The organism is Micromonospora sp. NBRC 110009 (assembly GCF_030518795.1).
Classification (GTDB): domain Bacteria; phylum Actinomycetota; class Actinomycetes; order Mycobacteriales; family Micromonosporaceae; genus Micromonospora.
Genome location: NZ_CP130427.1, coordinates 625,986 through 852,480 on the forward strand (window position 1 = coordinate 625,986; position 226,495 = coordinate 852,480).

Consider the following 226,495-nt stretch of genomic DNA (forward strand, 5'->3'; position numbering starts at 1 on the left):
GCGGCGCAGGACGCGTTCTTCAGCCGGCGCAGTGAGGTCTTCTCCGCGCGGGACAACGAGCAGCGCGCCAACCTGGAGCGCAAGCAGGCCCTGCTCGCCGAGGCCGAGGCGCTCGACGTGGACGGCGACCCGAAGGGCGCCCAGGCGAAGCTGCGGGACATCCAGGCGCAGTGGCACGAGGCCGGCCGGGTGCCCCGCGAGGCGGCCGCCGGGCTGGAGCGCCGGCTGCGCGTCGTGGACGACAAGGTCCGCGAGGTCATGGACTCGGCGTGGCGGCGGACCACCAAGGAGGACAGCCCCCTGCTCGCCCAGATGCGGGCGCAGGTCGCCGAGGCCGAGGAGCGGCTGGCCCGGGCCCAGGCCGCCGGTGACGCCCGGCGGGTCAGGGAGGCCGAGCAGGCCCTCGCCTCGAAGCGTCAGTTCCTCCAGCTGGCCGAGCAGACCAGCTGACCGGTTAGGAAGGGGCCCTTGTTAACGCCTGGCGTTAACAAGGGCCCCTTTCTTGCTTCAGTGGGCGGCGCAGCCGCCGGCCGGCGCGGGCGCCACGGCCGGCGCGCCGATGGTGGGCAGCCCGAGCAGCACCCCGGGGGTACGCGGGGCGCGCCCCGCCTCGGCGGCGTCACCGGCCCGGGTGCGCCGGTGCGACAACGGCGCGCCGTCGGCGTTGAGGTGGTGCGGGGCGGCGTACGTGACGGTGGTGTGCACGATGTCGCCGGGGCGGATCTGCCCGGCGAGCGAGCCGGCGTCGAAGTGCACCAGGCGCCCGTCCCGGGCCCGGCCGGACATCCGGCCGGTGCGCTCGTCCTTGCGCCCCTCGCCGACCGCGACCAGCACCTCGACGGTCTCCCCGACCAGCTTCCGGTTCTCCGCCCAGGTGATCTCCTCGACCGTGGCGATCAGCCGCTCGTAGCGCTCCTGCACCACCTGCTTGGGGAGCTGGCCGTCCATGATGGCGGCCGGGGTGCCGGGGCGCTTGGAGTACTGGAAGGTGAACGCCGAGGAGAATCGGGCCTCCCGGACCACGTCGAGGGTCTTCTCGAAGTCGGCGTCGGTCTCGCCGGGGAAGCCGACGATGATGTCGGTGGTGAGCGCCGCGTCCGGCATCGCCGCCCGGACCTTCTCGATGATGCCCAGGTACTTCTCCGACCGGTACGAGCGGCGCATCGCCCGCAGCACGTCGTCGGAGCCGGACTGCAGCGGCATGTGCAGCGAGTGGCAGACGTTCGGCGTCTCGGCCATCGCGGCGATCACGTCGTCGGTGAAGTCCTTCGGGTGCGGGCTGGTGAAGCGCACCCGCTCGAGGCCGTCGATGTCGCCGCAGGCGCGCAGCAGCTTGCCGAAGGCGTAGCGGTCGCCGAACTCCACGCCGTAGGAGTTGACGTTCTGCCCGAGCAGGGTCACCTCCAGCACGCCCTCGTCGACCAGGGCGCGCACCTCGGAGAGGATGTCGCCGGGGCGGCGGTCCTTCTCCTTGCCGCGCAGGGAGGGCACGATGCAGAACGTGCAGGTGTTGTTGCAGCCCACGGAGATCGACACCCAGCCGGCGTACGTCGACTCGCGCCGGGTCGGCAGCGTGGAGGGGAAGACGTCGAGGGACTCGAGGATCTCCACCTCGGCGGCGGCGTTGTGCCGGGCCCGCTCCAGCAGCACCGGCAGCGAGCCGATGTTGTGCGTGCCGAAGACCACGTCCACCCAGGGAGCCTTGCGGACGATCTCGCCGCGGTCCTTCTGGGCCAGGCAGCCGCCGACGGCGATCTGCATTCCGGGGTGCTTGTCCTTCACGGGGCGCAGATGACCCAGGTTGCCGTAGAGCCGGTTGTCGGCGTTCTCCCGGACGGCGCAGGTGTTGAACACCACCACGTCGGGGTTATCGTCGGCCTCGGCGGCGCGCACGTAGCCGGCCTGTTCGAGCAGGCCGGAGATGCGCTCGGAGTCGTGCACGTTCATCTGGCAGCCGTACGTGCGCACCTGGTAGGTGCGCGGGCTGCCCGCGGCTGCGGTAGTCATGACGGGAACAGCGTATCCGGGCCGAGCTGGTCGGACCGAACGAGGAGGAGCCGTGTGCCGGAGCATCAAGACCCTGCGTGAGCCGTACGTGCCGGTGGTCACCGAGGAGGACGTCCGGGCGGCCGCGCTGCAGTATGTCCGGAAGATCTCCGGGTTCCGTACCCCGGCCGCGCACAACGCCGCCGCATTCAACGCCGCGGTGGACGCGGTGGCCGCCGCCACCGCGACGCTGCTGGACCAGCTCCTGGTCCGCGGTCAGCAGCCGGCGGTCCGGGCCTGACCCGGCAGGCCCGCGCCGCTGCCGCTCAGGCGGCGGCGAGGGCCGGGGCGACCGAGTCGGGCGCCCAGCGCGAGCGGTGGCACTGCGACCAGCCGCGGCAGCCCGGGTGGGCGAGGGTGCAGAGCCGCTGCTCGCTGAGCACCTCGCCCTCGTCGGTCTCGACGATGTCGAAGTGCACGGGGCGGATCGTGCCGTCCGGCGCGACCAGCAGGTGCCGCCCGGCGTCGAGGGTGTCGTCGCGCATCAGGCAGTTGCGGTCCAGCAGCCGGGCCAGCGCCGCGATGCTGGGCAGCTCGGGCAGGTCGTCGGGCACCCCGTAGCAGTCGACCAGGGTGCCGTACCTGCCGGGCGCCTCCCAGACGTCGCAGATCACCGCGTACGTGGGGAGTCGGGCCGGGTCGGCGACGGCGAGGGGCATCACCACCCGGCCGAGCGCCTCGGCCAGCGCCGGGTAGACCTCCACCGGTGCCGCACCGTCGATTCTCCAGTTCCACAGCTCGGTCATTCCGCCTCCTCGCTGTGCTCGTCCCACCGGCCTCCGGATCGGGCCTTACTGACGATGGTGGAGTGCATTTGGCCTCAGCCGGGGGCAAGTTACCGGTCTGTGACCATTACGGGCAAAATTTCCGGGGGCAACATTGCCCAGAGTAGCGGGAAGATGACAGTTTATCGGGTACGGTGCCGCAGCCGCGACGGGGATCTCCCGGGGAGCGAGCGCCACTCGACCCTCACCGGACCTGCACCAGGTGCTCGCTCGCCGGCAGCAGCTCGCCGATCACGGTGCCGCCCGGCACCTCGCCGGCGACCAGCAGTCCGCCGGAGGTCTGCGCGTCGGCCAGCAGCAGCCGCTCCCCCTCGTCGGCCCGGCCGAAATCGGTCCGCGGGGTCACCCAGTCCAGGTTGCGTCGGGTGCCGCCGCTGACGTACCCGTCGCGCAGCGCCTCGCGGGCCCCTGGCAGGTACGGCACGGCCGCCGCGTCGACGGCCACGGTGAGCCGGCTGGCCCGGGCCAGCTTCGAGGCGTGCCCGAGCAGCCCGAAGCCGGTCACGTCGGTGCCGCAGCGGATGCCGGCGGCGACCGCGGCGCGGGCCGCGTCCCGGTTGAGCCGGGTCATCGCGGCGACGGCCTCCGGGAATCGCTCCCCGGTCTGCTTGTGTCGGGTGTTCAGCACGCCCACGCCGAGCGGCTTGGTCAGCGAGAGCGGCAGGCCGGCCCGGCCGGCGTCGAGGGTGATCAGTTCCTCCGGACGGACCACGCCGGTGACGGCGAGACCGTACTTCGGACCGTCGTCGTCCACGCTGTGCCCGCCGGCCAGGTGGCAACCGGCCTCCCGGGCCACGTCCTGGCCGCCGCGCAGCACCTCCCGGGCCAGCTCCAGCGGCAGCACGCCCCGGGGCCAGCAGAGCAGGTTGAGCGCGACGAGCGGGGTGCCGCCCATGGCGTACACATCGGAGAGCGCGTTGGCCGCGGCGATCCGGCCCCAGTCGTATGCGTCGTCCACCACCGGGGTGAAGAAGTCGGCGGTGCTGACCAGCCCGGTCCGCTCGTCCAGCCGGACGACTGCGGCGTCGTCGCCGTTCTCCAGCCCGACCAGCAGGTCGGCCGCGCCGGTGGCCGGGCCGAGGCCGGCGACCATCGCCTCCAGCTCACCCGGCGGTATCTTGCACGCGCAGCCACCGCCACGGGCGTAATCGGTCAGCCGGAGCCGCTCGGTCATCTCCACATGATCTCCGTGAAGGGCCGGGCCCGCCACTCGGACAGGCCGGTTGGTGACGGAATTCGGACTCCTCGGCACGCCGGTGACCGATGTTACCGCTCCGTGACCATTCGAGTTGCGTTCCGCCACATCACCCCGCCTACAGTTGCCCAACCGGGGGTCGATCGGCCCCGCCAATCCGCACGGACGACAGGGACGGTGGACGACGTGACGACGGGCGAACCGCTCATCGTGCTCGACGGGGTCAACAAGTGGTTCGGCCCGCTGCACGTGCTCGACGACGTCTCACTCTCCGTCGGCAGGGGCGAGGTGGTCGTGGTGATCGGACCCTCCGGCTCCGGCAAGTCGACGCTCTGCCGCGCGATCAACCGACTGGAGCCGATCAACTCCGGCACGATCACCTTCGACGGCAGTCCGCTGCCCGCCGAGGGCAAGGCCCTGGCCAAGCTGCGCAGCGAGGTCGGCATGGTCTTCCAGTCGTTCAACCTCTTCGCGCACAAGACCATCCTGGAGAACGTCACCCTCGGCCCGGTGAAGGTCCGCAAGGACAAGCCGGCCGCCGCGCGCGAGCGTGGCCTGGCCCTGCTGGAACGGGTCGGCATCGCCAACCAGGCGGACAAGTACCCGGCGCAGCTCTCCGGCGGCCAGCAGCAGCGGGCGGCGATCGCCCGCGCGCTGGCCATGCAGCCCAAGGCGATGCTCTTCGACGAGCCGACCAGCGCGCTCGACCCGGAGATGGTCGGCGAGGTCCTGGACGTGATGACCTCCCTGGCCCGCGACGGCATGACGATGGTCGTGGTCACCCACGAGATGGGCTTTGCCCGGCACGCGGCCAACCGGGTGATCTTCATGGCCGACGGCAAGCTCGTCGAGGACGCTCCGCCGGCCGAGTTCTTCGCGAACCCGCGCAGCGAGCGGGCCAAGGACTTCCTCTCCAAGATCCTCACCCACTGAGCGTCCGTAGTTGGAGCGCGCCGTCCCCCGGCGGGCTTCGTCGAAGAAGGAGATGAGAATGCGTTACAAGCGCGTGGCGGCGGTCGCCATGATGGCCTCGCTCGCCCTGTCGGCCGCCGCGTGCGGCAAGGAGGGCAACCCGACCCCCAGCGGCGGCAACGCCAGTGGTGGCGCCCAGTCCGACGACTGCAAGACCTCGGGCGTGACCTTCACCCCGAAGACGGACGCGAACGTCGCCGGCAGCGCGACCTTCCAGAAGATCAAGAGCGCCGGCAAGGTCACCATCGGCGTCAAGTTCGACCAGCCGAACCTGGGCTACAAGGACGCCAAGGGCAAGCGCTGCGGCTTCGACATCGAGATCGCCCAGTACGTCGCCAGCACGCTCGGCGTCGACCCGGCGAAGATCGAGTACAAGGAGATCGCCTCCGCCAACCGGGAGACCGCGATCAAGGGCGGCGAGATCGACTACTACGTCGGCACGTACTCGATCACCGACAAGCGCAAGAACGACGTCTCCTTCGCCGGCCCGTACTTCGTCGCCGGTCAGGACCTGCTGGTCCGCAAGGACGAGTCGTCCATCACCGGCAAGGACTCGCTCAAGGGCAAGAAGGTCTGCTCGGCCACCGGCTCCACCCCGATCCAGCGGGTGCGGGACGAGGGCCTCACCGAGCCGAACAACATCGTCGAGTTCAAGACCTACTCGGAGTGCGTCTCGCAGCTGCTCGACAAGAAGGTCGACGCGGTGACCACCGACGACGCCATCCTCAAGGGCTACGCCGCGCAGAACCCGGACGCGCTGAAGGTCGTCGGCCAGCCGTTCAGCACCGAGAAGTACGGCATCGGCCTGCCCAAGGACGACAAGGCCTTCCGCGACTACGTCAACGACCAGATCGAGGCGGCGTTCTCGGACGGCACCTGGCAGAAGATCTACGACGGCACGCTCGGCTTGTCCGGCTCCTCGGCGACCAAGCCGCAGCTCGAGCGGTACTGACGGTCCGACGCCGCACCGGGCGGGGAGCCTGCTCCCCGCCCGGTCCCCGTCCCGAGAGTGAGAGCGAGGCATGGGCGAGTTCTTCCGCGTCCTGACGGACAACCACCAGGTGTTCCTCGACGGGTTCACGAACACCGTCAAGCTCTTCCTGATCGCAGCGGTCGGCAGCCTCGTCCTCGGTACGCTGCTCGGCGCCATGCGGGTCTCGCCGGTGCCCGCGCTGCGGGCGTTCGGCGCCGCCTACGTCAATGTGGTCCGCAACACCCCGCTGACCCTGGTCTTCGCGTTCCTCGTCTTCGCGGTGCCGAAGCTGGACGTGAACGTCGACTACTTCCCCAGCGCCTGCATCGCGCTGACCGTCTACACCTCCGCCTTCGTCTGCGAGGTGGTCCGCTCCGGCGTGAACACGGTGGGGACCGGTCAGGCCGAGGCCGCCCGCGCGCTGGGCATGACCTTCGGCCAGGTGCTGACGCTGATCGTGCTGCCGCAGGCGCTGCGGGCGATGGTGCCGCCGATGATGAGCGTCTTCATCGCCATGCTGAAGAACACCACGATCGCCGCCGGCTTCTCCGTGCTGGAGGCCGGTGCCATCCCGGCGTACATGGCCGAGCGGGGTGAGCCGCAGTTCGCCGTGCTCACCTGGATCACGATCGGCTTCCTGGTCCTGATCATCCCGCTGGTGGTGCTCCAGCGGTTCCTCGAGCGCAAGTGGGCGGTGGCCCGATGAGCAGTCTCCTGTACGACCTGCCCGGGCCGCGGGCCCGGCTGCGCAACCGGATCCTCGGCGTGGTCTCCATCGCCGCGATCGTCGCGCTGGTCGCGTTCATCGTCTACAAGTTCAACGAGACCGGCCAGTTCGAGCCCCGCAAGTGGGAGCAGTTCCAGTACGCCTCGGTGCAGCGTGAGCTGCTCACCGGCCTCTGGGCGACGCTCAAGGCCGCCGGCATCGCCACCGTGCTGGCCCTGCTCTTCGGCGCGGTCTTCGCCGGCGCCCGGCTCTCGGACCGGTGGCTCCTGCGCGCCCCGGCCACCTTCGTGGTGGAGCTGTTCCGGGCCATCCCGCTGCTGATCCTGATCTTCTTCGGCTACTACGTGCCGCTGCAGTACGGCTGGTCGATCGACAAGCTGTGGGCCCTGGTCATCGGCCTCACCCTCTACAACGGCTCGGTGCTCGCGGAGATCTTCCGTGCCGGCATCAACGCCGTGCCCTACGGGCAGTCCGAGGGCGCCTACGCGATCGGGCTGCGCAAGAACCAGGTGCTCCGGCTGATCCTGCTGCCGCAGGCGTTCCGGTCGATGCTGCCGGCCATCGTCAGCCAGCTCGTGGTGCTGCTCAAGGACACCGCGCTGGGCTTCATCATCACGTACCCGGAGCTGCTCTTCGTCGGCAAGCAGATCGGTGGCCGGTTGCCGTTCGGGCTGCCGTACGTCCCGACGTACCTGATCGTCGCGGCGATCTACATCTCCATCTGCGGCCTGCTGTCGGTCCTGGCCTGGTGGTTGCAGAGGCGACTGACCCGGCTGCCGCGTACCGCCGCCAAGCCCGTGCCGTCGGTGCAGACCGACGGCGGCACCGGGGCCACCCAGCTGGTCTGATCCACGGATGCGCGACGGGCGGGTGGGTCTCCCCACCCGCCCGTCGGCGTTCCGGCCGTCCTCAGCGGGCGATCTCGGTGACCCGGGACTCGCGGACCACGGTGACCCGGATCTGACCGGGGTAGGTCAGCTCCTCCTCGATCTGCTTGGCCACGTCGCGGGCCAGCACCGCCGCGCCGATGTCGTCCACGTCCTCCGGCTTGACCATCACCCGGATTTCGCGCCCCGCCTGCATGGCGAAGACCTTCTCCACGCCGAGCTTGCCGGCCGCGATCTCCTCGATCCGCTCCAGCCGCTTGACGTACGCCTCCAGGCTCTCCCGCCGCGCCCCCGGCCGGCCGCCGGAGCAGGCGTCGGAGGCCTGGGTGAGGACCGCCTCGATGGTCTGCGGCGGCACCTCGTTGTGGTGCGCCTCGATGGCGTGGACGACGTCCTCGCTCTCGCCGTACTTGCGGGCCAGGTCGGCGCCGATGATGGCGTGGCTCCCCTCCACCTCGTGGGTGAGCGCCTTACCGATGTCGTGCAGGAACGCGCAGCGCTTGATGGTCGGCACGTCCAGCCGCAGCTCGGCGGCCATGATGCCGGCGATGTGCGCGGTCTCCACCAGGTGCTTGAGCACGTTCTGCCCGTACGACGTCCGGTAGCGCAGCCGGCCGAGCAGGGTGACCATTTCCGGGTGGATCTCGGTGATGCCGACCTCCACCAGGGCGTCCTCGGCGGCCCGGTGGCAGAGCTCCTCCACCTCCTGCCGCGCCAGGTCGTAGACCTCCTCGATCCGGTGCGGGTGGATCCGCCCGTCGAGCACCAGCTTCTCCAGGGTGAGCCGGCCGACCTCGCGGCGTACCGGGTCGAAGCAGGAGAGCAGCACCGCCTCGGGGGTGTCGTCGATGATCAGGTTGACCCCGGTGACCGACTCGAAGGCGCGGATGTTGCGCCCCTCCCGGCCGATGATCCGCCCCTTCATCTCGTCGCCGGGCAGGTGCAGGACGCTGACCACGCTCTCCGCGGTCTGCTCGCTGGCGACCCGCTGGATGGCGTCCACCACGAGGTGCCGGGCCCGCTGCTCGGCGGTGCTCCGGGCGTCCGCCTCGATGTCCCGGACCAGCAGCGCGGCCTCCCGCTTGGCCTGGCCCTCGATCGCGTCGACCAGCTCGGCGCGGGCCGCGTCGGCGGTCAGCCCGGCCACCCGCTCCAGCTCGCGACGGCGCTGCTCCTCCGCCTCGGCGAGGGCCTGCTCCCGCTCGACCAGCCCGGCCTCCCGGGCGGCGAGGGCGGCGCTGGCCGCGGTGAGCTGCCGCTCCCGCTCGGCGAGCCGCTCCACCTCCTCGGTGTGCAGCCGCTCCCGCTCGTCCATCCGGGCCGCCCGCCGCTCCACCTCGGCGGCCTGCTCGCGGGTGGTCGCGGCGAGCACCGCCACCTCCCGCTCGCCGCTGCGCCGGGCGGCGGCACGGAGCTGCTCGGCGTCCGCCTCGGCCTGCTTGTGCGCCCGCTCCAGCACGGTGTCGGCCTCGGCCCGGGCGTCGTCGAGGACCCGTCGGGCCTCGGCCCGGGCCGCCTTCGCCTCGGCCTTGGCGGCGGCCGCCTCGGCGCGGGCCGCGGCGGCGGCCGACTTCGCCACGTCGATGGTGCTGTTCGCCTCGTCGGCGGCGGTGCGCAGCGCCGCGAGGGACTGCTCCTGCCGGTCCTTCTCGGCGATGAAGGCCGGGTCCTCGGGGGCGGGCGCGAGGTTGATCCGGCGCAGCACGCGGACGCCGAACAGGACCGCGCCGACCACCACGACGGCGAGGAGCAGCACCACGACCAGGAGGACCACGTCGAAAGCGTTCATGCCGCCACTCCCAGCAGCCGGCCGGGCCGACGCGCCGAGGTGACGGGGGAAGACTCGACCAGGCTGCGGCCGCCCGGCGAGGAGCGACCGGCATCGCACGGAAGACCGCCGGTGAACCTGTGCCGCCCCGCCATGGCCGCCTCCCCTGAACGTCGGCGCCGCAGGCAGCGCGCCGCTGGGCACGCGCCTACGGCTCTGGACGCCCGACCGGAGCGGCTGGCCGTGGGTAGCTTTCCGTCGGCGGTGCCCCCACCGGGGGCATCGCCGACGACCGGTTGCAGTTGTCGGTCGGCTCCGGACCGGCCGTCCGGAGCTGCCGTCAAAGGCCGGTGACGCTGGCCAAAAGTGATGCCGTTCTGTTACGCGATCTATGTTGTGCGCTTAGCCTGCGCTGGTCGGGCAAAGTGAGCCTGTATGGCGAGGCTAGGTCGCGAGAGGCCTTTCGGTCAAGGACTCATGATCAAACCACCCGGACGGAGAGAAGTTGCGGCATCACGCAGCGCTCATCAGATGCCGGACACGGATGGACAAACTTCACGGCCGCCGGCCTCGTCAGTCACCTTCCCGCCCTGCTCAGACCCTCGCCGCTGCCCAGCGGAGACACGTTGCCGGGCGACGCGGCGACACCCTGGCGGAAAGTGCTGCCTCGACCGACCGGGAGCGCAACGTCACGGACGTTGCGGCGCCCGGGAGGAGCGGTGGGCCTCGGGCGGGTCCGGTGGCGCGGGTCAGTCGAGGGGGCGGGAGTCGCGGTCGAGGTCGTTCTCGGCGTCGGCGAGGGCGTCGGCGTCGATGTGCTCGGCGAACTCGGCCGCCTCGGCGCTCTGCGCGGCGAGGGCGTCCTTCACCGCCCGGATCGCCACCCCGGGCGGGTAGCCCTTGCGGGCCAGCATGGCGACGAGGCGCCGGAACACCGCGTCGGGCTCGCCGCGGGCCGACCGCAGCTTCCGGTCGACCAGGGCCCGGGCCGTCTCCGCCTCGGTCTCCTCGTCCAGCTCGCCGAGGGCCTCGCTGGCCACCTCGCCGTCCACGCCGCGCTGGCGCAGCTCGTTGGCGAGCGCCCGCCGGGCCAGCCCCCGGCCGGCGTGCCGGCTGGTGATCCAGGCCCGGGCGAAGGCGGCGTCGTCGATGATGCCGACCTCGTCGTACCGGTCGAGGACTTCGGCGGCGACCTCCTCGGAGATGCCCCGCTTGGCGAGGGCACCGGCCAGCTCGGCCCGGGTCCGCGGCCGGACCGCGAGCTGCCGCAGACAGATCTCCCGGGCCACCTCGGCCTCGTCGCGGGGCGGAGCCGGAGTCGCCTCGGGATCGGGCTCCTCGGCACGGCCCCGCCGGCCCCGGCGGGGCCGGGGCGTGGTGGCGTCACCCGTGCGGGGCGGGCTGGCGTCCCAGCCGCGCCCCGTCCGGGCACGTCGTCCTGCCACGAGTCAGCGGATCAGAAGTCGACCGGCGGCAGCTCCGGGCCACCGGCGGCGTCGCCCACGCCGACCCCGACGCCGAGCTTCTCCAGGATCTTCTTCTCGATCTCGGCGGCCACGTCCGGGTTCTCCCGGAGGAACTCGCGGGCCTTCTCCTTGCCCTGGCCGAGCTGGTCGCCGTCGTAGGTGTACCAGGCGCCGGACTTGCGGATGATCGCCTGCTCCACGCCCACGTCGATCAGCGAGCCCTCGCGGGAGATGCCCTTGCCGTACATGATGTCGAACTCGGCCTGCTTGAACGGCGCGGCGACCTTGTTCTTCACGACCTTGACCCGGGTGCGGTTACCGACCACGTCGGTGCCGTCCTTGAGGCTCTCGATGCGGCGCACGTCGAGCCGGACCGAGGCGTAGAACTTCAGCGCCCGACCACCGGTGGTGGTCTCCGGGCTGCCGAACATCACGCCGATCTTCTCGCGGAGCTGGTTGATGAAGATCGCCGTGGTGCCGGTGTTGTTGAGCACACCGGTGATCTTCCGGAGTGCCTGGCTCATCAGCCGCGCCTGCAGACCCACGTGGCTGTCGCCCATCTCGCCCTCGATCTCGGCGCGCGGCACCAGGGCGGCCACCGAGTCGATCACGATGATGTCGATCGCACCGGAGCGGACCAGCATGTCGGCGATCTCCAGCGCCTGCTCGCCGGTGTCCGGCTGGGAGACCAGCAGGGCGTCGGTGTCGACGCCGAGGGCCTTCGCGTACTCCGGGTCGAGCGCGTGCTCGGCGTCGATGAAGGCGGCGATGCCGCCGGCCCGCTGCGCGTTGGCCACCGCGTGCAGCGCCACCGTGGTCTTACCGCTCGACTCCGGGCCGTAGATCTCGACGACCCGGCCGCGGGGCAGGCCACCCACGCCGAGCGCCACGTCGAGCGCGATGGAGCTGGTCGGGATGACGGCGGTCTGCACGACCGGCCGCTCCCCCAGCCGCATCACCGAACCCTTGCCGAACTGCTTGTCGATCTGAGCGAGAGCAAGGTCGAGCGCCTTCTCCCGGTCCGGCCCTGCCGCCATCGTTGCCACCCCTGCCTTCGCCGGCGTCTTACCTGAGCTTCGCGTCACGCGGGACACGCTAGGCGCTGGGTCCGACAGAAAACCAGCCGACGGGCCGCGAGCTGTGGACGAGCACCCCGCTGTGGACAATAGCCGAACAGGTGTACGACTCGGCAAGCGACACGCGGAACCCGAGGAAAAGGCTGCTCAGCGTAGTCGCGCGGGCACCCGGTCGGGATACGCGGCGACCACCGCCCGCCACACGACGTGGGTCTCCTCACCCGCCGCGAGCGCCTGCTCGATGGTCCGCCCACCGAGCTGGGACAGCACCTGGTCACTGGCGAGGCTGGCCGCGTAGCCCGGCCCGAACGCCTCTTCCAGCCGCGCCCAGAAGTCGGTCAGCCGCACGTGATCAGTCCTCCTTGTCGGGCGCCCCGGTGGGCACCGGACGCAACGCTAGCGCCACCAGGGGCACCGTCGCGATCGCCGCGAGCAGGGTCAGGGTCGGATAGCCCGGTCCCCGCATGACAAACCCGCTCGCCGCCGCCGCGCCCGCTCCGGCCAGGCCCATGGTCAGGTCGGCGAGCCCCTGCACGCCGGGCCGGGCGGCCGTCGGCACCGACTCCGACAGCAGGGTGGAACCGGCCACCATGGTCCCCGACCAGCCCAGCCCGAGCAGGGTCAGGCCCACCGACAGCAGCGGGGTGTGGTGCCCGGCGGTGCCGGCGACCGCGCACGCGGCCAGCAGCAGCGCCACCCCGCCGAGAATGACCGGGCGCCGGCCCACCCGGTCGGCCAGCCAGCCGACCAGCGGGGAGAGCGCGTACATGCCGGCGATGTGCAGGCTCAGCACGATGCCGACCACCCGGAGCACGTCCGCGTCGGAGTGCGACTCGCCGAGGCGTACCGGGGTCATCGACATCACCGCGACCATCACCAGGTGGCCGACCGCCACCGCGGCGATGCCGAGGCGGGCGGCGGGCAGCCCGCGTACCGTGCGCCACGCGGCGGCCATGCCCGCGCCGCGCCCGCCGGACGACAACTCCGGCTCGGCCGGGGTGGCGGCCGCTTCCAGCCGACGCGCGGTCAGCAGCGGGTCCGGCCGGAGCAGGACCAGGAGTACGACGGCGGCCAGGGTGAACGCGGCGGCGCTGAAGGCGAACGGGCCGGCCAGTGGCGGCAGGCCCCAGCCGGAGGTGGTCTGGTCGGCGAGCGCGGCGAAGTTCGGCGCGGCCACCGCACCGATGGTGGTGGCCCAGACGACCAGGGCGAGCTGGCGCCCCCGGCGGGCCGGCTCGGCCAGGTCGACGGCGGTGTACCGGGCCTGGAGGTTGGCCGCGGTGCCGCCGCCGAAGAGCAGCATGCCGAGGAAGAGCAGCGGCACCAGGTGGACCACGGTGGCCACCACCACCAGCACGCCCCCGACCGCGCCGACCAGGTACGCCGTCACCAGGCCGGGCCGCCGCCCCCGGGCGGCCATGAGCCGGGTGACCGGCACGGCGAGCAGCGCCGCGCCGACCACCCCGGCGCTCTGCGCCAACCCGGCCAGGGCGGTGCCGGCGACCCGGGCGGCGAGCAGGGCCCCCACGGAGATGCCGATCGTGACGCCGATGCCGCCGATGATCTGGGTTAGGAAGAGCAGCCGGACCGTCCGCCGCTGGATCGGGGCGACGTCAAGCCGGGTCGGCGCCGGCGCGGTCAGGTCGGTGGCCATGGGCAGCACTCCTCGGTAAGGGGTGACCCATCCTCCCGCACCCGACCCGGACACCGGCACCCGGTTTCGCTACAGGCCGAGACCGCGACCGATGATCTCCTTCATGATCTCGGTGGTGCCGCCGTAGATGGTCTGCACCCGGCCGTCCAGCCAGGCCTTCGCCACCGGGTACTCGAGCATGAAGCCGTAGCCGCCGTGCAGCTGGAGGCAGCGGTCGGCGACCTTGTTCTGCAGCTCGGTGGTCCACCACTTGGCCTTCGCCGCGTCGGTCACCGACAGCCGGCCGGCGTTGTACTCGGCGACGCAGTGGTTGACGAAGGTCCGCGCGATGGTGACCTCGGTGTCCAGCTCGGCCAGGAGGAACCGGTTGTGCTGGAACTTCCCGATCGGCCGGCCGAACGCCTCCCGGGAGCGGGCGTAGTCGAGGGTGAGCGCGAGCAGCTTCTCCGCCGCGGCCACCGCGGCGACGGCGATGCTCAGCCGCTCCCGGGGCAGGTTGGCCATCAGGTGGTAGAAGCCGTGGTTCTCGGTGCCGATCAGGTTCTCCGCCGGCACCCGGCAGTCGTCGAAGAACAGCTCGGCGGTGTCGTTGGCCTTCAGACCGACCTTCTCCAGCCGCCGGCCCCGGGTGAAGCCTGGGGTGCCGGTCTCCACCGCGACCAGGCTCACCCCGTGCGCACCCTGGTCTGGCGCGGTCCGCACGACCACCACCACGAGGTCGGCCAGCTCGCCGTTGGTGATGAACGTCTTCTGGCCGTTGAGCACATAGGAGTCGCCGTCCCGGACCGCGCTGGTGCGGATGCCGGCCAGGTCGCTGCCGGCGCCCGGCTCGCTCATCGCGATGGCGGTGACCAGGTCGCCGGAGCAGAAGCCCGGCAGCCAGCGCTTGCGCTGGTCGTCGGTGGTCAGCTCGGTCAGGTACGGGGCCACCACGTCGTTGTGCAGCCCGAAGCCGAGGCCGGAGCTGCCGGCGGCGACGATCTCCTCGTCGAGCACCGCGTTGAACCGGAAGTCGCGCTGCCCGCCGCCGCCGTGCTCCTCGTCGATGTCCATGCCGAGCAGCCCGGCGGCGCCGGCCTTGCGCCACACCTCCCGGTCGACGATCCCGTCGGCCTCCCAGCGGGCGTGGTGCGGCACGGCCTCCCGGGCGAGGAACTCGCGGCACAGGGCCCGGAACTCGTGGTGGACGGGCTCGTAGAGATGCTGCTCCATGGCGACGAGTCTGCCTGTCCGATCGGTGGTCGGGAAGAGCCGGACCGTCGCCGGGTCTTGACGACGCTATCCGTTGCACCTCTATTCTCACGGCACGATTTCCGTGGACACCAGTCCGCTGCCGCAACGTTAACCGTAGGACTGAGGAGCGCCACATGTCAGCCGGGCCCGCCACCCCCGCGGTCGCCCTGCGCGGCCTGCGCAAGTCGTTCGGCGCGGTGGAGGCGGTGGCCGGCGTCGATCTGGAGATCGCCGACGGCGAGTTCTTCGCCATGCTCGGGCCGTCCGGCTCGGGCAAGACCACGGTGCTCCGCATGATCGCCGGATTCGAGCCGCCGACCGCCGGGACGGTCCTGCTCGGCGGGCGCGACGTCACCCGGCTGGCCCCGTTCGAGCGGGACGTCAACACCGTGTTCCAGGACTACGCGCTGTTCCCGCACCTGACGGTGCGGCAGAACGTCGAGTACGGGCTGCGGGTACGCAAGGTGGGCCGGGCCGAGCGGCGCGCGCGGGCGGACGAGGCGCTGCGCGGCGTACGGCTCGACGGGCTGGCCGACCGGCGCCCGGCCGCGCTCTCCGGCGGGCAGCGCCAGCGGGTCGCCCTGGCCCGCGCCCTAGTCATCCGGCCGAAGGTGCTCCTGCTCGACGAGCCGCTCGGCGCGCTGGACCTGAAGCTGCGCGAGCAGATGCAGGTCGAACTGAAGGCGCTCCAGCGGGAGGTGGGCATCACCTTCGTCTTCGTCACCCACGACCAGGAGGAGGCGCTCACCATGAGCGACCGGGTGGCGGTCTTCTCCAACGGCCGGATCGCCCAGGTGGGGACGCCCGCCGAGGTCTACGAGCGGCCCGCCTCCCCGTTCGTCGCCGGCTTCGTCGGCACGTCCAACCTGCTCAGCGGCGACGCGGCTCGGGCCCTGCTCGGCCGCGACGGCACCTTCTCGGTCCGGCCGGAGAAGATCCGGCTCGACGGTCCGCCCGCCGGCGACGAGGAGACGTCGGCCACCGGCCGGGTGGCCGAGGTCGTCTACGCGGGGGCGACCACCCGGTTCGTGGTCGACCTCGACGCCGGCGCCCGGCTGGTCGTGACGCAGCAGAACCTGACCACCTCCTCGGCCGACGTGGCGGCGCTGCGCGGTACCCCGGTCCGCCTGGCCTGGCGCACCGAGCACGCCGTCGCCGTACCCGTCCCTGTCGTGCCGACCCCCCTTCCGAAGGAGAGCGCACATGCGTACCGGTAGAAGCCTCACCGCGCTCGCCGCGGTCGGCCTGCTCGCCCTGGCCGGCTGCGGCGACGGCGGCACGGACGCCGGCGGCTCCGGCCCCGGCGGCATCAAGCCACCCAAGATCGACAAGCTCGCGTCGCTGGGCGCGGGCGAGGGGCAGGTCAACATCGTGGCCTGGGCCGGCTACGTCGAGGACGGCTCCACCGACCCGAAGGTGGACTGGGTCACCGACTTCGAGAAGGAGACCGGCTGCCAGGTCAACGTCAAGGTCGCCGGCACCTCCGACGAGATGGTGACCCTGATGAAGACCGGCGAGTACGACGTCGTCTCCGCCTCCGGCGACGCCTCGCTCCGGCTGATCTACGGCGGCGACGTGGCACCGGTCAACACCGACCTGGTCAGCAACTACAAGGACGTCTTCGACGGGCTCAAGCTGAAGCAGTGGAACTCGGTGGACGGGGTGGCCTACGGCATCCCGCACGGGCGCGGCGCCAACCTGCTGATGTACCGCACGGACGTGGTCAAGCCGGCCCCGACCTCCTGGGACGCGGTCTTCGACGCGAACTCACCGTACAAGGGCAAGATCACCGCGTACGACTCGCCGATCTACCTCGCCGACGCGGCGCTGTACCTGATGAAGCACCAGCCCGAACTCGGCATCAAGAACCCGTACGCGCTGGACGACAAGCAGTTCAGCGCGGCCGTGGACCTGCTGAAGAAGCAGAACGAGACGATCGGCGAGTACTGGTCGGACTACACCAAGGAGGTGCAGGCCTTCAAGACCGGCAACTCGGTGCTCGGCACCACCTGGCAGGTGATCGCCAACCTGGCGCAGGCCGACAAGGCACCGGTCGAAGCGATCCTGCCCGAGGAGGGGGCGACCGGCTGGTCCGACACCTGGATGATCTCGGCGAAGTCGAAGCACCCGAACTGTGCGTACCGCTGGATGGACCACATCATCTCGCCGAAGGCGAACGCCGCGGTGGCGGAGTGGTTCGGTGAGGCACCGGCCAACAAGCTCTCCTGCCAACAGACCGCCGACAAGAACCACTGCGCGACGTTCCACGCCGAGGACGAGGCGTACTTCGAGAAGGTCTGGTTCTGGAGCACGCCGGTCGCCCAGTGCCTCGACGGGCGGACCGACGTGAAGTGCAAGGACTACGCGGCCTGGACCCAGGCCTGGACCACGATCAAGGGCTGAGATGGCCACCTCCACGCTCGACCGGTCCGTGGGTGGCGCCGTCGCCGCCCGCGGGCCGGTCCGCCGGCTCTCGGCCTGGCTGCACCGGCACGCCGGGGTCCGCCTCGCCGCCCTGCTCGCCGCGCCGCTGTTCTGGCTGGTCGTGGCGTACCTGGGCGCGCTGGCCGTACTGTTCGTCTCGGCGTTGTGGACGGTCAACGGCTTCACCGGGGAGGTCGTCCGGCAGCCGACCCTGGACAACTTCCGCACCATCGTCACCGACGAGGTGTACCGGACGGTGGCGCTGCGCAGCGTCGGCGTCGCCGCGGCGGTGACCGTGATCGACACGCTCATCGCCCTGCCCATGGCGTTCTACATGGCGAAGGTCGCCCGCCCCCGCCACCGGCGCTGGCTGGTGGTCGCGATCCTCACCCCGCTGTGGGCCAGCTACCTCGTCAAGGCGTACGCCTGGCGGGTGCTGCTGGCCAACGGCGGGCCGGTGGACTGGCTGTTCGGCGGGCCGGGCAGCGGACCCGGGTACGGGCTGACCGCCACCGTGCTGGTGCTGTCCTACCTGTGGCTGCCGTACATGATCCTGCCCGTCTACGCGGGCCTGGAGCGGCTGCCCGACTCGCTGCTGGAGGCGTCCGCGGACCTGGGCGCCCGGGCCGGCCGGACCTTCCGCAGGGTGGTGCTGCCGGTGGTGGTCCCGTCGGTGATCGCCGGGTCCATCTTCACCTTCTCCCTCTCGCTGGGCGACTACATCACGGTCCAGATCGTCGGCGGCAAGGCCCAACTCATCGGCAACCTCGTCTACGCGAACATCGGGGCGGCCAACAACCTGCCGTTCGCCGCCGCGCTGGCCACCATCCCGGTCCTCATCATGGTCGTCTACCTGGTCGCCGTCCGGCGGTCCGGGGCACTGGAGGAGTTGTGACTAGTTCTCGATTTTCTCTGCATGCCTATCTATGGTTGTTTGTTGTGCAGAGCGACTACCGGATCGGTGCGCGGATGGCGTTCTCCCCGCAGTTGGAACTGGCAGAAATTCCGATGGCGATCGTGCGCGCCGAGGACCTCGAAGGAGCCGACCTGGCCGGGGCTGGTCACCGGTGAAGGTCACCCGGATCGCGTACTCGATGGGCCTGAATCCGGGCAAGTACGCGGCCCTTGTGGAGCAGGCGCGCCGGTTGGGTCAGGTGCGTAGTGAGGTGTGGCAGCGCTGCGGCTCGATCGGCGGTGTCGGTTCGGGGTTGAGGGATCGGCAGGTGCGGGACCGGTGGTTGGCCGACGGCAAGCATGTGCGGTTCTGTGTGCTGGCGAATGCGTGGAAGGAAACCGTCCGCGACGCGATGGCCGACATCGCGGCGAATCTGGAGGCGGCCAAGGTCGAGGTACGTTGGGCGGTTCTGCGACGCACGAGTGATCCGGTCGAGCGTAAGCGGATGTTCACCGCGCTGAAGACTGACCGGTGGGCCAGTGACCCATTCCTGGCACGGCAGCTCCGCAAGCACTGGAAGCGCGGCCATAACCGCACCCATGATCAGATCGTCGTGCGCGCCGACAACTACAACGCGGTCGTTGACGGGCGCGGGCGGTTGTGGCTGACCGTACCCGGTCTAGAACGCCGCAAGATGGTGAGAATTCCGCTGTCCACGACCGTGACCCCGACGGGGACGCTGCGGCTGATCCTACGGGGCGGCCGGGTGGAGGTGCACTACCAGATCGACGCATCGCGGATGCGGTCGTCGCAGCGCCCCTGCGGCGAGGCAACGATCGGTGTCGACAAGGGTTACACCGAAGCCCTGACCGACTCCGACGGTCAACCCCACGGTGTACACCTCGGTGAGTTGCTGACCGCCGAGTCGGACCGGTTGAAGGAACGCAACCGGCGGCGGGCGAAGCTGCGCTCCATAGCCAACAACGCCGCCCAGCGCGGCAACCACGCCAAAGCACAGCGGATCAAGGCCAACAACCTCGGCACCGTCAAGCGGGACCGGCAGGCCGCCCGCCACCGGGCGCGGGTGCGTACTGAGGTCTTCACCGCCGTACACGAGGTCGTCGACAAGGCCGCCACCGTGATCGCCGAAGACCTCACCAGAACCTTCGCCGGACGAAAGAAGCTCGGCAAGAACATCAACCGGCGTCTCGCCGCGTGGACCAAAGGAGCCACCGCCGAGGCCCTGAAAAGCGTGTCGGAGCGTAGAGGTTCTGCGCTCGTTCCCGTCAACGCCGCCTACACCTCACAAACCTGTCACCGCTGCGGACGCTTCGGCGGACGTAGTGGGGACCGGTTTTACTGCACTTCGTGCGGGGTGGTGTGGCAGGCCGACGTGAACGCCGCGATCAACATCCTGCAGCGAGCCGGCGACCCCGACATCGCCCTGCACACCCCCCACCAACGGGTGAAGCAGATCCTGCAGGACCGGACCGATCGCCACCGGACCAGACTGCCGGTCCAGGACTCCAGCGCGGCAACCGCCGAGCGGAGAGCGAATCATCCGAACCACTCAGCTTTGAGCAAGAAGTAGGAAGCAGTTGTGACGCTCTCCCGGTCGGCCCGCTGGCTGCTGCGCGGCGCGATGGCGCTCGGCCTGGCCTTCATCTACCTGCCGCTGGCCGTCGTGCTGCTCAACTCCTTCAACGCCGACCGCACGTTCGCCTGGCCGCCGCCGGACTGGACCACGGAGTGGTGGGCGCGCGCGTGGGACAACGCGGGCGCGCGGGAGGCGCTGTGGACGTCGGTCAAGGCCGGCCTGGGCGCCACGGCCGTCGCGCTGCTGCTCGGCTCGCTGGTGGCCTTCGCCGTGCAGCGCTACCGGTTCTTCGGCCGGGAGGCGGTGTCGCTGCTGGTCGTGCTCCCGATCGCGTTGCCCGGCATCGTCACCGGCATCGCCCTGGACACCGCGTTCCGCTCGGTGATGGCGCCGCTCGGCCTCGGCAAGGGCCTCTTCTCGGTGATCGTCGGGCACGCCACGTTCTGCGTCGTGGTGGTCTACAACAACGTGCTGGCCCGGCTGCGCCGGTCGGGCGGCAACCTCCAGGAGGCGTCGGCCGATCTGGGCGCCGACGGGTGGCAGACCTTCCGGTATGTCACCTTCCCGGTGCTGCGCTCGGCCCTGCTGGCCGGCGCGCTGCTGGCGTTCGGGCTCTCCTTCGACGAGATCATCGTCACCACGTTCACGGCCGGCCCGGGCATCCAGACCCTGCCGATCTGGATCTTCAGCAACCTCTTCCGGCCCAACCAGGCGCCGGTCATCAACGTGGTGGCCGCCGTGCTCATCGTCGCTTCGGTGGTGCCGATCTACCTCGCCCAGCGGCTGTCGGACACGGCCAGCGGCGGCCGCCTCTGACCGGGGCGCCACCGGCAGCCCCGGTGGCGCGTCCTCAACCCCACCAGGTTGCCTCGGTGACGGGGACGAAGCCGAGCGAGTCGTAGAGCGGACGGCCGGCGCGGGCCGCAGTGAGCGTCATGGGCACGTCGCCCAGTTGGCCGAGCACGCCGTGCAGCAGGGCCCGACCGACACCCCGGGACCGGTGCTCGGGCAGGCTGGTCATCCAGTAGAGCCCCACGCCCTCGTCGCGGACGGTCAGGCAGGCGCCGGCCGGCGTTCCGTCCCGGTGAAGCAGGAAGAACCGCACCTCGGGGCGGTCCAGCAGGGCGGCCGGGAACGCCCGGCCGGGGCGGTGCGGCTGGAACGCCTCGAGCGGGAAGCCGTGCACCACCACGTCCTCTGCGACGGCGAGCTGGTCGGGGCGCTCGACCGGGGTGACCGGCAGGGCCGGGCCGGGCACCGGCCCGGGGCGACGGATCATCACCGGCAGGGTCCGCGGGGTCAGCCCGAGGCCGGTGAGGTCCAGGCCGGCGTACTGGTCCTCGACGACGACCGGGCCGGTCCGGCGGCGGACCAGCGCGGCCAGCTCGGCCCGGTCGTCCGGGGCCGGATCCGGGTCGAGCAGGAGGATCCGCAGGCCGGCACGCGCGTCGCCGACGACGGTGAGGAATCCCGGCCGGCGCAGCAGCGGGTTTCCCCGGGACTCGGCGAGGGCGGTCCACAGGGCGGCGGCGTTCCGGACGGAGAGCTCCAGGTCGGCGGCGGTGGCGGCGGTCATGCCGCCGACGCTACGGCCCGCGCCCAGCGCGGCGCAGGTCCATTTCGCCACCGCCGCGCTGGTCCACCCCGCCGGGAGTACGCCAGGATGGCGGGATGAGCACCCTCACCGGACAGCAGATCGCCGACGAGCGCCTGGACGGGTGGACCTACCTGCTGGGTGCCCTGCAGACCCGGATCCGGACGCCGGACTTCGCCACCGGACTGTCGATCGTGGACGCCATCGGTGCCGAGGCCGAGCGGATGGACCACCATCCCGACCTCGACCTGCGCTACACGCACGTGGACGTCCGGCTCTGGTCGCACGACGCCCGCGGGGTGACCCGGCGGGACCTCCGGCTGGCCCGGGCCATCTCCGCGATCGCCGCCGACGCCGGAGCGGCGCTGACGCACACCGGCGTCTCCCGCCTCGAACTCGCCCTGGACAGCCCGGAGTTCGCCGCCGTGCTGCCGTTCTGGCGGGCGGTGCTGGCCACCGAGCACCTCACCGGGCCGGGGTTCGGCGACGAGCTGCGGGACCCGGCCGGCGCGCTGCCCACGGTGTGGTTCCAGCGGTCCGGCCGGGAGGAGCCCCGGCAGCGCTGGCACCCGGACGTGTGGGTGGACCCGACGGAGGTGCGGCCGCGCATCGAGGCCGCGCTGGCCGCCGGCGGCACGCTGGTCAGCGAGGAGGCGGCGCCCCACTTCTGGGTGCTCGCGGACCCGGACGGCAACCGGGTCTGCCTCTGCACCTGGCAGGGCCGCGACTGAGCGCCGCCCAGGGGCGCGGCTCCGCTCACTTCAGGGCGCGCGCGGCGACCTTGAGGTCGGCGACCAGGCCCTCGTACGCGACGTCCTGGTTGTCGGCGCGCAGCACCGCCGACGGGTGGATGGTGGCGAGCAGCCGGGCCTCCGGGGTGTCGGCCACCTTGCCGGTGTTGTCCACCGGCACCCGCTTGAAGTCCTCCGGGTGCTGGGCGGCCTCCGGCCAGGGCAGCAGCTCACCGCGCTGCTTCGTCACCCGGAAGGCCGGGCCGAGCAGCGCCTTGGCGGCGGTGGCGCCGAGCACCACCACGATGTCCGGGTGCAGCCGGGCGAACTCGGCGACCAGCCACGGCCGGCAGGCGGTGATGTGCACCCGGTCCGGCGACTGGTGGATCCGCCGCTTGCCGCGCAGCTCGAAGCGGAAGTGCTTCACGGCGTTGGTCAGGTAGATGTGGCCGGGGTCGAGGCCGGCGTCGTCGACCGCCTTGCGCAGCAGCCGCCCGGCGGGACCGACGAAGGGAAGGCCCTTCTGGTCCTCCAGGTCGCCGGGCTGCTCGCCGACCAGGACCACCCGGGCGCTCTCGTCGCCCCGGCCGAAGACGGTCTGCGTGGCGTCGCGGTAGAGCTCGCAGCCCCGACAGCCGGCCGCGGCGTCGCGTAGCTGGTCGATGGTGTCCGCCTGCGGCGGGATGAACTCCTGGGCTCCGGGCGCGCTCTCGGTCTCGGCCATGCCGACTTTATATACCGGTTTCGGCCTCGACGCCCGGCCCGGCGTCAGTAACCGCCGCCCCCGCCACCACCGCCGCGCGAGGCGAGCGCGATCGCGATGATCACCAGGATGATCACCACCACGGCCACCCCGATCCAAAGACCGGTACGGGATCCGTTCCTAGCCACGGTCATCCACCTCCCGGCCGGACATACCCGCCCGCGACCGCCCTATGCCGCCGCCGGGGATCAGGCGGTGAAGGCGGCGGGTGCCGGGCGGACGACGCGGGCCACGGCGTCGGCCAGCGGGGCGAGGTCGGCCTCGTCGAGGGAGCTGACCGTGATCCGCACCCCGGGTGCGGCGGCGATCCGGTTCAGCGCGCCCGGGGCGACGGACCAGCCGGCGTCGCGCAGGGCGGTGACGGCCAGGGTCTCGTCCGGCACCGGGACCCAGACGTTGATCCCGGTGCGCCCGCGAGCGGCCAGCCCGCGCGCCGCGAGGGCGTCGACCAGCCCGTCCCGCCGGCGCTCGTAGCTCTCCCCCGCCCGGTGCACCAGGTCGGCGGTGGCCGGGTCACGCCAGAGCGCCAGGACCAGGCGTTGCAGCACGGTGGAGACCCAGCCGGCGCCGACCCGGGCCCGGCCGGCCACCCGGGCCACCGTGGCCTCGTCGCCGGCGAGCACCGCGAGCCGCAGGTCCGGGCCGTAGGGCTTGCTCACCGACCGGACGAAGGCCCACGCCGGGGTCGCCCCGGCGAGCGGGTGCAGGGGTACGCGGGCCAGCTCGGCGGCGTGGTCGTCCTCGATCAGCAGCAGGTCGGGGCGGCCGGCGAGGAGGGTACGCAGGGCGGCGGCGCGGGGGGCGGAGACGGCGGCGCCGGTCGGGTTCTGGGCGCGGCTGGTGACGACCAGGGCGCGCGCCCCGGCGGCCAGGGCGGCCCGGACGCCCGGCTCGCTGGGGCCCTCGTCGTCCACCGGCACCCCGATGACGCGCAGCCCGAGCGCGGCGACCAGGTCGAGCAGGTTGGCCCAGCCGGGGTCCTCGACGGCGACCGCGTCGCCGGGGCGCAGGTGGGCGGCGAGCAGGCGCTCGATGCCGTCCAGCGCGCCGCCGGTCACGGTGATCTCCTCGGCCGGCACGCCGTCGGCGGTGAGCCGGTCGCGGGCCGCGGCGGCCAGCTCGGGCAGGACCGAGGCCGCCGCGTACCCGCCGGGTGGGCCGATCTCGGCGGCGAGCGCGGCCAGCTGCGGGCCGAGCGGCGGCAGCAGCCGGCTGTCGGGCTGGCCGGCGGAGAGGTCGTGGGCGCCGGGCAGCGGCGGCGGCATCAGCGCGGCGCGGCGGGTGGCCACCGGCGGGCGGGGCCGGACCCGGGTGCCGTGCCGGCCGGCGGTGACGACCAGGCCGCGCTGCCGCAGCTCCTGATACGCCCTGGCCACGGTGGCCGGGCTGACGGCCAGCTCGGTGGCGAGGGCGCGGACGGCCGGCAGGGCGTCGCCCGGGGCGAGCGCACCGGTGCGGACGCCGGTTTCCACGCTCGCCGAAATGGCCGCCGACGACGACCCGACGATCTGATAATGTGCTGCCACAGTTCGGAGATTGTACTAGAACAAAGGTGGGATGTCCCATGTACCCCCCGACCGAACGGACGACCGCCAGCCGCATGCGGGACCGGATGAGCTACGACGAGGCCGCCGCGCACGCCGTCCTGGACGAGGCGTACCACTGCGCCCTGGCGTTCACCGTGGCCGGTGAGCCGCGGGTGCTGCCCACCCTGCACGTCCGCCTCGGCGACACGCTCTACCTGCACGGCTCCACCGGCAGCCGGCCGTTGCTCGCCGCCCGCGGCACGGACGGGCTGCCGGTCTGCGTCGCGGTGACCCTGCTCGACGGGCTGGTCTACGCCCGCTCCCAGTTCAACCACAGCGCCAACTACCGGTCGGTGGTCGTGCACGGCACCGCCCGCCCGGTGACGGACGAGCGGGAGAAGCTCGACGTGCTCACCGCGCTGGTGGAGAAGGTGGCCGCCGGCCGCAGCGCGGACAGCCGGCCGCCGAGTCGGCGGGAGCTGGCCGAGACGTCCGTGCTGGCGCTGCCGCTGCGCGAGGTGTCGGTCCGCGCCCGGGCCGCCGGGGCCAACGACGAGCCGGCCGACCACGACCTGCTGTACTGGGCCGGGGTGCTGCCGCTGCGGCTCACCCCGGGGGTGCCGGAACCGGCCGCCGGGGTGACCGTGCCGGTGCCGGCATACCTGCGGCCGGCCCGCTCGCCCTGGCTGGAGCAGGTGGTGCTGCGCGGCGAGCACGTGGTGCTGGAGCCGCTCGACCTCTCCCACGCCGAGGAGCTGTACGCCGCCCTCGACGACGAGGAGGTGTGGCGGTACGTGGGCAGCCGACGCCCGGGTAGCGCCGCGGAGATGGCCGACAACGTGCGCGCCGCGCTGGACGCCCACCACCGGGGCGTCCGGACGCCCTGGGTGCAGCGCTGCGCGGCCACCGGGGCGGTGGTCGGCACCACCTCCTACTACCAGCCCGACGCGGAGCTGCGCGCGGTGGAGATCGGCTTCACCCAGCTCGGCCGGCCCTGGTGGCGCAGCGGGATCAACACCGAGGCGAAGCTGCTGCTGCTCACCCGGGCCTTCGAGGAGCTGGACGCGATCCGGGTCACCTGGCAGACCAGCACGCTCAACGAGCGGTCGCAGCGGGCCATCGAGCGGCTCGGCGCCACCCGGGAGGGGACGCTGCGGGCCAACCGGCGGCGAGCCGACGGCACCTGGCGGGAGTCGGCGCTCTACTCGATGCTCGCCTCGGAGTGGCCGAACGCACAGGCCAAGCTTCGGGAACGGCTTCGCCCCGCGGTACCCGCGGCGTCATGATGTCCGGCGTGCTGGGCATCACCGACATCTGGACGTACGTACTCGGGACCGTGGCGATCGTGCTGCTCCCCGGGCCGAACTCGCTCTTCGTGCTCTCCACCGCGGCCAAGCGCGGCGTGCGGACGGGCTACCGGGCCGCCGGCGGGGTGTTCGTCGGCGACTCGGTGCTGATGTTCCTCTCCGCCGCCGGGGTGGCGTCGCTGCTGCGGGCGTACCCGCCGCTCTTCCTGGTGATCAAGTACGCCGGCGCCGCGTACCTCGGTTACGTGGGGCTGACCATGCTGCGCGGCGCGTGGCGGCGCTGGCGCGACCGCAACGACCCGGCCGCGCCCCGGCTGATCGACGCGGCGGAGCCGGCGGAGCTGCGCAGCCCGTTCCGCCGGGCGCTGGTGATCAGCCTGCTCAACCCGAAGGCGATCCTCTTCTTCATCTCCTTCTTCATCCAGTTCGTCGACCCCGGGTACGCCTGGCCGGCGCTGTCCTTCCTGCTGCTCGGGCTGATCGCCCAGGTGACCAGCGCGCTCTACCTGACCGCGCTGATCTTCGCGGGCACCTTCCTGGCGACCCAGTTCCACCGGCGGCGGCGCCTCGCCGCGAGCGGGATCACCGCCGTCGCGGTGCTCTTCCTCGGCTTCAGCCTCAAGCTCGCCACCGCCTCGGTCTAGGCCGGCGGGGGGGCGCCGGTCACGTGCCGTCGCTGCCGCCCCCGCCGACCCCCGCGCCACCCGCGGTGCCGCCGAGGCCGTAGCCGGGCGCGACCGGCTCGTCCGGCGGTCGGCTCACGTGCGCGGATTCGCCGATCTTCGCCGACCAGTCGCTGTGCGCGGCCGCGGCGGCGTGCCGGTTGACGGCGTGCCGCAGCCAGCCGTCCACGGTGGCGACCCAGTCCCGCCGCTCGGCCCCGGCGTGCCAGACCCGGAACCGGCTGATGCTCTGATGGGTGACCCCGGCCAGGGCGAGCCGACGATCCGCCCAGAGCAGCACCTCCAGCCCGGCCGCGTTGGTCACGAAGATCACCTCCAGCTCGGTGATCGGCCCGGCGTAGAGCGGCGCCACCCAGTAGCCCAGCCGCTCGTGGAACGGCAGGGTCTGCTCCACCCCGGGCAGCCGGCCGTGCTGCAGGCCGGCCTGCCGCATCACGAAGCCGAGGGTGTCCAGCGCGGCGAGGATGTGCTGCTGGGTGGGGAGCGGGTGGACGAAGACCGGCACCATCGCGCCCTGGTCCAGTTCCGGGTCGACCGACACCTCGGTACGCAGCCCGGTGCGCAGGCTCATCAGCGGCGCCCCGCCGAAGATGGTCACCGGGGTCTCCCAGGGCAGCGGGAAGGCGAACTCGACCGCCCGCCGCCGTCCCGCCGGCACCACGAGCCGGCCCGCGATCGGCACCTGGTGGTACTGCACCAGCCGCCGGGGCGCGTCCGGGTCCTCCGGCTCCAGCTGGGCGACCAGCCCGAGCCGGATGTGCCGGACCGCGACGTCGGATCCGCCGGCGGTGAGCGTCACCCGGCCGGGCAGGCGCAACCCGGGGCGGGTGCTGGGGTTGGGCAGGGTGGTGCTCACCGAGAGCCCGGTCCAGACCGACTCCGACGACACCCCGGTCAGCCGCACCCGCGTACCCCCGCTCTCCCGTTGCCCGGCGCTTTCCCGGCCAGCGCGCCGGCACTCCTTCCTGCCCCGCCGGCGCACCCGCAGCCGGCGCGAAAACGGGCCGGCCGCCGGGTCGCGGGGACCCGGCGGCCGGACGGAGGGACGGGGGCGTCAGCGCAACCGGCGGCCCCGGGGCACCGGGTCGGTCTCGTCGTCGAACTCGCCGATGACCTCCTCCAGCAGGTCCTCCAGCGCGACGAAGCCGATCGGCCGGGTCGGGCCGCCGCCGTTGCGGACCAGCGCCAGCTGGGCCTGGCGGCCACGCATCGCCGCCACCGCCTCGGTGACCGAGGCCTCGCCGGGCAGGGTGAACGCCGGGGTCATCAGCTCCCCCGCGGTCGCCGGCCGGCCGGTGGTGACCGCCCGGACCGCCTCGCGGACGTGCACCAGGCCGCAGACCTCGCCGCCGGCGTCCAGCACGGCCAGCCGGGAGCGGCCGCTGTCCCGCGAGACGTGCTCGATCCGCTCGGCGGTGTCGTCTCGCCGGACCGTGACGATCCGGTCGAACGGCTCCATCACCTGCGCCACCCTGGTGCCCTGCAACTCCAGCATGCTGGTCAGCAGCTGATGCTGCTCGGCGCCGAGCAGCCCGTGCTCACGGGACTGCTCCAGCAGGATGCGAAGCTCGTCCGGGCCGTGCACCTGGGCGAGCTGGTCCTGCTGGCGGACGCCGACCAGCCGCAGGACCGCGTTGGCCAGCGCGTTCAGCGCCGAGAGGACCGGGCGGGAGACCCGGGCGAAGGCCCGGAACGGCAGCGCCAGCAGCGTCGCCGAACGCTCCGCGTCGGTGATCGCCCAGGACTTCGGGGCCATCTCGCCGACCACCAGGTGCAGGAAGGTCACCAGGGCCAGGGCGAAGAGCAGCCCCACCAGGTGGCTGACCGCCGCCGGCAGCCCGACGGCGTGCAGCAGCGGGCTGAGCAGGTGCTCGATCGCCGGCTCGGCCAGGGCACCGAGGCCCAGGGTGCACAGGGTGATGCCGAGCTGCGCGCCGGCCAGCATCAGGCTCAGCTCGCGGACGCCGTCCAGCGCCGCGCGGGCCGCCCGGCCGCCGCCGGCCGCCATCTGCTCCAGGCGGTACCGCTTCGCCGCGACCAGGGCGAACTCGGCGGCCACGAAGAACCCGTTGAGCGCCAGCAGCACCACGGAGGAGAACAGCGCGAACCCGGGGCTCATGCCGCCTCCTCCCGGCCCTCGACAGCGGTCGTCCGCAGCCGGACGGAGTCGGCGACGTGCCGGTCCACGGCCAGCACCTCGACCAGCGCGCGGTGCTCGGCGTCGGGCACCTCGCCGTCGGCCACGAGGCCGATCTCCAGCCGGTCGCCCACCTCGGGCACCCGGCCCAGCTCCCGCATGACCAGCCCGGAGAGGGTGTCGTACTCGGGAGCCTCGGGCAGCGCGATCCCGGTGCTGTCGGCGACCTCGTCGATCCGCCAGCGAGCCGGCACCACCCAGGAGCCGTCCTCCTGCCGGGCCGGGGCCCGCTCCGGCGGGTCGTCCTCGTCGCGGATCGGCCCCACCAGCTCCTCGGCGATGTCCTCCAGCGTGATCACGCCGGCGAAGCCGCCGTACTCGTCGACCACGCAGGCGAGCTGGCGGTGCCCGACCCGCAGCCGGTCCAGCACCGTCGGCAGCGGCAGCGTCTCGGGCACCAGCAGCGGGGGTACGGCCACCGCGTCCACCCGGGTGCTGCCCCGGCGAGCCGGCGGCACCCCGAGCACGTCGGCGATGCCGACCACGCCGACCAGGTCGTCGACGCCCTCCGCGCCGCGTACGGGGAACCGGGAGTGGCCGGTGTCGAGCAGCTCGACCACCCGGCTGACCGGCTCGTCGGCCCGTACGGTGTGCACGTCCACCCGGGGCACCATGGCCTCCCCGGCGGTCAGCTCCCGGAAGTCCAGGCCCCGGTCGAGCAGGTCCGACGTGGTGGCGTCGAGGTGCCCCTCCTCGCGGGACTCGGCGATGATCTGTTCCAGGTCCTCGGGGGTGGCGCCGCTGGGCAGCTCCTCGATCGGCTCGATGCCGACCCGGCGGAGCAGCCGCACGGCGGCCCGGTCGAAGAGGGTGATCACCGGTCCGGCGATCCGCAGGTAGATCAGGGTGGACCGGGAGAGCGCCCGGGCCAGCGGCTCGGCGCGGGCGATGGCGAGGTTCTTCGGCGCCAGCTCACCGAGGACCATCTGCACCACGGTGGCGATGAGCAGGGCGAGCACCACCGACAGCGGCAGCGCGATCCCGGTGGAGACCCCGGCGACGCCGAGCAGGTCGGCCAGGCCGGCGCCCAGGTAGGGCTCGGCGGCGTAACCGACCAGCAGGGCGGTCACGGTGATGCCGAGCTGGGCGCCGGAGAGCATGAACGACAGGCGCCCGGTGACCTCCAGGGCCCGGGCGGCGGCCTGGTCGCCGCCGTCGGCGAGCTGCTTGAGCTTGCCCCGGTCGACGGCGACGTAGCCGAACTCCTGCGCCACGAAGTAACCCGTGGCGGCGGTGAGCACGATGATGAGGAAGAGTCCGACGAGGATCAACACGGGAGGGTCAGGGCTCCCGGGGCCGTCGGTGCGAGGGGATGCCGGGCACGACCCGGCTGGCTACTGCTGCCCTCCTGGGCAGAGGAGTCGATCATGCCGACCATTTTATCGGCGTCGGCTGGGCGTTCGCTGAGGGTGCCGGGAAGCGTCTCCGACGTCCGTTTACCGCCCGGCCAGGTCGTCCGCGTCCAGCAGCTCCCGGTCGATCCGCCCGGTCCGGTAGGCGGCCCGCCCGACCATCTGCGCGGCGACCGGCGCGGTGGCCAGCTGGAAGACCGCGACCAGCGCGATCATGCCCAGGTCCGCCGGCGTACGCAGCCGCAGCGCCAGGCCGGCGAGGAGCAGCAGCACGCCGAGCACCTGCGGCTTGGTGGCGGCGTGCATCCGGCCGAGCACGTCCGGGAAGCGCAGCACCCCGATCCCGGCGGCCAGGCTGAGCAGCGCCCCGGCCACCAGGCAGGCCGCGCCGAGCCAGTCGGCGACGGCCGCCATCACGCCTCCTCCCGGACGGCGAAGCGGACCAGCGACACCGAGCCGACGAAGCCGAGCAGGGAGAGCACCACCAGCACCGGCAGCGTGGTGGCGTGCCGGGTGACCGCCGCCTCCGCGCCGACCGCGCCGAGCATGGTGGCGAGCAGCAGGTCGGCGCCGACGATCCGGTCCAGCAGGGACGGCCCCCGGTAGATGCGGGCCAGGGCGAGCAGCGCGGTGACCGAGAGCAGCCCGGTCACCGCGACGGCGAGGAACGTGGTCACGGATGGGTCCTCCTGTCGACGGGTTCGGTGTGCAGCCGGCGTACCTCCTCGGCGGAGCCGATGGCGCGGACGATGCGCCGCTCGACGGCGAGGATCCGCTCCCGGCTGCCGGTCAGGTCCTCCGGGCCGCGGACGTCGAGCACGTGCACGTAGAGGAGGCCCTGGTCACGGTCCACCTCCACGATCAGAGTGCCCGGGACCAGGGAGATGATCTCGGCGGTGAGCGCGAGGTTGAGGTCGGTGCGGACCCGCAGCGGGACCGCGATGATCGCGCCGCGCGGCCGGTAGCCGGGGCGGACCGCGACAGCGGCGACGTGCACGCTGGCGCTGACCAGGTCACCGACGAAGGTCACCGCCAGGACCAGCAGCGCGCCGGGGCGGATCCGGCCGCCGAAGGTGACCGGCGGGAGCGGGAAGAACAGCAGCACGGCGATGCCGATGACGATCCCGGCGAACAGGTTGCCCCAGGAGAGGTCCCCCCAGAGCAGCAGCCAGATCGCCACCAGCCAACCGAGCGCGACGGCCTGGTCCCGGCGCCGCCCGCCCCGCCCCACCACGGGTCGCGGCGGGGGCGGCTCCGGCCGGCCGGCCGCCCGGTCGTCGGTCACCGCACGCCCGCCGGGAGCACGGCCCGCACGTACGGGGTGCGTTGGCGCAGGTCGGTGGCGGCGTCGGCGGTGACCCGGAACAGCGGCCCGGCAGCCAGGGTGAGCGCCACGCCGAGCGCCACCAGGGCGGCGGTGGCCCCGACCATCAGCCCGGGCAGCCGGACCGTCGGCCCGTCGGTGGCCAGCCGGGGCGCCCGCCAGAACGCGATGTTCCACACCCGGGACGCGGCGTAGAGGGTGAGCAGGCTGGTCAGCGTGCCCGCGGCGACCAGCACGCCGGGCAGCACCCCGCCGGCCGCCACGCCGGCCTGGAGCAGGCCCAGCTTGCCGAGGAACCCGGAGAACGGCGGGATGCCGGCCAGGTTCATCGCCGGGACGAAGAAGAGCACCGCGAGCAGCGGGGCGACCTTGGCCAGCCCGCCGAGCCGGCGCAGGTCCGTGCTGCCGGCCCGCTCCTCGACCAGGCCGGCGACCAGGAAGAGGGTGGTCTGGATGGTGATGTGATGCACCACGTAGAAGATCGCCCCGGTCAGGCCGGCCACGCTGCTCAGCGCCACCCCGAAGATCATGTAGCCGATGTGGCTGAGCAGGGTGAAGGAGAAGAGCCGCTTCATGTCGGACTGGGCGACCGCGCCGAGGATGCCGACCACCATGGTCAACCCGGCCACGACCATGAGCAGGTCGGCGACCTGGCCGCCGGGGAAGAGCAGGGTCTCGGTGCGGATGATCGCGTACACGCCGACCTTGGTGAGCAGGCCGGCGAAGACCGCGGTGACCGGGGCCGGCGCGGTCGGGTAGCTGTCCGGCAGCCAGGCGGAGACCGGAAAGACCGCCGCCTTGATGCCGAAGGCCAGCAGCAGCATCAGCTGCAACATCAGGCGTACGCCGTCCGGCAGGTCATCCAGCCGCCCGGCGAGCTGGGCCATGTTGACGGTGCCGGTGGCCGCGTACACCAGACCCATCGAGGCCAGGAAGATCATCGAGGAGAGAACGCTGACCACCACGTACGTCGAGCCGGTCCGGATCCGCACCTCGGTGCCGCCGAGGGTGATCAGCACGAAGCTCGCGGCCAGCAGGATCTCGAAGCCGACGAAGAGGTTGAACAGGTCCCCCGCGAGGAAGGCGTTGGTCACGCCGGCGGTGAGCACCAGGTAGGTGGGGTGGTAGATGCTCACCGGCGCGCTCTCGCTGGTCTCCCCCTGCCCCTGCCCGATCGAGTAGAGCAGCACGCAGAGCGTCACCGCGGAGGAGACCACCAGCATCAGCGCGGCCAACTGGTCGGCGACCAGCACGATGCCGACCGGCGGCGGCCAGCCGCCCACCCGCACCACCACCGGCCCGTGCCGGTACGCCTCGACCAGCAGCACCACCGCGACCACCAGCGTCGCGGAGAGGCCGACCACGCTGACCGTCCGCTGGACCCTGGGCCGGCCGGTCAGCATCAGGGTGAGCGCGGCGCCGAGCAGCGGCACCACCACCGGCAGCGGCACCAGGGCGTGCCTCACCGGGCCACCGCTGTCCGCGACCGCGAGGCCCGGCGGACCGGGGCACCCCTCGCGGTCACCGTTGCTCCCCGCGCCGCCGCAGCCGGCGCAGGGCCGGCCCGGGATCCACCTGCTCCGGGTCGTTGTCCGGCCCCTCGCCGCCGAGGTCCGCGGCGGAGACCTCGTTCCGCTCGGCGAGCCGGACGATCTGCCGGTCCTCCAGGTCGTCCGGCACCTCGTCGTCGCCGGTGAGATACCAGCTCCGGTACGCGACCGCGAGCAGGAACGCGGTCAGCCCGAACGTGATGACCACGGCGGTGAGCACCATGGCCTGCGGCAGGGCGTCGCTCATCGCCCCGGTCGACGCCACGCCGACCACCGGTGCGGCGCCCGACCGGCCGCCGAGCAGGATCAGCAGGTTCACCCCGTTGCCGAGCAGGATGACGCCGAGCAGGATCCGGGTCAGGCTGCGTTCCAGCAGCAGCGTGACGCCGGCGGCGACGAGCACCCCCACCGCGATCACCAGGACCAGCGTCGGCCCCGGGGCGCCCCGCGTCACCGCGCCACCCCCGTGCGGCCGGCCTCACTCCGCGCGCTCACGTCCGGTCCGCCTCCCGCTCGACGACGAGGCCGCGGCCCGGTTCGCCGGCCACCTCGACGTGTCGGTCCACCTCGGCGCCGAGGCTGCGCAGGATGTCCAGGACCAGCCCGACCACGACCAGGTAGACGCCGATGTCGAAGAAGAGCGAGGTGACCAGGTAGCCGTGGCCGATCAGCGGCAGCGACAGGTCCACCTTGACGCTCTGCAGCACGTCGCCGGTGAACAGCAGCCCGAGCACCCCGCTGCCGACCGAGACGGCCAGTCCCGCGCCGAGCACCGTCCCGGCCCCGATCGGGGCCGCCTCGGCCAGCTCGTAGCGGCCGCCGGCCAGGTAGCGGACGGTCAGCGCGAGGCTGGCCACCAGCCCGCCGGAGAAGCCACCGCCCGGTGCGTTGTGCCCGGAGAAGAGCAGGAACAGGGAGAAGAGCAGCACGGTGTGGAAGATCAGCCGGGTGACCACCTCGAAGACGATCGAGCGGCGGCGGGCGGCCAGGGTCGCCCCGCCGCGCAGCCACACCGTCCGCCGGTCCCGCAGGGGCGCGGACGGCCGAAGCCGGCGGGGCCGGGGGCCGGTCCGGGACCGCTCGAAGATCAGGCTGGCCACCCCGGTCGCGGTCACCACCAGCACCGAGATCTCCCCCATGGTGTCCCAGGCCCGGATGTCCACCAGGGTCACATTGACCACGTTGCGGCCGTAGCCGGCGGCGACCGCGAGGTCGGGGAAGGCCAGCGAGATCGACGGGGCCCGCCGGGCGCCCGCCGCGGCCAGGGCCAGGCCGGCCATCACCAGGCCGGCCGCCACCCCGATCCCCCGGCGTACCCAGCGGCTGCGGCGCAGCGGGCGGGCCGAGAAGCGTTCCGGCAGCCGGCGCAGCACCAGCGCGAACACCCCGATGGTGGCGGTCTCCACCAGGAACTGGGTGAGCGCCAGGTCGGGCGCGCCGTAGAGGATGAACATCATCGCGGTGCCGTAGCCGGTGACGCCGACCAGCAGCATCGCGGTGAGCCGCCGCCGGGCGCGGACCGCGAGCAGCGCGGCCACCGCGATCACCACGCAGACCACGAGCTGGACGGGGCTGTCCCAGACCGCGATCTCGGTGCGCCACGGCCGGGTCGCCAGCATGGCCGTGCCGGGCACCAGCACCAGGGCGAGCAGGACCGTGCCGAGGTACTGCGGCAGGGAACCGCGCTGGGTGGCGCCGGTGACCTCGATGGCGACCCGGTCGAACCGGTGGGTGATCCACTCGTACCCCTGGTTGCCGGCGACCGGAGAGCGCAGCCGGGCCAACGCGGGCGCGAGCGGGCCGCGGACCAGGTGCAGCAGCACGCCGCCGCCGATGGCGACGGCGGAGAGGCCCAGCGCCGCGGTGGGCCCGTGCCAGAGCGCCAGGCGCTCCTCGACCGGGCCGAACAGCTCGGCGTACGGGCGGAGCAGGCCGCCGAGCCAGCCGGCGGCGGGACCGGCGGCGAACCCGGCCAGGGCGAGCAGGCCGGCCGGGACGAGCATCGTGGCCGGTGGCCGTTCGATCGCGGTGGCCGGGACGCCCGGGCGGGCGGCGAAGGCACCCCAGCAGAAGCGGATGCTGTAGGCGACGGTGAGCGCGGTCCCGGCCACCAGCACCCCGAGCACCAGCGGCCGGTCGGCGAACGCGGCGAGGACCGCCTCCTTGGCCACGAAGCCGAGCAGTGGCGGCAGCCCGGCCATCGAGGCGGCGGCCAGCGCGGCGAGCCCGGCGAGGACCGGCGCGGCCCGGGCCACCCCGGACAGTTCGCGCAGGTCCCGGGTGCCGGCGCTGTGGTCGAGGATGCCGACGACGAGGAAGAGCGCCGCCTTGAACAGCGCGTGCGCCAGCAGCATCGCGACGCCCGCGAGGGCCGCCTGCGGGGTGCCCAGGCCGAGCACGACGGTGAGCAGGCCGAGCTGGCTGACCGTCCCGTACGCGAGCAGCAGCTTCAGGTCGGTCTGCCGCAGCGCCGCCCAGCCCCCGACGACCAGCGTGACCAGCCCGGCGACCGTGGTGACGGCCCGCCACGGGCCGGCCGGGGCGAGGACCGGGCCGAGCAGCCCGATCAGGAAGACGCCGGCCTTCACCATGGCCGCCGCGTGCAGGTACGCGCTGACCGGGGTGGGTGCCGCCATCGCCACCGGCAGCCAGGAGCTGAACGGGAACACCGCCGACTTGGCGAGCGCCCCGGTGAGGATGAGCAGCACCGCCACGACGAGGTACCCGCCGCCGGGCGGCGGCCCGGCCTCGATCAGGGACCAGCGGTAGCCGCCCGCGTGGTGACCGAGCAGCAGGAAGCCGACCAGCATGGCCAGCCCGCCCAGGGTGGTGACGGTCAGCGCCTGGGCGGCTGCCCACCGGCTGGACCGCCGTTCGCTGCTGTGCCCGATCAGCAGGTAGGAGAAGACCGTGGTCAGCTCCCAGAAGACGTAGAGCAGCAGCAGGTCGTCGGAGACGACCAGGCCGAGCATCGCCCCGGCGAAGGCGACCATGACGGCCGCGAACCGGGCCAGCCCCGCCGAGCCGGCGTGGAAGTAGCGGGCGGAGTAGATCAGGACCAGCGCGCCGACGCCGCCGACGAGCAGCATCATCAGCCAGGACAGGGTGGTGACCCGCAGCGCCACGTCGAGCTGGAGCTGCGCGATCCACGGGTACGTCTCGACCACCGCGCCGCCGGCGCGGACCGCTCCGGTGTGCGCGACGGCCCAGCCGACGGTGGCGGCCGGGGCGAGGGCGAGGAGGTAGCAGGCGCGCGGGCCCCACCGGCGGACCAGCAGTGGCGCGAGCAGGGCCGCCACCAGGTGCAGGATCAGCAGGACGAGCACGCGCACTCCAGGTCGAGGTGGCAGCGCACGCCGGCACGCTGCGGCCACGACCGATCAGACGTCAGATCGCCGCCGCCCGGGCGCTTTTCCGGAAACCCGCCCCCGACCCGCTCCGCTCAGCGGCGCCACGGGACCGTGGTGGTCAGTGGACCCGGGTCGGGCGGGCCGGGCGGTCCCGTCGGCTCTCCACCAGCAGATCCGGGCGGCCGAGCTGGAGCACGGCCTTGTTGACCACCCGCTGCGCGGCGGCCAGGGAGCGCACCGGGAGCAGCTTGCCGCGGCTCTCCCGGCGCAGGACGAAGTAGTGCACCGCGGCGCGGACCAACCCGCGGTCGGCGGCGCTGGCGTGCGCGGTGGCGACGACCAGCTCGCGCAGGCAGTGGGCGAGCTCCTCGGCGAGCTGGAGCTCGGGGCCGTGCAGGCCGGAGCGGAGTGTGGCGAGGTGACTGTCGACCTTGCGGATGAGCACGTCGGTCCCGGGCCCGGAGCCTCGCCCCTCGACGGTCATCCATGCCCCCCACCCGACGCTGCGTTCCGGGTGAAGTTACTTTATGTTGTGCGTCACAAGCAAGCAGTTAAGTAAGACTTAACGCTAGTAACACCGCATCTGTTTCGTAAGACCTCGACCCGGACAGAACAGCGTTCGGCGCGGGCCGAATGTCACACCGCCGAGGCACGATGGATGGCGTGGCGGACGAGATGACCCAGGGCGGGGCGGTGCTGGCGGGATTCGGTGCGGCGACCCGCGAGTGGTTCAGCGCCGCCTTCGCCGCCCCCACCGCCGCCCAGGCCGGCGCGTGGCGGTCGGTCGCCGCCGGCCGCAACGCCCTCGTGGTCGCCCCGACCGGTTCCGGCAAGACCCTCGCCGCGTTCCTCTGGTCGCTCGACCGGCTGGCCAAGGAGCCGCCGCCGGCCGAGGCCCGGCAGCGCTGCCGGGTGCTCTACGTCAGCCCGCTCAAGGCGCTCGCCGTCGACGTCGAGCGCAACCTGCGCGCCCCGCTCGCCGGCATCCGGCAGGCCGCCACCCGGCTCGGGCTCACCCCGCCCGACATCACCGTCGGCATGCGCACCGGCGACACCCCGGCCGACGAGCGGCGGGCCTTCGCGCGCACCCCGCCGGACATCCTCATCACCACGCCCGAGTCGCTGTTCCTGCTGCTCACCTCCGCCGCCCGGGACTCGCTGCGCGGCGTGCGGACGGTGATCGTCGACGAGGTGCACGCGGTGGCCGGGACGAAGCGCGGCGCCCACCTGGCCCTCTCCCTGGAGCGCCTCGACGCGCTGCTGGAGACGCCGGCCCAGCGGATCGGCCTCTCCGCCACCGTCCGGCCGATCGACGGGTGCGCCCGCTTCCTCGGCGGCGCCCGCCCGGTCGACGTGGTGCAGCCGCCCAGCAGCAAGACCATCGAGGTCAGCGTCCAGGTCCCGGTGGAGGACATGACCCGCCTCGACGAGCAGGAGCCGCCCGAGGACGAGCTGGGTGGCCCTGGCCCGCGCCGGGCCTCCATCTGGCCGGCCGTCGAGGAGCGGGTCTTCTCGCTGATCCGGTCGCACCGGTCGACCATCGTCTTCACCAACTCCCGGCGCAGCGCCGAGCGGCTCTGCGCCCGCCTCAACGAGCTGGCCGCCGAGGAACTGGCGGCCGCGAGCGCCCCGGACGGCGGTCGCGTGGCCCGGGGCGGCGAGCCGGTGGCCGTATCCGACCTGTTGGCGGGGGACGACGGCCCGCCGGCCGGCGACGGCGCTCCGCCGGTCGGCCCCGGCCCGGCGCGGCGGCGCGGGGTCGACGCGTTCGGCGGGCCGGTGGGGCCGCTGCGTGCGCCCCGGCAGCCGGCCGAGGTGATGGCGCAGTCCGGGGCGGCCTCCGGCGCACCTCCGGTGATCGCCCGCGCCCACCACGGCAGCGTCTCCCGCGAGGAGCGCAAGCACATCGAGGAGGCGCTCAAGTCGGGGCAGCTCCCCGCCGTGGTCGCCACCTCCAGCCTGGAGCTGGGCATCGACATGGGCGCGGTCGACCTGGTGGTGCAGATCGAGGCCCCACCGAGCGTCGCCGCCGGGCTGCAACGGGTCGGCCGGGCCGGGCACCAGGTCGGCGCGGTCTCCCGGGGCGTGGTCTTCCCCAAGCACCGCGGCGACCTGCTCTCCTGCACCGTGGTCGCCGAGCGGATGCGCGAAGGCGCCATCGAGGAGCTGCACTACCCGCGCAACCCGCTCGACGTGCTGGCCCAGCAGGTCGTCGCCATGGTCGCCCTGGAGCCGTGGGGGCTCGGCGACCTCGCCGTGCTGGTCCGCCGGGCTGCCCCCTTCGCCGAGCTGCCCGACTCCGCGCTGCACGCCGTGCTCGACATGCTCTCCGGGCGCTACCCGTCCACCGCCTTCGCCGAGCTGCGACCCCGGCTGGTCTGGGACCGGGCCACCGACGTGCTCACCGGCCGGCCCGGCGCGCAGCGGCTCGCGGTCACCAGCGGCGGCACCATCCCCGACCGGGGCCTGTTCGGCGTCTTCCTCGCCGGCGCCGAGCGGGCCGCCCGGGTCGGCGAGCTGGACGAGGAGATGGTCTACGAGTCCCGGGTCGGCGACGTCTTCCTGCTCGGCTCGTCGTCCTGGCGCATCGAGGAGATCACCCCCGACCGGGTGCTGGTCTCCCCCGCCCCCGGCCAGGCCGCCCGGATGCCGTTCTGGAAGGGCGACCAGCTGGGCCGCCCGGTCGAGCTGGGCCGGGCGATCGGCGCCCGGGTCCGCGCGCTGCTGCGGCAGAGCGACGACGCCGCCGTAGCCGCGCTGCGCGCCGGCGGGCTGGACGACTGGGCCGCCGGCAACCTGATGGCCTACCTGCGGGAGCAGAAGGAGGCCACCCGCTCCCTGCCGGACGACCGGACGGTGGTGGTCGAGCGGTTCCGCGACGAGCTGGGCGACTGGCGGCTCGCCGTGCACTCGGTGCTCGGCGCGCGGGTCAACGGGCCGTGGGCGCTGGCGATCGGCCGCCGGCTGGCCGAGCGCTACGGGGTGGACGCGCAGGTCATGCCCTCCGACGACGGCATCGTGGTGCGGCTGCCGGACACCGCCGACGAGCCGCCCGGCGCCGACGTGGTGGTCTTCGAGCCCGACGAGATCGCCCAGCTCGTCGAGGAGTCCGTCGGCACGTCCGCGCTGTTCGCCTCCCGGTTCCGCGAATGCGCGGCCCGGTCCCTGCTGCTGCCCCGCCGCGACCCGCGCCGCCGGCAGCCGCTCTGGCAGCAGCGGCAGCGCGCCGCTCAGCTCCTCGACGTGGCCCGCGAGTACGCGGACTTCCCGGTCACCCTGGAGGCGGCCCGGGAGTGCCTCCAGGACGTCTTCGACCAGCCGGCCCTGGCCGAGCTGATGCGCGACCTCGGCGCCCGCAAGGTACGCCTGGTCGAGGTCGAGTCCGAACGCCCGTCGCCGTTCGCCCGCTCGCTGCTCTTCGGCTACGTGGGCGCGTTCCTCTACGAGGGCGACGCGCCCCTGGCCGAACGCCGGGCCGCCGCGCTCGCCCTCGACTCGGGGCTCCTCGGTGAGCTGCTCGGCCGGGTCGACCTGCGGGAGCTGCTCGACCCGGCGGTGCTCGCCGAGACCGAGCGGCAGCTGCGCTGGCTGACCGAGCAGCGCCGTCCCCGCGACGCGGAGGACGTGGTCGAGCTGCTCCGGGTGGTCGGCGACCTGAGCGAGGTCGAGCTGGCCGAGCGGGGCGTACCGGCCGGGTGGCTGGCCGAGCTGGCGGCGGCCCGGCGGGTGCTGCGGGTCCGGATCGCCGGCGAGGACCGCTGGGTGGTCGTGGAGGACGCGGCCCGGCTGCGGGACGCGCTCGGCGTGGCCCTGCCCGTCGGGGTGGCCGAGGCCTACCTGGCGCCGGTGGCCGACCCGCTCGGCGACCTGGTCGCCCGTTACGCGAAGACGCACGGCCCGTTCGCGGCGGCCAGCTGCGCCGCCCGGTTCGGGCTCGGGGTCTTCGTGGTCGAGCAGGCGCTGCGCCGGCTCGCCGCCACCGGCCGGGTGGTCTCCGGGGAGTTCGCCCCGGACAGCGTCGGCACCCAGTGGTGCGACGCCGAGGTGCTGCGGCTGCTGCGCCGCCGCTCCCTGGCCGCGCTGCGCCGGGAGATCGAGCCGGTGCCGCCGCGGGCGCTCGCGGCGTTCCTGCCCCGCTGGCAGCAGGTCGGCTCGTCGGCCCGGGGCGTGGAGGCCCTCGCCGCCGCCGTCGAGCAGTTGCAGGGCGCCGCCGTGCCCGCGTCCGCGCTGGAACGGCTGGTGCTGCCGGCCCGGGTCGCCGACTACTCCCCCGCCCAGCTCGACGAGCTCTGCGCCAGCGGCGAGGTGGTCTGGGCCGGGTCCGGGGCGATCTCCGGCGGGGACGGCTGGGTCGCCCTGGCGTACGCGGACGTCGCCCCGCTGCTGTTGCCGCCACCGGACGAGGCGCTGGCCCTGACCCCGCTGCACGAGGCCGTGCTCGAGGCGCTCGGCGACGGGCAGGCGCTCTTCTTCCGTTCGCTCTCCGACCGGATCGGGTCCACCGACGACACCGCCCTGACCGGCGCGATCTGGGATCTGGTCTGGGCCGGTCACCTCACCAACGACACGCTCGCCCCGCTGCGGGCGGTGCTCGGCGGGGGCGGGGCGCACCGGTCCCGGCCGTCCGCACCACGCACCCGCTACCGGCGGCCGGGCCGGGTGGCGCTGCCCAGCCGCGGCGGCCCGCCCACCGTGGCCGGGCGCTGGTCCCGGCTGCCCGACCGCGACCTGGACCCGACCCGGCGCGCCGCCGCCCTCGCCGACCTGCTGCTCGAACGGCACGGCGTGGTCACCCGGGGCGCGGTCATGGCCGAGCAGGTGACCGGTGGTTTCGCCGCCGTCTACCCGGTGCTCTCCGCGCTGGAGGAACGCGGGGCGGCCCGGCGGGGCTACTTCGTCGAAGGGCTCGGCGCGGCGCAGTTCGCGGTGCCCGGGGCGGTGGACCGGATCCGCGCCCTGGCCGACCCGGCCGACGACGTCCGGAGCCGGGGCGGGCCGACCGTGGTGCTGGCCGCCACCGACCCGGCCAACCCGTACGGCGCGGCGCTGCCCTGGCCGGAGCGGGTGGTCGACTCGGGTGACGGGGCCGTCCCCGCGACCGGGCACCGGGCCGGGCGCAAGGCCGGCGCGTTGGTCGTGCTGGTCGGCGGCGACCTGGTGCTCTACGTCGAGCGGGGCGGGCGGACCATCCTCTCCTTCACCGACGACCGCGACGTGCTCGCCGCCGCCGGCAAGGCGCTCGCCGACGCGGTGCATTCGGGTGCGCTCGGCGCGATCTCGGTGGAACGCGCCGACGGCGAGGCCGTGCACTCCTCGCCGCTGCGCGACGCGCTGACCGCCGCCGGATTCCGGGCCACCCCGCGCGGCCTGCGCCTGCGCGGCTGACCCCCGCGCCTGAAGATCCGGGTAGGGCGGGGGCCGGCGGCGAGAACGGCGCGGACCGCACGACGAACTGCTGCTGGAGCGTCGGCTGACGCCGGTTCAGGCGAGCTTGGCGAGCACGTCGTCGTAGCGCTTCCGCTCGGTCGCCGTGGTCCTGGTGCCGAGGTAGTTGAGCACCACCGCGCCCTTGCGGTACGCGTCGGTGCCCCAGACCGCGGTCTGGTTGGTGGCGGTCGCCTCGTCCGGGAAGACGTACACGGAGACGGCGTCGGTGGCGAGCAGCTGGGCGCAGCCGATGCCGCCCCCGTCCGGGCCGCACTCCGTGGACCGGTCGCGGACGTTCGGCACCTTCAGGCCGGCGGCCTTGAACGCGTCCACCACCTTGCGGGCGGATGGCGCCCCGGCTGCCTTGGTCGGCATGGTGAACGGCGGGGTGGAGGGGCTCTCGGTCGGCCGACCCTTGGGGCGGCCGTCGTCGGCGTTCGGGGCCGCGGTGGGGGCGGCCGCGCTCGTGGCGGGCGCCTTGGATCGGCCGTCCGCCCAGGTGCCGCCGTCCCGGTCGGCGGAGTCCTTGCCGCAGCCGGTCAGCCCGAGGGCGATGAGGACGGTGGCGGCGGTCGACAGCATGCGAAGGCGTTTCGTCACCCGGGCAGTCTGCCGGACGGGTGGCGGGCCGTGGCACCCGCCGGTCGGCCGACGGCCGCGTGCCGGTCCCGTGGTGTCCGGCTCACCGGCCGGCGCGGTGGTGACCAACGCCCGCCGGGTCGGCCGCTGCGGTAGGACGCCGCGCCCCCGGGCGGTCCCGGGGGCGCGGCAGGGCATCAGCCGACCCTCAGTCCGCCCGGATCAGCTGACCGACCAGGCCGTGCTGTTCGTCGTCCGGCCCGGAGCTGAACCAGAGGGTGCCCTCCCCGCCGGTCTTCTCGGTCCCGGGGAGCAGCGCCCAGAGACCGTCGATGGTGATGACGTCACCGTCGTCGTCCCGCAGCAGCCCCTCGAACTCGTCCCCGTCGAACACGTTGATCCGGCCGTCGCCGAAGTTGCCCACCAGCAGGTCGCCCGCGAACTCGCCGAAGCTCTTCGGCGCGATGGCGAGGCCCCACGGCGCGTTGAGCGTTCCCCGGCTGGCGACCCGGTGCACGTGTCGCCCGAAGTCGGTGAAGAGGTCCACGAAGCCGAGCCCCTCACCGGCCACGTCGTCCTCGGCCGCCGCGTCCTGCTTCGCGTAGGTGACGTAGACCCGGTCCCCGACGGCCAGCAGGTTGAACGGGGCGAAGCCCGCCGGCAGGTCCGGGTCCTGGAAGACGTCGTCCGGCAGGTCGACCCTGTCGAAGTCCTCGTCGAACACGTCGATCCGCGCGTTGTGGAAGTCGGCGGCGAGCAGGAAGGTGCCGGAGCGGGTGTGCAGCAGCGTCGCTCCCTTGTAGATCGCATCGTCCTCGTGGGCGACCACGACTCCCTCGGTCCCCGCGTTCTGGTTCCAGGCGATGACATCGCCGCCCTCGGTGACGAAGATGAACCTGGCGGGCGCGAAGGCGCCCTCGTCCGGGACCGCGAAGTCGTCGGTGTCGTTGAACACCGCACCGGTCGGCCCACCGGGAACGCTGACCGTGAGATCGACCTTCTCCACGGGCTCGCCGTCCACCCCGCCGCGGTAGACGGTGGCGGTGTCGGTGCCGTTGTTGGCCACCCACAACGGGGTCTGCGGCCCCAGGGCCAGGCCCCAGCTGTTGACCGCGTCCGGGTCGACGAGCACCGATCTTCGCGAATCCTTGTTCAGCTCCTGGTCCGAGACCTGGTTGACCACGTCGAACCGCGGCGTCCCGTGCTTTCCGTGGCCGCCGTCGTCGGCCCATGCCGGACTGCCCACGGCGGTGGCCGCGGCCACCGCCCCAACTGTCACCAGCCGCGCGATCCTCGTCGCCATGGCTGCTCCTCTCACTCGACTGACAGGGGTCGACGCCCGCGGCAGGCCGGGTGGCGACCGCGGACGAACGGACGGGCGCCGGCGGCTCGGAGCGTGGGAAGTCGTGGAGCCCCGGCCCTCCCGAGTCGGTCGGGCGCCCGAAGTGACCCTTCCATAGCGATTAGCGAACGAACGACGGTTTAGTGAAACATCGTCGCTTTCTACCCGGTAGGGCGGGCAGCCGGTCCGCCGATAGCCTTTCCGGCATGGCCCGGACCGACTGGATCTCGCTGACCACCGACTACGGTCTCGCCGACGGGTTCGTGGCGGCATGCCACGGCATCCTCGCCCGGCTCGCCCCGGCCGCCCGGGTGATCGACGTGACCCACCTGGTCCCGCCGGCCGACGTCCGCCGGGGCGCGGCAGTGCTCGCGCAGACGGTGCCGTACCTGCCCGAGGGGGTGCACGTGGCGGTGGTCGACCCGGGCGTCGGCACCCGTCGCCGGGGGATCGGCCTGGCCACCCCGGGCGGGCTGCTCGTCGGGCCGGACAATGGCCTGCTGCTCGACGCCGCCAGTGCGCTCGGCGGGGTCACCGCCGCGGTCGAGCTGACCAACCTGGGGTGGCTGGCACCCACGGTCTCCCGCACCTTCCACGGTCGGGACGTCTTCGCGCCGGTCGCCGCCCGGCTCGCGCTCGGCGCACCCCTCACCGAGGCCGGGCCGGCACTGGACCCGGCGACGCTGGTCCGCCTGCCGGCGCCGGTGGTCCACCGCACCGACGAGGGGTTCGTCGCCGAGGTGCTCACCGTGGACCACTTCGGCAACGTCCAGCTCGCCGCCCCGGCCAGCCTCCTCGACGGGCTTCCGGAACTGGTGCGGGTGGCCGGCCGGACGGCGGTGCGCGGGCGCACCTTCGGCGACGCGGCCGGCGGCGAACTGGTGGTGTACCCGGACTCCGCCGGCCTGGTCGCCGTCGCCGTCAACACCGGTCGGGCGGTCGACCGGCTCGGCGTACGCCCGGGGGATCTCGTGCCGGTCGGTGGGGCCTGAGCGCACCTCCTGCTGGTGCGGGAGGATGGCGGGGTGCCCGAAGGTGACACCGTCTGGAACACCGCGCGCGTCCTCCAGCGCGCCCTGGCCGGTGCCCGGCTCACCGGTTCCGACTTCCGGGTGCCGCAGCTCGCCGCGACGGACCTGACCGGCTGGACCGTGCGGGAGTCGACCAGCCGTGGCAAGCACCTGCTGCTCCGGCTCACCGCCCCGCCCGACGCCGCCGGGCCGCCGCCCGGGGCGACCGCCGGGGGTCCGGGCACCGGGGCCGGGCGGGACTGGACGCTGCACTCGCACCTGCGGATGGACGGCGCCTGGCGGGCGTACGCGCCGGGCGAGCGGTGGGCGGCCCGACCGGCGCACCTGATCCGGGTGGTGCTCCGCTCCCCCGGCGCGGTCGCGGTCGGCTATCACCTGCACGAGCTGGCGCTGATCCCGACCGCCGAGGAGGAGTCGCTGGTCGGCCACCTCGGCCCCGACCTGCTCGGGCCGGACTGGGACCCGGACGAGGCGGTCCGCCGGCTGGCCGCCCACCCGGACGAGACCATCGGCGAGGCGCTGCTGGACCAGCGCAACCTGGCCGGGGTGGGCAACCTCTACAAGTGCGAGGTGCTCTTCCTGCGCGGCGTCTCGCCGTGGACGCCGGTCCGCGCGGTGCCCGACCTGGCCGGCACGGTCACCCTCGCGCAGCGGCTGCTCGCCGCCAACCGGGGTCGCTGGACGCAGAGCACCACCGGCTCGCTGCACCGGGGGCAGACCAGCTACGTGTACGGCCGCCGGGCCCAGCCGTGCCGGCGCTGCGGCACCGCGATCCGCAAGGAGGAGCTGGGCGAGCGGGTCACCTACTGGTGCCCGGCCTGCCAGCCGGAACGCCGGTGACGCCGTCCACTTCGTAGCGGGGAGCCGCTTCCACCGCCGGCGATTCGTGGAACTTCCACGAACCGGCAAGATCCCCCCGAGATACGGACGATTGGGCACTTCCCTCCCCACCGGCCGGCGTCGCATGCTGCGGTGGAGTGCTCACCGATCGTCAGCAGCGCGTCCGCCCGGCACGCCGGGGTGGTGGGCGTACGCGCCCCGATCCCGGGGAGAGCCATGGCCCTGTTCCGCAGACTCCGGCCGGGCTGGGCGGACCGTGCCGTCCGGACCGCCGAGGACCCCACGCCGACCGTGCCCGCCGCCCGGCCCGCCGAGGAGGAGGCCGCCGCCCCGGCCCCGGCCAGCCTCGACCCGGCCGCCGTGCCGCGCTGCTTCGGGCCGATGCCGAACTTCGCCGGCTCCCCGCTGCCGGCGCTCGACCGGGACGGCCTGCCGGTGCCCGGGACCGGCATCCGCAAGTTCGTCGACGCGCTGCCGCTGCCCGGCTCGCCGGCCACCGCCGGGCTGGGCGCCCTGCTGCCCGTCGCGGTGCCCGACACCATCACCTGGCCGGGTTGCGACTACTACGAGATCGGGTTGCAGGAGTACGCCCAGCGGCTGCACCGGGACCTCCCGGCCACCCGGCTGCGCGGCTACCGCCAGCTCAACCTGGGCACCGACCCGGCCGGGCACAACACGGTCAGCCCGCCGGACCGGCCCTGGCACCTGGGGCCGGTCGTCATGGCCCGGCGGGGCCGGCCGGTCCGGGTCAAGTTCATCAACCAGCTCCCCACCGGCCGGGCCGGCGAGCTGTTCCTGCCGGTCGACGAGACGGTCGACGGGGCCGGCACCGGGCCGCTGGACGGGCCGGCGCCGTACCCGCAGAACCGGGCGGTGCCGCACCTGGCCGGCGCGCAGACCGGCTGGATCAGCGCCGGCAACCCGTGGCAGTGGGTCACCCCGGCCGGCGAGATCACCCCGTACCCGACCGGGGTGGGGGTGATCCCGGTGCCGGACATGCCCGCGCCGGGAGCCGGGGCCGCCACGCTCTACTACCCGAACGACCAGAGCGGCCGGCTGATGTGGCTGCACGACAACACCCTCGGCCTGTCCCGGCTCACCGTCTACTCGGGACAGCTCGCCCTCTACCTGCTCACCGACCCGGCCGAGGAGCGGCTGGTCGCCGAGGACGTCCTCCCCGCCGACCAGCTCCCGCTGGTGATCCAGGACAAAACCTTCGTGCCGGACGACGCCCAGCTCGCCGCGGAGGACCCGACCTGGGACCGGGACCGCTGGGGCGCCAAGGGCAGCCTCTGGCACCCGCACGTCTACCAGCCGCGGCAGAACCCGTACCGGAGCACCGGCGCCAACCCGACGGGCCGCTGGGACTACGGGCCGTGGACGCACGACCCGGACGGCGGGGGCAGCCCGTGGGTGGCCCCGGTGCCGAATCCGCACCACGACCCGGTCGCCGACCCGGCGGAGCCGCCCCTGGCGCCGGGGGTGCCGCACCCGTCGGCCGTGCCCGAGGCGTACGGGGATACCCCGCTGGTCAACGGGGTCGCCTACCCGTACCTGGAGGTGGCGCCGCGGGCGTACCGGTTCCGGATCCTCAACGCCTGCGCGGACCGCAGCCTGCACCTGCAGCTCTACCGGGCCTGCTCGGACGAGCCGATGTGGACCGACGACGGCGAGCTGGCCGAGCCGGAGGCCGGGGAGGTGCCGATGGTCGAGGCGGTCCGCGCGGCCGGGCGCCCGGCGTACTGGCCCACCGACGGGCGCGACGGCGGGGTGCCGGACCCCCGGGCCGCCGGCCCGGACCTGGTCCAGGTCGGCAACGAGTGCGGCCTGCTGCCCGCCCCCGTGGTGCTGGTGAACCGGCCGATCGGCTTCCGCTACGACCGGCAGGACCCGACCGTCCTCAACGTGGACGGACACACCCTGCTGCTCGCCCCCGGTGAGCGGGCCGACGTGGTGGTCGACTTCTCCACCGTGCCCCCGGGCAGCACGCTGATCCTCTACAACGACTGCCCGGCCCCGCTGCCCCGGTTCGACCCCCGGTACGACCACCACACCGACGCCCCCGACCGGACCGGCACCGGCGGGCTGCCCGCCACCCGCCCCGGGTACGGCCCGAACACCCGCACCCTGCTTCAGATCCGGGTGGCCGGCACCCCGGCGCGGCCGTACGACCTGGCCCGGCTCGCCGCCCACCTGCCCGGCGCGTACGTGGCGAGCCAGCGGCCGCCGATCGTGCCGCAGCCGGCGTACGACGAAGCCTTCGGCACCCGTACGCCCCGGGAGACGCTGGTCCCGGCGCGCGCCACCACGGTCAGCTTCACCCCGCCCGGCGCGGTCGCCCCGGTGGCCCTGCCGCTGGCGGTGAAGGCGGTCGGGCAGGTCTTCGAGTCCCGGCACGGCCGGGCCGTGGGCCGGCTCGGGGTCGGCCACCCGCTCGCCGGCCCGGTCGCTCCGGCCACCCTGCCGCTCGGGCCGGCCGACCCGGCCACCGAGGTGCTGTACGTGACCGATCCCACCACCCCGGTGGGCGGGCCGGCCGACGGCACCCAGCTCTGGCGGATCGTGGGCGACGCGCCGCGTACCCATCCGGTGCACGTGGAGGGGTGCGACGTGCAGCTGGTCAACCGGGTCGGCTGGGACGGCACGCTCCGTCCGCCCGATGCCAACGAGTTGGGCTGGAAGGAGACGGTCCGGGTGAACCCCCGGGAGGACGTGATCGTGGCGCTGCGCCCGGTCCCGCCCGGCCTACCGTTCAAGATCGGCGACAGCGTACGCCTGCTCGACCCGACCCGGCCGGCCGGCGCGCGGCTGGACGCCAGCCCGGTCAGCCCGGTCGACGGGCGGCCCGCCGCCGTGGTCAACCAGCTGGTCAACCTGGGCTGGGAGTACCGCTGGGGGACCCGCTCGGCGGCGCTGCGCGACCAGGGCATGAGCCGGCCGCTGGTGCTCCGGGTGGCGCCCAAGGCCCCGACCGGGCTGACCGCCACCCCGGCGCCCGGCTCGGCCACCGCGCTGCCGGCCATCGCGCTGGCCTGGACGGGCAACGGCAGCCGCCCGCCGGCCACCAGTCACCTGCTGCAACGGGCCGCCGACGCGGCCTTCACCACCGGCCTGACCGAGATCACCGTGGCGGCCACCGCCAGCCGGTACATCGACGCGACGGTGACCCCCGGGGCCACCTACCACTACCGGATCCGGGCGGAGAACGGGGTGAGCTGCTCGGCCTGGTCGAACAGCGTCCCGGCGTCGGTGCAGCTCGCCTCGCCGGCGAAGCTGACCGCGACGGTGCCGCCGGCCGCGCCGCTGCGGGTGGCGCTGCGCTGGGCAAACCGGTCCTTCGCGACGGGGGTCGACGTGCAGCGGGCCACCAACCCGACGTTCACCAGCGGGCCGGGGACCACCGCGATCATGGTCGGCGACGCCCACCTGGATCCAGCGGTCGCCCCGGACACCACGTACTACTACCGGGTGCGGACGACGTACCTGGGCGCGGCCTCACCGTGGTCGACGGTGGCCACCGTGACCACCCCACCCCGACCGTCGGTGCCGACCGCGGTGACCGCCGTCGCCATCGCGCCCGCCCCGGACACCGCCACGGTGATCCTGAGCTGGTCGGCCGGCACGCCCCCCGGGCCCGGCTCCGGCTTCGTGGTGCAGCGGGCCACCGACCCGGGCTTCAGTCGCGACGTGGCGAACTTCTCGGTGACCGGCCGGGGCTTCACCAACACCGGCCTCACCCGGGGCGCGATCTACCACTACCGGATCAGGTCGGTCAACGTCGTCGGCACCTCACCGTGGACCAGCGCCACCCGGGTCACCACCCCTCCGCCCTGACCCCGGACCCCCTCGGGTCAGGGGGTCCGCAGGGGGGTGTTGGCGGTGCGGAGCTCGGCGAGCGCCGAGGCGATGCCGTGGAGGAGGTCGGTGGCCTCGGTGAGCCGGGCGGCCGCCGGGTGCTCGGTGCTCGGGCGGGCGTCCTCGGCCACGTAGCCGGCGGCGGCCACCACCAGCCGCTCGTACGCGGCCACCCCGTCCTCCAACTGGGCGGTCAGGGTCGCGTGCACCTCGGCCAACGGCCCCCGGGGGGCGATGTCGAGGGCGCGTTCGACGCTGGCGGCCCGGACAGCCAGTTCGCGCAGGGACCGGTCGGCCTCGGCGGCCTCGCGGACCGCCGGCTCGGCCAGGCCGGTGAGCCGCCCGGCCATCCCGGCCAGGGTGAGCGACGCCCGGTCCAGCCGCGCCCACGCCTCGGCGGCGATGGTGCCGCGCAGTGCCAGACGGGAGCGGACCCGGCGTACCTCGGCCAGCACGCCCGGGCCGATGGGCAGCCGCTCGACGGCGGCGACCAGCCGCGCGCGGGAGCGGGCGGCGGCCACCGCCGGGTCGAGGGCCGGCGGCGCCGGCACGGCGGCGAGGGCCCGCAGGTCGATCCAGCGCCACGCGGCGACCGCGATGGCGCTGCCCGCCGCGCCGGCCCAGGCCGCGTCCGGCAGGCCGAGCCCGGCGTACGGGGTCAGCACCGCCGCAGCGCCGCCGAGCCCGCCGGCCAGCACGCTCCACCGCCTCGCGGAGCGCCGCAGCCGGCGCAGTCGACGGAAGTGTCGCGCCCGCTCGTCCGCCATCGCCCTCTCCCCGTGTCTCAGCCGGTGGTGCTCTCCCCGGTGTCGCGCTCCTTGCTCATGGTGGCCCGGATCTGGTCGAGCCGGGCGGCGGCCGCCGGGTCGGCGGCGGGGGCGGGCTGCCCCTGCGCCACCGCGGGCCGCTCCTGCCGGCCGGCGAGCTGCTCGCCGGCCATGCTCGACCGGATCTGCTCCAGTCTCGCCGACCCGGCCGAGTCGAGGGTCGCCTTCTGGATCTCCAGCATCCGGCCCTCGACGGAGTTGCCGGCCAGCTCGGCCCGGCCCATCGCGGTGGCGTAGCGGCGCTCGATCCGGTCGCGGACCTCGTTCAGCGACGGGGTGCTGCCCGGGGCGGTGAGCGCGGACATCGACTCCAGCGAGCGGGCCACGGTCTCCTGCATCTTGGCCTGCTCCAGCTGGCTGAGCAGCTTGGTCCGCTCGGCCAGCTTCTGCTGGAGGATCATCGAGTTGTTCTCGACCGCCTTGCGGGCCTGGGCGGCCGCACCGAGCGCCTGGTCGTGCAGCGTCTTCAGGTCCTCCATGGCCTGCTCGCCGGAGACCAGCTGGGTGGCGAGGAGCTGGGCGGACTGCTCGTAACGCCCGGCCTCGGCCTCCTCGCCCTTGGCCCGGGCCTGGTCGGCCAGGACCAGGGCCTGCCGGGCGTTGGCCTGGAGCTGCTCGACCTCGGACATCTGCCGGGACAGCTTCATCTCCAGCTGGCGCTGGTTGCCGATCACCGCGGCCGCCTGCTGGACCAGGGCCTGGTGCTGCCGCTGGGCCTCCTCGATGGCCTGCTGGATCTGCACCTTCGGATCGGCGTGCTCGTCGATCTTCGCGCCGAAGAGCGCCATCAGGTATTTCCAACCCTTGACGAACGGGTTCGCCATCTCCGCCTTGTCCCCTCAGTAGCGTCGCGCCGCCTCGACCCTGGTCGACGGGCGAGCCGCGCGGTATGCCTCCATCGTTCCAGCCGGAAGCCAACCAGGCACCCGTACGACCCTGATCAAAACACTACGCGGCGGCCGCCACCGGAGGCCATGGCGCGCAACGGATCAGGCGGCGCAGACCACGTCGCGGTCGGCGGGGCGAACCCGGGTGCTGCGGAGGGTGGCCTTGAGCGGCGAGTCCTGGCGGACCTGAACGGCCACCGACCCGTCGGAGGTGACCTGGCGGACCCCCCGGTTGGTCGCCTTGCGCACGGCGGACGCGGCGACCGGGGTCGGCTCGACCGGCTCGTCGGCCAGCGGAACCAGCACGCCCGGCATCTGCTCGGCCAGGGCGACCGTGTCGCTGACCTCGCGGAGCAGCTCGGAGAGGCGGGCGCCGAGCGCGTCGCAGATCGCCGCGAGCAGCTCGCTGGAGGGCTCCTTCTGGCCGCGCTCGATCTCGGAGAGGTAGCCCAGGCTCACGTTGGCGGCGGAGGAGACCTCGCGAAGGGTGCGGTGCTGCCCCTGACGGCGTGCCCGCAGCGCGTCACCGATCACCCGGCGTAGCAGGACCATTGCACCTCCCCCTGACGGGACCACCATCTCCGGCCGGCCGTGCCGCGCCGGGCGCGGCGGACCGCCCCCCACGCCGACGTCGCCCGTCGGAGCCTTCCCGCAACCGTACCCGTTGCGGGGCCCGCCGACATCCCGCCCCACCCCTCCAGTTGCCCGGTTCCGGCCCGGCGGGCCGGTGGGGGCCACCCGGCCGGCCCGGCCGCGGTCGGGCGTGTCGGCCGCCCGGCTCACCGGTGCCCCGCCCCGGCCGGGTCGCCGGCGTCCAGCGACGCACCGGCGTCGGCCCCGCCGGCGGCCTGGATCCGCTCGGCCAGCAGGCGCAGCGCCTCGATCACCGCGGCGGCGCGGATGTGCGCCCGGCCACCGTCGAGGTCCAGTCGGCGGACCTGGGTGCCGCCGGGGCCGGCGGCGGCGACGTAGACCAGGCCGACCGGCTTGCCGTCCTGCGGTTCCGGCCCGGCGACGCCGGTGGTGGCCAGCCCCCAGTCCGCGCCGCAGCGGCGTCGCCCGCCCTCGGCGAGCGCGGCCGCCACGTCCGGGTCGACCGGTCCGCGCTCCGCCAGCAGGTCCGCCGGTACGCCGGCCAGCTCCGACTTCAGCTCGGTGGCGTAGACCACCAGCCCGCCCCGGAAGACGCCGCTCACCCCGGCGATCTCCACGATCGAGGCGGAGAGCAGGCCGCCGGTGAGCGACTCGACGGTGGCCAGGGTCTCCTGCCGCTCGTGCAGGCTGTGCACCACCGATGCCGCCGGGCTGCCGGTGGGGCGCTCGTGCTTCGCATCCGTTTCCATGCCCAACCCCTCTTCCCCCGGCGGCCCGCCCTAGTCATCCTCGGCGCGGATCCGTCGATCATGGCGCCGTCGCCGTCGCCGTCACCCGCCGCGCCGGCCCGCCGGACGGTCAGCGGGTGGGGCGGCGCAGGCGGAGAGCCTGTGCGATGTAGTCGAAGCCGGTGACCACGGTGACCACCACCGCGGCACCCATGATCCACGGGCCGACACCGGCCGGCGCGTCGGGCATCGGCCAGAGGTACCAGGTGATGGCGAGGATCTGGAGCGCCGTCTTGATCTTGCCGCCCCGACTGGCGGCGATCACGCCGTGCCGGATCACCCAGAAGCGCAGCGCGGTGATGCCCAGCTCGCGGACGAGGATCACCACGGTCACCCACCAGGGCAGCCGGTCGTACCAGGAGAGCAGCACCAACGCGGCCCCGGTGAGCGCCTTGTCGGCGATCGGGTCGGCGACCTTGCCCAGCGAGGTGACCAGCTCGAACCGGCGGGCGATCCAGCCGTCGACCAGGTCGGTCGCCGAGGCGACCACGAAGATCAGGCAGGCGGCCATCCGCCAGCCGGCGTGGGTCATCCCCGAGGCGACGACGGTGACCGCGAAGACCGGCACCAGCACCAGCCGCGCCGCGGTCAACAGGTTCGCCGCGTTGAGCAGGGGCACCGGGGCCACCGTCGACTCCGCCCCGGTCATACCTGGCACCGCGTCACGTGGCTCCCCCGCTCTCTCCGGGCCCGCCGTCACCGTGCCGCGCCGGGCGCCGCCGAGATCATCTCATCCGGTACGGCAATCAGGTCGACACCCTCGGTCGCGGTGACCGTGGCCCGGACCAGATCGCCGGGGCGCAGCGCGGCCAGGTCCACCCCGCCGCCCGCCGGGGCGACCAGGGTGGTCGAGCCGTCGACCTCGGGCGCCTGGTGAGCCGCCCGACCCTCCACCACGCCGTCGGCGACCGAGTCGACCAGCACCTCGACGGTCGCGCCGAGCCGCTCCTCGGCCCGCTGCGAGCAGAGCTCGTCGGCGAGCGCGCTGAGCTTGTCGTAGCGCCGCTTGACGGTGGCGGCGGAGACCTTGCCGGGCAGGCCGGCGGCCTCGGTGCCGTCCTCGTCGCTGTAGTCGAACACGCCGATCGCGTCGAGGCGCGCCTCGGTCAGGAAGCGGACCAGCTCGGCCACGTCCTGCCGGGTCTCGCCGGGGAAGCCGACGATGAAGTTGCTGCGCGCGCCCGCCGCCGGGGCCAGGGCGCGGGCGGAGGCCAGCAGCTCCAGGAAGCGGTCGGTGGAGCCGAAGCGGCGCATCCGGCGCAGCACCGGCTCGCTGGAGTGCTGGAACGACAGGTCGAAGTAGGGAGCCACACCGGGCGTGGTGGCGATCACCTCGACCAGGCCGGGTCGGGTCTCCGCCGGCTGGAGGTAGCTGGCCCGCACCCGCACGATCCCGTCGATCGCGGCGAGCTGCGGCAGCAGCTTCTCCAGCGCCCGCGGATCGCCCAGGTCCTTGCCGTAGGAGGTGGAGTTCTCGCTGACCAGCACCAGCTCACGGACGCCGGTCTTGGCCAGCCACTCCGCCTCGGCGAGCAGCTCGTCCGGGGTGCGCGAGACGAAGGCGCCGCGGAACGCCGGGATGGCGCAGAACGCGCAGCGCCGGTCGCAGCCGCTGGCCAGCTTGAGCGACGCCACCGGGCCGGTGTCGAGCCGGTGCCGAAGCACCTGCCGCAGGTGCGCCGGGGTGTGCTCGTCGGTCTCCGCGACCGCGCGGGCCGGCGTGCCGTGGCCGGGCAGCGACACCGCCGCCTCGCGCCGCTTCACCGGGGTGAGCGGCAGCAGCTCGCGACGGTCCCGCGGGGTGTGCGCGTCGATCGCCTCGCCGGCGACCACCGCGTTCAGCCGGGCGGAGATGTCCGGGTAGTCGTCGAAGCTCAGCACCGCCTGCGCCTCGGGGAGGCTGTCGGCCAGCTCGCGGCCGTACCGCTCGGCCATGCAGCCGGCGGCGACCACCTTGGCGCCGGTGTCCGCGGCGGCGAGCAGCGTCTGGATCGAGTCCTGCTTGGCCTTCTCCACGAAGCCGCAGGTGTTCACGACCACCACGTCGGCGCCCTCGCCGTCGGTCGTCACCTGCCAGCCGTCGGCGTGCAGCCGGGCGGCCAGCTCCTCCGAGTCGACCTCGTTACGGGCGCAGCCCAGGGTCAGCAGGGCGACGCGGCGGCCGTCGGGCGACGGCTCCAGGTCGCGGCGCGGCACCGGACGCGCCGAGCTGGAGTCGTCGAAGGAAGGGGAGGTGGCAGACACCATCCGAGGGTACCGGGCCACGCCGGGAAGCCCACGACGGCGGGCCGCGGGCATCGGCCGGCTCACAGCGCCGGTCAGCGCGCGGCCGCGCCCACCCGGGCCAGCCGGTCGAGCAGGAAGACCTCCGTGCCGGCCAGGCCGGTGGAGCAGAAGACCGAGATCTGTTCCGCGCCGGTCCGGCCCGGGACCGCCCCGGCCAGCACCGCGCCCAGGTCGCGCAGCCGTCCGGCGTACGGCTCGACGGCGGTGAGCATCGGCGGCACGTACGCGGCGGCCTGCGCGGGCGAGTCGGTGACCAGCAGGTCGGCGGCGTCCAGCAGGTCCGTGCCGAACTCGTGCCGGTTGACCTGCTTGAAGCCGACGGTGTTGACGTGCGTGCCGGGGGCGAGGTCGGCGGCGTCCAGCACCGGGGTGGTGCTGGTGGTGGCGAGGACCACCAGGTCCCGCTCCCGGACCGCCTCGGCGGCCGAGCCGACCGCGCGGGCCGGCACGCCCAGCTCGGCCCGGACCCGGGCGGCGAACGCCTCCCGCCGGGCCGCCGACCGGCTGTGCACCGTCACCTCGCGCAACGGGCGGACCGCGGCGGCGGCCCAGACCTGGGTCCACGCCTGGCGGCCGGAGCCGACCACACCGAGGGTGGCCGCGTCCGGGCGGGCCAGGGCGTCCACCGCCACCCCGCCCAGTCCCCCGGTGCGCCGGGAACCCAGCTCCTCCCCGACCGCGATGGCCCGCACCGCCCCGGTCCGGGCGTCGTGCAGCACGACCAGCTGCCCGCTCTCCAGGTGCCCGAACGTGTCGTACGACCGGAAGCCGTACCACTCGCCGGTGAGGTGGCCGGCGGTGAGCACCATCCGGCCGCCGCCGAGCGGCGCGGACGCCCGGGGCGGGGCGATGAGCCGCCCCTCGTACGCGGCCAGCACGGCGTCCCGCATGGCGGCGACGGTGAGCGGGGCGTCCACGGCGGCGGCGACATCCTCGTCGGAGAAGAGCACGGTCATGCCGACCATGGTGCAACCTGAAGTTCGCGTGAACTCCAGCGATGGTGGGGTTGGTCACCACGGCGGCCCGCCGGCCCCGGCGGTGCTAGCGTCGGCTTCGGCGGCCCCGCGCCGCCCCGGACGAGTGGTGGGCGTACCCGGTCAGGCCAAGACGCCCCGTGTGACCGCCCGTCCCGGCCCCGGTGGCCGGGGCCGTCCCGTCAGAGGTGACCCATGGCCTGGCTCGTGCTGGTGCTCTCCGGACTGCTGGAGACCGCGTGGGCGATCGCCCTCGACCGCAGCGCCGGCTTCACCCGCCCGCTCCCCTCCGCCGTCTTCGCCGTCTCGCTGGTGGCCAGCATGGCCGGCCTGGCGTACGCGCTGCGCGACATCCCGGTCGGCACCGGCTACGCGGTCTGGGTCGGCATCGGCGCGGTCGGCACCGCGCTGGTCGGCATGCTGGCGCTCGGCGAGTCGGCCAGCCTGCCCCGGATCGCCTGCCTGCTGCTCGTGGTCGCCGGCGTGGTCGGCCTCAAGCTCTTCCACTGATCCTCCGACCTGCCCGGACGTCCGGTTTGGACAGCGGGCCGATCCGGGTAGTTCTTCCTCGCCCCACCCGAGAGGAACCCACTGACGGAGGACACCATGGCCGACATGCCCGCCACCACCCGCCCCCGCGGCAACGCCGCGCGGATCTGCACCATCCTCGGTTTCGTCTTCGCCGCCATCGCCATCTTCGTGCCGTTCCTCGGCCTGGTCGGGCTGATCCTCGGCATCGTCGGCGCGGTGCTCGGCGACAAGCCGCTCGGCTGGTACGCCGCCGTCGCGAGCGTCGTCGGCGCCGTCCTCGGCTACATCATCGCCGCCGCGATCCTGAACTCCTGACCGGACCGCCAGCACCACGAGGGCCCGCCGGATCCCGGCGGGCCCTCGTCGCATGACAGGTTCGAGCTACTCCTCGGCGCCGCGCAGGCCGACCAGGACCTCCTCCAGCTCGTCCGGCTTGACCAGCACGTCGCGGGCCTTGGACCCCTCGGACGGGCCGACCACGCCCCGGGTCTCCATCAGGTCCATCAGCCGGCCCGCCTTGGCGAACCCGACCCGCAGCTTGCGCTGGAGCATCGAGGTGGAGCCGAACTGCGAGGTGACCACCAGCTCCACCGCCTGCACCAGCAGGTCCAGGTCGTCGCCGATGTCCTCGTCGATCTTCTTCTTGCTGTCCTGCGCGACGGTCAGCACGTCCGAGCGGAACTCCGGCTCGCGCTGGTCCTTGCAGAACTTCACCACGTCGTGGATCTCGCGCTCGGTCACCCAGGCGCCCTGGATCCGGATCGGCTTCGACGCCCCCATCGGCAGGAACAGGCCGTCGCCGCGGCCGAGCAGCTTCTCCGCACCCGGCTGGTCGAGGATGACCCGGGAGTCCGCCAGCGAGGAGGTGGCGAACGCCAGCCGGGACGGCACGTTCGCCTTGATCAGGCCGGTGACCACGTCGACCGAGGGGCGCTGGGTGGCGAGCACCAGGTGGATGCCGGCGGCCCGGGCGAGCTGGGTGATCCGGACGACGGAGTCCTCCACGTCGCGCGGCGCGACCATCATCAGGTCGGCCAGCTCGTCCACGATCACCAGCAGGTACGGGTACGGCCGCAGCTCCCGCTCGCTGCCGGGCGGGGCCTTGATCTCGCCGTTGCGCACCTTGCGGTTGAAGTCGTCGATGTGCCGGACCCCGTTGGCGGCGAGGTCGTCGTAGCGCATGTCCATCTCGCGGACGACCCACTCCAGCGAGTCGGCCGCCTTCTTCGCGTTGGTCACGATCGGGGTGACCAGGTGCGGGATGCCCTCGTAGCCGGTCATCTCGACCCGCTTCGGGTCGATCAGCAGCAGCCGCACCTCGTCCGGGGTGGCCCGGGTGAGGATCGACACGAGCAACGAGTTCAGGCAGGACGACTTGCCCGCGCCGGTGGCGCCCGCGATCAGGATGTGCGGCATCTTGGCCAGGTTGGCCACCACGTAGCCACCCTCGATGTCCTTGCCGAGCGCGACCACCATCGGGTGGTGGTCGCTGGTCGCCGCCCGCGACCGCAGCACGTCGCCGAGCGCCACGTTCTCCGGGTCGGTGTTCGGGATCTCCACGCCGACCGCGCTCTTGCCCGGGATCGGGCTGAGGATCCGCACGTCCGGCGACTTCACCGCGTACGCGATGTTGCGGGAGAGCTGGGTGATCCGCTCGACCTTGACGCCCGGGCCCAGCTCGACCTCGTACCGGGTGACCGTCGGGCCGCGGGTGAAGCCGGTGACCGCCGCGTCCACGTCGAACTGCTCGAAGACGCCGGTCAGCGCGGCGATCACCTCGTCGTTGGCCTTGCTGCGGGTCTTCGGCGCGGCGCCGCTGCCCAGCATGTTGGCCGGCGGCAGCGTGTAGTCGCCGGCCAGCCCGGTGAGCGCGAGCTGCTCCGCCCGGGTGGGCAGCGGCGAGTGCTCCGGCGGCTTGCGGCTCGCCGGCACCTTCCCGCGCGACTTGCGCGGCAGCACCAGGGTGTCCTGCAGGTCGACGCCGTCGAGGTCGTCGTCCAGCTCCTCCGGGTCCAGCGGCGGCGGCAGCCGCTTGGCCGGCCGCTTACGGGCCGGCTTCGCCGCCGCCTCGGTCTCCGCGTCGTCCGTGCTCGGCGGCGCGACCAGGGTGCCGGCGAGCAGGCCGAGCCGCTCCGGGATCTTGTTGATCGGGGTGGCGGTCACCACCAGCAGGCCGAACACCAGCAGCAGCACGAGCAGCGGCACCGCCACCCAGGCGGTGACGGCGGCCTCCAGCAGGTCGCCGAGGCCGGCGCCGATCAGGCCGCCGGCGTAGTCCCGCTGCACCGAGTCGACCGGGTCCTGTCCGATGTGCAGCATCGCGGCGGTGGCGAGCAGCATCGAGCCCCAGCCGACCAGGCCGCGCCCGCGGTGCGCAGGATCGGCCGGGGTGCGCAGCAGCCGCCAGGCGCCGATCATCAGCAGCACCGGCACCACGATCGCGATCGCGCCGAGGAAGAGTCGGACGGTGTCGGCGAGGCGGGTGCCGACCGGGCCGGCGCCGCCGAACCAGATGGCCACCGCGCTGAGGAGGGCGAGGCCGAAGAGCAGCAGCCCTCCGCCGTCGCGGCGGTGCTCGGGGTCGAGGTCCCGCGCCGAGGCGGCCTGCCGGCCGGCGGCGCGGACCGCCCAGCCCAGCCCGTGCGCCACCCCCATCCACAGTGCACCGACGGCCCGGCCGAGGTAGACAGCCGGGCCCGGCCGGGCCGCGGTTCGCCGCCGGGGAGCGGCCCGGGTGGACTTCTTGGCCGGTTGGCGGGCACGGCTGTTCGTGGTGCCGCGCGGCGACGCGCCGCGCCGCCGGCTCGCCTGAGAGGTACGGCCCGCCATAGAGTCACCGTAACGGCGGGGCCCGGCAGATCGCCGCTTTTCCGGGTCGTGTCCGCGTGTCACGGCACGGAGCGGACCGTCGTGTGTGTTATTCGCCTCAGAAGGGATGCCCCATGGCGTCGCCGGAGATCGAGGACGGTCCGGAAGGCCCCCTGGCCGGACACCCGCAGGCGTTGCGACCGCTGACCGGCGGGCTGATCGCCGCCGTGCTGGCCAACCGGGGATACATGGTCACCGAGGACGCCGACGGCGACTTGGTCGGCCGCTGGGCGGAGAGCCTGATCTGGTTCCACCGCCGGGGCGCCGACGGGGAGCTGCTCCAGGTCCGCACCGTCGTCGGGCACCGCTTCGGCATCGCGCACGTCCCCGCCCTCTACGCCTTCTGCAACGCCTGGAACCACGACCGGCTCTGGCCCAAGGCGTTCGTGCACGTCACCGACGACGGGCTCGCCCAGGTCTGCGGCGAGGTGACCACCGACCTGGAACGCGGGGTCACCCCGCACCAGCTCGACCAGCTCATCGACTGCGGCATCGCCACCGGCTGCCAGCTCGCCGCCGAGGTGGGCCTCCTGCCGGGCGGGTCGGTCCGGTGACCACCTCCCGCGACCGGGGCCTGGCCGACGCCCTCGCCGACGCCCGGGACCTGCCCGACGGGGAGGCCCGCTGCGCCGAGCTGGACCGGATCGCCGCGCGGGCCGACGCGACCGGCGACCCGGGCACCGGGCTGGCGGCGCGGCTCGCGCTGATCGAGACATACCTGCACCTCGGGGAGCGCTGGCGGCTGGTCGAGCCGGTCCGTCGCTGCCTGACGTCGCTGGACCGCAGCCCCGGCCGGCCCGGCGACCTGGAACGGCTGCTGCGGCACGAGCGGCAGGCGGTAGAGGCGCTCTTCGGCACCCCCCGGGTCGGGCTGGACCAGGCCCGCTCCCTGTTGGACGATCTCGCCGACCGGCTGGGCGAGGACGCCGAGCCGGTGGCCGAGCTGCGCTGCCGGCTCGCCGACCACCTCGGCGACGAGCCGACCGCCCGCAGGGAGTACGACAACTGGTGCCGGGAGCGTTCCGAGGCGGCCCGGCCCGGCCCGCCACACCCGCGACGCCCGACCACCGGCGCCGGGCCCGCCACCAGCACCGGGCCCGCCAGCAACGCAGGGCCCGCCGCCGACGCCGGGTCGGCCACCGGCGCGGCGGCCGGCGACGCGGTTGCCAGCTGTCCCGGGTGCGCCCCGGCACGGCGGGCGGAGCTGCTGGCCGGCTGGGGCGAACCGGCGGCGGCCCTGGGCGCGCTGCGGCCGGTACTCGACGGGGAGGTGGGCTGCACCGACCAGCCGGAGCGGGCGCTGGTGGCCGGGCTGCTGCCGTGGCTGCGCACCGGCGACGCGGCGCGGGCGGCCCGGGCGCACGTCCGGGCGTACCGCCGGCACCGCCGGGAGCGGGCCGCGTTCCCGCTGCTCGCGGCACACCTCCGGTTCTGCGCGCTGGGCGGGCACCTCGATCGGGGGCTGGAGGTGCTGGCCGAGCAGTTGCCCCGGCTGGACCACCCGGAGGACGACCTGGCCGCGATGGAGTTCGCCGCCGCCGGGTCGCGGGTGTGCGCCCTGGCCGTCGAGGCCGGGCTGGGCGGGCGGCGGATCCACCGTCCCGGACACGGGCCCCGCCCGGCGGCCGAGGTGGACGCCGCCACCCTCGGCGCGCAACTCCAGGCGCTGGCCACCGCGCTGGCCGGCAGCTTCGACGCCCGCAACGGCACCGGCCACCAGTCCGGCCGGATCGCCTCCTGGCTGGCCGAGCGTCCGGTCGCCGAGCCGGTGCCACTGCCCGCCGAGGACGAGGTCGACGAGGAGCCCGACGACCCGGGCCCGCCGGGCGAGGAGGAGCCAGCCCCGCTGAGCCTGGCGCTGCTCACCGCCGCGCTCGACGCCCGCGGGGACGGCTACGCGGTGGAGCCGGACGGCACGGTGGTGGGGCGCTGGGGAGCGGCCGTGATCCAGTTCCGCCGGCTCGGCCGGGAGGGGGAGATCCTGCACGCCCGCGTGGTGGCCGCCCGCCGGCTGCCGGCCGACCGCCGCGCCGAGGCGTACGCGTTCTGCAACGCCTGGAACCACGACCGGCTGCTGCCGGCGGCGTACGTGCACGACGCGGGCGACGGGACGCTGGTGCTGGCCGCCGACGTCACCACGGACCTGGCGCAGGGAGTGGCCCCGGCGCAGCTCGTCGTGCTGCTCACCGCCGCGGTCAGCACCGGGGTCGCGTACGCCGAGGCGGTCGCCGCGCTGCCCGGACCGGCCGAGGGCTAGCTCGGGCCGTCAGTCGGTCCCGGCCAGCGCCGCGAGGCGGCGGGCGAGCCGGGCGACGGCCTCCCGCAGTTCGGGAGGCTCCAGCACCTCCGCCTCGAAGCCCAGGCGGGCGACGTGCAGGGCCAGCCAGTCCAGGTCCTCCCCGCCGACGACGAGCACGCACCACCCGTCGCGATCGTCCTCGACGCGACCCACCTGGGGCGGCACCAGCTGCCGCACCCGGTCGGGTCGGGCATGCACCCGCACCCGGGCGAGATGCCGGTACGGCGCCTCGGTCACGGACCGCTGCACGTAGGCGACCGGGTCAGGATGCTCCCTCGGCCGGAAGCGCCAGGTCGTCGCCACCACCGCGTGCATCCGGTCCAGCCGGAAGGTGCGCCAGTCGTCGCGCTCGACGTCCCGGGCCATCAGGTACCAGCGGCGGCCGGTGGTGACCATCCGCACCGGCTCGACCGTGCGTTCCCGCTCCCCGCCGTCGCGGCCGGCATACCGGAACCGCACCCGCACGGCGTCGCGACAGGCCCGCGCGAGCGTCACCAGCAGCTCCGCGTCGATCTCGACCCCGGGGCCGACCAGGGTCTCGGTGGCGTCGTGCACCGCCCGCACCTCGGCGCGCAGCCGGGGCGGCATCACCTGGTCGAGCTTCGCGAGCGCCCGCAGGGCCGCCTCGCCCGCCCCGGCGACCGTGCCGCCCGACGCCAGCCGCAGCGAAACCGCCGTCGCGATCGCCTCCTCGTCGTCGAGGAGCAGCGGCGGCAGCCGGGTGCCCGCGCCGAGCTGGTAGCCGCCCCCGACGCCCGCCGTCGCGTGCACGGGGTAGCCGAGCGCGCGCAGCCGCTCCACGTCGCGGCGCACCGAGCGGTCGGTGACCCCCAGCTCGGCGGCGAGCTCGGCAGCGGTCCAGGACGGCCGCCGTTGCAGCAGCGCCAGCATCCGCAGCACCCGCTCGGTCGTCGCCGCGACGATCACCCACCCATCGTGCCACGAATCGCGGAACGATCCTGTCCGCTATTCGCGGGAGACTGGCACCATGACCGACGAGACTTGGAACGGCCACCCCCACCTGCCCACCCACCCGCCGACCCGGCGGGAGGCGAGCTGAGATGGCCCGCGACGTTCAGATCACCTTTGACTGCGCCGACCCGGCCGGGTTGGCCGCGTTCTGGGCGGAGGCCCTCGGCTACCGGCTGCAGGACCCGCCCGCGGGCTTCGAGTCGTGGGAGCAGGCCCTGGAGGCGATGGGCGTCCCGCCCGAGAGCCGCAACAACGCCTCGGCGGTGGTCGACCCCGAGGGCTCCGGGCCACGGCTGTTCTTCCAGCGGGTGCCGGAGGGCAAGCAGGCCAAGAACCGCGTGCACCTCGATGTGCGGGCCGCCCCCGGGCTGACCGGCGATGCCCGGATGGCGGCCCTGGAAGCAGAGGCCGAGCGGCTCGTCTCCCACGGCGCCACCCGGCTCCGGCGCCACGAGCCCGCTCCCCCGCTCGGCGCCGGTCACCTGATCCTGGCCGACCCCGAGGGCAACGAGTTCTGCCTCGACTGACCCGCCGGGCGGCGGGGCCGGCGACCTCGGCGCGGCCGGCCCCCGACTGAGGACCGATCCGGGCCGGCCTGGACGCGGCACGGCCCCCGGCCACGGGACGGTGGTGGGCGGGGGCCGCGGGGCGGGCGCGGGGCGTACCCGGAACGCGACGACGCCGGCCCACCGCGGACGGTGGACCGGCGTGCGGAGCCGGCGGGGTCAGACCTCGACGACCGTCGGCACGATCATCGGCCGGCGCCGGTACGCGTCGTTCACCCAGCGCCCGACGGTGCGCCGGACGATCTGCTGGAGCTGATGCGGGTCGGTGATGCCGTCCGCGGCGGCCCGGTTCAGCGCCTCGGTGACCAGCGGGACCACCGGGCTGAACGCCTCCGGGTCCTCGGAGAAGCCCTTCGCCGAGACGGTCGGGCCGCCGACCACCTTGCCGGTGACCGAGTCGACCACCACGGTGGCGGCGATGAAGCCGCCGTCGCCGAGGATCCGGCGCTCGGTGAGCAGCGACTCGCTGACGTCGCCGACGGCGAGGCCGTCGACGTAGACGTACCGGCTCTTCACGTGGCCGACCAGGCTGGCGCGGCCGTCGACCAGGTCGACCACGTCCCCGTCCTCGCAGAGCACCACCCGGTCCGACGCGACGCCGGACTCGATGCCGAGCCGGGCGTGCGCCCGCAGGTGCCGCCACTCGCCGTGCACCGGCATCAGGTTGCTCGGGCGGGTCACGTTGAGCAGGTAGAGCAGCTCACCGGCGGGGGCGTGGCCGGACACGTGCACCTTGGCCACGTCCTTGTGGATCACCGTCGCGCCGGCCCGGGCCAGCCGGTTGATCACCCGGTAGACCGAGGTCTCGTTGCCGGGCACCAGCGAACTCGCCAGCACCACGGTGTCGCCCGGGGCGATGGTGATGTGCCGGTGGTCGCCGCTGGCCATCCGGCCCAGCGCGCTCATCGGCTCGCCCTGCGAGCCGGTGGACATCAGCACGATCTGCTCGGGCGGCAGCGCGGTGGCCTCCTCCAACCCGACCACCAGGCCCGGCGGGATGTTGAGCAGGCCGAGGTCGCGGGCGATGCCCATGTTGCGGACCATCGACCGGCCGATCAGCGCCACCTTGCGGCCGTGCTCGATCGCCGAGTCGAAGACCTGCTGCACCCGGTGGACGTGCGAGGCGAACGAGGCGACGATGATCCGGCCGCGCGCCTTCTGGAAGATCGAGTCCAGGACCGGGCCGATCTCCCGCTCCGGGGTGACGAAGCCGGGGATCTCCGCGTTGGTGGAGTCCGACAGCAGCAGGTCCACGCCCTCGGCGCCGAGCCGGGCGAAGCCGGCCAGGTCGGTGATCCGGCCGTCCAGCGGGAGCTGGTCCATCTTGAAGTCGCCGGTGTGCAGCACCAGGCCGGCCGCGGTGCGGATGGCCACCGCGAGCGCGTCGGGGATCGAGTGGTTCACCGCGAAGAACTCGCACTCGAACGGGCCGAGCCGCTCGCGCCGCCCCTCGGCGACGGTCAACGTGTACGGCTGGATCCGCCGCTCGGCCAGCTTCGCCTCGACCAGGGCCAGGGTGAACTGCGAGCCGACCAGCGGGATGTCCGGCTTGTGGGCGAGCAGGTACGGCACCGCGCCGATGTGGTCCTCGTGGCCGTGGGTGAGCACGATCGCCTGCACGTCGCCGAGCCGGTCCAGGATCGGACCGAAGTCGGGCAGGATCAGATCCACGCCCGGCTGCTCGACGTCGGGGAAGAGCACCCCGCAGTCGACGATCAGCAGCTTGCCGTCGTACTCGAAGACCGTCATGTTCCGGCCGATGGCGCCGAGTCCGCCGAGCGGGATGATCCGCAGGCCGCCCTCCGGCAGCGGCGGGGGCAGCTCACCCTCGATGTGCGCCTCGGTCACGCGTCACCTCATTCTGCGACGCCGTCGCGCGGCGTCCGTCGTGTCGTTCGATCATTCGGGAAGGGGCAGGCCCGCCGCCGCGCAGTCGGCGCGGAGCTGGGCCAGTTCGTCCGCGGTGGCGTCCACCAGCGGGGGACGCACCGGCCCGGCCGGCAGCCCCTTGGCCGCCAGGCCCGCCTTCACCAGGATCACGCCCTGGGTACGGAAGATCCCGGTGAACAGCGGCAGCAGCCGCCGGTGCAGGCTCAGCGCGGTGGCGGTGTCACCCGCCTCGTACGCCTCGATCAGCTGCTTGGTCTGCACGCCGGTGAAGTGCGTGGAGGTGCCGACCACGCCGACCGAGCCGACCGCCAGGGCGGGCAGGGTCAGCGCGTCCTCACCGCTGTAGAAGGCCAGGTCGCTGCGGGCCAGCACCCAGGAGGTGGCGGTGAGGTCGCCCTTGGCGTCCTTCACCGCCACGATCCGGCCGTGCTCGGCGAGCTTGACCAGGGTGTCGGTGGCGATCGCGGTGCCGGTCCGGTGCGGGATGTCGTAGAGCATGATCGGCAGCCCGCTGGCGTCGGCCACCGCGGTGAAGTGGCGCAGCAGCCCGGCCTGCGGCGGCTTGTTGTAGTACGGCGTCACCACCAGCAGGCCGTGCGCGCCGGCCTTCTCCGCCTGCGCGGCCAGCTCGATGGTGTGCCGGGTGTCGTTGGTGCCCACCCCGGCGAGGATCCGGGCGCGGTCGCCGACCGCCTCCGCGACGGCGCGGATCAGGGCCTCCTGCTCCGCGTCGGTGGTGGTCGGCGACTCGCCGGTGGTGCCGTTGAGCACCAGCGCGTCGTTGCCCTGCTCGTCGACCAGGTGGCTGGCGAGCCGTACGGCGCCGTCGAGGTCGAGCGACCCGTCCGTGGCGAACGGGGTCACCATGGCCGTGATCAGTCGCCCGAACGGGCGCGACGCGCCCCGGTCCGGGGCGCCAGGGAGGTCGTGCGTCATGTTCACAACCTAGCGGACGACCACCGGGGCCCCGGCGGCGAAGGGCGACGACTCACTCGGCGTGCGGAGAGGCCGCCACCTCGGTGCCGTCGGGCAGCGTGGAGATCACGAAGTCGGCGAAGACGTTCGGCGCGACCCCCTGGAGCTGCCGCAGGCACTCCACGGCCAACTCCCGGATCTCCACGTCGGCGTGCTCGGTGGCGCGCATCTTGACGAAGTGCCGCCAGGCCCGGTAGTTGCCGGTCACCACGATCCGGGTCTCGGTGGCGTTGGGCAGCACCGCGCGGGCCGCCTGCCGGGCCTGCTTGCGGCGCAGCGTCGGGTTGGGCTCGTCGGTGAAGCGAGCCTCCAGCCCCTCCAGCAGCTCGGTGTACGCCCGGACGGTCGCCTCGGTCGCCTCGACGAACTTCTTGTGCAGCTCCGGGTCGTCGGCGATCACCGACGGCTCGACCATGGCCGCGTCCCGCTCGGGGACATAGCGCTGGGAGAGCTGGGAGTAGGAGAAGTGCCGGTGCCGGATCAGCTCGTGGGTGAAGGACCGGGAGACCCCGCTGAAGTAGAAGCTCACCGAGCCGTGCTCCAGCACCGAGAGGTGGCCCACCTCCAGGATGTGCGCCAGGTAGCCGGCATTGGTCGCGGTGGCCGGGTTCGGCTTCTTCCAGCTCTGGTAGCAGGCCCGGCCGGCGAACTCGGCGAGCGCCTGGCCACCCTCGGCGTCGGTCGACCACGGCACGTCGTCCGGGGCCTGGAACTGGGTCCACGCGATCAGCTTGACCTGGGGCTGCACCATCTCCGGCATTCCTGCGACTGTAGTGGCCGCTGGGCCTCCGGGGAAACCTGGACGCGCGGACGTGAAACGGCGCACCCGCAGGCCGGCGCGTGGGGCTCGGGCCTGTCACGGCGGGTTGCACAAGTCTCAAGGCATGCCGCACGGAGCAGGCGTCACGCCCGTTTGAGGCCCGCATCCCGGAGCGAAGCCCTGGCGGCCGGCACGGTGGCCGACGCCGGCCGTGGGGAACGGTTCAGACGTAGAGCGAGGTGAACGGGGCCCAGGGCAGGTTGCGGGCCACCGAGAAGGCGAACCAGAGCGCCAGGAAGCCGCCGATCACCTTGGGGCTGATGCGCAGCTCCGGCAGCCGCCAGCCGAACGCCCGGTTCCCGGCCCAGGTGACGAAGAGGTAGGCCAGGAAGGGCAGCGAGAAGACGAAGAGGAAGTGGTGCCGGGCGGCGGCCGGCAGGTCGCCGTGCAGCACGTACCAGAGGGCGCGGGTGCCGCCGCAGCCCGGGCAGTCCAGCCCGGTGGTGAGCTTCAGCAGGCACGTCGGCCGGGCGTCCGGGTCGCTGTGGGTGGGGTCGCTGAGCAGCGCGTAGGCCATGCCGAGGCCGACGCAGCCGAGCGCCGCGAGGGGCACCGCCCAGCGCGGGGCGCGGGCGTGCATCCGCAGCACGAGGCGGGTGAACCGGTCCGGCTCGACCGGCTGGTACGCCACCCCGGCCGGCCAGATCGCCGACCCGCCGGGCTCGGCGTGCGGCCCCGCCACGGCGTGCGCGAAGTGCGGGCCAGCGTGGGCGGCGGGCGGGCCGGCGGGCGCGGCGTGCGGGCCGGCGGGCGCGGCGTGCGGGCCGGCCGGGGCCGGGCCGGTGGGGCCGGTCGGCGGGCCGGGGACCGCCTGCGGATCGGGCGGGGCGGCCGGCCGGTCAACGCTCGTCACGCGCTCACCGTACACCCGCCACGCCGACCAGGGCGGCGGCCAGCGGAGCCGCCAGGTCGCCGGCCTCCGGCGGGGCGACCGCGTCGAGGCCGAGCCAGCCGGCCAGCCGGTAGAGCTCGGCGGCGAGGGCCACCGCGGTCTCCCCCGGGTCGGCTCCCGGCTCGACCCAGGCGGCCGGCACCAGCAGCGCCCCCGCCTTCCGGTCGGCCTTGAGGTCGACCCGGGCGGTGAACCGCTCGCCCTGCAGGAACGGCAGCACGTAGTAGCCGTGCACGCGCTGCGGCGCGGGCACGTAGATCTCGATCCGGTAGCTGAAGTCGAAGAGCCGCTCGGCGCGGGCCCGCTCCCAGACCAGCGGGTCGAACGGGCTGACCAGGGTGTTGCCGCGCACCCACCGAGGCAGCCGGGCCTGCGCGTGCAGGTAGGCCGGTTGCCGCCAGCCCGGCACCGTGACCGGGGTCAGCTCGCCCGCCTCGACCAGTTCGGCGACCGCCCGCCGGGCGCCGGCCACGGGCAGCCGGAAGTAGTCGCGCAGCTCCGGCTCGGCGGCCACGCCCAGCGACCGGGCAGCGACGGCCACCAGGGTGCGGTAGGCGTCCGCCTCGCTCGGGGTGGGGGCCTCGAGCACGGCGGCCGGCAGCACCCGCTCGGGCAGGTCGTAGCGGCGGGCGAAGGAGGGGGTGCGCTCGGCGGCGGTCACCTCACCGGCCCAGAACAGGTATTCCAGCGCGCGTTTGACCGTCGACCAGTTCCAGCCCCAGTTGCCGGTCTCCCGGGGCGCGTCGTGCTCGATCTCGGCGGCGGTGAGCGGCCCCCGGGCGGCCACCTCGTCGCGGACCCAGGCCACCAGCTCGGGCTGCTCCTGGGCGACCCGGCGCATCCCGCCCCAGGACTCGTCGCGGGCCCTGGCCATCCGCCAGCGCAGCGCCGGGTGCAGGTCGACCGGGATCAGCGACGCCTCGTGCCCCCAGTATTCGAAGAGCTCCCGGGGACGCCGGTAGGCGGCGGCGTCGAGCAGCGTGGTCGGGTAGGGCCCGAGCCGGCTGTAGAGAGGCAGGTAGTGCGCGCGTTGCAGGACGTTGACCGAGTCCATCTGGATCAGCCCGACCCGGTCCAGCACCCGCCGCAGGTGCCGGCGGGTGGGCAGGCCGGTGGGCGTCGGGTCGGCAAAGCCCTGGGCGGCCAGGGCGACCCGGCGGGCCTGGGCGAGCGAGAGCGATTCCGGTGCGGTCATCGTCGGCGACCCTAATCCACCGGTCCGACGGGCTTCATTCGGACGCAGCGCCGCCTAGCGGCGCGGCGGCCGAATTGTGGCCGCCCCGGAGCGGACGCTGGACCCGCCGGCCATCGCGGCATAGAACGGACAGGTGGTCACCATTCGCCGGGAGGAACCGGACGACGCGGCGGCGGTCGCCCGGGTGCACGTGCACGGCTGGCAGGCCGGATACGCCGGGATCATGCCGGACGAGGTGCTGCGCCGGCTGAACCCGGACGCCTGGGCGCAGCGCCGCCGGGACGTCGGCACCGCCGACCCGGAGCACCCGTTCACCACCCTGCTCGCCGAGGTCGACGGGGCGGTCACCGGCTTCACCACCTTCGGGCCGTACCGGAACAACCAGGACCGCGGCGACCTCGACCCGCGGTACGGCGAGATCCTGGCGATCTACCTGGAGCCGACGCACTGGGGCACCGGCGCCGGGCGGGTGCTGTTCGCCGCGGCCCGGGCCGGCCTGGCCGAGCGGGGCTGGGCCGAGTACCGGCTCTGGGTGCTCGCCGACAACGCCCGCGCCCGCCGCTTCTACGAGCGGGCCGGCCTGTCACCGGACGGTGAGGAGTCCACCTACCCGGTGCCGCTGTCCGGCGGGCGCGAGCCGGTCCGGCTCCGCGAGCTGCGCTACACCGCCCGCCTGGACGGTTGACCCGGACGGCCCGCCCCGATCGGCGGGACCGCCACCGGTCGGCGCGGCCCCGCCCCGGATCGGCAGGACGAGCAGCAGCGCCAGGCTGATCCAGACGTACGTGTTGCTGCCGAGGAAGCCGTCGACGCCGGTGAAGTCCTTCTCCCACGCCCAGACGATCCGGCTGCTCAGGAAGGCGTACCCGACGAGGGCGGCGGCCAGCAGCAGGCGGCGCCGGCGGCTGCGGGCGGGCGCCGCCAGGCCGTTGTCGACCAGCAGGATCAGCGCGGGCAGCAGCCAGACCAGGTGGTGCACCCAGGTCACCGGGCTGACCAGGCACATGGCGGCGCCGGTCAGCGCCAGCCCGGTGGCCTCGTCGCCGGCGGCCACCGCGGCCCGGGAGCGCCACGCCCAGAAGGCCAGCGTGGCGAGCACCAGCGCCAGCCAGGCCACGGTGCTCGGGTGCACCGGGTCCAGCCGGGCCACCATCCCGCGCAGCGACTGGTTGGAGACGAAGGCCAGCTCGCCCACCCGGTCGGTGTTCCAGATCGCCTCGGTCCAGAACTCCCGGGAGGCGTCCGGGAGGAGCCCGCCGGCCAGCAGGGTCGCCGCGGTCGCCGCGCCCATCGCGGTGAACGCGGCCCGCCAGCGACCGGTGACCAGCAGGTAGACGATGAAGATGCCCGGGGTCAGCTTGATCGCGGTGGCCAGTCCGACGCCCACCCCGGCCCACCGGCTGCCCGCCGGCAGCAGCCGCAGCAGGTCCAGCGCCACCAGGAAGAGCAGCAGCATGTTGACCTGGCCGAAGTTGACCGTCTCCCGCATCGGCTCGAACGCGGCGATCAGGCAGAGCGCGACGGCCAGGGCGAACCAGCGGGTCCAGCGGCAGCGGCGGGCGATCGGGTCGACCAGCCACCAGATCACCACCGTGCTGGCCAGCACGGTGATGACCACGCTCACGGTGATCGCGGCCGGCCACGGCAGGTAGGCCATCGGCAGCATGACCAGGGCGGCGAACGGCGGGTAGGTGAAGCCGTACTGGGTGCCGGCCTTGAGGAAGTCGTAGATCTCCCCGCCGTCGTGCGCCCAGAAGTCCAGCGCGCCGTAGTAGACCTTCAGGTCGAAGAAGCCGTGCCGCACGGCGGCCACCGAGAGGAAGGCGGTCACCGCGCCGGCGAGCACCACCACGGCGACGACCTGTCCGAGCGTCCGCCTGGCACCCTGCGCCACCGTCGCCTCCCTCGCCCTGCGTAGGCTCACGTGCCATGGCTCTCGGGTACGTCCGCCCAGCGCGTCCGGAGGACGCCGGCGAGATCGCACGCATCCAGCTCGCGACCTGGCGGGTCGCGTACCGCCGGATCCTGCCCCGGCACGTGCTCGACAACCTGGACGAGGCGTACCTCGCCCGGCGGTGGAGCGCGGCGGTGCAGGAGCCGCCCTCGGGCGCGCATCGCGTGCTGGTCGCCGTCGAACAGGCCGAGCAATCCTATCTGGTGGGGTTCGCGGCTTCCGGTCCGGCCGACGCCGAGGCGCTGGCCCCGGGCGAGCCGGCCGACGCCCTCGCCGACGGCGTGGCGGCGGTGACCGACCTGCTGGTCGAGCCGCGCTGGGGCCGGCGCGGGCACGGCAGCCGGCTGCTCGCCGCGGCGGTCGACCTGTGGCGGTCCGACGGCTTCGGCCGGGCGGTGGCCTGGGCGTTCGACGCGGACGCGGCGACCCGGAAGTTCCTCACCTCGACCGGCTGGGAGCCGGACGGCGCGGCCCGCGCGCTGGACGTGGACGACATGCTGGTCCCCCAGCTCCGCCTGCACGTCGCCGTCCCCGCCGAGCCGGCCGCTTCCTGAGTACGGTCGCCGCCGTCGCGCGATGTCGGCGGGTCGGCCTACGGTGGAGGCCATGACCACGACGGCGGCGTCGACCCCCACCGACCTGGAGGCGTTCCGGGTCGAACTGACCGGCTACGCCTACCGGATGCTCGGGTCGGTCTTCGACGCCGAGGACGCGGTGCAGGAGACCCTGCTGCGGGCCTGGCGGGGGCGGGACGGCTTCGACGGCCGGTCCAGCCTGCGCACCTGGCTCTACCGGATCGCCACCAACGTCTGCCTCGACCTGCTGCGGGGGCGCGGGCGGCGGGCCCTGCCGGTGGACCTGGGCGCCCCGTCGGCGCCGGTGGCGGCGTCGCTCGGCACCCCCGCCGGCGACTGGGTGGAGCCGGTGCCGGACGCGGCGGTGCTGCCCGCCGACCCGGCGGAGCTGGCGGTGGCCCGGGAGTCGGTGCGGCTGGCGTTCGTCGCCGCGCTCCAGCACCTGCCGCCCCGGCAGCGCGCGGTGCTGATCCTGCGCGACGTGCTGCGCTGGCGGGCCGACGAGGTCGCCGATCTGCTCGACGCCAGCGTGCCGGCGGTCAACAGCGCGCTGCAGCGGGCCCGGGCCACCCTGGCCGGGGTGCGGGACGGGCGGCCGGACCTCGGGCCGGCCCTCGACCCGGCCGACCGCGACCTGCTCGACCGCTACGTGGACGCCTTCGCCCGCTACGACATCGACGCCCTTGTCGCGCTGCTGCGGGACGACGCGGTGCAGAGCATGCCGCCCTACCCGATGTGGCTGCGCGGGGCGGCGGAGATCGGCCGCTGGCTGCGCGGGCCGGGCGCCGGCTGCCGGGGATCCCGGCTGGTCCGGATCACCGCGAACGGCGGCTCGGCGCTGGCCCAGTACCGGCCCGATCCGGCCGGCGGCCACCGGGCCTTCTCGATCCAGCTGCTGGACGTCTCCGGCGGCCGGATCAGCCGGCTCACCCACTTCCTCGACCTCCGGCTCTTCGCCCGGTTCGGCCTGCCGCCGCACCTCGACTCCTGATCCCCGGCCGGCGCCGATGAGTTCCGGCCGGCCGCGTCGTCCACCCCTGGTACGCCCGGACGACCGCCCGCTGGCTCGTTGAACCGGGAGAACACCGGGCACGACCGTGGAGGAGAAGATCATGTTCGAGGAGACGAAGGCGTTCAGCAGCTTCTCGGTGGACGACACCGGCCGGGCCGAACGGTTCTATGCCGACGCCCTGGGGTTGCGGGTGTCCCGTGACGAGGCGATGGGCGAACTGCTGCGGCTGCACGTGGGCGGCGGCTCGGTGCTGGTCTACCCGAAGCCCGACCACGCCCCGGCCAGCTTCACCGTGCTCAACTTCCCGGTCGACGACATCGACCGGGCGGTGGACGAGCTGACCGGGCGGGGCGTGCGGTTCGCCCGCTACGACGGCATGCCGCAGGACGACAAGGGGATCATGCGGGGCAACGGCCCGTCGATCGCCTGGTTCACCGACCCGGCCGGCAACGTCATGTCGGTCATCGAGCAGGGCTGAGCCGGTGACCGGCGGTCCCGGCACGGGGCGGGACCGCCGGCCCCCGGTCAGCCCTTGTCGGCCCCGGAGTTGGCGTCCCGGACGAAGTACCGCTGGAAGATCATGAAGAGCACCGCCACCGGGATGGTGGCGAGCAGCGCCGCACCGAGCTTGAGCGGATACTGGGTGCCCTTGCCGAGGGACCCGCTGACCAGGTCCGCCAGGCCCCGGGGCAGGGTGAACAGGCTCGGGTCCTGCACCGCGACCAGGCTGTGCGGGAACTCGTTCCAGGAGCCCTGGAACGACAGGATGGTCAGCGTGATCAGGGCGGGCCGCGCCATCGGCAGCACCACCGACCAGTAGGTGCGGAACACCCCCGCCCCGTCGATGCGGGCCGCCTCCTCGACGCTGACCGGGACCGACTCGAAGAACTGCTTCATGATGAACACGCCGGCCGCGTCGGCCAGCAGCGGCACCACCAGGCCCGCGTAGCTGTCGTAGAGGCCGAGCTGCTTGAGGACCAGGAACTTCGGGATCAGCAGCACCACGCCGGGCACCGCCATCACCGCGATGACCGCGGCGAAGAGCCCGGCCCGGCCCCGGAACCGCAGCCGGGCGAGCGCGTAGCCGGCGAGCGAGTCGAAGAACACCCGGCCGAGGGTGACCAGCACGGTGACCAGCAGCGAGTTGCCGAGCCAGAGCGGGAAGTTGGTGCCGGCGAAGATCCGCTCGAACCCGGCCAGCGACACCGGGTCGGGCACCGGCGAGAGCGGGTTCGCCGCCGCGTCCGGCTCGGTCTTGAACGAGCTGCCGAGCTGGATGACGAACGGGTACAGGAAGACCAGGCCGAAGAAGATCAGGACCGCGTACCCCAGGAAGCGGTTGACCTGGGCGCGCGGCCCGCGGTCGGCGCGGCGGGCGACGGGCGCCGCCGGCCGGTCGGTCAGCACGGCCATGTCAGGACCCCTCCGGTACGCGGCGCCGCCACCACCGGCCGCGCCGGGGCTCGTCCCGGTCGGCCATCACCCGGCGCTGGAACAGGGTGAGCAGGATGATGATCAGGAACAGCACGAACGAGATGGCCGCGCCGGAACCGTAGTCGAAGTCCCGGAACGCGGTCCGGTACGACAGGTAGGCCGGGGTGAGCGTGGTCTTGGCCGGGTCGCCCTGGCTCATCACGTACACCTGGTCGAAGACCTGCCAGGAGCCGATCAGGCCGAGGGTGAGCACCAGGAAGGTGGTCGGCTTGATCAGCGGCAGGGTGACGTGCCGGAAGCGCTGCCACGGGCTCGCCCCGTCCAGGGTGCTGGCCTCGTCGAGCGCCACCGGGACGCCCTGCAGCGCGGCGAGGAACATCAGCATGAACGTGCCCGACGTGGTCCAGATGACCAGACAGATGATCGACATCATCGCCACGCTCGGCCCGGAGAGCCAGTCCCACCAGGTCAGCCCGAGCGGGCCGCCGGAGGTGAGCGCGGCGGGCGGGGCGTCCACCCCGACGGCGCCGAGGAGCAGGTGCAGCACGCCCCGGGAGTCGGCGAACCACTCCGGCCCGTTGATGCCGAAGAAGCCGAGCAGGTTGTTGACCGCGCCGGAGTTGGCGAACAGGAACAGGAACACCACGCTGATCGCCACCGAGCTGGTGACCGAGGGGAAGTAGAAGGCGCTGCGGAAGAAGCCCTTCCCCTTGAGCATCCGGTTGTTCACCACCAGCGCGAGGCCGAGGGCCAGTGCGGTCTGCACCGGCACCACGATGCCCACGTAGTAGATGTTGTTGCGGATGCTGGTCATGAAGTCGCGGCGGTCCAGCCCGTCCTCGGTGAACAGCCGGGTGTAGTTCCTGGTGCCAACGACCGGCACGTCCCCGGTGAACGGGCTGCCCTGGCCGTTCCAGTCGGTGAGGCTCACCCAGAGCGCCATGAGGATCGGCAGCAGCAGGAAGAGCCCGAGGATCACGATCACCGGCGCGACGAAGAGCCAGCCGGCGATGTTCTCGTTGCTGCGAATGCCGCCGCCACGGCGGCGGCGCGCCGGACCGGCCGACGCGGTGCCCGGGGCGGCGAGTGCCTCCGTTGCCATCTCCCCTCCCTTCTGTGGGGATGGAAGGGCCCCCTCTTGACGCCCGGCGTCAACAAGGGGCCCCTCCGTCTACCTCAGCCGCCGAGCGCCGCCTTGGCGTTCTTGTCGAAGTTCGCCAGGATCGTCTTCGGGTCGCCGGTGGCCAGCCCCTGGAGACCGGCCTCCAGGTCGCGCAGCACGCTGTCCATCTTCGGGGCGTTCACCGGGCCCTGGGCGTACGCGGCGCCGTCGATGAACGGCTTGTCCGCCGGGAAGGCGCCGGTGTACTGGTCGCGGACCGACTGCCGGGACGGCATCACGCCGAACGCCTTGGCGAAGGCGATCTGCTGGTCGCCCGCGGTCATCGCCTCGACGAACTTGATCGCCTGGTCCTTGAACTTGGACTTCGCCGCGATGCCCCAGCACTGGGTGAAGGAGAGGGTGCCCTGCCCCTTCGGGCCGGCCGGCAGCGGGACGACCTTGTACTTGACCTTCGGGAAGTCGTTCTGCAGGGCGCCCTTGATCCAGTTGCCCTCGATGGTCATCACGGCCTTGCCCTTGCCGAACGCCTCACCGGACCAACCGGCGTCGAGCTGCTTCGGGAACTTCGCGTAGCCGCTGGTGATCAGGGACTTCACGTACTGGAGGGCCTGCAGGTTCTCCGGGGTGTCGGCGGTGGGCTGCTTGCCGTCCTTGCTCATCAGCCAGCCGCCGTTCTGCACCAGGAACGCGCCGATCCGGTCCCGGGTGTCGCCCAGGGCCAGCGCCACCATGCCCTTCGCCTTGATCTTCTGGCTGGCGGCGGTGAGCTGGTCCCAGGTGGTGGGGATGTCCGCGTCGGTCAGGCCGGCCTTGGTCCAGAGGTCGGTGTTGATCTCGAGAGCCAGGGTGGAGAAGTCCTTCGGCGCGCAGTAGAGCTTGCCGTCGTAGGTGAAGGTGTTGCGGAGGCTCTCGTAGAAGTCGTCCTTGTTGCTGACCTTGTCGCCGTACGGCTCCAGCGCGCCGACGCTGGCGTAGTCGGCGAACCGGGACGCGTCGACGTAGAAGACGTCCGGCGGGGTTCCGCCGGCCAGAGCCTGGCCGAGCTGCTGGGTGAGGTCCTGGGCCGGGGTGACGGTGGCGGTGTTGCCGCTCGAGGAGGCCCACTTGGCCGCGGCGTCCTGCACGGCCTTGGTCTCCGCCTCGCCGGAGGAGCCGATCATGATCTGGAGGCTGGCCGGGCCGCTGGACTGCTTGGTGTCCTTGGCGGAGTCGTCGAAGCCGCTGCCGCAGGCGGCGGAGCCGAACAGGGCGACGGCGGCGATGCCGGCCATCGCCGCCCGGGTGAGGGTGCGAGGTGTCATCTGATTCTCCTGATGGGGATGGGGGATCACGCGGTGTGCCGGAGCACGAGCGTGGGGCTGAGCAGCACTTGCGGGTCGGTGGGCTGGCCGTCGAGCGAGCCGGTGAGCAGCTCGACGCAGCGTGCGGCGGCGGCCGCGAGCGGCTGGCTGACGCTGGTCAGCCCGATCGCGGTGGCCACCGGGGTGTCGTCGAAGCCGACCACGGCGACCGGCGCGGTCGCGTCCCGGACGGCCCGGAGGGCACCCAGCGCGAGGGAGTCGCTGACGCAGACCACCGCGGTCGGCGGCTCGTCGGCGGCGAGCAGCTCGCGCATCTCGCGCTCGCCCTGCGCGATGCCGTCCTCGGTCTCGCGATGCGGTGCGGCGCCGTCGAGGCCGGCCGCCGCCATGGCGGTACGCCAGCCGGCGCGCCGGTCGTCGCCGACGCCCGAGCCCGCCGGCCAGCCGATGAAGCCGATCCGGCGGTGGCCGGTGTCGAGGAGCCGCCGGGTGGCCTGCGCGGTGCCGGCGGCACCGTCCACGTCGACCCAGGGGTGGGCGTCCGGCGTGTCCCAGGGCCGGCCGAAGGTCACGAACGGCACCTTCCGCTCGGCCAGCCAGGCGGTACGCGGATCGCCGTGGTCGGTGCCGGTGAGCACGAACCCGTCCAGCTCGTACGCGCCGAGCAGGTCGTCGTAGGTGGCGATCTCGTGGTCGTCGTCGACGGCGGTGTAGAGCAGGACCCGGTAGCCGGCCGCGTCGGCGGTCTCGGTGAGCCCGTGCAGGAACCGGTCGAGCACGGAGCCGTTGATGCCGTCGCGGGTGGGCTCGATGCGGACCGCGATGAGCCGGGACCGGCCGGTACGCATCTGCCGGGCGGCCTGGTTGGCCCGGTAGCCCAGGGTGCTGATCGCCTCCTGCACCCGGCGCCGGGTCTCCTCGCGGACGATGTGCGGCGCGTTGAGCACGTTGGAGACCGTCTGCCGGCTCACCTGGGCATGCCGGGCCACGGTAGCGATGGTCACCTTTTCAGCCACGAAATCCCTCTCGCCGCCTTGAACGATCCAACTCCGATGCGGCAGGATTAGATCGTTCAAAGTTTCTGGAATGTTTCGCACTTTGCACCGGCCGGCCGCTTCTGTCAATACGTCCGGCCACCCGATCAGCACCAGGAGTCCCCCGTGCCCGAACGCCACCTGCAACCCCTGCTGCACGAACTGGTCGGCGTCGTTTCCGCCCCCACCAGCGCGCTGGGCGACCCGGCAGGGCAGATCCGGCCGAGCGGCGTCCAGGGCGTCTTCCACGCCGACGCGCGAGTGCTCTCCCGCGCCGAGCTGCGCGTGGACGACCGGGAGACGGAGGCGCTGACCCAGGGTCCGGCCGGGCCGCACGGCATCCGCTTCGTCACCCTCGCCCGCTGGCTCGGCGACCCCGCCCCCGACCCGACCGTCCGGATCGACCGGACCCGGCAGGCCGGCCCGCACGGCCTCACCGAGGAACTGGTCGTCTCCTCCACCGCCTCGATCCCGGTCCGCGCCACGGTCAGCGTGGACCTCGCCTGCGACCTCGCCCCGATCGAGCTGGTCAAGTCCGGCGGCAGCGGAGCACCGCTGGAGGCCAAGGCGGGCGAGCCCGGCCGCGTCGAGTGGGCCGCCGAGGGCGTCACCGTGACGGTGACCGGCGAGGCGGCCACCGTGGACACCACCGGCGACCGGACCACCGCGCCCCGGTTGAGCTGGCCGGTCGCGCTCGCCCCCGGCGAGGCCGTGACGCTGCGCTGGCGGCTCGCCGTGACCGACCCGAAGGCGGTCGTGGCCGCCCCGTCCGCCGGTCCCGAGTGGTCCGTCCCGGAGGTACGCGCCGACGACCGCCGCCTGGTCCGGCTGCTCGACCGCTCCCTGGCCGACCTGCGCGGGCTGCGGCTGGCCGACCCGGCGCAGCCGGGAGACGTCTTCCTCGGCGCCGGGGTGCCCTGGTTCCTCACCCTGTTCGGCCGGGACAGCCTCTGGGCGGCCCGGATGATGCTGCCGCTCGGCACCGAGCTGGCCGCCGGGACGCTCCGGGTCCTCGCCCGCCGGCAGGGCACCCGGGTCGACCCGACCACCGGGGAGGCGCCCGGCAAGATCCTGCACGAGCTGCGCCGGCACGAGTTCACCCTGGCCGACAACGGGCTGCGGCTGCCGCCCGCCTACTACGGCACGGTCGATGCCACCATGCTCTGGGTGGGGTTGCTGCACGACGCCTGGCGCTGGGGCCTTCCCGCCGAGCAGGTCGAACCGCTGCTGCCGCACCTGGAGGCCGCGCTCGGCTGGCTCGGCGTGCACGCCGACGCCGACGGCGACGGCTTCGTCGAGTACGTCGACACCACCGGCCACGGCCTGGCCAACCAGGGCTGGAAGGACTCCGGCGACGCCGTCCGGTACCGCGACGGCCGGTTGGCCGAGCCGCCGATCGTGCTGGCCGAGGTGCAGGGGTACGCGTTCCAGGCGGCGGTGAACGGCGCCGACCTGCTCGACGCCTTCGGCCGCCCGGGCGCCGACCGCTGGCGCGGCTACGCGGAGCGGCTCGCCGAGCGGTTCCGGGCCGCGTTCTGGGTCGACGGCCGGCACGGCCCGCAGCCCGCCCTCGCCCTGGACCGGGACAAGCGCCCGGTGGACTCACTGACCAGCAACATCGGCCACCTGCTCGGCACCGGGCTGCTGTCGGACGCCGAGTCGGCGCAGGTCGCGGCGCTGCTCTCCACCGAGGCCCTGGCCGGCGGTTTCGGGCTGCGCACCATGTCCACCGACGACGCCGGGTTCAGCCCGCTCTCCTACCACTGCGGGTCGATCTGGGCGCACGACACCGCGATCGTGCTCGGCGGCCTGGCCCGGGCCGGCTATCGCGAGGCCGCGCTCCGGCTCGCCGACGGTCTGCTCGGCGCCGCCGAGGCGTTCGACTACCGCCTCCCCGAGCTGTACGGCGGGGACGGCCGGGGGGCGTTGGGCCGTCCGGTGCCGTACCCGGCGGCGTGCCGCCCGCAGGCCTGGTCGGCGGCGGCCGCGGTGCTGCTGCTGCAGGCCGGCGTGGGGCTCTACCCCGACGTGCCCGGCGGCCGGGTGGAGCTGCGCCCCCTGGCCGGTCCCGAACTGGGCGCCCTCGCCGCCGACAACCTCCGCGTCGCCGGCACCCCGGTCACGGTCGAGGTCGACCGCGCCGCCCAGCCCACCATCACCGGCCTCCCGCCGACCCTGACCGTCACCCCGCCCCGCATCCCCACCCAGCGCCCGGCCACCGACCCCACCCGGTCCCCCGCCTGACCGCCCCCGCTCCGTCGATCAGGAAGTTGGCGGCGAGGTCGATCTCCTTCACTGCCGCCAACTTCATGATCAACCCGGCGGGGCCGGGGTGAATTCGGCGATGACCTCGTCGTCCTCCATGGCGCCCGTGGGGCGGAAGCCGAGGGAGCGGTAGAGGGCGGCGGCCGGGAGGTTGTCCGGGTGGTAGCTGAGGCGGACCGGGTGGCCCTGGCCGGCCAGCCAGCCGGCGAGGGTACGGACGGTGGCCCGGCCGATGCCCCGGTCCTGCTCGGCGGCGTCGATCACCATGCCGCCGATCCAGCGGGAGCCGTCGTCGTCCACGCCCCACATGACGTGCCCGACCACCGTCTCGCCGGCGTAGACGGCGAGCGAGGTCCAGACGTCCGAGCGCATGGTCAGCAGCAGGTAGCGGGCGGCCAGGGCCGGCACCCAGGCGCGCTGGTCGTCGCGGGGCGCGATGTCGGCCACGGCCCGCCAGTTGTCGTCGTCCACCGGCCGCAGGGTCACCTGGCGACCGGCGCGGTCGCGCAGCACGGAATCGATCACGGCGGTCAGCCTAGGCGCGGGCCGCCGGCCGGACGACCGGTTTCCGGCAGGCCCCTCAGCCGGCCGCCGCGGCGTCCAGGAAGGGACGCGGGTCGCCCGCGCCGAGGTCGGTGATCCCCGCGCTGTGCAGGGCGCCGATGGCGAGGGTACGCCGCACCGCGGCGAAGGTGATCACGTGACCGATCGTCCCGCCCAGGGTGTGCGTGGTGGGCGGCGCGCAGGTGGTGTCCACGAAGGTGTCCGCCAGGGTGCCGTCGGCCAGCGTCCGAGCCACGAAGGCGCGCCAGTCCCGGCCGGCGACCGCGTGCCGGGCGGCCAGACCGGGCACCGACCGGTCGCTCTCGTCGGGCCACTCGCCGCCGCGCAGCGCGGAGAGCCAGTGCTCCTCCTGGGTGACCATCGCGTTGATCAGTGAGCGGAGGGTGGGCCCTTCGTCGATGGTCTCCACCGACAGCGCGATGGGCCGGTCGAGCACCTCCTCGCCGAGCGTGCCGGCGCGATCGATGATCGCGGTGAGCGTGTCGACGTGGTGGTCGACCAGGTGCTGGAGAACGTTCATCGGAGTCTCCGTTCGGGTGGCCGGCAGCCGCAGGCCGCCGGGGGGCTGGAAGTGGACGCCGCTGGGGCAGGGCAGCTCCAGCTCGCGAAAGGTGAGCGGCGGCCGGCGCCGGACCACGGTCGGCGCCGACCCGTACGACCGCTGGAAGGCGCGGGTGAACGCCTCGTGCGAGCCGTACCCGGCCTCGACGGCGATGTCGAGGACGGTCCGGTCGCTGGTGATGAGCCGGTGCGCCGCGCGCTCCAGCAGCAGCCGGCGGCGCAGGGCACCCGGGGGCTCCCCGGTGGCGGCGGCGACCAGCCGGTCGAAGTGGAAGCGGGACAGATGGGCCTGGGTCGCCACCTCGCTCGGGCTGGCGGTCGGGTCGTCGAGCGCGACCTGGAGCCAGTCGAGGATGCCGGTGAGCCCGTCCGTCGAGGTCATGCGTTCAGCCTGCACCCGAGGGCCGGCACCGCGCTTGATCGCGGTTGCGGACGTGCCGGCGAGCCGGGGGTGCACCCGGCCGGGGGGCGGCTCAGTCCAGCAGGGCGTCCAGGCCGACGGTGAGGCCGGGCCGGCGGCGCACCTCGCGCACGGCCAGCAGCACGCCGGGCATGAACGAGGCCCGGTCGTACGAGTCGTGCCGGATGGTCAGCGTCTCGCCGGTGGTGCCGAAGAGCACCTCCTGGTGGGCGACCAGTCCGGTGGCGCGGACGGCGTGCACCCGCACCCCGTCGATCTCGGCGCCGCGCGCGCCCGGCACCTCGTCCTTGGTGGCGTCCGGCGTGGGGCCGAGACCGGCCTCGGCGCGGGCCTGCGCGATCAGCCGGGCGGTGTGCGTCGCGGTGCCGCTGGGCGCGTCCAGCTTGCGCGGGTGGTGCTGCTCGATGATCTCGACCGACTCGAAGTGCCGGGCCGCGCGGGCGGCGAACTGCATCATCAGCACCGCGCCGATGCCGAAGTTGGGGGCGATCACCACGCCCACCCCGGGCTTGCGCTCCAGCCAGCCGCGCACCCGGTCCAGCCGCTGCTCGGTGAAGCCGGTGGTGCCGACCACCGCGCTGATGCCCTGGTCGATGCACCAGTGCAGGTTGTCCATGACGACGTCCGGAGTGGTGAAGTCGACGACCACCTCGGCGCCGGCGTCGGAGGCGGCGAACAGGCCGTCACCCTGGTCGATCATCGCCACCAGGTCCATGTCGGCGGCGGCGTCGACCGCCTTGCAGACCTCCATGCCCATCCGGCCGCGGGCACCCAGCACGCCGACCCGGATCGGCTCGGCCAGGCCCTTCTCCTGCTCGTCAGTCACGGGGCACAACCTATCCCAATCGGGACGCGGGCACCCCGCGGGACCGCTCAGCGGGACGCGGCGAAATCGGACTCGTCGAACGGGCCGACCACGGCGAGGGACATCGGCCGGGCGAGCAGGTCGGCGGCGAGGCCGTTCACGTCGTCCAGGGTCACCGCGTCGACCCGGGCGAGCAGCTCGTCCACCGGCATCAGGTCGCCGTAGAGCAGCTCACCCTTGGCCAGCCGGCTCATCCGGGAGCCGGTGTCCTCCAGGCCGAGGACGAAGGAGCCCTTGCTCATCCCCTTGCCCCGGGCCAGCTCGTCCTCGCTGATCCCGTGCGCGGCCACCTTGGCCAGCTCGGCCCGGGTCAGGTCCAGCACCTCGTCCACCTTGCCCGGCGCGCAGCCGGCGTAGACGGCGAACAGCCCGCTGTCGGCGTACTGGCTGGCGTACGAGTAGACCGAGTAGGCCAGGCCGCGCTGCTCGCGGATCTCCTGGAACAGCCGGCTGGACATGCCGCCGCCGAGGACGTTGTTGAGCACGCCGAGGGCGAAGCGCCGCTCGTCGATGCGGTCGATGCCGGGGCAGCCGAGGATCACGTGCGCCTGCTCGGTCTCCTTCGACTCGACCAGGGTGGTGGCCGGCTTCGTGCGTACCGCCGGGGAGGCCGACCGGTGCGGGGCCGGCACCGCCGGGTCGGTGTCCAGCGGGGTCCCGCGCAGCGCCTGGCGGACCAGCTTGACCACGGCGGCGTGGTCGAGGTTGCCGGCGGCGGCGATGACGATCTGCGGCGCGGTGTAGCGGCGCCGGTAGAAGCTCTGGATCTGCCGCCGGGTCATCGGGGTGACCGTCGCCTCGGTGCCGGAGATCAGCCGGCCGAGAGGGTGGTCGCCGTAGACGGCCCGGGCGAAGAGGTCGTGCACCTCGTCGCCGGGCTCGTCGTCGTGCATCGCGATCTCTTCGAGGATGACGCCGCGCTCGGTCTCCACGTCGGCGGCGTCCAGCACCGAGTCGGCGACCAGGTCGCACATGACGTCGATGGCCAGCGACAGGTCCTCGTCCAGCACGCGGGCGTAGTAGCAGGTGTATTCCTTCGTGGTGAAGGCGTTGGTCTCGCCGCCGACCGCCTCGATCTCGGCGGAGATGTCCAGCGCGGTGCGCTTCCGGGTGCCCTTGAAGAGCAGGTGCTCCAGGAAGTGCGCGGCGCCGGCCTGCGGCCCGGTCTCGTCGCGGGAGCCGACGGCGACCCAGATGCCGAATGAGACGCTGCGCATCGCCGGGATCGCCTCGGTGAGCACCCGCAGCCCGCTGGGCAGCACGGTGCGGCGCACGGTGCCGCCGAGCGGGTCGTCGCTGAGCGTGCGGGTGACCGCCCGGGTCGCCCCGGGGCCGGACGACACCACCCCCCGTCGATCCGCAGGAGAAGACGAACGCCGGGTTCGGCTCACGAAAACCTGCTCTCAGTTCGACGAGGGGTGGATGGTGCGGTGGTCGACGAGCGGCGGCGCGCCGTCGACCTGGAGCCGTCGACCGGCCGGGGGGGGGGCGCCGGCGCGGGGGGGGGGGGCGCCGCCGGCCCCCCCCGGCCGGTGATGGATCAGCTGTGCCGGGTCCGGCGACGCGGGCGGGACTCGCCGCCGCCCTCGCCGCCCTCGCCGCCCTCGCCCCGCTCCGGGCCCCGGCCGCCGCGCTCGCGGTCGCCCCGGTCCCGCGGGCCACGGTCGCCGCGGTCGCGGCCGGCCGGCCGCTCGCCACCGGCGGCCTCACCGGCCGGCGCCTCGGCGCCCTCCGGGCGGACCTTGTCCAGGTAGATCTTGCCGCGCTGGTCGATGTCGGCGATCTCCACCTCGACCTTGTCGCCGACGTTGAGGAAGTCCTCGACCTTCTCGACCCGCTTGCCGTCGCCCACCTTGGAGATGTGCAGCAGGCCGTCGCGGCCCGGGAGCAGCGAGATGAAGGCGCCGAACGCGGCGGTCTTCACCACGGTGCCGAGGAACCGGTCGCCGACCTTCGGCAGCGTCGGGTTGGCGATCGCGTTGATCCGCTCGACCGCGGCCTGGGCCGACGGGCCGTTGGTCGCGCCGACGTAGATGGTGCCGTCGTCCTCGATGGAGATCTCGGCGCCGGTCTCGTCCTGGATGGCGTTGATGGTCTGGCCCTTCGGGCCGATCACCATGCCGATCTTGTCGACCGGGATCTTCACGGTGGTGACCCGCGGGGCGTAGTCCGACATCTCGGCCGGAGCCTCGATGGCCCGCTGCATCACGTCGAGGATGGTCTGCCGGGCCTCGTTCGCCTGCTGGAGCGCGGCGGCCAGCACGTCCGACGGGATGCCGTCGAGCTTGGTGTCGAGCTGGAGCGCGGTGACGAAGTCCCGGGTGCCGGCGACCTTGAAGTCCATGTCGCCGAACGCGTCCTCGGCGCCGAGGATGTCGGTCAGCGTCACGTACTGGGTCTTGCCCTCGACCTCGTCGGAGATGAGGCCCATGGCGATGCCGGCGACCGGTGCCTTCAGCGGCACACCGGCCGAGAGCAGGCCCAGCGACGAGGCGCAGACCGAGCCCATCGAGGTGGAGCCGTTGGAGCCGAGCGCCTCGGAGACCTGCCGGATGGCGTACGGGAACTCCTCGCGCGACGGCAGCACCGGGATCAGCGCCCGCTCGGCCAGCGCGCCGTGGCCGATCTCGCGCCGCTTCGGCGAGCCGACCCGGCCGGTCTCACCGGTGGAGTACGGCGGGAAGTTGTAGTTGTGCATGTAGCGCTTGCGGTTCTCGGGGGACAGGGTGTCCACCATCTGCTCCATGCGCAGCATGTTCAGCGTGGTGACGCCCAGGATCTGGGTCTCGCCCCGCTCGAACAGCGCCGAGCCGTGCACCCGCGGCAGCACGCCGACCTCGGCGGTCAGCGGACGGATGTCGCGCGGGCCGCGGCCGTCGATGCGGACCTGCTCGCGCAGCACCCGGTTGCGAACCTCGGACTTGGTCAGCGACCGGAACGCGGCGGAGAGCTCCTTCTCCCGGCCCTCGAAGCGCGGGCCGAGCTCCTCGGCGACCCGGGCCTTGACCCGGTCCAGGGCCTCCTCGCGGTCATGCTTGCCGGCGATCTTCAGGGCCTCGGCGACCTCGGCGCGGGCCACCTCGGCCACCGCCTCGTAGGCGTCGTCCTGGTAGTCCAGGAAGACCGGGAACTCGGCGACCGGCTTGGCGGCCACCTCGGCCAGCTCGCTCTGCGCGCGGCACAGCTCGCGGATCGCCGGCTTGGCGGCCTCCAGGCCGCTGGCCACGACCTCCTCGGTCGGGGCGGTGGCGCCGTCCGAGATCAGGGCCACGGCGTTCGGCGTCGCCTCGGCCTCGACCATCATGATCGCGACGTCGCCGTCGGGCAGCGCCCGGCCGGCCACGACCATGTCGAAGGTGGCCCGGGCCAGCTCCTCCAGGGTCGGGAAGGCGACCCACTGGCCGTCGACGTGCGCGACCCGGGTGGCCCCGATCGGGCCGGAGAACGGCAGACCGGAGAGCTTGGTGGACATCGAGGCGGCGTTGATCGCCACCACGTCGTACGGGTGCTGCGGGTCGAGCGCCAGCACGGTCTCGACGACCTGGACCTCGTTGCGCAGGCCCTTGACGAAGGACGGGCGCAGCGGCCGGTCGATCAGCCGGCAGGTGAGGATGGCGTCCTCGCTGGGCCGGCCCTCGCGGCGGAAGAACGAGCCGGGGATCCGGCCCGCGGCGTACATCCGCTCCTCGACGTCGACGGTCAGCGGGAAGAAGTCGAACTGCTCCCGGGGCTGCTTGCCGGCGGTGGTGGCGGAGAGGACGACCGTCTCGCCGAGCTGGGCGATGACGGAGCCGGCGGCCTGACGGGCCAGCCGACCGGTGGAGAAGGTGATCTCGCGGGTGCCGAACGACCCGTTGTCGATCACGGCGGTGCGGGATTCGGTGCCGAGGTTCGTCTCGGTCATGTGCTGTGGTGCTCCTTCGCGTCGTCGGCCCACGACACGGGGAACTGCTCAGACGGCCGGTCTTCGATCGAAGCGCCCGGGTGGCCGGCATGATGCCGGGATTCCGGGGGCCACTACCGGAGACCGGTGCTGACCGGCTCCCTCTCGGGTTGTCGCGCGGCCGGGTTCTTCGGTGGTACCGGAACGGGGGAGCGGCCGAGTGGCCACTCCCCCGTCACGTCATCGGCGCAGGCCGAGCCGCTCGATGAGCGACCGGTAGCGGTTGATGTCCTTCTTCTGGACGTAGTTGAGCAGCCGACGGCGACGGCCGACCAGCAGCAGCAGCCCACGGCGGCTGTGGTGGTCGTGCTTGTGCACCTTCAGGTGCTCGGTGAGCTCCGCGATCCGCTTGGTGAGGACCGCGACCTGCACCTCCGGCGAACCGGTGTCGCCCTCGGCGGTCGCGTACTCCGCGCGGATCTTGGCCTTGGCTTCCTGGTCGAGCGCCATGTTCTCCCTGTTTCGTGGGTCGTTCGATGAGGTCCACCCGGTACCGGTCGGAGCGACCGGTGGACGGACCGGTTCCTCGCGCCCGCGGCGTCGTGCAGGCACGCGAGGCCCCACGTCGGTCAGCCGACGTCCCCGCCAGACTACCAGCCCGGTGGGGAACCACCCGGTGAAGGGCGTACGGCGCCACGCGGACGGGCCGGCGGTGGGCTCAGCCCAGCGCCCGGCGGGTTCGCTCGACGTCCTCGGCGATCTGGGCCACCAACGGCTCGATCGAGTCGTACGTCCGTTGTTCGCGCAGGTGTGCCACGAAGTCCAGCGCGAGCCGCTCGCCGTACAGGTCACCGGTGAAGTCCAGCGCGTAGGCCTCGACCCGGCGCTCCCGGCCGGAGAAGGTCGGGTTGGTGCCGACCGACACGGCGGCGGCGAGCGGCGCGCCGCCCCGGCGCACCAGCCGGGCCGCGTAGACCCCGTCGGCGGGGACCGCCGCGTACCGGTGGGTCAGCAGGTTCGCGGTCGGGTAGCCCAGCTCCCGGCCGCGCTGGTCGCCGCGGACCACCACGCCCTCCACCCGGTGCGGACGCCCGAGGGCGGCGGCCGCCGCGGCCACGTCGCCCGCGTCGACGCAGGAACGGATGTACGTCGAGGAGAAGACCGTCCCGGCCTCGGCGACCAGCGGGCCGCCCTCCACCCCGAAGCCGAAGGTGCGGCCCAGCCGCTCCAGCAGCGCCACGTCCCCGGCCGCCCGGTGCCCGAAGCGGAAGTTGGCGCCGACCACGACCAGCGCGGCGTGCAGGTGCTCGACCAGGATGTCGTGCACGAACGCCTCGGCCGGCAGCCGGGAGAACTCCGGGGTGAACGGCACCACGCAGAGCACGTCGACGCCGAGCGCCTCGATCAGCTCCGCCTTGCGGGCCGGCTCGGTGAGCACCGCGGGGTGCGACCCGGGCCGGACCACCTCGGCCGGGTGCGGGTCGAAGGTGACCACGACCGACTTGACGCCCAACTCCCGGGCGCGCGCCACGGCGTGACCGATGGTGGCCTGGTGGCCCTTGTGCACCCCGTCGAAGACGCCGATGGTGACCACCGACCGCCCCCAACCCCCGGGTGCCGCCTCGTACCCCCGCCACCGCTGCATTCCGGCTCCTCCCCTGCTCCGCGCCGCCGCCGTCAGGCCGGGGCCAGCACGATCTCCGCGCGGGCCCGGCCGTCCCGCTCGCTGACGATAGCGATCAACCCGCCGTCCGGGCCGAAGACCGCGTACGGCCCGGCGATGCCGGCCGGGTCCAGCGGCCCGCCGTGGGAGAGGACCTTCGCCTCCTCCGGCGTGGCGTTCCGGCGCGCGAAGAACCGGTCGGCGGCGGCGTCCAGCGGCAGGTTGACCACCTCCGGGGCGCGCTGCTCCAGCTCGTCGAGGGTGGCCGACTCGGCCAGGGTGAAGCCGCCGACCGCGGTCCGGCGCAGCGCGGTGAGGTGCCCGCCCACTCCGAGGGCGAGGCCCGCGTCCCGGGCGATGGCCCGGATGTACGTCCCGGACGAGCAGGTGACGTCCACGTCGACGTCCACCACGTCCGGGGCGTCCCGGCGGATCGCCAGGACGTCCAGCCGGGAGACGGTTACCCGGCGGGCGGGCAGCTCGACGCTCTCCCCCTCGCGGACCCGCTTGTACGCCCGCTGGCCGTTGATCTTGATGGCGCTGACCGCGCTCGGCACCTGGTCGATCTCGCCGGTCAGCGCGGCGAGCGCGGCGCGGACCGCGTCGTCGGTGACCCCGAGGGTCGGGGTGGTGGCGATCACGTCGCCCTCGGCGTCGTCGGTGACGGTGGCCTGGCCGAGCCGGATGGTGGCGGTGTAGCTCTTGCCGGCGCCGATCACGTAGGTGAGCAGCCGGGTGGCCCGGCCCACCCCGATCACCAGCACCCCGGTGGCCATCGGGTCGAGCGTGCCGCCGTGCCCCACCCGCCGGGTACGCGCCAGCCGCCGGATTCGGGCCACCACGTCGTGCGACGTCATGCCCCCGGGCTTGTCGACCACGATCAGACCGTCTGCGCTCACGACCGCCAAGCCTGCCAGATACCGGTCCCGGTCCGGCCGGGGGATACCGCAGCGGGCGACAAGGTGGGACACTCACTGACATCTCGCCCACTCCTGACCGGGGGCCGCGATGACCGACGATCGGCCGAACTCCGCACCGCGCAATCCCGCCCCTGCGCCCGGCCACCGGCCCGGGCCGCCGGCCCCGGAGTGGCTGCGCCAGCCGCCGCCCGTCGCCGCCGATCCGAGCCGCGACGACCGGCTGCGGGGTTGGCTGAGCCGGCACTCCGGCTCGCTGCTGACCGGCGCGACCGCGCTGCTGCTGCTCGCCTTCGTCGGGGTGGTCGGCGGGGCCGTCCTGGTGTCGATGCCGTCCGCGGACGGGCGGCCGGTGGTGTATCCGACGTTCGGCCCACCGCCCGGCGCACCGGCCGCCACGTCCGCCCCGCCGCCCCCGGCAGCCGGCCCGTTCGACGGCACCCCGGCCGCCGGGTTCCCGCAGGGACAGGCGGGAATCGCCCTGCCCGCCGCCAAGCGGACCGGCCCGTTCACCGAGCAGCAGGTGGCGGCCGCGCTGGCGAAGGTCCGGACGGTCCTGGTGACCGCACGGCTGGACCGCCGGTTCATGACCGCGGACGACCCGGAACCGCTGATCCGGCAGTTCGCCCGGGACGCCCGCGCCGACCTGCGCAAGGACTTCACCTCCGACACCTTCGCCGCGTACGCCACCCGGCTGGCGCCCGGCGCCCGGCTCACCGCCGACCAGCCCCGCGTGAAGGGGCGGATCAGCTACCGGTCCACCAAGGACGCCGACGGCATCCGGATCCTGGCGGTGACCACCAACTTCGTCTGGGCGTACGCCTTCCAGACCAGCAGCACCGTGCCGGGCGACGGGCTGGTCGTGGTGCACGACACGGTGGTCTGGAGCGTGCCGCATCCCGACGACGTCGACCGCGGCTCGAACGGGCTGTGGATCGAGGATGCGAACTCGTACGCGTCCAACATCGACTGCGCGGCCTTCGACAAGGGACTGCTCGACCTCGGCACCCGCAGCGCCGGCGGTCCGGACGGCCCGGAGCCGGACGCGGTCTTCGACCCGGACACGACGCTGGACCTTCCGGACAACTGCTGAGGCGTACCGCAAATGGGGCGGCGGGACGGCGCCCGGCGGGGCAGCGCGATGACTGCGCCGGTGCGATCATGCAGTGCCCCCGCCGCACCGTCCCTGGGAACCACGATGACCGACCACGGGTCGACCCCCGAATCGCCGCGCCACCCCGACCCGCGGACGGCAACCGCCGACGGGCTGGGGACGGTCCCGGACTGGCTGCGCCAGCCGCAGGTCGACGCCGAGCCGAGCGGCGCCGACCGCTGGCGGATCTGGCTGAACCAGCACTCCGTCAAGCTGCTCGGCGGGGCGGCGGCGCTGCTGCTGCTCGCCTTCTTCGGGCTCGTCGGCACCGCCGGCTACCGGGCCGTCCAGCGCTGGGGCGAGCCCTCCGCGGCGTACCCGACGATCAGCCAGCCGCCCGGTGAGCAGGCCGTCACCTCGGCGTCGCCGCCCCCGGCGGCCGGCCCGTTCGACGGTACGCCGGCCGCGGCGTTCCCGGAGGCACCGACGGGGATCGTCCTGCCCACGGCGAAGCGGACCGGGCCGTTCACCGAGAAGCAGGTGGCGGCCGGACTGGCGAAGGTCCGCACGGCACTGCTGATGGGCCGGCTCGACCGCAGGTTCATGACGGCGGAGACCCCGGACCGGTTCCTCCGGCTGTTCGCCCCGGACGCCCGCGCGAACATGCGGGACGACTTCGCCTCCGGCGCCGCGGTCAGCTACGCCACGCGTCTGGCACCGGGCGCCAGGATCACGGATCACCAGCCGCGGGTGAAGGGACGGGTCAGCTACCGGTCCACCCGGGACCGCGACGGCATCCGGGTGATCGAGGTGACCACCAACTTCGTCTGGGTGTACGCCTTCCGCTCCCCCACCCCCGACCCCTCGGACGGGGTGGTGCTGGTGCACGACACGGTGGTCTGGCACGTGCCGCACCCCGCCGACGTCCGTACGTCCTCGAACGGGCTCTGGATCGACACGGCGGACTCGTACGGCTCGAACATCGAGTGTGCGACTTTCGACAAGGGGCTGGTGGACATCGCCGCCCCGCAGTACGGCGGCCCGCTCGCCACCGAGGACCCGGACGCCATGTTCGATCCCGAGCGCTCGCTGGACATCGCGGAGTCCTGCTGAAGACCGGCGGCGGTGGTCAGCGGACCGCGCCGACCACCGCCCAGCGGCCGGAGCGCAGCCGCAGCAGCAGCGCGACCAGCCGGAGCACGACGAACAGCGTCAGCCCGGCCCAGATCCCGCCGAGGCCGAGGTCGAGCCCGTAGGCCAACCAGATCGCCGGGAGGAAGCCGCCGAACGCCGCCGCGATGGTGAGGTTGCGCAGGTAGCGAACGTCTCCCGCGCCGATCAGCACCCCGTCGAGGGCGAAGACCACCCCGCCGATCGGCTGGAGCGCGACGAACCACGGCCAGGCCACCATGGCCTGCTCGCGTACCTGTGGATCGGAGCTGAACCAGGACGGCACCAGGCCGGCGCCGGCGGCGATCAGCACCGCGAAGACCGCGCCGCAGGCGCCGCCGAGCAGGGCGATCCGCCGCGCCAGGGCGCGGGCGCCGGGCGCGTCGCCGGCGCCGAGCGCCGCGCCGATCAGCGCCTGCGCGGCGATCGCGAGGGCGTCCAGCACCAGCGCGGTGAAGAACCACAGCTGGACGGCGATCTGGTGGGCGCCGACCGCGGCGGCGCCGAACCGGGCCGCGACCGCGGTGGCGGAGAGGAAGCTCGCCTGGAAGGCGACGCCCCGGATCAGCAGGTCCCGGCTGAGCACGAGCTGCTGGCGGATCAGCCGGGGCCGCGGGCGCAGGGAGACCCGCTCGCGCACCAGCGCCGCGGCGAAGAGGCCGCCGGAGAGGGTCTGCGCGACGGCGTTCGCCACCGCCGAGCCGGTCAGGCCCAGCCCGACCGGGTAGACCAGCAGCGGGCAGAGCAGCGCGGAGAGCAGGTTGGGCGCGAGCACGAAGAGCAGCGGTCGCCGGGTGTCCTGGATGCCACGCAGCCAGCCGTTGCCGGCGGCGGCCAGCAGCAGGCCCGGCGCGCCGAGCGCCGCGAGGCGCAGCCAGGCGGCGGCCGCGTCGGCCACCGCGCCCGACTCGCCGACGAGGGTACGCGCCAGCGCGCCACCGCCGACCTGCATGGCGAGCGCCACCAGCACGCCGACGGTCAGCGCGAGCCAGGACGCCTGGACGCCCTCGGCCACCGCGGCGCCCCGGTCGCCCGACCCGAACCGCCGGGCGGACCGCCCGGTGGTCCCATAGGCGACGACCGTGCCGAGCCACGCGGCCAGCGTCATGACCGTGCCGCCGACGGCGAGCGCGGCGAGCGGGACACGGCCCAGGTGCCCGACCACCGCGGTGTCGACCAGGACGTAGAGCGGCTCGGCGGCGAGCACCACGAGGGCCGGCAGGGCGAGCCCGGCGATCCGGCGGGGCGAGGCGGCGGGCGCGGTGGTGGTGGCGGCGGTCTGACTCATCGCCGCCGATCCTGGCACGCCTCCGGTAAGGGACGCAAGCCGTCCCATCACTTACCGAGGCGGATGCGCGTCGATCATGGAGTTGCCGGCGGATCCGGAGATCGAGATCGCCGCCAACCTCATGCTCGACCGGGCGGTGGCGGGAGCGTCGAGAGCCAGCGGCGGACCTGGGCGGGGGTGCGCAGACGGACCACCGGCAGGCCGGGGGCGAGCTCGCGGGCGGTGGCGAGGACCCGCGGGCGGGAGCGGCGGGGATAGTCCCAGACGTAGCGGAGGAACGGCAGGTCGAGCTGCTCGGGGCAACCCTCCGGCAGGTCGGGCCGGGGCGTGGCGCGGCGCGTCCAGCGGCGGCGCAGCACCCGGGCCAGGCAGCGCAGCCGGGACGGGTCACAGAGCACCAGCAGGTCGGCGCGGGGCAGGCGGAGGTCCAGGGTGCTGCCGTAGTTGCCGTCCATCACCCAGACCGGACGGGCGGCGAGCGCGCGGACCGCGGCGCGGAACTCGGCGTCGGCGGGGGCGACCCAGCCCGGCCGCCAGTAGTGCCGGTCGAGGTGGACGAGCGGGAGGTCGAGCCGGCGGGCGACCTCGCGGGCCAGGGTGCTCTTGCCGGCGCCCGAACTGCCGACGATCAAAATGCGGCGCACCGGGCGACGGTAGCGCCGGCGGGTTCGTACGGGAGCAGGGGTGACCGGTGCGGCGGTGACGTCGGCTCGCCGGGCGTCACCGCCGGCGGCCGGACGTCACTGACGGGTGTCCATCGAGGTCTGCAGCGCGCGGCGCATCTGCTCGCGCGCCTCGTCGGTGGTGGTCTCGGTCTGCGGCTTGTGCTTGGTCGCCATGGGAGTTCCCTTCCAGGGTGCGGACCACCGCGCGGTGGCCCTACGGGCGTCCGACGGCTCCAGCCGTCGGCCTGCTGACCGCCGGGCATGCGGTCCGGGATCACCGGAGCGGCTCGCCTGGCAGCGTGAGCCCGGGTCGGTCTGACCCTGGAGGGAGGCGGCACCGGGTGTGGCGCCACCGCCCCTGACCAGCGCCGAAAAGCGCCGGTCCCAAAACCAAGTTAACGTTCATTTTCCACATGCTGCCCATGGTTCCCGGGATACGGACACCACGGGCGACCCGTCAGCGGGCCAGGAAGTGCCAGCCGAGCCACCACCAGAAGCCGAACAGACCGATCCGGCCCACCGGCACCGGGCCCACCTCGTAGCGCATCACGAAGGCGCAGACGTCACCGAGCGACGGGATGCGCGACCCCTCCCGCCGGGCCGCCCACTCGACGGCCGCGAAGAGAACCAGCGCGCTGAGGAAACCGCCGATCGCCAGGGCCCGCATCATCGCCGGACCAGCCCCCAGAACGCGGCCAGCCAGGCGAACCAGGCCGCGGAGCGGACCAGGTGGTCCTCCAGCAGCGGGTCGGCCAGCCGGGAGAAGGTGGGGAAGTCGTCCCCCACCGACAGCACGAAGGTCGCCCCCTCGAACACCCCGAACACGGTCGCCGGCAGCAGCCACCAGCCCGCGCCGGCGCCGAGCCGGCGCGGGGCCGGCCGCCGGGGCACCCGATTGCTGACGCCGATCCAGATCAGCGCGCCGCCCGTGCCGAGGGTGTAGAGATTGGCCTGGGCGGAGAAGGACGGCAACTGCCCGCCGAACAGGGAGAGGCAGATCAGCACCGGCACGGAGACGACCGGGCGGTCCCAGGTGCGGGGCGCTTCGACGGTGAGCTCTCGGGGGTGATCCATCTCCCGATTGTCCTCAGCGTCACCGAGCGCGGGAAGACCGGCACGCCCCGGAGTCGTCCCTGATCTCAGGCGGGGAGCAACGCCCCGTCCAGCTCCGTTCGGATCCGGTCGACCACCTCGTCGACGCTGCCGCGGCCGGTGAACCCGGCCGCGAACCGGTGCCCGCCGCCGCCCAGCGCCACCGCCACCGCACTGACGTCCACTGCGCCCTTGCTGCGCAGCGAGACCGCCCACTCGGCGTCCGACACCTGCTTGACCACGCAGCTCACGTCCGCCTCGGCCGTGCACCGGACCGAGTCGATCAACGCCTCCAGCACGTACGCCGGCTGGTCGTAGCGGACCAGGTCGTCCCGGGTGGCGTACGTCCAGACAAACCCGCGCCCCGCGGCGGCCGCCGGCTCCAGCCGGGCCCGGCCGATCACCTCACCGAAGAGCCGGACCGCGCCGAACGGGCGGGTGTCGAAGATCCGCCGGGAGATCTCCCCGGGCCGGATGCCGGTGGCCAGCAGCCGGGCCGCCATCTGGTGCACCGCCGGGGTGGTGGCCTCGAAGCGGAAGGAGCCGGTGTCGGTGCTCAGCGCGACGTAGAGGCCGGTGGCGATCTCCGCGTCCAGCGGCACCCCGAGCCGGTTCAGCAGCCCCTCGGCAACCACCGAGGTGGCGGCGGCGTGCGGGTCCACCAGGTGGATGCCGCCGAACCGGGTGTTCGAGGCGTGGTGGTCCAGCACCAGCGCCGTCCCGGCCTTGTCCAGCCGGTCGACCAGGTCACCCAGCCGGGACTCGCTCGCCACGTCGAAGCAGATCACCAGATCCGGATCGGGGTACGCGGCGTCCTGCGACACCAGCAGGTCCAGCCCGGGCAGCCAGCGGAACGGCTCGGGCACCACCGGCGGGCCGGGGAAGGTCGCCTGGAGATGCCGCACGCCCCGCCGGCGCAGGCCCAGCCCGAAGGCGAGCATGCTACCCAGCGCGTCGCCGTCCGGGTTGACGTGGCAGATCAGCAGCACCCGCGCGTCGGCGGGGAGTTCGCGTACCGCCGCGACGGCGGCCGCCCAGTCGGTGTCGGTCGGGCCGGCACCGGCCGGCGAGCCGCCCTCGGCGGACGGGATCACCGGCGGTCGCCGCCGCGGGACTCGTCCGCCTCGCCGGCCTCGGCGTCCTCGGTGTCCTCCTCGTCGAGCCGGTACGGCTGCGCCTCGCCCGCGTACTGGGCGCTGGCGGCCAGCCGCTGCACCTCGGCGTCGGCGGTACGGGCCGCCGCGAGCAGGTCGTCGATGTGCTTGACCTGGTCCTGCACGTCGTCCAGGACGAAGGTCAGGGTCGGCGAGTGGCGCAGCCCGAGGGCCTTGCCGACGGTGCTGCGCAGCATGCCCTTGGCGCTCTCCAGCGCGGCGGCGGTGCTGGACTGGGCCGCCGCGTCGCCGAGCACCGTGTAGAAGACGGTGGCGTCGCGCAGATCGGCGGTGATCCGGGCGTCGGTGATGGTGATCATCCCGAGCCGGGGGTCCTTGATCTGGCTCCGCACCACCGACGCGACCAGTTCACGGATGCGCTCCGCGTGCCGGCGTACCTTGGCCGGATCCGTCATGTCCCCCACCTCCAGGGCTCTTGGCTCCCGGCCGGAGTCGACGGCGCGGGCGCCGGCGGTTCCGACCGCCCAACATCTCGAACACTACCCGCGTCGCCTCGCTGCTCGCGCAGCGCAGCCGGTCAGTCCTCCGCGCCATGGAGACGGCGGCGGACCGAGAGGAGTTCGACCTCCGGGCGGGCCGCCACCAGGCGCTCGCAGGAGTCGAGGACCTCACGGACGTGCGCCGGCTCGGCGGCCACCACGGCCACCCCGATCTCCGCCCGGCCGTGCAGGTCGAGCGCCCCGACCTCGGCGGCCGACACCTCGAACCGGCGCAGCGCGGCGACGATCGGCCGGACGTACGCCCGCTTGGCCTTCAGGGACCGGGAATCCCCCGGCAGCAACAGGTCGAAGTGCGCGGTTCCGGTATACACGGCGAGCAACGGTACGGCAGATCCGCCGGCCCGGTCACCCGTTTTCGGCCGCCGTAGGCGCGACCGCCACCAGGACGTCCCGGTCGATCGCCTGGTCGACCCGGTGCCCGAGATCGCGGTAACCCGGCCCGCCGACCACCCGCAGGCCCGCCTCGGCGAGCAGCGCCTCGGCCGCCGCCCGCGGCGCCACGTGGGTGTTCCAGGACAGCCCGAGGGCGCCGCCAGGGCGGAGCAGCTCCCGCCAGACCGGCAGCGCCGCGCCGAGCAGGTCCAGAGGGCTGCGGGACAGCTCCTGCCCGGTCCGGCTGCCGTGCGCCACCCCGTACGGCGCGTCGGTCACGATCACGTCGGCGCAGCGGGGGCGGAGCACCTCCCGGGCCCGGGTGGTGTCGGTGTGCAGCACGGTGACCCGCTGGGTGGCGCCGGACCGGTGCTCGTCGCGGGAGGGTGCGAGGACCGCCTCGAAGCGCCGGGCGACGAGCCTCCGGTCCCGCCGGACCGACACCAGCTCGGCGCTGTGCTTGAGCCGCTTGCGGCGCAGCCAGGTACGCAGGAACGCCGCGTACGCGTCGACGTCCTTGCCGTCGTGCTCGACGCCGATGCCGTCGTAGCCGTACATCAGCCCCTGGTTGAGGGTGGTGCCCCGGCCGCAGAGCGGGTCGAGGACCACGAGCTGCCGGTCCAGCATCGCGCCGGCCGAGGCGGAGGCGAGCAGGGTGGCGTTGAGCAGCAGCCGGGTGAACTGCTCGTTGGTCTTGCCGGCGTACTTGGGGATGGTGATCAGGTCGGCGTCGTAGCGCGCGAGCGGGTGCAGCGGCACCGGCCGGAGCAGGTCCGGACCGACCCGCTCGAACAGCGCGTACGCCGCCGACAGGTTGGCCAGGTAGGCCAGGTCCCGCCCGCCCAGCCCCGGCTCCGGCGCGGCGAAGGTCAGGTACTCCACCCCGCCGATCCGCTCCACGGCGGCGTCCACGGGAGCCGCGTCGAGCACCCCCGCGCCGGCGAAGATCTCCAGCTCGGCCCGGGCCAGCCGGCCGGCCGCGTCGGCGTAGACGCGGTTGGCGGAGGGGGCGAGGAGCAGTGCGTACCCGATCACGCCGGGAATTGTCGCAGCCTGCGGAAACGGCGGCGGCCGGGGTCCGTGGACCCCGGCCGCCGCCGTCGTTCACACCGCTCAGACGCGCGGCTTCTCCCGCATCTCGAAGGTCTCGATGATGTCGCCGACCTGGACGTTGTTGAAACCGCCCAGCGTCAGACCACACTCGAAGCCCTCGCGGACCTCCGTCGCGTCGTCCTTGAACCGCTTGAGGGAGCTGATCGTGAGGTTGTCCGCCACGACCGCCCCGTCCCGCAGCAGCCGCGCCTTGGCGTTGCGGCGGATGAGGCCGGACCGGACGATGCAGCCGGAGATGTTGCCGATCTTGGACGAGCGGAAGACGTCGCGGATCTCCGCGGTGCCCAGCTCGACCTCCTCGTACTCCGGCTTGAGCAGCCCCTTGAGCGCGGCGTCGATCTCCTCGATGGCCTGGTAGATGACGGTGTAGTACCGGATCTCCACGCCCTCGCGGTCGGCGATCTCGCGGACCTTGTTGGCGGCCCGCACGTTGAAGCCGATGATCGTGACCGCCTCGGACGAGGCGCTCGCGAGCATGACGTCGCTCTCGGTGATCGCACCCACGCCCCGGTGGATGATCCGAAGCTGGACCTCCTCCGGGATGTCGAGGTTGAACAGCGCGTCCTCGAGGGCCTCCACGGAACCGGAGACATCGCCCTTGAGCACCAGGTTGAGCGAGGTCTTCTCGCCCTCCTTGAGCTGCTCCATGAGCGTCTCGAGGGTGGCCCGGCCACGGGAGTTGGCGAATGCCGCCGCCCGCCGTCGCGCCTGCCGCTGCTCGGCGATCTGCCGCACGGTCCGGTCGTCCTCGGCGGCCAGGAAGGTGTCACCCGCTCCCGGCACCGTGGTCAGACCCAGCACCATGACCGGACGCGCCGGCCCGGCCTCGTCGACCGGCTTGCCGTTCTCGTCCAGCATGGCCCGGACCCGGCCGTGCGCCCCGCCGGCGACGATCGAGTCGCCGGCCCGGAGGGTGCCCTTCTGCACCAGCACGGTCGCCACCGCACCGCGGCCCTTGTCCAGGTGCGCCTCGATGGCGACACCCTGCGCCGGCCCGTCGATCGGAGCGGTCAGCTCCAGCGACGCGTCGGCGGTCAGCAGCACGGCCTCGAGAAGCTCCTCGATGCCGATGCCGGGCTTGGCCGCCACGTTGACGAACATGGTGTCGCCGCCGTACTCCTCGGCGACCAGGCCGTACTCGGTCAGCTGCTGGCGGACCTTGTCCGGGTTCGCCTCCGGCTTGTCGACCTTGTTGACCGCGACCACGATCGGCACGTCCGCCGCCTTGGCGTGGTTGAGCGCCTCGATGGTCTGCGGCATCACGCCGTCGTCGGCCGCGACCACCAGGATCACGATGTCCGTGACCTGGGCACCACGGGCACGCATGGCGGTGAACGCCTCGTGACCCGGGGTGTCGATGAAGGTCACCGCGCGGTCCTCGCCCTCGTGCGGGACGTGGACCTGGTAGGCACCGATGTGCTGGGTGATGCCACCCGCCTCGCCGGCCACGACGTTCGCCTTGCGGATCGCGTCGAGCAGCTTGGTCTTACCGTGGTCGACGTGACCCATGACGGTCACCACCGGCGCACGGCTGACCAGGCGGTCCTCCGCGACCACCGCGTCGAGGTCGATGTTGAACTGCGCGAGCAGCTCGCGGTCCTCGTCCTCCGGGCTGACGATCTGCACGTCGAAGCCGAGGTGCTCACCCAGCAGCAGCAGGGTGTCGTCGGAGCACGACTGGGTCGCGGTCACCATCTCGCCCAGGTTGAACATCTCCTGGACCAGCGAACCCGGGTTGGCGTTGATCTTGTCGGCGAAGTCCGACAGCGAGGCGCCACGGGACAGCCGGACGACCTGACCCTGACCCCGGGGAGCACCCGAGGACATGGTCGGGGCCGACAGGTTGTCGAACTCCTGTCTGCGCTGCTTCTTGGACTTGCGACCGCGGGTCGGCCTGCCACCCGGACGCCCGAAGGCACCCGCGGCGCCGCCGCCACGGCCACGACCGCCACCACCGGGACGACCGGCGCCACCGGCCGGACCACCCGGGCGGAAACCGCCACCGGCACCGGCGCCACCGCCGCCACCGGGGCCGCCGCGGTAGCCACCGCCACCGCCACCGCCGCCACCGGGGCCGCCGCGGTAGCCACCGCCACCGCCACCGCCACCGGGACCGCCGCGGAAGCCGCCGCCGCCACCGGGACGACCAGCGCCGCCACCGGGACCGCCACGACCGCCACCGGGACCGCCGGGGCGACCCGTGGTGGGCCGCTGGCTCGGCATCGAGGCCGGGCTGGGCCGCGGCGGCATGGAGGCCGGGCTGGGCCGCGGCGGCATGCCGGCCGGGCTCGGACGGGGGCCGCCGGCACCGGCGGCCGGCGGCCGCTGCTGGCCGCCCTGGATGCCGAACGGGTTGTTGCCGGCGCCGCGCGCCGGCGGACGCCCGCCCGGACGACCGCCCGGACCCGGGGTCGGCGCGCCGGGACGACCGGCGGCCGGGGCACCCGGACGGGGCGGCACGGCACCCGGACCCGGACGCGGGCCGGGACGGGGGCCACCCTCGGTCGGAGGCTCCCGACGGACGTTCTCACGCTGCTGCTGACGGGCGGCCTGGGCGGCCTTGACCGCGGCCTCCTGCTCAGCCTTCAGCGCGGTGGCACGCGCCTCGGCGGCCGCCACCTCGATGTCGTGCGCGCTCGCCGGCTTGGCGACCGGGGTCGCCGGCTGCGGCGGGCCGGGGACCGGGCCCTTGGGCTTCGGTCCAGGGGTCGGCGCGGCCGGCCGCCGGGGCGGCATCGGCTTGGCCGAGACCCGGGGGGCACCCGGGGTCGGGGTCGGCGTCGGGGTCGGTGCCGGGGCGGCCGACGGCGGGGCAGCCGGCGCCGAGGGGCCACCGGCGGACGCGACGAAGGCGCCACGCAGCCGTCGGGCGACGGGCGCCTCGACGGTGCTGGACGCGGACTTGACGAACTCGCCCATTTCCTTCAGCTTGGCGAGCACGGTCTTACTTTCGACCCCGAGCTCCTTGGCAAGCTCGTGTACGCGGGCCTTTCCTGCCACTGCACTCCTCACTCCGAGGTCGTGCGGGCAGCACCCGCAGCGACCTCACTCGTGCACTTGAAGCCTGGTCATTTCAGGGACTTCATCGTGTGCTCATGTCGGTCGTCCTACCTTGCTAGCGACCCGCGACCGGTCGGGTTGACCGGTCGTCGGGGATGGCGCGTCAACGTGCTCCGCCAGCGCACCGTGATCGATGACCCCGGTGACGCGCAGCGCCCGCCCGAAGGCGCGGCGCCGCACCGCTTGCGCGAAGCAGGCCGGATCCGGGTGCATGTTCGCTCCCCGACCCGGCAGTCTGCGGGCCGGATCGGCCCGGAGCCTGTAGTGACCAGCCCCGTCACCGACCGCGACGATCCGCAGCAACTCGCTGGCCGGCGCCCGCCTCCGGCAGCCCACACAGGTGCGCTCCGGTAGCGAACGTCGTGCCACTGGAGGAAGTCTACCCCTAGCCGTTCGAGATCGCGCCGCCCGGCTCGGGTACGTGATCAGCTCCGCTCCGGCCGCCCGCGCCGCTCTGCTCGGCGTCGGACCGGATGTCGATCCGCCAACCGGTCAACCGGGCCGCGAGGCGGGCATTCTGCCCTTCCCGCCCGATCGCCAGCGAAAGCTGGAAATCCGGGACGGTCACCCGGGCGGTGCGGCTGGCCAGGTCGACCACCTCGACCCGGAGCGCCTTGGCCGGCGAGAGCGCGTTGCCGACGAAGGTGGCCGGATCGTCCGACCAGTCGATGATGTCGATCTTCTCGCCGTGCAGCTCGCTCATCACCGCGCGGACCCGCTGGCCCATCGGGCCGATGCAGGCGCCCTTGGCGTTGACGCCCGGTGCGGTCGAGCGCACCGCGATCTTCGTGCGGTGACCCGCCTCACGTGCGATCGCGCCGATCTCCACCGTGCCGTCGGCGATCTCCGGCACCTCCAGCGCGAAGAGCTTCTTCACCAGCGCCGGGTGCGATCGCGACAACGTGATCTGCGGACCGCGCATTCCCTTGGCCACGTGCACCACCACGCAGCGGATCCGCTCGCCGTGCGCGTACCGCTCGCCGGGGACCTGCTCGGACTGGGGCAGGACGCCCTCCAGCTTGCCCAGGTCGACGCTGACGATGCCCTTCTCGGCCCGCGCCTCGTGCGCCTGCACCACGCCGGTGACCAGGTCGCCGTCGCGGCCCACGTACTCGCCGAAGTGCACCTCGTCGGTGGCCTCCCGCAGCCGCTGGAGGATCACCTGCTTCGCCGTCATGGCCGCGATGCGGCCGAAGTCGTGCGGCGTGTCGTCCCATTCCCGCACCACCGCGCCCTCGGCGTCCACCTCCTGCGCGTACACCAGGGCGGCGCCGGTCTTACGGTCGATCTCCACCCGAGCGTGCGGCTCGGCGCCGTCGGTGTGCCGGTAGGCGGTCAGCAACGCGGTCTCGATCGCCGCGAGGATGGTGTCGAACGGGATCTCCCGCTCGCGCTCCAGTGCGCGCAGCGCCGCGAGGTCGATGTTCACCTCTCCTCGTCCTCCACATCATCTTCGTCGTCGAAGTCTTCGGTCTCGTCGCCGTCGAACTCGTCGTCCGCCACCTCGTCGAGGCGGCTGAACTCCACCTGGACCCGGCCCGGTCCGAGTTCGGCGTACGGGTGTTCGGTGCGGCCGGCGTCCGTCTCCAGCACCACGCGCTCGTCGTCGGCCTCGACCACCCGGCCGGTGAGCTGACGGTCCCCGGCGGTCCGCTGCTCGGGCACGCCCGCGGCGCCCCGCACGGTCACCTTGACCAGCCGGCCGACGTTGCGCCGCCAGTGCCGGGGCAGGGTGAGCGGCCGGTCCACGCCCGGCGAGCTGACCTCCAGCTGGTACTCGCCGGCGACGATGTCGCCGGCGGCCTCCTCCGCGGCGTCCAGCGCGGCGGAGACCGCCCGGGAGACGTCCGCGACGCCGTCCAGGTTGATCCCGCCCTCGGCGTCCACGATCACCCGGACCACGTGCCGGCGGCCGGCCCGGGAGACCGAGAGGTCCTCGAGGTCGTAGCCGGCGGCGATGACCACCGGCTCGATCACCTCGCGCAGCCGGGCCCGACGGGCGGCCAGGTCGCCGCGGGGTGCGCCGCCCCGGTCCCCACCACGGGGGCCGTCGGACCGCCGGGGTCGCCCGGAGGGCCCCGTCGGTCTGGTGGCACGGCCACGCTGCGTCATCTGGCGCACCTCTCTGCTGTTCCACGGGCCGATCGGCCCGCCATGCCGGCACGCCACCGGGGCGAATGCGCCCGGTGGCTGCGCAGAGCGTAACGCGCGGGCCGGCCGCCCGACCCGGCGGCGCACCGACGCCTCTGGCCCACAAGGCCCCGCCGATGGTGTTGACTTGTCCGGTGGCGACGGGCAGAACGACGGAACGAAACGGAACACCGGGATATTCCCGGCGGAACCTGCTGCGCGCCGGAGCGCTGGTCGCGCTCGGCGGCGCGGCCGTACCGCTGACCGGCTGTGATCCTTTCGGCCGCGACGACGAGCCGCCGGCACCGGATCCGCTCGAGCCGCTCGCGGCGGAGTCCGCCGCGCTCGAGGCCCGGCACCGGGCCGCCGTCGCCGCCGCCCCGGCCCTGACCGAACGGCTCACCGCGATCGCCGACGCCCACCGGGCGCACGTCGAGGAGCTGCGCAGGGTGATCGGCCGGGCGGCCCCGTCCGGCACGCCCGCCGGCACCCCGAGCGCGGCGGCCACCGACCCCGACGGCCTCCTCGCCGAGCTGCGCGAGGCGGAGCAGCAGGGCCGGGACAACGCGGCGAAGGCGTGCGCCGCCGCGCCCGCCGAACGGGCCGCACTGCTCGGCTCGATCGCCGCCGCCCGGGCGACCCACGTGGAGGCGCTGAAATGATCCCGCGTACCGCACCCACGGGCGGGCCGGCCCAGCCCCTCGCCGACGCGCTCACCGCGGAATACGCGGCGATCTGGGCGTACGGGGTGATCGGCGTGCACCTGGCCGACGCTGCGCGGACGGCCGCCCGGACCGCCGAGGCGGCGCACCGGGCCCGCCGGGACGCCCTCATCCTCCAGCTCAGCGCGGGCGGCGGTCAGGTCCCCGCCGACCGGGCCGGCTACGCGCTGCCGTACGCGGTGACCGACCGGGCGAGCGCGCTCAAGCTGGCGGTCGAGATCGAGGAACGGACCGCGGGGCACTGGCGGGCCGCCCTGCCGCACACCACCGGCGCGGACCGGAACCGGGCCCTCGCGGCGCTGACCGACTGCGCCCTCCGGGCCACCCGCTGGCGGCGCACCGCCGGCGTGACCCCGATCACCGTCCCGTTCCCCGGCCGGCCGGTCTGACGCTGGAGCCTGGTCACGCGGCGGATCGCTCCGGTTGCGGCGCGCATACCAGGTATGCATACTCCTCGCCATGTCCATCCGCCACGGTCTGCTCGCCCTGCTCGAACGCGGCCAGATGTACGGCTACCAGCTGCGGGCCGCCTTCGAGGAGTCGACCGGCTCCACCTGGCCGCTGAACATCGGACAGGTCTACACCACGCTCGCCCGGCTGGAACGCGACGGTCTGGTCCGCCCCCTGCCGGAGGGCGAGAGCGGGCAGCGGCCGTACGAGATCACCGACGCCGGCCGCGCGGACCTGGCCCTCTGGTTCGCCACCCCGATCAGCCGGGCCGACCGGCCCCGGGACGAGCTGTCGATCAAGCTGGCTCTGGCGCTGACCACCCCCGGCGTGGACGTCCGGGCGGTGGTGCAGGCCCAGCGCAGCGCGACCGTGCGGGCGCTGCAGGAGTTGACCCGGTTGAAGTACGCCAGCGACAAGCCGGAGGATCTGCCCTGGCGGCTGGTGCTGGACGCGATGATCTTCCAGGCCGAGGCGGAGGTCCGCTGGCTCGACCACTGCGAGAGCAGCCTGGTCCGGTACCGTCCCGCGCCGAGCCGGCCGGCCGGCCACCCCGAGGCGGTGGACCGGGCCGACGAGGCGGCCCACCGGTGAGCCGCCGGCCGGCCCGGCGGGAGGGACGTCGATGAGCACGGTGCTGGAACTGCGGGACGTGCACCGGACCCACGGTGCCGGGGAGGCCGCCGTGCACGCGCTGCGCGGGGTGAGCCTCACCGTCGCGGCCGGCGAACTCGTGGCGGTCATGGGCCCGTCCGGCTCCGGCAAGTCGACGCTGCTGGCGCTGGCCGGCGGCCTGGACCGCCCGACCGGCGGCGACGTGCTGGTCGAGGGGGAGGCGCTCGGCGGGCTGGCCGCCCGGGCGCTCGCCCGGCTGCGCCGCCGCCGGATCGGCTATGTCTTCCAGGACCTCAACCTGCTCGGCAGCCTCACCGCCGCGGAGAACGTGGCGCTCCCGCTGGAACTCGACGGGGCCGGCGTCCGGGCGGCCCGGAGGGCGGCGCTGGCCGCGCTGACCGAGGTGGGCGTGGCCGGGCTGGGCGACCGGTTCCCGGACCAGATGTCCGGCGGCCAGCAGCAGCGGGTGGCGATCGCCCGCGCCCTGGTCGGCGAGCGTCGCCTCGTCCTCGCCGACGAGCCCACCGGGGCGCTCGACTCGGAGGCCGGGGAGGCGGTGCTGCACCTGCTGCGCCGCCGGGTGGACGCCGGCGCAGCCGGGGTGCTGGTCACCCACGAGGCGCGGCACGCCGGCTGGGCCGACCGGGTGGTGTTCCTCCGCGACGGGGTGCTGGTGGACTCGACCGCGCCGCTGGGCGGCGTCGAGCAACTGCTCAGCGGCAGCGGGCGGTGAAACCCGGCCGGCTCGCCGCCACGCTCGGCTCGTGGCGGACCGCGCTGCGCATCGCCCGGCGCGAGGCCCGCCGGGCCCGCGGGCGTACCGCGCTGGTGCTGGCGATGATCGCGCTGCCCGTGCTGGCGCTGAGCTTCGCCGCCGCGAGCTACGACATGGCCGAGCTGACCCGGGCGGAGCGGCTGGACCGGCAGCTCGGGGTGGCCGACGCCGAGCTTCGCTGGACGGCGGTGAACCCGGTGACCCAGGACGCCTGGGGCGAGGGCTACGGGACGGTCGGGGGCGAGACGGTGCCGCGGATCCGTCCGGTCACGGCCGACGAGATCCGGTCGGTGCTGCCCGCCGGCAGCCGGGTCGCCCTGCTGCGCCGCTGGGTCCCGTTCGAGGTACGGGTCGACGGTCGCGCCGTGTCGCTGGACGGCCGCGCCCTCGACCTCACCGACCCGCTCACCGGCTCCCTCGCGACGCTGCGCGCCGGCCGGCGGCCGACCGCCCCCGACGAGATCGCGGTCAGCCCGCGCGCGCTGCGCCGGCTCGGCGTACGCCTCGGTGACCCGGTGCAGACCACCGGCGGCATCAGGTACCTCGTGGTCGGGGTGGTGGAGTTCCCGGACAACCTGCGGGAGGTGGTCGCGCTGCGGCCGGAGAGCCCGATCGGGTCGCTCCCGAAGCCGGAGGAGAGCTGGCTGGTGGACCTGCCCGGGCCGGTGGACCGGGCGCTGGCGGACCGGCTGAACGCGCGCGGGGTCGTGGTGTCCGCCCGGGCCCCGGTGCCGGGGCGGGACGCGGTGTACACCGGCTCGACGCTGCCCGACCCGGAACAGGCCGGCAACGCGGTGCTGGTCGGCGGGCTCGGCCTGCTGGAGGTGGTGCTGCTGGTCGGCCCGGCCTTCGCGGTCGGCGTACGCCGGCGCCGGCGAGACCTCGCCCTGGTGGCGGTGGCCGGCGGGGACGCGGCGCACCTGCGCCGCATCGTGCTCGCCGACGGGGTGGTACTCGGCGCGGGCGGGGCGGCGCTCGGCCTGCTGCTCGGCGTCGGCGCCGCGCTCGCCGGCCGGCCGCTCGTCGAGCAGTACCTGGTGTCCGCCCGCTTCGGCGGGTACCGGATCTTCCCGTCCGCGCTGGCCGCGATCGCCGCAGTGGCGGTGCTGGCCGGGGTGCTGGCCGCGCTGGCCCCGGCCTGGGCGGCGGCCCGGCAGGACGTGGTGGCCGGCCTCGCCGGTCGACGCAACCCGCCCCGGCACCGCCGGCACTGGCTGCTCCTCGGGATGCTGCTCACCGTCGCCGGCTCCGTCGTCGCGGCGCTGGGCGCCGCCGGCACCACCCCGACGGTGGTGCTGGCCGGGCTGATCCTCGGCGAACTGGGGCTGGTCTTCTGCACCCCGACCCTGATCGGGCTGCTCGCCCGGGCGGGCCGGCTGCTGCCGCTGACGCCCCGGCTCGCGCTGCGCGACGCCAGCCGCAACCGTTCCTCGGCCGCCCCGGCCATCTCCGCGGTGATGGCGGCGGTGGCCGGCAGCGTCGCCCTCGGCATCTACGTGGCCAGCGACGACGCCCGCGACCGCGCGGCCTGGCAGCCGGGCCTGCCGCCCGGCAACGTGGCGCTGCTGCGGACCGACCCGCCGGAGGCCGCCGGGTCGCTGCCGCCGGCCGACGAGGTCGCCCGGCCGGTCCGGGCCGTACTGCCGAACGCCACGATCGTCGCGGTCGCCACCCCGGAGTGCGCCCGGCCGGCCGCTCCGGAGGACTTCTGCGTCGCCGCCGCGGTGCTGCCGCCGGAACGGCGCTGCCCGTACGAGCCGGCCTGGAACACCGCCACCGGCGGACGCACGCCGGCGGGCGACGACCCGCGGTGCGTGCGGACCCTCCGTGAGCCGAGCGACATCGGCCTCCCCGCGGTGGTGGACGACGGTGCGGTGCTGCCCGCGCTCACCGGCGCCCCGGCGGAGGAGGTGGCCGCCGCCACCCGGGTGCTGCGGGCCGGCGGGGTGGTGGTCACCGACCCCCGGCGGCTGGTCGACGGCCGGGTGACGGTCGAGGTCACCCACGGCTCCGGCGCCCCGACCGCCACCGCCACCCTGCCGGGGTATCCGCTGCGCGGCGGCCTCCCCGTCGACCGGCTCTTCCTGTCCCCGCGCGCGGCGGCCGCCGTCGGCGTCGTCGCGGCGCCGCTCGGCTACCTGATCGACACGGACGCCCCACCGAACGCCCGGGAGCAGAGCCGTCTCGCCGCCGAGCTGTCCCGGGTCGCCCCGCTGTCGGTCCAGGTGTCGACCGAGGGGCCGGGGTCCGACCAGCGCCCGCTGCTGCTCCTGCTGGCCGTCGCCTCCGGCGTGATCACCCTGGGCGCGGCCGGGGTGGCCACCGGCCTCGCCGCCGCCGAGGGCCGCCGGGACCTCTCCACCCTGGCCGCGGTCGGCGCCGACCCCCGGGTACGTCGGGTGCTGTCGCTCTGCCAGGCCGGGGTGATCGCGGTGCTCGGCTCGGCGCTCGGTATCGGGGCCGGCCTCGGCTCGGCGACCATCATCCTGGTGTCCCTGAACCGGCGCTACGCCCAGACCTGGCCGGTCACCGAGCCGTACCCGCTGGTGGTGCCCGGGCTGACCCTGAGCGTGCTGGTGGTGGTGCCGCTGGTGGCGATGCTCGGGGCCGGGCTGCTCACCCGGTCCCGGCTGCCCGTGGAGCGCCGGCTGGACTGAGCCGGTCCCAGGTGGACCGGCTGGTCCGTGGGGATGACGGTGGTGGGCCGCGACCGGCACACTGGGCGGGTGTCCGCCCTGGGAACGCTCGCCCGCCGCCTCGGTCACCAGAAGTGGTTCGCCGCCGCCCTGCGTCCGCTCGTTCCCGCCGACCGGCTGGTCGGGCGGCTGACCAAGGGCCGCGTGGTCGCGTTCGGGCTGGTGCCCTCCCTGGTCCTCACCACCACGGGCCGCCGCTCCGGCAAGCCGCGCAGCAATCCCCTGCTCTACGTGCCGGACGGCGACGCGTACGTGGTGATTGCGTCGAACTGGGGACAGCAGCACCAGCCGGCCTGGTCGTTGAACCTGCTCGCCCAGCCCGCCGCCGAGGTCGACGTGCGGAGCCGCCGGCTCCCGGTCCGGGCCGACCTGGTCGGCGGCGACGAGCGAGAGCGGCTCTTCGCCCGGCTGGTCGACGAGTGGCCGGCCTACCGGACGTACGTGGAACGGGCCGGCGGCCGGGAGGTCCGGGTCTTCCGCCTGGTCCCGACGGGCGCGCCCGACCCCACCCCCTGACCGGCGACCGGTCCGCCCCGGGCGCGGCGGACGGGCGGGCCGGCGTCGCCTGGCTAGGGTGAGTACGGGCGACGCGCGCCGGGCCACCGACTCGCGGCCCGTTCGCGGATCGGAGGTGGACCGTGGACGCCAGCGGCGCCGAGGTGGAGACCGACCGGTACCTGGACGACCCCCGATGGCGGGTCGCCGAGCGGGTGAGCGACGGGGCGCTGCGCCGGTTCGCGGCCGACATCCTCGCGATCGCGGTGCACGGCCCGCTCGCGCACGGCGACGACGACGGCGGCGGGGACGGCGAGGTGGGGCTGCTCATGGTCACCTACCGGCCGGGCGGCGGGCCGCCCCCGGCCACCCGCCGGGTGGACGGCGTGCTCGTCGACCTCACCGTCGCCGGGGCCGACGACTACCTGCGGCAGGCCCGCACCATCACCCCGCTCTGGCCGCTCACCGCCGACCGGTACGTCACCACCCGCGCCCTGCACGACCCGACCGGCTGGCTGCGCACCCTGCGCGACGAGCACCTGGCCCGGCTGGCCCGGGCCCGACCGGCCGAGTTCACCGCCGCCGCCCGCCGGGCGTGGTACCGGGGCAGCGCCGCGCACGCCCGGGCGCTCCGGCTCGCCGAGTGGTACGAGACCGACCAGGCGCTGCTCATGCTCGGCGAGGCCCGGCTGGCCGCGGCCACGGTGCACGGCCTGTTCAGCCGCACCTACTTCCGCGACCCGGGCGACGCGGTACGGCGTACCGGGCTGGCCGGCGCGGACATGACCGAGGTGGGGACGGTGCTGGCCGGCCAGGCCGAGGAACTGGCCGCCCGGGGCCGCCCGATCGACGGCACCGTCGACGACCTCCTCTCCGGCTGACCCGCCCCACGGTCGGGAGCGGGTACCGGTCAGCCGATGCCGCCCTGGATGCCGATCAGGGTGCCGACCAGGTAGGTCGCGGCGGCCGCGAGGGCGCCGAGCAGGAGTTGCCGCAGGCCGCTGGTCCACCAGGCCCGGTTGGTGAACCGGGCGACGATCACGCCGGCCAGGAAGAGGCCCACCCCGCCGACACCGAGCGCCAGCCAGAGGCTGGTGAAGCCGAGCAGGTAGGTCAGCAGCGGCACCAGCGCGCCCACCGAGAAGCAGAGGAACGACGAGATGGCCGCCGCCCAGGGGCTCGGCTGTTCGTCCGGGTCGACACCCAACTCCTCCCGGACGTGCACCCGCAGCGCCTCCTCCGGGTTGCGCCGGACCGCGTCGGCGACCTGCATGGCCAGGTCCCGGGGCAGCCCCCGGGCCACCCACGCCTCGGCCAGCTCGCGGGCCTCCGCCTCGGGGTGGCGTTCCAGCTCGCGCCGCTCCTTGGCCACCTCGGCGGCCACCTGCTCGTTGGCCGACCGGACGCTGGTGTACTCCCCCAGCCCCATCGAGATGGCGCCGGCCACCAGCCCGGCGGTGCCGGTGAGGATGATGCTGCGCGGCGAGACGCCGCCGCCGCCGACACCGGCGATCAGCGCGATGTTGGTGACCAGCCCGTCCATCGCGCCGAACACGGCGGGCCGCAGCCAGCCGCCGGACACGTCCGCGTGGTGCGCCTCCCGCAACGCCGCCGGGGTCTCGGTCACGGCAGCGTCAGGATCTCGTAGCCGTCGTCGGTCACGACGATGGTGTGCTCGAACTGGGCGGTCCACTTGCGGTCCTTGGTGACCACCGTCCAGCCGTCGTCCCACATGTCGTACTGGTAGGTGCCGATGGTGATCATCGGCTCGATGGTGAACGTCATGCCCGGCTCCATCACGTCCGTGGGGCGCGGGCTGTCGTAGTGCGGCACGTAGAGACCGCTGTGGAAGGACTCGCCGATGCCGTGGCCGGTGAAGTCGCGGACCACGCCGTAGCCGAACCGCTTCGCGTACGACTCGATGACCCGGCCGATCACGTTGATCTGCCGGCCCGGGGCGACCGCCTTGATGCCGCGCATCATGGCCTCGTGGGTCCGCTCGACGAGCAGCCGGGCCTCCTCGCTCACCTCGCCCACACAGAAGGTGGCGTCGGTGTCGCCGTGCACCCCGTCCAGGTACGCGGTGACGTCGACGTTGATGATGTCGCCGTCCTCGAGCACCGTCGAGTCCGGGATGCCGTGGCAGATCACCTCGTTGAGGCTGGTGCAGCAGGACTTCGGGAAGCCCTTGTAGCCCAGCGTCGACGGGTAGGCGCCGTGGTCGCAGAGGAACTCGTGGACCACCTTGTCGATCTCGTCGGTGGTCACCCCCGGCTTGCAGTGCTCGCCCGCGAGCTGGGTGGCCTGGGCGGCGAGCCGGCCGGCGACCCGCATCTTCTCGATGGTCTCCGGCGCCTGCACGTGCGAGCCGCGGTATTCCTGGGGACGCTTCTTACCCACGTACTCGGGGCGCGGGATGTGGGCGGGCACCGCTCGCCACGGGGAGAGCGTGCCTGGGGTCAGCGGCGCACGGACGGTCATGACCACAGCCTATCGCCGCACGCCCGGGTGACTCCCGCCACGGCCCGCTCGCCCGGGTTGTTGCCGCGCCGCAAGCGCTGTGCCATTGTGGCTGCGTGGATCAAGGGGCCCCTCCTCCCGCCTTCTCCGCGACGGCGGAGGTCGACGGTGACCGGCTCCGTGTGGTGGTGATCGGCGAGGTCGACATGGCCACCGCCGACACCATGTTCCAGACCGCCCTCCGCGAGCCGGCCGCCCAGGTCACCCTCGACCTGCGCGGCGTCACCTTCTTCGACTCGGCGGCGATCCACGCGCTGGTCCGGCTGGCTCAGCGCTTCCCGGGCATGCTGAGCGTGCTGCCGTCCCGGCAGGTGCGCCGGGTGCTGGAAGTCGCCGGCCTGGGCGAACAGGACTGGCTGCACGGCGCCTGACCGACCCGGCCCGCGGGGCCGCTCAGTCCGCCAGCCGCCGGCGCAGCGTCACCTCGGTGCCCTCGTCGGTCCGCGCCACGGTCAGGTCGCCGAGCGCCTGGATCAACGCCAGGCCCCGCCCCCGGAAGCTCGAACCCGTCGACTCCCGCCAGTGTCCGCTGTCCCGGACCGTGGCGGTCACTGTCCGGTCCTCGATCGTCACGTCGATGGAGATCACCGGCTCGGCCGGGGTGACCGGGTGCTCGATGGCGTTGGCGGCGGCCTCGGAGATCGCCACGGTCAGGTCGAACAGGTCGGTCTCGCCGACGCGGTGGGCGACCAGGAAGTCCTCCAGCCGCTTGCGCAGCACGCTGAGCCGGGTCGGATCGGCCGGCAGCCGCAGGGTGAAGCGGTTCAGCTCGGCCGCCTCCAGGGCCAGCACCGCCACGTCGTCGTGCCGGTCCCGCCTCGCCACCCGCTCGACCACCGCGTCGACCAGGTCGGCAACGTGCTCGCCCCGGGTGGTCGCGTCCAGGCGGAGCTGCCGGAGCCCGGCGTCGATGCCGAACTGCCGATCCTCGATCAGGCCGTCGGTGTACAGCAGCAGACGACCGCCGGGGGCCAGCTCACCCTCGACGGTCTGGTACTCGGTCCGGGGGATCGCGCCGATGGGCGGACCGAGGGCCCGGTCGTGCAGGAACGCCACGTGGTCGCCGCGGATCAGCAGCGGCGACGGGTGACCCGCACTGGCGTACCGCAGCCGCCCGGTGCGCGGGGAGAACCAGAGGCAGAACACGGTGGCGAAGGAACCGCCCTCGGTGGAGCCGACCAGGTGGTTGAGCCGGGTCAGCGCCGTCCCCGGAGCGAAGCCCTCCAGCACGTACGCCCGCAGCGCGTTGCGGAGCTGGCCCATGGCGGCGGCGGCCGGCACGCCCTTGCCCACCACGTCGCCGATCACCAGCACCAGCTCGTCGTCCGGGGCGCGGATCACGTCGTACCAGTCGCCGCCGACCTCCACGTCGGCGCTGCCCGGCAGGTAACGGCTGGCCACCACCGCGCCGGGCAGCCTCGGCAGCGTACGCGGCAGCAGGCTGTGCTGCAGGGTGGTGGCGATCCGGTGCTCGGCCTCGTAGAGCTGGGCGTTCTCCAGCCGCACGCCGACCAGCCGGGCCAGCTCGGTGAGCGCGGCCTGCTCGGTGCCGCCGCCCTCCCGGCGCCACACCCGCAGCTCGCCGAGCTGCTCGCCGGTGGTCCCGGTCAGCGGCAGCACCGCCGACGGTTCGAGCGGAGCGTCGCCGCCGCCGTCCGCCTCGTGGCGGGCCCCGGTGGCGGTGACCACCACCCGGGCCGCCTCGGCGAGGGCGAGCGCGTGCCGGGCGGCGACCTGCACCACCTCGGCCGTGGAGCGGGCGGTGTTGATCGCGACGGCCGCGTCGGCGAGGCCGCGCAGCCGGCGGATGATCTGCCCGCGCAGCTGGCCCAGCTCGACGTTGGATCGGACCCGGGCGATCAGCTCCGGGCTGGAGAAGGGCTTGGTCAGGTAGTCGTCGGCGCCGACCGCCAGCCCGGCGACCTCCTCGGCCGACCCGGCCCGGGCGGAGAGCAGCACGATCGGCACGTGCCGGGTGGCCGGGTTGGTCCGCAGCGCGGTGACCAGCCCGAAGCCGTCCAGCCGGGGCATCATCACGTCGGTCAGCACCAGGTCGAACGGGGAGTCGACGGCCAGCCGCAGGGCCTCCACCCCGTCCGGCACGGCGACCACCTCGTACGCCGGGGAGAGCAGCCGGCTGACGTGCTCACGCAGGTCGGCGTTGTCGTCGGCGAACAGGATCCGGCCCGCGCCGGCCGGCGCCCCGGTCGGCGCGGGCAGGCCGGCGGGCCGGTTCACCTCGTCGGTCCAGAGCGTGGTCTCGGCGACGTGGAGGCGGGCGTGCTCCGGCTCGCCCAGCGGCAGCGGCGCGAGCACGGCCACCCGGTCGGCGGGCAGGTGCTCGTAGCCGAACGGGACGGTGACGGTGAACGTGCTGCCCTGGTCGACGACGCTGCGCGCCGCGACGGTGCCGCCGTGCATCTCGACCAGCTCGCGGACCAGGGCGAGGCCGATGCCGGTGCCCTCGTGGCTGCGGGAGCGGACCCCCGGCACCCGGTGGAACCGTTCGAACACGTGCGGCAGCTCTTCCGGCGCGATGCCGACGCCGGTGTCGGCCACCTCCAGCACGGCGGCGCCGTCACGGGCGCGGACCCGGACCCGGATGTCGCCGTGGAAGGTGAACTTGAGGGCGTTGGACATCAGGTTGAGGACGATCTTCTCCCACATGTCCCGGTCGAGGTGGACCGGCGCGGGCAGCGGCGGGCAGTCGACCACCAGGCGCAGCCCGGCCCGCTCGGTGGCCGAGCGGAAGGTGCTCACCAGGCGCGCGGTGTAGTCGGCCAGGTCGGTGGGCTGGTAGCTGGCGGCCAGCCGGCCGGACTCCAGCCGGGAGAAGTCGAGCACCGTGTTGACCAGCTTGAGCAGGCGCAGCGCGTTGCGGCGCGTCATGGTCAGCCGGTCGGTGTACGCGGCCGGCAGCCCCGGGTCGGCGAGCAGGTCCTCCAGCGGGCCGAGGACCAGGGTGAGCGGGGTACGGAACTCGTGGCTGACGTTGGCGAAGAAGTTCGTCTTGGCCCGATCCAGGGCGGCCAGCTCGGCGGCCCGGGCGCGCTCGTGCTCGTACGCCCGCTGCTTGCCGACCGCCCGGGAGATCTGGGCGCCGACCAGATCGACGAAGTCGCGGTAGTCGTCGGAGAACGGTAGCCGGCGGGCGAGCCCGACCAGCAGCACGCCGGCTGGCGCGCTGGTGGCGACCAGCGGCAGCAGCAGGGCCTGGTCGGCGGCGTCCGGCGGGACCTGGCCGAGCAGGTCGGCGACGGACACCCGGCGGGCCGCGTCGACGCTCGCTCCGTCGCCCGGTCGGGGCGGGTCGGCGAGCCCGCCCGGCTCGACGCCGGCGCAGCCGGCCAGCACGGGCGCGCCCTGCTCGTCGTGCAGCCAGATGGCGCTGAACGGCACGTCCGACCGGTGTGCGTCGAGCACCCGGGCGACGGCCCGGCCCAGTTCGAGGGTGCTCTGCACGTCGGCCAGCTCGGTGCCGAGCTCGGCCAGAGTGCGCAGCCGCCGCTCGCCGAGCACCCGGCCCGTGGTCTCGTTGACGACGCAGAACACGCCCTCGATGCTGCCGTCGGCGTCGCGGAGCGGGTCGTACGAGACGTCGAAGTAGACGTCTTCCAGGAAGCCGTGCCGGTTGATCACGAAGGGACGGTTCTCGCCCCGGTACGGCACGCCGGTGCGGCGCACCTCGTCCAGCAGCGGCCCGAGGACGTCCCAGGTCTCCGCCCAGTGCTCGCGGGCCGATTGACCGATCACCGCCGGGTGCTTGTCGCCGATTGTGGGGCGGTAGGCGTCGTTGTAGAAGGCGAGGTGGTCCTCGCCCCAGAACATGGCGATCTGGGCGCGGGACGAGAGCATCAGGCTGATCGCGTGGCCGAGCGCGGCGGGCCAGGTCCGCGGGGGGCCGAGCGGGGTGGTGGACCAGTCGAGGGCCCGCAGCCGCTCGCCCATCTCGCCGCCTGCGGCGAACGCCGCGGCCAGCAGTGCGGGGAGTTCCGCCTCGCCGGTCCCCGAGGACGCGCGATCCCCGTCCTCGCCCCCCAGGGCCGAGCCCATGCAGCCTCCTGCTCCGGCCAGATGTCCACGACGACCGGCGCATCCGCGCCGGTCGAACCCGCCTACTACCCCGGCGGAGGAGCAACGTAACGCATACCTGTCGTTGGTCGCTGGTTACCTGCACCTCATCCTGGCGTAACCATCGGGCGGCTGCGACTCGGGCGGGCACCGGCTCGGCCCGGACAGGTGATCCCCGTTACACCACTGCCGGCCGGCCGGCGGCGGCCCGGACCAGGGCGGCCACCGGGCGGGGGTCCGCGTCGTTCTCCGGATGCCACTGCACGCCCAGCAGGAAGCGCCGCGCCCGATCCTCCACCGCCTCCACCACCCCGTCGTCGGCCCAGCCGGTCACCGTCAGGGCGCCCGCGTCGGCCACCCCCTGGTGGTGGTACGAGTTGACCCGGTCCACCCCGGCCATCACCGCCCCGGCCAGGCTGCCCTCGGCGAACCGCACCGGGTGCGCCCCGTACACCCCGGGGGCCGGCCGGTGGCCGTCGTGGCCCACCAGGTCCGGCAGGTGCTGGTGCAGGGCGCCGCCGTGGGCGACCGCGAGCAGCTGCATGCCCCGGCAGACACCGAGCACCGGCAGGTCGGCGGCGAGCGCGGCGGTCAGCAGCGCCAGCTCGCCGGCGTCCCGGTCCGGCCGGCTCTCGGTGCGCGGGTCGGGCGGCCTTCCGTACCGCTCCGGGCCGACGTCCGCGCCGCCGGACAGCAGCAGCCCGTCCAGCACCCGCAGCACATCGGCGTCGGCGTCGTCCGGGGGCAGCACCACGGCCCGGCCGCCGGCCGCGGTCACCGCCCGGACGTACGCCTGCGGCACCAGCGCCGCCGGGACGTCCCGCCACACCGCCCAGCCGGCCGGCTCGACGTACGCGGTGACCCCGATCACCGGCCGTCGACTCATAGGGGGGTCACGTAGGCGCCGGTGATCCCGCCATCCACCACGAACTGCGCGGCGGTCATGAACGAGGCGTCGTCGCTGGCCAGGAAGGCCACCGCGGCGGCGATCTCCTCCGGGTTGCCGAACCGGCCCATCGGCACGTGGACGAGGCGACGGGCGGCCCGCTCCGGGTCCTTGGCGAAGAGTTCCAGCAGGAGCGGGGTGGCGACCGGGCCCGGGCAGAGCGCGTTGACGCGGATGCCCTCCCGGGCGAACTGCACGCCCAGCTCCCGGGTCATCGCCAGCACCCCGCCCTTGCTCGCCGTGTAGGCGATCTGCGACGTCGCCGCCCCCATCAGCGCCACGAACGAGGCGGTGTTGATGATCGAGCCCTTGCCCTGCCGCCGCATGTGCGGGATGGCGTACTTGCAGCAGAGGTAGACGCTGGTGGTGTTGACCCGCAGTACCCGCTCCCAGGCGTCCAGCCCGGTCTCCAGGATCGAGTCGTCGTCGGGCGGCGAGATGCCGGCGTTGTTGAACGCCACGTCCACCCGGCCGTGCCGCTCGGCCACCCCGTCGAAGAGGTCCCGCACCGCCGCCTCGTCGGCCACGTCGGTGGCGACGAACTCGCCGGCCACCTCGTCGGCGGCCCGCTTGCCCGCCTCGGCGTCGATGTCCACGCAGACCACCCGGGCCCCCTCGGCGGCGAACCGCCGCACCGTGGCCAGGCCGATGCCGCTGCCCGCACCGGTCACCACGGCGACCCGGTCCTGAAGCCGTCCCTGCATCTCACTCCTCCGTGCTGATGAACACGTTCTTGACGTCGGTGAAGGCGTGCAGTGCGTCCGGACCCAACTCCCGGCCGAGGCCGGAACGCTTCATCCCGCCGAACGGGGTCCAGTAGCGCACCGACGAGTGCGAGTTGACGCTGAGGTTGCCGGATTCGACGGCCCGGGCCACCCGGACCGCCCGGCCGACGTCCCGGGTCCAGATCGAGCCGGACAGGCCATACTCGGTGTCGTTGGCCAGCCGGATCGCGTCCGCCTCGTCGTCGAAGGGCAGCACCGAGACCACCGGGCCGAAGATCTCCTCCCGCCAGTGCCGGTCTGCCGGGGAGTCGGCGAGCAGCACGGTCGGGGCGTACCAGAAGCCGGGGCCGTCGGGGCGGGCGCCGGTGAAGGCCACCTTCGCCCCGTCGACGTACCCGGCGACCCGGTCCCGGTGCCCGGCGGAGATCAGCGGGCCCATCTCGGCGTCCTCGGCGGCCGGGTCCGTCACCCGGAACGCGCGCACGGCCGGTTCGAGCAGCTCCAGGAAGCGGTCGTACGCCGACCGCTGGACCAGGATCCGGGAGCGGGCGCAGCAGTCCTGGCCCGCGTTGTCGAAGACCGCGTACGGCGCGCTGGCCGCCGCCTTCGCCAGGTCGGCGTCGGCGAAGACCAGGTTGGCGGACTTGCCGCCCAGCTCCAGCGTCACCCGCTTCACCTGCGCCGCGCAGCCGGCCATGATCCGGGTGCCGACCTCGGTCGAGCCGGTGAAGCAGACCTTGCGGACGGCCGGGTGGGTGACGAACCGCTCGCCCACCACACCGCCCTGGCCGGGCAGCACGGTGAACACGCCCTCCGGCAGGCCGGCGTCGAGGGCCAGCTCGGCCAGGCGCAGCGCGGTCAGCGGGGTCAGCTCGGCCGGCTTGAGCACCACCGTGTTGCCGGCGGCGAGCGCGGGGGCGAAGCCCCAGCCCGCGATGGGCATCGGGAAGTTCCACGGCACGATCACGCCGACCACACCGAGCGGTTCGTGAAAGGTGATGTCGAGCCCGCCGGGCACCGGGATCTGGTGTCCGGTCAGCCGCTCCGGCGCGCCCGCGTAGTAGTCGAGCACGTCCCGGACGTTGCCGGCCTCCCAGCGCGCGTTGCCGATGGTGTGCCCGGCGTTGCGCACCTCCAGTAGCGCCAGCTCCTCCCGGTGCGCGTCGACCACGGCGGCGAACCGCCGCAGCAGCCGCGCCCGGTCCCCCGGCGCCACCGCGCGCCACGTCTCGAAGGCCGCCGCCGCCCGCTCGATGGCCGCGTCCGTCTCGACGAGCGAGGTGGCGGGCACCTCCCGCAGCACCTCCCCCGTCGCCGGGTTCCGCACCTCACTCACTCCCGTCCCCCCTCGCCTCGCCTCGCCTGGCCTCGCCGGGCCTCGCCTGGCCTCGCCGATCTTGCAGTTGCTGCCCGGACAAAAGCCGCTCATCGCCACAGACCACGGGCCGAAAGTGCAAGATCGCGGGGAGGTCACAGGCGTTCGAAGCCACGCACCAGCTCCCAGTCCGTCACGGCGGCGTCGAAGGCGGCCAGCTCCACCTTCGCGTTGTTGGCGTAGTGCGCGACCACCTCGTCTCCGAAGGCGTCCTTCGCCACCGTCGAGCCCTCCCAGAGGGTCAGGGCGTCCCGGAGCGTTCCGGGCACCCGCTCGGCGTCCCCGTCGTCGTACGCGTTGCCCGAGCACTCCTCGCCCAGCTCCAGCTCCCGCTCGATGCCGTGCACCGCGCCGGCCACCAGCGCGGCGATCGCCAGGTACGGGTTGACGTCCGCCCCCGGCACCCGGTTCTCCACCCGCATCCCCTGGCCGTGCCCGACCAGCCGCAGCGCGCAGGTGCGGTTGTCGGTGCCCCAGCGCAGCGCGGTCGGGGCGAACGAGCCGGGCTGGTAGCGCTTGTAGGAGTTGACGTTGGGGGCGAACAGCAGGCTGAACTCACGCATGGTGGCCAGCAGCCCGGCCAGCACCCGCTGCCCGGTGGTCGACAGGTGCGCCGGCCCGTCGCCGAGCATCGCCGAGCGGCCGTCGGCGTCGCGCAGCGAGAAGTGGATGTGGCAGGAGTTGCCCTCCCGCACGTTCGGCTTGGCCATGAAGGTGATCGACATGCCCTCCTGGGCGGCGATCTCCTTCGCGCCGTTCTTGTAGATGACGTGATGGTCGGCGCAGGCCACCGCCTCGTCGTAGCGGAAGGCGATCTCGTGCTGGCCGAGGTTGCACTCGCCCTTCGCGCTCTCCGGGGTCAGCCCGGCACCGGCCATCTCGGTGCGGATCCGGCGCAGCAGCGGCTCCACTCGGGCGGTGCCGAGCAGCGAGTAGTCCACGTTGTACTGGTTGGCCGGGGTCAGCTCGCGGTAGCCGCGCCGCCACGCCTGCTCGTACGAGTCGCGGAACAGCACGAACTCCAGCTCGGTGCCGGCGTACGCGGTCAGCCCGTGCGCGGCCAGCCGGTCGAGCTGGCGGCGCAGGATCTGCCGGGGCGAGGCGACCACGGGCCCGGAGCCGTCCAGCCACTCCAGGTCGGCCAGGAGCATCGCGGTGCCGGGCTGCCAGGGCACCCGGCGCAGGGTGTCCAGGTCGGGCCGCATGGCGAAGTCGCCGTAGCCGCGTTCCCAGCTCGACATGGCGTAGCCGTCGACGGTGTTCATGTCGACGTCCACGGCCAGCAGGTAGTTGCAGCCCTCACTGCCGTGGGCGACCACCTGGTCCAGGAAGTAGGGCGCGTGGAACCGCTTGCCCTGGAGGCGGCCCTGCATGTCGGTCAGCGCGAGCACCACGGTGTCGATGTCGCCCTCGGCGACCGCGACGCGCAGTTGTTCCAGCGTGAGCGGAGCTTTCCTCATCGGCGCGCCTCCATCACCAAGGTCTACTGGCAGAACCGGATCACCGTCAATGCCCCCAGCGGACACCGTGGCAAACGCGAACGGTTGAGGGGAGCCGAGTCAGTCGCGGGCCAGAGCTGGCGCATCGGGCGTGCGGGATCACCGCTCCCTCTGGTGGGGGGATGAATCCCCTCAGGGTGGGAGGCGTCCTGGCGGCCGAGCCCACGATCTTGGTGTTATGAGAGTTCACGCCAGCCCTCGTTGGGCGTACGGCACGTTCGCGTGGCTGATCTTCTTCGTCGTGTCCCACGTGGTAGCGGTGCTTTTCCCCGGTGACGATCCGACCGGCGACGGACCGTGGAGCCTGAGGGCGTACGCGATCTTCAACATCACTCTCATCCTCATGTCGGCCGTCGGGGCAGTTGTCGTGGTGGCCACCGTCCGGCCCTGGGGACGACGCGTCCCTCGGTGGATGCTCCTCACGCCGCTGTGGTTCGGCAGCACGCTACTCGTCGTCCGGGGAGTTCCCGGGATGGTCGAAAACCTGCTCATGGCTACCGGCATCCGCCGAGGCGGCTTTGTGGGGGCGGAAGACATCTCCACGGCCGAACTCTGGGCCGGCATTGGGATCAACACCTATTTCTTTATGGGCGCGGTGCTGCTCGCCGTGACGACGGTCTCCTACTTCCGCCGATCACGACGAGGCAGCCACGGCTGATTGCCACACCTCGCAGCCAGGTCATCCTCAACAGCCGCGGTGAGCGCGGCGCTTGCGGGGGTCTGCGATCATGGCCGGATGTTCGAACCGGGGTCGCGTTCCAAGCAGGTCAGCACCTTCATGCTGCCCGAGGACGAGGCGGCGTTCGACGAGGCGCTGGCACCCGCAATCGCCGACCTCGGGCAGTGGGAGACCCACGATCAGCGGGCCCGGACCATCACGCTGCACGGCTCACTGCCGGCCGCGATGCGCCACGACCGCACGCAGGCATTCCTGCGGCTGTTCGGCCGGGACGGCGGAACCATGGGGCCCCTCATCCAGTATCTGCGCACCTCCGCGGCGACCACGGACGAGGCCATGCTCGCCGCTACCGGCGGTCGGTGCCGGGCGACGGCCGAACGGCCCGAGGCGATGTCGCCGGGCCGACTGGCGTTCAAGTGGTTCCCTGACGACGAAGCCGACTGCGTGCGGCGCGACTCAACGGCCACGCGTTGCGCCTGAGGATCCGCCCGGGCGCTTGACGAACCGGCGAGAAGCTCGCCAGTTCCACCGCACGGCAAATGGCAAAGGCAAGGAGATCCCTCTCCCTGCCACTTCCAACGTATAGCGCACCGGGGGGCTTGCGGCAAGACCCGTGTCGTGGCGCAGAATCGTCGGCCGAGGCCACAACCTGCGGAAATGGGGGCCAGGACGTGCGTGTGTTGTTGTCGACGCATGGGGGACGCGTCGCGGAGGTGTCGCAGTGATCGAGCAGTACGTGTTGGATCTTCACGACGTTGACGAGATGCAGGTCGCGGTCGTTGGCGGCAAGGGCGCGCACCTGGGCGGGCTGTCGCGGATCGAAGGCATCCGCCTGCCGGCCGGCTTCTGCGTGACGACGAACGCCTTCCGGCGGATCATGGCGGAAGCGCCGTCGGTCGACAATCGGCTCGATCAGCTGTCGCGCCTGAACCCGGACGACCGGGAGGCGATCCGCACGCTCAGCGCGGAGATCCGCCGGACCATCGAAGGGATCGCCATCCCCGACGATCTGGCGGCGGCGATCACCCACGCGCTCGCCCAGCTCGGCGAGCACGCCGCCTACGCCGTCCGATCCAGCGCGACGGCAGAGGACCTGCCGACGGCCTCCTTCGCCGGCCAGCAGGACACGTACCTCAACGTCGTGGGGCCGGCGGCGATCCTCGAGCACGTCAGCCGGTGCTGGGCGTCGCTGTTCACCGAGCGGGCCGTCACCTACCGCCAGCGGAACGGCATCGACCACCGCACGGTCCACATGGCCGTGGTCGTGCAGCAGATGGTCTTCCCGCAGGCGGCCGGCATCCTGTTCACGGCCGACCCCGTCACGGGCAACCGGAAGGTCGCCACCGTGGACGCCAGCTTCGGCCTCGGCGAGGCCCTGGTCTCCGGCCTGGTGAACCCGGACACCTTCCAGGTGCGCGACGGCGAGATCGTCGCCAAGGCGATCGCCGCCAAGCAGCGTGCCGTGCACGCCCTGCCGGCCGGCGGTACGCAGGAAGTGGCGATCGACCCGCAGCGGCAGGAGCAGCCGGCACTGACGGACGCGCAGGTCGTGCGGCTCGTGCAGCTCGGACGGCGGATCGAAGCGCACTTCGGCCGCCCGCAGGACATCGAATGGTGCCTGGTCGGCGAAGACTTCCAGATCGTCCAGAGCCGGCCGATCACCACGCTGTTCCCCATTCCCGCGGCCGGCGACGCAGGGAACCACGTCTACCTCTCGGTCGGCCACCAACAGATGATGACCGACCCCATGAAGCCACTGGGCGTCTCGATGTGGCAGCTGACGGCCATGGCGCCGATGCACGAGGCCGGCGGGAGGCTGTTCGTCGACGCCAACCGGGCCCTGGCCTCACCCGCGGGCCGCGCCGGCTTCCTGAAGATGGTGGGGAGAGAAGATCCGCTGATTAGGGACGCGCTGGAGACCGTTCTCAACCGCGACGACTTCGTCCCGTCGCTTCCGGACACGGGTCCCGGTCGGCCGCCGGCCCGCGGCGCGTCCACCCCGATCGAGACCGACCCGGCCATCGTCACCGAGCTGATCCAGCGCAGCCAGGCGTCCATCGCCGCCCTGCGGCGCGACATCCGGACGAAGACCGGACCGGCGCTGTTCGACTTCCTGCTGGAGGCCTTCCAGGAGCACAAGCGAGTCCTCGGCGATCCGCTGAGCATGCAGGCGATCATGGCGGGCATCGAGTCCACCTGGTGGCTCAACGACCAGCTGCACGAGTGGCTGGGCGAGAAGAACGGGGCCGACACGCTCACCCTGTCCGCCCCCAACAACGTCACCTCGGAGATGGGACTGGCGCTGCTCGACGTCGCCGACGTGATCCGCCCACATCCCGAGGTGGTGGCGTTCCTGCAGGGCGTCGAGGACGAGGGCTTCCTGGATGAGCTGCCGAAGCTCGCGGGCGGGACCGAAGCGCGCGACGCCATCGAGGCCTACCTCGACCGATACGGCATGCGCTGCGTCGGCGAGATCGACATCACGAGGCCGCGGTGGAGCGAGCGCCCCACCACGCTCGTGCCCCTGATCCTCGACAACATCAAGCTCTTCGAGCCGGGCGCCGCCGAGCGGCGGTTCGAGCAAGGGCGGCAGGAGGCGCAGAAGAAGGAACAGGAGGTGCTCGCACGCTTGCGGGCCCTGCCGGACGGGGAGCGGAAAGCCGACGAGGCCAAGCGGATGATCGACCGGGTCCGGACCTTCATCGGCTACCGGGAGTACCCGAAGTACGGCATCATCAGCCGCTATTTCGTCTACAAGCAGGCCCTGCTGGAGGAGGCCGAGCGCCTCGTGCAGGCCAACGTACTTCCTGAACAGGAAGACATCTTCTACCTCACGTTCTCCGAGCTCCACGACGTCGTGCGCGCGAACAGAGTGGACGACCAGCTGATCCGGCAGCGCAAGGAGGCGTTCCGGTCGTACCACGCGCTCACGCCGCCCCGGGTGCTCACGTCTGACGGCGAGGCCGTCGTCGGTGCGTACCGGCGCGACGACGTGCCGGCGGGTGCCCTGATCGGCCAACCGGTTTCCGCCGGGACCATCGAGGGGAGGGCCCGCGTCATCCTCGACATGGCGGAGGCCGATCTCGAGGCGGGCGACATCCTGGTCACGGCGTACACCGATCCCAGCTGGTCGCCCCTGTTCGTCGCGATCACGGGCCTGGTCACGGAGGTGGGCGGCCTGATGACCCATGGCGCGGTGATCGCCCGGGAGTATGGCTTGCCTGCCGTCGTCGGTGTGGTCGACGCCACCCGCCTCATCCGGGACGGGCAGCGGATCCGCGTGCACGGAGCCGACGGGTACGTCGAGATCCTGGCTTGACCGACCACACCGAGAAAGGCCCATCCGGCTTTGACGGGGCCGGGCGGCTATCCGAACCGGTCAGCCAGCTTCGTCAGCTTGGTGACGTACGCCGGCCAGTCATAGTCGTCAGGGATGTTGGTGCTCTCCCGCCGCAGGCCGATCGCGGTGTCGTGCTGCTCGCGCATGATGTCGGCGTGACCGGCGTGACGAGCGAGGTCGCCGGTCACGTGGATGATGATCCGGTGCAGCGTCACGTCCTGTCCACCTGGTCGCCACCACGGCACCCGCCCCGGCGCGTCGAGGGGTAGCTGTTCGATCGTCTGGTCCGCGAACACCCCGACACGGCGATACAGGTCGATCAGCCCATCCTTCGTCTCGTCCTCCCGCGCGTACCAGTCCGCCTGCGGGTCCTCCTCAAACGCCTGCATGGGGACCAGTTCCTCAGGCGTCGGGAATTCGCGCCCGAAGGTGGGCCCGAAGTAGCCGGCCTCGACATTGAGGCAGTGCTTGAGGACTCCCAGCAGGTTGTTGCCGGTCGCGGTGCGGGGCAGTCTGGCCTCGCGTTCGCTCAGCCCGTCGAGCTTCCAGATCAGGTCTTCGCGAGTCGCCTGGAGGTAGTGGTGCAGCGCAGCCTTCGGGTCGCCCAAGTCAGCCATGCCCGCCAGTCTTCCTCATGCGCCGGAGCCATTCGTGCGGGGTGTCGCCTACAAGATCAGCTCACCCTTCGGCTGCGACTGCCGCGAGGGCGGCGTGTGGCCGATGGGTGCCGTCGCTGAGCCGCGGCAGACGCTCGACTTCCGTGAAGCCGGCTCGCCTCAGCCGTTCGGAGAACTCGTCGACGGGCCAGCGATAGGCGGTCACGACCTTGTGGTCGAAGGCGGCGACCTCGTCACCGACGAAGAGACCGAGCACCAACGTTCCGCCTGGGACCATTGCTCGCCGGAACTCCGCGAGCACGCCGTCAACATCTTGCGGCGGTAGATGGATCAACGAGTACCAGGCCAGGATGCCGGCGATGGAGTGGTCGGCGACGGCGAGATTTTCCAGCGACCCGAGCTGGTACCTGCCATTCGGGTGGGTTGCCTGCGCGTGGGCGATGAACTCGGGGACCAGGTCGATTCCCGTTGCGTCGACGCCCAGCGAGCGAAGGTAACCGGTGATATGGCCAGGCCCGCAGCCCAGATCGAGCACCGTGCCAGGTCGGCCCGCCAGATGTCGCCCGATAAGGGCGAGGTCGTCGGCATGTACCTGCTGGCTTGTCCCGAACAGCTCGATGTAGAGCTCCGCGACGGACGCATACGCCCGCCGGACCTGCTCCGTCTTCACCCCGTGACTATATGAGCCCTCGGATCGTGTGGCGTCGTAGGTCCATGCCATGGATCACTGAGCCATGCCCGCGAGCAGCCACCGTCGGACGGGAATCTCCAGCAATACCCGGTCACCCTCCTGAGCGACCCGCTCCCTGACGTCCCATCCTCCGTACTTGCTGGCGAACGCCTCGACGACTTCGGTGGGGAAGTCGCCGCGGTGCAGGTGGGCGACGCCCTCGGCTACGACGGGCGCGGCCCCGTCCTCCAAGGCCAGGGACACCCTCGGGTCGGCCACCAGGTTCCGCACCTTGACGCTGCGACCGTCGCAGCCGATCCACCACACGCCGTCCGCGTAGACGAACCAGACCGGCGTCACGTGGGGGGAGCCATCGCGGCGCACCGTGCACAGCCATACGTTCGGATCGAGGGCCAGTCGGGCCTCGACGTCCGACGGAAGTGGTGCCGAGGGAGGGTGAGTCACCCGGGAAGTGGACCACATCCGGTACGGACTCACCTGCCGCGAGTCGAGCGGTGCGAGAGCCGCCCCGTATGCGCTACCGGACGAGGCAGAACGGGTGGCCGGCCGGGTCGGTGAAGACTCTGAAGCGTTCACCGCCGGCGCCCAGCCGGCGAGCGCCCAGCTCCACCGCCCGCGCCTCCCCGGTGTCGAGGTCGTCGACCAAGAGGTCGAGGTGGGCCTGCTGCGGGTGCGCGGGATCCGGCCAGCGGGGCGGGTCGTAGTCGTCGACCTGCTGGAACATCAGGCTCTTCCCGTCACCGGTGATGAGCGCGCCCTCGAGGCCGTCGTAGCTGAGCGCCATACCGGTGAGGTCGGCGTAGAAGTGGGCCAGGGCCGATGCGTCGGGGGCGTCGATCGTCACGGCGAACAGCCGCATCACCGGGCCGACGCCGTCGGCCTGGCAGAGGTCGAACGGGTGGCCGGCCGGGTCGGCCAGGGTGATCCAGGTCGGTCCGTCGGCCAGCCGGGTGGCGCCGAGGCCGACCGCCCGCCCGGCCTCCGCTCGGGGATCTGCGGTCTGCAGATCGAGATGGAGTTGCTGCGGGTGCTCCTGCCCGGGCCACTGCGGCGCGACGTGGTCGGGTGCGCGCTGAAATTCGATCTCCTGCCCGTCGGGAGTCCGGAGGCCGAACCGGTCGGGGTCCTGGCGGACAACGTCCCAGCCGGTAATCCCGGCGTAGAACGAACCGACCCGGTTGATGTCCGCCGCGTCGAAGATGGCCAGGTCCAGACGAGCTGTCACGGTGGTCATGGTCGCTTCCACTCCCTTGCCAGCAGGCCGTAGACGACGAGATCGCGCCGCTCCTCGTCGGCGCCGGGTGACCCGGCACCGACGAGGGAGTGGATCAGGCCGGCTCGTCGGCCGGTGCGGCGTCCATGGTGGAGCGCTGCACCGGCACGTCGACGGTACGGCGGGGGCCGGTGAACCACTTCCGGGCCGAGGCGTACCACCAGATCGCCACGCCGAGCAGCACCCCGCCGATGGCGAGCGGGGCGTAGTTCACGGCCGTCCAACTGAACTCCGCGTTGCCGGGCACGCCGGCCGGCACGATCGGCAGCACGAAGTAGACGGAGATGACCGCGATCTCGATCACCGCTATCCAGCCGAGCAGCTTGTACCTCGCGCCCAGCGTCCACGGGCCCGGGACGAACCGGTCCCCCATTCGCAGCCGCAGGAAGATCGGGATGAGGAAGGACAGGTACAGCCCGATCACCGCGACCGAGACCACCGCGTAGAAGGCGACCGGCACGCCGGCCTTCTGGTAGAGCGCGGGCAGGGTGAGCACCAGCCCGGCCAGGGTGGCCGCGATGATCGCGTTGACCGGGGTGCCGTTGCGGTTCACCCGGGACCAGAGCCGCCAGCCCGGCACCGCGCGGTCCCGGCTGAACGCGTACGCCATCCGGGACATCGAGGTCACGCAGCTCATCCCGCAGAAGAACTGGCCGATGGTGGAGATGATGATGACGGCCTTGAAGAAGAACGGGGTCAGCGCGGACTCGAAGATCGCCCCGGAGAAGCCGCCGGCCTTGTTGATCGCGTCCACGTCGGTGGCCGCGAAGAGGAAGGCGAGCAGCAGGATCCAGCCGCCCACCGCGGAATAGAAGATCGACCGCCAGAGGCCCTGGGCGGCGGCCTTCGAGGCGCCCCGGGTCTCCTCGGAGACGTGCGCGCAGGCGTCGAAGCCGGTGATCGTGTACTGGGTGAGCAGGAAGCCCAGCGGCAGCACGTAGAACCAGAAGGTGAGCCCGCCGGTGTCGCCGTCGCCGAAGCCGGAGTTGTTGAACCGCTCGGTGAAGACGAACTTGAAGCTCTGGTGGTCGTCGGGGACCAGGAGCAGGATGAGCACCACCGCGGCCGCGCCGGCCACGTGCCACCAGACCGAGACGTTCTGGAGTACGTCGATGATGCGGTGCCCGTAGATGTTGATCAGCCCGTGCAGGGCCAGGATCACCACGAACAGCCCGAAGGTCTGGTGCGCCGTGCCGGCCCAGCCGTCGAAGAGCGCGGAGAGGGTGAGGTTGAGGAAGGTGGCGCAGCCGTAGTCGACGGAGGCGGTCACCGCCACCAGGCCGATCAGGTTGAGCCAGCCGGTGAACCAGCCGTGCACGGGCCGCCCCATGGTGGCGGCCCACCAGTAGATCCCGCCGGCGGTCGGGTAGGCCGAGACCAGCTCGGCCATGCAGAAGCCGATGATCAGGATGAACAGCGAGATCAGCGGCCAGCCCCAGGAGATGGCGACCGGACCGCCGTTGTTCCACGCCTGGCCGAAGGTGGTGAAGCAGCCGGCCAGGATCGAGATGATCGAGAACGAGATGGCGAAGTTGGAGAAGCCGCTCCACTTGCGGTGCAGCTCCTGTTTGTAGCCGAGTTCGGCGAGCCGTCGGGCGTCGTCGTCCATGGGTTGCTCGGCGGTCGGCGCGGGCGTCGTGGCCAATGCACACCTCCTCGAGGTGGATTCCCCGGTGCGAGTGGGCAAAGTGTGATCCCGTCGATCAAGGCGGTCAATACGACAGCCGTGGGAATCTCACGGCCGGCACGGCTAATTGCGTTGCCGCGCGAACCCGTTCCGGGGCATCCTTGAGCCCGTGACCAGGCCCGATCGCGACGGGCCACCGCCGGGCGCTCGGCAACGCCCGGTCCGCGACGGCGCGTGGCGTCCACCTCTCTCTCACTGAAGTACGGCGGTTCGCCGTACCCCCGGACGCCCGCGCCGTCGCTCCTTCCCCAGGCCGCCTCAGGCGAACAGCAGCCCGGCCACCCAGAGCACGGCGATGACCAGCCCGGCCAGGAACTCGACCAGCATGGACAGTCCGGCCGCCTTGACCGCCTGCACGGTGGCCGGCCAGGCCAGCTGGTTGCTGCCCAGCCGCAGCCGTTCCGCGCCCCAGATCCCGCCGACGAAGCCGATCGGCAGGCCGACGACCGGGACGACGAAGAAGCCGACCAGGCCGAGCAGCCCGCCGGCCAGCAGGGACGAGGTGGGCACCCCGGTCCGTTTCAGGTTCCGCCCCGGCCAGGCGTACTTGACCACCGTGCCGCCGCCGGCGACCACGGTCGCCGCCGCGAGCACCGCCCAACGGCCCGGGCCGGCCCCGCCGAAGAGCGCCCACACCAGCACCCCGCCCCAGCACAGCGGCAGCGCCGGCAGCCCGGGCACCACCACCCCGGCCAGCCCGGCCAGGATCGCCAGCGCAGCCACCACCGAGACCACGGCCTGGGTGTCCGTCAAGCTCATGCCGCGGCCTCCCCGCCGGCCAGCCGGGCCCGGATCTGCTCGGCCGGCATCGGGGCGCCGAACCAGCGGCCCTGGCCGGTGTCGCAGCGCAGCGCGCGCAGCCGCTCGGCCTGCGCCTCCGTCTCCACCGCCTCGGCGGTCACCCACAGCTCCAGCGCGTGCGCCAGCCGGACCAGCGCGTCGACGATCCGCTCGTCCCGGTGGTCGGCGGCCACGTCGGTCCCGTCGGCCCGGATCCCCTCGACGAACGGGCCGGCCAGCTTCAGGCAGTGGATCGGCAGCCGGCGCAGGTACGCCAGGTTCGAGTAGCCGGTGCCGAAGTCGTCGATGGCCAGCCGTACGCCGAGGTCGGCGAGGCGCCGCAGGGAGCGTAGCGGCTCCCCCGCGGTGCCCATGACGGCGCTCTCGGTCAGCTCCAGTTGCAGCAGTGCGGCCGGGAGCCCGGTGTGCTGCAGCGCCTCGGCGACGGTCTCCACGATCGCCGGGTCGTCGGCCTGCCGGGCGGCCAGGTTGACGCTGACGACCAGCCGCGTGCCCGGGTACGCCCGCCGCCAGCCCTCCGCGTCCCGGCACGCCTGCTTGAGCACCCAGGCGCCGAGCCGGACGATCAGGCCGGTCTCCTCGGCCAGGCCGATGAACCGGTCCGGGCCGATCAGCCCCAACTCCGGGTGCTGCCAGCGGACCAGCGCCTCCACCGCCACCAGGGACCGGTCCAGCAGGGACACGATGGGCTGGTAGTGCAGCACGAACTCGCCCCGGTCCAGCGCGGCCGGCAGCCCCGCCGCCAGGGCGGACCGGGCGATGTCGGCGGCGCTGCGCTCCGGATCGTAGACGGCCCAGCGCCCCCGCCCCTCGGCCTTGGCCCAGTAGAGGGTGGTGTCGGCGGCCTTCATCAGCTCGGAGGCGCTGGTCTCCGCCGCCGGGCACTCCACGATGCCGATGCTGGCCGAGACGGCGAGCTGCTGGTCCCCGACGTTGACCGGGGCGGAGACCGCGGCGAGGGCCAGCTCGGCCAGCTCCACCGCGTCGTCGAGGCCGCCGTCGGAGTCGACCAGGATGACGAACTCGTCGCCGCCCATCCGGGCCACCAGGTGACCGCGGCCGGCCACGCAGTCGGCCAGCCGCCGGCCGATCACCTTGAGCAGCCGGTCGCCGAGGTCGTGGCCGAGGCTGTCGTTGATCGCCTTGAAGCCGTCCAGGTCGATGAAGCAGAGCCCGATCCGCTGCTCCGGGCCGGCCGTTTCGAAGATCTCCCCCAGCGTCTCGAAGAAGAGCGTCCGGTTGGGCAGGCCGGTGAGCGGGTCGTGCAGCGCCTGGAAGCGCAGCCGCTGCTGGAGTTCGTACCGCTCGGTGATGTCCTCGATCATCGCGACCGTGAACCGGGGACGGCCGTCGTCGTAGCGGATCAGCGAGACGGCCAGGTCGGTCCAGACCACACTGCCGTCCTTGCGGTGGTAGCGCTTCTCCACCCGGGCACTGTCGTGCTTGCCCCCGACCAGCTCCTGGTAGAGCTCCCACATCCCGGCCGCGTCGTCGGCGTGGAACAGCGCCCCGACATTCATCTCGCGCAGCTCCTCGATGCGGTAGCCGAGCATGTTCGCGAAGGACTGGTTGACGTCGATCATCCGGCCGTCGACGCCGGCGATGCCGATCCCGATCGCCGCACCCGTGAAGACGGCGCGGAACCGGGCCTCGCTGTCCCGCAGGGCCTGCTCGACCGCGTCCCGCGCCTGCCAGGCCGAGCGGGCGATCCGCTCCTGCTGGCTGAACGTGCGGTCGCGCAGCGCCCGGGCGAAGCCGGCGGCCAGCGCGCCCTGCATGGCGGCGATCCGCTCCCGCGCCTCGGGCAGCTCCGTGCGGACGGGCAGCACCCAGGGCAGGAACCGGTCACCGAGCGCCTGGATCGACCAGTCCAGCGCCCCCGGCTCGGTGAGGTGCGCCTCCACCAGGGCCTGCCCGACGTCCTCCGCCGCTTGCGCGGAGAACGTCGGGGCGACCAGGGCCTGACCCAGCCGTACGGTGTGCACGAGCAGGAGCCGCTCGGTCTCGGTCGCGCTGAGCGGCACGAATCCGATGCGGCGCACCGCCCGGGCCCACTCGGCGGCGTACGCCTGGGCGCCCGGCCGGCTGAAGCCGCCCCCGTCGGGGCCCGGGCCGTGCATGTCGGCTCAGCCGGCGGTCCGGTCGTACCGGGCGACGCCGCCGAACGCCCCGAACCGCTCGGGGTGGTCGTCCACGTCGGACGGCGAGTCGGGTCGCCACAGCGGCATGTGCACCACGCCCGGTTCGAGGAGGGTCCAGTCGCCGAAGTAGCCGGTGATCTCGGCCCGCGAGCGGAGGGTGATCTCGGTGGCGGTACGCGCCGACAGCCGCTGCGCGTCGAGCATCTCCTGCGGCTGGTCCTCGAAGGTCGAGTGCGAGATGACCAGGAAGCTGCCGGGCGCGGCGGCGGCCCGCAGGGTGGCCAGGATGTCGGCGGGCCGGTCCGCGTCGGGGATGAAGTGCACCACCCCGGCGAGCAGGATGCCCAGCGGCCGGTCGAAGTCGATCAGACGGCCGGCCCGGGCCTGGTCCAGGATCAGCTTCGGCTCGCGCAGGTCACCGTGGATGGCGGTGGCCCGGTCGTTGCCGGCGAGCAGTTCCCGGCTGTGCGCCACGGCGACCGGGTCGATGTCGACGTAGACGATCCGGGCCGCCGGGTTGGCCGCCTGGGCGACCTCGTGGACGTTGCCCACCGTCGGGATGCCCGAGCCGATGTCGAGAAACTGGTCGATGCCGGCGTCGAGCAGCACCCGCACGGCCCGGCGCAGGAACTCCCGGCCGGAGCGCATGGTGGCGGCCAGGTTCGGCGTCATGGCGGCGATCTGCTCGGCCAACTGCCGGTCGATCTCGAAGTTGTGCGCCCCGCCGAGGAAGTAGTCGTAGACCCGGGCCGCGCTCGGGCGGGTCAGGTCGATCTCGGCGGGAAGTCCGTCCGGCGTCTGCATCGCTCGATCCCCCAGGTCGTCGCCGCGGGACCCGGGCACCCCAGGCACCGGCCGAACCCGCGGCATGGTGTGGTCCACACCACTCTAAGCGGGGACATCCAGGTGTGGGACATCCACTTTCGACGGTTACCGCCGGCCGACGGACCGGCCGGACCCTCGACGGCCCGGCCGGACGGCGGTCGACGTGGCCTCAGGCGGCCGACTCCAGCAGCAGCGAGATGCCCTGCCCGACGCCGATGCACATGGTGGCGAGGGCCCGCCGGCCGCCCCGGCGGCGCAGCTCCAGCGCGGCGGTCAGCGCCAGCCGGGCACCGCTGGCGCCGAGCGGGTGGCCCAGCGCGATGGCCCCGCCGTTCGGGTTGACGTGCTCGGCGCCCTCGGGCAGCCCCAACTCGCGCAGCACCGCCACGGACTGGGCGGCGAACGCCTCGTTCAGCTCGATCACGTCGAGGTCGGCCAGGCCCAGGCCCTGCCGGTCGAGCAGCTTGCGGGTCGCCGGGACCGGCCCGATGCCCATGATCCGGGGCGGCACACCGGCCGCCGCCGCCCCGGTCACCCGGGCCAGCGGGGTGAGGCCGTACCGCTCGACGGCCGCCGCCGAGGCGACCAGCAGGGCCACCGCGCCGTCGTTGACGCCCGAGGAGTTGCCGGCGGTCACCGTGCCGCCTTCCCGGAACGGGGTGGGCAGCGCGGCGAGCTTCGCCAGGGCGGTCTCCCGGGGGTGCTCGTCGGTGTCGACCAGCTTCGTCTCCCGCTTGCCGGCCGGCACGGTCACCGGCACGATCTCCTCGGCCAGCCGGCCGTCGGCCTGCGCCTTGGCGGCCCGCTGCTGGGAGCGGAGGGCGAACTCGTCCTGCGCGGCGCGGTCGACGCCGTACTCGGCGGCCACGTTCTCCGCCGTCTCCGGCATCGAGTCGATGCCCCAGCCCCGCTTCATCAGCGGGTTCACCAGCCGCCAGCCGATGGTGGTGTCGTAGACCTCGGCGGTGCGGGCGAACGCGGTGGTGGCCTTCGGCATGACGAAGGGCGCCCGGCTCATGCTCTCCACCCCGCCGGCGACCACCAGGTCGGCCTCCCCGGCGGCGATGGACCGGGCGGCGGTGGCGAGGGCGTCCAGGCCGGAGCCGCAGAGCCGGTTGACCGTGCTGCCGGGGACCTCCTCGGGCAGCCCGCCGAGCAGCGCCGCCATCCGGGCCACGTTGCGGTTGTCCTCGCCGGCCTGGTTGGCGCAGCCCAGGATCACGTCGTCGGTGCGGGCCCAGTCCACCGAGGGGTGGCGGGCGACCAGCTCACGGATCACGTGGGCGGCCAGGTCGTCGGGGCGTACCCCGGCGAGGGCGCCGGCGTACCGGCCGATCGGGGTGCGGACTCCGGCAACGAGGTAGGCCACGGTCATGGTGCGGCGTCCTTCGGGGGTGGAAGGGGCTGGCGGCGGGTCGCCCGCCGGGTCACGGGGGCGCCCGGCGCCAGGATATCCGCGCCCGGAACGGGTTAGGTTGGCGGCATGGCCCGGGCCCAGTTCAGCGCAGAGAGCACCCGCAGCGGTCAGTTCGTCCGCCAGCCCAACCGGTTCACCGGTCGGGTCACCCCGCACTCGACCTCCCCGGAGGGCGGCGGCCCCGACGACCAGGACCGCTGGCCGCTGGAGGCCGGCCGGTACCGGTTGATCTGGTGCCGGGCCTGCCCGTGGGCGCACCGGGCCCGGATCGTCCGCGGCCTGCTCGGCCTGGACGACGTCATCTCGCTGGGCACCGTCGACCCGATCCGGGACGAGCGGGGCTGGCGGTTCTCCCTCGACGCGGACGGCTTCGACCCGGTGCTCGGGATCGGTTTCCTCTCCGACGCGTACCTGGCCACCGACCCGGACTACACCGGCCGGGTGACCGTGCCGGCCCTGGTCGACACGCTCACCGGCCGGGTGGTCACCAACGACTACCCGCAGCTCACCCTGGACTTCTCCACCGAGTGGCGGCGGTTCCACAAGCCGGACGCGCCGGACCTGTACCCGGTCGAGTTGCGCCCGGAACTGGACGCGCTGATGGCCGAGATCCACCGGGACGTCAACAACGGCGTCTACCGGTGCGGCTTCGCCACCTCCCAGGAGGCGTACGACGAGGCGTACACGGCGGTCTTCGCCCGGCTGGACGCGCTGTCGGAGCGGCTGGCCGGGCGGCGCTACCTGATGGGCGACTCGATCACCGAGGCCGACGTGCGGCTCTTCACCACCCTGGTCCGCTTCGACGTGGCCTACCACGGGCACTTCAAGTGCAACCGGCAGAAGCTCACCGAGATGCCGGTGCTCTGGGCGTACGCCCGGGACCTGTTCCAGACCCCGGGCTTCGGCGAGACGGTGGACTTCGACCACATCAAGCGGCACTACTACGCCACCCACGAGATGATCAACCCGACCCGGATCGTGCCGCTCGGTCCGGACCTGCACGGCTGGACCACGCCGCACGGGCGTGGCTGATCCGGGCGTCGCCCGGGCCGCCGCCGCGGCCGCGGCGGCCGGCTGCGTGGTGGCCGGGGTGGTCGCGGTGACGATCGCCGTGGTCGCCGGTCCCGGTCCGGGCCTGACCGGGTACGTCAGCGAGGCCGGCGTCACCGACAGCGGGTACGCCAGGGCGTACCGGATCGGGGTGTTCGCCCTGGCGGCGGCGCTGCTGCTGCTCGCCGCGGCGCTGCCCCCGGCGCTGCGGACCGCGGCCGCGCTGCTCGTGGCCGGCGCCGCCGGCACGGCGCTCTCCGGCACGGTGACCTGCTCCACCGGCTGCCCGCTGCCGCCGTTCGAGGCCGCCACGCTGGCCGACCTGGTGCACGGCGGCGCGAGCATCGCGGCCACCGCCGCGGTGGTCTTCGCCATGCTGGCGCTGGTCCTCAGCCCGCCGGCGGGCCGGGCGCTGCGCCGGGTCGCCGGGGTGGGCGCGGCCCTGGCGCTGCCGCTGTCCGGGGCGGTCGGGCTGGCCATGCTGCTGGCCGGGCGTGGCGGCCTTGTCGGGGTGCTGGAGCGGCTGCTGCTCGCGGTGGCCGCCGCCTGGGGGCTGGCCACCGCCGCGGTGCTGGGCCTGGCGCACCGGCGCGCCATCGTGACAAACGGATCACCGGACCGCGAACCGCCCCTGTAAGGATCGTCACGCCTACCGCTCCTTCCAGCTGGGAGCCGGCTGGGAGTAGCGTCGGCAGGCGATGACCAACGTCTGGCACCTCACCGAGCGCCTGTACGTCGACCTCCGACGGCAGGCCAGCGGCGTCTGTCCGGCGCAGCCCCTCTCCTGACGCTGCCCCGTTCACCCCACCAGACCTTGGACGCATTCTCATGGCTTCCGCCTTGCGCAAGATCCCCTTTTCCGTGCAGATCCTGCTCGGCCTCGTGCTCGGCGTGGCGCTCGGCTTCCTCGCCCGCGCCAACGACCTCGCCTGGCTGACCAGCACCCTCGACACCGTCGGCCACCTCTTCGTCCAGCTGCTCAAGCTGGCCGTGCCGCCGCTGGTCTTCACCGCCATCGTGGTCAGCGTGGTCAGCCTGCGCGGCGTGACCAACGCCGCCCGGCTGGCCCTCAAGACGCTGCTCTGGTTCGGCATCACCGCGCTGATCGCGGTGAGCCTCGGCATCGGCCTCGGCCTGCTCACCGACCCCGGCAAGGGCGTCACGCTCGACCTGGCCGGCGCCGCCGCGCCCAAGAAGACCGGCTCCTGGACCGACTTCCTGACCGGCATCGTGCCGACCAACCCGGTCGGCGCGTTCGTCGAGGGGAACGTCCTCCAGATCGTCTTCCTCGCCCTCGTGGTGGGCGCCGCCGCGCTGCTCATCGGTGAGGCCGCCGAGCCGTTCGTGACGCTCAACCGCTCGGTGCTGGCCATCGTGCAGAAGGCGCTCTGGTGGGTCATCCGGCTCGCCCCGATCGGCACCCTCGGCCTGATCGGCAACGCCGTCGCCTCGTACGGCTGGGACCTGCTGGCCCCGCTCGCCAAGTTCACCACCGCCGTGTATGTCGGCTGCGCGATCGTGCTCTTCGTCGTGTACCCGGTGCTGCTGGTGGCCGCCGGCCGGCTCAACCCGCTGCGCTTCTTCGCCGGCGCCTGGCCCGCCATCGAGCTGGCCTTCGTCTCCCGCTCCTCGGTGGGCACCATGCCGGTGACCCAGCGCTCGGTCGAGCGCCTCGGCGTCCCCCGCGAGTACGCCTCCTTCGCGGTGCCGTTCGGCGCCACCACGAAGATGGACGGCTGCGCCGCGATCTACCCGGCCCTGGCGGCGATCTTCGTGGCGCAGGTCTTCGGGGTGCACCTGGGCGTCGCCGACTACCTGCTGATCGCCTTCGTCTCGGTGGTCGGCTCGGCCGCCACCGCCGGCCTGACCGGCGCGATCGTCATGCTCACCCTGACCCTCAGCACGCTGGGCCTGCCGCTGGCCGGCGCCGGCCTGCTGCTGGCGATCGACCCGATCCTCGACATGATCCGGACCGCCACCAACGTGGCCGGCCAGGTGCTCGTGCCGACCATCGTGGCCGCCCGCGAGGGCACCCTCGACCGGACCGCGTACGACTCGGCCGGCAAGCGGGACCTCATCGAGGCCGACAAGGCCGACCGCCCGGCGGAGCGGCTGGCTCCGGTACCCGCCTGATCATCAGTTCACCTCCGGGGGGAGGGCTTCGGCCCTCCCCCCGCCGCATGTTGAAGGATGACGACATGAGTGCTTTGTTCACCCCGCTCGCCCTGCGCGGCGTCACCCTGCCCAACCGGGTCGCCATGGCAGCGATGTGCCAGTACAGCGCCGGCCCGGACGGCCTGCCCACCGACTGGCACCGGGTCCACCTCGGCTCCCGCGCGGTCGGCGGAGCCGGGCTGATCATCACCGAGGCCACCGCGGTGGTCCCCGAGGGCCGGATCACCCCGCAGGACGTCGGCATCTGGTCGGACGCGCACGTCGAGGCGTGGCGGCCGATCACCGCGTTCGTCGCCGCCCAGGGCGCGGTGCCGGCGGTGCAGCTCGCGCACGCCGGGTTCAAGGCGTCGACCTACCGGCCGTGGGCCGAGCACCGGGGCGGCGTGCCGGACGCCGAGGGCGGCTGGACGCCGGTCGCCCCCGGCAGCGAGTCGTTCCTGCCCGACTACCGGCAGCCGGCCGCGCTCGACGAGGCGGGGATCGCTGCCGTGGTCGAGGCGTTCGCCGTCGCCGCGCGGCGGGCGCTGGACGCCGGCTTCGCCGCGGTGGAGATCCACGCCGCGCACGGCTACCTGCTGCACGAGTTCCTCTCCCCGCTGACCAACCACCGCACCGACGGTTACGGCGGCGACCGGGCCGGACGGATGCGGCTCACCCTGGAGGTGGCCCGGGCGGTCCGCGCCGCGGTCGGCGAGTCGGTGCCGGTGCTGACCCGCATCTCCGCCACCGACTGGGTCGACGGCGGCTGGACCGTCGACGACAGCGTGGTGCTCGCCGGCGAGCTGGCCGCCGCCGGGGTGGACCTGGTCGACACCTCCTCCGGCGGCGCCTCCGCCGCGGCGAGCGTCCCGGTCGGCCCGGGCTACCAGGTGCCGCTGGCCGCCCGGATCCGCCGGGACGCGGGCGTGCCGACCGGCGCGGTGGGCCTGATCGTCGAGCCGGAGCAGGCCGAGCAGATCGTCGCCGGCGGCGAGGCGGACCTGGTCCTGCTCGGCCGCGAGCTGCTCCGCGACCCCTACTGGGCCCGCCGCGCCGCCGCCAAACTCGGCGCCACCCCCGCCTGGCCCCACCAGTACACCCGCGCCTTCTGACCCGACCCAGCTCGGCGATGTGGCGGTATCCCCGCTTCGGGATACCGCCACGTCGCACATCTGGAGCCGGTCACCCCGCCAGGTGACCCCAGCGGGCTTCCAGGTCGCGCCACCGCCCCTGGGCCGCCACCGTCCCGTCGACCAGCACCACCACGTGGTCCGCCCGGACCAGCGCGGCCCGCTTGGCGGTCGAGCCGACCACGGTCACCCCGTGCTCGCGCAACGCCGCCCAGAGCGCCAGCTCCGTGGTGACGTCCAGGGCGGACGACACGTCGTCGGCGACCAGCAGCTCGGTACGCGGCGCCAGGGCCCGGGCCAGCGCCAGGCGCTGGAGCTGACCGCCGGAGAGGCGGGTGCCCTTGTGCCCGATGAGCAGTCCGAGCCCACCGCCGGCGGCGGCCAGGTCGTGGTCGAGCTGGGCGGTGGTCACCGCGTCGGCGGCGTCCACCTGGTGCCCGAGCGCGATGTTGTCGGCCACCGTGCCGGAGAGCACCCGGGGCAGCTGCCCCACGTACCCCACCTGGTTGGGGCGGAGGAACAGCTCCGGCTCGGTGACCGGCTCGCCGTTCCAGCGCAGCGTCCCGGTGTGGTGCACGATCCCGGCCAGGGCCCGCAGCAGCGACGACTTGCCGGACCCGACCGGGCCGACCACCAGCACCAGCTGCCCGCGCTCGACGGTCAGGTCGACGTCCCGGGCGGCCAGGATGCCGTCCGAGTGCAGCGCGCCGAACCCGGCCAGCTCCAGCCGGCGCAGCGGGTGCCGCGGCGGCGGCTCCGGCGCGGGCGCCGTCCCGGCGGCCAGGTCCACCTGCGGCACCGCCGCGGAGTACGCCGCGACCCCGGTCATCGCCACCGTCCGCCGGGTCCACACCCGGGCCGACGGGTAGTTCGACACCAGGGACGCGGTGGTCCAGGCGAACCAGCGGGCCGCGCCGAGCGTGGAGACCGCCACCAGCGTGGCCCCGGCGGAGAGCCCGCCGGCCAGGTACAGCCCCCACGCCGCGATCGGCAGCAGGCCGCTGGCCAGTGACGGGGTGGACCGGGCCCACACCTGCATGGCGATCTCCCGGCGCTGCCGGTCGCTGCGCACGGTGTCCAGCGCCGCGAGATGGTGCAGCACCGGGCCGGTGGCACCGGCGAGCTTGACCGTACGGGCGGCGGAGAGCGAGGAGACCAGCGCGGTGGCGAACGCCGCCCGGGCCTTGACCGTGCCGCGGGCGCTACGTTCCAGCCGGGGCGCGAACAGGGTCGCCGCCAGCCCGGAGACCACCATCGTGCCGAGGAAGAACAGCGCCGGTACGAAGCTGCCGGTCACCGCGGTCATGGTGATCAGGATGGCCAACGAGATGAACTGGTCCATCAGGTTGTCGGCGAGCTGCACCACCCGCTCGGTGTCGCCACCCTGCGCCACCACCTCGGCCGGGGTGTGCCCGCTGACCCGGCGTGCCCCGGTCTGGCCGTGCACCAGGCGGGCGCTGATCCGCAGCATCTGCCGGATCCACCACTGCGGGAACCACAGGTTGGTCAGGTACGGCAGCGGCAGCACGACGAGCAGCGCGGCCACGATGCCCAGCGCCGGCAGCCACGGGTCTCCCCCAGCGACCACCTCGGCCCAGAGCCAGGGCAGCACCGCGCCGTCCAGCCCGAGCAGGGTCAGCACGATGAACAGCCCGACGGAGATCAGACCGTACCGCGGGTCGTTGGTGCCCAGCCGCAGGATCTCCCGCAGCGTCCGCGCGGCCGGCGCGGCGGGCAGCGGCGGCGGGTCGGTGCGCGGCACGGCGACCTGCCGCGGGTCGGTGGCCGGCGCCGCCGGCTCCGCCGGCTCGTCGTCCCACCCGTCGTCCGGGCCGTCCAGCAGCTCCACCCCGCCCCGCCGGCCGCCCGCACCGGCGTACGCGCTGGCGCGGCTGGTCGCGAGCAGCTCGGCGAAGCGGGCCGACTCCCGCAGCGGCCCGGCCTCCAGCACCGCGCCGTCGCCCATCACCACCACGTCGTCGCAGCGGCGCACCGAGGAGAGCCGGTGCGCGATGACGATGCCGATCCGGTCGGTGAGCAGGCGCTCGGTGGCCTGGCGGACCCGGGCCTCGGTGACCGGGTCGAGCCGGGCGGTGGCCTCGTCGAGGATCACCACGCGCGGGTCCCGAACGAGGATCCGGGCGAACGCCACGAGCTGTTCCTGCCCGGCGGAGAGGACGTGCCCGCCCTCGCCCAGCTTGGTGTGCACCCCGTCCGGGAGTTCCGCGATCCAGCCGGCGAGGCCCAGCTCCTCCAGCGCCCGGGTGGCGTCGTCGAGCAGGGCCGGGTCGAAGAGCGCGACGTTCTCGGCGAGGGTGCCGGCCAGGATCTCGGTGCGCTGCGGCACCACCGCGATCCACCGGCGCAGCGCCTCGACATCCAGGTCGACCAGGTCGGTGTCGCCGAGGAAGACCGTGCCGCGCGGCACGTCCACGGCCCGGGTGAGCACCTTGGCCAGGGTCGACTTGCCCGAGCCGGTCCGCCCGACCAGGGCGTACGACCGGCCCCGGGCGAAGGTGAGCCGGACGTCGCGCAGCGCCGGTCCACGCTCGTCCCCGGCGGCCGGGTAGCGGAAGGTGAGCCCGCGCACGATCAGGTCGCCGTCGACCGGGGTGGCACCGCCGGCCGGTTCCTGCCGCGCGGCGGAGAGCAGCTGCACCCGGGCCCAGGCGCCGAGCGCGTACTGCAGGTGCGGCACCCAGCGGGCGATGTGCTCGACGGTCGCGCCGAAGGCGAGCGCGAGCAACCAGATCGCGGTGAGCCGGGCGCCGTCCACCCGGTCGGTGGCGAGCGCCCAGGCCCCGGCGAGGACCACGGCGGCGATGCCGGCCCGGATGGCGCCCGCCGCGATGGCGGTGACCCGGGCGGACATCCGGAAGACCCGGCCGCCCCGGGCGATCACCTCGGCGGCCCGCCGGGCGTAGAGCCGCAGCACGTACGGCCGGGCCAGGCTGGTCCGCACGTCGTCCTGGCCGTGCACCGCCTCCTCCATCACGGCGGCGAGGTCGGACCAGGCCTCCTCCTCCATCATCCGGGCCGGGGCGATCCGGGCGGTGGGGCGGCGCAGCAGCACCGCGAGCAGCGCGGTCAGCAGGATCATCCCGACGCCGGCGGGCCACCAGACGATCAGTGCGCTGACCGTGGCGAGCAGGCAGACGGCGAGCCCCTGGACGAGGCGTACGCCGGTGTTCCGCATCTCGGAGGCGACCTGGTAGACGTCGTTGTCGATCCGGTCGAGCAGCTCGCCGACCGGGGTGGTCTCCAGGGTGGGCAGGTCCTGCCCGAGCGCCACCCGGCAGAGCCGGCGGCGTACGTCGGCGGACCAGTCGGCGGTGAGGCGGGCCATCACCAGCCCGATCACCAGGTCGGTGACGACCGCGGCGACCAGCGCCGCGGCCAGGACGGCGAACCAGCCGACCGAGCGGTGCACCAGCACCGGCCCGGCCAGCGCCGACGCGGCCGCCTGGCCGCCGGCACCGAGCACGATGAGCAGTCCGACGACCGCCATCCGACGGGGTGCGGTGGCCCAGAGATCGCGGAGCAGGCGCATGGAAAGTCCTCCGGACTCGGGTCGGTGGGGGCGGTGTCCCCAGCCTCACCCGGCCGGCCCTGGCCGCTCAAACGAATTACCGCGACGGCATCACGTCTGGGCGACCCGGCGGACGATGCCGAGCAGCGCCTCCTGCACGTCCTCGATGGGCCGGTCGGGCTGGAAGACCAGCCAGTCCACCGCCACCACCAGGCCCACGCCGAACAGCGCCGAGCTGGCCGTCCGCACGTCCAGGTCGGCGGGGAGGTCGCCGCTGGCCACGCCGGCCCGTACGGTCTCGGCGATCACCTCGATCGCCTCCCCGCGCAGCAGCCGCAGGGTCTGCTGCCACTCCCGGTTGGTCCGCCACATCTCGGAGAGCAGCAGCTGGGCGAAGGCCCGGTAGCGGCGGATGTACTCCAGCTCGGCGCGGACCAGCGCGGCGAGCGCCTCGCGGGGCGGCAGCCCGTCGACCGCGGCCCGGAAGTCGGCGGTGAGCAGGCCGATGCCGTGGCGCAGCAGCTCCTCGAAGAGGACCGTCTTGGACTCGAAGTTGTAGTAGACGGTCCCCTTCGCCACCCCGGCCCGGGCCGCGATGTCGTCCACGGTGGTGGCGGAGAAGCCCTGCTCGGCGATGAGTTCCACCGCCGCCACGAAGAGGCGCTGGCGGGTGTCCTCCCGCCGCCGCGACCGTCCGTCCGCCACTCGCCCTCCCCGTCGACCCGTCCGGTACGGGCCGCCGCTGCGACCCGTGCCCGGGGCCGGCGGCACCACCGTACGGCCCATCAGCATCCTCACATGGTCAGTTCGGGGTGCAGCTTGGCCGGGGTGAGCCGGCGGGACCGGCGCGCCGCGCCGACGGTCAGCACCATCGCGCCCACTCCGAACGCGACCAGCAGCAGGGCGCCGGTGACCACCGGCGCGGCGGGTCCGCCGTTGATCGTGTGCCGCAGGCCGGCCACCACGTACGTCATCGGCAGCCAGGGGTGGATCGCCTGGAAGAAGCCGGGTGACGTCTGCACCGGGTAGGTGCCGCCGGAGGAGGTGAGCTGGAGCATCAGCAGGGCCAGCGCGGCCAGCCGGCCGGCCGGGCCGAGCGCCACGCCGAGCAGCTGCATGATCGCGGTGAACGCGAGCGAGGTCAGCGCGAGCAGCCCGAACGTCGCCACCGGGTGCGTCGGGTCGAGGCCGAGCGCCAGGGTGACCACGGTGAAGAGCACGGTGACCTGGGCCAGCCCGATAGCGGCGGCGGGCAGCCAGCCGGCGAGGGCGACCCGCCAGCCGGGCGCGTCGGACATCACGTGTCGCCGGTTGACCGGCCGCAGCAGCATGTACGTGATCATCGCGCCGACCCAGAGAGCGAGGGCCAGGAAGTAGGGGGCGAAGCCCACCCCGTACGAGCCGGCGGGGTGGTGCGCGGTGCGGATCAGGCCGACCGGGTCGCCGAGGACGTCGGCGCGGCTCTTCGCGTCGTGGTAGCCGGGCAGCTTCCGCTCGCCGGCCGCGAGCCCGTCGGCGAGGTCGCCGGCACCGCCCTCCAGCTTGGTGAGCCCGTCGGCGAGACGGTCACTGCCGTTGCTGAGCTGGGCGAGGCCGCCGTCGAGCTGCCGGGCGCCGGTGGCGAGCCGGTAGAGGCCGCCGCTGAGCTGGTCGGCGCCGTCGGCCGCACTGCCGAGTCCGTCGCGGAGCTTGGCGCTGCCCTGGGCAAGGGTGTCGAGGCCGTCGGCGAGCTGGTCGACCTTGGCCCGGGCGGCGGCGATGTCGTCGGCCAGGTGCGGCGCGGCGGCGGCGACCTCCCGGGCGGTCTGCGCCACCTCGGTCAGCTGCTTCTTCAGCGCGGCCAGGTCGCTCTGGTCGAGCGCGGACGCCATCGCCCGAGCCGTGGTGACCGCCTGGTCGGCGGCCTTGCGGGCGGCGGCGAAGTTCGGGTCGTCGGCCAGCTCGGGGTGGTCCTTCGCCACCGCGTCGAGGCGGTCGCGGACCTCCACGGCCAGCCCCACCACCTCGTCGGCCTTGGCCGGCAGCGCGTCGAGGCCGTCCGCGAGGCTCTGCGCGCCCTCGGCGACCAGGTTGGCGGCCCGCTCGAGGTCGTCGGCGTGCTTGCGCAGCAGCGGCTCGTACGTGTCGGCGGCGGCGTCCACCTTGGCCGCGGCGGCCCTGGTCTCGGTGGCGGCCCGGTTGGTGCCGTCGGCGAGCTGCGCCGCGCCGGTGTAGAGCTGGTCGAGGCCGCTGGCGAGCTGGTCCGCGCCCCGCGCGGACTTGTCGAGGCCGCCGGCGAGCTGCCCGGCGCCGTCCTCGGCGGTGCCCAGCCCGTCGGCGATCTTCCCGGCGCCCGCCTGGGACGTGCCGAGCCCGTCGTGGAGCTTGCCGGCCCCGTCGGCGGCCCTACCGGTTTCGGCCTTGGCGTCGGTGAAGCCGATCAGCATCCTGTCGAAGTACGACGCGGCCGTGCTCTCCGCGGCGGCGGCCCGGATCTCGCTGAACGCGGAGCGGGCGAGCAGGCCGGAGAGGTAGTTGGTGGCGTCGTCGTTGACCACCTTCAGCTCGCCCTGGCGGGCCGGCCGGTCCGGCTCCGGGCTCGCCACCAGGGTGGCGGAGAAGTCCGCCGGGATGGCGAAGACCAGGTGGTAGCGGCCGTCGCGCAACCCCGCGGTGGCGTCGGTCTGGTCGGTGACGGTCCAGCCGAAGACCTTCCGGTCGAGCAGCTCCTCGGTCAGGTCCTGGCCGGCGTGCACCTCGCTGCCGTCGCCGGCCCGGGCCGGCCGGTCGGCGTTCACCAACGCCACCGGGATCCGGTCGAGGTTCCCGTACGGGTCCCAGAAGGCGTAGAGGTAGAGGGCGCCGTAGAGCAGCGGGATGACGGTGAGGACGGCCAGCGCGGCGCGCGGCAGCCGGCCCCGGGTCATCCGGCGCAGCTCGAAGAGCGCGAGCCGAACGACACTCATGCGATCACCTCGGGGGTGGGGTCCGGGTCCGCCGCGGCGCGCGGCGCGACCAGGGCGGGGGTGGGGAGGGACGGGTCGCCGATCCGGTGCACGAGCGCGGTGCCGCCCGGCTCGGCGGCGCGGGCGCTGGCGATCACGGCGTAGCCCTGGTCGGCGAGGCGGGCCAGGGCGGACCAGATCCACTCCCGTTCGGGGGCGTCGGAGCCGGCGTCCACGTCGTCGGCGACGATCAGGCTCGGGCCGCTCAGGCTGGCCAGCACCAGGCCGAGCACCTGCCGCTCGACGGGAGTGAGGTCCCGGCCGTACCGGTCGGGGTCGAGCGGGGCGTCGGTGAGGCCGGCGCCGGCGATGGCGGCGGCGAAGGCGTCGCGGCGGTACGCCCGCCGGGCGCGGACCGCGGCGACCGGAACGAGCTGCCGCCGGCGGCGCGGCACCGGCCCGAGCAGCAGCAGCCGCTCCTGGATGTGCTCGGCGACGGTCAGCGTCGGGTCGGGCTCGTGCACCCCGGCCACCTGGCCGAGCGCGGCGGGTCCCCGGCGGCGCAGCTCGCCGTCGGTGTGCGGGAAGCGCCCGGCCAGGGCGAGCAGCAGCGAGGTGCGGCCGCTGCCGGGCGGCCCGGTGACGGTGTGCAGCTCGCCCGCCTCGGCGGTGAGGTCCACGTCCCGGTACACCCAGCCGCGCCGGGTCCGCAGACCGAGCCCGCTGGCCTCGATGATCTTCATCGCTCCGTCCCGGCTTCTAGACTGACTGGTCAGTACAAAAACATTGTCAGCATAGCGCCGGCTGTCCGGTTCGACGCAATCGACGGCGGCGTGATCCCGGCCATGCCGCCGGGGGCGGGCTCAGAACAGCACGGTGGCGAGCGTGCCCACCGGGCGGAAGCCGCAGCGCTCGTAGACCCGCCGGGCGGGCAGGTTGAAGTCGTTGACGTAGAGGCTGACGGTCGGGGCGACCCGGGCGAGGGCGTCGCGCACCACCGCCGCCATCGCCGCGGTGGCGATCCCCCGGCCACGCCACTCGGGTGCCACCCAGACGCCCTGCACCTGGGCGGTCCGCCGGGTCACCACGGCCAGCTCGGCCTTGAAGACCACCTTGCCGTCCACGAACCGGGCGTAGGCGCGGCCGGCGCGGACCAGGTCGCCCACCCGCCGCCGGTAGCCGCGCCCGCCGTCCTCGGCCAGCGGCGACACCCCGACCTCCTCGGTGTACATCGCCACCGCCGCCGGGAAGAGCTGCTCGATCTCAGCGGTCCGCACCCGGCGCACCTCCGGGTCGGGCGCCACCGCGGGTGGGGCGTCCGTGGCCAGCAGCGGCTGGTTGGGGCGTACGTCCCGGGCCGGCCCCCAGTGCGCGGCGAGGCGGTCCCAGAGCCCTAGCACCGCGTCGGCCCGGCCCACGATCGAGGAGCAGAGCCGCTCCTCGGTGCTCAACTGCTCGGCGAACGCGGCCACCGCCGGCGCCGAGGCGAGCACCGGGGTCAGGTTGCCGCCCAGCCAGCAGATCGACTCCAGGTTGCGCCGCGTGCCGTAGCCCAGGATCCGCCCCTCGGCCCGCCACCAGGCCAGCCCTCGGGCGGCCACCCGCTCGGCGACCTGCGCGCCCGCGTACGGGTCGAGGTCGAGCAGCCGTTCGACCGCACGGCGCTCCGACTCCCCGACTTGGCGTACCGGCACCGTGAGCACGGATACCAGCCTGCCAGATCCACCCCCGCCCGCGCGGGTCGACCTGAGGACCGCGCCCGACCGGTCACCGAGTGGCGACTCAGCCGACCGGAACCGGCTCACCGGCCGGCTCGGCCGGGCGGGTCCGCGCCGCCCAGCCGACCACCGGCGGGACCAGCGCGCCGAGGAGCAGGAACAGCCCGCCGAGCAGCAGCCAGCCCGGTACGCCCCAGCCGACCGCCAGCGTGGTCACCACCACCGGGGCCACCATCGAGCCGAGCTGCATGCCCATCCCGTACGCGCCCTGGTACTGCCCCTGCGCGTGGGCCGGGGCGAGGCCGAACGAGATGCCCCAGCCGGCCGCCGCGTGCCACAGCTCCCCCACCACGTGCACCAGTGCCCCGCCGAGCAGCAGCGGCACCGCGACCGCGGTGGGTACGCCCCCGCTGAGCGCGAACAGCACGCAGGCGGCGGCGATGACCAGGCCGGCCCGGCGGGCGGCCCGACCGGCGCCGACCAGTTCCTCGGTGCCCCGCGAGGCGCGCACCTGGAAGAGCACCACCACCACGGTGTTCACCAGCAGGCAGGCGGAGATCAGCCAGCGCGGCGCGCTGGTATGCCCGGCGATCCACAGCGGCAGGGCGATGTTGATCAGGCCGAAGTGCATCGACATCAGTCCGTCGAGCACGGTGAAGGCCAGGAACGGGCGGTCCCGCAGGGCGATCAGCCGCGGCCCGTGCGTCGGCGCCGGGACCGGCGGCACGGCCGGCAGCCGGAGCAGCACCGCCGCAGCCACCAGGTAGGTGGCGCAGTCGAGCAGGATCAGCGACACGTACGCGGCCCGGGTGTCGGCGGCCAGGGCGAAACCGGCCAGCACCGTGCCGAGCGAGATCCCGACGTTGGTGACGGCGCGCAGGTAGGCCCGGGTGCGTACCCGCTGGTCCGGGGGGACCGCGCCGGCGATCAGCGCGCCCCGGGCGCCTCGGGTGGCCGAGTCGGCGACCGCCATCAGCACCCCGACCAGCAGGAAGCCGGCGAAGGAGCGGACGGCCACCAGGGCGGCGGTGAATCCGGCGGAGGCGAGCAGCGCGGCGATCTGGAGGCCGCGCGGGCCGAGCCGGTCGGCCAGGTAACCCATTGGCGTGCTGGCCACCAGGCTCACCAGCGCGGTGACGGTGAGGGCGACGCCGACCTGGGCCACGGTGAGCCCGACCGAGCGGGTGAGGAAGAGCGCGCTGGCGGTGAGCCAGGTGCCCCGGCCGACGGTGTTGATCAGGGTGGAGAGGGCGAGGGTCCGGGACGGGCCCGGTTCGGGAAGCAGGCGCACGCCGACACTCTAGCAAGACGTACGTACGGTTTGCGGACCCGTCCCACACTTTGACTTGTCGGCGATGCATTGCCGATATATCGTTGATGCATCAGTGATAGGACGAACAAGGGAGAGCCCGATGGGTTTCCACCGCCGGATGCATGCCATGCACGACGAGATGCGGATGCGGGGCTTCGGCTTTCCGCCCGTACCCCCGGGGCCGCCGCCGTTCCCGCCCGGACCGCACGGTCACGGCCACGGCCGGGGTGGTCGGGGCCGCGGGCGCGGCCGCCGCCCCAACGTGCGCGGCGCCGTGCTGGCCCTGCTCACCGAGCGGCCGATGCACGGCTACGAGATGATCCAGGAGATCGACTCCCGGACCGGCGGGGCCTGGCGGCCCAGCCCCGGATCGATCTACCCGACTCTGCAACTGCTGGAGGACGAGGGCGTCATCACCGCGGCCGCCGACTCCGACGGCGGGCGTAAGCGGTTCACCCTCACCGAGCAGGGGCAGGCCGAGGCGGCGGAGGCGGCGCAGACCCCGCCCTGGGCGGAGTTCGCCGAGAAGACCGTCAACAGCTGGCACGACATCCGGGACGCCGGCCAGCAGGCCATGCACGCGCTGCGCCAGGTGATGATGACCGGCACCGACGACCAGCGGGAGCGGGCCGCCCAGGTGCTCGACGAGACCCGGCGCAAGCTCTACGCCATCCTCGCCGAATCCGAGTGAGCCGGCAGGCCCGTGCGCCGGTGGGGTGGACTCGGGACCGCCACCCCGCCGGCGCGCGGTCAGCCCCGCCGGCGCGCGGTCAGCAGCAGGTACTCCCAGCGCATCACGCCGTCGGCCGCGGTGTGCCGACGGGCCAGTTCGGCGAGGTCCCGGTCCAGGGCGGCGACCCGCTCGGGCTCCCCGGCGATCGCCCGGTACACCGCGACCGTCGGCCCGTAGTGGGCCTTGAAGTAGTCGCGGAACTCCTCCGGTGCCGCGAACCGGTCCACGGTGACGGCCCGGCGGTGCGTGACGACGTCGGTCACCCGGTCGCCGAGCAGGGCGCGGACGTGCTCCTCGCGGCCCCAGAGCGGTGGCGGCTGCGCGCCGGGCGGCGGCGCCGGCGAGTACGGCTTCATCGTCGCGAACAGCTGCCCGACGAACCCCTCGGGCGTCCAGTTGGCCAGGCCGATCGTGCCGCCCGGCCGGCAGACCCGGACCAGTTCGTCGGCGGCGGCCTGATGCCGGGGCGCGAACATCACCCCCACACAGGACAGCACCCGGTCGAACTCGCCGTCGGCGTACGGGAGCGCCTCGGCGTCGGCCTCCTGCCAGTCCAGCCGGGCGCCGCGCTCGGCGGCCAGCGCCCGCCCGATCTCCAGCAGCTCCGGGGTCAGGTCGCTGGCCACCACGTCCGCCCCGGCCAGGGCCGCCGGGATGGCCGCGTTGCCGGTGCCGGCGGCCACATCCAGCACCCGCTCGCCCGGGCCGACGCCGGCCTCCCGCACCAGGGTCGCCCCCAGTTCCGGGATGACCTCCGCGGCGACCGCGGCGTAGCTGCCGAGGGCCCACACCTGCCGGTGCCGGGCCTTCACCGCCCGGTCCGGTTCCATCGAGTCGATCATGACTGCTCCTCTGCCTCGTGCCTGGTTCGGACGCTAGGCAGCGGGGCGGCGGCAACCTAGTACGAGATCTGTACCGGACCCGACAGGCTCCTGGTCCGGCCTGCTCCGGCGGCGTAGCGTGCCGCCCATGGGGGCCACCTACCACCAGTTCTGCCCCGTCGCGAAGGCCATGGAACTGCTCGACGAGCGCTGGACGCTGCTGGTCGTCCGGGAGCTGGTGAGCGGCTCCGAGCGCTTCAACGAGCTGCGCCGGGGCTTGCCGCGGATGTCGCCCACCCTGCTGTCCCGGCGGCTGCACCAGCTCGTCCGGGCCGGCGTCGTGGAGCGGCAGGTCGACGGCGCCGACGTGCGGTACGTGCCGACCCGGGCCGGCCGGGAGCTGCGCCCGGTGCTCGAGGCGCTCGGCGCGTGGGGGATCCGCTGGATCGGTGAGCTGGGCGACGCGGACCTGGACCCGAAGCTGCTGCTGTGGGACATGCACCGCCACGTCGACCACAGCGCCGTCCCGGCCGGCCGGACGGTGGTCCAGTTCCGCTTCCGTAACGTGCCGGCCGACGTGCGTGACTGGTGGCTCGTCATCCACACCGGCGAGGCTGACGTCTGCGACGTGGACCCGGGCCACGCCGTCACGGTGACGGTGCACGCCGACCTGCGCGCCCTGGTACGGGTCTGGCTGGGCGACCTGAGCTGGCCGGACGCGCTGCGCGGCGGCGCGGTGGAGGTGACCGGCCCGGAGGCGCTGCGCCGGGCGCTGCCCCGGTGGTTCACCCTCTCCGACTTCGCCGCCGTACCGAGGCCGACGGCGACGGCCTGACCCGGAACGACGCGTGCGGCCGCCCCGGTGGGGGACGGCCGCACGTCGTGGCGGATCCGGGGTCAGTGCACGGTAACCGTGGCGCCCGGCACTAGGTCGCGCAGCTCCTCGGGGATCTCGGCGCCCATCTCGTCGGCCAGCCGGAGCGCCTCCTCGATCAGCGTCTCCACGATCTGGCCCTCCGGGACGGTCTTGATGACCTGGCCCTTGACGAAGATCTGGCCCTTGCCGTTGCCGGAGGCCACGCCGAGGTCGGCCTCGCGGGCCTCGCCCGGGCCGTTCACCACGCAGCCCATGACCGCCACGCGCAGCGGCACCGGCAGCCCCTCCAGGCCCGCGGTGACCTCCTCGGCCAGCTTGTAGACGTCGACCTGGGCGCGACCGCAGGACGGGCAGGAGACGATCTCCAGGCCCCGCTCGCGCAGGCCCAGCGACTCCAGGATGGCGGCGCCGACCTTGATCTCCTCCACCGGCGGGGCGGAGAGCGAGACCCGGATGGTGTCGCCGATCCCCTCGGCCAGCAGCGCGCCGAACGCCACCGCCGACTTGATGGTGCCCTGGAACGCCGGCCCGGCCTCGGTGACGCCCAGGTGCAGCGGGTAGTCGCACTTCTCGGCGAGCTGCCGGTAGGCCCGGATCATCACCACCGGGTCGTTGTGCTTCACCGAGATCTTGATGTCCCGGAAGCCGTGCTCCTCGAAGAGCGAGCACTCCCAGAGCGCCGACTCGACCAGCGCCTCGGCGGTGGCCTTGCCGTACTTGGCGAGCAGCCGCTTGTCCAGCGAGCCGGCGTTCACCCCGATCCGGATCGGCACGCCCGCGTCGCCGGCGGCCTTGGCGATCTCCTTGACCTTGTCGTCGAACTGCCGGATGTTGCCCGGGTTCACCCGGACCGCAGCGCAACCGGCGTCGATCGCGGCGAAGACGTACTTCGGCTGGAAGTGGATGTCGGCGATCACCGGGATCTGCGACTTCTTCGCGATCGCCGGCAGCGCCTCGACGTCGTCCTGGGACGGCACTGCCACCCGGACGATCTGGCAGCCGGAAGCGGTGAGCTCGGCGATCTGCTGGAGCGTGGCGTTGACGTCGGCGGTCAGGGTGGTGGTCATCGACTGGACCGAGACCGGGGCACCCCCGCCGACCGGCACCGAGCCGACCATGATCTGGCGGCTGGCCCGACGCGGGGCGAGCGGCGGCGGCGGTACGGGGGGCATACCGAGACTGACAGCGGTCACTTCAGGCACTCACCTTGAGAAGAGCGTGATCGGGTTGACGACGTCCGCGGTGACGGTCAGCAGCGTGAACGCGCCACCGATCAGGATCACCGCGTACGTGATGGGCATGAGCTTGAGGTAGTCGACGCGGCCCGGGTCGGGGCGGCCGATCCGGGCGTAGAGCCAGGAGCGGGTCCGCTCGAACCAGGCGATGGCGATGTGCCCACCGTCCAGCGGCAGCAGCGGCAGCAGGTTGAACACGCCGATGAAGAAGTTCAGCGAGACGAAGAGCATGAAGAAGCCGTACCAGGCGTCGTTCGCCACGAACTCGCCGCCGAGCCGGCTGGCCCCGACCACGCTGATCGGGGTGTCCATGTCCCGCTCGCCGCCGGTGATCGCGTTCCACAGGGCGGGCACCTTCTGCGGGATGCGCTGCATGGCGTGCGCCGTCTGCACGGCCATGGTGCCGGTGAAGTCGGCGGTGGCGCCGACCGCGGCGACCGGGCCGTACTCGATCCGGGCCGGGGTGCTGGGCTGGAGCGCGACGCCGAGCGCGGCGACCGACGAGGTGGCGCCCTTCGGGTCACCCAGCGGCGGGCGCTGCACGGCGGCGAGGTCGACGGTGGCGGTGGCCGGCTTGCCGTCGCGGACGTACTCGACGGTCGCCGTGCCGGGCTTGGTGGCGCGGACCACGTCGAGCATCTGCCCCCAGGTGGAGATCGGCTTGCCGTTGACGGCGGTGATCCGGTCGCCGTCCTTCAACTGGGCCTGGCCGGCCGGGCTGGCCGGGTCGCCGGCCTGGCAGGCGCGGTTGGCGTTCTCCACCACCACGCACGGGGCGAGGGCGATCACCGCGGGCTCGGCCTTGAAGGCCGCCTCGGTGGTCGGGGCCTTGGGGTTGGGCAGGCCGACCGAGACCGCCATGACCCAGAGCGCACCCAGGGCCAGGGCGAAGTGGGTGATGGAGCCGGCGGACATCACGATGGTCCGCTTCCACACCGGGTAGCGCCACATGGCTCGCGGCTCGTCGGCGGGGTCGACGTCGTCGTCCTGCGGGGTCATCCCGACGATCTTGCAGAAACCGCCGAGCGGGATGCCCTTGACGCCGTACTCGGTCTCGCCCCGCCGGAACGACCACAGCGTCGGGCCGAACCCGACGAAGTAGCGGGTGACCTTCATCCCGAAGGCCTTGGCGGTGAGCATGTGCCCCGCCTCGTGCAGGCTGACCGAGACGAGGATGAACACGGCGAAGAGCGCCACCCCGAGCAGGTTTGCCATCAGGCTCCTTCCCCCGACCCGACGATGATCTCCTGGGCATGCGCCCGTGCCCACGACTCAGCGGCGAGCACGTCCTCGACGGTACCTGGTTCGGCGAAGTCGGGAGCGTCCTCCAGGACGCGCTGGAGGGTGTCGACGATGCCGAGGAAGGGCAGCCGCCCGGCGACGAACGCGGCCACGCACTCCTCGTTCGCCGCGTTGTAGATCGCCGGCCGGCACCGCCCCGCCTCGCCGGCCGCCTTGGCCAGGGCGACCGCCGGGAAGGCCGCGTCGTCGAGCGGGAAGAACTCCCAGGTGTGGGCCTTCGTCCAGTCCACCGCGGCGGCGGCCCCGGGCACCCGGTCGGGCCAACCGAGGCCGAGCGCGATGGGCAGCCGCATGTCCGGCGGGCTGGCCTGGGCGAGGGTGGAGCCGTCGGTGAACTCGACCATCGAGTGGATCACCGACTGCGGGTGGACCATCACCTCGATGTCCGCGTACGGGACGTCGAAAAGCTCGTGCGCCTCGATCACCTCCAGGGCCTTGTTGACCATAGTGGCGGAGTTGATCGTGACGACGGGGCCCATGTTCCAGGTGGGGTGGGCCAGCGCCTGCTCCGGCGTGACCTGCGTCAACTCGTCCCGCCGCCGGCCCCGGAACGGCCCGCCGCTCGCGGTGACCACCAGGCGGCGCACCTCGCCCCGGCTGCCGCCGCGCAGGCACTGCGCCAGCGCCGAGTGCTCCGAGTCAACGGGAACGATCTGCCCCGGCCGTCGCACCGCGGCCTTCACCAGGGGGCCGCCGGCCACCAGCGACTCCTTGTTGGCCAGGGCGAGGGTACGGCCGGCGCGCAGCGCGGCCAGGGTCGGCGCCAGCCCGAGCGAGCCGACCACCCCGTTGAGCACCACGTCACAGGGCCATCCGGCCAGCTCGGTCATCGCGTCCGGCCCGGCCACGATCTTGGGCAGCTTGAAGTCGCCGGTGGCCCAGCCCCGCCGGCTCGCCTCGGCGTAGAACGCGAGCTGGAGGTCCTGGGCGGCGGACGCCTTCGCCACGCCGACCACCTCGACGCCCAGCTCCAGGGCCTGGGCGGCGAGCAGCGTCACGTTGCCGCCGCCGGCCCCGAGGGCCACCACCCGGAACCGGTCGGGGTTGCGCTTGACGATGTCGATGGCCTGGGTACCGATCGAGCCGGTCGAGCCGAGCAGGACGAGTTCGCGGGGAGACGTCACCCGGCCATTCTTCCCCAGCGCTCCTGAGCGCCCGCTGGGAGCCTCACTCCCCGGTGTCCGGCTCCTCCGTGGGCGCCTCCTCGTCGAGCAACTCCGCCGGGTCGACCGAGAACTCGAACGGCTGCTTCATGACGAAGGTGGGGCCGGCCGCGGCGGCGGAGAGCGGGCGGTACTCCCCCTCCACGAGCTCGTAGAGGGCCAGCGCGGCGACCCGGTTGCGCAAGTCGACCCTGAGAAAGAAGGGGACGTCGGCAGCGGCGTACTCGCGGGGCCGATCGATCACGTCCTTCCGCCGGTTGCCCGGCGACACGATCTCTCCGAGCAGGACGGCCTGGCTGCGGCAGGCAGAATCACCCCAGCTGTGTTCACTTCGTCGCCTGCCCCGGGGAGCCGCTCGTGATTTTGGACTGGCCCGACTGCCGCAACGCCCGCGACCTGGGTGGCACCCGCACCGCTGACGGCCGCCGCATCCGCCCGGCAGCCCTGCTGCGGTCGGACGGCCACGACCTGCTGACCGCGGCTGCCGTCCAGGCCGTGCGCGGTGGCGTGAGCCGGGTCGTCGACCTGCGCTGGGCGAGGGAGTGCGAGCGGCGACCCAGCCCCTTTGCGGGTACCGACCTCTACCGCCACGCTCCGATGCTCAACGAGGTGCTGGACTACGTGCCACCACCCGACTCGTACGCCCCGATGCTGGACCACAACCGGGCGCGGATCGCTGCGGCCTTTCGGGTCGTGGTCGAGGCGCCACCAGGCGGTGTCGTCGTGCACTGTCACGCGGGCAAGGACCGCACCGGGGTGCTCGTCGCGCTCCTGCTCGCGGTGGCGGGGGTCAGCCCAGACAGCATCGCGGACGACTACGCGGCGACGGACGGCTGCGCGCGCGAGACGATGCTCACCACCCTCGCCCATCTCGACCAGCGGTACGGCGGGGCGGCGAGCTACCTCGACGGGGCGGGCGTCGAGCCGGGCCTGGTGCGGGCGGCGCGGACCCGGCTGGTGGGGTGAGCGGGGACCTCACTGCCCGGCGCGCAGCACGAAGGTCTCCAGGTCCACCCCGCCGTACCAGTCGGTGCGGATGCCGAGGTGGGTCATGCCGAGGCGCCGGGCCACCGCCATGGACGCCTCGTTGCCGGCCATCACCACCGCGTAGACCTGCCGGGTGCCGGTGGCGAACTCGCGGTCCAGCACCGCCCGGGCCGCCTCGGTGGCGTAGCCGTGGCCCTGCGAGTCGGGGTGCAGGTGCCAGCCGACCTCGACGTCGTCGGTGAAGGTCACCCCGTCCCGCCCCGGCAGCGGCTTGAGCAGGACACTGCCCGCCGCTCGTCCGGCGTCCCGCGGCTCGACCGCCCAGATCCCCCAGCGGCCGGCGTACGGCTCGTAGCGGTCCCGCCAGGCGCGTACCCGCTCCACCGCCTCGGCCGGGTCGGTCATCCGCCCCTTGCCCCCGCCCAGCCAGCGCATCACCTCGTCCCGCGAGTAGATGTCGTAGACGCGGGCCAGATCCGCCGGCGTCTCGGTCCAGTCCCGCACCAGCAGGCGGTCCGTCGAGGCGATCGTCATGCCGCCGGATGGTAATGCCCACGGAGGGACTGCCGGGAAGCGGCGGGCGAGGCTAGGGTGCGCGGGTATGAGCGAAGCGAGTGAGCTGCCGGGCCGTGCCGACGTCGTCGTGGTCGGCTCCGGGCACAACGGGTTGGTGTCGGCGATCCTGCTGGCCCGCGCCGGGCTGGACGTGCTGGTGCTGGAGGCCGCCGAGGTGATCGGCGGGGCCACCCGCACCGAGAACCCGTTCCCCAAGGTGCCGGGGCTGCGCCACTCCACCGGCTCGTACCTGCTCGGGCTGATGCCGCCGGAGCTGCTCGCCACCCTCGACGTCAAGATCCCGGTGCTGCGCCGCGACCCGCACTACTTCCTGCCCACCCCGGGCGGGCTCGGCTCGCCGTACCTGCTCTTCGGCAGCGACGCCGCGGCCTCCCGGCGGCAGGTCGCCGAGATGTTCTCCCCCGAGGACGCGGCCGCCGACGACGCCCTCCAGGCCGAGCTGGCCCAGCTCCGGGCGGACCTGGCACCCACCTGGCTGGCCGAGCCGCTGCCGGTGGCGGAGACCGCCGAACGGTACGTCCGCCCCGCCCTGCGGCAGGTCTTCGTCGACCTGGTGCGCGGCTCGGTCGCCGACTACCTGGCCCGCTTCGACTTCCGCTCCGAGCTGCTGGTCAGCATGTACGCGGTCACCGACGGCCTCTCCGGCCTGAACGCCGGCCCGGACGACCCCGGCACCGGGCACAACTTCCTGGTGCACAACATGTGCCGGCTGCCCGGCTCGGGCGGCACCTGGATGATCGCGCAGGGCGGCATGGGCACCGTCTCCCGGACCTTCGCCGACGCCGCCCGCGCCGCCGGGGCCCGTATCCTGACCGGTACGCCGGTCACCGGGATCACCCTGGACGGCGGCGCGGCCAGCGGCGTGGTGCTCGCCGACGGGCGTCAGGTGACCGCCGAGGTGGTGCTCGGGGCCTGCGACCCGTACCGGCTGATGGGGCTGCTGCCCGACGGCGCGCTCCCGGCCGCGCTGGGCGAGCGGATGGCGGCGGTCCGCCGCCCCGGCACCACGCTCAAGCTGAACCTGGCGCTGACCGGGCTGCCCCACTTCTCCTGCCTGCCGGCGGGCGCGCCGAGCCCGTTCGGCTCCACCATCCACCTGCTCCCCGGCTCGGCGTCGCTGGTCGGCGCCGGCGGCGAGTCGCCGATGGCCGCGCTGCGCGGCATGTGGGCGAACGTGCAGGCCGGGCGGCTGCCGGAGGAGCCGACCATCGAGTGGTACCTGCACACCACGGTCGACCCGTCGCTCTCCGACGGCGCCGGGCACCACTCTTCGGCGCTGTTCGTGCAGTCCGTGCCGTACGAGCTGGCCGGCACGACCTGGGACGCGGCGCTGCCGGGCTACGTCTCCCGGTTGATCGACATCTGCGAGCGGTACGCCCCGGGCACCGGTGACCTGATCGCCGACGCGGTGCCGCTGCCCCCGCCCGGGATCGAGGCGCACTTCGGCATCACCGGCGGGCACATCCACCACGTCGACAACACCGTCTCGTTCACCGACCGGATGCCGTACGCCACCGGGGTCGACGGCGTCTACGCGGGCAGCGCCGGCTGCCACCCGGCGGGCAGCGTCATCGGCGCGGCCGGGCACAACGCCGCCCAGCGGATCCTCAGCGACCTCGGCCGCTAACCCCGGCGGTCCGCTTCGGGGCGGGCGGCCTTGGGGAGGTTGCCGGGGCCGCGGATGAGAAAGAGACCGATGGACGCGAGGTAGACCAGCAGGCTGAGGAACGGGTCGACGAAGACGAAGGCGAAGGCGATGAGGTAGACGATCGGGCGGAGCAGCATCCGCAGCATGACCGCCCGGGCCAACCGCGGATCCAGGTCGGGGTTGAGCAGCCCGTGCCGGCGGGCCCACCACCAGCTGAGGTTGAAGAACAGCGTTTCACCGAGCAGGGCGCCGCCGTAGAGGGCGGCAGTGAGCCGCTGCTCGGTCGCGCCAGCGCGCAGGTTGTCCGACAGCAGGTCGGCGGTGAACGGGATCGCGGCGACGAAGAGCAACATGAGCAGGTTGAACACCAGCAGCGCCTGGTCGACCCGGGCCACGTACCGCCACATGTTGTGGTGGGCCAGCCAGATGTTGCCGACGATCGCGAAGGTGATCACGTACGCCACGTAGGACGGCCAGGCCTGGGTCAGGGCGTCGGGAAGGGCCTTCCCGCTCGCCCGGGCCGGGCCGTGCTGGAGCAGCTCGACGGCCATCACCGTCAGCACGACCGCGAAGATCCCGTCGCTGATCGCCTCCACCCGGGAGGCATCCCGGTCCATCTCCCGGTCGCGCCCGTAGCGGTACTCCCGCTCCCCCGCGTCCGCCTCCGTCACCCCCGCCCCGCGCTCGCCGGTGCCCGGTGGTGCGCGCCCAGCGGCGTCGCCACCCTCTCCTGACATCGTCCCGCAAAACCGGCCGCGCGGATGCGGATCGGGGCTGCGGCCGGGGACGCGGCATCCGCGCCCCCGGCCGGTCGTCAGCTCAGCGCCTCGCCGGCCGGGGCCGGGGTGTCGGCGTCGGCGCGGTGGGCGCGGATCTTGTGGCCGACGCTGGTCAGGCAGCGACCGCTGGCCAGGTCGAACCGCCAGCCGTGCAGCTGGCAGGTGAGCTGGTCGCCCTCGACGATGCCGAACCGGCTCAGGTCGGCCTTCAGGTGCGGGCAGCGGCGCTGCACCACCCAGCCGTCCAGCGTGATGTCCTCGGCGTCGACGGCCCGCTCGTGCTCGTCGTACCAGCCCTCGGCGTACTGGAGGCGCTCCTCCGAGAGGCACTTGAAGAACGCGTAGACGAACTCGTTGTACTGGCCGATCCGGGCCGCCGAGAAGCGGCAGGAGAGGAAGAGCGAGTTGACCCAGTCCACCTCGCCGATGTGCAGCAGGTGCTCGACCAGCGCCCGCTCGGTCCGGAACCGGTAGCGGACCTTCTCGTCCGCGTACGGCCGGACCTCCTTGCCCGGGAAGTCCACCACGATGGATTCGACGCTCTCCCCGTCGTAGCCGACCAGGTCGAAGCGGACCGGGCCGCCGACCCCCTTGGCCAGGTAGATCGACTCGTCCAGCAGCGGCTCGATCCGGCGCTTCAGCTCGCCGAGCAGGTCGACCTCGGGGTGCCGCCAGGACGCCTTCTCGGCCTCGATGATCGGGCGCTTGCGCTCGCGCATCTCCTCCAGGTGGGCCACCTTGTCGGCGAAGAACTCCTCGACCGGCACCGGGTGGGTGGTGGTCGTGCCCTCGGTGGTGACCTCCGCGACGCTTCCCGGCAGCAGGACGATGCCGTTGGTGCCGCCGACCTTGGCGTACTCCGCCAGGAAGACCGACTGGTCGGGGAAGATGTTGCCCTCGTCGCCGAAGATGTCGTTGAACTGCCACAGCGCGTCGTCGAGGAAGCAGGGCGGACCGGCGATCGGGAAGACGCTGTCGGCCTTCAGGTCGTCGATGTAGCGCCAGGTGCGGTCGAACTGCCGCTCCCGCTTCTGCTTGCCGAACGCGGTCTTCGCCGCCTGCGGCAGCTCGTAGACCATCGGGTACCAGATCGCGCCGGAGAACTGCAGCATGTGCGCGTGCACGTGACCCAGCTCGGCGAAGACGCTCAGGTCGGTCGGGCGGGCGTCGTTCTGGTTGAGCAGCCGGACCCCGTCGTACTCCACCCAGAGCGAGGAGTCACCGATCGGACCGTCGGTCGGGCTGGTCAGCGCCTGGATCATGATCTTCAGACCGCCGGGCAGCTCTACGACCTGCTCGTTCGGTGCCTTGAGGAACTTGGTGAAGCCCAGCGCCCGGAACTCGTCCTCCATCTCCGAGGTCGGGAACTCGGGGAGCAGGACGGTGGCATCCTTGGACACGAAGTCCCGCAGGTGCTTCGCGTCGAAGTGGTCCCGGTGCAGGTGCGACACGTACAGGTAGTCGACCTGGCCCAGGGTCTCCCAGTCGAGCAGGGAGTTGTCCGGGAAGGGGAACCAGGAGGCGAAGTAGGCGGGATTGACCCACGGGTCGCACAGGATGCTGCCCGCGGCCGTGTCGATCCGCATGCTGGCATGTCCCGTACCGGTCACTCGCACCGCAGTCCCCCTCGAAAAGGCAATCAGGCGTACGTCACGACGCTACCGGAGGCAGTGTGATCGCCGTTCCGCGACGCCGGTAGTGGCCTTTTGCCCCGGCGGGGACGGGACCAACGCCCCGAGCGTTCAGCCGTGGACCCGTCCGGTCCAGCTCCGCCGCTCCGGGGCGCCGGCGCACCAGGCGTCCAGCAGCCCGGCGATCCGGTCGGCCGGCGCGGCGACGTGCATCCGCTGCCCGCCGGCGACCTGGTGGTCGGTGTTCTGCCGGACGCTGCCCTCGCTGCAGCAGGAGCAGATCATCCGGACGCCGCTGGCCGGCTCCGCCCCGTACCCGTGCTGGTCGAAGAGCGCCGCCAGGGCCTGGATGTCCTCCGGCGCGGCGGCGACCACCTCCACGGTGGCGGTCGGCAGGTCCGACGCCCGGAACAGCAGCAGCTCGTCGAAGACCGGAAAGGTCTGCCCGTTGACCGTCCGCTCGCCGTTCGGGGCGCCGTCGTGCACCACGACCTCACCGAACCGCCGGCCGGACTCGGGCGTCGGCACGTTCAGCACCCGCGCCCGGGCGGGGCAGAGCCGACGCGCCCAGACCACCTCGCCGCACTCCAGTCGCACCGGGGTGGCCCCGAAGTCCGCCTCGATCTCGCCGTCGCCGTCGGGGACGCTCAGGCCGAAGCCCTGCCAGGCGTCCCGGGCCGTCGCCCAGTCCTCCATGATCGTGGCCGCTATGCCCAGGTTCCAGAATGCCGGGTCCTGGGTGCCGCGTTCCGCCCTGGCGGCCGCCTCTCGGCCCAGTTCGTACGCCTTTGCCCAGTTTCCCAGGAACTTGTGGGCCAGCGCCGCGTCGTACCACCAGACCGGGGCCCGCCGGTGGTCCGCGTGCCGCCGCACCAGCCGTTCCAGCCGCTCCCCGGCGACCGCCCAGTCCTCCGCGTCCCACGCCTCGTACGCCGCCTTGAGCAGCTCACGATCGTCCGCGCGGGTCATGCGTCCCCCATCAGGTCGGACCCTGCGCCGGGGCCGGCAAGGGGCGTGCCAGACTAACCGGAGATCCGATCGCGAGGGAAGGACCGACAGTGGCAGGAAGCGAGCCGGTAACCGCGCCAGATCAGCACAAGCCCGGGCACCGCAAGTCCGGACGGATCGGGGCGGTGCTGTCGGCGGCGGTGTTGGTGGTCATGGCGCTCTGCGGCAACCACGAGGGCAAGGTCGAGGACATCTGGCTGATCGGGCTCGCCGCGGTGCTGCTGGCCATCGTGATCGGCGACGCGGTGCTGCGCCGCAACGGCCTGCGCTCCTGACCCCGGTCACGCTCGACGGCGTACGCGAAAGGGCCCGCCCCCGTCGGGGGCGGGCCCTCGTCGTCTCTCGGCTCAGCGGCCCAGCAGGATGTCCTGGACGTCCTTGAGCGCGGCGTCGACCTCGGCCTCGAAGTAGCCGCCGGGCACCAGCCCGAAGCGCAGCGTGTCCAGGTCCTTCGGGTTCACCGGCATCGGGTTGCGGCCCTGCATGCCACCGAGCAGGGTCTCGAAGAACCTGTCGACCTGGTCCGGGTCGTACCCGCTGCCGAAGCGGCGCACCTGGAAGCTGCGGCGGATCTGGTCCACCCGGTAGAGGTCGCTGCCGGGCGGGCCGGCCATGGGCGGGCCCACCATCGGCGGGCCACCGGCCGGCGGACCGGCCATCGGCGGCGGGCCGGACATCCCCGGACCCGGGCCGTAGCCCTGCTCCGGGCCGCCCCCGAAGCCCTGCTGAGGCAGCGGCGGCGGGCCGGCCGGACCGCGACCGCGCGGGTCACGCGGGTCCCGCTCGGGCATCCGGATCTCGGCGGTCATGTCGGTACGGCCACGCCGGCCGGCCTCGAACCCGTCGAACCGCTCGTCCTGGCCGTAGCCGCCCGGCCCCGGGGGAAGGCCGCGCGACGGCGGGCCGCCGTGCCCCATCTGGCCGCCCGGGCCCATCGGGCCGGGGCCACCCGGGCCGCGGGGCGCGTCGTAGCCGCCACGGGGGCCGTCGTACCCGCCGGCGAAGGCGCCGGTCGGCTCGTCGTAGCGGTTGCCGTAGCGGTCGGCGGGCGGACCGGCCTGCGCCGGCATCTGCCGGGGCGGCATCGGGGGCTGCGGCACGGGCGAGAGGCCGCGGTCGTCCCGCATCGGCGGGCCGAGCCGGTCCGCCATCCGCGGGTCGCCACCGCGCCCGCCGGCCATGCCGCCGCGCTCCTCCAGCTCGGCGAGCTGCCGCTCGACCCGGTCGAGGTGCAGGTCGACCTGCCACTCGTCGTAGCCGTTGAACCGGACCCGGAAGACGACGTCGTGGACCTCCTGGGAGGCCACGGGCGCGCCGACCGGCTGGCCGGCGAGCGTCGCCTCCACCCGGTCGAGGAAGGCGTCCACCTCGTCGACCTTGTATCCCCGGCGGAGCGCCTTACGCCGGAAACGCTGACCCTGACTCGCCACTATGTCTCCTGGTCTCGTACCGCTACGCCGTTGCGGTGCGGAGGTCGGTGTCCCTGTCCTCGGCGGCGGCGAGCTGCCCACACGCGCCGTCGATCTCGCGCCCCCGGGTGTCCCGCACCGTGGTCGACACCCCGGCGTCGCGCAACCGCCGGACGAACTCCCGCTCGACCGGCTTCGGGCTGGCGTCCCAGCGGCTGCCCGGAGTCGGGTTGAGCGGGATGAGGTTCACGTGGGCCAGCTTGCCGGCCAGCAGCCGCCCGAGCAGATCGGCTCTCCACGGCTGGTCGTTCACGTCCTTGATCATCGCGTACTCGATCGACACGCGACGCCCCGTCGTGGCCGCGTAGTCCCACGCCGCATCCAGCACCTCGGACACCTTCCAGCGCTGGTTGACCGGGACGAGTTCATCGCGCAGCTCATCATCGGGGGCGTGCAGCGACAACGCAAGGGTCACTGAGAGGTCTTCGCTGGCCAGTCGGCGGATGGCCGGAACCAGGCCGACCGTGGAAACGGTGATGTGCCGCTGGGACAGGCCGAGCCCCTCGGGGGCCGGCGCGACCAGGCGGCGGATCGCCGCCACCACCCGGGAGTAGTTCGCCAGCGGCTCGCCCATGCCCATGAGGACGACGTGGGAAAGCCGCGGCGGCGAGCCGGCGACCGCGCCCGACGCGGCCACGCCGGCGAGGTAGACCGCCTGGTCGACGATCTCGGCAGTGGAGAGGTTGCGGGTCAGCCCGGCCTGGCCGGTGGCGCAGAACGGGCAGGCCATGCCGCAGCCGGCCTGGCTGGAGATGCAGACGGTGACCCGATCCGGGTAGCCCATCAGCACGCTCTCCACCAGCGAGCCGTCGTGCAGCCGCCAGAGCGCCTTGCGGGTGGCGCCGTCGTCGCACGCCAGCTCGCGGACCGGGGTGAGCAGGGTGGGCAGCAGCGTCCCGGCCAGCCGCTCCCGGGTGGCCGCCGGCAGGTCGGTCATCTGCGCGGGATCGCGGACCAGACGGCCGAAGTAGTGGTTCGAGACCTGCTTGGCGCGGAACGCCGGCTCCCCCAGCTCGGTGACGAGCGCCTGCCGGCCCGGCAGGTCCAGGTCGGCGAGGTGACGGGGCGGCATCGCGGGTCGGCGGCCGCGGGCGTCTGGGTCAACGGAAATCAGGGGGAGGCTCGTCATGGCGCGTCCAGTCTGACACGCCCGCCGCCGGACGCACCTGTCCGTAGGTGCCGAATCGGCCCCGACCGCCCGGCGGACGCGCGCCCACCCACGTGATTCATCCCTCAGCCCACCACCGGTACGAAGACCGCCAGCAGCAGGTACGCCGTCGGCACCGCGAACAGGATCGAGTCGAGCCGGTCCATCAGCCCGCCGTGGCCGGGGAGCAGGTTGCTCATGTCCTTGACCCCGAGGTCCCGCTTGATCATCGACTCGGCGAGGTCGCCGAGAACCGCCGCGCAGGAGATCGCCACCCCGAACAGCGCGCCCCACCAGGGGGCGACGTCGAAGAGCAGCCAGAGCAGCAGGGCGCTGCCCGCCGCGGCCGCGGTCACCGACCCGGCGAAGCCCTCCCAGGACTTCTTCGGGCTGATCGTGGGGGCCATCGGGTGCTTGCCGAAGGCGACGCCGGCCGCGTAGCCGCCGGTGTCGGAGAGCACCACGGCGACCAGGGTGACCAGCACCCGCAGGTGCCCGTCGCCGGGCGCGGCGGCCAGCATCGCCGCGAAGCCGCCGAGGAACGGCACGTACACCGCGATCAGGGTGGCCGCGGTGAGGTCCCGCTGGTAGTTGCCGGGGCCGTCGCCCAGCCGCCAGATCATCGTGCCGAGCACGGTGACCAGCAGGCCGAGGGTCAGCGCGTCCGGGCCGGCGAACCAGGCCAGCCCCACCATGACCACACCACCGGCGATCAGCGGCACCAGCGGCGGGTGCGCCCCGCTGCGACGCACCGCGCGGGCCATCTCCCAGACGCCGATCGCCACCGCGGCGGCGACCACCCCCAGGAACGCCGGCAGGTAGAAGAAGAGCGGCACCAGGATCGCCGCGCCGAGGGCCACCCCGACGCCGATCGCGGCCGGCAGGTTGCGGCCCGCGCGCCCGGTCGCCGGCGCCGCGGTGGGCGGACGGTCGGCGCTGGCCCGCCGCCGGCCCGGCGCGCGGCGGCCGGTGGGAGGCACGGGGTCCGGCTCGTCCCGGATCGCCGCGAGCTGGGCGGTCGGTTCGTCCCGTACCGGGGCGATCTGGGCGGTCTGGTATTCATCGTCCGGCGCGCCGGGACGCCCGCCCCGCGCCGCGTTGTCGTAACCGCGGTCGCGCGGGTCGCCGTAGCCGGGAGCACGCTGGTCCCGGCCCGGGTCGCGCGGGCCCCGGTCGGTGTCCCGGTGGACCGGGCCGGTGTCGCCTCGGCCGGGCTCGTCCCGGTAGCCCCACTGATCGCGGTGGTCCCAGTGGCCACTGTCGTCCCGGTAGCCGCCCTGATCACGGTAGCCGCCGTCGTCGCGCCAGCCGGGATCGTCGCGACGGCCCCGCTGGTCACGGCCACGGCCCGGGCCGTCGTCGTACGGCCGGGGTCGGGCGTACCCGTTGCCGTCCGTCCCGGGTCGGGCGGACGGGTCGGCGGCGGGGTGGGGCCGGCCGTGCGGCCCGGCGTACGCCTCGTGGCCGCCCGGCGTACGCCAGGGTCCCGGTTCGCGGTCGCTCTCCGGCCAGGGCAGCGAGGTGGGGCGCTCCGGGCGGTCCCAGCCGCGCGGCTCGGCGGTGCCGTAGGGGTCGGGGTGGGACATCACGCACCGAGACGCGGTACGAGTGCCACCACATGACGCAAGACCAAGACCATCCCCTACAGGCGCGACTGCTCCGGTTGACCGACCCGTCGGCCGGCCGATTCCCGCCGTTCACCCGGGGGTGGTCGGGAATCGTGCCGAGCCTACTGCACCCGGGAAGCCGGCACGGCGGACGATGGGTCCACCAGCACGACGACGGCACCGGGCCGCCACCCCCTCGGGAGGCGGCGGCACACCGGTGCCGTGGCGGGTACGACGGTTGCTCAGACCTCGAGCAGCTCGTTCTCCTTGTGCTTGACCAGATCGTCGACGGTGGCGACGAAACGCTGGGTGAGGTCGTCCAGCTCCTTCTCGGCGCGGCGCCCCTCGTCCTCGCCGACCTCGCCGTCCTTGACCAGGCGGTCCAGCTCTTCCTTGCCCTTGCGGCGGATGTTGCGGACGGCGACCTTGGCCTCCTCGCCCTTGTGCCGGGCGACCTTGATCATCTCGCGGCGCCGCTCCTCGGTCATCTGCGGGAGCAGGATGCGCAGCTGGTTGCCCTCGTTGTTCGGGTTCACGCCGAGGTCCGAGTCGCGAATCGCCTTCTCCATGGCGCCCAGCTGCGAGTTGTCATACGGCTTGATGATCACCATGCGCGGCTCGGGAACCGCGATGGACGCCATCTGGGGCAGCGGGGTCGGGCTGCCATAGTAGTCGATGACGATCCGGGAGAACATCGCGGCGTTGGCGCGGCCGGTGCGGATCCCGCCGAACTCCTCCTTGGCGTGCTCGATGGCACGCTCCATCTTCTCCTCTGCCTCGAGGAGGGTGTCGTCGATCACCGGTCTCCTCGCCTCCTTCTGTCGCTCGTCTTGGGCTGTGCTGCTGCTGTGGTGTCGGAGGACCGCTGCCCGTTCGGCGCTGCCGTTCAGGCGGTGATCAGCGTGCCGATCTTCTCACCGCCGACGGCACGGACGATCGTGTCGTCGCCCTGGGCGCCGAAGACCAGCATCGGCAGGCCGTTCTCCATGCAGAGGCTGAAGGCCGCGGCGTCCGCCACCCGCAGGTTGCGGCGCAGCACCTCGGAGAAGGTGATCGAGTCGAGCTTGCTCGCCGTCGGGTCGATCCGGGGGTCCGCGGTGTAGACCGCGTCCACGCCGTTCTTGCTCATCAGCACCACGTCGGCGTGGATCTCCAGCGCCCGCTGCGCGGCGACGGTGTCCGTGGAGAAGTACGGCATGCCGGCGCCGGCGCCGAAGATGACCACCCGGCCCTTCTCCAGGTGCCGGATCGCCCGGAGCGGGATGTACGGCTCGGCGACCTGGGCCATCGTGATGGCGCTCTGCACCCGGGTCTCGATGCCCTCCTTCTCCAGGAAGTCCTGGAGGGCCAGGCAGTTCATCACCGTGCCGAGCATGCCCATGTAGTCGGCCCGGGCCCGGTCCATGCCGCGCTTCTGGAGCTCGGCGCCGCGGAAGAAGTTGCCGCCGCCCACGACCACGGAGACCTGCACGCCACGGCGGACCACGGTGGCGATCTGCCGGGCGATGCCCTGCACGACGTCCGGGTCGACGCCGATCGCGCCGCCGCCGAAGACCTCGCCGGAGAGCTTCAGCACCACCCGGCGGGCCCGGCCGGGCGGTGGGGCGGTCGGATCATCCGCCGCCAGGCTCCGGTCACTCACAACCTGCGTCATCCGCCGCGCCCCTTCCGTCGCGCACGTCGCGTGCGCCGCGTACCGCGTAACTGCCGTTGCCGACCCTATGTGACGAGGAGGCCGCGGTGCCTGTCACGTACACCAGCGGCCTCCTCATCGAGGTATTTCCCTGCCGCCGGGCGCGTCATGCGCCCGGTGCGGCGGCTCAGGCCTGGCCGACCTCGAACCGCAGGAAGCGGTTGACCTCGATGCCGGCCTCGGCCAGCACCTGCTTCACCGTCTTCTTGTTGTCGGCGACCGAGGACTGCTCCAGCAGGACGAAGTCCTTGAAGAAGGCGTTGACCCGGCCCTCGACGATCTTCGGCAGCGCGGCCTCGGGCTTGTTCTCCTCGCGGGCGGTCTGCTCGGCGATGCGCCGCTCGGACTCGACCACGTCACCCGGGACCTCGTCGCGGGTCAGGTACTTCGGCCGCATGGCGGCGATCTGCATGGCCACGCCGCGGGCGTCCGCGTCGCCGGCCTCGTCGGCCTTGCCGGCGTACTCGACGAGCACGCCGACCGCCGGCGGCAGGTCCTGGCTCTTGCGGTGCAGGTAGACGGCGGTGCTGCCGGCCAGCTTGGCGAAGCGGTTGAGCACCAGCTTCTCGCCGATCTTGGCGGACTGCTCCTGGATCAGGTCGGCGACCGGCTTGCCGTCGATGCTGCTGGCGAGCAGCTCCTCGGCGTTGGTCACGCCGCTGCTCTCGCCGTGCTCGACCAGCTGCTGGGCCAGCGCGATGAAGGCGTCGTTCTTGGCGACGAAGTCGGTCTCGCAGTTGAGCTCGAGCAGCGACTTGCCGGAGTGTGCGATGAGGCCGTTGGCGGCGGTGCGGCCGGCCCGCTTGCCGACGTCCTTGGCGCCCTTGACGCGCAGGATCTCGATGGCCTTGTCGAAGTCGCCCTCGGCCTCCGTCAGCGCCTTCTTGGAGTCCATCATGCCGGCGCCGGTGAGGTCGCGGAGCTTCTTGACGTCCGCGGCGGTGAAGTTGGACATGACTCTCTCTTCGGTGTTTGAGACTGCGGTGGGATGGTCTGGCTGCCGGTTACCCGGATCCGGGCCGGTTGTGCCCGGCGTACCCGCCGCGCCCCACCGGCCGGGAAATCGGACGGTGGGGACGCGACGGCGCGATCACTCCGCGCTGGCGGTCGCCGGCTGCTCGTCGCCCTTCTTCGGCTCCTCGAGCAGCTCGCGCTCCCACTCGGCCAGCGGCTCGTCGGCGCCGACCTGGCCCGGCTCGGGCTTCTCGTCGGCGCCGCGGCCACGGCCGGAGCGGGCGATCAGACCGTCGGCGACGGCGGCGGCGACGACCTTGGTCAGCAGCTCGGCCGAGCGGATCGCGTCGTCGTTGCCCGGGATCGGGAAGTCGACCTCGTCCGGGTCGCAGTTGGTGTCGAGCACGGCGATCACCGGGATGCCCAGCTTGCGGGCCTCGTCGACGGCGATGTGCTCCTTCTTGGTGTCGACCACCCAGACCGCGGCCGGGAGCTTCTGCATGTCGCGCAGGCCACCCAGGGTCTTGGTCAGCTTCTCCTTCTCGCGGGAGAGCTGCAGGGTCTCCTTCTTGGTGTAACCGGCGGCGGTGCCGCTCAGGTCACCCAGCGCCTCCAGCTCCTTCATCCGCTGGAGCCGCTTGTACACGGTCTGGAAGTTGGTCAGCATGCCGCCGAGCCAGCGGTGGTTGACGTACGGCTGGCCGACCCGGGTCGCCTGCTCGGAGATTGCCTCCTGGGCCTGCTTCTTGGTGCCGACGAAGAGGATGCTGCCGCCCCCGGCCACGGTGGTGCGCACGAAGTCGTACGCCTTCTCGATGTAGTCGAGGGTCTGGCGCAGGTCGATGATGTAGATACCGTTGCGCTCGGTGAAGATGAAGCGCTTCATCTTCGGGTTCCAGCGCCGGGTCTGGTGCCCGAAGTGGACACCGCTCTCCAGCAGCTGGCGCATGGTCACGACGGCCATGGTGGATGCTCCTATTTTATCCCTGGTTGTCCCGTCCGGCCGGCGGCCGGACGCCTGGCGCCCGGTCGCCGGCCATGATGGGCCCGAACAGGGTCGGGACCAGGGAGGCCGTCGCCCCACGAGAGGTCCGTGGAGAGGGCGCGCGAGGTCGACCGCGCGAGGCGGTCGCCAGTCGACCAGTGTACGCCTCTTCTCCGCGCCCCGGTCCCGGGGTGCGGGAACGCCCACCGGGACCGATTCCGGACGGGCCAGCCGCCCCGCCGGGGCGGGGGTCGGATCAGCGGGCGCCGAGCGCGGCGGCGACGAAGAGCACCAACCCGACGGTCAGGTAGGCGGTCGGCGGCCGGAGCCAGCCGCGGCTGCCGTCGGCGAGCGCCAGCCCGCCGGTGCGCAGCCCGTACAGGCCGGCCCCGAAGATCGGCAGGCCGAGCACGAGGAACGTGCCCACCACCACGTGCGAGGTGGAGACCGGATTGCCGACCAGGCCGCGCAGCAGCACCCGCAGCGCGGGGATCTCCAGGACCAGCACCACCGCCGCCAGCAGCACGGCCAGCGCCGGCCGACGGGTGCGGTAGACCCCGTCCCCCGGCGCCGGCCCGTCCGGTCGCGGCGCCACCGACGGCATCGGGCCGGTCGGCATCTCCAGCGGGTGCGGCGCCGCGCCGCCCGCCTCGGCGAAGGGCGCGCCGGGCCGTTCCCCGACGGTCAGCGGCGTGTGCCCGACGTGGGCCGGCCGGTCCCCGACGCCGCCCGGCGCGGGGAGGGTCGGCTCGGCCGGGCGGATCGGCTCGACGATCGGGTAGCCACCCGGCGAGCCGGACCGCAGTGGGTCCCCGCCGTACTGGTCCCCGGCGTTCTCCCGCCCGGGCCGGCCGCTCCCGCGCTCGCCCGGCATCTCGCCGGAGATCTCCGCGGGGTCGTCCGCGCGGTGCGACCGCCGGTGGCCGTCGCCGTCGGCGCCCAGCGGGTCGGCGGCACCGAACCCGCCGGTGTCGCCGTACCGGCTCGCACCGCCGCGCTGCTCGGGAATTCGGAAGTCGTCGTCGCGGTAGCGCGGCTCGCCGGCCCGCCAGTCCGGCTCGCCGTATCCCTGGTCGCCCCAGGGTGGCCCCTGCTGATCCTCGGGAAAGCTCCGTCGTCCGTCCACGACCGGCACGGTATGCGACCGGATCCACCGGCGCCATCCGCACCCCGGGTGAGATCGCCGCTGGTCAATGGGGTCGGCGGTGTCGGCGAGGCGGCGCCGGCTCCCTAGCCCAACGGGTCCATGATCGTCGGGCCGTCCACAGGCGGGTCCGTCGTCCACGGTCGGGCGGTCGGCGGGCGGTGGCATCGGCCGCGAGAACGCAGCCTGAGCGGCATGACGAAGCGGAACCAGGCCGTCGGCGCGTACGGCGAGCGGTGCGCGGTCCGGCACCTGATCGAGACGGGGCTGCGCCCGCCCGCCGCGCCGACCACCTCCCCGCGGTGCCGTCGTACGTCTGCAAGGCCAGCAAGTGCGTCAGCCGCAACGCCGAAGAGCTGGACGGGTACGTCGGCGCGATCGTGGTCGAGCGGCTGTCCCGCCCGGACGTCGCCGAGCTGCTCACGGGCACGGGCCGGCCCGACTCCGGCGCGCTGCAGCTGGACGCCACGGCGCTGCGCGAGCGGCTCGACGGCCTGGCCGCCGCGTACGCCGACGGGGCGATCGACGTCCGGCAGCTGCGCGAGGGATCGGAGCGGCTGCGCGCCCGGCTCGCCGAGGTGGAGGACCAGCTGGCCACCGCCGACCGCGGCGACGCGCTGGCCGGGCTGATCGGGGTCGCCGACCCGGGCAAGGCGTGGGATGCGCTCGACCTGCACCGGCGCCGGGCGGTGGTCGACACGCTGATGACGGTGACGATCGACCGGACGCGGAAGGGCCGGCCACGCGGCTGGACGCCGGGCAGCCCGTACTTCGATCCGTCCACCGTGGGCATCGTGTGGAAGAGCTGAACCGGGCCCGCTGCGGTGAGATCCATAACGGACGCGTAAACGGTCTTCGCTGCTAAGCTCTTAGCATGACGTCGACGCAGGGGCCCGGGAGTGCCCGCTACTCATGCCCGACGTCGTGCTCTCAAAGCGCGGGCGATACGCCGCGCTGAAGCGCCGCCATGGCGCTGACCATCCCACCACCCAAGCCGCATCGCGCGAGCTGCGGGAAGCCACCCTCGCACGGCACATCACCCGCCTGGTCGACCAGGCCCCGCCGCTGACCGATGAGCAGCGCGCCCGCCTGGCCGGTCTCCTGCGCCCGGCTGGCGGCCAGGCGGGCGAGGCGGCGTGACCGTCATCGCCGTCCACGACCCGACCCGGCAGGCCGAGCAGATCGTCATCGGCGCCGCAATGATGACCGTCGAGCACGCCGACCAGCTGCTCGCCCTGGTCGCCGTCGACCAGCTGGGCACGCCCGCGCCGCCCGTCGGCAGGCGGATCGGCGTCGACCTGGCCCCGCCGGCGCGGGCACCCGAACGCGTCCGGGACCGGCTGGACGACGCGGCAACCCAGGTGCTGGAGGCACTCCCCCGGCGCAAGGCGCTCGCCCTGGACAGCGTCGCCGCCCGCGCCGGGGTGGACCTGCGCACCGCCATCCGGAAGCTGTCCATGCTGGAGGAACTGGCCCTGGTGGTCCGCCGCGACGACGGCTACGCCCTCGCCCCGTCCGGGAATCGCCGCGAAGCCGGTCCCGCGGAGGTCCGCGACTCGGACGGGAATGCTCGCCCGCAGCGGTGACCGTGCGGAGACCGGAGACGACGATGCCCGGTTCCCGGGCGCCAGGCGATGCCCGGCCCCCGCACGGCGCAGATCAGCCCGGCGAGGTGGGCCTGCCCGACCCACCGACCACACTCAGTCGCCCTCGAAGCGGATCTCCACGTCGAAGCTTTCCAGGCAGCGCCGGGCGAGCCGCACGAGGCGGCGGACCTGCTCAACCTCCGCGGGCGCCCGGGCCACCTCGGCCAGGCAGCGCAGCTCGGCGAGCAACTGCGGGGCCGACCCGGCGGTGACCACCAGCTCACCGAGGGGGTCGACGCGGTCCAGCAGCGGCGTACGTCCCCCGCCCCGCACCCGCTTGAGCAGGTCCAGCAGCACGTCGTCGGGATCCGCCACCGTCTCGGACGCGACGTACGACGGCCGGCGGCGGGCGGGTCCGGCCCGCACCAGCCGGTAGAGGACGGCATCCACACCCACTCCCGCTCCCCCTTTCGGGCATCGCTCCCCCCGGGACCGACACCCCTTCCGTCCGACTCGCGAATCACCCTTCCGTGCCGGCACCCATCGGTGCCCGGCCGTCCGGCACCGTCCCGACCGCCGACGCGGCACAGGAGGCACCAGAGTCGGTAACGTGCCGCATCGGGTCGTCGCCACGCCCGACGAGGCCGCCACCGTCCTTTTCGTAGGAACAGTTTCCCCTGTCCAGGTCGCGTTCAGCCACCCCCCGACGGCGCGCCGTCCGCGGCGACGCCCCGACCGGTATACGGGGCGGCGGTGCGGCGGCCGGCCCACCGCGTGACCGCGCCGTAGGCTGGGGCGGTGTCCGCCGAGGTGACCGCTCGCACCGGCTCCGGCCTGCCGCCGGGTGCCTCCGGCGCGGCGGCCCGCCGGCGCCCCGGGCCGGTCCCACCCGACCGGCGGGCCCGGTGAGCGCGGGCCGGCCCGGCACCCGGGCCGTCCACGAGGGGCTGCCCCCCGCGATGCGGGAGGCGGTGGACGACTTCGCCGACCACCTGGCCCGGGTCCGCAACCGCTCCGCGCACACCGTGCGGGCGTACGTCACCGACCTGGTCTCCCTGCTCGACCACGCGGTCCGCATGGGGTGCGCCGACCTGTCGGAGCTGGATCTGACCGTGCTGCGGAGCTGGCTGGCGAAGCAGCGGACGACGGGCATCGCCCGGACCTCGCTGGCCCGCCGGGCCGCGGCCGCGCGCACCTTCAGCGCATGGGCGCACCGCAACGGCCTGTTCGCCGCCGACGTGGCCGCCGCGCTGGCCAGTCCACGGGCCCACCGCGACCTGCCCACGGTGCTGCGCGCCGACCAGGCCGCCGCGCTCATGGAGAGTCCGCGCCGGGCCACCGGTCGGGCTGCGGGCGACGACCGGGTCGCCGATCCGGCCGGCGGTCACCAGGGGAGCGACGACGGCTCCCCGGGCGTCGCACACCACGGCGAGGCCGGCAGCTCGCCCGGCGAGGCGCGCGGCCGGGACGACGGCGTGCCACCTGACCGGGCGCGAGACAGCGCGGGCGACGAGGCGGTACTGCTGCGCGACCGGGTGCTGCTGGAACTGCTCTACGGCACCGGGGTACGGATAAGCGAGGCGTGCGGCCTGGACCTCGCCGACGTCGACCACTCCCGCCGGGTGGTGCGCGTGCTCGGCAAGGGCGGCCGGGAACGGGCCGTGCCGTACGGGGTGCCGGCGCAGCGCGCGCTGGACGAGTGGCTCGACCGGGGTCGGCCGGCCCTGGCCGGTCCGGCATCCGGTGCGGCCCTGCTGCTCGGGGCGCGGGGCGGGCGGCTCAATCCGACGACCGCGCGACGGATCGTCGCCGGGTACGCCGAAGCCGCCGGCCTGCCCCGTACCACGCCGCACGGGCTGCGGCACTCGGCCGCGACCCACCTGCTGGAGGGCGGCGCGGACCTGCGGGCCGTGCAGGAGCTGCTCGGCCACTCCTCGCTGGCCAGCACCCAGATCTACACACACGTCTCGGTGGAACGGCTGCGTGCGGCGTACCGGCAGGCGCACCCCCGGGCCTGACCGACCGGGACCCGGGAACCCCGAGTTGATGATCCACGGCGGGCTACGATCGGTTGATGACGGTCCCGCAGCCGCCCGAGCCGATTCCCGGGGCTCGGCTGCTCTTCTCCCTCGATCCGTCGGTCAGCCACCTCAACCACGGGTCGTTCGGCGCGGTCCCGATCGGCGTGCAGCGGGCCCAGCAGCGGCTGCGCGACGAGATGGAGTCGAACCCGCTCCGCTTCTTCACCCAGGGCCTCGTCGACCGGATCGCCCACACCCGGCGGCACCTGGCCGCCTTCCTGGGGGCCGACCCGGACGGCACCGCCCTGGTGGGCAACGCCACCACCGGCGCGGCGGTGGTGCTCCAGTCGCTCGGCCTACGCCCCGGCGACGAGGTGCTGACCACCGACCACGGCTACGGCGCGGTCGCCTTCTCGGTCGACCGGGAGTGCGGGCGGACCGGTGCGGTCCACCGCACCCTGCCGGTGCCGCTGACCGCCACCGACGAGGAGGTGGTCGAGATCGTCCGGGCCGGGCTGCGGCCCGGGCGGACCCGGCTGCTGATCGTCGACCAGATCACCTCGCCCACCGCGCGGCTCTTCCCGACGGCCGCGATCGTCGGGGTGGCCCGGGAGCACGGGGTGCCGGTGCTGGTCGACGCGGCGCACGCCCCGGGCATGCTGCCGATCACGGTGGCCTCGATCGGCGCCGACTTCTGGGTCGGCAACCTGCACAAGTGGGCGTACGCGCCGCGGGGCACCGCCGCGCTGGTGGTCGCCGAGCCGTGGCGCGAGCGGATCCAGCCGCTGGTGGTCTCCTGGGAGCAGGGCAGCGGCTTCCCCACCCGGGTGGAGTGGCAGGCGACGCTGGACTACACCGGCTGGCTGGCCGCCCCGGTGGGTCTGTTCACCCTGCGCAGCCTGGGCGTGGACCGGGTACGCGCGCACAACGCGGCGCTGGCCGCGTACGGGCAACGGATGGTCGGGGACGCGCTCGGGGTGGCGCCGGCCGACCTGCCGGAGCCCGGCGGGCCGACGGTCGCCATGCGCCTCGTCCCGCTGCCGCCGGGCGTCGCCACCACCATCGACGCGGCCCACGAACTGCGCGCCCGGATCGCCGAGAAGCTCAACGCCGAGGTGTCGGTGGCCGGCTGGAACGGCCAGGGCTGGCTACGCCTCTGCGGCCAGGTCTACAACACCCCGGAGGAGTACGACCGGCTGGCCGTCCGCCTCCCCACGCTGCTCGCCCGGGGCTGAACCGCCGGTCACCCGGCCCCGCCGCCGTCGACCGGCGCGGGGTCCGGATCCAGCGGGAGCAGCCGGACCGCGCCGAGGCCGAGCAGGGCGAGCGGGTCGAGGTACTCCTCGCCCCGGCGCAGCCCCCAGTGCAGGCAGGCCTCGGCGGGGCAGCCGGGGTGGCCGGCGAGCAGGACGCCGATCGGCGCGCCGGCGGCGACCGGGGCGCCGGCCGGCAGCCCGGGGCGTACCGGTTCGTAGGTGGTCCGCAGCCCGCCCGCGTGCCCGACGGTGACCACCGGACGCCCGGCGACCACCCCGGCGAACAGGACGGCGCCGGCGCCGGCGGCGCGGACCTCGGCACCGGGGGTGGCGGCCAGGTCGACTCCCCGGTGGCCGGGCAGCCACGGCTGCGGTGGCGGGTCGAACCGGCGTACCGGTCGGGGCGGGCCGGCGAGCGGCCAGCGGAACCGCGGGCCGTCCACGGCCACCGGGGCGGCGACCGGACGCACCGCCGCCCCGCCGGCTCGGGTGGGGCCGGGACCGCCGCCGCCCGAAGGGGCGGCCGGGCGACCGGACCGGCCGGGGCAGGGAGGACGAGCAGCAGTGTTCCGAGGGCCGTGGCCCTTCGCAGCAGGGTCCGCACGCCGGGCAGCCTGCCGCCGCGAGGGGCCCGGCCGCCACCGCCGCCACCAATCACTGTGGACGGCGGGCGCGCTGTGGACGGCCCCCCACTCCGGCGGCGGATCTGCTACCCGCCCGCCGCCTATGCTGGCCGCGTGACGAAGGACTGGTACGCCTGGCACGCGGACTACGACCAGCCGGACTCGGCGCTGTCGCGGCGGGTGGCCGAGGTGCGGCACCGGATTCGGGCGGCGTTGGACGCCGCCCCGGCCGGGCCGCTGCGGGTGATCAGCCTCTGCGCGGGCCAGGGGCACGACCTGATCCCGGTGCTCGCGGGTCATCCCCGGCGGGACGACGTGACCGCGCGGCTGGTCGAGCAGGACCCGCGCAACGCGGAGGTGGCCCGGCGGGCCGCCGCCGAGGCCGGCCTGCCCGGAGTGGAGGTGGTGGTCGGCGACGCGGCGCTCACCGACCGGTACGCCGACCTCGTCCCGGCGCACCTCGTGCTGGTCTGCGGCGTCTTCGGCAACATCGTCGACGCGGACATCCGGGCCACGGTCCGGCACTGCGCCGCGCTCTGCGCCACCGGTGGCACCGTCTGCTGGACCCGGCACCGCCGCGAGCCCGACCTGGTGCCCACCATCTGCGGCTGGTTCGCCGCGGAGGGCTTCGAGCCGGTGGCGGTGAGCAGTCCCGCCGCGGGGGTCGGGGTGGGCGTGCACCGCTTCACCGGGACGCCCCGCCCGCTGCAGACCGGCGCCACGATGTTCCAGTTCGTCGGCTACGACGACCTCACCCAGCACTGACCCGGCCCGAGGGAGCAGAGATGACCACTGTGGACGAGGTGAGCCACCCCTCCCGGCTGGCCGGGCCGGACGAGGCGATCAGCACCGAGGAGTTGCAGCTGGCGGCCCGCAACCACGGCATCCCGCTCGAGGCGCTCCGCTACGACGTGACCCCGGCCGGCCTGCACTACCTGCTCATCCACTACGACATCCCGGACGTCGACCCGGCGACCCTGCTGCTGACCGTCGACGGCGCGGTGCGGCGGCCGCTCCGCCTGGATCTGGCCGCGCTGCGGGAGCTGCCCCGGGTCACCGACCGGGTGACGCTGGAGTGCGCCGGCAACGGTCGGGCGCTGCTGCACCCCCGGCCGGTGAGCCAGCCGTGGCTGGTGGAGGCGGTGGGCAACGCCGAGTGGACGGGCACCCCGCTGGCGCCGCTGCTGCGCGAGGCCGGGCTGGCAACGGACGCCGTGGACGTGGTCTTCACCGGCGCCGACCACGGGGTGGAGCGCGGCGTCGAGCAGGACTACCAGCGGGCGCTGCCCGTCGCGGACGCGCTGCGCGAGGAGGTGCTGCTCGCCTACGAGATGAACGGCGCTCCCCTGCTGCCGCAGCACGGCGCGCCGCTGCGGCTGATCGTGCCCGGCTGGTACGGCATGGCGCACGTGAAGTGGCTGCGGAACATCACGGTGCTGACCGAGTCGTTCGACGGCTACCAGAACGCGGTGGCGTACCGGCTGCGGCAGGAGGCCGAGGATCCGGGGGTGCCGGTGACCCGGATCGAGCCGCGGGCCCGGGCCGGCCGCCGGGCTTCCCGGACTTCATGTCCCGAACCCGGGTGCTGCGGCCGGGTCCGTGCACGGTGGACGGTCGGGCCTGGTCCGGCCACGCGCCGGTGACGGCCGTGGAGGTCACCTTCGACGGCGGTACGACCTGGGTGCCGGCGACGCTCGACGAACCGACCGGGGGCGAGTGGGCATGGCGGCGCTGGCAGGTCGACTGGCAGCCGGCCCCGGGGCGCTACGCGTTGGGCGCGCGGGCGACCGACGCGTCCGGGCGCAGCCAGCCGGTCGAGCAGCCGTGGAACCGGGGTGGCTTCGCCAACAACCTGGTGCAGCGGGTCGAGGTGGTGGTGCTGGCGGAGTGATCCGCCGCCGGCTGGCGGGAACGGCGAGCCGTCCCGCCGGCCGGCCGGGTCAGCCGCCGAATCCGGAATCTGCGGGAAGCGAAATGTCGGGCTTTTCGAGCTCTTCCACGTTGACGTCCTTGAACGTCATGACCCGGACATTCTTGACGAATCGCGCAGGCCGGTACATGTCCCACACCCAGGCGTCGTGCATCTCGACCTCGAAGTAGACCTCACCATCCGAATTGCGGACGTGCAGGTCGACCTGGTTCGCCAGGTAGAAACGGCGCTCGGTCTCCACCACGTAGGAAAACTGGCGGACAATGTCGCGGTACTCCCGGTAGAGCTGCAGCTCCATCTCGGTCTCGTACTTCTCGAGATCTTCCGCGCTCATCGCATTCCGCCTTCCATGACCACATCTTCCCCCACCGGTGCCAGGGGTCGCGGCTGCTCGCCCAACGCCACGCCGACGGTACCCCCTGGCGCGTCCGAGCGCTCCATCGGCTCGTCCGGGCCACCGGCCACCGCTACGGCCGGGTCCGCGCCCGCGCGGCCGCCGACCACCGGCCGCCGGGCCCGGGGCGGTTGCCCGTCCCGCCCCGACACGGCGGCCACGTTCACGTACGAGAAGCGGTGCTCCCGGCACGGCCCGAGCTCCCGCAGCGCGGCGGTGTGCTCGGTGGTGATGTAGCCCTTGTGCTCGGCGAAGCCGTAGCCCGGGTACCGCTCGTCCAGCTCCACCATCATCCGGTCCCGGGTGACCTTGGCGAGCACGCTCGCCGCCGCCACGCAGGCGGCCACCCGGTCCCCCTTCCAGACCGCCAGGCCCGGCACGTCCAGCCCGTCGACGCCGAAGCCGTCGGTCAGCACGTACTCCGGGCGGGTGGCCAGCGAGGCGAGCGCCCGGCGCATGGCGGCCAGGTTGCACACGTGCAGCCCGCGGGCGTCGACCTCCTCGGCGGGGATGACCACCACCGCGTACGCCAGGGCGCGCGCCACCACCTCGTCGTAGATCCGCTCCCGGCTGGCCGGGGTGAGCAGCTTGGAGTCGGCCAACCCGTCGATCTCGCCGCGCCGCCCCTCCGGCAGCACCGCGGCGGCGGCGACGAGCGGGCCGGCGCAGGCCCCCCGGCCGGCCTCGTCGGCGCCCGCCACGTGCCGGAAGCCCCGCCGTTGCAGGGCCCGTTCCAGCGCGTAGAGCCCGCCCTCGCGGCGCACCACGGTGCGCGGTGGGGTCAGCACGCGACACCACCGTCCCGGGCCGGCACCCCGCCGGCGTCGAGCACCCGGGTCAGCACGGCGGGCAGGTCCTCCGGGTAGTAGCGCTCGGCGGTGGCGGTCAGCTCGTCGACCGGCCACCACCGGTGCCCGTGCATGGTCGCCCGCTCAAGCTCGTTGAAGCCCGCCGTGTCGACCTGCCAGTCCGGCACCCGGACCAGAAAGAACTCCTGCTCCTGCCGGTACCAGACCCCGTCGAACGGGAACTCGACCGTCTCGGACCAGACCGGGGCGCCCAGCTCGGCCGGCGCGAGCCGCAGCCCGGTCTCCTCGGCCAGCTCGCGGGCCGCGCCCTCGGCCGGGCTCTCCCCCGGGTCCAGGCCGCCGCCCGGTGTGAACCAGTAGCGGTGGCCCGGGCGGGCCGGATCACTGCCCTCGAAGAGCAGCACCCGGCCGCTGGCGTCGACGAGCAGCACGCGAGCCGCGCGGCGAGGGTGATAGGCGGTCACCGCCCAAGCCTGCCAGATGCCTCCGACGAACGGCCACGCGCTCCCGGTCAGGGGTTGGGGATCCCGTCGAACTGCTTCGGCACGGTGAGCCAGGTGGCCCGGCCGACCGGCCAGAAGATCGTGAAGGCCCGGCCGACCACCTGGTCCTCGGGGATGGTGGCCTCGTTGATGTCCTCGCCCGACTGCTGCCAGTGCTCCAGCGAGTCGCCGGAGGCCTCCCGGTGGTCACCCATCACCCAGAGCCGGCCGTCCGGCACGGTGATGTCGAAGTCCTGGTCCGCCGGCTTGTTGCCCGGATAGATGAACGGCTCGTCGATCGGCTTGCCGTTGATGATCAGCCGCTCCTGCGCGCCGCTGTGGTCGCAGCAGACCACATGGTCGCCACCGACGCCGATGACCCGCTTGATGAAGTCCTCGCCCTCCGGATTACCGCTCCACTCGGTGGGCGCCTTGAAGACGATCACCTCGCCGCGGTGCGGCGAGCGGAAGTCGTAGACCAGCTTGTTGACCAGCACCCGATCATCGATCTTGAGAGTGTTCTCCATGGACGGCGACGGGATGAAGAAGGTCTGCAGCACGAAGGCACGTACCAGCACTGCGACCAGGATCGCCACGCCCAGGAGAATGGGCAGCTCCTTCCAGAAGGAGCTGCGCGGCTTTTCGGTCTGCTCGTCAATCACGGGAGGAGCCTACGTCCCCGGGCGAGGCGCAGTCGCCCCGAACGCGCGAGAACGGAGAGCGCGGCCGACACCGGGATGAGCAGCACCACACCGCCCACCGGATCCGGGTCGACCGGTGCCGGCCGGAGCGGCGCCGCGGTGGGTTGCGGCAGGCCGGCGAAGGTCTGCGGGACCGGCAGCGTGGTCCACCGCTGGGACGGCCACACGATCATGAAGGCCCGGCCGATCACGTTGTCGATCGGCACCGGCCCCTGGCAGCGGGCGTCCTGCGAGACGAGCCGGTGGTCACCCATCACGAAGATCTGCCCCGGCGGTACGACCACCTCGTTGAACTGCCGGGAGCGGCACTCCTTCGGGTTCGGCGGCAGGTTGTCCGGCGAGTCCTCCGACACGTAGCCGCGCTCGTCCAGCGGCACGCCGTTGACCACGACCCGGCCGTTGTCGCAGCACCAGACCTTGTCCCCGGGTACGCCGATGACCCGCTTGATGAAGTCCTTCTCCCCCGGCCGGCTGACCCCGACCAGGTCGCCGAGGGTCTGGCCGAGCTTGCCGGCGAAGTTGGTCGGCGGTGCCGGGCTCTCCTGGGCGACCCATTTGTCGGTGCCCCGGAAGACCACCACCTCGCCGCGGACCGGGTCGCGGACGTCGTAGACCACCTTGTTGACCAGCACCCGGTCGCCGATGAGGAGGGTGTTCTCCATCGACCCCGACGGGATGAAGAAGGCCTGGAGCAGGAAGGTGCGGATCAGCACCGCCAGGCAGAACGCGACGACCAGGAGGAGGGGCAGTTCCTGCCAGAGGGGCATCTGCCGGCGGGTCCGCCGGGAGCGCCGGCGCCACGGGTCGACGGTGCCGTCCTCGTCAAGCATCTGCACCATGCCACTCTCCGGTCCGCGGAAACGACACTACCGCCCGGGAGTCTCGTCGGGAGACCCCACGGGCGGTAGTGGACCGCTGTGCCACCGCGTCGATCGACCGCGGTGCGTCGCCTCCTGCGCCCGTACGACCAGGGTAATGCGATCTGGTCGATACGACATCCGCGCAGGTCAGGCGTGGCGAGCGGGAATTCAGCTCGCCGGCTGCTTCTCGCGCAGCTCCTTGATCTTGGCCTTCTTGCCGCGGAGCTCGCGCAGGTAGTAGAGCTTGGCGCGGCGCACGTCACCGCGGGTCACGACCTCGATCCGGTCGATCGCCGGGCTGTTGAGCGGGTAGGTCCGCTCCACGCCGACGCCGAAGCTGACCTTGCGGACCGAGAAGGTCTCGCGCAGACCGTCACCCTGGCGGCGGATGACGACGCCCTGGAAGATCTGGACCCGGGACCGGTTGCCCTCGACCACTCGCGCGTGCACCTTGACGGTGTCACCGGCACGGAAGTCGGGGAGGTCAACGCGCTTCGACTGGGCGTCAAGGGCGTCCAGGATGTTCATCGCTGCGTCCTCGTGAGGCTCACGGCGCACCGTCAGTCGGTGCGCGAATGGGTGATTCTGACCCCCGGGTGGTCGCCGGCCGGAGCCGACCCCGGTCGAGGGTCCTCGCAGCCGCCCACGGCGTGGACGGATGCGGCAACCCCTCTACTTTGCCACATCCCCCGCCGGCAGCTGAAATCCACCCCGCTCCAACGCCGCCCGGTCCCGCTTGTCCAGGCTCTCCGGGGGCAGCGCGGCGAGCATGTCGGGGCGGCGGGCCGCCGTCCGCAGCAGCGACTCGTCGCGCCGCCAGCGGGCGATCTTCCCGTGGTCGCCGGACCGGAGCACCTCCGGCACCTCCTGCCCGCGCCAGTCCGCCGGCTTGGTGTACATCGGGGCTTCCAGCAGCCCGTGGGCGTGCGACTCCTCGTCCAGCGAGCCGGCGTTGCCGAGCACCCCGGGCAGCAGCCGGGTGACCGCCTCCAGGATCACCAGCACGGCCACCTCGCCGCCGAAGAGCACGTAGTCGCCGAGGGAGACCTCGGTCACCCGCATCCGGGTCGCCGCGTGGTCGAGCACCCGCTGGTCGATGCCCTCGTACCGGCCGCAGGCGAAGAGCAGGTGCGACTCGGCGGCCAGCTCGTGCGCCATGGCCTGGGTGAACCGGACGCCGACCGGCGACGGGACGAGCAGCCGGGGCAGGGTGTGCCCGTCCGGGCTGAGCTCGTCGGGGGCCAGGGCGTCCAGGGCCTCGCCCCACGGCTCCGGCCGCATCACCATGCCCGGACCGCCGCCGTAGGGGGTGTCGTCGACCGTGCGGTGCACGTCGTGGGTCCAGGTCCGCAGATCATGTACGGCCAGCCGCAGCGTGCCGTTCGCGCGGGCCTTGCCGATCAGCGACAGGTCCAGCGGGGCGAAGTACTCGGGGAAGATCGACACGATGTCGACGCGCATTCCGGTCGCTCCAGCTAGAGGTCGAGCAGGCCGCCGGGCGGGTCGACGACGACGCGACCGCCGGCGAGATCCACCTCGGGCACGATCGCCTTGACGAACGGGATCAGCGCGGTCCGCCCCTCGGGGCGCCGCAGCACGAGCAGGTCGGAGGCGGGGGCGTGGTCGATCCGGGCCACCTCGCCGAGCCGCTCGCCGGTCGGGGTGACCACGGCGAGGCCGACCAGCTGGTGGTCGTGGAACTCCTCCGGGTCCGCCGGGGGCGCGACATCGGCGCTGTCCACGCCGACCAGGGTGCCACGCAGCGCCTCGGCGACATCGCGGTCCAGCGCGCCCTCGAAGGCGACCAGCAGCCGCCCCTGGTGCCAGCGGACGGACTCGACCGTCAGCTCCGCGGGCACCCGCCAGGCGCCGGGCTCGGACGGAACCGCCCCGGGCTCGGTGCGCAGCACCGACCCCGGGGCGAACCGTGCTTCGGGCTCATCGGTCCGCACCTCCACGGTGACCTCACCGCGGATCCCGTGCGGCTTGCCGATCCTGCCGACGATGAGAAGCATCAGTACGAGTCGACGATGTCGACGCGCACCCCGCGCCCACCGATGGAGCCGACCACCTGGCGCAGCGCCTTGGCGGTCCGGCCGGACCGCCCGATCACCGTGCCGAGGTCCTCCGGGTGCACGCGGACCTCGAGCCGCTTACCCCGACGGGAATCGACCATCCGCACCCGGACGTCGTCCGGGTGGTCGACGATCCCCTTGACCAGGTGCTCCAGGGCGGGACGCAGCGCCATGTCAGGCCTGCTCGCCGGACTCGGCACCGGTCTGCTCCTCGGCCTGCGCCGGCGCCTCGGCGGCCGGGGCCTGCGCCTTGGCGGCCTTCTTGGCCGGCGCCGGGGTCTCGGCCAGGCCGGCGGCGGCCTTCGCCTCGGCCTCGTACGCCGCCTGGCGGTCGGCCCGCTCCGGGGCGACCTTCAGCGGCGGCGGGGCCGGCAGGCCCTTGAACTTCTGCCAGTCACCGGTCAGCTCCAGCAGACGCTGGACCGCCTCGCTCGGCTGCGCGCCGACGGACAGCCAGTACTGGACCCGCTCCGACTTGACCTCGATCACCGAAGGGTCCTCCTTCGGCTGGTACACACCGACGAACTCGATCGCGCGACCGTCACGCTTGGTACGCGAGTCGGCGACGACGATGCGGTACTGCGGGTTGCGGATCTTGCCCATCCGCAGGAGCCGGATCTTTACGGCCACAGTTGTTTCGCTCCTGTTGCGATCTCACCAGCCCGGAAGGGCGGTGTGCGGGTGAGCGCCGACCGGCACAGTGGGGTTGGGCCGGAGACTGCTCGGTTAACTGGCGACGCGCCCGGGTTAGAGGGCGCCGGACGCGCGCCGGATACCAGCGACCCATTCTGCCAGATCCGGTCCCGATCCTTCACACCGGACCCGGATCGGGAACTCCGAAATCCACCACCCGGTGACGAACGACACCCGCTCAGCGGACCGGCGGCCGGTCCCAGCCGGGCGGCAGTTTGTCTGGTACGTCCCAGTCGGTCGGCGGGGTGAAGTCGCACCAGGTGCCGTCGAAGGGGAACTCCCCCGCCTCCGCGAGCCGGATCACCCGCTCGCCCTCGGCCCGGACCGCCTTCTCGTCGGTCACCCAGTAGTGCTCCGGGAAGGCGAGGCGCTCGACGAACTCGTCCTCGTCCTTCCACTCCCAGCTCAGGTCCGGACGCACGACCACGTCGAGGTCCTGGTCCACCATGTCGACCCCGGCCACCGCGCCGTCGTCCCACCGGACACCCGGCTCCTCCAGGTTGACGTACCAGTTCTGGAACCGGCCCCGGGCGTCCCGGAACCACCAGACCGAGTGGGCGGCGCCGGTGGGCAGGAACTTCAGCACCGGCGGCCCGTTCCAGCGGCCCTGGGCCAGCCGATAGGACGAGGTGATCCACTCGGCGAAGGGGACCGCCCGCATGCCCAGCCCGGCCTCGGTCACCTCGTGGGCCACCGGCGTGTCGCGGGCGACCCAGAGCAGCAGCCCCCGCTCGTCGTCGACCACCACGCGGGCCGGCCGGACCCAGCCGATCCGGCCGTGCCGCACGTTGCGGTGCATGATCAGCCGGCCCGGTTCGAAGCGCACGTCACCACCTAGGGCTGTTAGCAGGGGGCCCCTCCACTACCGGAGGCGTTAAGAAGGGGCCCTTCCTTGCACCTCAGTAGGCGCGGGCCAGGATGGCGACCAGGTCCGACTCGTCCTCCGAGTCCGGCACCGAGCCGTCGGCGCGGAGCAGGCAGCGAACGGTGACGCCCTGGGCGTTCGCCTCGGCCTCGCCCTGGACGCCGACCGCCGACCACGGCACCCGGGCCCAGCCGGTGGCCGTGGCCTCGATCGCCTCGGCGAGGGTCGAGACCTCGGTGGTGCGGGACTCGCGGTGGGCCAGGGCCTGGTCGTGCAGCGCCTGCTGGTCCGCGTCCAGCGCGGCGAGGACCGCGCCGACCACGTCGGCCACCGGGGTGGCCGCCTTCGAGCCGTCCGTACGCCGGACCACCACCGCGTTGCCGGCGGCCAGGTCCCGGGGGCCGACCTCGACGCGGACCGGGTAGCCGCGCAGCTCCGCGTCGACGGCGCGGCGGCCGAACGCGGTGTCGGTCCGGTCGTCCAGCGCGACCCGGAGGCCGGCGTCGCGCAGCGCGTCGCGGAGCTTGGCCGCCGCCTCGCCGACGCCCTCGCCGTCCTTGACGATCATCACGTACGCCTGGACCGGCGCCAGCTTCGGCGGCACCCGCAGGCCGTTGTCGTCGCCGTGGCACATGATCAGACCACCGAGCATCCGGGTCGAGGTGCCCCAGGAGGTGGTCCAGGCGTGCTCCCGGCCGCCCTCGGCGGAGGAGAAGCTGATGTCGAACGCCTTGGCGAAGTTCTGGCCCAGCTCGTGGCTGGTGCCCATCTGCAGCGCCTTGCCGTCGCCCATCATGCCTTCGCAGGTGTAGGTGGCGGTCGCGCCGGCGAAGCGCTCGCGGGCGGTCTTCAGGCCGACCACCACCGGGATGCCGAGCACGTTGACCATCAGGTCCTCGTACGCCTCGTGCAGGATCCGCCGGGCGTAGGCGCGGGCGTCCTCCCGGGTGGCGTGCGCGGTGTGCCCCTCCTGCCAGAGGAACTCGCTGGTGCGCAGGAAGATCCGGGGGCGCAGCTCCCAGCGGACCACGTTCGCCCACTGGTTGAGCAGCAGCGGCAGGTCGCGGTAGGAGTCGATCCACTTGGCCATGAACTCGCCGATCACCGTCTCGCTGGTGGGGCGGACCACCACCGGCTCGGCGAGCTGCTTGCCACCACCGTGGGTGACCACGGCCAGCTCCGGCGAGAAGCCCTCGACGTGCTCGGCCTCGCGCTTGAGGTAGCTCTCCGGGATGAAGAGCGGGAAGTACGCGTTCTCCGCGCCGGCCGCCTTGATCCGGGCGTCCATCTCGGCCTGCATCCGCTCCCAGATGGCGTAGCCGGCCGGTCGGATGACCATGGTGCCCCGCACCGGGCCGTTGTCGGCCAGCTTCGCCTTGGCGATCAGGTCCTGGTACCAGCGGGGAAAGTCCTCCGCACGGGGAGTGAGCACGCGTGCCATGACCGCACATCCTATGCGCCGCCCGCGCCCCCGCTGCGCTCGGGCGTCGCCCCACGCCGTGTCGGGCCGGCCGACCGTAGACTTCGACCACCATGGGTGAATTCTCGGACGACGGCTCCCGGTCGCCCCGCGGCGTCGGACCCGCCGAGCCGGAGTCGAAGCGGCGACTCCGGGACGCGATCGTGGACGCGGCCCGCGCGCAGGCCGTCGCCGCCGGCTGGGACGGCGTCCGGATGGGCGGGGTGGCGACCGCGGCCGGGGTGAGCCGGCAGACCGTCTACAACGAGTTCAGCAGCAAGGCCGGGCTGGCCGAGGCGCTGGCCCGCCGCGAGGTGGACCGGTTCGTCGCCGAGGTGCGGTCGGCGCTCGACGCGCACGGCGCCGACGTGCGGGCCGGGGCGTACGCGGCGATCCGGCACACGCTGGCCTCGGCGGCGGACAACCCGCTGATCAAGGCGATCCTGACCAGCGCCCGGGGCGGCTCGGACGAACTGCTGCCCTACCTCACCACCCGGGCCGGGCTGGTGCTCGCCGAGTCCACGGCCGCGCTGCTCGACTGGGCCAACCGGCACCTGCCCGAGGCCGACCCGGCCGCCCTGGCCTTCGCCGCCGACACCATCGTCCGCCTGGTGGTCAGCCACATCGTGCTCCCCCAGGCCCCCGTCGACCACACGGCTACCCAACTCGCCGACCTCGCCGTCCACCTCTTCCACACCGCCACCACCCCACCGACGAGTTGACCAAGGAGTTCGCGTCGGCGGAGGACACACTCCCGACGCAAACTCCTTGATCAACCGAGGTGGGGTGTGGCGGGGCGGAGGTCAGCGGAGGATGCGGCCGCGGAGGATGATGCGGGACGGGGTGCGGACGACGCGGAGGTCGCGGCGAGGGTCCTCGGGGTAGACGACGAGGTCGGCGAGGCCGCCCTCGACCAGGCCGGGGAAGCCGAGCCACTCCCGGGCCCGCCAGGAGGCGGCGGCGAGCACGTCCTCGGTGGACATCCCGGCCCGCTCGTGCAGCAGCAGCATCTCCTCGGCGGCCAGCCCGTGGTCGATGCCCCCGCCCGCGTCCGTGCCGACGTAGATCGGCACCCCGGCCTCGTACGCGGCGCGGACCACCTCGGGGAAGCGGTCCCGGAGGGCCAGCATGTGGTCGGCGTACCCGGGGAACCTGGGGCGGGCCTGGTCGGCGATGTGGCCGAAGGTCTGGATGTTGATCATCGTGGGCACCAGGGCGGTGCCCTGTCGGGACATCAGGTCGATCAGGTCCAGGCTGAGCCCGGTGCCGTGCTCCACCGAGTCCACCCCGGCCCGCACCATGATCTCCACGGCGGACTCGCTGAAGGTGTGCACCGCGGCGCGTACCCCGGCGGCGTGCGCGGCGGCGACGGCGGCGGTCATGGTGTCCGCGTCCCAGGCCGGCGCCAGGTCGCCCACGCCGCGGTCGATCCAGTCGCCGACCAGCTTGACCCAGCCGTTGCCGGCGGCGGCCTGGGCGGCCACCGTCGCGGCCACCTCGGCCGCACCGACCTCCACGCCGATGTCGCGCAGGTAGCGCTTCGGCGGGGCGACGTGCCGGCCGGCGCGGGCCAGTCGCGGCAGTTCCGGGTCGTCGTCGAGTTCGGGGTACGGGTACGGCGAGCCGGCGTCCCGGATGGCGAGCACCCCGGCGTCCCGGTCGGTGCGGGCCAGCTCGCGGGCCTGGTCGAGCGAGGTGATCGGGGCCCCGCCCCGGGCGATGCCGACGTGGCAGTGGGCGTCGGTCAGGCCGGGCAGCACGAAGCCGCCGTCGGCGACGGTCTCCGCGCCGGGCACCGGTTCGAAGGTGACGTGGTCGTCGACCAGCCAGATGTCCCGGACCTCGTCGTCGGGCAGGAGCACACCGCGCACATGCAGAGCCATGTGCACAGTCCTACCCGATCACCCTCGGCCCCGCGCCGGGAGCCCCGCCGGCGAACGACGACGGCCCCGCCACCGGCAGCGGTGGCGGGGCCGTACGGCACGCGGTCAGCGGGGCCGGTTGTCGCCCTTGCCGAGCTTGTTGAAGTCGATCTTCGGGAGCTTGAAGCCCGGCGGCAGGCCCTGGCCGCCGGCCAGGTCGCCCGGGTCCAGGCCCGGCGGCAGCTGCGGCATGCCGCCCGGGAAGCCGCCCGGCACGCCGGCGCCGGTCCGCGGCCGGCCGCCGCCCTTGGTGCCCTTGCGCTTGTTCTTCGGCGACTTGGTCGCCTTGCGCCGCCCACCGCCGGGCAGGCCCATCATGCCGCCCATCTGCTTCATCATCTTCTGCGCGTCGGCGAAGCGGTTGAGCAGCTGGTTGACGTCCATCACGGTGACGCCGGAGCCGTTGGCGATGCGGGCCCGACGGGAACCGTTGATGATCTTCGGGGTGGTGCGTTCGGCCGGGGTCATCGACCGGATGATCGCGGTGACCCGGTCGAAGTGCTTGTCGTCCAGCTCGGCGAGCTGGTCCTTCATCTGCCCCATGCCGGGCATCATGGCCAGCACGTTGGCGATCGGGCCCATCCGCCGGACCGCGATGAGCTGATCGAGGAAGTCCTCCAGGGTGAAGGTCTCCCCGCCCATCAGCTTGGCGGTCATCTTCTCCTTCTGATCGGCGTCGAAGGCCGCCTCGGCCTGCTCGATCAGCGTGAGGACGTCGCCCATGCCGAGGATCCGGCTGGCCATCCGGTCGGGGTGGAAGACGTCGAAGTCCTCCAGCTTCTCGCCGGTGGAGGCGAAGAGGATCGGCTGCCCGGTGACCTCGCGGACCGACAGCGCGGCACCACCGCGGGCGTCGCCGTCGAGCTTGGAGAGGACCACACCGGAGATGCCGACGCCGTCGCGGAACGCCTCGGCGGTGCGGACCGCGTCCTGGCCGACCATGGCGTCGATGACGAAGATGACCTCGTCGGGCTGGACCGCGTCGCGGATGTCCGCGGCCTGCTGCATCATCTCCGCGTCGATGCCGAGCCGGCCGGCGGTGTCGACGATGACGATGTCCCGGGCGGCCCGCTTGGCGTGCTCGATCGAGTCGCGCGCCACCTGCACCGGGTTGCCGACGCCGTTGCCGGGCTCCGGGGCGTACACCTCGACGCCGGCCCGGCCACCGAGCACCTGGAGCTGCCCGACGGCGTTGGGGCGCTGGAGGTCGGCGGCGACCAGCAGCGGCTGGTGACCCTGGGCCTTGAGCCAGCGGGCCAGCTTGCCGGCGAGGGTGGTCTTACCGGAACCCTGGAGACCGGCCAGCATGATCACGGTCGGCGGGTGCTTGGCGAACTGGAGCCGCCGCCCCTCGCCGCCGAGGACGTTGATCAGCTCCTCGTTGACGATCTTGACGATCTGCTGGGCCGGGTTGAGCGCCTGGGAGACCTCGGCGCTGCGCGCCCGCTCCTTGACGTTCGCGATGAAGCCCTTGACCACCGGCAGGGCGACGTCGGCCTCCAGCAGCGCCATGCGGATCTCGCGCGCGGTGGCGTCGATGTCGGCGTCGGTGAGCCGACCCTTGCCGCGGAGCTTGGTGAAGATCCCGGAGAGGCGGTCACTCAAGGTGTCAAACACACGAACATCCCGTTTGTCGGTTTGGCGGGCACAGTCGGCCGGCACGCACACGTCCGGCTACCCGCAAGGGTAACGGTCCCGCCTCCGCACTGCTTCCCGCCGGCCCGACCGCCGCCATAGATCACGACCGCCGGCGCCGCCCGGCCATCACGACGCGACCAGGCCCGACTGGTACGCGAAGACCACCAGCTGCGCCCGGTCGCGGGCACCCAACTTGACCATGGCGCGGCTGACGTGGGTACGCGCGGTCGCCGGGCTCACCACCAACCGCTCGGCGATCTCGACGTTGCTCAGCCCCTCGCCGACCAGGCCGACCACCTCCCGTTCCCGGTCGGTGAGGGCGCCGAGCCGGGGATGCGGCCGGGGCACCCGGGCCGGTCGGGTGGCGAACTCGCGGACCACCCGCCGGGTCACCGACGGGGAGAGCAGCGCCTCCCCCTCGGCGACCAGCCGGACCGCCCGGAGCAGCTCGGCCGGGCGGGTGTCCTTGGTGAGGAAGCCGCTGGCGCCGTGCCGGAGCGCGTCGAAGACGTACTCGTCCAGCTCGAAGGTGGTCAGCACGACCACCCGGGTGCCGGCGAGCTCCGGGTCGGCGACGATCCGCCGGGTCGCCTCGATGCCGTCCACGCCGGGCATCCGGACGTCCATCAGCACCACGTCGGGGCGCTCCCGCCGGGCCAGCTCGACCGCGGCGAGCCCGTCGGCCGCCTCCCCCACCACCGCGAGGTCGTCCTCGCTCTCCACCAGCGCGCGCAGCCCGATCCGGACCAGGTCCTGGTCGTCGGCGATCAGCACCCTGATCATGTGGCCTCCTCCAGCGGCAGTGTGGCGTACACCCGGAAGCCGCCGGCGGCGGCGGGGCCGGCGGCGAACGAACCGCCGAGCGCGGTGACCCGCTCCCGCATGCCGGCGAGGCCGTAGCCGCCGGTCCGGGCCGGCCCGGCGGCGGCCCCGCGCCCGGTGTCGGTGACCTCGATGGCGACCTCGGCGGGCGCGTAGCGGAGCCGGACGCCGGCGGTGGCCGGGCCGGCGTGGCGCAGCACGTTGGTCAGCGCCTCCTGCACCACCCGGTACGCGGCCAGGTCCACTGCGACCGGTAGCGGGCGCGGCTCCCCGTCGACCTCGACGGTCACCGGGACCCCGGCGCCGGCCAGCCGCTCGCGCAGCTGCGGGAGCTGGGCCAGCCCGGGCGCGGGGGACCGCTCGTCGGCGGCCTCGTCCCGGCGCACCACGGTCAGGGTGACCCGCAGCTCGTCCAGCGCCTCCTTGCTGGTGCGGCTGATCGCGGTCAGCGCCGCCTCGGCCTGCTCGGGCTTGCGGGCGAGCAGGTGCAGGGCGATCTCGGCCTGCATGTGGATCGCGGCGAGGCCGTGCCCGACCACGTCGTGCACCTCCCGGGCCACCCGCAGCCGTTCCGCGTCGGCCAGCCGGCGGGCCTCGTCCACCCGGTCGCGGGCCGCGCTCTCCCGGATCAGCCGCACCGTCGTCCCCACCGCGAACGGCACCGCCACCCAGGCCACGGCGGGCATCAGGCCGAGCAGGCCCGGCGGCCGGACGCCGACGAAGACGTGCACCAGCAGCACGGCCAGGGCGGCGCCGCAGGCCACCGCCGCCGCCCGGGCCGGCCGGTACGCGACGACCGTGTACACCGCCACGACGAACGACAGCAGGATCGGGCCGTACGGGTAGCCGAACATCAGGTACGCCGTGGTCGCCGCGGTGACCACCGCCAGGGTGACCAGCGGCCAGCGCCGGCGTACGGCCAGCGCCAGCGCGGCCACCACGACCAGCGGATAGGTCGCCCGGCCGGTGCCCACTCCCTCGTTGGCGCCGGCCGGCCCGGTGCCGATCAGCCCGATCGCGAGCAGCGCCAGGGTGAGGGCGGCGTCGAAGGCGGCGCCGCGCCACCCGAACCGGTCCCGGTCCACGCCGTCCCTCCTCCCGGCCTCAGCCGATGTCCCGGCGGCGCAGCAGCACCCCACCGACCGCCGCGAACGCGACCAGGTACGCCGCGACCACGAGCGCCGCCTGCCCGCCGCCGACGGTCGCCGCCACGCCCGGGGTGTCCCCCGGCGCGCCGAGCGCCGCGGCCAGCGCCCCGGCATTCGGCCCGGGCAGCCCCTTCTGCGCCTGCGCCACCCAGTCGAGCAGCGGCGCGGCGATCGCGGAGAGCAGGTTCTGCACCGCGAGCATCCACACCAGACCCAGCCCGACCGGCAGCGCCACCGCGCGCAGCGCGACGGCGAGCACGGCACCGAGCATGGCCCACATCGTCGCGATGAGCCACCCCGCGCCGAGGCCGGCGAACAGGTCGCCGGCGGTCGGCCAGTGCACCGGCTGGGCCTCGGCGGACGCGATGGCGAGGCTGGACACCGCCCCGACCGCGAAGACGGCGAGCACCACGGCCAGCGCCGCGGCGGCGAGCGCGAGCAGCTTGCCGGCGTACACCTCCAGCCGGGTGGGGCCCTGGGACAGCACGGTCTTCCAGGTGCCCCAGCCGTACTCGCCGCCGACGGTGAGCACGCCGAGGATCAGCAGGATCGCGCCGAGGAAGACCGGCAGCCCGCCGAGCGAGTTCCCGACCAGGTGGTCGGGGAGCAGCACGGGCAGTCCCCGGTCGCTGTTCGGGCCCTCGGTGCCCCCCGCGACGGCGGCGTACGGGAACAGGTAGGTGAAGATCAACGAGAGCGCCAGCGTGATGGCCAGCAGGAGCCAGGTCGCCGGCCGGCGGACCAGCTTGGCCGCCTCGGCACGGAAGCTACGCGACATCGGCCGTTCCCTTCTCGATGAGGTCGAAGAAGACCTGTTCCAGATCCCGTTCCCGGGGCCGCAGCTCGCGGACCGCCACCCCGGCGCCGACCAGCTCGGCGTTGAGCCAGGCGGCCCGGTCCGGCTCGACCGACAGGTCCAGCCCGCCGTCGACCACCCGCACCCGCTCGGCGCCGACCAGGGCGGTGGCCTGCGCCGCCGCCGCGTCCAGCGGGTCGGCGAGCACCCGCAGCCCGGCCGTGCCGCGCAGCTCGGCGACGCTCCCCTCGGCGACCAGCCGCCCGCGGGAGATCACCCCGACCCGGTCGCAGATCTGCTCGACCTCGCCGAGCAGGTGGCTGGAGACGAGCACGGTGCAGCCGCCCGCCCCGAGCCGGCGGACCAGCGTGCGCATGTCCGCCATGCCGGCCGGGTCGAGGCCGTTGGTCGGCTCGTCGAGGATCAGCAGGCGTGGGTCCTTGAGCAGCGCGGCCGCCACGCCGAGGCGCTGCTTCATGCCCAACGAGTAGCCGGCGTACCGGTCGCCGGCCCGGTCGGTGAGGTCGACCAGGTCGAGCACGAGCGCGACCCGGTCGGCGCCGACCCCGGCGTAGCGGGCCAGCACGGTCAGGTTGTCCCGGCCGGAGAGGTACGGGTAGAAGGCCGGCCCTTCGATCAGCGCCCCGACCCCGGTCAGTCGGCCGGCGCCCGGCGAGCGGCCGAGCAGCCGGACCGTGCCGGCGGTGGGGCGGACCAGGCCGAGCAGCATGCGCAGGGTGGTGGTCTTGCCGGCGCCGTTGGGGCCGAGGAAGCCGTACACCTCGCCGGCCCGGACGCTCAGGTTGAGGTCCCGCACGGCAGTCAGGCCGCCGTACCGTTTCGTGAGTCCTTCGGTCTGCACTGGCAGGTTCATACCCCGAGCGTGCCGCCGCGCGGCCCCCGGGACGTCGCCCCGACAGCGACTCTGCGGCTACGTCACCGGACGTAGGGCGCGGGCGTCGGGTGTCCGGCGGGTGTTAAGAAGGGGACCCTGCTCTACCGGAGGCGTTAAGAAGGTGCCCTTCCTTACACGGCGGCGAGCACGGCGGCCTCGATGCGGGCGCGTTCGGCGTCGGGGGGCCAGGGGCCGACCAGGTAGAACGCGTCGACCACGTCCGCGCCGAGGGTGGAGATCCGGGCCGCCCGGACCTGCGCGCCGGCCTCGTCCAGCGCGCAGCTGACCCGGTAGAGCAGCCCGGCCGCGTCGGCGGCGCGCAGCTCCAGCAGCACCGCGTCGGTGGCCGCCTCCCGGTGCCAGACCACCCGGGGCGCGGCGCCCTGCCCCCGCGCGGCCAGGGCCAGGCCGCGCAGCCGCTGGGTGACCGAGACGTCGCCGGTGACCGCCCGGCGCAGGTCGGCGCTGAGCGCGATCGGGTCGGGCGCCAGGCCGTAGCGGGGCTGCACCCGGCACTCGACCAGGGCCCGGCCGTCGATGGTGGAGGCGTCCGCGGAGATCACCTCCAGCCGGTGCAGGGCCAGGCAGCCGGCCACCGTCGCGAGCAGGCCGCGCCGGTCGGCCGCGGCCACCGACACCCGGTCCTCCCCCAGGTGTAGGACCGGCAGCGGCCCGACGACCAGCGCCGGGTCCGGGGCCGGCGGCGCCGGCACCACCCCGGTGTCCAGGGCGGTACGCACCCGGGCGACCAGTTCGGCGACGAGCCGACCCTTCCAGTCCGACCAGGCAGCCGGCCCGGTGGCGGCGGCGTCGGCCCGGACCAGGCCGTGCAGCAGGTCCAGGGTGGTGGTGTCGCCGACCCGCTCGGCGACCCCGGCGACCGTCTTCGGGTCGGACAGGTCGCGCCGGGTGGCCACGTCGGGCAGCAGCAGGTGCAGCCGGACCAGGGTGCCGATCAGCGCCGCCTCGGCCGCCGACAGCCCGATCCGGGCGGCCACGGCCTCGGCCAGGGGTGCTCCGGCGGTGCTGTGATCCCCGGGAAGCCCCTTGCCGATGTCGTGCAGGAACGCGCCGAGCAGCAGCAGGTCCGGGCGGTCCACCTCGCGGGTGTGCCGGCTCGCCTCGTACGCGGCCTGCACCAGGTGCCGGTCGAGGGTGAACCGGTGCACCGGGTTGTGCTGGGGCAGGCTGCGCAGTCGGGTCCACTCCGGCAGCCAGCCGTCGATCAGCCCGTACCGGTCGCAGGTCTCCCAGGCGGGCACCAGGCCGGGACCGGCCCCCAGCAGGGTGATCAGCGCGGCCCGGGCGGCCGGCGGCCAGGGCGCGGGCAGCGGCGGGCAGTACGCGGCGAGCCACTCGCAGGTGGCCCGGGCGATGGGCAGCCGGGTGGTGGCCGCGGCGGCGGCGACCCGCAGGGAGAGGCTCGGGTCGGGGCGGGCGCCGATGGCGGTGCGGGCGAGCACCAGCTCGCCGTCCTGTTCGACGACGTCCCGGGCGACCGGGCGGCGCAGCGGCCGGCCGTCGGTGCCGCGGCGGCGGCCGGCACGGAGCCGGTCGGCGGCCCGCCAGGCGTCGTCGAGGGCATGGCTGACGGTCCGGGCGTCCCCGGCCACCCGGCGCAGCAGCGCGTCGCCGTCGCCGCCGTCGCCCGGGTCCGGTCGCGGCAGGTCGTCGGCCGCGCCGAGCGGGAGCTGGCGCAGCCCGAGCAGCGCGGCGACGCCGTCGCGTTCCTGGGCGACGAGCCGGTCCACCCGGCGGCCGACCTGCTGGTGCAGGGCGTCGCGGGTGTCCAGCAGCCGCCGGTGGGCGGCGTGCACGGCGGGGCGCAGCGCGTCGGTGACCCCGGCGGTGGCGATGGCCCGCAGGATGCCCAGGTCGCGCAGCCCCCCAGCGGCCTCCTTCAGGTCGCCCTCCAGCAGGAAGGCGAGTTCCCCGTGGGTCTCCCAGCGGGCGGTGGTGATCTCCCGCAGGCGGGGGAGCTGCCGGACGGCGGTGCGCCGCCAGTGGTCGGTGGCGGTGCGGACGAGCTGGTCGGCCAGGGCCGGGTCGCCGGCCACGTGGCGGGCGTCGAGCAGGCCGAGGGCGACCTTGACGTCGTCCTGGGCGACCGAGAGCGCCTCGGCGACGGTCCGCGTGGAGTGGTCGAGCCGCAGGCCGGCGTCCCAGATCGGGTACCAGAGCGAGGCGGCCAGCTCGTCGGTGCCGGGCACCCCGTTGTGCAGCAGCACCAGGTCGAGGTCGCCGTAGGGCGCGCACTGCCGGCGGCCGAGCCCGCCGACGGCGACCAGGGCGATCCTCTCCCGCTGCGGGAAGATCGCCCGCAGCCAGGCGTCGAGCGCGTCGGCCCGGCGGGCCCGGGCGTCGGCGCCGATCCCCCCGGGGACGCCGGCGACCTCGTTGACCACGAGGTCGCCGTCCCCGATCGGGCCGGGCGTCGTGGTCAACGAGGTCACGTCGGTCGGGTCCGGGTCAGAGGGCGTCGAGGCCGCGCTCGCCGGTGCGGACCCGGACGACCTCCTCGACCCCGGTCACCCAGACCTTGCCGTCGCCGATCTTGCCGGTCCGGGCGGCGCCCACGATGGCGTCGACGATCTTGTCGACGTCCATCTCGTCGGTGAGCACCTCGACCCGGATCTTGGGCAGGAACTCGACCGTGTACTCGGCACCCCGGTAGACCTCGGTGTGCCCCTTCTGCCGGCCGTAGCCCTGGACCTCGCTGACGGTCAGGCCGGCCACGCCCAGGGCGTGCAGGGCCTCCTTCACCGCGTCCAGCTGGTACGGCTTGATGACCGCGGTCACCAGCTTCATGTCCAACCCCTCCATCCCAGGAACGTTAACCGGCGACCTTCTCGCTGACCGGCTCCGCGGGCTCGTCCGTCGCGACGGCGGGCTCCGGGGCCGGCTTGGCGGCACCGATCCCGGCCATGGCGAACGCGCCACCGGCGCCGCTGCCGCCCGTGGTGGGCGACAGGTCGTACGCGCTCTCCGCGTGCTCGGCCACGTCGATGCCCTCGACCTCCGCCTCGGCGGAGACCCGGAAGCCGATCGTCTTGTCGATCACGAAGCCGAGGACGTAGGCGATCGCGAAGGAGTAGACGGTGACGATCAGCGCGCCCAGCGCCTGCTTGCCGAGGAGCGCAGCGTTGCCGCCGACCAGCAGGCCGTCGCTGGCCACCAGCGAGCTCACCGAGGCGGTGCCGAACAGGCCGATCCAGAGGCAGCCGATCCACCCGCCGACGAAGTGCACGCCGACCACGTCCAGGGAGTCGTCGTAGCCGAAACGGTACTTCAGCCCGACCGCGAGCGCGCAGACCGCGCCGGCGACGAGACCCAGCAGCACCGACGCGGCCGGGGTGATGAACGCACAGGCCGGGGTGATCGCGACCAGACCGGCCACGGCGCCGGAGGAGGCGCCGACCAGCGTCGGCCTGCCGTCGCGCACCCACTCCACCACGATCCAGCCGAGCAGGGCGGCCGCGGTGGCCACCTGGGTGTTGATGAAGGCGAGCGCCGTGACCCCGTCCGCGGTCAGCTCGGAGCCGGCGTTGAAGCCGAACCAGCCGAACCAGAGCAGGCCGGCGCCGAGCGCGACCAGCGGGACGTTGTGCGGCTTGGCGCTCTCCCGGGGCCAGCCGACCCGCTTGCCGAGGACCAGCACGAGGGCGAGTGCCGCGGCACCGGCGTTGATGTGCACCGCGGCGCCACCGGCGAAGTCCAGCGCGCCGATGTTCTTGCCGATCAGGCCGCCGCCCCAGACCATGTGCGCGACCGGGAAGTAGACCAGGGTCGCCCAGCCGAAGGCGAACACCAGCCAGCCGGCGAACTTCGTCCGGTCGGAGAGCGCGCCGCTGATCAGGGCCACGGTGATGACGGCGAACATCATCTGGAAGGCGATGAAGACGTAGAGCGGGATACCGGTCTCGCCCCACAGGTCGCTCTCGCCGACGAACGTCTTGGTGCCCAGGTACTGCCCCAGGTCGCCGATGAACTTGCCGCCCTCGCCGAAGGCGACGGTGAAGCCGTAGAAAAGCCACAGGATGCTGACGAGCCCGATGGACGAGAAGCTCATCATCATCATGTTCAGCACGCCCTTGGACCGGTTCAGGCCGCCGTAGAACAGGGCCAGACCGGGCGTCATGAGCAGCACGAGTGCAGTCGAAACAAGCAGCCAGGCAGTGTTCCCGGTATCGATCTCCACGCTGCCTCCTCTCGGTGTCGAATTCCTCCCTCCGACTGAGACCTGGCAGCATCGCCCGTCAGCCGGTTGCGCGGAAGCTTGCTCGGCGGCTGTTTCCTTCACCGACACCGCTCGATTTCCGCCGCGTGACGGGTTGTTTCCGGCATGTGAAGAACACCGATCATGCCCGGGGAGAACGGAAAGGGTGGCCGTTCCGACGAGGAACCGGCCACCCGTTCGATCGGCAGGGGTCAGCGCAGGGCGTACTCCAGGGCGTTCCGCTCGTAGTCGAGCAGCCGCAGGTCCCGCATCGGGCGGCGGAGGTGGCCCTTGTGCACGATCCGGACGAAGGCCGGCTCGCCGGCCGCCGCCATCCGGCGGATGCCCTCGACGTGGTCGACGATCCGCTTGCGGATGGTCCGGATCAGCCGGTGCCGGTCGCGCGGGATCAGCCCGTACGCGTCGGCGAAGAGCCGCAGCCGGCGCGGCCGGTCCGGGTGCTTCCAGCCGAGGGTGATCGAGTCCCGGTCCGAGAAGATCGGCACCCAGGTCCAGGCCGCGTACGCCACGTCGTAGATCCGGGCGCCGGGCGAGGCCAGGTCGAAGTCGATCAGCCCGAGGGTGCCGTCCGGCCGCCAGATCACGTTGTGCGGGGCGGCGTCGTGGTGGCAGATCACCTCGGTGTCCGGCGGCGGCGGGCCGAACGAGCGCCAGACCGCCCCCGGCGGCGGGGTGAAGCCGTACTGGGCGTCGTGGAACATCCGGAGCATCGTCGCCACGGTCACCAGGGCCTCGTCGGTGACCCAGTGCGGGGCCAGCGGGTACTCCCCGCACTCCCCCTCCAGGTACGACAGGACCTCCCGGTTCCGCTCGTCCATGCCGAGCGCGCGGGGGGCGCCGGTGAAGCCGACGTACTCGAGGTGGCGCAGCAGGGCGTGCACCGAGGGGGTCCACGGGCCGGCGTTGCGCCGCACCGTGTCGCCCACCCGGACCACGGTGCTCACGTTCCCGCCGTGCAGCGGGATCTCCTGCGAAGTCACGTACGGTCTCCCGAGGCGTGGCGACGGGTGGCTGGGGTCGCGCCACCCCGCGTAGGCGCGATCGTCAGTCGTCACGTCGAGGCTACGCGTCCCGGGCGAGCGGCTCGGTGCCGAGCAACGCGTCGACGAACTGTGCCGGGTCGAACGGGGCCAGGTCGTCCGGGCCCTCGCCGAGGCCGACCAGCTTGACCGGGATGCCGAGCTTGCGCTGGACCGCGATCACGATGCCGCCCTTCGCGGTCCCGTCGAGCTTGGTCAGCACCACGCCGGTCACGTTGACCACCTCGGTGAAGACCCGGGCCTGCTCGAGGCCGTTCTGGCCGGTGGTGGCGTCGAGCACCAGCAGGGTCTCGTCGATCGGGCCGTGCTTCTCCACCACCCGCTTGACCTTGCCCAGCTCGTCCATCAGGCCGATCTTGTTCTGCAGGCGGCCGGCGGTGTCGATCAGCACGGTGTCGACCTGGGCGTCGATGCCCCGCTTGACCGCGTCGAAGGCGACGCTGGCCGGGTCGGCGGCCTCCGGCCCCCGGACGGTCTCCGCGCCGACCCGGCCGCCCCAGGTCTCGAGCTGGTCCGCGGCGGCGGCCCGGAAGGTGTCGGCGGCGCCGAGCAGCACGGTGTGCCCGTCGGCGATCAGCACCCGGGCGATCTTGCCGCAGCTGGTGGTCTTGCCGGCGCCGTTGACCCCGACCACCAGGACCACCCCGGGCATCCCCACCTTGGGATCGGCGTTCAGCGACCGGTCCAGGGTCGGGTCGAGGGCGTTGACCAGTTCGGTGGCCAGCAGGGCGCGCAGCTCGCCGGCGGAGCGGGTGCCGAGCACCCGGGTCCGCTCGCGGAGCCGGTCGACGATCTCCCGGGTGGCGTCGATGCCGATGTCGGCGGTGATCAGGCTGTCCTCGATCTCCTCCCAGGTGTCCTCGTCCAGGTGGTCGCGGCTGAGCAGGCCGAGCAGGCCCTTGCCGAAGACGTTCTGCGAGCGGGACAGCCGGGAGCGCAGCCGGACCAGCCGGCCGGCGGTGGGCTCGGGGACCTCGAGGGTGGGGGCCGGCGCCTCGATGACCGGCGTCGGCTCGACCAGGACACCGGTGGTGAGCTCCGCCTCCGGGGCTTGGACCGGCGGGCCGGCCAGGTCCTCCTCGGCCCGGGTCTCGACCTCCGTCTTCGGCAGCGGCGGCTCCGGGCGCCGGCGCAGCCGGGGCACCACGAGGCTGAGGCCGCCGATGATCAGCACGCCGAGCAGGGCGAGTACGACGAGGAGGTATTCCTTCATGCCCGAAATCCTGTCAGATGGCGGCGACCCCGTCCCACTCACCGCCGCCTGACCCGGGCGAGCTGCGGGTACGCTCGCCGCAGCCAGGCGTGCCGGACCCGCCGTTCGGGTAGAAGTGGCGGGTCGTTCTTCCCTCGGAGGTGCCCCGTGCCCAGTTCCCGCCTGCTCATCGGCCCGTTGCTGCGGCGGGTCGTCGGCACGCGGGCGACCGTCTGGGTGGAGACCAGCGCCCCCGCGGTGGTCACCGTCCGCACGGCCGACGGCGCCCGGGGCAGCGCGCCGACCTTCTCCGCGTACGACCACCACTACGCGATCGTCGTGGTGGAGGGGCTGACCCCGGACAGCGCCACGACGTACGAGGTGCTGATCGACGACGACCTGGTCTGGCCGGTGCCGGAGAGCGGCTTCCCGGCCAGCATGATCCGGACCCGGGCCGCGGACGACCGGGAGCAGCCGGTCAGCCTGATCTTCGGCTCCTGCCGGGAGACCACCCAGCACGCGACCGCCCGCAAGCTGCCCCCGGACGCGCTGGACGCGTACGCCCGGCGGCTGATCGCGCACCCGGACCCGGCCGCCCTGCCCGACCTGCTGGTGCTCCTCGGCGACCAGGTCTACGCCGACATCACCTCACCCACCGTGCGGAAGCTGCTGCGGCGGCGCCGGCGGCGGCCGAAGGGCGCGCCGACGACCCAGGTGGTCAGCTTCGACGAGTACACCAAGCTCTACCTGGAGTCCTGGCGGGACCCGGAGATCCGGTGGCTGCTCTCCACCGTGCCGAGCGTGATGATCTTCGACGACCACGAGATCATCGACGACTGGAACACCTCCGCCGACTGGCGGGCGGACATGCGCCAGCAGCCGTGGTGGGCGGAGCGGATCCGCAGCGGGCTCGCCTCGTACTGGGTCTACCAGCACCTGGGCAACCTCTCCCCGGACGAGATCGCCGCCGACCCGGTGTTCGCCAAGGTGATCGCCGCCGAGGACGCCACCGGCGTGCTGTACGAGTTCGGCGAGCGGGTCGACACGGAGGCTGACGTCGCGCACGACACCGAGCGCTGGCGGGCCGTGCAGTACCAGTGGAGCTACGCCCTCGACCTGGGCCGGACCCGCCTGGTCATGCTCGACAACCGGTCCAGCCGGGTGCTGGACACGGGCAGCCGGGCGATGCTGCCACCGGGCGAGTGGTCCTGGTTCCTGGACCGGGCGCACGGGGTCTACGACCACCTCGTGGTCGGGGCCTCGCTGCCCTGGCTGCTGCCGCCGGGCATCCATCACGTGGAGGCGTGGAACGAGAAGCTGGCCGACTCCCGCCGGCCCTGGGTGGCGAAGGTATCCGAGCAGCTCCGGCGGGCCTTGGACCTGGAGCACTGGGCGTCCTTCCGGCGCTCGTTCGACGCCCTCGGCGAGCTCTTCGCCCGGCTGGGCAGCGGCGGCGCCGCCGGGCCCGGGGCCCGGGTGGGCGCCGGTCCGGCCTACGCCGCGCCCGCCTCGATCAGCGTGCTCTCCGGCGACGTGCACCATTCGTACGTGGCCCGGGCCCGGTTCGCCGACCGGAGCGTCCGCACCCCGGTGCACCAGCTCACCTGCTCGCCGATCCACAACCAGGTGCCGGCCGCGATGCGCCCGGTGATGCGGCTCGGCTGGAACCCGGGGCCGGCCGCCGCCACGCGGGCCCTGGCCCGCTCCGCCGGGGTGCGCCGGACCAGCGTGCGGTGGAAGAAGCTGGCCGGGCCGTACTTCGGCAACGCCGTGGCCACGCTGACCCACCGCGGCCGGGCGGCGGAGGTGGTGATCGAGGGCACCACCAGCGACGGTCACCTCCGCACGGTGGCGCAGCAGCGGCTCAGCCCGGACGTGTGAGTACGCTCACCCCGTGGAAGAGCACCTGCCGGAGGCCCTGCGCGCGGTCGAGCACGAGTTGACCGCGCTGTTGCGCCGCGGGCGGGCGCTGTCCTGGGAGATCGCCCGGGAGGTCCACCCCAACCTGGAGCCGAACGCGTACGGGTTACTGCTCTGGCTACGGCGGTCCGGCTCGATCCGGCTGACCGACCTGGCCGCCAAGCTCGGCATCGGCAAGGGCACGCTGAGCCGGCAGATCCACGGCCTGGAGTCGCTGGGCCTGGTGCGCCGGGACCCGGATCCGTCCGACCGGCGGGCCGCCCAGCTCCAACTGACCGAGGAGGGCACCCGCCGGTTCGACGCTGCCCGGGCGGCCCGGCTCGGGCAGATCCTCCGGACCATGCAGAGCTGGCCGGAACAGGACGTCGAGGACTTCGCCCGGCTGATGCACAAGTTCAACGAGACCTTCTGAGCAGCCTGGGTGGGGGAATAAGACCTGCGCCACGTGCGGTTGTTGCTTGAGGCAACCAAGCCATACCGTTGCCCGAGGCAACCCTTCCCCCCGACATGTCTCCGGAGGCAATCCACGATGACCCAGGCGACAGCGCCCACCCGGGCGACCGCCGTCGGCATGACCCACCGGCAGATCCTGGAGGCGCTCTCCGGCCTGCTGCTGGGCATGTTCGTCGCGATCCTCTCCTCCACGGTCGTCTCCAACGCGCTGCCGCGGATCATCACCGAACTGCACGGCGGCCAGTCCGCGTACACCTGGGTGGTCACCTCGACGCTGCTGGCGACCACCGCGACCACCCCGATCTGGGGCAAGCTCGCCGATCTGACCAGCAAGAAGATCCTGGTCCAGCTCGCCCTGGCGGTCTTCGTGCTGGGCTCGGTGCTGGCCGGGCTCTCCCAGTCCACCGGGCAGCTCATCGCCTGCCGGGTGGTCCAGGGCGTCGGCGCGGGCGGCCTGACCGCCCTCGCTCAGGTGATCATGGCGACGATGATCGCCCCGCGTGAGCGCGGCCGCTACAGCGGCTACCTCGGCGCGGTGATGGCGCTCGGCACCATCGGCGGCCCGCTGATCGGTGGCGTCATCGTCGACACCGACTGGCTCGGCTGGCGCTGGTGCTTCTACGTCGGCGTGCCGTTCGCCATCCTCGCCCTGTTCGTGCTCCAGAAGACCCTGCACCTGCCGGTGGTGAAGCGCTCGGTGAAGATCGACTGGTGGGGCGCCACCCTGATCACCGCGGCCGTCTCGCTGCTGCTGATCTGGATCACCCTGGCCGGCGACAAGTACGACTGGATCTCCTGGCAGAGCGCGGTCATGGTGGCCGGGGCGCTGCTGCTCGGCGCGGTCGCCCTCCGGGTCGAGCAGCGGGCCAGCGAGCCGATGATCCCGCCGCGGCTGTTCCGCAACCGGACCATCACCCTCGCCGTGATCGCCAGCATCGCGGTCGGCGTCGGCATGTTCGGCGCCTCGGTCTTCCTCGGCCAGTACTTCCAGATCAGCCGGGGCGAGAGCCCGACCATGTCCGGCCTGATGACGCTGCCGATGATCGGCGGCCTGCTGGTGGCCTCCACCGTCGTCGGTCGGATCATCACCAACACCGGTCGCTGGAAGCGGTACCTGGTCGCCGGCTCGGTCCTGCTCACCGCCGGCTTCGCCACCATGGGCACGCTGCGTGCGGACACCCCGTACTGGCGGATCGCCATCTTCATGGCACTGATCGGCCTCGGGCTCGGCATGACCATGCAGAACCTGGTCCTCGCCGTGCAGAACACCGTCAGCACGCACGAGCTCGGCGCCGCCAGCTCGGTGGTCGCCTTCTTCCGCAGCCTCGGCGGCGCGATCGGCGTGAGCGCCCTCGGCGCGGTGCTCGGCCACAAGGTCAAGGACTACCTCGCCGAAGGGCTCGCCGGTCTGGGCATCAAGGCGTCCACCTCCGGCAGCGGCGGTACGCTGCCCGACGTGCACACCCTGCCCGCACCGATCCGGGCGGTCGTCGAGGCCGCGTACGGGCACGGGGCCGGGGACATCTTCCTGGCCGCCGCCCCGTTCGGGCTGATCGCCCTGCTCGCGGTCGTCTTCATCAAGGAGATCCCGCTGCGCCGGCACCACGGCGACCCGATCTCCGCCGAGGTCGAGCGGGAGTCGACCGTCGCCGCCGGCGGCGGGGCCTCGGTGGTCCGGACCGGCGTTCGGGACTGACCCGATGAGCGAATCCGTCGAGCGTGAGCAGTACGGCCCGGAGCACCGTCCGCTGCCCTTCGAACGGGGCACGGACGGGCCCCGGGTGGTGCTGGTCGGGGTGGACGGCACCCGCACCTCCCTGCGAGCCGCCGCGTACGCCGCCGGCCTGGCCCGCCGCCAGGGGGCCGGGCTCGTGGTGGTCTTCGTCAGCTCGCCCGCCCCGTACGCCGGGATCATCTCGGGCGTGGTGGCCGGCGCGGTCCAGCAGACCCACGACGAGCTGGCCGCCGAGCTGCGCGCCGAGTGCCGGCGCGGGGCCGAGGCGCTGGGCCTGCCGGTGACCTTCCTGTGCCGGCGCGGGGACGCCTACAGCGAGCTCTGCAAGGCGGCCGACGAGCACCGCGCGGACCTGGTGGTGGTCGGGTCATCCGAGCAGGCCGGGCACAAGCTGGTCGGCTCGGTCGCCACCCGGCTGGTCCGGACCGGCCGCTGGCCGGTCGTCGTGGTGCCCTGAGAGTGCAAGGAGGGGCCCCCGCTTAACGCCTCGCGCGGTACCGGGGGCCCCTCCTACCATCCCGGGATGACCTGGAGAGCACCCGAGATCGACCGCAGACACGAGCCCTACCTCGGTGACGAGCGCACCATGCTGCAGGGCTGGCTGGACTGGCACCGGGACACCCTGCTGCACAAGTGCGCGGGCCTCACCGCCGAGCAGCTACGCGTCGCGAGCGTCGAGCCGTCCGGGCTGACCCTGCTCGGGCTGGTCCGGCACCTGGCCGACGTGGAGCGCTGGTGGTTCCGGATCCGGGCCGCCGGCGAGGACCTCCCCGGCCTCTACGACGCCGACGAGGACCCCGACGCCGACCTGAACTCGATCGCCCAAGCCGACCCGGAGGAGGCCTTCGCCACCCTGCGGGCCGAGGTCGAGGCGGCCGACCGGGCGGTGGCCGACCTGCCCCTGGAGCACACGTTTTTGCGCCGCCGCCGCGACGGCGGCACGGACGAGATGAACCTGCGCTGGGTGTACGTCCACATGATCGAGGAGTACGCCCGGCACAACGGCCACGCCGACCTGATCCGCGAGCGGATCGACGGGGTCACCGGCGACTGATCGCCCGGTCCGGCGAGGTGGCGGCGCCCCGGTCCCCGGAACCCGCCACCCCAGCCGGCTCAGTACGCCAGCGCGGCGCGCAGGTAGCGCAGGTCGGCCGGTCCGGTCCAGCGGTGCGCGGAGAGGCCGGCCACCCGTGCGCCGGCCACGGCCCGGTCCTCGTCGTCGGTGAAGAGCACCCGCGACGGCGGGGTCTCCAGCGCCGCGCAGGCCGCCTCGAAGTACTCCTTCGCCGGCTTGTTCACCCCGATGACCGAGGAGTTGACCACCACGTCCAGGTCGTCGGTGAGGCCCAGCGCGACGAGGTCGGCGTCGAGCAGGTCGGTGGCGTTGGTGCCCAGGCCGACCCGGATACCGGCCGCCCGTGCCTCCCGGATGAACCCGAGCACGTCGGGGTCGATCTCGCCCCGGTAGCGCTGCCACTCCTCCACTGCGGCGCGGGCCCGCTCGGCATCGCCGACCGAGGGGGTGAGCGCGTCGACCACGCTGTCCATCCACTGGCCGTGGCTGACCTTCCCGGTGAGCACCGGCTGGAGCAGCCCCCAGGACATCGCGATCTCGCCGAGGACGCCCTCGGTGAGCCCGTACTTCCGCTCGACCTCGGCGGCCACCGCCGGGTCCCAGTGGCGCAGCACGCCGTCGAAGTCCACCAGGAGCGCCGTCGCGCGTTCCCGACTCACTCGTCTGTCTCCTGCCCGTCGTCGTCGGCCCGGTTGAGCCGCTGGCTGATCACCTGGGTGACCCCGCTGCGCATGGTCACGCCGTAGAGCGCGTCGGCGATCTCCATGGTCCGCTTCTGGTGGGTGATCACGATGAGCTGGCTCTTCTCGCGCAGCTGCGCGAGCAGCGTGATCAGGCGGCCTAGGTTCACGTCGTCGAGAGCCGCCTCCACCTCGTCCATGATGTAGAACGGGCTGGGCCGCGCGCGGAAGATCGCCACCAACATGGCCACCGCGGTCAGCGAACGCTCCCCGCCGGAGAGCAGCGACAGCCGCTTGATCTTCTTGCCGGGCGGCCGGGCCTCGACCTCGACGCCGGTGGTGAGCAGGTCCTCCGGGTCGGTGAGCACCAGGCGCCCCTCGCCCCCGGGGAAGAGCACGGTGAAGACCTGCTCGAACTCCCGGGCGGTGTCCTCGAACGCGCTGGCGAAGACCTCCAGGATCCGGTCGTCCACGTCCTTGACCACGGTGAGCAGGTCCCGGCGGGTGGCCTTGAGGTCCTCCAGCTGCTCGGAGAGGAACTTGTAGCGCTCCTCCAGCGCGGCGAACTCCTCCAGCGCCAGCGGGTTGACCTTGCCGAGCAGGGCCAGCTCCCGTTCCGCCTTGGCGGCCCGCTTCTCCTGCACCGGGCGCTCGTAGCGGACCGGCTCGGGCACCGCCAGGCCCTCCTTCTCCGCCAGCGCCACATCGGCCTGGGTGGGCGGGACCAGCTGGTCCGGGCCGTACTCGGCGACCAGCGTCTCCACGTCGAGGCCGAAGTCCTCGGCGGCCTTGGCCTCCAACTGCTCGATGCGCAGCCGCTGCTCGGCCCGGGCCACCTCGTCCCGGTGCACCTGGCTGGTCAGCCGCTCCAGCTCGGCGCCGAGCCGCTTGGCCGCGCCGCGTACCTCGGAGAGCTCGGCCTCGCGGGCGGCGCGCTCGCGGGCGACGGCGTCGCGGTGCTCCTCGGCCCGGGCCAGCGAGACGGTGAGCCGGGTGAGCGCCTCGCGGGCGCCGCCGACGACGGCCCGGGCGATCTCCGCGCCGCGGGTGCGGGCCGCGCGCCGGGCGGCCGCGCGCTCCCGCGCGGCCCGCTCGGCGTTCGCCTGCCGGGCCAGCGAGTCGGCCCGGCCGGCGATCGAGGAGACCCGCTCCTCGGCGGTACGCACCGCGAGCCGGACCTCCATCTCGTTCTGCCGGGCCTGCGGCACCATCGCGGCGAGCTGGTCGCGTTCCTCGGTGGACGGTTCGGCGTCGAGCGGGGTGGCCTCGGCCAGCCGCAGCCGCTCCTCCAGCTCGGCCAGGGCCTGCAGGTCGCGTTCCCGGGCCGCCTCGGCGCGGGCCCGCGACTCGCCGAGCCGGTCGGTCTCCGCCTTGGCGGACCGGGCGGCCGCGCCCAGCTCGGCCAGCCGGCGGGCGGCGGCGTTGCGGTGGCTCTCCGCCTCCCGCTTGGCGGCGGCCGCGTGCTGCACGGCCTCCTTGGCGGTCGCCACCTCGGCGCGCGCCTCGACCAGCTGCTCGCGCAGCTCGGCGCTGGTCCGCTCGGCGGTGGCCCGGTTGGCCCGGGCCTCCTCGACGGCCGCCTGCACCTCGATGAAGCTGGGCGCCTTGGCCGACCCGCCGGCCGCCGCGTACGCCCCGACCACGTCGCCCTCCGGGGTGACCGCACGCAGCTCCGGATTGCCGGCGACCAGCTCGGCCGCGGCCGCCAGGTCGTCGACCAGCACCACGTCGCGCAGGGCCCGGTGCACCGCCGGGCGGATCTCGGCGGAGCACTCCACCAGGTCGGGGGCCCAGCGGGCGCCGTCGGGCAGCTTCGGGCGCAGCGCGTCGGCGGAACCGGTCATGCCCGGCCCGGCGGGGCTGCCGACCAGCAGGCCGGCCCGGCCGGCGTCGGAGATCTTGAGCAGCCGCATCGCCTCGACGGCCTCGTCCACGCCGGTGACCGCGACCGCGTCGGCGAGGCCGCCGAGCGCGGCGGCGAGCGCGGCCTCGTTGCCCGGGGCGACGGTGAGCAGTCCGGAGAGGCTGCCGATCAGGCCGGGCACCTGGTCGGCCTTCGCCAGCAGAGCCCCGGCGCCGTCCTTGCGGCGCAGGCCGAGCGCGAGCGCCTCCTCGCGGGCCTTCCAGGTGGCCGCGTCCTTCTCGGTGGCCCGCTCGGCGTCGGAGAGGCGGCGGACGGCGGCCTGCGCCTGCTCGTGCACGGCCACGGCCTCGGCGTGCCGGGCGTCCAGGTCGGCGTTGTCCCGGTCGGCCTCGGTGGACTGCTCGGCGACCGCGTCCAGGTCGGCCTGGGCCTTCTCGGCGCGGCCGAGGGCGTCGGTGTGCGCGGCGGCGAGCCGCTCGATCTCCTCGCCGGCGCTGGTGGTCCGGGCCCGGGCCGAGTTGACCTGCCCGGTCAGCCGGGCCAGCCCCTCCCGCCGGTCGGCGATGGCCTTGGCGGCGGCGACCAGCTCCCGCTCCGCCGCGGCGAGCTGCCGTTCCAGCTCCTGCCGGTGCTCGACCGCCTCGGCGAGCCGGATCTGGTCCTCGGTGAGCGCCGCGCGCAGCTCCTCCTCCTGCTCGCGGACCCGGTGGGACTCGGCCTCCAGCTGGTCCGGGTCGCGGCCGGGACGCTCGTCGTCGGGGGTGGCGCTGAGGTGGCGCAGCCGTTCCCGGGCGAGCTGCTCGATGGAGCGGAACCGCTCCTGGAGCGCGGAGAGCTTGTACCAGGTGTCCTGCGCGGCGGCGAGCAGCGGGGCGTCCTCGGCGAGGGCGGCCTCCAGTTCGCCGAGGCGGGCCTGCACCTCGGTGTGCTCCGCCTCGATCTGCTCGCGTCGCTCGCGCACCGCGGTCTCGTCGGCGATCTCCCGGTCCAGCGTGGTGCGCAGGGTGTGCAGGTCGTCGGCGAGCAGCCGCAGCCGGGCGTCGCGCAGGTTGGCCTGGATGGCCGCGGCCCGCCGGGCCACCTCGGCCTGCCGGCCCAAGGGCTTGAGCTGGCGGCGCAACTCCGCGGTGAGGTCGGTGAGCCGGTTGAGGTTGGTCTGCATCGCGTCGAGCTTCCGCAGCGCCTTCTCCTTGCGCTTGCGGTGCTTGAGGACGCCGGCCGCCTCCTCGATGAACGCGCGCCGGTCCTCCGGCTTGGCGTGCAGCATCCCGTCCAGCCGGCCCTGCCCGACGATGATGTGCATCTCCCGGCCGATGCCGGAGTCCGACAGCAGCTCCTGGATGTCGAGCAGGCGGCACGAGTCGCCGTTGATCTCGTACTCGCTCTCGCCGGAGCGGAACATCCGGCGGGTGATGGAGACCTCGGTGTATTCGATCGGCAGCGCGCCGTCGGTGTTGTCGATGGTGAGGGTGACCTCGGCCCGGCCGAGCGGCGCCCGCCCGGCGGTGCCGGCGAAGATGACGTCCTCCATCTTGCCGCCACGCAGCGCCTTGGCGCCCTGCTCGCCGAGCACCCAGGCGATGGCGTCCACGACGTTGGACTTGCCGGAGCCGTTCGGGCCGACCACGCAGGTGATCCCGGGCTCCAGCTTCAACGTGGTCGCGGAGGCGAAGGACTTGAAGCCCTTCACCGTCAGGCTCTTGAGATGCACCTTCTCGATCCTCGTCCGGTGGCCGCCGTACCGTCGCCGGCTGCGCGGACCTGGTGAACCCGCAGACTAACGCGTGGTCGGGAACACCGCCGTACGCGACCCACCCCCGCGCCGGGAGTGTCCGGATTCCCGCGGGTGCGGCCAGGGCGCCGGAAACTGCAAGATCGTAATTGCCGGCGCGCAATTCCGCGGTAAGCGGTCAAGATCGAAAGATGCGGCCCGAAAAACAAAAAGTCCACGCACAAAGCTGCGCGCCGGCACTGCGGTGTCGGCGCGCGATTTCGTGTGGTGCTATTCAGTTTTTCTCCCGAGGACCGGAGATCAGGTCAGCGCGGGCTCGGCCAGCCGGAGGAGGTCGTCCGCCTCCGTCGCCGCCGCCGCAAGCCGATCGTTCTCGGCGCGCAGACGCGTGATCTCGAACTCCAGTGCCTGAACCCTGGCACGCAGTCGGGTGACCTCGTCGAGCAGACGCCGGTCGGGCGCTGCACCTACGTGGCCGTAGAGGGCCTTCGCCATGCTGACTCCTTGATATGCGCTGCCGGAAAGGCCGGCCAACGCGCGCCCATGGTGTTCGCGGCTGTCATCCCGGCGAAATCCGGGCATGACTGGGCGCGACTGGCGACACCTATATATTGAGCCGCACCCCCCTCGTTCGTCAAGTTCGGGCAGGCCGTAGATCATCTGCGCGTCAACCTGTCCACTTGGCGGGGGGCTGCCACAAGGCGCGGACACGCTCTGTCCGGACGACTTAACTGTACGCCCGGAAATGTGTGAACGCCTCACCCTCGGTGTCGGGTTCCCCTTAACTCTGTCTTAGCCAAGTTGCCGCAGCTCGCGGGCCGCCCGTAGCGTCAGCCCGGCCCGCAACCGACCCGTGGAGGGGACAGGCGTGTACCGCTGGACCGACCCGATCGAACCGGATGGCGTTCCTCGACGCCCCGAGCAGCCGACCGACGAGGGACCGGCCTGGCTGACCGACCGGCCCGAGCCGCGGTCCTCCTACCTCTTCGGAGACGAGCCGGAGCAGCCCGGCGCGGACTGGGCCGAGGCCCCCACCGGCGTCTGGCACTCCGACGCGCCGGACACCCCGTGGCGAGGCGCCCCGGCCGACCCCCGCCCGGCCCCGGACCCGGCGGGCCACCACCCCTTCGAGGCCGACCGCTCCCGTTTCGGCTACGCCGCCGACCCGACCGGGTTCAGCCACGACGCCGACCGGACCGGCTTCGGCCCGACCGCCGAGGGGGCCGCGTTCACCCCGGCGGTCGACGACACCGCGCCCTTCGACCCGGTGAACCACCCGGGCGCGCCGATCGCCCCGTTCGAGCGGGCCGCCGGCTGGCGTCCGGCGGAGGAGCCGACCGCCACCTGGGGTCCGGCCCCCGACGGGCCGGCCGAGGAGGTGGGCCGGCACCGCCAGAAGCGCCGCTTCCCGCGTCCCCTGGTGATCGGTGGGGCCGTCGCCGCGGCGACCCTCGTGGTGAGTCTCGGCGTGAGCGCCCTGATGCTGCCCGGCGATCAGCGGACCGAGCCGACCGCCGACGACGCCGTGGCCGCCGCCCCGGTCGCGCCGGAGACCACCGGCGCCGCCCCCGGCGACGCCCTGGCCCCCGCCTCCCCCACCGCCGCGCCGAGCAGCGCCCGCCCGAGCCCGACCCGGGCGGCCACCCCGAAGTCCAGCCGGACCACCGCCCCGTCCCGGCAGCTGCAGCGCCGCTCCACGCCGAGCAGCACCGCCACCCGGACCGCCTCGTCGAACGGGATCAGCACGGCACTCCAGCAGGTCGTCGACCTGGTCAACCAGGAACGCGCCAAGGCCGGCTGCAAGGCCCTCACCATCGACGACAAGCTGATGCTGGCCGCGCAGCGGCACAGCCAGGACCAGGCCGACCACCAGACCATGTCGCACGACGGCAGCGACGGCAGCGACCCCGGCGACCGGCTCGACCGGGTCGGCTACGCCTGGCGGGCGTACGGCGAGAACGTCGCCTGGAACCAGAAGACCCCGGCCGCGGTCATGGACGCCTGGATGAACAGCCCGGGTCACCGGGCCAACATCCTGAACTGCTCCTTCACCGAGATCGGCGTCGGCGTGGCGCGGAGCAACGGGCCGTACTGGACCCAGGACTTCGGCACCCCGCGCTGATCACCGCGTCGTGACCGGGTCCGCGCTCGTTGACCGGGTGAGGTACGCCAGGGCCGGCTGATCGTTCCGGCCCGGGCCCGGGCATGCCCGGGTCGGCTCGGCGTACCGGCAGGGGGCGGCACCGTGCCGCCCGCGACCCGGGAGCTGTCGATGCGGATCCGGCCGGCGTGGCCGCCCCCGGCGCACGCCCGCGTCCTCCCCCGCGGGCTGCGCCGGGGCGTGGCGGTGGTGCTGACCACGCTCCTGCTCGGGCCGGTGCCCGGCTGCCGGGAGCCGCTCGTGCCGCCCGGCGCGCCCACCCCGTGGCCGACCGCCCAGGCCCGCAGCTGGCAGTGGCAGTGGCAGCTCACCGGCCCGCTCGACGTCACCGTCGACGCGGACGTCTTCCTGCTCGACCCGGTCGGCACCACCTCCACCGAGACCGCCGCGCTGCGGGCCCGGGACCGCCGGCTCATCTGCCAGGTGCGGGTCGGCACGTACGCGGCCACCGACCCGGACGCCACCCGCTTCCCGACGGTCGTGCGTGGCAACCCCGTGGCGGGCCGGCCGGGCAGCCGCTGGCTGGACGTCCGCCAGTGGGACACGCTGAGCCGGGTGCTGGCCGACCGGTTCCGGCTGTGCCGGGGCAAGGGGTTCGGCGCGGTGGCGTTCGACGACGCCGACGGCTACCTGCACCGGTCCGGCTTCCCGCTCGGCTTCGACGACCAGTTGCTGTTCAACCGACGGCTGGCCCGGCTCGCCCGTTCCCTCGACCTCTCCCCCGGGCTCATCGACGACGTGCCGCAGGTGGCCGCGCTGGCCCCCGACTTCGACTTCGCGGTCAACCAGGAGTGCGTACGCCGACGGGAGTGCACGAAGCTCCTCCCCTTCGCCGACGCCCACAAGCCGGTCTTCCACGTCGAGTACACCGGCGACCCGGCGGCCTTCTGCGTCACCACGGTCGGCTACGGCTTCTCCACAATCCTCAAACCCCGCACCCTCGACGCCCGCCGCCAACCCTGCCCCCTCCCCTAGGTCAGCCGGTGGTGGCGGGGTCGGTGGTCGGGGTGGGGGTGCCGGCGCGGGGTGCGGGGGTGCCGGGCCGTTCGGCGCTGAGCGGGGTGGCCAGGTCCTCCAGCGACCTCCCCTCGGCCCGGACGCCGAGGGCCAGCTCGACCAGGCCGCCGATGATCATGACGGAGGCGCCGACGACGAAGGCGACCACCGTGTCGCCGACCTTGCCGGTGCCGACCAGCTTGGCGAAGAGGAGCGGGCCGGTGATGCCGCCGGCGGCGGTGCCGATCGCGTAGAAGAACGCGATTGCCATGGCCCGGGTCTCCATCGGGAAGATCTCGCTCACCGTCAGGTACGCGGCGCTGGCGCCGGCCGAGGCGAAGAAGAGCACCACGCACCAGCAGGCGGTCATGGTCACCGCGTTGAGCACGCCGGCGTGGAACAGCCAGGCGGTGCCGAGCAGCAGCACGCCGGAGCCGACGTACGAGCCCGCGATCATCGGCACCCGGCCGACCGAGTCGAAGAGCCGGCCCAGCAGCAGCGGACCCAGCAGGTTGCCGAGCGCGATCACCGCGAAGTAGTAGCCGCTGCTGCCCGGCGGGACCTTGAAGAAGGTCTGCAGGATCTGGGCGAAGCCGAAGGTGATCGCGTTGTAGAGGAACGCCTGCCCGATGAAGAGCGAGAAGCCCAGCGTGGCGCGCTTCGGGTAGCGGGCGAACAGGGCCCTGGCGATCTCCAGGAAGTTGGTGCTCTTCCGCTGCTTGATCTCGATGTAGTCGTCGGCCTCGGTGAGCTCCTTGCCGGTCTCCCGCTTCACCTCGGCCTCGACCGAGTCGACGAGACGGTTCGCCTCGTCGGCCCGACCGTGGATGAACCACCACCGGGGGCTCTCCGGGACGTGCCGGCGGACCAGCAGGATCACCACGCCGAGGACCGCGCCGAGACCGAACGCCACCCGCCAGCCGAGGTTGGTCGGCAGGCCGTTGAGCAGCGGTACGGTCAGCAGCGCGCCGAGCCCCGCACCGAGCCAGAAGGTGCCGTTGATGATGATGTCGATCCGGCCGCGGTGCCGCGCCGGGATCAGCTCGTCGATCGCCGAGTTGATGGCCGCGTACTCGCCGCCGATGCCCATGCCGGTGAGGAACCGGAACAGGAAGAACCACCAGGTGTCGAAGGAGAGCGCGGTCAGCGCGGTGGCGATCAGGTAGAGCCCGAGGGTCAGCAGGAACAGCTTCTTGCGTCCGAACCGGTCGGTCAGCCAGCCGAAGAAGAGCGCGCCGGTGCAGGCGCCGGCCACGTAGAGCGCGGCGGCCAGGCCGGTGACCTGGCTCTGGGTGATGCTCAGCCCGCTGCCCTGCTCGGCGAGCTTGCCGGAGAGGTTGCCGACGATGGTCACCTCGAGGCCGTCGAGGATCCACACCGTGCCGAGGCCGATCACGATCATCCAGTGCCAGCGGGACCAGGGCAGCCGGTCCAGGCGGCCCGGGACGTTGGTCCGTACGGTGCCGGTCCGCACGTCGGTGCTCATGACGCGCTCCGAGGGGATTCGGGGGCCGGGGCGCGACGACGGGCCGCCGGCGTGAGCTGTTCATCCATGGCCGCCCACATGCCCCGCTGCCGATCCCGTTAATCCTCCTGGTCCGCGAGGCGGCGTCACCGTCGGTGACGCCATCCGGGACCGAAACTTCCCCGGGAGTGATGTGGCCGCTTCGGTGCAACACGCCCGAGGTCCGGCGGGGGTGCGGCCCCTCGCCGCCCACGTCGAGGGCCACCCGGCCGGGCCCGTGCTGGGCACCGGGCACCTGCCCCGGGGACCGCACCACCGGCCGACGCCGGACGGCACCCGGTCGGGCGGGACGAGCGGAGGGCCGGGCCGCAGCACGCGGTCCGGCCCTCCGGTGGGACGGATGGGTCAGCGGGCGCCGACCAGCTCCGGGGTGGGCGTGGGCGGGTCGGCCGGCGGGGTCGCCGCCCGGCCGCGCAGGAAGCGCGGGGCCCACCAGTTCGCGTCGCCCAGCAGGGTCATCAGCGACGGCAGCACCACGGCCCGGATGATCGTGGCGTCCAGCAGGATCGCCGCGGCCAGCCCGATGCCGAGCTGCTTGAAGTCGATGGTGCTCAGCGTCGCGAAGATCGAGAAGACTCCGACCATGACGATCGCCGCGCTGGTCACCACCCCCGCCGAGGAGGTGATCCCGTACGCCACCGCGTCCTTGTTCGACATCCCCTGGCGGATCCCCTCCCGGATCCGGCTGACCACGAAGACGTGGTAGTCCATGGAGAGCCCGAACAGCACCACGAACAGGAACATCGGCAGCCAGGTGACGATCGCGTCCATCGAGGTGAAGCCGAGCAGCCCTTCCGCCCAGTCGCCCTGGAAGACCAGCACCAGCAGGCCGTACGCGGCCCCGGCGGAGAGCAGGTTCAGCAGGATCGAGGTGAGCGCCACCACCACCGACCGGAACGTCCAGGCCATCACCAGGAAGGTCAGCGCCAGCACGAAGGCCGCCACCAGGGGCAGCTTCGCCCAGATGTGGTCCGCGTAGTCCTCGCTGGCCGCCACCCCGCCGCCGACCGCGTACTCGACGCCGGGAATGCCGCCCAGCGCGGCCGGGACCAGGTCCTGGCGCAGCTCGTGCAGGGACCGGGACGCCTCGTCGGTGCGGCTGGCGTAGGGCGTGGCCACCTCCAGCACCGACACCCGGCGGTCGGCCGACACCTTGATCTTCGGGCCGTCCCCCTCGACCGGCGCGAAGAGCGGGTCGGCGGCGGCCCGGCCGGCCAGCGCGGTCAGCGCGGCGTGCACCTGGTCGGCCTGCTCGGCCGGCGCCCGCACCGCGACGGTGTGGCTGGTGCCGTTGCTGGGGAAGGCGGCGGTGAGCCGGTCGTACGCCTGCATCGCCGGCGTGGTGCGGGGCACGTCCTCCATGCCGGGGAACTTCAGCTTCATGCCGAGCGCCGGGGCGGCCAGCGCGAGCAGCAGCCCCACCGAGACCACCAGGGTGGCCCGGGGCGCGCGCAGCGCGGGCTTCAGCACCGCCGGCCAGAACCGGGGCCGGGCCGGCTGGCCGTGCCGCCCGGTACGCGGCGCGGTGAGCCGCCACAGCAGCGGCACCCGGGGCCGGTCGACCCAGCGGCCGAGCTTGGCCAGCAGCGCCGGCAGCACGGTCAGCGAGCCGATCACCGCGACCGCGACCACCAGGATCGAGCCGACGGCGAGGGACGAGAAGATGGCGTCCTGGGCGAGCAGCAGCCCGGCCATCGAGATGATCACGGCGGTGCCGGAGACCACCACGGCGTGCCCGGAGGTCTCCGCCGCGATCTCCACCGCGTCCAGGCCGGCGCGGCCCTTGGCCCGCTCCTCGCGTTCCCGGCGGACGTAGAAGAGCGAGTAGTCGACGCCGACCGCCATGCCGATCAGCAGGATCACGCTGGCCGTGGTGTCGGTGGCCGGCACCAGGTGCGAGGCCAGGGTGGAGAGCCCCATGGCCGCGGCCACCGAGGAGAGCGCGAGCAGCACCGGCACGCCGGCCGCGATCAGCGCGCCGAACGCGATGATCAGGATGGCCAGGGTGACCGGCAGGCTGAGCAGTTCGGCCCGCTTGAAGTCCTTGCCGAGGGTGTCGTCGAGCGCCTTGCTGATCGAAGGCCCCCCGACCTCCTCGATCCGCAGCGCCGGGTGCGCCTCCTGCACCTTGGCGGTGGTGTCCCGCAGTGGCTGCACCCGGTCGGACGCGGTCTCCGGGTCGCCGGACATGGTGATCGGCACCAGCACCGCGTTGCCGTCCCGGGACGGCAGCGGCGTACCCACCGAGGCGACCCCGTCGACCTGCCGCAGCCGGGCCGCCGCGTCGTCGGCGGCGGCCTTCGCCGCGCCCTGGTCGAGCGCCCCGGACCGGGACGTGATCAGCACGTTCTCGGTGGCCGGCTCGTGGAAGCCGCCACTGTCGACGATCAGCTGGGCCCGCCCGAACTCGCCGATCGCCTGGTCGTCATCGGTCGCCTCGTTGAGGCCGGCGGCGTTGCCGCCGACGAAGCACACCGCCACGAACACGACCCACAGCGCGATGGCCCGCCACGGGTGCTCCGCACTCCACCGTGCCAGTCGCACGGTCACCGGTCGCCTGCCCATACCTGGCTTCCCCCTCCACACGTCGGCCCCCTGCCGACGGTCTGACGCTAGGCAGCGGGCGACGCCCGGACATCGGGGAACGGCCCCGGCTCGTCCCCGATCCGTCCGAGCCCGACCGGCCGGCCGGAAACGGCTCGGCCAACCGGACAGAACGGGATTTTCAGGGTACGGCCCGGGGGGCGCGCCGGGAGCGGCCGGGCGAGGCACACCGGCGCAACCCCGAGCCGACTCAGGGTCAGCCCCGCAGCGCCCCTCGGGGACGGGGCTGGCAACGCGGGCAGCTGTACGACGACCGGTTCATGAACGCCTCGCGCCGGATCGGCGCGCCGCACCGGGGGCAGGGCTCCCCCTCCCGGCCGTACGCGTTGAGCGACCGGTCGAAGTAGCCGCTCTCGCCGTTGACGTTGACGTACAGCTCGTCGAAGCTGGTGCCGCCCTGCTTGATCGCCTCGCCGAGCACGTCACGCACGTGCCCGAGCAGGCGGGTCACCGCCGGGCCGGTCAGCGCGTCCGTGGGCCGGGCGCCGTGCAGCTTCGCCCGCCACAGCGCCTCGTCGGCGTAGATGTTGCCGACCCCGGAGATCAGGCTCTGGTCGAGCAGCGCCCGCTTCACCTCGGTACGCCGCTTGCGCAACGCCGCCACGAAGGCGGCATCGGAGAACTCCGGGTCCATTGGATCCCGGGCGATGTGTGCGATCTCGTGCGGCAGCTCGGCCCCGCCCTCGGCGACCGACAGCCCGCCGAACGTGCGCTGGTCGACGAAGCGCAACTCCGGGCCGTCGTCGGCGAACCGGAACCGGACCCGCAGGTGCAGCTCGTCGGCCGCGCCGACTGGCTGGAGCAGCAGCTGGCCGGACATGCCGAGGTGCCCGACCAGGGCGTCGCCGCTGTCCAGCGGCAGCCAGAGGTACTTGCCCCGGCGCCGGACGTCGGTGATCGTCCGGCCGGTCAGCACGTCGGCGAAGTGCGCCCCACCCGGCTGGTGCCGGCGTACGGCACGGGGGTGGCGCACCTCGACCGAGCTGATCGTGCGCCCGATGACCCACTGGGCCAGGCCCTGCCGGACCGTCTCGACCTCGGGCAGCTCAGGCACGGCCCGCGCCCGTTTCGGCGGGGTCGGCCGTCGACTCGCCCCCCTCGGCCGCGGCCTTCACGGCCGCCTCGGCCTCGGCCTGCTCGGTCAGCGTCCGCCAGGCCGACTCGGCGGCCCGCTGCTCGGCCTCCTTCTTGCTGCGCCCCTCCGCGCCGCCGTACCGGTTGCCGGCCACCACCACCCAGGCGGTGAAGGTCTTCAGGTGGTCCGGGCCGGTGCCCTCGATCCGGTACTCCGGGACGCCCAGCCCGAGCGCGGCGGTCAGCTCCTGGAGGCTGGTCTTCCAGTCCAGCGCGGCGCCCCGGCCGGCCGACTCGGCCATCAGCGGGTCGAAGAGGCGGTGGATCACGAGGGCCGCGGTGTCCAGGCCGTACTGGAGGTAGATCGCGCCGAGCAGCGCCTCCAGGGTGTCGGCCAGGATGCTGGCCTTGTCCCGGCCGCCGGTGGCCTCCTCGCCCTTGCCCAGCAGCAGGTACGCGCCCAGCCCCGCCGGGCCGAGACCGCGCGCCACGTCGGCCAGGGCGCGCATGTTCACCACGCTGGCCCGCAGCTTGGCGAGCTGCCCCTCGGGCAGGTCCGGGTGGTTGTGGAAGAGCGCCGTGGTGATCACCACGCCGAGGACGGAGTCGCCCAGGAACTCCAGCCGCTCGTTCGTGGGCAGGCCGCCGTTCTCGTACGCGTAGGAGCGGTGGGTCAGCGCGCGCTCCAGCAGCTCCGGGTCGAGCGACACCCCGAAGGCCGCCTCCAGGTGGCCGACGGGAGCCCGCCGCCGCTTGTCGTTGGTCATGGTGCTACCTCGGTGTCGATGGGTGCGGGATCATGTGGCAGGCCGGCGAGCAGGGTGGAGACGGTGTCGGTCGCGCCGCGACGCCACAGGTGGGCGGCGAGGGCGATGCCGGAGGCGACGTCGTCGGGCTGGGCCGCGCCGTGGCAGACGACCACGGTGCCGGCCACGCCGAGCAGGGCCGCCGCGCGGGGCGCGCCGCCGCTCGCCGGGGGCCCGCCGGCCATCGCGTACGCGCCCTCGATGGCCTTGAGCAGCACGTTGCCGGTGAAGCCGTCGGTGACCACGACATCGGCGCGCGCGCCGACGGCGACGTCGTACCCCTCGACGAGGCCGACGTAGTGGGCGCCGCACGGCAGCGGGACGGCGGCGAGCGCCGGGTCGGCGGAGCGGCGGAGCCGGTCGCCCTTGCCGGCCTCGGTGCCGACGGAGAGCAGCCCGACCCGGGGCGCGGCGACGGCGTGCGCCACGGCCGCGTAGGCGGCGCCGAGCACGGCGTGCCGGGCCAGGGTGGCGGGTCCGGGTTCCAGCGTGCCGCCGACGTCCAGCAGCACCACCGGCCCTTCGACGGCGGGCAGGGTCGCGACCAGGGCGGGCCGGCGTACCCCGGCCCAGCGACCGAGGCCGAGCGCGGCGGCGGTGACGGTGGCGCCGGTCGAGCCGGCGGAGACGATCGCGTCGGCGATCCCGTCGCGGACGGCGTGCACCGCCGCGCGGACGGTGCTCTCGCCGCGGGCGGCGGTGGGGTGGTCGGTCATGCCGACGGCGGTCCGCACCGGGCGGACGGTGACCCGGGAGCGCTGCTCCGGGTCGAGTGCACCGATCAGCCCGTCGGCGACCTCGGTCGGGCCGACGAGCAGCAGGTGCAGGTCCGGGTCGGTGCGCACCGCCCGCAGAGCGCCGTCAACCACGACGGCGGGAGCATCGTCCCCGCCGAGGAGGTCGACGGCGATCCGCGCGGTGCCCGGCTCCGTCGGTGCGCCGGCCGAAGAACGGCCGGCGGCGGAGGGAGCCGGGGCACCGGGCGAGGGCCTTGGTGCGTGCGCGACCCGACCGGTGGTCGGGGACGTCACTCGGCGTCCGGTCAGACCTCGAGGACCTGACGGCCGTTGTAGGTGCCGCAGACGGAGCAGGCCGCGTGCGGCAGCTTGGCCGACTTGCACTGCGGGCAGGCCACGGTCGCGACCGCCGCGGCCTTCCAGTTCGCCCGGCGGGCGCGGGTGTTGCTGCGCGACATCTTGCGCTTGGGGACGGCCACGGTTCTTACTCCTCTGTACGGGTCAGTTGCGACAGGCCCGCCCAACGCGGGTCGATCTGCTGGTGACTGTGGTCGGCCGGCAGATCGTCCCAGTGCACCCCACAGTCGGGGCACAAGCCTGGGCAGTCCTCCCGGCAGAGCGGGTTGGTCGGCAGTGCGAGCACCACCGCGTCCCGCAGCGCCGGCTCCAGGTCGATCAGATCGCCCTGCATCCGGCCCACCTCGTCCTCGTCGGTCGTGTCGTCCGTGGTGCTGTTCTCGTACGCGTACAGCTCCTGGATCGTCACGGCCACCGAGTCGTCGATCTCGCGCAGGCAGCGCCCGCACTCGCCCTTGACGGGACCGGTGACGGTCCCGGAGACGAGCACGCCCTCGGACACCGACTCCAACCTCAGGTCGAGGTCGAGGTCCGCGCCCTCCGGCACGGTGATCAACTCCACGCCGAGGTCCGCCGGTGCCGGCACGACCCGCCGATGCGTACGCAACGCGCCAGGCCGACGCGGCAGGTCTCTCGTGTCGAGGACCAGCGGCGACCTGGGGTCGAGTGGGCTTGGCGAGTGTTTGGGCATAGTTAGACTCCGGCCGGTGAGAGGCCGACAAAAAAGGTTACCTGGGCGACCGGCGGACCGTCGAATCGGGGGCGTCGCCCCTGGCCCGCCGGCTGCCGGCTGTCGGCTGCCGGCCCGCGCGCCGCTCAGAAGGGTAGCGGGCGATCCGCCTCGTCACCGGCGAAGGTGCCGATCTCGCGCAGTGCGTGCATCTTGTCCCGGCCGCGCTCGATCGAGGCGAGCGCCCGGGTCAGGAACTGCTCGAAGTTGGCCAGGGCGGTGTCGACGTAGTCGTCCACCTCCTCGCGGAGGCGCTGCGCCTCGGCGCGAGCCTCGGCGATGATCCGGGCGCCCTCGTGCTCGGCGGAGACGGTGATCTCGTTCACCGAGACGAGCCGGGCGTGTTCCGCCTCACCCTCGCTGATGATCCGGTCGGCCTCGCGCTTGCCGGCCTCCATGATCTTGTCGCGCTCCTCCAGCAGCGCGGCGGCCCGGCGGAGGTCGGCGGGGAGCTCCGCGCGCAGCTCGTCGAGGGCGGCGATCATCTCGCCCCGGTCGACCATGCAGTTGTTGCGCGACATCGGCACGGAGCGGGCCTGCTCCACGATGGCGATCAGTTCGTCGATGCGATCGAGCGGGTCCACCGGTACCTCACTCCTGTCATAAGTCGGCCGACCTTCATGATGCGGCCTGCGCCCGGTTTCGGCGTCGCACACATCATGTCGCGCCTGCTCCACGCCGCCCCGCTGCACCCCCACCCGGCGCGTCGCCCCGCCCCGATCCTCGCGATCTTGCACTTTCCGCCCGGACAGATCGCCCCAACCGGGCAGATCAGGGGCACCAACCGCAAGATCGGCGGGTGGAGGAGGGAGGGAGGGAGGGCTGCGGGGGTTAGGGGTGGAGGCGAGACTTGAGTTGTTCGCGGACCACGTCGGGGACGTGGGCGGAGATGTCGCCGCCCCACTTGGCCACGTCCTTGACCAGGCTGGAGGAGAGGAAGGAGTAGAGGGGGTTGGTCGGCATGAAGAGGGTCTCCACGCCGGCCAGGCCGATGTTCATCTGGGCCATCTGGAGCTCGTAGTCGAAGTCGCTGACCGCGCGCAGCCCCTTGATCAGCACGCTCGCCTGCTGCGCTCGGCAGAAGTCCACCAGCAGCCCACGGAACGACTCGACCCGGACGTTGTCATACGAGGCCGTTACCTCGCGGAGCATGTCGATCCGCTCGTCGACCGTGAACAACCCCTGCTTCGACTGGTTGACCAGGACGCCGACGATCACCTCGTCGAAGAGCCGGCTGGCCCGGCCGATGATGTCGAGGTGTCCGTTGGTGACCGGGTCGAACGAGCCGGGACAGACCGCACGTCTCATGATCGGCGACCGTACCAAAGGGTGGTCTCGCCGTAACGGCGACTGCGCTCTCCCGTGACGCCTTCCACCCACGTGACCGGGCCGGTGCGGCCGGACCGCTCCACGATCACCAGGGCGTCCGCCGCCAGCCAGCCGCCGTCGGCCAGCGCGGCCAGCATCGCGGTGATCTCCTCGTCGGGTACGGCGTACGGCGGGTCGGCGAAGACCACGTCGTACGGGTCGCCGTCGGGGCCGGCCGCGAGCACCGTGGCCACCTTGCCGGTGACCAGGCGGGCGGCCGGCGCGGCCCGCAGCGCGCTGATGTTCTCCCGGATCACCCGGGCCGCCCGGGCGTCGGACTCGACCAGCAGCACGTGCTCGGCGCCCCGGGACAGCGCCTCCAACCCGACCGCTCCCGAGCCGGCGTAGAGGTCGGCGAAGCGCGCCCCGGTGAGGTCGAGTTCCGCCTGCACCGCGCTGAACAGCGCCTCCCGGACCCGGTCCGAGGTCGGTCGGGTACCGGCGCCGGGTGGCGCGGCGATCCGCCGCCCGCCGTACGCCCCGGCCACGATCCGGGTCACCGCGTGCTCCTGCGCATGCCCTGACGCTACGCGACGACCGGGGCGGCCCCGGCGACCCGGTGGGTACGTCGAGATGGATCACGCCGTGACCGTTCGTATATCAATGATCTCAAATTCATAACAGACCGCCGCCGGCACGCCGGTCGATGTAACGCCGCCGACCGAGACCTCGCTAGGGTCTGCCGGTCGCGCGGGCGCGAGACTCCGGTCCGCCCGCCGCACACCCCGATTTCCCCTCATCAGGAGTAGACGTGAACCGTCTGAACCTCCGGCGTGCCGCGGCCGTCACCGCCGGCGCGCTGCTCGGCCTCGCCGGCGCGGCCATCGTCGCCAGCCCCGCACTGGCCCACCACCCCGAGCCCTCCGGCACGTACTGCGCCGCCCAGGACGGCAAGGTCACCGTCAACTGGTCGGTGATCAGCAGCGAGACCGACATCTCCGGTCACATCACCAAGCTCGAATCCACCGTGCCCGGTGCCATCACCGGCGACCTGGCCATCGGGGCGGAACTGAAGAAGGTGAGCGAAGGCCCGCTGACCGGCACCCAGACCTACACCTTCGACGGTCCGATCCCCGAGCTGAAGCTCACCGTCGCGGCGCACTGGGAGCGCGGTGACCGGACCTACGACGGGGAGCGCACCGTCGTCGCCACGCCCAGCCAGGACTGCGGCCCGGCCGAGTCGCCGTCGCCGTCGCCCACCTCGCCGTCGCCGAGCGCCACCCCGGAGCCGACCAAGTCGCCCGAGGTCACCCCGTCGCCGTCCGCGCCCAGCCCGTCCGCGACGCCGTCCGTCCCGGCCGAGCCGGAGGAGCCGGTCTTCCAGCTCGAGCAGACCTGCAAGAAGATGACCTTCATCGTGGAGAACCCGGCGAAGGGCATCCCCTTCACCGCCACGATGACCACCGAGAAGGGCGTCACCAAGAAGCTCGTCTCCGAGCCGGGCAAGACCACCTCGGTCGAGTTCGACGCGTACCAGGGTCTCAAGGTCACGGTCAAGTACGACGTGGTCGAGGGCTCCGAGACGATCCCGTACACCCAGCCGAAGGACTGCGGCGGCCAGGGTGGCGGCCTGCCGGTCACCGGTCCGGCCGCCGGCGCCATCGCGGGTGGCGCGGCTGTGCTGCTCGCCGCCGGTGCGGTGCTGTTCGTGACGGCCCGCCGTCGTCGGGTCCGCTTCACCGTCTGACCCACGCCTGAGCCGCGGCGCGTCGACCACCCGGTCGGCGCGCCCGCGGCGCTTTCCGCCACGACCACGGCCCGACCAGGCGCCAACCGGGATGGAGTGGCTCCCCGGTCAGCCCTTCTCCAGGTATTCCGCGCGCTCCTCGTCGACCAGCGCGGCGACCGAGGCGGCCAGCGCCGGGTGCCGGGACAGCTCCCGGTCCTCCTCGACCAGCGTGATCGCCTCGGCCCGGGCGTCCCGGATCAGGTCGGTGTCCCGCAGCAGCGACAGCAGCCGCAGGTGGGAGCGGCGCCCGGACTGGGTGGCGCCCAACACGTCGCCCTCCCGGCGCTGTTCCAGGTCGAGCTCGGCGAGCTTGAAGCCGTCGGTGGTGGAGGCGACCGCGTCGAGGCGTTCCCGGGCCGACGAGCCCTCCAGGGCCTCGGTGACCAGCAGGCAGAGGCCGGCGGCGGAGCCCCGGCCCACCCGGCCGCGCAACTGGTGCAGCTGGGAGACGCCGAACCGGTCCGCATCCAGCACGATCATCACGGTGGCGTTGGGCACGTTCACGCCGACCTCGACGACCGTGGTGGCCACCAGCACGTCCAGGTCGCCGGCGGCGAAGGAGCGCATCACCGCGTCCTTCTCGTCGGCCGGCAGCCGCCCGTGCAGCACGCCGATCCGCAGTCCGTGCAGCGGCCCCTCGGCGAGCAGCGGCGCCACCTCGGTCACCGCCACCGGGGGCCGCCGCCCGTTGTCGTCCTCGCGCGGCGGTTCCTCCTCCGACGCCGGCCCCTCGCCGATCCGGGGGCACACCACGTACGCCTGGTGGCCGGCGGCGACCTCCTCGCGCAGCCGGCGCCAGGCCCGGTCGAGGAAGGCGGGCTTCTCGGCGGCCGGCACCACGTGCGAGGCGATCGGCGACCGGCCCTGCGGCAGCTGGGAGAGGGTGGAGACCTCCAGGTCGCCGTAGACCGTCATGGCGACCGTGCGCGGGATCGGGGTGGCGGTCATGACCAGCACGTGCGGCGGCTGCTCGGCCTTGGCCCGCAGCGCGTCCCGCTGCTCCACGCCGAAGCGGTGCTGCTCGTCGACGACCACCAGGCCCAGGTCGTGGAAGTCGACCCCCTCGTAGAGCAGGGCGTGGGTGCCGAGCACGATGCCGGCCCGCCCCTCGGCCACCTCGGCGAGCGCGCGCCGCCGGGCCGCCGCGCCGAGCGAGCCGGTGACCAGTTCCACCCGGGTCGCGTCGTCGGCCGCGCCCAGCTCACCGGCCTGGGCGAGCGGGCCGAGCAGGTCGAGCATGCCGCGGTAGTGCTGGGCGGCGAGCACCTCGGTCGGGGCGAGCAGGGCCGCCTGCCCACCGGCGTCGACCACCTGGAGCATGGCCCGCAGCGCGACCACCGTCTTGCCGGAGCCGACCTCACCCTGGAGCAGCCGGTGCATCGGGTGGGCGGTGGCCAGGTCGGCGGCGATCTCCCGGCCCACGACCTGCTGGCCGGGGGTCAGCTCGTACGGCAGCCGGGCGTCGAACGCGTCCAGCAGGCCGCCCGGTTTCGCGGGGCGGGCCTGCGCCGGCCAGGCGGCGGCCCGGTGCTTGCGCTGCACCAGGGTGAGCTGCACGGCGAAGGCCTCGTCCCACTTGAGCCGGCGGCGTGCCTGGTAGAGCGCCTCCTTGCTGGACGGCCGGTGGATCTCGCGCAGCGCCGTGCCGATGTCGACCAGGTTGCGGGTGGCCCGGACGGTGGCCGGCAGCGGATCCTCGGGCGGGGTGAAGGTGTCCAGCACCACCCGGACGCAGCGGGCGATCACCCAGGTCGGCACCGCCGCGGCGGCCGGGTAGACCGGGATCAGCGCCCCGGCGAACTCCTCGACCTCCTCGTTGGCCGCCGCCTCGCCGTCGCCGCCCTCGCCGAGCAGCACGTACTCCGGGCCGTTGAGCTGCCGCTTGCCCCGGAACTCGGTGACCTTGCCGGCGAACAGCCCCCACCGGCCGGGGCGCAGCTCCCGCTCCCGCCAGGCCTGGTTGCCGAAGAAGGTGAGGGTGAGCACGCCGCCGGAACCGTCGCCGACGGTCACCTCGAGGAGGTTGCCGCGGCGCTGGCGCATCGGCCGGACCGCGGTGCGCTGCACCTGGGCCAGGACGGTGACCTGCTCCCCCACGTCCAGCGAGCGGATGTCGGTGTGCTCGCCGCGCTCGTCGTAGCGGCGCGGGAAGTGGTAGATCAGGTCGCCGGCGGTGTGCAGGTCGAGGTGGCTGGCCAGGGCCTTGGCGGTGCGCTCGCCGACCAGCTTCTTCAGCGGCGTGTCGACCGTGGTCGGTTCGCTCGTCATTCGACCCCCAGCAGGAGCGGATAGTGCGGCTGGCCGCCCTCGTACGCCTGCACCTCGACGAACGGCCAGGACCGTTCGACGTGCTCGCGCACCCGGTCGGCCAGCCCCTCCGGGACGTCCGCCCCGCAGAGCAGGGTGACCAGCTCGCCCCCGCCGCCGAGCATCCGGTCGACCACGGCGGTGCAGGTGTCGAGGAGGTCGGCGCCGATCAGGTGCACCTCCCCCTCGACCAGCGCGAGGACGTCGCCCGGCCGGCACGGCCCGGCCACGGTGAGCGCCTCCTTGCTGGCGTGGCAGACCTCGGCGTACCGGCAGGCGCCGGCGGCCTCGGCCATGGCGATGACGTCGTCCTCGAAGCGCCGCTTCGGGTCGCGGACGGCCAGGGCCGCGAGGGCCTGCACCGGTGAGCGGGTGGGCACCACGCTCACCTTGACGCCGAGCCGGTGCGCCTCCCTGGCGGCCGCGCTGGCCACCGACTGGGTGTTGGGGTCGTTGGGGAGCACCACCACCCGGGCCGCCCCGGTGGCGCGGATCGCGTCGAGCAGCTCGCCGGTGGACGGGTTCGCCGGCACCACGGTGGCCCCCTCGGCGCCGAAGAGCTCGGCGATCCCGGCCCCGGTGGCCACCACCACGGCGGCCCGGCCGTCCGGCAGCGGCGCCGGCGGCGCGGGCGGCGCCGCCTGGTCGGCGAAGCGGGTCACGGTGATCCGGTGCGGGCGGCCGGCCACCACGCCCGCCTCGATCGCCGCGCCGACCTCGTTGACGTGCACGTGCACGTTCCAGGTGCCGACGCCCGTGCCGCCGTCGCCGACGATCACCAGGGAGTCGCCCAGCCCGTCCAGCTCGCCGCGCAGCCGGGCCACCGCCTCGTCGGTCGCGTCGAGCAGGTACTGCACCTCGTAGGCGTACGCCGGGGAGCCGGTCTCCCGGACGGCGGTGGCGGGCGGCCGGGCCGCGGGTGACGGGGCCGCCGGCGGCCGGGCGCTCTCCCCGGTGACGACCTCGACCAACGCGTCCAGGAGCAGGCAGAGGCCCCGACCGCCGGCGTCCACCACGCCGGCGCGGGCCAGCGCGGGCAGCTGTTCGGGGGTCCGCGCGAGCGCCCGCGCCGCCCCGGCCGCCGCGGCCCGGCACACGGCGCGCAGGTCGTCGGTGTCCGCCTGCTCGGCGGCGCGCGCCGCGGCGGTGGCCACGCTGAGCAGGGTGCCCTCGACCGGGTGGGCGACCGCGGCGTACGCGGCGGTGGCGGCGCCGGTCAGCGCGGCGGCGAGCTGCCGGCCACGGACCGCCGGGGCGGCGGCGAGCGCGTCGGCAAAGCCGCGCAGGAGCTGCGACAGGATCACCCCGGAGTTGCCGCGCGCCCCGAGCAACGCGCCCCGGGCCATCAGCCGCAGCGCGTGCCCGTGCGGGGTGTGCCCGTCGTCGGGGAGGGTGCCCAGGTCCATGGCGAGGGCCTGCTGGGCGGAGGTGAGGGTGAGCACCAGGTTGGTCCCGGTGTCCCCGTCCGGGACCGGGTAGACGTTGAGGTCGTCGATCTCGCCCTGGTGCCGCTGGAGGGCGGCCAGCCCGCTCGCACACCACCGGCGCACCGCGGCGGCGTCGAGGGTGTCCAGCACGTCGGAAAGCCTACTGGCGCGGACCGACACGCGCCGGGGTCGCCCGGCCTGCGTCGGCGTGTCCGAGGGCCCGGGGGCCGGGTGCCGGCCACGCCGTCCCCGCCGGTACGCTGGGCGCGTTTCCATCCGACCCCTCCAGCTCGGCGCGTCTGACGCCGCCGGCCTGGTGCAGTGGGCCGCCGACCGGGCCGGTTGGGCGTACCGGTCTGTCATCGGGTAACCTGGCCAGGTTGCCCGGGCAGCGCCTGGCGGCGACCTCATGAACGTTTCAAACCCAGGAGTATCCCGTGGCTAGCGTGTGCGACGTCTGTGGCAAGGGGCCGGGCTTCGGCCACAACGTGTCCCACTCGCACCGGCGGACCAACCGCCGCTGGAACCCGAACATCCAGTCGGTGCGTACCCCGGCCGGTGGCGGCACCACCAAGAAGATGCAGGTCTGCACCTCGTGCATCAAGGCCGGCAAGGTCACCCGCGCCTGACGCGGTAGCGCCACCCAGACTCGTCGGAAGCCGGCGGACCCGAACGGTCCGCCGGCTTCTGTCGTGCCCGGATTCCGGTGCCGAGGGTCGCCGGGGGCGGCCGTCGGGCCGCGCCGGTCAGGGCAGGAGCCGCCCCGGGCGGGCCCGGGGCGGCGGCCGTCAGAGCACCCGGCCGAACGAGAGACAGCCGGGGGCGTCCTTGTAGAAGCCGAAGTTCGGGATCCGCTCGTAGCCGGCCGAGGTGTACATGCCGATCGCCTCGGGCTGCTTGTCGCCGCACTCCAGGACGATCCGCTTGCGGCCCTGCTCGCGCGCCGACTCCTCCACCGCGGCGAGCACCGAGCGGGCCACGCCCCGCCCCCGGGCGGTCGGCGCGGTGTACATCCGCTTCAGCTCGGCCGTCCCGTCCTCGCCGTGGCTGCGCCAGCCGCCGCAGCCCACCGGCTGCCCGTCGAGGTAGGCGACCAGGAAGGTGCCCGCCGGCGGCTCGAAATCGGCCGCGTCGACCGGCGTGTCGTCGCCGCTGCCGCCGTACCGCTGGCCGAGGTCGGCCAGGGCTGCCCGGATCAACGCCTGCGACTCGGGCGCGTCGAAGCGCCGCACCCGGATCTCGATCTCACTCACGCCTGAAGGGTACGACCGGGGGCGGGCCCGGCCCGGGCGGCACCGCCTCGGTCGGACGCAGATCACTCCGCCCGGCGGAAGTGGTCCCACCCGCCGGGACCCGCGTACGCCGCCCCGTCCACGGTCACCCCGGCGCCCTCGCTCACCCGGCCGATCGCTCGCCAGCCCGGGGGCAGGGTCGCCGCCGCCGGGAAGGTCGCCGCCAGGGCGTGGTCCTCGCCCCCGGCCAGGATCCAGGAGTAGGGGTCGACGCCGAGCGCCTGCGCCGCGTCGCGCATCTGCCGGGGCACCTCGAACGCGTCCCGGGTCACGTCGATCGCCACCCCGCTCGCCTTCGCCACGTGCCCCAGGTCGGCCACCAGCCCGTCCGACACGTCGATCATGGCGGTGGCGCCGTGTCGGGCGGCCTCCGGCCCGGCCGGGTAGGGCACCTCGGGGCGGCGGAACGCCTCGACCAGCAGCCGGGGCGTGCGGAAGCCCCGGGAGAGCACCGTGTAGCCGGCCGCCGCCCAGCCGGTCCGCCCGGCCAGCGCCACCACGTCCCCGGGGCGGGCCCCCGAGCGGACCACCGGCGGCCGGCCGGCGAGGTCGCCCAGCGCGGTCACCGCGATGGTCAGGGTGGGGCTGGCCGACATGTCCCCGCCGACCACGCTCGCCCCGACCAGGGCCGCCTCGGCGCCCAGGCCGTCGGCCAGTTCCTCGGCCCAGCTGGTGTCCAGGTCGGCGGGGATGCAGAGGGCCACCAGCAGGGCGGTCGGGGTGGCGCCCATGGCGGCGATGTCGGCCAGGTTGGCCGCGGCCGCCCGGTGCCCGACGTCCCGGGCGCTCGACCAGTCCCGGCG

General features: G+C 73.7%; 213 protein-coding genes, 2 pseudogenes and 1 riboswitch (2 of these 216 only partly in view). Of the genes and pseudogenes, 70 read left to right on the forward strand and 145 right to left on the reverse strand.

From position 1 onward, the window contains the following. Positions 1–450 carry the end of a DUF349 domain-containing protein gene (locus tag Q2K19_RS02885; protein ID WP_302767376.1) on the forward strand. Its footprint begins 759 nt before the window's first position, so only the last 450 of its 1,209 coding nucleotides appear in the window; its start codon lies beyond the left edge, outside the window; the stop codon is at positions 448–450. Positions 451–507: 57 nt separating this feature from the next. Here the strand turns inward: Q2K19_RS02885 and miaB are convergent, their stop codons facing one another. Continuing rightward, positions 508–2,007 carry a tRNA (N6-isopentenyl adenosine(37)-C2)-methylthiotransferase MiaB gene (miaB, locus tag Q2K19_RS02890; RefSeq protein WP_302767378.1) on the reverse strand — a complete coding sequence of 500 codons (1,500 nt, stop codon included), beginning with the start codon at positions 2,005–2,007 and terminating at the stop codon, positions 508–510. Between the two features lie 52 nt (positions 2,008–2,059). Between miaB and Q2K19_RS02895 the strand changes: the two genes are divergently transcribed. Continuing rightward, a complete protein-coding gene (locus Q2K19_RS02895) occupies positions 2,060–2,287 on the forward strand; it encodes a DUF2277 family protein (protein ID WP_302767380.1) in 228 nt (75 codons plus the stop codon). Positions 2,288–2,312: 25 nt separating this feature from the next. Here Q2K19_RS02895 and Q2K19_RS02900 read toward each other — a convergent pair whose 3' ends face one another. Continuing rightward, positions 2,313–2,792 (reverse strand): hypothetical protein, encoded by a 480-nt coding sequence (locus Q2K19_RS02900; protein ID WP_302767383.1) that lies wholly within the window; start codon positions 2,790–2,792, stop codon positions 2,313–2,315. Between the two features lie 223 nt (positions 2,793–3,015). After that, entirely contained in the window at positions 3,016–4,005 is a 990-nt protein-coding gene (gene selD / locus Q2K19_RS02905) for a selenide, water dikinase SelD (protein ID WP_302767386.1), read from the reverse strand. 198 nt (positions 4,006–4,203) lie between these two features. Between selD and Q2K19_RS02910 the strand changes: the two genes are divergently transcribed. The 4 genes from Q2K19_RS02910 (at position 4,204) to Q2K19_RS02925 (ending at position 7,546) form a co-directional block, all read left to right on the forward strand. Further along, positions 4,204–4,959, forward strand: a complete 756-nt coding sequence (locus Q2K19_RS02910) for an amino acid ABC transporter ATP-binding protein (RefSeq protein WP_302767388.1) — start codon at positions 4,204–4,206, stop codon at positions 4,957–4,959. A gap of 58 nt (positions 4,960–5,017) precedes the next feature. Then, positions 5,018–5,950 carry a glutamate ABC transporter substrate-binding protein gene (locus tag Q2K19_RS02915; protein ID WP_302767390.1) on the forward strand — a complete coding sequence of 311 codons (933 nt, stop codon included), beginning with the start codon at positions 5,018–5,020 and terminating at the stop codon, positions 5,948–5,950. A gap of 70 nt (positions 5,951–6,020) precedes the next feature. After that, positions 6,021–6,677: an amino acid ABC transporter permease gene (locus Q2K19_RS02920; protein WP_302767393.1), complete on the forward strand. Its 657-nt coding sequence runs from the start codon at positions 6,021–6,023 to the stop codon at positions 6,675–6,677. After that, positions 6,674–7,546 (forward strand): amino acid ABC transporter permease, encoded by an 873-nt coding sequence (locus Q2K19_RS02925; protein ID WP_302767396.1) that lies wholly within the window; start codon positions 6,674–6,676, stop codon positions 7,544–7,546. Before Q2K19_RS02920 ends, Q2K19_RS02925 begins: the two co-directional genes overlap by 4 nt. Before the next feature lie 61 nt (positions 7,547–7,607). Here Q2K19_RS02925 and rny read toward each other — a convergent pair whose 3' ends face one another. The 6 genes from rny to Q2K19_RS02955 form a co-directional block, all read right to left on the reverse strand. After that, the gene (gene rny / locus Q2K19_RS02930) at positions 7,608–9,374 is read right to left on the reverse strand and encodes a ribonuclease Y (RefSeq protein WP_302767399.1); all 1,767 of its coding nucleotides are present in this window, start codon (positions 9,372–9,374) and stop codon (positions 7,608–7,610) included. A gap of 728 nt (positions 9,375–10,102) precedes the next feature. Continuing rightward, positions 10,103–10,798: a regulatory protein RecX gene (locus Q2K19_RS02935; RefSeq protein WP_302767402.1), complete on the reverse strand. Its 696-nt coding sequence runs from the start codon at positions 10,796–10,798 to the stop codon at positions 10,103–10,105. Between the two features lie 11 nt (positions 10,799–10,809). Continuing rightward, entirely contained in the window at positions 10,810–11,856 is a 1,047-nt protein-coding gene (gene recA / locus Q2K19_RS02940; RefSeq protein ID WP_302767404.1) for a recombinase RecA, read from the reverse strand. Between the two features lie 186 nt (positions 11,857–12,042). Further along, positions 12,043–12,243 (reverse strand): DUF3046 domain-containing protein, encoded by a 201-nt coding sequence (locus Q2K19_RS02945; RefSeq protein WP_302767406.1) that lies wholly within the window; start codon positions 12,241–12,243, stop codon positions 12,043–12,045. Between the two features lie 4 nt (positions 12,244–12,247). Continuing rightward, on the reverse strand, positions 12,248–13,549 hold the full coding sequence (locus Q2K19_RS02950; RefSeq protein ID WP_302767409.1) for an MFS transporter: 1,302 nt from the start codon (positions 13,547–13,549) through the stop codon (positions 12,248–12,250). Positions 13,550–13,618: 69 nt separating this feature from the next. Continuing rightward, the gene (locus tag Q2K19_RS02955) at positions 13,619–14,761 is read right to left on the reverse strand and encodes an acyl-CoA dehydrogenase family protein (RefSeq protein ID WP_302767411.1); all 1,143 of its coding nucleotides are present in this window, start codon (positions 14,759–14,761) and stop codon (positions 13,619–13,621) included. 155 nt (positions 14,762–14,916) lie between these two features. Between Q2K19_RS02955 and Q2K19_RS02960 the strand changes: the two genes are divergently transcribed. Genes Q2K19_RS02960 through Q2K19_RS02985 form a run of 6 tightly spaced genes read left to right on the forward strand, consistent with a single transcriptional unit; the run spans position 14,917 to position 20,514 of the window. Further along, the gene (locus tag Q2K19_RS02960; protein ID WP_302767414.1) at positions 14,917–15,999 is read left to right on the forward strand and encodes an ABC transporter ATP-binding protein; all 1,083 of its coding nucleotides are present in this window, start codon (positions 14,917–14,919) and stop codon (positions 15,997–15,999) included. After that, positions 15,986–17,185 (forward strand): ABC transporter substrate-binding protein, encoded by a 1,200-nt coding sequence (locus tag Q2K19_RS02965; protein ID WP_302767416.1) that lies wholly within the window; start codon positions 15,986–15,988, stop codon positions 17,183–17,185. Before Q2K19_RS02960 ends, Q2K19_RS02965 begins: the two co-directional genes overlap by 14 nt. Before the next feature lies 1 nt (position 17,186). Further along, positions 17,187–18,101: an ABC transporter permease gene (locus Q2K19_RS02970; protein ID WP_302767419.1), complete on the forward strand. Its 915-nt coding sequence runs from the start codon at positions 17,187–17,189 to the stop codon at positions 18,099–18,101. 44 nt (positions 18,102–18,145) lie between these two features. After that, positions 18,146–18,277, forward strand: coding sequence for a hypothetical protein (locus tag Q2K19_RS02975; RefSeq protein ID WP_302767420.1), 132 nt, complete (start codon positions 18,146–18,148; stop codon positions 18,275–18,277). Continuing rightward, entirely contained in the window at positions 18,274–19,692 is a 1,419-nt protein-coding gene (locus Q2K19_RS02980; protein ID WP_302767422.1) for a transposase, read from the forward strand. Before Q2K19_RS02975 ends, Q2K19_RS02980 begins: the two co-directional genes overlap by 4 nt. Before the next feature lie 9 nt (positions 19,693–19,701). Further along, positions 19,702–20,514: an ABC transporter permease gene (locus tag Q2K19_RS02985; RefSeq protein ID WP_302767424.1), complete on the forward strand. Its 813-nt coding sequence runs from the start codon at positions 19,702–19,704 to the stop codon at positions 20,512–20,514. Positions 20,515–20,548: 34 nt separating this feature from the next. Here Q2K19_RS02985 and Q2K19_RS02990 read toward each other — a convergent pair whose 3' ends face one another. Beyond that, positions 20,549–21,274: a GNAT family N-acetyltransferase gene (locus Q2K19_RS02990; RefSeq protein ID WP_302767426.1), complete on the reverse strand. Its 726-nt coding sequence runs from the start codon at positions 21,272–21,274 to the stop codon at positions 20,549–20,551. 95 nt (positions 21,275–21,369) lie between these two features. On the opposite strand from Q2K19_RS02990, the gene Q2K19_RS02995 reads away from it, so the two are divergent. Beyond that, positions 21,370–22,023 carry a 4a-hydroxytetrahydrobiopterin dehydratase gene (locus Q2K19_RS02995; RefSeq protein WP_302767428.1) on the forward strand — a complete coding sequence of 218 codons (654 nt, stop codon included), beginning with the start codon at positions 21,370–21,372 and terminating at the stop codon, positions 22,021–22,023. Positions 22,024–22,048: 25 nt separating this feature from the next. Here the strand turns inward: Q2K19_RS02995 and Q2K19_RS03000 are convergent, their stop codons facing one another. The 3 genes from Q2K19_RS03000 to Q2K19_RS03010 are packed head-to-tail and all read right to left on the reverse strand — an operon-like array spanning position 22,049 to position 24,312. After that, a complete protein-coding gene (locus tag Q2K19_RS03000) occupies positions 22,049–22,747 on the reverse strand; it encodes a UdgX family uracil-DNA binding protein (RefSeq protein ID WP_302767431.1) in 699 nt (232 codons plus the stop codon). Positions 22,748–22,791: 44 nt separating this feature from the next. Continuing rightward, entirely contained in the window at positions 22,792–22,914 is a 123-nt protein-coding gene (locus Q2K19_RS03005) for a hypothetical protein (RefSeq protein WP_302767434.1), read from the reverse strand. 60 nt (positions 22,915–22,974) lie between these two features. Beyond that, positions 22,975–24,312, reverse strand: coding sequence for an aminotransferase class I/II-fold pyridoxal phosphate-dependent enzyme (locus Q2K19_RS03010; RefSeq protein WP_302767437.1), 1,338 nt, complete (start codon positions 24,310–24,312; stop codon positions 22,975–22,977). 38 nt (positions 24,313–24,350) lie between these two features. Between Q2K19_RS03010 and Q2K19_RS03015 the strand changes: the two genes are divergently transcribed. Both Q2K19_RS03015 and leuE read left to right on the forward strand, forming a co-directional pair. Then, positions 24,351–25,598: a bifunctional pyridoxamine 5'-phosphate oxidase family protein/GNAT family N-acetyltransferase gene (locus tag Q2K19_RS03015; protein ID WP_302767440.1), complete on the forward strand. Its 1,248-nt coding sequence runs from the start codon at positions 24,351–24,353 to the stop codon at positions 25,596–25,598. Further along, complete coding sequence (leuE, locus tag Q2K19_RS03020; protein WP_302767442.1) at positions 25,595–26,263, forward strand: leucine efflux protein LeuE; 669 nt, start codon at positions 25,595–25,597, stop codon at positions 26,261–26,263. Before Q2K19_RS03015 ends, leuE begins: the two co-directional genes overlap by 4 nt. Positions 26,264–26,282: 19 nt before the next feature. Here leuE and Q2K19_RS03025 read toward each other — a convergent pair whose 3' ends face one another. The 10 genes from Q2K19_RS03025 to Q2K19_RS03070 all read right to left on the reverse strand — a co-directional run bounded on the left by Q2K19_RS03025 (position 26,283) and on the right by Q2K19_RS03070 (position 36,559). After that, on the reverse strand, positions 26,283–27,206 hold the full coding sequence (locus Q2K19_RS03025) for a sporulation protein (protein WP_302767445.1): 924 nt from the start codon (positions 27,204–27,206) through the stop codon (positions 26,283–26,285). 150 nt (positions 27,207–27,356) lie between these two features. Continuing rightward, positions 27,357–28,421, reverse strand: coding sequence for a hemolysin family protein (locus tag Q2K19_RS03030; RefSeq protein WP_302767448.1), 1,065 nt, complete (start codon positions 28,419–28,421; stop codon positions 27,357–27,359). Further along, positions 28,418–29,773: a hemolysin family protein gene (locus tag Q2K19_RS03035; protein ID WP_302767450.1), complete on the reverse strand. Its 1,356-nt coding sequence runs from the start codon at positions 29,771–29,773 to the stop codon at positions 28,418–28,420. The genes Q2K19_RS03030 and Q2K19_RS03035 overlap by 4 nt, the downstream gene beginning before the upstream one ends. A 162-nt stretch (positions 29,774–29,935) precedes the next feature. After that, positions 29,936–30,265, reverse strand: a complete 330-nt coding sequence (gene mnhG, locus Q2K19_RS03040; RefSeq protein ID WP_302767452.1) for a monovalent cation/H(+) antiporter subunit G — start codon at positions 30,263–30,265, stop codon at positions 29,936–29,938. Continuing rightward, positions 30,265–30,528 carry a monovalent cation/H+ antiporter complex subunit F gene (locus tag Q2K19_RS03045; protein ID WP_302767454.1) on the reverse strand — a complete coding sequence of 88 codons (264 nt, stop codon included), beginning with the start codon at positions 30,526–30,528 and terminating at the stop codon, positions 30,265–30,267. The genes mnhG and Q2K19_RS03045 overlap by 1 nt, the downstream gene beginning before the upstream one ends. Next, positions 30,525–31,136 (reverse strand): Na+/H+ antiporter subunit E, encoded by a 612-nt coding sequence (locus Q2K19_RS03050; protein WP_302767457.1) that lies wholly within the window; start codon positions 31,134–31,136, stop codon positions 30,525–30,527. The genes Q2K19_RS03045 and Q2K19_RS03050 overlap by 4 nt, the downstream gene beginning before the upstream one ends. Beyond that, the gene (locus Q2K19_RS03055) at positions 31,133–32,578 is read right to left on the reverse strand and encodes a Na+/H+ antiporter subunit D (RefSeq protein ID WP_368046141.1); all 1,446 of its coding nucleotides are present in this window, start codon (positions 32,576–32,578) and stop codon (positions 31,133–31,135) included. Before Q2K19_RS03055 ends, Q2K19_RS03050 begins: the two co-directional genes overlap by 4 nt. A gap of 118 nt (positions 32,579–32,696) precedes the next feature. Continuing rightward, positions 32,697–33,179 (reverse strand): Na(+)/H(+) antiporter subunit C, encoded by a 483-nt coding sequence (locus tag Q2K19_RS03060; protein ID WP_302767460.1) that lies wholly within the window; start codon positions 33,177–33,179, stop codon positions 32,697–32,699. 37 nt (positions 33,180–33,216) lie between these two features. Next, positions 33,217–36,051 carry a Na+/H+ antiporter subunit A gene (locus Q2K19_RS03065; protein WP_302767462.1) on the reverse strand — a complete coding sequence of 945 codons (2,835 nt, stop codon included), beginning with the start codon at positions 36,049–36,051 and terminating at the stop codon, positions 33,217–33,219. 142 nt (positions 36,052–36,193) lie between these two features. After that, positions 36,194–36,559, reverse strand: coding sequence for a hypothetical protein (locus tag Q2K19_RS03070; protein ID WP_302767464.1), 366 nt, complete (start codon positions 36,557–36,559; stop codon positions 36,194–36,196). A 170-nt stretch (positions 36,560–36,729) separates the two neighbouring features. Between Q2K19_RS03070 and Q2K19_RS03075 the strand changes: the two genes are divergently transcribed. Next, complete coding sequence (locus Q2K19_RS03075; protein ID WP_302767465.1) at positions 36,730–41,460, forward strand: Lhr family helicase; 4,731 nt, start codon at positions 36,730–36,732, stop codon at positions 41,458–41,460. Positions 41,461–41,556: 96 nt separating this feature from the next. On the opposite strand, the gene Q2K19_RS03080 is transcribed toward Q2K19_RS03075, so the two are convergent. Together Q2K19_RS03080 and Q2K19_RS03085 are read right to left on the reverse strand one after the other, a co-directional pair. Beyond that, entirely contained in the window at positions 41,557–42,102 is a 546-nt protein-coding gene (locus Q2K19_RS03080; protein ID WP_302767467.1) for a hypothetical protein, read from the reverse strand. 187 nt (positions 42,103–42,289) lie between these two features. Further along, entirely contained in the window at positions 42,290–43,384 is a 1,095-nt protein-coding gene (locus tag Q2K19_RS03085) for a TIGR03118 family protein (RefSeq protein WP_302767469.1), read from the reverse strand. A 245-nt stretch (positions 43,385–43,629) separates the two neighbouring features. Between Q2K19_RS03085 and Q2K19_RS03090 the strand changes: the two genes are divergently transcribed. From Q2K19_RS03090 to Q2K19_RS03100, 3 genes are all read left to right on the forward strand, one after another. Further along, positions 43,630–44,415, forward strand: coding sequence for an SAM hydrolase/SAM-dependent halogenase family protein (locus Q2K19_RS03090; RefSeq protein WP_302767470.1), 786 nt, complete (start codon positions 43,630–43,632; stop codon positions 44,413–44,415). Positions 44,416–44,448: 33 nt separating this feature from the next. Further along, positions 44,449–45,294, forward strand: coding sequence for a zinc finger domain-containing protein (locus Q2K19_RS03095; RefSeq protein ID WP_302767472.1), 846 nt, complete (start codon positions 44,449–44,451; stop codon positions 45,292–45,294). Between the two features lie 216 nt (positions 45,295–45,510). Continuing rightward, entirely contained in the window at positions 45,511–49,128 is a 3,618-nt protein-coding gene (locus tag Q2K19_RS03100) for a multicopper oxidase domain-containing protein (RefSeq protein ID WP_302772236.1), read from the forward strand. Between the two features lie 17 nt (positions 49,129–49,145). Here Q2K19_RS03100 and pspM read toward each other — a convergent pair whose 3' ends face one another. The 7 genes from pspM to Q2K19_RS03135 form a co-directional block, all read right to left on the reverse strand. Beyond that, a complete protein-coding gene (gene pspM / locus Q2K19_RS03105; RefSeq protein WP_302767473.1) occupies positions 49,146–49,916 on the reverse strand; it encodes a phage shock envelope stress response protein PspM in 771 nt (256 codons plus the stop codon). A gap of 17 nt (positions 49,917–49,933) precedes the next feature. Continuing rightward, on the reverse strand, positions 49,934–50,800 hold the full coding sequence (locus tag Q2K19_RS03110) for a PspA/IM30 family protein (protein ID WP_302767475.1): 867 nt from the start codon (positions 50,798–50,800) through the stop codon (positions 49,934–49,936). A 165-nt stretch (positions 50,801–50,965) separates the two neighbouring features. Continuing rightward, positions 50,966–51,415, reverse strand: a complete 450-nt coding sequence (locus tag Q2K19_RS03115; RefSeq protein ID WP_302767477.1) for a helix-turn-helix domain-containing protein — start codon at positions 51,413–51,415, stop codon at positions 50,966–50,968. Positions 51,416–51,642: 227 nt separating this feature from the next. Next, a complete protein-coding gene (locus Q2K19_RS03120) occupies positions 51,643–52,206 on the reverse strand; it encodes a CinA family protein (RefSeq protein WP_302767479.1) in 564 nt (187 codons plus the stop codon). A 109-nt stretch (positions 52,207–52,315) separates the two neighbouring features. After that, positions 52,316–52,894 carry a CDP-diacylglycerol--glycerol-3-phosphate 3-phosphatidyltransferase gene (pgsA, locus tag Q2K19_RS03125; RefSeq protein WP_302767481.1) on the reverse strand — a complete coding sequence of 193 codons (579 nt, stop codon included), beginning with the start codon at positions 52,892–52,894 and terminating at the stop codon, positions 52,316–52,318. 47 nt (positions 52,895–52,941) lie between these two features. Next, positions 52,942–54,492, reverse strand: a complete 1,551-nt coding sequence (gene rimO / locus Q2K19_RS03130; RefSeq protein WP_302767483.1) for a 30S ribosomal protein S12 methylthiotransferase RimO — start codon at positions 54,490–54,492, stop codon at positions 52,942–52,944. Positions 54,493–54,563: 71 nt separating this feature from the next. Beyond that, on the reverse strand, positions 54,564–55,487 hold the full coding sequence (locus Q2K19_RS03135; protein ID WP_302767485.1) for an ornithine cyclodeaminase family protein: 924 nt from the start codon (positions 55,485–55,487) through the stop codon (positions 54,564–54,566). Between the two features lie 93 nt (positions 55,488–55,580). Then, positions 55,581–55,648, forward strand: a riboswitch (guanidine-III (ykkC-III) riboswitch). Positions 55,649–55,700: 52 nt separating this feature from the next. Between Q2K19_RS03135 and Q2K19_RS03140 the strand changes: the two genes are divergently transcribed. Next, positions 55,701–56,015, forward strand: coding sequence for a DMT family transporter (locus Q2K19_RS03140; RefSeq protein ID WP_302767486.1), 315 nt, complete (start codon positions 55,701–55,703; stop codon positions 56,013–56,015). Between the two features lie 96 nt (positions 56,016–56,111). Then, positions 56,112–56,351, forward strand: coding sequence for a hypothetical protein (locus tag Q2K19_RS03145; protein ID WP_302767487.1), 240 nt, complete (start codon positions 56,112–56,114; stop codon positions 56,349–56,351). Positions 56,352–56,417: 66 nt separating this feature from the next. Here the strand turns inward: Q2K19_RS03145 and Q2K19_RS03150 are convergent, their stop codons facing one another. Then, complete coding sequence (locus Q2K19_RS03150; protein WP_302767488.1) at positions 56,418–58,865, reverse strand: DNA translocase FtsK; 2,448 nt, start codon at positions 58,863–58,865, stop codon at positions 56,418–56,420. Between the two features lie 113 nt (positions 58,866–58,978). On the opposite strand from Q2K19_RS03150, the gene Q2K19_RS03155 reads away from it, so the two are divergent. Next, positions 58,979–59,458, forward strand: a complete 480-nt coding sequence (locus tag Q2K19_RS03155) for a type III secretion system chaperone family protein (protein WP_302767491.1) — start codon at positions 58,979–58,981, stop codon at positions 59,456–59,458. Further along, positions 59,455–61,161, forward strand: a complete 1,707-nt coding sequence (locus Q2K19_RS03160; RefSeq protein ID WP_302767492.1) for a type III secretion system chaperone family protein — start codon at positions 59,455–59,457, stop codon at positions 61,159–61,161. The genes Q2K19_RS03155 and Q2K19_RS03160 overlap by 4 nt, the downstream gene beginning before the upstream one ends. A gap of 9 nt (positions 61,162–61,170) precedes the next feature. Here the strand turns inward: Q2K19_RS03160 and Q2K19_RS03165 are convergent, their stop codons facing one another. Beyond that, the gene (locus Q2K19_RS03165) at positions 61,171–62,130 is read right to left on the reverse strand and encodes a helix-turn-helix transcriptional regulator (protein ID WP_302767494.1); all 960 of its coding nucleotides are present in this window, start codon (positions 62,128–62,130) and stop codon (positions 61,171–61,173) included. A gap of 134 nt (positions 62,131–62,264) precedes the next feature. On the opposite strand from Q2K19_RS03165, the gene Q2K19_RS03170 reads away from it, so the two are divergent. Further along, positions 62,265–62,702 carry a VOC family protein gene (locus tag Q2K19_RS03170; protein WP_302767496.1) on the forward strand — a complete coding sequence of 146 codons (438 nt, stop codon included), beginning with the start codon at positions 62,265–62,267 and terminating at the stop codon, positions 62,700–62,702. Positions 62,703–62,900: 198 nt separating this feature from the next. Here the strand turns inward: Q2K19_RS03170 and Q2K19_RS03175 are convergent, their stop codons facing one another. The 5 genes from Q2K19_RS03175 to Q2K19_RS03195 form a co-directional block, all read right to left on the reverse strand. Beyond that, entirely contained in the window at positions 62,901–64,589 is a 1,689-nt protein-coding gene (locus Q2K19_RS03175; protein WP_302767498.1) for a ribonuclease J, read from the reverse strand. Positions 64,590–64,640: 51 nt separating this feature from the next. Next, entirely contained in the window at positions 64,641–65,567 is a 927-nt protein-coding gene (gene dapA, locus Q2K19_RS03180) for a 4-hydroxy-tetrahydrodipicolinate synthase (RefSeq protein ID WP_302767499.1), read from the reverse strand. 52 nt (positions 65,568–65,619) lie between these two features. Continuing rightward, positions 65,620–66,357: an FAD-dependent thymidylate synthase gene (gene thyX / locus Q2K19_RS03185; protein ID WP_302772237.1), complete on the reverse strand. Its 738-nt coding sequence runs from the start codon at positions 66,355–66,357 to the stop codon at positions 65,620–65,622. 232 nt (positions 66,358–66,589) lie between these two features. Next, the gene (locus Q2K19_RS03190; RefSeq protein ID WP_302767502.1) at positions 66,590–67,279 is read right to left on the reverse strand and encodes a DUF2752 domain-containing protein; all 690 of its coding nucleotides are present in this window, start codon (positions 67,277–67,279) and stop codon (positions 66,590–66,592) included. A 4-nt stretch (positions 67,280–67,283) separates the two neighbouring features. After that, on the reverse strand, positions 67,284–68,513 hold the full coding sequence (locus tag Q2K19_RS03195) for a winged helix-turn-helix domain-containing protein (protein ID WP_302767504.1): 1,230 nt from the start codon (positions 68,511–68,513) through the stop codon (positions 67,284–67,286). Positions 68,514–68,646: 133 nt separating this feature from the next. Here Q2K19_RS03195 and Q2K19_RS03200 point away from each other — a divergent pair, with 133 nt between their 5' ends. Further along, positions 68,647–69,198 carry a GNAT family N-acetyltransferase gene (locus Q2K19_RS03200; RefSeq protein WP_302767506.1) on the forward strand — a complete coding sequence of 184 codons (552 nt, stop codon included), beginning with the start codon at positions 68,647–68,649 and terminating at the stop codon, positions 69,196–69,198. Here the strand turns inward: Q2K19_RS03200 and Q2K19_RS03205 are convergent. Further along, a complete protein-coding gene (locus Q2K19_RS03205; protein WP_302767509.1) occupies positions 69,097–70,407 on the reverse strand; it encodes a glycosyltransferase 87 family protein in 1,311 nt (436 codons plus the stop codon). The two genes, Q2K19_RS03200 and Q2K19_RS03205, sit on opposite strands and share 102 nt — an antisense overlap. Before the next feature lie 35 nt (positions 70,408–70,442). Between Q2K19_RS03205 and Q2K19_RS03210 the strand changes: the two genes are divergently transcribed. From Q2K19_RS03210 to Q2K19_RS03220, 3 genes are all read left to right on the forward strand, one after another. Further along, a complete protein-coding gene (locus Q2K19_RS03210; protein ID WP_302767510.1) occupies positions 70,443–71,021 on the forward strand; it encodes a GNAT family N-acetyltransferase in 579 nt (192 codons plus the stop codon). A gap of 52 nt (positions 71,022–71,073) precedes the next feature. Next, the gene (locus tag Q2K19_RS03215; protein WP_302767512.1) at positions 71,074–72,033 is read left to right on the forward strand and encodes a sigma-70 family RNA polymerase sigma factor; all 960 of its coding nucleotides are present in this window, start codon (positions 71,074–71,076) and stop codon (positions 72,031–72,033) included. A gap of 121 nt (positions 72,034–72,154) precedes the next feature. Further along, a complete protein-coding gene (locus tag Q2K19_RS03220; RefSeq protein ID WP_302767514.1) occupies positions 72,155–72,532 on the forward strand; it encodes a VOC family protein in 378 nt (125 codons plus the stop codon). Between the two features lie 47 nt (positions 72,533–72,579). Here the strand turns inward: Q2K19_RS03220 and Q2K19_RS03225 are convergent, their stop codons facing one another. The 4 genes from Q2K19_RS03225 to Q2K19_RS03240 all read right to left on the reverse strand — a co-directional run bounded on the left by Q2K19_RS03225 (position 72,580) and on the right by Q2K19_RS03240 (position 76,916). Further along, on the reverse strand, positions 72,580–73,467 hold the full coding sequence (locus tag Q2K19_RS03225; RefSeq protein ID WP_302767516.1) for a carbohydrate ABC transporter permease: 888 nt from the start codon (positions 73,465–73,467) through the stop codon (positions 72,580–72,582). A 1-nt stretch (position 73,468) separates the two neighbouring features. Further along, a complete protein-coding gene (locus tag Q2K19_RS03230; RefSeq protein WP_302767519.1) occupies positions 73,469–74,590 on the reverse strand; it encodes a carbohydrate ABC transporter permease in 1,122 nt (373 codons plus the stop codon). A 74-nt stretch (positions 74,591–74,664) separates the two neighbouring features. Then, the gene (locus tag Q2K19_RS03235; RefSeq protein ID WP_302767522.1) at positions 74,665–75,912 is read right to left on the reverse strand and encodes a sugar ABC transporter substrate-binding protein; all 1,248 of its coding nucleotides are present in this window, start codon (positions 75,910–75,912) and stop codon (positions 74,665–74,667) included. A 26-nt stretch (positions 75,913–75,938) separates the two neighbouring features. Continuing rightward, a complete protein-coding gene (locus tag Q2K19_RS03240) occupies positions 75,939–76,916 on the reverse strand; it encodes a LacI family DNA-binding transcriptional regulator (protein WP_302767523.1) in 978 nt (325 codons plus the stop codon). Positions 76,917–77,072: 156 nt separating this feature from the next. Here Q2K19_RS03240 and Q2K19_RS03245 point away from each other — a divergent pair, with 156 nt between their 5' ends. Then, the gene (locus Q2K19_RS03245; RefSeq protein WP_302767525.1) at positions 77,073–79,190 is read left to right on the forward strand and encodes an amylo-alpha-1,6-glucosidase; all 2,118 of its coding nucleotides are present in this window, start codon (positions 77,073–77,075) and stop codon (positions 79,188–79,190) included. 69 nt (positions 79,191–79,259) lie between these two features. Here Q2K19_RS03245 and Q2K19_RS03250 read toward each other — a convergent pair whose 3' ends face one another. The 8 genes from Q2K19_RS03250 to truB form a co-directional block, all read right to left on the reverse strand. Further along, the gene (locus Q2K19_RS03250) at positions 79,260–79,736 is read right to left on the reverse strand and encodes a GNAT family N-acetyltransferase (RefSeq protein WP_302767526.1); all 477 of its coding nucleotides are present in this window, start codon (positions 79,734–79,736) and stop codon (positions 79,260–79,262) included. A 55-nt stretch (positions 79,737–79,791) separates the two neighbouring features. Continuing rightward, a complete protein-coding gene (locus Q2K19_RS03255; RefSeq protein ID WP_302767529.1) occupies positions 79,792–80,718 on the reverse strand; it encodes a helix-turn-helix domain-containing protein in 927 nt (308 codons plus the stop codon). A gap of 91 nt (positions 80,719–80,809) precedes the next feature. Continuing rightward, positions 80,810–81,583, reverse strand: a complete 774-nt coding sequence (dapB, locus tag Q2K19_RS03260) for a 4-hydroxy-tetrahydrodipicolinate reductase (RefSeq protein WP_302767532.1) — start codon at positions 81,581–81,583, stop codon at positions 80,810–80,812. A gap of 47 nt (positions 81,584–81,630) precedes the next feature. Then, positions 81,631–83,013, reverse strand: a complete 1,383-nt coding sequence (locus Q2K19_RS03265; RefSeq protein ID WP_446839698.1) for a M16 family metallopeptidase — start codon at positions 83,011–83,013, stop codon at positions 81,631–81,633. 149 nt (positions 83,014–83,162) lie between these two features. Then, a complete protein-coding gene (locus Q2K19_RS03270; protein ID WP_302767535.1) occupies positions 83,163–85,526 on the reverse strand; it encodes a polyribonucleotide nucleotidyltransferase in 2,364 nt (787 codons plus the stop codon). A 219-nt stretch (positions 85,527–85,745) separates the two neighbouring features. Next, positions 85,746–86,015, reverse strand: coding sequence for a 30S ribosomal protein S15 (gene rpsO, locus Q2K19_RS03275; RefSeq protein WP_043962418.1), 270 nt, complete (start codon positions 86,013–86,015; stop codon positions 85,746–85,748). Between the two features lie 208 nt (positions 86,016–86,223). Then, entirely contained in the window at positions 86,224–87,150 is a 927-nt protein-coding gene (locus tag Q2K19_RS03280; RefSeq protein ID WP_302767554.1) for a bifunctional riboflavin kinase/FAD synthetase, read from the reverse strand. A gap of 32 nt (positions 87,151–87,182) precedes the next feature. Beyond that, entirely contained in the window at positions 87,183–88,067 is an 885-nt protein-coding gene (truB, locus tag Q2K19_RS03285) for a tRNA pseudouridine(55) synthase TruB (RefSeq protein WP_446839697.1), read from the reverse strand. A 109-nt stretch (positions 88,068–88,176) separates the two neighbouring features. Here truB and Q2K19_RS03290 point away from each other — a divergent pair, with 109 nt between their 5' ends. Both Q2K19_RS03290 and Q2K19_RS03295 read left to right on the forward strand, forming a co-directional pair. Next, a complete protein-coding gene (locus Q2K19_RS03290; protein WP_302767555.1) occupies positions 88,177–89,178 on the forward strand; it encodes a hypothetical protein in 1,002 nt (333 codons plus the stop codon). A 105-nt stretch (positions 89,179–89,283) separates the two neighbouring features. Continuing rightward, positions 89,284–90,291 (forward strand): cupredoxin domain-containing protein, encoded by a 1,008-nt coding sequence (locus tag Q2K19_RS03295; RefSeq protein WP_302767556.1) that lies wholly within the window; start codon positions 89,284–89,286, stop codon positions 90,289–90,291. 16 nt (positions 90,292–90,307) lie between these two features. Here the strand turns inward: Q2K19_RS03295 and Q2K19_RS03300 are convergent, their stop codons facing one another. The 12 genes from Q2K19_RS03300 to rimP all read right to left on the reverse strand — a co-directional run bounded on the left by Q2K19_RS03300 (position 90,308) and on the right by rimP (position 101,725). Then, complete coding sequence (locus Q2K19_RS03300; protein ID WP_302767558.1) at positions 90,308–91,636, reverse strand: MATE family efflux transporter; 1,329 nt, start codon at positions 91,634–91,636, stop codon at positions 90,308–90,310. Positions 91,637–91,755: 119 nt separating this feature from the next. Next, the gene (locus Q2K19_RS03305) at positions 91,756–92,280 is read right to left on the reverse strand and encodes an AAA family ATPase (RefSeq protein ID WP_302767559.1); all 525 of its coding nucleotides are present in this window, start codon (positions 92,278–92,280) and stop codon (positions 91,756–91,758) included. A 478-nt stretch (positions 92,281–92,758) separates the two neighbouring features. After that, positions 92,759–92,968: a DUF6186 family protein gene (locus Q2K19_RS03310; RefSeq protein WP_302772245.1), complete on the reverse strand. Its 210-nt coding sequence runs from the start codon at positions 92,966–92,968 to the stop codon at positions 92,759–92,761. Further along, positions 92,968–93,375: a hypothetical protein gene (locus Q2K19_RS03315; protein ID WP_302767560.1), complete on the reverse strand. Its 408-nt coding sequence runs from the start codon at positions 93,373–93,375 to the stop codon at positions 92,968–92,970. Before Q2K19_RS03315 ends, Q2K19_RS03310 begins: the two co-directional genes overlap by 1 nt. 65 nt (positions 93,376–93,440) lie before the next feature. Further along, the gene (locus tag Q2K19_RS03320; RefSeq protein WP_302767563.1) at positions 93,441–94,487 is read right to left on the reverse strand and encodes a DHH family phosphoesterase; all 1,047 of its coding nucleotides are present in this window, start codon (positions 94,485–94,487) and stop codon (positions 93,441–93,443) included. Continuing rightward, entirely contained in the window at positions 94,484–94,963 is a 480-nt protein-coding gene (gene rbfA / locus Q2K19_RS03325; RefSeq protein ID WP_302767565.1) for a 30S ribosome-binding factor RbfA, read from the reverse strand. The genes Q2K19_RS03320 and rbfA overlap by 4 nt, the downstream gene beginning before the upstream one ends. Before the next feature lie 122 nt (positions 94,964–95,085). Beyond that, positions 95,086–95,379: a DUF503 domain-containing protein gene (locus Q2K19_RS03330; RefSeq protein WP_302767567.1), complete on the reverse strand. Its 294-nt coding sequence runs from the start codon at positions 95,377–95,379 to the stop codon at positions 95,086–95,088. Between the two features lie 34 nt (positions 95,380–95,413). Then, positions 95,414–96,475 carry a TRM11 family SAM-dependent methyltransferase gene (locus Q2K19_RS03335; protein WP_302767569.1) on the reverse strand — a complete coding sequence of 354 codons (1,062 nt, stop codon included), beginning with the start codon at positions 96,473–96,475 and terminating at the stop codon, positions 95,414–95,416. A gap of 78 nt (positions 96,476–96,553) precedes the next feature. Beyond that, entirely contained in the window at positions 96,554–99,553 is a 3,000-nt protein-coding gene (infB, locus tag Q2K19_RS03340; protein WP_302767571.1) for a translation initiation factor IF-2, read from the reverse strand. A 93-nt stretch (positions 99,554–99,646) separates the two neighbouring features. Then, positions 99,647–99,982 (reverse strand): YlxR family protein, encoded by a 336-nt coding sequence (locus tag Q2K19_RS03345; RefSeq protein ID WP_302767572.1) that lies wholly within the window; start codon positions 99,980–99,982, stop codon positions 99,647–99,649. Positions 99,983–99,998: 16 nt separating this feature from the next. Next, entirely contained in the window at positions 99,999–101,042 is a 1,044-nt protein-coding gene (gene nusA, locus Q2K19_RS03350) for a transcription termination factor NusA (RefSeq protein ID WP_302767574.1), read from the reverse strand. Further along, positions 101,039–101,725, reverse strand: coding sequence for a ribosome maturation factor RimP (rimP, locus tag Q2K19_RS03355; protein WP_302767576.1), 687 nt, complete (start codon positions 101,723–101,725; stop codon positions 101,039–101,041). The genes nusA and rimP overlap by 4 nt, the downstream gene beginning before the upstream one ends. 230 nt (positions 101,726–101,955) lie before the next feature. On the opposite strand from rimP, the gene Q2K19_RS03360 reads away from it, so the two are divergent. From Q2K19_RS03360 to Q2K19_RS03390, 7 genes are all read left to right on the forward strand, one after another. Further along, positions 101,956–102,405 (forward strand): hypothetical protein, encoded by a 450-nt coding sequence (locus tag Q2K19_RS03360; RefSeq protein WP_302772247.1) that lies wholly within the window; start codon positions 101,956–101,958, stop codon positions 102,403–102,405. After that, a complete protein-coding gene (locus tag Q2K19_RS03365; protein ID WP_302767577.1) occupies positions 102,402–102,854 on the forward strand; it encodes a ferritin-like domain-containing protein in 453 nt (150 codons plus the stop codon). The genes Q2K19_RS03360 and Q2K19_RS03365 overlap by 4 nt, the downstream gene beginning before the upstream one ends. Before the next feature lie 70 nt (positions 102,855–102,924). After that, a complete protein-coding gene (locus Q2K19_RS03370; protein WP_302767578.1) occupies positions 102,925–103,506 on the forward strand; it encodes a PadR family transcriptional regulator in 582 nt (193 codons plus the stop codon). 31 nt (positions 103,507–103,537) lie between these two features. After that, the gene (locus Q2K19_RS03375) at positions 103,538–104,260 is read left to right on the forward strand and encodes an ABC transporter ATP-binding protein (protein WP_302767579.1); all 723 of its coding nucleotides are present in this window, start codon (positions 103,538–103,540) and stop codon (positions 104,258–104,260) included. Then, complete coding sequence (locus Q2K19_RS03380) at positions 104,257–106,959, forward strand: FtsX-like permease family protein (RefSeq protein WP_302767580.1); 2,703 nt, start codon at positions 104,257–104,259, stop codon at positions 106,957–106,959. The genes Q2K19_RS03375 and Q2K19_RS03380 overlap by 4 nt, the downstream gene beginning before the upstream one ends. Positions 106,960–107,028: 69 nt before the next feature. Continuing rightward, on the forward strand, positions 107,029–107,514 hold the full coding sequence (locus Q2K19_RS03385) for a nitroreductase family deazaflavin-dependent oxidoreductase (RefSeq protein ID WP_302767582.1): 486 nt from the start codon (positions 107,029–107,031) through the stop codon (positions 107,512–107,514). 122 nt (positions 107,515–107,636) lie between these two features. After that, a complete protein-coding gene (locus tag Q2K19_RS03390; RefSeq protein WP_302767584.1) occupies positions 107,637–108,374 on the forward strand; it encodes a nucleotidyltransferase domain-containing protein in 738 nt (245 codons plus the stop codon). A 29-nt stretch (positions 108,375–108,403) separates the two neighbouring features. Here the strand turns inward: Q2K19_RS03390 and Q2K19_RS03395 are convergent, their stop codons facing one another. Continuing rightward, complete coding sequence (locus Q2K19_RS03395) at positions 108,404–109,120, reverse strand: VIT1/CCC1 transporter family protein (protein ID WP_302767585.1); 717 nt, start codon at positions 109,118–109,120, stop codon at positions 108,404–108,406. Next, complete coding sequence (gene map / locus Q2K19_RS03400; protein ID WP_302767586.1) at positions 109,117–109,974, reverse strand: type I methionyl aminopeptidase; 858 nt, start codon at positions 109,972–109,974, stop codon at positions 109,117–109,119. The genes Q2K19_RS03395 and map overlap by 4 nt, the downstream gene beginning before the upstream one ends. Before the next feature lie 95 nt (positions 109,975–110,069). Between map and Q2K19_RS03405 the strand changes: the two genes are divergently transcribed. Further along, positions 110,070–110,384 carry an STAS domain-containing protein gene (locus Q2K19_RS03405; protein WP_302767588.1) on the forward strand — a complete coding sequence of 105 codons (315 nt, stop codon included), beginning with the start codon at positions 110,070–110,072 and terminating at the stop codon, positions 110,382–110,384. A gap of 22 nt (positions 110,385–110,406) precedes the next feature. Here Q2K19_RS03405 and Q2K19_RS03410 read toward each other — a convergent pair whose 3' ends face one another. The 5 genes from Q2K19_RS03410 to Q2K19_RS03430 form a co-directional block, all read right to left on the reverse strand. After that, a complete protein-coding gene (locus tag Q2K19_RS03410; protein WP_302767590.1) occupies positions 110,407–114,066 on the reverse strand; it encodes a SpoIIE family protein phosphatase in 3,660 nt (1,219 codons plus the stop codon). A gap of 196 nt (positions 114,067–114,262) precedes the next feature. Further along, on the reverse strand, positions 114,263–114,970 hold the full coding sequence (locus Q2K19_RS03415; RefSeq protein ID WP_302767591.1) for a gamma-glutamyl-gamma-aminobutyrate hydrolase family protein: 708 nt from the start codon (positions 114,968–114,970) through the stop codon (positions 114,263–114,265). Next, the gene (locus Q2K19_RS03420; protein WP_189193848.1) at positions 114,967–115,734 is read right to left on the reverse strand and encodes a 3-oxoacyl-ACP reductase; all 768 of its coding nucleotides are present in this window, start codon (positions 115,732–115,734) and stop codon (positions 114,967–114,969) included. Before Q2K19_RS03420 ends, Q2K19_RS03415 begins: the two co-directional genes overlap by 4 nt. Position 115,735: 1 nt before the next feature. After that, positions 115,736–117,091 (reverse strand): aldehyde dehydrogenase family protein, encoded by a 1,356-nt coding sequence (locus Q2K19_RS03425; protein WP_302767600.1) that lies wholly within the window; start codon positions 117,089–117,091, stop codon positions 115,736–115,738. A 134-nt stretch (positions 117,092–117,225) separates the two neighbouring features. Further along, positions 117,226–118,590 carry a glutamine synthetase family protein gene (locus Q2K19_RS03430; RefSeq protein ID WP_302767603.1) on the reverse strand — a complete coding sequence of 455 codons (1,365 nt, stop codon included), beginning with the start codon at positions 118,588–118,590 and terminating at the stop codon, positions 117,226–117,228. A 217-nt stretch (positions 118,591–118,807) separates the two neighbouring features. Between Q2K19_RS03430 and Q2K19_RS03435 the strand changes: the two genes are divergently transcribed. From Q2K19_RS03435 to rph, 3 genes are all read left to right on the forward strand, one after another. Then, positions 118,808–119,287, forward strand: coding sequence for a hypothetical protein (locus Q2K19_RS03435; RefSeq protein ID WP_302767605.1), 480 nt, complete (start codon positions 118,808–118,810; stop codon positions 119,285–119,287). 78 nt (positions 119,288–119,365) lie between these two features. Beyond that, positions 119,366–119,788 (forward strand): hypothetical protein, encoded by a 423-nt coding sequence (locus Q2K19_RS03440; RefSeq protein ID WP_302767607.1) that lies wholly within the window; start codon positions 119,366–119,368, stop codon positions 119,786–119,788. 241 nt (positions 119,789–120,029) lie between these two features. After that, positions 120,030–122,627, forward strand: a complete 2,598-nt coding sequence (rph, locus tag Q2K19_RS03445; protein WP_302767608.1) for a rifamycin-inactivating phosphotransferase — start codon at positions 120,030–120,032, stop codon at positions 122,625–122,627. A 47-nt stretch (positions 122,628–122,674) separates the two neighbouring features. On the opposite strand, the gene Q2K19_RS03450 is transcribed toward rph, so the two are convergent. The 9 genes from Q2K19_RS03450 to pcaF all read right to left on the reverse strand — a co-directional run bounded on the left by Q2K19_RS03450 (position 122,675) and on the right by pcaF (position 132,058). Beyond that, positions 122,675–123,265, reverse strand: a complete 591-nt coding sequence (locus tag Q2K19_RS03450) for a DinB family protein (protein WP_302767611.1) — start codon at positions 123,263–123,265, stop codon at positions 122,675–122,677. Between the two features lie 61 nt (positions 123,266–123,326). After that, positions 123,327–123,935: a class I SAM-dependent methyltransferase gene (locus Q2K19_RS03455; RefSeq protein ID WP_302767612.1), complete on the reverse strand. Its 609-nt coding sequence runs from the start codon at positions 123,933–123,935 to the stop codon at positions 123,327–123,329. A 54-nt stretch (positions 123,936–123,989) separates the two neighbouring features. Next, positions 123,990–124,418 carry a nitroreductase/quinone reductase family protein gene (locus Q2K19_RS03460; RefSeq protein WP_368046142.1) on the reverse strand — a complete coding sequence of 143 codons (429 nt, stop codon included), beginning with the start codon at positions 124,416–124,418 and terminating at the stop codon, positions 123,990–123,992. 55 nt (positions 124,419–124,473) lie between these two features. Continuing rightward, positions 124,474–125,181: a VOC family protein gene (locus Q2K19_RS03465; RefSeq protein ID WP_302767616.1), complete on the reverse strand. Its 708-nt coding sequence runs from the start codon at positions 125,179–125,181 to the stop codon at positions 124,474–124,476. Between the two features lie 103 nt (positions 125,182–125,284). Further along, positions 125,285–126,874 carry an amino acid permease gene (locus Q2K19_RS03470; RefSeq protein WP_302767617.1) on the reverse strand — a complete coding sequence of 530 codons (1,590 nt, stop codon included), beginning with the start codon at positions 126,872–126,874 and terminating at the stop codon, positions 125,285–125,287. Between the two features lie 300 nt (positions 126,875–127,174). After that, complete coding sequence (locus Q2K19_RS03475; protein WP_302767619.1) at positions 127,175–127,675, reverse strand: DUF456 domain-containing protein; 501 nt, start codon at positions 127,673–127,675, stop codon at positions 127,175–127,177. Beyond that, a complete protein-coding gene (locus tag Q2K19_RS03480; protein WP_302767621.1) occupies positions 127,672–129,837 on the reverse strand; it encodes a putative bifunctional diguanylate cyclase/phosphodiesterase in 2,166 nt (721 codons plus the stop codon). The genes Q2K19_RS03475 and Q2K19_RS03480 overlap by 4 nt, the downstream gene beginning before the upstream one ends. 6 nt (positions 129,838–129,843) lie before the next feature. Then, positions 129,844–130,662, reverse strand: a complete 819-nt coding sequence (locus Q2K19_RS03485; RefSeq protein WP_302767623.1) for an SAM-dependent methyltransferase — start codon at positions 130,660–130,662, stop codon at positions 129,844–129,846. Between the two features lie 190 nt (positions 130,663–130,852). After that, positions 130,853–132,058: a 3-oxoadipyl-CoA thiolase gene (pcaF, locus tag Q2K19_RS03490; RefSeq protein ID WP_302767625.1), complete on the reverse strand. Its 1,206-nt coding sequence runs from the start codon at positions 132,056–132,058 to the stop codon at positions 130,853–130,855. A gap of 108 nt (positions 132,059–132,166) precedes the next feature. Between pcaF and Q2K19_RS03495 the strand changes: the two genes are divergently transcribed. The 4 genes from Q2K19_RS03495 to Q2K19_RS03510 all read left to right on the forward strand — a co-directional run bounded on the left by Q2K19_RS03495 (position 132,167) and on the right by Q2K19_RS03510 (position 136,416). Beyond that, entirely contained in the window at positions 132,167–133,132 is a 966-nt protein-coding gene (locus Q2K19_RS03495; RefSeq protein ID WP_302767626.1) for a glutathione S-transferase family protein, read from the forward strand. Next, a complete protein-coding gene (locus Q2K19_RS03500) occupies positions 133,125–133,787 on the forward strand; it encodes a DUF998 domain-containing protein (RefSeq protein ID WP_302767627.1) in 663 nt (220 codons plus the stop codon). The genes Q2K19_RS03495 and Q2K19_RS03500 overlap by 8 nt, the downstream gene beginning before the upstream one ends. 203 nt (positions 133,788–133,990) lie before the next feature. After that, positions 133,991–135,283, forward strand: a complete 1,293-nt coding sequence (locus Q2K19_RS03505) for a dicarboxylate/amino acid:cation symporter (protein WP_302772250.1) — start codon at positions 133,991–133,993, stop codon at positions 135,281–135,283. Between the two features lie 65 nt (positions 135,284–135,348). Next, a complete protein-coding gene (locus tag Q2K19_RS03510; RefSeq protein ID WP_302767630.1) occupies positions 135,349–136,416 on the forward strand; it encodes an NADH:flavin oxidoreductase/NADH oxidase in 1,068 nt (355 codons plus the stop codon). A gap of 70 nt (positions 136,417–136,486) precedes the next feature. On the opposite strand, the gene Q2K19_RS03515 is transcribed toward Q2K19_RS03510, so the two are convergent. From Q2K19_RS03515 to Q2K19_RS03540, 6 genes are all read right to left on the reverse strand, one after another. Beyond that, entirely contained in the window at positions 136,487–139,984 is a 3,498-nt protein-coding gene (locus Q2K19_RS03515; RefSeq protein ID WP_302767632.1) for an ABC transporter ATP-binding protein, read from the reverse strand. 90 nt (positions 139,985–140,074) lie between these two features. Beyond that, a complete protein-coding gene (locus tag Q2K19_RS03520; protein ID WP_302767634.1) occupies positions 140,075–140,668 on the reverse strand; it encodes a TetR/AcrR family transcriptional regulator in 594 nt (197 codons plus the stop codon). Positions 140,669–140,757: 89 nt separating this feature from the next. Then, positions 140,758–142,908 carry a YhgE/Pip domain-containing protein gene (locus Q2K19_RS03525; protein ID WP_302767635.1) on the reverse strand — a complete coding sequence of 717 codons (2,151 nt, stop codon included), beginning with the start codon at positions 142,906–142,908 and terminating at the stop codon, positions 140,758–140,760. Next, on the reverse strand, positions 142,905–143,630 hold the full coding sequence (locus tag Q2K19_RS03530; protein ID WP_302767637.1) for an ATP-binding cassette domain-containing protein: 726 nt from the start codon (positions 143,628–143,630) through the stop codon (positions 142,905–142,907). The genes Q2K19_RS03525 and Q2K19_RS03530 overlap by 4 nt, the downstream gene beginning before the upstream one ends. 120 nt (positions 143,631–143,750) lie before the next feature. Next, positions 143,751–144,590: a GNAT family N-acetyltransferase gene (locus Q2K19_RS03535; protein ID WP_302767639.1), complete on the reverse strand. Its 840-nt coding sequence runs from the start codon at positions 144,588–144,590 to the stop codon at positions 143,751–143,753. A gap of 79 nt (positions 144,591–144,669) precedes the next feature. Then, positions 144,670–145,896, reverse strand: a complete 1,227-nt coding sequence (locus tag Q2K19_RS03540; protein ID WP_302767641.1) for an MFS transporter — start codon at positions 145,894–145,896, stop codon at positions 144,670–144,672. A gap of 121 nt (positions 145,897–146,017) precedes the next feature. On the opposite strand from Q2K19_RS03540, the gene Q2K19_RS03545 reads away from it, so the two are divergent. Beyond that, positions 146,018–146,608, forward strand: coding sequence for a PadR family transcriptional regulator (locus Q2K19_RS03545; protein ID WP_302767643.1), 591 nt, complete (start codon positions 146,018–146,020; stop codon positions 146,606–146,608). A gap of 59 nt (positions 146,609–146,667) precedes the next feature. On the opposite strand, the gene Q2K19_RS03550 is transcribed toward Q2K19_RS03545, so the two are convergent. Next, positions 146,668–147,492 carry a class I SAM-dependent methyltransferase gene (locus tag Q2K19_RS03550; protein ID WP_302767646.1) on the reverse strand — a complete coding sequence of 275 codons (825 nt, stop codon included), beginning with the start codon at positions 147,490–147,492 and terminating at the stop codon, positions 146,668–146,670. Between the two features lie 127 nt (positions 147,493–147,619). On the opposite strand from Q2K19_RS03550, the gene Q2K19_RS03555 reads away from it, so the two are divergent. Then, positions 147,620–148,306 carry a winged helix-turn-helix transcriptional regulator gene (locus Q2K19_RS03555; protein ID WP_302767648.1) on the forward strand — a complete coding sequence of 229 codons (687 nt, stop codon included), beginning with the start codon at positions 147,620–147,622 and terminating at the stop codon, positions 148,304–148,306. A 62-nt stretch (positions 148,307–148,368) separates the two neighbouring features. On the opposite strand, the gene ispG is transcribed toward Q2K19_RS03555, so the two are convergent. From ispG to Q2K19_RS03575, 4 genes are read right to left on the reverse strand one after another with little or no spacing between them, the layout of a single operon-like run. After that, the gene (gene ispG / locus Q2K19_RS03560) at positions 148,369–149,541 is read right to left on the reverse strand and encodes a flavodoxin-dependent (E)-4-hydroxy-3-methylbut-2-enyl-diphosphate synthase (protein WP_302767651.1); all 1,173 of its coding nucleotides are present in this window, start codon (positions 149,539–149,541) and stop codon (positions 148,369–148,371) included. A 9-nt stretch (positions 149,542–149,550) separates the two neighbouring features. Next, positions 149,551–150,798 carry a M50 family metallopeptidase gene (locus Q2K19_RS03565; protein ID WP_302767654.1) on the reverse strand — a complete coding sequence of 416 codons (1,248 nt, stop codon included), beginning with the start codon at positions 150,796–150,798 and terminating at the stop codon, positions 149,551–149,553. After that, on the reverse strand, positions 150,798–152,009 hold the full coding sequence (dxr, locus tag Q2K19_RS03570) for a 1-deoxy-D-xylulose-5-phosphate reductoisomerase (protein ID WP_302767656.1): 1,212 nt from the start codon (positions 152,007–152,009) through the stop codon (positions 150,798–150,800). The genes Q2K19_RS03565 and dxr overlap by 1 nt, the downstream gene beginning before the upstream one ends. Positions 152,010–152,052: 43 nt before the next feature. Beyond that, the gene (locus Q2K19_RS03575; protein WP_302767659.1) at positions 152,053–152,319 is read right to left on the reverse strand and encodes a PDDEXK family nuclease; all 267 of its coding nucleotides are present in this window, start codon (positions 152,317–152,319) and stop codon (positions 152,053–152,055) included. Between the two features lie 86 nt (positions 152,320–152,405). Between Q2K19_RS03575 and Q2K19_RS03580 the strand changes: the two genes are divergently transcribed. Next, positions 152,406–153,014 carry a tyrosine-protein phosphatase gene (locus tag Q2K19_RS03580; protein ID WP_302767662.1) on the forward strand — a complete coding sequence of 203 codons (609 nt, stop codon included), beginning with the start codon at positions 152,406–152,408 and terminating at the stop codon, positions 153,012–153,014. 9 nt (positions 153,015–153,023) lie between these two features. On the opposite strand, the gene Q2K19_RS03585 is transcribed toward Q2K19_RS03580, so the two are convergent. Continuing rightward, a complete protein-coding gene (locus tag Q2K19_RS03585; RefSeq protein WP_302767664.1) occupies positions 153,024–153,569 on the reverse strand; it encodes a GNAT family N-acetyltransferase in 546 nt (181 codons plus the stop codon). Between the two features lie 67 nt (positions 153,570–153,636). Between Q2K19_RS03585 and Q2K19_RS03590 the strand changes: the two genes are divergently transcribed. Then, a complete protein-coding gene (locus Q2K19_RS03590; RefSeq protein ID WP_302767666.1) occupies positions 153,637–155,238 on the forward strand; it encodes a phytoene desaturase family protein in 1,602 nt (533 codons plus the stop codon). On the opposite strand, the gene Q2K19_RS03595 is transcribed toward Q2K19_RS03590, so the two are convergent. From Q2K19_RS03595 to Q2K19_RS03605, 3 genes are all read right to left on the reverse strand, one after another. Continuing rightward, a complete protein-coding gene (locus Q2K19_RS03595) occupies positions 155,235–155,876 on the reverse strand; it encodes a TMEM175 family protein (RefSeq protein ID WP_302772252.1) in 642 nt (213 codons plus the stop codon). The genes Q2K19_RS03590 and Q2K19_RS03595 overlap by 4 nt on opposite strands. Positions 155,877–156,073: 197 nt before the next feature. After that, positions 156,074–157,654: a Rieske 2Fe-2S domain-containing protein gene (locus Q2K19_RS03600; RefSeq protein WP_302767667.1), complete on the reverse strand. Its 1,581-nt coding sequence runs from the start codon at positions 157,652–157,654 to the stop codon at positions 156,074–156,076. A 126-nt stretch (positions 157,655–157,780) separates the two neighbouring features. Next, positions 157,781–158,638, reverse strand: coding sequence for a tetratricopeptide repeat protein (locus Q2K19_RS03605; protein WP_302767669.1), 858 nt, complete (start codon positions 158,636–158,638; stop codon positions 157,781–157,783). A gap of 89 nt (positions 158,639–158,727) precedes the next feature. Here Q2K19_RS03605 and Q2K19_RS03610 point away from each other — a divergent pair, with 89 nt between their 5' ends. Beyond that, positions 158,728–158,952, forward strand: coding sequence for a DUF2631 domain-containing protein (locus tag Q2K19_RS03610; RefSeq protein ID WP_302767671.1), 225 nt, complete (start codon positions 158,728–158,730; stop codon positions 158,950–158,952). Between the two features lie 72 nt (positions 158,953–159,024). Here Q2K19_RS03610 and Q2K19_RS03615 read toward each other — a convergent pair whose 3' ends face one another. From Q2K19_RS03615 to Q2K19_RS03650, 8 genes are all read right to left on the reverse strand, one after another. Further along, positions 159,025–160,107, reverse strand: a complete 1,083-nt coding sequence (locus Q2K19_RS03615) for a DivIVA domain-containing protein (protein WP_302767673.1) — start codon at positions 160,105–160,107, stop codon at positions 159,025–159,027. A gap of 22 nt (positions 160,108–160,129) precedes the next feature. After that, positions 160,130–161,275 (reverse strand): 23S rRNA (adenine(2503)-C(2))-methyltransferase RlmN, encoded by a 1,146-nt coding sequence (rlmN, locus tag Q2K19_RS03620; RefSeq protein ID WP_302767675.1) that lies wholly within the window; start codon positions 161,273–161,275, stop codon positions 160,130–160,132. Positions 161,276–161,379: 104 nt separating this feature from the next. Continuing rightward, positions 161,380–162,879 carry a phosphatidate cytidylyltransferase gene (locus Q2K19_RS03625; protein ID WP_302767677.1) on the reverse strand — a complete coding sequence of 500 codons (1,500 nt, stop codon included), beginning with the start codon at positions 162,877–162,879 and terminating at the stop codon, positions 161,380–161,382. Between the two features lie 263 nt (positions 162,880–163,142). Then, positions 163,143–163,700 carry a ribosome recycling factor gene (gene frr / locus Q2K19_RS03630; RefSeq protein WP_302767679.1) on the reverse strand — a complete coding sequence of 186 codons (558 nt, stop codon included), beginning with the start codon at positions 163,698–163,700 and terminating at the stop codon, positions 163,143–163,145. 86 nt (positions 163,701–163,786) lie between these two features. Continuing rightward, positions 163,787–164,554 (reverse strand): UMP kinase, encoded by a 768-nt coding sequence (gene pyrH / locus Q2K19_RS03635; RefSeq protein ID WP_302767681.1) that lies wholly within the window; start codon positions 164,552–164,554, stop codon positions 163,787–163,789. A gap of 166 nt (positions 164,555–164,720) precedes the next feature. Then, the gene (tsf, locus tag Q2K19_RS03640; RefSeq protein ID WP_302767684.1) at positions 164,721–165,548 is read right to left on the reverse strand and encodes a translation elongation factor Ts; all 828 of its coding nucleotides are present in this window, start codon (positions 165,546–165,548) and stop codon (positions 164,721–164,723) included. 135 nt (positions 165,549–165,683) lie between these two features. Then, complete coding sequence (gene rpsB / locus Q2K19_RS03645) at positions 165,684–166,511, reverse strand: 30S ribosomal protein S2 (RefSeq protein WP_302767686.1); 828 nt, start codon at positions 166,509–166,511, stop codon at positions 165,684–165,686. Positions 166,512–166,788: 277 nt separating this feature from the next. Next, positions 166,789–167,667 (reverse strand): hypothetical protein, encoded by an 879-nt coding sequence (locus Q2K19_RS03650; protein WP_446839696.1) that lies wholly within the window; start codon positions 167,665–167,667, stop codon positions 166,789–166,791. A gap of 204 nt (positions 167,668–167,871) precedes the next feature. On the opposite strand from Q2K19_RS03650, the pseudogene Q2K19_RS03655 reads away from it, so the two are divergent. The 4 genes and pseudogenes from Q2K19_RS03655 to Q2K19_RS03670 all read left to right on the forward strand — a co-directional run. Beyond that, positions 167,872–167,958: pseudogene (locus tag Q2K19_RS03655) on the forward strand (YraN family protein); the annotation flags it as partial. Positions 167,959–167,978: 20 nt separating this feature from the next. Next, entirely contained in the window at positions 167,979–168,485 is a 507-nt protein-coding gene (locus Q2K19_RS03660; RefSeq protein ID WP_302772926.1) for a hypothetical protein, read from the forward strand. A 103-nt stretch (positions 168,486–168,588) separates the two neighbouring features. Further along, the gene (locus tag Q2K19_RS03665; RefSeq protein ID WP_302767692.1) at positions 168,589–168,816 is read left to right on the forward strand and encodes a globin family protein; all 228 of its coding nucleotides are present in this window, start codon (positions 168,589–168,591) and stop codon (positions 168,814–168,816) included. Further along, on the forward strand, positions 168,813–169,262 hold the full coding sequence (locus Q2K19_RS03670) for a hypothetical protein (protein WP_446839695.1): 450 nt from the start codon (positions 168,813–168,815) through the stop codon (positions 169,260–169,262). The genes Q2K19_RS03665 and Q2K19_RS03670 overlap by 4 nt, the downstream gene beginning before the upstream one ends. Before the next feature lie 114 nt (positions 169,263–169,376). On the opposite strand, the gene Q2K19_RS03675 is transcribed toward Q2K19_RS03670, so the two are convergent. Further along, a complete protein-coding gene (locus Q2K19_RS03675) occupies positions 169,377–169,718 on the reverse strand; it encodes a hypothetical protein (RefSeq protein ID WP_302767695.1) in 342 nt (113 codons plus the stop codon). 503 nt (positions 169,719–170,221) lie between these two features. Between Q2K19_RS03675 and Q2K19_RS03680 the strand changes: the two genes are divergently transcribed. Together Q2K19_RS03680 and Q2K19_RS03685 are read left to right on the forward strand one after the other, a co-directional pair. Beyond that, positions 170,222–171,280: a tyrosine recombinase XerC gene (locus Q2K19_RS03680; protein WP_302772255.1), complete on the forward strand. Its 1,059-nt coding sequence runs from the start codon at positions 170,222–170,224 to the stop codon at positions 171,278–171,280. A 56-nt stretch (positions 171,281–171,336) separates the two neighbouring features. Then, positions 171,337–172,518 (forward strand): aminotransferase class V-fold PLP-dependent enzyme, encoded by a 1,182-nt coding sequence (locus tag Q2K19_RS03685; RefSeq protein WP_302767698.1) that lies wholly within the window; start codon positions 171,337–171,339, stop codon positions 172,516–172,518. 8 nt (positions 172,519–172,526) lie between these two features. On the opposite strand, the pseudogene Q2K19_RS03690 reads toward Q2K19_RS03685, so the two are convergent. Further along, positions 172,527–173,143: pseudogene (locus Q2K19_RS03690) on the reverse strand (murein hydrolase activator EnvC family protein). A gap of 133 nt (positions 173,144–173,276) precedes the next feature. On the opposite strand from Q2K19_RS03690, the gene Q2K19_RS03695 reads away from it, so the two are divergent. Genes Q2K19_RS03695 through Q2K19_RS03705 form a run of 3 tightly spaced genes read left to right on the forward strand, consistent with a single transcriptional unit; the run spans position 173,277 to position 175,053 of the window. Continuing rightward, a complete protein-coding gene (locus Q2K19_RS03695) occupies positions 173,277–173,927 on the forward strand; it encodes a class I SAM-dependent methyltransferase (RefSeq protein ID WP_302767701.1) in 651 nt (216 codons plus the stop codon). A 20-nt stretch (positions 173,928–173,947) separates the two neighbouring features. Continuing rightward, positions 173,948–174,805: a molybdopterin-dependent oxidoreductase gene (locus Q2K19_RS03700; RefSeq protein WP_302767703.1), complete on the forward strand. Its 858-nt coding sequence runs from the start codon at positions 173,948–173,950 to the stop codon at positions 174,803–174,805. Positions 174,806–174,810: 5 nt separating this feature from the next. Beyond that, entirely contained in the window at positions 174,811–175,053 is a 243-nt protein-coding gene (locus tag Q2K19_RS03705) for a molybdopterin-binding protein (RefSeq protein WP_302767705.1), read from the forward strand. Positions 175,054–175,102: 49 nt separating this feature from the next. Here the strand turns inward: Q2K19_RS03705 and Q2K19_RS03710 are convergent, their stop codons facing one another. The 12 genes from Q2K19_RS03710 to proS all read right to left on the reverse strand — a co-directional run bounded on the left by Q2K19_RS03710 (position 175,103) and on the right by proS (position 183,412). Continuing rightward, the gene (locus tag Q2K19_RS03710) at positions 175,103–175,426 is read right to left on the reverse strand and encodes a DUF2469 domain-containing protein (protein ID WP_007075222.1); all 324 of its coding nucleotides are present in this window, start codon (positions 175,424–175,426) and stop codon (positions 175,103–175,105) included. Continuing rightward, positions 175,423–176,274, reverse strand: a complete 852-nt coding sequence (locus Q2K19_RS03715) for a ribonuclease HII (protein WP_302767722.1) — start codon at positions 176,272–176,274, stop codon at positions 175,423–175,425. The genes Q2K19_RS03710 and Q2K19_RS03715 overlap by 4 nt, the downstream gene beginning before the upstream one ends. Further along, positions 176,268–176,759 (reverse strand): NUDIX hydrolase, encoded by a 492-nt coding sequence (locus tag Q2K19_RS03720; protein ID WP_302767723.1) that lies wholly within the window; start codon positions 176,757–176,759, stop codon positions 176,268–176,270. Before Q2K19_RS03720 ends, Q2K19_RS03715 begins: the two co-directional genes overlap by 7 nt. A 47-nt stretch (positions 176,760–176,806) precedes the next feature. Beyond that, entirely contained in the window at positions 176,807–177,439 is a 633-nt protein-coding gene (lepB, locus tag Q2K19_RS03725; RefSeq protein ID WP_302767724.1) for a signal peptidase I, read from the reverse strand. After that, on the reverse strand, positions 177,436–178,317 hold the full coding sequence (lepB, locus tag Q2K19_RS03730) for a signal peptidase I (RefSeq protein WP_302767725.1): 882 nt from the start codon (positions 178,315–178,317) through the stop codon (positions 177,436–177,438). The genes lepB (Q2K19_RS03725) and lepB (Q2K19_RS03730) overlap by 4 nt, the downstream gene beginning before the upstream one ends. Before the next feature lie 189 nt (positions 178,318–178,506). Further along, positions 178,507–178,866 carry a 50S ribosomal protein L19 gene (gene rplS / locus Q2K19_RS03735; protein WP_132265126.1) on the reverse strand — a complete coding sequence of 120 codons (360 nt, stop codon included), beginning with the start codon at positions 178,864–178,866 and terminating at the stop codon, positions 178,507–178,509. A gap of 144 nt (positions 178,867–179,010) precedes the next feature. Next, a complete protein-coding gene (gene trmD, locus Q2K19_RS03740; protein WP_302767726.1) occupies positions 179,011–179,799 on the reverse strand; it encodes a tRNA (guanosine(37)-N1)-methyltransferase TrmD in 789 nt (262 codons plus the stop codon). Positions 179,800–179,813: 14 nt separating this feature from the next. After that, positions 179,814–180,353 (reverse strand): ribosome maturation factor RimM, encoded by a 540-nt coding sequence (gene rimM, locus Q2K19_RS03745; protein WP_302767727.1) that lies wholly within the window; start codon positions 180,351–180,353, stop codon positions 179,814–179,816. After that, complete coding sequence (locus Q2K19_RS03750; RefSeq protein WP_302767728.1) at positions 180,353–180,613, reverse strand: RNA-binding protein; 261 nt, start codon at positions 180,611–180,613, stop codon at positions 180,353–180,355. Before Q2K19_RS03750 ends, rimM begins: the two co-directional genes overlap by 1 nt. Beyond that, a complete protein-coding gene (gene rpsP / locus Q2K19_RS03755; RefSeq protein WP_302767730.1) occupies positions 180,588–181,043 on the reverse strand; it encodes a 30S ribosomal protein S16 in 456 nt (151 codons plus the stop codon). The genes Q2K19_RS03750 and rpsP overlap by 26 nt, the downstream gene beginning before the upstream one ends. A 241-nt stretch (positions 181,044–181,284) precedes the next feature. Next, positions 181,285–181,932 (reverse strand): DUF402 domain-containing protein, encoded by a 648-nt coding sequence (locus Q2K19_RS03760; RefSeq protein WP_302767732.1) that lies wholly within the window; start codon positions 181,930–181,932, stop codon positions 181,285–181,287. Positions 181,933–182,005: 73 nt separating this feature from the next. Next, positions 182,006–183,412, reverse strand: a complete 1,407-nt coding sequence (gene proS / locus Q2K19_RS03765) for a proline--tRNA ligase (protein ID WP_302767733.1) — start codon at positions 183,410–183,412, stop codon at positions 182,006–182,008. Between the two features lie 92 nt (positions 183,413–183,504). Here proS and Q2K19_RS03770 point away from each other — a divergent pair, with 92 nt between their 5' ends. Beyond that, on the forward strand, positions 183,505–184,152 hold the full coding sequence (locus Q2K19_RS03770; RefSeq protein ID WP_302767735.1) for a TetR/AcrR family transcriptional regulator: 648 nt from the start codon (positions 183,505–183,507) through the stop codon (positions 184,150–184,152). 81 nt (positions 184,153–184,233) lie between these two features. Here Q2K19_RS03770 and Q2K19_RS03775 read toward each other — a convergent pair whose 3' ends face one another. The 11 genes from Q2K19_RS03775 to ftsY form a co-directional block, all read right to left on the reverse strand. Next, positions 184,234–185,313, reverse strand: coding sequence for an amidohydrolase family protein (locus Q2K19_RS03775; protein WP_302767736.1), 1,080 nt, complete (start codon positions 185,311–185,313; stop codon positions 184,234–184,236). Between the two features lie 105 nt (positions 185,314–185,418). Further along, positions 185,419–186,969 (reverse strand): signal recognition particle protein, encoded by a 1,551-nt coding sequence (gene ffh, locus Q2K19_RS03780; RefSeq protein WP_302767738.1) that lies wholly within the window; start codon positions 186,967–186,969, stop codon positions 185,419–185,421. Between the two features lie 147 nt (positions 186,970–187,116). After that, complete coding sequence (locus Q2K19_RS03785; protein WP_302767739.1) at positions 187,117–187,773, reverse strand: response regulator transcription factor; 657 nt, start codon at positions 187,771–187,773, stop codon at positions 187,117–187,119. Beyond that, complete coding sequence (locus Q2K19_RS03790) at positions 187,770–188,897, reverse strand: sensor histidine kinase (protein ID WP_302767741.1); 1,128 nt, start codon at positions 188,895–188,897, stop codon at positions 187,770–187,772. Before Q2K19_RS03790 ends, Q2K19_RS03785 begins: the two co-directional genes overlap by 4 nt. A gap of 19 nt (positions 188,898–188,916) precedes the next feature. Next, positions 188,917–189,738, reverse strand: coding sequence for an ABC transporter permease (locus Q2K19_RS03795; protein WP_302767742.1), 822 nt, complete (start codon positions 189,736–189,738; stop codon positions 188,917–188,919). Then, a complete protein-coding gene (locus tag Q2K19_RS03800; RefSeq protein ID WP_302767743.1) occupies positions 189,728–190,630 on the reverse strand; it encodes an ABC transporter ATP-binding protein in 903 nt (300 codons plus the stop codon). Before Q2K19_RS03800 ends, Q2K19_RS03795 begins: the two co-directional genes overlap by 11 nt. A gap of 152 nt (positions 190,631–190,782) precedes the next feature. Beyond that, positions 190,783–193,104: a [protein-PII] uridylyltransferase gene (locus Q2K19_RS03805; protein ID WP_302767744.1), complete on the reverse strand. Its 2,322-nt coding sequence runs from the start codon at positions 193,102–193,104 to the stop codon at positions 190,783–190,785. Positions 193,105–193,120: 16 nt separating this feature from the next. Next, positions 193,121–193,459 carry a P-II family nitrogen regulator gene (locus Q2K19_RS03810; RefSeq protein WP_013284578.1) on the reverse strand — a complete coding sequence of 113 codons (339 nt, stop codon included), beginning with the start codon at positions 193,457–193,459 and terminating at the stop codon, positions 193,121–193,123. A gap of 25 nt (positions 193,460–193,484) precedes the next feature. After that, entirely contained in the window at positions 193,485–194,789 is a 1,305-nt protein-coding gene (locus tag Q2K19_RS03815; protein WP_302772258.1) for an ammonium transporter, read from the reverse strand. A gap of 290 nt (positions 194,790–195,079) precedes the next feature. Next, positions 195,080–195,943, reverse strand: a complete 864-nt coding sequence (locus Q2K19_RS03820; RefSeq protein ID WP_302767745.1) for a phosphotransferase — start codon at positions 195,941–195,943, stop codon at positions 195,080–195,082. Between the two features lie 7 nt (positions 195,944–195,950). Continuing rightward, positions 195,951–197,141, reverse strand: coding sequence for a signal recognition particle-docking protein FtsY (gene ftsY / locus Q2K19_RS03825; protein ID WP_302767746.1), 1,191 nt, complete (start codon positions 197,139–197,141; stop codon positions 195,951–195,953). A 147-nt stretch (positions 197,142–197,288) separates the two neighbouring features. Between ftsY and Q2K19_RS03830 the strand changes: the two genes are divergently transcribed. From Q2K19_RS03830 to Q2K19_RS03850, 5 genes are all read left to right on the forward strand, one after another. After that, positions 197,289–199,001 carry an alkaline phosphatase D family protein gene (locus tag Q2K19_RS03830; protein ID WP_302767748.1) on the forward strand — a complete coding sequence of 571 codons (1,713 nt, stop codon included), beginning with the start codon at positions 197,289–197,291 and terminating at the stop codon, positions 198,999–199,001. A 13-nt stretch (positions 199,002–199,014) separates the two neighbouring features. Continuing rightward, complete coding sequence (locus Q2K19_RS03835; RefSeq protein ID WP_302767749.1) at positions 199,015–199,452, forward strand: MarR family winged helix-turn-helix transcriptional regulator; 438 nt, start codon at positions 199,015–199,017, stop codon at positions 199,450–199,452. A 117-nt stretch (positions 199,453–199,569) separates the two neighbouring features. Continuing rightward, on the forward strand, positions 199,570–201,189 hold the full coding sequence (locus Q2K19_RS03840) for an MDR family MFS transporter (protein ID WP_302767750.1): 1,620 nt from the start codon (positions 199,570–199,572) through the stop codon (positions 201,187–201,189). Between the two features lie 4 nt (positions 201,190–201,193). Then, positions 201,194–201,685: a universal stress protein gene (locus Q2K19_RS03845; protein WP_302767752.1), complete on the forward strand. Its 492-nt coding sequence runs from the start codon at positions 201,194–201,196 to the stop codon at positions 201,683–201,685. A gap of 66 nt (positions 201,686–201,751) precedes the next feature. Beyond that, the gene (locus Q2K19_RS03850; protein WP_302767753.1) at positions 201,752–202,282 is read left to right on the forward strand and encodes a DinB family protein; all 531 of its coding nucleotides are present in this window, start codon (positions 201,752–201,754) and stop codon (positions 202,280–202,282) included. A 59-nt stretch (positions 202,283–202,341) separates the two neighbouring features. On the opposite strand, the gene Q2K19_RS03855 is transcribed toward Q2K19_RS03850, so the two are convergent. The 3 genes from Q2K19_RS03855 to Q2K19_RS03865 all read right to left on the reverse strand — a co-directional run bounded on the left by Q2K19_RS03855 (position 202,342) and on the right by Q2K19_RS03865 (position 207,074). Beyond that, a complete protein-coding gene (locus Q2K19_RS03855; protein WP_302767754.1) occupies positions 202,342–202,962 on the reverse strand; it encodes an HAD family hydrolase in 621 nt (206 codons plus the stop codon). Next, positions 202,959–206,558 (reverse strand): chromosome segregation protein SMC, encoded by a 3,600-nt coding sequence (gene smc, locus Q2K19_RS03860; protein WP_302767756.1) that lies wholly within the window; start codon positions 206,556–206,558, stop codon positions 202,959–202,961. Before smc ends, Q2K19_RS03855 begins: the two co-directional genes overlap by 4 nt. A 321-nt stretch (positions 206,559–206,879) precedes the next feature. Beyond that, positions 206,880–207,074: a hypothetical protein gene (locus tag Q2K19_RS03865; RefSeq protein ID WP_302767758.1), complete on the reverse strand. Its 195-nt coding sequence runs from the start codon at positions 207,072–207,074 to the stop codon at positions 206,880–206,882. A gap of 373 nt (positions 207,075–207,447) precedes the next feature. On the opposite strand from Q2K19_RS03865, the gene Q2K19_RS03870 reads away from it, so the two are divergent. Both Q2K19_RS03870 and Q2K19_RS03875 read left to right on the forward strand, forming a co-directional pair. Beyond that, complete coding sequence (locus Q2K19_RS03870) at positions 207,448–208,701, forward strand: CAP domain-containing protein (protein WP_302767759.1); 1,254 nt, start codon at positions 207,448–207,450, stop codon at positions 208,699–208,701. A 123-nt stretch (positions 208,702–208,824) separates the two neighbouring features. Next, positions 208,825–209,715 (forward strand): endo alpha-1,4 polygalactosaminidase, encoded by an 891-nt coding sequence (locus Q2K19_RS03875; RefSeq protein WP_302767761.1) that lies wholly within the window; start codon positions 208,825–208,827, stop codon positions 209,713–209,715. A 1-nt stretch (position 209,716) separates the two neighbouring features. Here Q2K19_RS03875 and Q2K19_RS03880 read toward each other — a convergent pair whose 3' ends face one another. From Q2K19_RS03880 to rsmD, 10 genes are all read right to left on the reverse strand, one after another. After that, complete coding sequence (locus tag Q2K19_RS03880; protein ID WP_302767762.1) at positions 209,717–211,222, reverse strand: MFS transporter; 1,506 nt, start codon at positions 211,220–211,222, stop codon at positions 209,717–209,719. Positions 211,223–211,606: 384 nt separating this feature from the next. After that, positions 211,607–213,826, reverse strand: coding sequence for an MMPL family transporter (locus Q2K19_RS03885; protein WP_302767763.1), 2,220 nt, complete (start codon positions 213,824–213,826; stop codon positions 211,607–211,609). Between the two features lie 235 nt (positions 213,827–214,061). Continuing rightward, on the reverse strand, positions 214,062–214,919 hold the full coding sequence (gene mutM / locus Q2K19_RS03890; protein ID WP_302767764.1) for a bifunctional DNA-formamidopyrimidine glycosylase/DNA-(apurinic or apyrimidinic site) lyase: 858 nt from the start codon (positions 214,917–214,919) through the stop codon (positions 214,062–214,064). Next, positions 214,912–215,706: a ribonuclease III gene (rnc, locus tag Q2K19_RS03895; protein WP_302767766.1), complete on the reverse strand. Its 795-nt coding sequence runs from the start codon at positions 215,704–215,706 to the stop codon at positions 214,912–214,914. The genes mutM and rnc overlap by 8 nt, the downstream gene beginning before the upstream one ends. Next, positions 215,703–216,656, reverse strand: coding sequence for a phosphate acyltransferase PlsX (locus tag Q2K19_RS03900; RefSeq protein ID WP_302772259.1), 954 nt, complete (start codon positions 216,654–216,656; stop codon positions 215,703–215,705). Before Q2K19_RS03900 ends, rnc begins: the two co-directional genes overlap by 4 nt. Before the next feature lie 131 nt (positions 216,657–216,787). Continuing rightward, complete coding sequence (gene rpmF, locus Q2K19_RS03905; RefSeq protein WP_302767768.1) at positions 216,788–216,961, reverse strand: 50S ribosomal protein L32; 174 nt, start codon at positions 216,959–216,961, stop codon at positions 216,788–216,790. A 5-nt stretch (positions 216,962–216,966) separates the two neighbouring features. Further along, a complete protein-coding gene (locus Q2K19_RS03910) occupies positions 216,967–217,530 on the reverse strand; it encodes a YceD family protein (RefSeq protein WP_302767770.1) in 564 nt (187 codons plus the stop codon). A 125-nt stretch (positions 217,531–217,655) separates the two neighbouring features. Next, on the reverse strand, positions 217,656–218,153 hold the full coding sequence (locus tag Q2K19_RS03915; protein ID WP_302767772.1) for a hypothetical protein: 498 nt from the start codon (positions 218,151–218,153) through the stop codon (positions 217,656–217,658). Between the two features lie 247 nt (positions 218,154–218,400). Beyond that, positions 218,401–218,877: a pantetheine-phosphate adenylyltransferase gene (coaD, locus tag Q2K19_RS03920; RefSeq protein ID WP_302767773.1), complete on the reverse strand. Its 477-nt coding sequence runs from the start codon at positions 218,875–218,877 to the stop codon at positions 218,401–218,403. Next, entirely contained in the window at positions 218,874–219,437 is a 564-nt protein-coding gene (gene rsmD, locus Q2K19_RS03925) for a 16S rRNA (guanine(966)-N(2))-methyltransferase RsmD (protein WP_302767775.1), read from the reverse strand. Before rsmD ends, coaD begins: the two co-directional genes overlap by 4 nt. Before the next feature lie 251 nt (positions 219,438–219,688). Between rsmD and Q2K19_RS03930 the strand changes: the two genes are divergently transcribed. Then, complete coding sequence (locus Q2K19_RS03930) at positions 219,689–220,624, forward strand: cell wall anchor protein (RefSeq protein WP_302767777.1); 936 nt, start codon at positions 219,689–219,691, stop codon at positions 220,622–220,624. Positions 220,625–220,732: 108 nt separating this feature from the next. Here Q2K19_RS03930 and recG read toward each other — a convergent pair whose 3' ends face one another. Together recG and Q2K19_RS03940 are read right to left on the reverse strand one after the other, a co-directional pair. Continuing rightward, the gene (recG, locus tag Q2K19_RS03935) at positions 220,733–222,934 is read right to left on the reverse strand and encodes an ATP-dependent DNA helicase RecG (protein WP_302767779.1); all 2,202 of its coding nucleotides are present in this window, start codon (positions 222,932–222,934) and stop codon (positions 220,733–220,735) included. After that, positions 222,931–224,550: a DAK2 domain-containing protein gene (locus Q2K19_RS03940; RefSeq protein ID WP_302767781.1), complete on the reverse strand. Its 1,620-nt coding sequence runs from the start codon at positions 224,548–224,550 to the stop codon at positions 222,931–222,933. The genes recG and Q2K19_RS03940 overlap by 4 nt, the downstream gene beginning before the upstream one ends. Before the next feature lie 287 nt (positions 224,551–224,837). On the opposite strand from Q2K19_RS03940, the gene rpmB reads away from it, so the two are divergent. Next, entirely contained in the window at positions 224,838–225,029 is a 192-nt protein-coding gene (rpmB, locus tag Q2K19_RS03945; protein WP_073832489.1) for a 50S ribosomal protein L28, read from the forward strand. Positions 225,030–225,188: 159 nt separating this feature from the next. On the opposite strand, the gene Q2K19_RS03950 is transcribed toward rpmB, so the two are convergent. Both Q2K19_RS03950 and Q2K19_RS03955 read right to left on the reverse strand, forming a co-directional pair. Continuing rightward, the gene (locus Q2K19_RS03950) at positions 225,189–225,653 is read right to left on the reverse strand and encodes a GNAT family N-acetyltransferase (RefSeq protein ID WP_302767785.1); all 465 of its coding nucleotides are present in this window, start codon (positions 225,651–225,653) and stop codon (positions 225,189–225,191) included. A gap of 62 nt (positions 225,654–225,715) precedes the next feature. Next, positions 225,716–226,495, reverse strand: the 3' portion of a protein-coding gene (locus Q2K19_RS03955) for a thiamine-phosphate kinase (protein WP_302767786.1). Its footprint extends 168 nt past the window's final position; 780 of the gene's 948 nt are visible here — the last part of the coding sequence; its start codon lies off the right edge, out of view; the stop codon is at positions 225,716–225,718.

What these genes read in the sequence shown, in the direction of transcription:
- Q2K19_RS03195 (WP_302767504.1), bottom strand. Translation starts at nt 68,513, where the DNA reads ATGACCGCACCGGAATCGCTCTCGCTCGCCCAGGCCCGCCGGGTCGCC.
- Q2K19_RS02925 (WP_302767396.1), top strand. Translation starts at nt 6,674, where the DNA reads ATGAGCAGTCTCCTGTACGACCTGCCCGGGCCGCGGGCCCGGCTGCGC.
- lepB (WP_302767725.1), bottom strand. Translation starts at nt 178,317, where the DNA reads ATGGTGCAGATGCTTGACGAGGACGGCACCGTCGACCCGTGGCGCCGG.
- Q2K19_RS03785 (WP_302767739.1), bottom strand. Translation starts at nt 187,773, where the DNA reads ATGATCAGGGTGCTGATCGCCGACGACCAGGACCTGGTCCGGATCGGG.
- Q2K19_RS03605 (WP_302767669.1), bottom strand. Translation starts at nt 158,638, where the DNA reads ATGACCCGCGCGGACGATCGTGAGCTGCTCAAGGCGGCGTACGAGGCG.
- Q2K19_RS03145 (WP_302767487.1), top strand. Translation starts at nt 56,112, where the DNA reads ATGGCCGACATGCCCGCCACCACCCGCCCCCGCGGCAACGCCGCGCGG.
- rimP (WP_302767576.1), bottom strand. Translation starts at nt 101,725, where the DNA reads ATGACGCAGCGTGGCCGTGCCACCAGACCGACGGGGCCCTCCGGGCGA.
- trmD (WP_302767726.1), bottom strand. Translation starts at nt 179,799, where the DNA reads ATGCGCGTCGACATCGTGTCGATCTTCCCCGAGTACTTCGCCCCGCTG.
- Q2K19_RS03795 (WP_302767742.1), bottom strand. Translation starts at nt 189,738, where the DNA reads ATGTCGCGTAGCTTCCGTGCCGAGGCGGCCAAGCTGGTCCGCCGGCCG.
- Q2K19_RS03140 (WP_302767486.1), top strand. Translation starts at nt 55,701, where the DNA reads ATGGCCTGGCTCGTGCTGGTGCTCTCCGGACTGCTGGAGACCGCGTGG.
- Q2K19_RS03055 (WP_368046141.1), bottom strand. Translation starts at nt 32,578, where the DNA reads ATGCTGACCGGCCGGCCCAGGGTCCAGCGGACGGTCAGCGTGGTCGGC.
- Q2K19_RS02955 (WP_302767411.1), bottom strand. Translation starts at nt 14,761, where the DNA reads ATGGAGCAGCATCTCTACGAGCCCGTCCACCACGAGTTCCGGGCCCTG.
- selD (WP_302767386.1), bottom strand. Translation starts at nt 4,005, where the DNA reads ATGACCGAGCGGCTCCGGCTGACCGATTACGCCCGTGGCGGTGGCTGC.
- rlmN (WP_302767675.1), bottom strand. Translation starts at nt 161,275, where the DNA reads ATGACGAGCCTCCCCCTGATTTCCGTTGACCCAGACGCCCGCGGCCGC.
- ftsY (WP_302767746.1), bottom strand. Translation starts at nt 197,141, where the DNA reads ATGAAGGAATACCTCCTCGTCGTACTCGCCCTGCTCGGCGTGCTGATC.
- Q2K19_RS03565 (WP_302767654.1), bottom strand. Translation starts at nt 150,798, where the DNA reads ATGGCAAACCTGCTCGGGGTGGCGCTCTTCGCCGTGTTCATCCTCGTC.
- Q2K19_RS03625 (WP_302767677.1), bottom strand. Translation starts at nt 162,879, where the DNA reads ATGTCCCACCCCGACCCCTACGGCACCGCCGAGCCGCGCGGCTGGGAC.
- Q2K19_RS03215 (WP_302767512.1), top strand. Translation starts at nt 71,074, where the DNA reads ATGACCACGACGGCGGCGTCGACCCCCACCGACCTGGAGGCGTTCCGG.
- Q2K19_RS03220 (WP_302767514.1), top strand. Translation starts at nt 72,155, where the DNA reads ATGTTCGAGGAGACGAAGGCGTTCAGCAGCTTCTCGGTGGACGACACC.
- rplS (WP_132265126.1), bottom strand. Translation starts at nt 178,866, where the DNA reads ATGAACATCCTGGACGCCCTTGACGCCCAGTCGAAGCGCGTTGACCTC.
- rpsO (WP_043962418.1), bottom strand. Translation starts at nt 86,015, where the DNA reads ATGGCGCTCGACCAGGAAGCCAAGGCCAAGATCCGCGCGGAGTACGCG.
- Q2K19_RS03315 (WP_302767560.1), bottom strand. Translation starts at nt 93,375, where the DNA reads ATGGATCACCCCCGAGAGCTCACCGTCGAAGCGCCCCGCACCTGGGAC.
- Q2K19_RS03085 (WP_302767469.1), bottom strand. Translation starts at nt 43,384, where the DNA reads ATGGCGACGAGGATCGCGCGGCTGGTGACAGTTGGGGCGGTGGCCGCG.
- Q2K19_RS03270 (WP_302767535.1), bottom strand. Translation starts at nt 85,526, where the DNA reads ATGACCGAGACGAACCTCGGCACCGAATCCCGCACCGCCGTGATCGAC.
- Q2K19_RS03450 (WP_302767611.1), bottom strand. Translation starts at nt 123,265, where the DNA reads ATGGCTGACTTGGGCGACCCGAAGGCTGCGCTGCACCACTACCTCCAG.
- Q2K19_RS03435 (WP_302767605.1), top strand. Translation starts at nt 118,808, where the DNA reads ATGAGAGTTCACGCCAGCCCTCGTTGGGCGTACGGCACGTTCGCGTGG.
- Q2K19_RS03230 (WP_302767519.1), bottom strand. Translation starts at nt 74,590, where the DNA reads ATGGCAACGGAGGCACTCGCCGCCCCGGGCACCGCGTCGGCCGGTCCG.
- Q2K19_RS03295 (WP_302767556.1), top strand. Translation starts at nt 89,284, where the DNA reads ATGACCGACCACGGGTCGACCCCCGAATCGCCGCGCCACCCCGACCCG.
- Q2K19_RS03225 (WP_302767516.1), bottom strand. Translation starts at nt 73,467, where the DNA reads ATGGCCGTGCTGACCGACCGGCCGGCGGCGCCCGTCGCCCGCCGCGCC.
- Q2K19_RS03420 (WP_189193848.1), bottom strand. Translation starts at nt 115,734, where the DNA reads ATGCAGGGACGGCTTCAGGACCGGGTCGCCGTGGTGACCGGTGCGGGC.
- recA (WP_302767404.1), bottom strand. Translation starts at nt 11,856, where the DNA reads ATGGCGGCAGGGCCGGACCGGGAGAAGGCGCTCGACCTTGCTCTCGCT.
- Q2K19_RS03770 (WP_302767735.1), top strand. Translation starts at nt 183,505, where the DNA reads ATGGGTGAATTCTCGGACGACGGCTCCCGGTCGCCCCGCGGCGTCGGA.
- Q2K19_RS03110 (WP_302767475.1), bottom strand. Translation starts at nt 50,800, where the DNA reads ATGGCGAACCCGTTCGTCAAGGGTTGGAAATACCTGATGGCGCTCTTC.
- Q2K19_RS03515 (WP_302767632.1), bottom strand. Translation starts at nt 139,984, where the DNA reads ATGCGCCTGCTCCGCGATCTCTGGGCCACCGCACCCCGTCGGATGGCG.
- rny (WP_302767399.1), bottom strand. Translation starts at nt 9,374, where the DNA reads ATGAACGCTTTCGACGTGGTCCTCCTGGTCGTGGTGCTGCTCCTCGCC.
- Q2K19_RS03430 (WP_302767603.1), bottom strand. Translation starts at nt 118,590, where the DNA reads ATGAGGAAAGCTCCGCTCACGCTGGAACAACTGCGCGTCGCGGTCGCC.
- Q2K19_RS03800 (WP_302767743.1), bottom strand. Translation starts at nt 190,630, where the DNA reads ATGAACCTGCCAGTGCAGACCGAAGGACTCACGAAACGGTACGGCGGC.
- Q2K19_RS03170 (WP_302767496.1), top strand. Translation starts at nt 62,265, where the DNA reads ATGGCCCGCGACGTTCAGATCACCTTTGACTGCGCCGACCCGGCCGGG.
- pcaF (WP_302767625.1), bottom strand. Translation starts at nt 132,058, where the DNA reads ATGACCGTGGCCTACCTCGTTGCCGGAGTCCGCACCCCGATCGGCCGG.
- Q2K19_RS03665 (WP_302767692.1), top strand. Translation starts at nt 168,589, where the DNA reads ATGCCCGACGTCGTGCTCTCAAAGCGCGGGCGATACGCCGCGCTGAAG.
- Q2K19_RS03530 (WP_302767637.1), bottom strand. Translation starts at nt 143,630, where the DNA reads ATGAAGATCATCGAGGCCAGCGGGCTCGGTCTGCGGACCCGGCGCGGC.
- Q2K19_RS03525 (WP_302767635.1), bottom strand. Translation starts at nt 142,908, where the DNA reads ATGAGTGTCGTTCGGCTCGCGCTCTTCGAGCTGCGCCGGATGACCCGG.
- Q2K19_RS03370 (WP_302767578.1), top strand. Translation starts at nt 102,925, where the DNA reads ATGTCCATCCGCCACGGTCTGCTCGCCCTGCTCGAACGCGGCCAGATG.
- rpsB (WP_302767686.1), bottom strand. Translation starts at nt 166,511, where the DNA reads ATGGCCGTCGTGACCATGCGCCAGCTGCTGGAGAGCGGTGTCCACTTC.
- map (WP_302767586.1), bottom strand. Translation starts at nt 109,974, where the DNA reads ATGACCGTCCGTGCGCCGCTGACCCCAGGCACGCTCTCCCCGTGGCGA.
- pspM (WP_302767473.1), bottom strand. Translation starts at nt 49,916, where the DNA reads ATGGCGGACGAGCGGGCGCGACACTTCCGTCGACTGCGCCGGCTGCGG.
- Q2K19_RS03375 (WP_302767579.1), top strand. Translation starts at nt 103,538, where the DNA reads ATGAGCACGGTGCTGGAACTGCGGGACGTGCACCGGACCCACGGTGCC.
- Q2K19_RS03460 (WP_368046142.1), bottom strand. Translation starts at nt 124,418, where the DNA reads ATGTGGTCCACTTCCCGGGTGACTCACCCTCCCTCGGCACCACTTCCG.
- Q2K19_RS03290 (WP_302767555.1), top strand. Translation starts at nt 88,177, where the DNA reads ATGACCGACGATCGGCCGAACTCCGCACCGCGCAATCCCGCCCCTGCG.
- Q2K19_RS03495 (WP_302767626.1), top strand. Translation starts at nt 132,167, where the DNA reads ATGGCCCGGGCCCAGTTCAGCGCAGAGAGCACCCGCAGCGGTCAGTTC.
- Q2K19_RS03075 (WP_302767465.1), top strand. Translation starts at nt 36,730, where the DNA reads ATGGATGGCGTGGCGGACGAGATGACCCAGGGCGGGGCGGTGCTGGCG.
- thyX (WP_302772237.1), bottom strand. Translation starts at nt 66,357, where the DNA reads ATGGTGCAGCCCCAGGTCAAGCTGATCGCGTGGACCCAGTTCCAGGCC.
- Q2K19_RS02915 (WP_302767390.1), top strand. Translation starts at nt 5,018, where the DNA reads ATGCGTTACAAGCGCGTGGCGGCGGTCGCCATGATGGCCTCGCTCGCC.
- Q2K19_RS03475 (WP_302767619.1), bottom strand. Translation starts at nt 127,675, where the DNA reads ATGAGCTTGACGGACACCCAGGCCGTGGTCTCGGTGGTGGCTGCGCTG.
- Q2K19_RS02960 (WP_302767414.1), top strand. Translation starts at nt 14,917, where the DNA reads ATGTCAGCCGGGCCCGCCACCCCCGCGGTCGCCCTGCGCGGCCTGCGC.
- Q2K19_RS03680 (WP_302772255.1), top strand. Translation starts at nt 170,222, where the DNA reads ATGCGGGAGGCGGTGGACGACTTCGCCGACCACCTGGCCCGGGTCCGC.
- Q2K19_RS03555 (WP_302767648.1), top strand. Translation starts at nt 147,620, where the DNA reads ATGGGGGCCACCTACCACCAGTTCTGCCCCGTCGCGAAGGCCATGGAA.
- Q2K19_RS03115 (WP_302767477.1), bottom strand. Translation starts at nt 51,415, where the DNA reads ATGGTCCTGCTACGCCGGGTGATCGGTGACGCGCTGCGGGCACGCCGT.
- Q2K19_RS03255 (WP_302767529.1), bottom strand. Translation starts at nt 80,718, where the DNA reads ATGACCTCGACGGACGGGCTCACCGGCATCCTCGACTGGCTCCAGGTC.
- Q2K19_RS03810 (WP_013284578.1), bottom strand. Translation starts at nt 193,459, where the DNA reads ATGAAGCTGGTGACCGCGGTCATCAAGCCGTACCAGCTGGACGCGGTG.
- Q2K19_RS03850 (WP_302767753.1), top strand. Translation starts at nt 201,752, where the DNA reads ATGACCTGGAGAGCACCCGAGATCGACCGCAGACACGAGCCCTACCTC.
- Q2K19_RS03485 (WP_302767623.1), bottom strand. Translation starts at nt 130,662, where the DNA reads ATGCAGACGCCGGACGGACTTCCCGCCGAGATCGACCTGACCCGCCCG.
- Q2K19_RS03300 (WP_302767558.1), bottom strand. Translation starts at nt 91,636, where the DNA reads ATGAGTCAGACCGCCGCCACCACCACCGCGCCCGCCGCCTCGCCCCGC.
- Q2K19_RS03845 (WP_302767752.1), top strand. Translation starts at nt 201,194, where the DNA reads ATGAGCGAATCCGTCGAGCGTGAGCAGTACGGCCCGGAGCACCGTCCG.
- Q2K19_RS03000 (WP_302767431.1), bottom strand. Translation starts at nt 22,747, where the DNA reads ATGGCCGAGACCGAGAGCGCGCCCGGAGCCCAGGAGTTCATCCCGCCG.
- Q2K19_RS03510 (WP_302767630.1), top strand. Translation starts at nt 135,349, where the DNA reads ATGAGTGCTTTGTTCACCCCGCTCGCCCTGCGCGGCGTCACCCTGCCC.
- Q2K19_RS03120 (WP_302767479.1), bottom strand. Translation starts at nt 52,206, where the DNA reads ATGGAAACGGATGCGAAGCACGAGCGCCCCACCGGCAGCCCGGCGGCA.
- pyrH (WP_302767681.1), bottom strand. Translation starts at nt 164,554, where the DNA reads ATGACGCAGGTTGTGAGTGACCGGAGCCTGGCGGCGGATGATCCGACC.
- Q2K19_RS03585 (WP_302767664.1), bottom strand. Translation starts at nt 153,569, where the DNA reads ATGACGATCGCCTCGACGGACCGCCTGCTGGTGCGGGACTGGACCGAG.
- Q2K19_RS02995 (WP_302767428.1), top strand. Translation starts at nt 21,370, where the DNA reads ATGAGCACCCTCACCGGACAGCAGATCGCCGACGAGCGCCTGGACGGG.
- Q2K19_RS02970 (WP_302767419.1), top strand. Translation starts at nt 17,187, where the DNA reads ATGGCCACCTCCACGCTCGACCGGTCCGTGGGTGGCGCCGTCGCCGCC.
- rimO (WP_302767483.1), bottom strand. Translation starts at nt 54,492, where the DNA reads ATGGTGTCTGCCACCTCCCCTTCCTTCGACGACTCCAGCTCGGCGCGT.
- Q2K19_RS03135 (WP_302767485.1), bottom strand. Translation starts at nt 55,487, where the DNA reads ATGACCGTGCTCTTCTCCGACGAGGATGTCGCCGCCGCCGTGGACGCC.
- Q2K19_RS03815 (WP_302772258.1), bottom strand. Translation starts at nt 194,789, where the DNA reads ATGACGCCCGGTCTGGCCCTGTTCTACGGCGGCCTGAACCGGTCCAAG.
- leuE (WP_302767442.1), top strand. Translation starts at nt 25,595, where the DNA reads ATGATGTCCGGCGTGCTGGGCATCACCGACATCTGGACGTACGTACTC.
- pgsA (WP_302767481.1), bottom strand. Translation starts at nt 52,894, where the DNA reads ATGACCGGGGCGGAGTCGACGGTGGCCCCGGTGCCCCTGCTCAACGCG.
- Q2K19_RS03550 (WP_302767646.1), bottom strand. Translation starts at nt 147,492, where the DNA reads ATGATCGACTCGATGGAACCGGACCGGGCGGTGAAGGCCCGGCACCGG.
- Q2K19_RS03700 (WP_302767703.1), top strand. Translation starts at nt 173,948, where the DNA reads ATGACCACTGTGGACGAGGTGAGCCACCCCTCCCGGCTGGCCGGGCCG.
- Q2K19_RS03685 (WP_302767698.1), top strand. Translation starts at nt 171,337, where the DNA reads ATGACGGTCCCGCAGCCGCCCGAGCCGATTCCCGGGGCTCGGCTGCTC.
- Q2K19_RS03595 (WP_302772252.1), bottom strand. Translation starts at nt 155,876, where the DNA reads ATGGACCGGGATGCCTCCCGGGTGGAGGCGATCAGCGACGGGATCTTC.
- Q2K19_RS03150 (WP_302767488.1), bottom strand. Translation starts at nt 58,865, where the DNA reads ATGGCGGGCCGTACCTCTCAGGCGAGCCGGCGGCGCGGCGCGTCGCCG.
- Q2K19_RS02950 (WP_302767409.1), bottom strand. Translation starts at nt 13,549, where the DNA reads ATGGCCACCGACCTGACCGCGCCGGCGCCGACCCGGCTTGACGTCGCC.
- miaB (WP_302767378.1), bottom strand. Translation starts at nt 2,007, where the DNA reads ATGACTACCGCAGCCGCGGGCAGCCCGCGCACCTACCAGGTGCGCACG.
- Q2K19_RS03910 (WP_302767770.1), bottom strand. Translation starts at nt 217,530, where the DNA reads ATGCCCAAACACTCGCCAAGCCCACTCGACCCCAGGTCGCCGCTGGTC.
- Q2K19_RS03015 (WP_302767440.1), top strand. Translation starts at nt 24,351, where the DNA reads ATGTACCCCCCGACCGAACGGACGACCGCCAGCCGCATGCGGGACCGG.
- Q2K19_RS03235 (WP_302767522.1), bottom strand. Translation starts at nt 75,912, where the DNA reads ATGACACCTCGCACCCTCACCCGGGCGGCGATGGCCGGCATCGCCGCC.
- Q2K19_RS02900 (WP_302767383.1), bottom strand. Translation starts at nt 2,792, where the DNA reads ATGACCGAGCTGTGGAACTGGAGAATCGACGGTGCGGCACCGGTGGAG.
- rbfA (WP_302767565.1), bottom strand. Translation starts at nt 94,963, where the DNA reads ATGACGGATCCGGCCAAGGTACGCCGGCACGCGGAGCGCATCCGTGAA.
- Q2K19_RS03480 (WP_302767621.1), bottom strand. Translation starts at nt 129,837, where the DNA reads ATGCACGGCCCGGGCCCCGACGGGGGCGGCTTCAGCCGGCCGGGCGCC.
- Q2K19_RS03030 (WP_302767448.1), bottom strand. Translation starts at nt 28,421, where the DNA reads ATGAGCCCCGGGTTCGCGCTGTTCTCCTCCGTGGTGCTGCTGGCGCTC.
- rimM (WP_302767727.1), bottom strand. Translation starts at nt 180,353, where the DNA reads ATGCTTCTCATCGTCGGCAGGATCGGCAAGCCGCACGGGATCCGCGGT.
- Q2K19_RS03310 (WP_302772245.1), bottom strand. Translation starts at nt 92,968, where the DNA reads ATGCGGGCCCTGGCGATCGGCGGTTTCCTCAGCGCGCTGGTTCTCTTC.
- mnhG (WP_302767452.1), bottom strand. Translation starts at nt 30,265, where the DNA reads ATGGCGGCCGTCGCCGACTGGCTCGGCGCGGCCTGCCTGGTGGCCGGG.
- Q2K19_RS02965 (WP_302767416.1), top strand. Translation starts at nt 15,986, where the DNA reads ATGCGTACCGGTAGAAGCCTCACCGCGCTCGCCGCGGTCGGCCTGCTC.
- Q2K19_RS03885 (WP_302767763.1), bottom strand. Translation starts at nt 213,826, where the DNA reads ATGGGCAGGCGACCGGTGACCGTGCGACTGGCACGGTGGAGTGCGGAG.
- coaD (WP_302767773.1), bottom strand. Translation starts at nt 218,877, where the DNA reads ATGAGACGTGCGGTCTGTCCCGGCTCGTTCGACCCGGTCACCAACGGA.
- Q2K19_RS03880 (WP_302767762.1), bottom strand. Translation starts at nt 211,222, where the DNA reads ATGAGCACCGACGTGCGGACCGGCACCGTACGGACCAACGTCCCGGGC.
- Q2K19_RS03775 (WP_302767736.1), bottom strand. Translation starts at nt 185,313, where the DNA reads ATGGCTCTGCATGTGCGCGGTGTGCTCCTGCCCGACGACGAGGTCCGG.
- dapA (WP_302767499.1), bottom strand. Translation starts at nt 65,567, where the DNA reads ATGACGCACGACCTCCCTGGCGCCCCGGACCGGGGCGCGTCGCGCCCG.
- rnc (WP_302767766.1), bottom strand. Translation starts at nt 215,706, where the DNA reads ATGACCAACGACAAGCGGCGGCGGGCTCCCGTCGGCCACCTGGAGGCG.
- Q2K19_RS03155 (WP_302767491.1), top strand. Translation starts at nt 58,979, where the DNA reads ATGGCGTCGCCGGAGATCGAGGACGGTCCGGAAGGCCCCCTGGCCGGA.
- Q2K19_RS03280 (WP_302767554.1), bottom strand. Translation starts at nt 87,150, where the DNA reads ATGCAGCGGTGGCGGGGGTACGAGGCGGCACCCGGGGGTTGGGGGCGG.
- Q2K19_RS03545 (WP_302767643.1), top strand. Translation starts at nt 146,018, where the DNA reads ATGGGTTTCCACCGCCGGATGCATGCCATGCACGACGAGATGCGGATG.
- Q2K19_RS03210 (WP_302767510.1), top strand. Translation starts at nt 70,443, where the DNA reads ATGGCTCTCGGGTACGTCCGCCCAGCGCGTCCGGAGGACGCCGGCGAG.
- Q2K19_RS02990 (WP_302767426.1), bottom strand. Translation starts at nt 21,274, where the DNA reads ATGACCGCCGCCACCGCCGCCGACCTGGAGCTCTCCGTCCGGAACGCC.
- Q2K19_RS03440 (WP_302767607.1), top strand. Translation starts at nt 119,366, where the DNA reads ATGTTCGAACCGGGGTCGCGTTCCAAGCAGGTCAGCACCTTCATGCTG.
- Q2K19_RS03365 (WP_302767577.1), top strand. Translation starts at nt 102,402, where the DNA reads ATGATCCCGCGTACCGCACCCACGGGCGGGCCGGCCCAGCCCCTCGCC.
- Q2K19_RS03415 (WP_302767591.1), bottom strand. Translation starts at nt 114,970, where the DNA reads ATGAGTCGACGGCCGGTGATCGGGGTCACCGCGTACGTCGAGCCGGCC.
- recG (WP_302767779.1), bottom strand. Translation starts at nt 222,934, where the DNA reads ATGACGAGCGAACCGACCACGGTCGACACGCCGCTGAAGAAGCTGGTC.
- Q2K19_RS03710 (WP_007075222.1), bottom strand. Translation starts at nt 175,426, where the DNA reads ATGAGCGCGGAAGATCTCGAGAAGTACGAGACCGAGATGGAGCTGCAG.
- Q2K19_RS03090 (WP_302767470.1), top strand. Translation starts at nt 43,630, where the DNA reads ATGGCCCGGACCGACTGGATCTCGCTGACCACCGACTACGGTCTCGCC.
- proS (WP_302767733.1), bottom strand. Translation starts at nt 183,412, where the DNA reads ATGGCACGCGTGCTCACTCCCCGTGCGGAGGACTTTCCCCGCTGGTAC.
- Q2K19_RS03070 (WP_302767464.1), bottom strand. Translation starts at nt 36,559, where the DNA reads ATGACCGTCGAGGGGCGAGGCTCCGGGCCCGGGACCGACGTGCTCATC.
- Q2K19_RS03590 (WP_302767666.1), top strand. Translation starts at nt 153,637, where the DNA reads ATGAGCGAAGCGAGTGAGCTGCCGGGCCGTGCCGACGTCGTCGTGGTC.
- Q2K19_RS02920 (WP_302767393.1), top strand. Translation starts at nt 6,021, where the DNA reads ATGGGCGAGTTCTTCCGCGTCCTGACGGACAACCACCAGGTGTTCCTC.
- Q2K19_RS03410 (WP_302767590.1), bottom strand. Translation starts at nt 114,066, where the DNA reads ATGGGCTCGGCCCTGGGGGGCGAGGACGGGGATCGCGCGTCCTCGGGG.
- Q2K19_RS03865 (WP_302767758.1), bottom strand. Translation starts at nt 207,074, where the DNA reads ATGGCGAAGGCCCTCTACGGCCACGTAGGTGCAGCGCCCGACCGGCGT.
- Q2K19_RS03840 (WP_302767750.1), top strand. Translation starts at nt 199,570, where the DNA reads ATGACCCAGGCGACAGCGCCCACCCGGGCGACCGCCGTCGGCATGACC.
- tsf (WP_302767684.1), bottom strand. Translation starts at nt 165,548, where the DNA reads ATGTCCAACTTCACCGCCGCGGACGTCAAGAAGCTCCGCGACCTCACC.
- Q2K19_RS03100 (WP_302772236.1), top strand. Translation starts at nt 45,511, where the DNA reads ATGGCCCTGTTCCGCAGACTCCGGCCGGGCTGGGCGGACCGTGCCGTC.